General features: G+C 47.5%; 185 protein-coding genes and 3 pseudogenes (2 of these 188 only partly in view). 89 read left to right on the top strand and 99 right to left on the bottom strand.

Annotation, left to right across the window (positions count from 1 at the left end):
* From AC6I8U_RS21445 to AC6I8U_RS21435, 3 genes are all read left to right on the top strand, one after another.
* Window positions 1-434, top strand: the end of a protein-coding gene (locus AC6I8U_RS21445) for a serine hydrolase domain-containing protein (RefSeq protein ID WP_498018456.1). It extends 844 nt beyond the left edge of the window; the window shows 434 of its 1,278 coding nt (coding positions 845-1,278); its start codon lies beyond the left edge, outside the window; its stop codon occupies window positions 432-434.
* On the top strand, window positions 431-1,237 hold the full coding sequence (locus tag AC6I8U_RS21440) for a hypothetical protein (protein ID WP_498018455.1): 807 nt from the start codon (window positions 431-433) through the stop codon (window positions 1,235-1,237). Before AC6I8U_RS21445 ends, AC6I8U_RS21440 begins: the two co-directional genes overlap by 4 nt.
* Window positions 1,238-1,369: 132 nt before the next feature.
* Window positions 1,370-1,831, top strand: coding sequence for a hypothetical protein (locus AC6I8U_RS21435; protein WP_498018454.1), 462 nt, complete (start codon window positions 1,370-1,372; stop codon window positions 1,829-1,831).
* Window positions 1,832-1,935: 104 nt separating this feature from the next.
* On the opposite strand, the gene putP is transcribed toward AC6I8U_RS21435, so the two are convergent.
* The 3 genes from putP to putA form a co-directional block, all read right to left on the bottom strand.
* Window positions 1,936-3,429, bottom strand: coding sequence for a sodium/proline symporter PutP (gene putP, locus AC6I8U_RS21430; RefSeq protein ID WP_234497668.1), 1,494 nt, complete (start codon window positions 3,427-3,429; stop codon window positions 1,936-1,938).
* A 91-nt stretch (window positions 3,430-3,520) separates the two neighbouring features.
* On the bottom strand, window positions 3,521-4,210 hold the full coding sequence (locus tag AC6I8U_RS21425; protein ID WP_498018453.1) for a 1-pyrroline-5-carboxylate dehydrogenase: 690 nt from the start codon (window positions 4,208-4,210) through the stop codon (window positions 3,521-3,523).
* A gap of 12 nt (window positions 4,211-4,222) precedes the next feature.
* A complete protein-coding gene (gene putA, locus AC6I8U_RS21420) occupies window positions 4,223-7,360 on the bottom strand; it encodes a bifunctional proline dehydrogenase/L-glutamate gamma-semialdehyde dehydrogenase PutA (protein WP_498018452.1) in 3,138 nt (1,045 codons plus the stop codon).
* 387 nt (window positions 7,361-7,747) lie between these two features.
* Here putA and AC6I8U_RS21415 point away from each other — a divergent pair, with 387 nt between their 5' ends.
* Window positions 7,748-7,879: a hypothetical protein gene (locus AC6I8U_RS21415; protein ID WP_498018451.1), complete on the top strand. Its 132-nt coding sequence runs from the start codon at window positions 7,748-7,750 to the stop codon at window positions 7,877-7,879.
* Window positions 7,880-7,933: 54 nt separating this feature from the next.
* Here the strand turns inward: AC6I8U_RS21415 and AC6I8U_RS21410 are convergent, their stop codons facing one another.
* The gene (locus AC6I8U_RS21410) at window positions 7,934-9,643 is read right to left on the bottom strand and encodes a hypothetical protein (RefSeq protein WP_498018450.1); all 1,710 of its coding nucleotides are present in this window, start codon (window positions 9,641-9,643) and stop codon (window positions 7,934-7,936) included.
* A 775-nt stretch (window positions 9,644-10,418) separates the two neighbouring features.
* Window positions 10,419-11,843, bottom strand: a complete 1,425-nt coding sequence (locus tag AC6I8U_RS21405) for a 6-phospho-beta-glucosidase (protein ID WP_498018449.1) — start codon at window positions 11,841-11,843, stop codon at window positions 10,419-10,421.
* Window positions 11,844-12,090: 247 nt separating this feature from the next.
* Here AC6I8U_RS21405 and AC6I8U_RS21400 point away from each other — a divergent pair, with 247 nt between their 5' ends.
* Together AC6I8U_RS21400 and edd are read left to right on the top strand one after the other, a co-directional pair.
* Complete coding sequence (locus tag AC6I8U_RS21400) at window positions 12,091-12,603, top strand: gluconokinase (protein ID WP_498019620.1); 513 nt, start codon at window positions 12,091-12,093, stop codon at window positions 12,601-12,603.
* Entirely contained in the window at window positions 12,600-14,435 is a 1,836-nt protein-coding gene (gene edd / locus AC6I8U_RS21395; RefSeq protein WP_498018448.1) for a phosphogluconate dehydratase, read from the top strand. The genes AC6I8U_RS21400 and edd overlap by 4 nt, the downstream gene beginning before the upstream one ends.
* Here the strand turns inward: edd and AC6I8U_RS21390 are convergent.
* The 3 genes from AC6I8U_RS21390 to AC6I8U_RS21380 all read right to left on the bottom strand — a co-directional run bounded on the left by AC6I8U_RS21390 (window position 14,432) and on the right by AC6I8U_RS21380 (window position 18,446).
* A complete protein-coding gene (locus AC6I8U_RS21390) occupies window positions 14,432-15,439 on the bottom strand; it encodes a substrate-binding domain-containing protein (RefSeq protein ID WP_128649523.1) in 1,008 nt (335 codons plus the stop codon). The genes edd and AC6I8U_RS21390 overlap by 4 nt on opposite strands.
* A gap of 214 nt (window positions 15,440-15,653) precedes the next feature.
* Window positions 15,654-17,081, bottom strand: coding sequence for a glycoside hydrolase family 1 protein (locus AC6I8U_RS21385; protein WP_498018447.1), 1,428 nt, complete (start codon window positions 17,079-17,081; stop codon window positions 15,654-15,656).
* A gap of 9 nt (window positions 17,082-17,090) precedes the next feature.
* Complete coding sequence (locus AC6I8U_RS21380) at window positions 17,091-18,446, bottom strand: PTS sugar transporter subunit IIC (protein ID WP_498019619.1); 1,356 nt, start codon at window positions 18,444-18,446, stop codon at window positions 17,091-17,093.
* 226 nt (window positions 18,447-18,672) lie between these two features.
* Here AC6I8U_RS21380 and AC6I8U_RS21375 point away from each other — a divergent pair, with 226 nt between their 5' ends.
* The 5 genes from AC6I8U_RS21375 (at window position 18,673) to AC6I8U_RS21355 (ending at window position 24,237) form a co-directional block, all read left to right on the top strand.
* On the top strand, window positions 18,673-18,984 hold the full coding sequence (locus AC6I8U_RS21375; protein WP_498018446.1) for a PTS sugar transporter subunit IIB: 312 nt from the start codon (window positions 18,673-18,675) through the stop codon (window positions 18,982-18,984).
* A 16-nt stretch (window positions 18,985-19,000) separates the two neighbouring features.
* On the top strand, window positions 19,001-19,345 hold the full coding sequence (locus tag AC6I8U_RS21370) for a PTS lactose/cellobiose transporter subunit IIA (protein WP_498018445.1): 345 nt from the start codon (window positions 19,001-19,003) through the stop codon (window positions 19,343-19,345).
* A gap of 285 nt (window positions 19,346-19,630) precedes the next feature.
* Window positions 19,631-20,935 carry an MATE family efflux transporter gene (locus tag AC6I8U_RS21365; protein WP_498019618.1) on the top strand — a complete coding sequence of 435 codons (1,305 nt, stop codon included), beginning with the start codon at window positions 19,631-19,633 and terminating at the stop codon, window positions 20,933-20,935.
* Window positions 20,936-21,249: 314 nt separating this feature from the next.
* Entirely contained in the window at window positions 21,250-23,127 is a 1,878-nt protein-coding gene (locus tag AC6I8U_RS21360; protein ID WP_498018444.1) for a LamG domain-containing protein, read from the top strand.
* Between the two features lie 153 nt (window positions 23,128-23,280).
* A complete protein-coding gene (locus AC6I8U_RS21355) occupies window positions 23,281-24,237 on the top strand; it encodes a polysaccharide lyase family protein (RefSeq protein WP_498018443.1) in 957 nt (318 codons plus the stop codon).
* Between the two features lie 298 nt (window positions 24,238-24,535).
* Here AC6I8U_RS21355 and AC6I8U_RS21350 read toward each other — a convergent pair whose 3' ends face one another.
* Window positions 24,536-24,751 (bottom strand): hypothetical protein, encoded by a 216-nt coding sequence (locus AC6I8U_RS21350; protein ID WP_498018442.1) that lies wholly within the window; start codon window positions 24,749-24,751, stop codon window positions 24,536-24,538.
* Window positions 24,752-25,230: 479 nt separating this feature from the next.
* Between AC6I8U_RS21350 and AC6I8U_RS21345 the strand changes: the two genes are divergently transcribed.
* The 5 genes from AC6I8U_RS21345 to AC6I8U_RS21325 all read left to right on the top strand — a co-directional run bounded on the left by AC6I8U_RS21345 (window position 25,231) and on the right by AC6I8U_RS21325 (window position 30,373).
* Window positions 25,231-25,683 carry a hypothetical protein gene (locus AC6I8U_RS21345; RefSeq protein ID WP_498018441.1) on the top strand — a complete coding sequence of 151 codons (453 nt, stop codon included), beginning with the start codon at window positions 25,231-25,233 and terminating at the stop codon, window positions 25,681-25,683.
* A gap of 196 nt (window positions 25,684-25,879) precedes the next feature.
* Window positions 25,880-27,667: a protein translocase subunit SecD gene (gene secD / locus AC6I8U_RS21340; protein ID WP_498018440.1), complete on the top strand. Its 1,788-nt coding sequence runs from the start codon at window positions 25,880-25,882 to the stop codon at window positions 27,665-27,667.
* A 2-nt stretch (window positions 27,668-27,669) separates the two neighbouring features.
* Complete coding sequence (secF, locus tag AC6I8U_RS21335) at window positions 27,670-28,572, top strand: protein translocase subunit SecF (RefSeq protein ID WP_498018439.1); 903 nt, start codon at window positions 27,670-27,672, stop codon at window positions 28,570-28,572.
* A complete protein-coding gene (locus AC6I8U_RS21330) occupies window positions 28,569-29,660 on the top strand; it encodes a calcium:cation antiporter (protein ID WP_498018438.1) in 1,092 nt (363 codons plus the stop codon). The genes secF and AC6I8U_RS21330 overlap by 4 nt, the downstream gene beginning before the upstream one ends.
* A 59-nt stretch (window positions 29,661-29,719) precedes the next feature.
* Entirely contained in the window at window positions 29,720-30,373 is a 654-nt protein-coding gene (locus tag AC6I8U_RS21325) for a DedA family protein (protein WP_498018437.1), read from the top strand.
* Between the two features lie 64 nt (window positions 30,374-30,437).
* On the opposite strand, the pseudogene AC6I8U_RS21320 reads toward AC6I8U_RS21325, so the two are convergent.
* The 7 genes and pseudogenes from AC6I8U_RS21320 to AC6I8U_RS21290 form a co-directional block, all read right to left on the bottom strand.
* A pseudogene (locus AC6I8U_RS21320) lies at window positions 30,438-31,099 on the bottom strand (HAD family hydrolase).
* A gap of 1 nt (window position 31,100) precedes the next feature.
* A complete protein-coding gene (locus AC6I8U_RS21315) occupies window positions 31,101-32,120 on the bottom strand; it encodes an ABC transporter ATP-binding protein (protein ID WP_498018436.1) in 1,020 nt (339 codons plus the stop codon).
* The gene (locus AC6I8U_RS21310) at window positions 32,117-32,857 is read right to left on the bottom strand and encodes an ABC transporter permease (protein ID WP_498019617.1); all 741 of its coding nucleotides are present in this window, start codon (window positions 32,855-32,857) and stop codon (window positions 32,117-32,119) included. Before AC6I8U_RS21310 ends, AC6I8U_RS21315 begins: the two co-directional genes overlap by 4 nt.
* Before the next feature lie 82 nt (window positions 32,858-32,939).
* Window positions 32,940-33,833: an ABC transporter permease gene (locus AC6I8U_RS21305; protein ID WP_498018435.1), complete on the bottom strand. Its 894-nt coding sequence runs from the start codon at window positions 33,831-33,833 to the stop codon at window positions 32,940-32,942.
* Complete coding sequence (locus AC6I8U_RS21300) at window positions 33,830-34,636, bottom strand: alkaline phosphatase family protein (RefSeq protein WP_498018434.1); 807 nt, start codon at window positions 34,634-34,636, stop codon at window positions 33,830-33,832. Before AC6I8U_RS21300 ends, AC6I8U_RS21305 begins: the two co-directional genes overlap by 4 nt.
* 26 nt (window positions 34,637-34,662) lie before the next feature.
* Window positions 34,663-35,736 (bottom strand): ABC transporter substrate-binding protein, encoded by a 1,074-nt coding sequence (locus AC6I8U_RS21295; protein WP_498018433.1) that lies wholly within the window; start codon window positions 35,734-35,736, stop codon window positions 34,663-34,665.
* Between the two features lie 278 nt (window positions 35,737-36,014).
* Entirely contained in the window at window positions 36,015-36,440 is a 426-nt protein-coding gene (locus tag AC6I8U_RS21290; RefSeq protein WP_498018432.1) for a septal ring lytic transglycosylase RlpA family protein, read from the bottom strand.
* Between the two features lie 212 nt (window positions 36,441-36,652).
* Here AC6I8U_RS21290 and AC6I8U_RS21285 point away from each other — a divergent pair, with 212 nt between their 5' ends.
* A complete protein-coding gene (locus AC6I8U_RS21285; RefSeq protein WP_498018431.1) occupies window positions 36,653-37,366 on the top strand; it encodes a UTRA domain-containing protein in 714 nt (237 codons plus the stop codon).
* A 16-nt stretch (window positions 37,367-37,382) separates the two neighbouring features.
* On the opposite strand, the gene AC6I8U_RS21280 is transcribed toward AC6I8U_RS21285, so the two are convergent.
* A complete protein-coding gene (locus tag AC6I8U_RS21280) occupies window positions 37,383-38,198 on the bottom strand; it encodes an AraC family transcriptional regulator (protein ID WP_498018430.1) in 816 nt (271 codons plus the stop codon).
* Between the two features lie 317 nt (window positions 38,199-38,515).
* Window positions 38,516-39,154 carry a pyridoxamine 5'-phosphate oxidase gene (gene pdxH, locus AC6I8U_RS21275; RefSeq protein WP_042475029.1) on the bottom strand — a complete coding sequence of 213 codons (639 nt, stop codon included), beginning with the start codon at window positions 39,152-39,154 and terminating at the stop codon, window positions 38,516-38,518.
* A gap of 357 nt (window positions 39,155-39,511) precedes the next feature.
* On the opposite strand from pdxH, the gene AC6I8U_RS21270 reads away from it, so the two are divergent.
* From AC6I8U_RS21270 to AC6I8U_RS21250, 5 genes are all read left to right on the top strand, one after another.
* Window positions 39,512-40,903, top strand: a complete 1,392-nt coding sequence (locus AC6I8U_RS21270) for an HlyD family type I secretion periplasmic adaptor subunit (protein WP_498018429.1) — start codon at window positions 39,512-39,514, stop codon at window positions 40,901-40,903.
* A 64-nt stretch (window positions 40,904-40,967) separates the two neighbouring features.
* On the top strand, window positions 40,968-41,624 hold the full coding sequence (locus tag AC6I8U_RS21265) for a transglutaminase-like cysteine peptidase (protein WP_498019616.1): 657 nt from the start codon (window positions 40,968-40,970) through the stop codon (window positions 41,622-41,624).
* A gap of 6 nt (window positions 41,625-41,630) precedes the next feature.
* Complete coding sequence (locus tag AC6I8U_RS21260; protein WP_446566632.1) at window positions 41,631-43,541, top strand: bifunctional diguanylate cyclase/phosphodiesterase; 1,911 nt, start codon at window positions 41,631-41,633, stop codon at window positions 43,539-43,541.
* Window positions 43,542-43,555: 14 nt separating this feature from the next.
* The gene (locus AC6I8U_RS21255; RefSeq protein ID WP_498018428.1) at window positions 43,556-45,670 is read left to right on the top strand and encodes a type I secretion system permease/ATPase; all 2,115 of its coding nucleotides are present in this window, start codon (window positions 43,556-43,558) and stop codon (window positions 45,668-45,670) included.
* Between the two features lie 378 nt (window positions 45,671-46,048).
* A complete protein-coding gene (locus AC6I8U_RS21250) occupies window positions 46,049-47,041 on the top strand; it encodes a 2-hydroxyacid dehydrogenase (protein WP_498018427.1) in 993 nt (330 codons plus the stop codon).
* An 87-nt stretch (window positions 47,042-47,128) separates the two neighbouring features.
* Here AC6I8U_RS21250 and AC6I8U_RS21245 read toward each other — a convergent pair whose 3' ends face one another.
* From AC6I8U_RS21245 to gltS, 6 genes are all read right to left on the bottom strand, one after another.
* On the bottom strand, window positions 47,129-52,888 hold the full coding sequence (locus AC6I8U_RS21245; RefSeq protein WP_498018426.1) for a Calx-beta domain-containing protein: 5,760 nt from the start codon (window positions 52,886-52,888) through the stop codon (window positions 47,129-47,131).
* A 5-nt stretch (window positions 52,889-52,893) separates the two neighbouring features.
* Complete coding sequence (locus tag AC6I8U_RS21240) at window positions 52,894-54,816, bottom strand: Calx-beta domain-containing protein (protein ID WP_498018425.1); 1,923 nt, start codon at window positions 54,814-54,816, stop codon at window positions 52,894-52,896.
* Between the two features lie 13 nt (window positions 54,817-54,829).
* On the bottom strand, window positions 54,830-58,006 hold the full coding sequence (locus tag AC6I8U_RS21235; RefSeq protein WP_498018424.1) for a Calx-beta domain-containing protein: 3,177 nt from the start codon (window positions 58,004-58,006) through the stop codon (window positions 54,830-54,832).
* A gap of 574 nt (window positions 58,007-58,580) precedes the next feature.
* The gene (locus tag AC6I8U_RS21230) at window positions 58,581-65,393 is read right to left on the bottom strand and encodes a cadherin-like domain-containing protein (RefSeq protein ID WP_498018423.1); all 6,813 of its coding nucleotides are present in this window, start codon (window positions 65,391-65,393) and stop codon (window positions 58,581-58,583) included.
* A gap of 20 nt (window positions 65,394-65,413) precedes the next feature.
* Window positions 65,414-73,759: a cadherin-like domain-containing protein gene (locus tag AC6I8U_RS21225; RefSeq protein WP_498018422.1), complete on the bottom strand. Its 8,346-nt coding sequence runs from the start codon at window positions 73,757-73,759 to the stop codon at window positions 65,414-65,416.
* A gap of 224 nt (window positions 73,760-73,983) precedes the next feature.
* Window positions 73,984-75,210, bottom strand: coding sequence for a sodium/glutamate symporter (gene gltS, locus AC6I8U_RS21220; protein WP_498018421.1), 1,227 nt, complete (start codon window positions 75,208-75,210; stop codon window positions 73,984-73,986).
* Between the two features lie 358 nt (window positions 75,211-75,568).
* Here gltS and AC6I8U_RS21215 point away from each other — a divergent pair, with 358 nt between their 5' ends.
* Window positions 75,569-76,312, top strand: a complete 744-nt coding sequence (locus AC6I8U_RS21215) for a DUF4344 domain-containing metallopeptidase (protein ID WP_498019615.1) — start codon at window positions 75,569-75,571, stop codon at window positions 76,310-76,312.
* A 14-nt stretch (window positions 76,313-76,326) separates the two neighbouring features.
* The gene (locus AC6I8U_RS21210) at window positions 76,327-76,713 is read left to right on the top strand and encodes a thiol-disulfide oxidoreductase DCC family protein (RefSeq protein ID WP_498018420.1); all 387 of its coding nucleotides are present in this window, start codon (window positions 76,327-76,329) and stop codon (window positions 76,711-76,713) included.
* Between the two features lie 58 nt (window positions 76,714-76,771).
* On the opposite strand, the gene AC6I8U_RS21205 is transcribed toward AC6I8U_RS21210, so the two are convergent.
* Both AC6I8U_RS21205 and AC6I8U_RS21200 read right to left on the bottom strand, forming a co-directional pair.
* Window positions 76,772-77,647: an NAD(P)-dependent oxidoreductase gene (locus AC6I8U_RS21205; RefSeq protein WP_498018419.1), complete on the bottom strand. Its 876-nt coding sequence runs from the start codon at window positions 77,645-77,647 to the stop codon at window positions 76,772-76,774.
* Entirely contained in the window at window positions 77,644-78,567 is a 924-nt protein-coding gene (locus tag AC6I8U_RS21200) for a LysR family transcriptional regulator (RefSeq protein WP_498018418.1), read from the bottom strand. Before AC6I8U_RS21200 ends, AC6I8U_RS21205 begins: the two co-directional genes overlap by 4 nt.
* A gap of 81 nt (window positions 78,568-78,648) precedes the next feature.
* Here AC6I8U_RS21200 and AC6I8U_RS21195 point away from each other — a divergent pair, with 81 nt between their 5' ends.
* Window positions 78,649-78,882, top strand: coding sequence for a DUF2798 domain-containing protein (locus AC6I8U_RS21195; RefSeq protein ID WP_042475004.1), 234 nt, complete (start codon window positions 78,649-78,651; stop codon window positions 78,880-78,882).
* A 45-nt stretch (window positions 78,883-78,927) separates the two neighbouring features.
* Here the strand turns inward: AC6I8U_RS21195 and AC6I8U_RS21190 are convergent, their stop codons facing one another.
* The 5 genes from AC6I8U_RS21190 to AC6I8U_RS21170 all read right to left on the bottom strand — a co-directional run bounded on the left by AC6I8U_RS21190 (window position 78,928) and on the right by AC6I8U_RS21170 (window position 86,030).
* Entirely contained in the window at window positions 78,928-81,945 is a 3,018-nt protein-coding gene (locus AC6I8U_RS21190) for an EAL domain-containing protein (protein ID WP_498018417.1), read from the bottom strand.
* Between the two features lie 233 nt (window positions 81,946-82,178).
* Window positions 82,179-82,895 (bottom strand): YebC/PmpR family DNA-binding transcriptional regulator, encoded by a 717-nt coding sequence (locus AC6I8U_RS21185; RefSeq protein WP_234497625.1) that lies wholly within the window; start codon window positions 82,893-82,895, stop codon window positions 82,179-82,181.
* An 84-nt stretch (window positions 82,896-82,979) separates the two neighbouring features.
* Window positions 82,980-83,189: a DUF3283 family protein gene (locus tag AC6I8U_RS21180; RefSeq protein WP_042474997.1), complete on the bottom strand. Its 210-nt coding sequence runs from the start codon at window positions 83,187-83,189 to the stop codon at window positions 82,980-82,982.
* Between the two features lie 165 nt (window positions 83,190-83,354).
* Complete coding sequence (locus tag AC6I8U_RS21175) at window positions 83,355-83,555, bottom strand: PA3496 family putative envelope integrity protein (protein ID WP_042474993.1); 201 nt, start codon at window positions 83,553-83,555, stop codon at window positions 83,355-83,357.
* A gap of 504 nt (window positions 83,556-84,059) precedes the next feature.
* A complete protein-coding gene (locus AC6I8U_RS21170) occupies window positions 84,060-86,030 on the bottom strand; it encodes a replication initiator protein RctB domain-containing protein (protein ID WP_234497624.1) in 1,971 nt (656 codons plus the stop codon).
* 1,213 nt (window positions 86,031-87,243) lie between these two features.
* Here AC6I8U_RS21170 and AC6I8U_RS21165 point away from each other — a divergent pair.
* The 4 genes from AC6I8U_RS21165 (at window position 87,244) to AC6I8U_RS21150 (ending at window position 93,578) form a co-directional block, all read left to right on the top strand.
* Window positions 87,244-88,461 (top strand): AAA family ATPase, encoded by a 1,218-nt coding sequence (locus AC6I8U_RS21165; RefSeq protein WP_498018416.1) that lies wholly within the window; start codon window positions 87,244-87,246, stop codon window positions 88,459-88,461.
* Window positions 88,462-88,469: 8 nt separating this feature from the next.
* Window positions 88,470-89,441, top strand: a complete 972-nt coding sequence (locus tag AC6I8U_RS21160; RefSeq protein ID WP_252015966.1) for a ParB/RepB/Spo0J family partition protein — start codon at window positions 88,470-88,472, stop codon at window positions 89,439-89,441.
* A 90-nt stretch (window positions 89,442-89,531) separates the two neighbouring features.
* The gene (locus AC6I8U_RS21155; RefSeq protein ID WP_498018415.1) at window positions 89,532-91,607 is read left to right on the top strand and encodes a tRNA(Met) cytidine acetyltransferase TmcA domain-containing protein; all 2,076 of its coding nucleotides are present in this window, start codon (window positions 89,532-89,534) and stop codon (window positions 91,605-91,607) included.
* A gap of 297 nt (window positions 91,608-91,904) precedes the next feature.
* Entirely contained in the window at window positions 91,905-93,578 is a 1,674-nt protein-coding gene (locus tag AC6I8U_RS21150; RefSeq protein ID WP_498018414.1) for a flagellar assembly protein A, read from the top strand.
* Window positions 93,579-93,606: 28 nt separating this feature from the next.
* Here the strand turns inward: AC6I8U_RS21150 and soxR are convergent, their stop codons facing one another.
* Entirely contained in the window at window positions 93,607-94,041 is a 435-nt protein-coding gene (gene soxR / locus AC6I8U_RS21145) for a redox-sensitive transcriptional activator SoxR (protein WP_128648144.1), read from the bottom strand.
* Window positions 94,042-94,136: 95 nt separating this feature from the next.
* On the opposite strand from soxR, the gene AC6I8U_RS21140 reads away from it, so the two are divergent.
* Window positions 94,137-95,354 carry an MFS transporter gene (locus tag AC6I8U_RS21140; RefSeq protein ID WP_498018413.1) on the top strand — a complete coding sequence of 406 codons (1,218 nt, stop codon included), beginning with the start codon at window positions 94,137-94,139 and terminating at the stop codon, window positions 95,352-95,354.
* Here AC6I8U_RS21140 and AC6I8U_RS21135 read toward each other — a convergent pair.
* Window positions 95,317-95,679: a hypothetical protein gene (locus tag AC6I8U_RS21135; RefSeq protein WP_042474989.1), complete on the bottom strand. Its 363-nt coding sequence runs from the start codon at window positions 95,677-95,679 to the stop codon at window positions 95,317-95,319. The two genes, AC6I8U_RS21140 and AC6I8U_RS21135, sit on opposite strands and share 38 nt — an antisense overlap.
* Window positions 95,680-95,873: 194 nt before the next feature.
* On the opposite strand from AC6I8U_RS21135, the gene lpdA reads away from it, so the two are divergent.
* Window positions 95,874-97,283 carry a dihydrolipoyl dehydrogenase gene (gene lpdA / locus AC6I8U_RS21130; RefSeq protein ID WP_498018412.1) on the top strand — a complete coding sequence of 470 codons (1,410 nt, stop codon included), beginning with the start codon at window positions 95,874-95,876 and terminating at the stop codon, window positions 97,281-97,283.
* Between the two features lie 65 nt (window positions 97,284-97,348).
* Here lpdA and AC6I8U_RS21125 read toward each other — a convergent pair whose 3' ends face one another.
* From AC6I8U_RS21125 to AC6I8U_RS21115, 3 genes are all read right to left on the bottom strand, one after another.
* Window positions 97,349-98,395 carry an alcohol dehydrogenase family protein gene (locus AC6I8U_RS21125; protein ID WP_498018411.1) on the bottom strand — a complete coding sequence of 349 codons (1,047 nt, stop codon included), beginning with the start codon at window positions 98,393-98,395 and terminating at the stop codon, window positions 97,349-97,351.
* Window positions 98,396-98,409: 14 nt separating this feature from the next.
* The gene (locus tag AC6I8U_RS21120) at window positions 98,410-98,937 is read right to left on the bottom strand and encodes a TetR/AcrR family transcriptional regulator (RefSeq protein WP_498018410.1); all 528 of its coding nucleotides are present in this window, start codon (window positions 98,935-98,937) and stop codon (window positions 98,410-98,412) included.
* Window positions 98,938-99,018: 81 nt separating this feature from the next.
* Entirely contained in the window at window positions 99,019-100,011 is a 993-nt protein-coding gene (locus AC6I8U_RS21115) for a zinc transporter ZntB (protein ID WP_498018409.1), read from the bottom strand.
* A 152-nt stretch (window positions 100,012-100,163) separates the two neighbouring features.
* Between AC6I8U_RS21115 and AC6I8U_RS21110 the strand changes: the two genes are divergently transcribed.
* Entirely contained in the window at window positions 100,164-100,964 is an 801-nt protein-coding gene (locus AC6I8U_RS21110) for an acyl-CoA thioesterase (protein ID WP_252015986.1), read from the top strand.
* Between the two features lie 164 nt (window positions 100,965-101,128).
* Entirely contained in the window at window positions 101,129-102,481 is a 1,353-nt protein-coding gene (gene yegD, locus AC6I8U_RS21105) for a molecular chaperone (RefSeq protein WP_498018408.1), read from the top strand.
* Between the two features lie 96 nt (window positions 102,482-102,577).
* On the opposite strand, the gene AC6I8U_RS21100 is transcribed toward yegD, so the two are convergent.
* Window positions 102,578-104,596 carry an alkyl/aryl-sulfatase gene (locus tag AC6I8U_RS21100; RefSeq protein ID WP_498018407.1) on the bottom strand — a complete coding sequence of 673 codons (2,019 nt, stop codon included), beginning with the start codon at window positions 104,594-104,596 and terminating at the stop codon, window positions 102,578-102,580.
* A 108-nt stretch (window positions 104,597-104,704) separates the two neighbouring features.
* On the opposite strand from AC6I8U_RS21100, the gene AC6I8U_RS21095 reads away from it, so the two are divergent.
* The gene (locus tag AC6I8U_RS21095; protein ID WP_498018406.1) at window positions 104,705-105,604 is read left to right on the top strand and encodes a LysR family transcriptional regulator; all 900 of its coding nucleotides are present in this window, start codon (window positions 104,705-104,707) and stop codon (window positions 105,602-105,604) included.
* 31 nt (window positions 105,605-105,635) lie between these two features.
* Here the strand turns inward: AC6I8U_RS21095 and AC6I8U_RS21090 are convergent, their stop codons facing one another.
* Window positions 105,636-106,976, bottom strand: a complete 1,341-nt coding sequence (locus AC6I8U_RS21090) for an MATE family efflux transporter (protein WP_498018405.1) — start codon at window positions 106,974-106,976, stop codon at window positions 105,636-105,638.
* 99 nt (window positions 106,977-107,075) lie between these two features.
* Window positions 107,076-107,912 carry a helix-turn-helix domain-containing protein gene (locus AC6I8U_RS21085; protein ID WP_498018404.1) on the bottom strand — a complete coding sequence of 279 codons (837 nt, stop codon included), beginning with the start codon at window positions 107,910-107,912 and terminating at the stop codon, window positions 107,076-107,078.
* A 124-nt stretch (window positions 107,913-108,036) separates the two neighbouring features.
* On the opposite strand from AC6I8U_RS21085, the pseudogene AC6I8U_RS21080 reads away from it, so the two are divergent.
* From AC6I8U_RS21080 to AC6I8U_RS21065, 4 genes and pseudogenes are all read left to right on the top strand, one after another.
* Window positions 108,037-108,915: pseudogene (locus AC6I8U_RS21080) on the top strand (helix-turn-helix domain-containing protein).
* A 112-nt stretch (window positions 108,916-109,027) separates the two neighbouring features.
* Window positions 109,028-109,885, top strand: a complete 858-nt coding sequence (locus tag AC6I8U_RS21075; protein ID WP_498018403.1) for a nuclear transport factor 2 family protein — start codon at window positions 109,028-109,030, stop codon at window positions 109,883-109,885.
* Between the two features lie 75 nt (window positions 109,886-109,960).
* A complete protein-coding gene (locus tag AC6I8U_RS21070) occupies window positions 109,961-110,863 on the top strand; it encodes a protein-ADP-ribose hydrolase (protein ID WP_498018402.1) in 903 nt (300 codons plus the stop codon).
* Window positions 110,842-111,693 (top strand): SIR2 family NAD-dependent protein deacylase, encoded by an 852-nt coding sequence (locus AC6I8U_RS21065; RefSeq protein WP_498018401.1) that lies wholly within the window; start codon window positions 110,842-110,844, stop codon window positions 111,691-111,693. The genes AC6I8U_RS21070 and AC6I8U_RS21065 overlap by 22 nt, the downstream gene beginning before the upstream one ends.
* Before the next feature lie 49 nt (window positions 111,694-111,742).
* Here AC6I8U_RS21065 and AC6I8U_RS21060 read toward each other — a convergent pair whose 3' ends face one another.
* From AC6I8U_RS21060 to AC6I8U_RS21050, 3 genes are all read right to left on the bottom strand, one after another.
* The gene (locus AC6I8U_RS21060) at window positions 111,743-113,488 is read right to left on the bottom strand and encodes a methyl-accepting chemotaxis protein (protein WP_498018400.1); all 1,746 of its coding nucleotides are present in this window, start codon (window positions 113,486-113,488) and stop codon (window positions 111,743-111,745) included.
* Between the two features lie 201 nt (window positions 113,489-113,689).
* Complete coding sequence (locus AC6I8U_RS21055; protein WP_498018399.1) at window positions 113,690-114,394, bottom strand: DUF445 domain-containing protein; 705 nt, start codon at window positions 114,392-114,394, stop codon at window positions 113,690-113,692.
* Between the two features lie 98 nt (window positions 114,395-114,492).
* Window positions 114,493-117,252: a hybrid sensor histidine kinase/response regulator gene (locus AC6I8U_RS21050; RefSeq protein ID WP_498018398.1), complete on the bottom strand. Its 2,760-nt coding sequence runs from the start codon at window positions 117,250-117,252 to the stop codon at window positions 114,493-114,495.
* A 93-nt stretch (window positions 117,253-117,345) separates the two neighbouring features.
* Between AC6I8U_RS21050 and AC6I8U_RS21045 the strand changes: the two genes are divergently transcribed.
* The 4 genes from AC6I8U_RS21045 to AC6I8U_RS21030 all read left to right on the top strand — a co-directional run bounded on the left by AC6I8U_RS21045 (window position 117,346) and on the right by AC6I8U_RS21030 (window position 120,635).
* Complete coding sequence (locus AC6I8U_RS21045) at window positions 117,346-117,834, top strand: hypothetical protein (RefSeq protein ID WP_498018397.1); 489 nt, start codon at window positions 117,346-117,348, stop codon at window positions 117,832-117,834.
* A complete protein-coding gene (locus AC6I8U_RS21040) occupies window positions 117,834-118,943 on the top strand; it encodes a porin (protein WP_498018396.1) in 1,110 nt (369 codons plus the stop codon). The genes AC6I8U_RS21045 and AC6I8U_RS21040 overlap by 1 nt, the downstream gene beginning before the upstream one ends.
* Window positions 118,944-119,022: 79 nt before the next feature.
* A complete protein-coding gene (locus AC6I8U_RS21035) occupies window positions 119,023-119,508 on the top strand; it encodes a hypothetical protein (protein WP_498018395.1) in 486 nt (161 codons plus the stop codon).
* 2 nt (window positions 119,509-119,510) lie between these two features.
* Window positions 119,511-120,635, top strand: coding sequence for a porin (locus tag AC6I8U_RS21030; protein ID WP_498018394.1), 1,125 nt, complete (start codon window positions 119,511-119,513; stop codon window positions 120,633-120,635).
* An 82-nt stretch (window positions 120,636-120,717) separates the two neighbouring features.
* Here the strand turns inward: AC6I8U_RS21030 and AC6I8U_RS21025 are convergent.
* Window positions 120,718-122,192 (bottom strand): IS1182 family transposase gene (locus tag AC6I8U_RS21025; protein ID WP_498016671.1). Its coding sequence is split into 2 segments (ribosomal slippage): window positions 120,718-120,770 and window positions 120,770-122,192, totalling 1,476 coding nucleotides; the frame shifts between segments, so codons are not numbered across the junction.
* A 116-nt stretch (window positions 122,193-122,308) separates the two neighbouring features.
* Window positions 122,309-123,232 (bottom strand): polyprenyl-phosphate transporter, encoded by a 924-nt coding sequence (locus AC6I8U_RS21020; RefSeq protein WP_128648159.1) that lies wholly within the window; start codon window positions 123,230-123,232, stop codon window positions 122,309-122,311.
* Window positions 123,233-123,604: 372 nt separating this feature from the next.
* Between AC6I8U_RS21020 and phnF the strand changes: the two genes are divergently transcribed.
* The 11 genes from phnF (at window position 123,605) to AC6I8U_RS20965 (ending at window position 132,357) form a co-directional block, all read left to right on the top strand.
* The gene (gene phnF / locus AC6I8U_RS21015) at window positions 123,605-124,300 is read left to right on the top strand and encodes a phosphonate metabolism transcriptional regulator PhnF (protein WP_498018393.1); all 696 of its coding nucleotides are present in this window, start codon (window positions 123,605-123,607) and stop codon (window positions 124,298-124,300) included.
* A complete protein-coding gene (phnG, locus tag AC6I8U_RS21010; RefSeq protein ID WP_042474921.1) occupies window positions 124,301-124,747 on the top strand; it encodes a phosphonate C-P lyase system protein PhnG in 447 nt (148 codons plus the stop codon).
* Between the two features lie 185 nt (window positions 124,748-124,932).
* Window positions 124,933-125,565: a phosphonate C-P lyase system protein PhnH gene (phnH, locus tag AC6I8U_RS21005; RefSeq protein ID WP_498018392.1), complete on the top strand. Its 633-nt coding sequence runs from the start codon at window positions 124,933-124,935 to the stop codon at window positions 125,563-125,565.
* Window positions 125,565-126,668 carry a carbon-phosphorus lyase complex subunit gene (locus AC6I8U_RS21000; RefSeq protein ID WP_498018391.1) on the top strand — a complete coding sequence of 368 codons (1,104 nt, stop codon included), beginning with the start codon at window positions 125,565-125,567 and terminating at the stop codon, window positions 126,666-126,668. Before phnH ends, AC6I8U_RS21000 begins: the two co-directional genes overlap by 1 nt.
* Window positions 126,665-127,558 carry an alpha-D-ribose 1-methylphosphonate 5-phosphate C-P-lyase PhnJ gene (locus tag AC6I8U_RS20995; RefSeq protein WP_128648164.1) on the top strand — a complete coding sequence of 298 codons (894 nt, stop codon included), beginning with the start codon at window positions 126,665-126,667 and terminating at the stop codon, window positions 127,556-127,558. Before AC6I8U_RS21000 ends, AC6I8U_RS20995 begins: the two co-directional genes overlap by 4 nt.
* A complete protein-coding gene (phnK, locus tag AC6I8U_RS20990) occupies window positions 127,555-128,397 on the top strand; it encodes a phosphonate C-P lyase system protein PhnK (protein ID WP_498018390.1) in 843 nt (280 codons plus the stop codon). Before AC6I8U_RS20995 ends, phnK begins: the two co-directional genes overlap by 4 nt.
* Before the next feature lie 24 nt (window positions 128,398-128,421).
* Entirely contained in the window at window positions 128,422-129,159 is a 738-nt protein-coding gene (phnL, locus tag AC6I8U_RS20985) for a phosphonate C-P lyase system protein PhnL (protein ID WP_252016028.1), read from the top strand.
* 14 nt (window positions 129,160-129,173) lie between these two features.
* The gene (phnM, locus tag AC6I8U_RS20980; protein WP_042475237.1) at window positions 129,174-130,307 is read left to right on the top strand and encodes an alpha-D-ribose 1-methylphosphonate 5-triphosphate diphosphatase; all 1,134 of its coding nucleotides are present in this window, start codon (window positions 129,174-129,176) and stop codon (window positions 130,305-130,307) included.
* Between the two features lie 3 nt (window positions 130,308-130,310).
* Window positions 130,311-130,952, top strand: coding sequence for a ribose 1,5-bisphosphokinase (phnN, locus tag AC6I8U_RS20975; RefSeq protein ID WP_498018389.1), 642 nt, complete (start codon window positions 130,311-130,313; stop codon window positions 130,950-130,952).
* Window positions 130,949-131,716 (top strand): phosphonate metabolism protein PhnP, encoded by a 768-nt coding sequence (phnP, locus tag AC6I8U_RS20970; protein WP_498018388.1) that lies wholly within the window; start codon window positions 130,949-130,951, stop codon window positions 131,714-131,716. Before phnN ends, phnP begins: the two co-directional genes overlap by 4 nt.
* Window positions 131,713-132,357 (top strand): DapH/DapD/GlmU-related protein, encoded by a 645-nt coding sequence (locus tag AC6I8U_RS20965; RefSeq protein WP_498018387.1) that lies wholly within the window; start codon window positions 131,713-131,715, stop codon window positions 132,355-132,357. The genes phnP and AC6I8U_RS20965 overlap by 4 nt, the downstream gene beginning before the upstream one ends.
* A 12-nt stretch (window positions 132,358-132,369) precedes the next feature.
* On the opposite strand, the gene AC6I8U_RS20960 is transcribed toward AC6I8U_RS20965, so the two are convergent.
* The 9 genes from AC6I8U_RS20960 to rsxA form a co-directional block, all read right to left on the bottom strand.
* The gene (locus tag AC6I8U_RS20960; protein ID WP_498018386.1) at window positions 132,370-132,669 is read right to left on the bottom strand and encodes a hypothetical protein; all 300 of its coding nucleotides are present in this window, start codon (window positions 132,667-132,669) and stop codon (window positions 132,370-132,372) included.
* A gap of 738 nt (window positions 132,670-133,407) precedes the next feature.
* On the bottom strand, window positions 133,408-133,944 hold the full coding sequence (locus tag AC6I8U_RS20955; RefSeq protein ID WP_498018385.1) for a flavodoxin: 537 nt from the start codon (window positions 133,942-133,944) through the stop codon (window positions 133,408-133,410).
* A gap of 130 nt (window positions 133,945-134,074) precedes the next feature.
* Complete coding sequence (locus tag AC6I8U_RS20950; RefSeq protein ID WP_498018384.1) at window positions 134,075-134,323, bottom strand: RnfH family protein; 249 nt, start codon at window positions 134,321-134,323, stop codon at window positions 134,075-134,077.
* Entirely contained in the window at window positions 134,320-134,997 is a 678-nt protein-coding gene (locus AC6I8U_RS20945) for an electron transport complex subunit E (RefSeq protein WP_394153719.1), read from the bottom strand. Before AC6I8U_RS20945 ends, AC6I8U_RS20950 begins: the two co-directional genes overlap by 4 nt.
* The gene (locus AC6I8U_RS20940; RefSeq protein WP_394153717.1) at window positions 134,990-135,592 is read right to left on the bottom strand and encodes an RnfABCDGE type electron transport complex subunit G; all 603 of its coding nucleotides are present in this window, start codon (window positions 135,590-135,592) and stop codon (window positions 134,990-134,992) included. Before AC6I8U_RS20940 ends, AC6I8U_RS20945 begins: the two co-directional genes overlap by 8 nt.
* 1 nt (window position 135,593) lies before the next feature.
* Entirely contained in the window at window positions 135,594-136,589 is a 996-nt protein-coding gene (locus AC6I8U_RS20935) for an RnfABCDGE type electron transport complex subunit D (protein WP_498018383.1), read from the bottom strand.
* Window positions 136,582-138,075 (bottom strand): electron transport complex subunit RsxC, encoded by a 1,494-nt coding sequence (gene rsxC, locus AC6I8U_RS20930; RefSeq protein WP_498019585.1) that lies wholly within the window; start codon window positions 138,073-138,075, stop codon window positions 136,582-136,584. The genes AC6I8U_RS20935 and rsxC overlap by 8 nt, the downstream gene beginning before the upstream one ends.
* Before the next feature lie 19 nt (window positions 138,076-138,094).
* Window positions 138,095-138,625, bottom strand: a complete 531-nt coding sequence (locus AC6I8U_RS20925; protein ID WP_498019584.1) for an RnfABCDGE type electron transport complex subunit B — start codon at window positions 138,623-138,625, stop codon at window positions 138,095-138,097.
* A 14-nt stretch (window positions 138,626-138,639) separates the two neighbouring features.
* A complete protein-coding gene (gene rsxA / locus AC6I8U_RS20920; RefSeq protein WP_394153709.1) occupies window positions 138,640-139,215 on the bottom strand; it encodes an electron transport complex subunit RsxA in 576 nt (191 codons plus the stop codon).
* Window positions 139,216-139,506: 291 nt separating this feature from the next.
* Here rsxA and nifL point away from each other — a divergent pair, with 291 nt between their 5' ends.
* The 4 genes from nifL (at window position 139,507) to AC6I8U_RS20900 (ending at window position 144,340) form a co-directional block, all read left to right on the top strand.
* A complete protein-coding gene (gene nifL / locus AC6I8U_RS20915) occupies window positions 139,507-141,057 on the top strand; it encodes a nitrogen fixation negative regulator NifL (RefSeq protein ID WP_498019583.1) in 1,551 nt (516 codons plus the stop codon).
* Between the two features lie 12 nt (window positions 141,058-141,069).
* Window positions 141,070-142,647: a nif-specific transcriptional activator NifA gene (gene nifA, locus AC6I8U_RS20910; RefSeq protein WP_498019582.1), complete on the top strand. Its 1,578-nt coding sequence runs from the start codon at window positions 141,070-141,072 to the stop codon at window positions 142,645-142,647.
* A 180-nt stretch (window positions 142,648-142,827) separates the two neighbouring features.
* Complete coding sequence (gene nifB / locus AC6I8U_RS20905) at window positions 142,828-144,114, top strand: nitrogenase cofactor biosynthesis protein NifB (RefSeq protein ID WP_498019581.1); 1,287 nt, start codon at window positions 142,828-142,830, stop codon at window positions 144,112-144,114.
* Window positions 144,092-144,340 (top strand): 4Fe-4S binding protein, encoded by a 249-nt coding sequence (locus AC6I8U_RS20900; protein WP_498019580.1) that lies wholly within the window; start codon window positions 144,092-144,094, stop codon window positions 144,338-144,340. Before nifB ends, AC6I8U_RS20900 begins: the two co-directional genes overlap by 23 nt.
* Window positions 144,341-144,610: 270 nt before the next feature.
* Here AC6I8U_RS20900 and AC6I8U_RS20895 read toward each other — a convergent pair whose 3' ends face one another.
* From AC6I8U_RS20895 to nifH, 20 genes are all read right to left on the bottom strand, one after another.
* Entirely contained in the window at window positions 144,611-144,901 is a 291-nt protein-coding gene (locus AC6I8U_RS20895; protein ID WP_498019579.1) for a nitrogen fixation protein NifQ, read from the bottom strand.
* A 256-nt stretch (window positions 144,902-145,157) separates the two neighbouring features.
* Window positions 145,158-146,237, bottom strand: a complete 1,080-nt coding sequence (gene modC / locus AC6I8U_RS20890; protein ID WP_498019578.1) for a molybdenum ABC transporter ATP-binding protein — start codon at window positions 146,235-146,237, stop codon at window positions 145,158-145,160.
* 10 nt (window positions 146,238-146,247) lie between these two features.
* Window positions 146,248-146,910: a molybdate ABC transporter permease subunit gene (gene modB, locus AC6I8U_RS20885; protein WP_394153695.1), complete on the bottom strand. Its 663-nt coding sequence runs from the start codon at window positions 146,908-146,910 to the stop codon at window positions 146,248-146,250.
* Window positions 146,911-146,939: 29 nt separating this feature from the next.
* A complete protein-coding gene (modA, locus tag AC6I8U_RS20880; RefSeq protein WP_498019577.1) occupies window positions 146,940-147,731 on the bottom strand; it encodes a molybdate ABC transporter substrate-binding protein in 792 nt (263 codons plus the stop codon).
* A gap of 13 nt (window positions 147,732-147,744) precedes the next feature.
* A complete protein-coding gene (locus AC6I8U_RS20875) occupies window positions 147,745-148,575 on the bottom strand; it encodes a peptidylprolyl isomerase (protein ID WP_498019576.1) in 831 nt (276 codons plus the stop codon).
* Window positions 148,576-148,607: 32 nt separating this feature from the next.
* Complete coding sequence (locus AC6I8U_RS20870) at window positions 148,608-149,054, bottom strand: nitrogen fixation protein NifZ (protein ID WP_394153689.1); 447 nt, start codon at window positions 149,052-149,054, stop codon at window positions 148,608-148,610.
* 14 nt (window positions 149,055-149,068) lie between these two features.
* Window positions 149,069-149,344: a nitrogenase-stabilizing/protective protein NifW gene (locus AC6I8U_RS20865; RefSeq protein WP_394153687.1), complete on the bottom strand. Its 276-nt coding sequence runs from the start codon at window positions 149,342-149,344 to the stop codon at window positions 149,069-149,071.
* An 11-nt stretch (window positions 149,345-149,355) separates the two neighbouring features.
* A complete protein-coding gene (nifV, locus tag AC6I8U_RS20860; RefSeq protein WP_498019575.1) occupies window positions 149,356-150,474 on the bottom strand; it encodes a homocitrate synthase in 1,119 nt (372 codons plus the stop codon).
* A gap of 9 nt (window positions 150,475-150,483) precedes the next feature.
* Window positions 150,484-151,704 (bottom strand): cysteine desulfurase NifS, encoded by a 1,221-nt coding sequence (gene nifS / locus AC6I8U_RS20855; protein ID WP_498019574.1) that lies wholly within the window; start codon window positions 151,702-151,704, stop codon window positions 150,484-150,486.
* The gene (gene nifU, locus AC6I8U_RS20850) at window positions 151,697-152,566 is read right to left on the bottom strand and encodes a Fe-S cluster assembly protein NifU (RefSeq protein WP_498019614.1); all 870 of its coding nucleotides are present in this window, start codon (window positions 152,564-152,566) and stop codon (window positions 151,697-151,699) included. The genes nifS and nifU overlap by 8 nt, the downstream gene beginning before the upstream one ends.
* 311 nt (window positions 152,567-152,877) lie before the next feature.
* Entirely contained in the window at window positions 152,878-153,177 is a 300-nt protein-coding gene (gene fdxB, locus AC6I8U_RS20845; RefSeq protein ID WP_394153678.1) for a ferredoxin III, nif-specific, read from the bottom strand.
* Window positions 153,178-153,191: 14 nt separating this feature from the next.
* Window positions 153,192-153,677 (bottom strand): NifB/NifX family molybdenum-iron cluster-binding protein, encoded by a 486-nt coding sequence (locus AC6I8U_RS20840; RefSeq protein WP_394153676.1) that lies wholly within the window; start codon window positions 153,675-153,677, stop codon window positions 153,192-153,194.
* On the bottom strand, window positions 153,674-155,041 hold the full coding sequence (nifN, locus tag AC6I8U_RS20835) for a nitrogenase iron-molybdenum cofactor biosynthesis protein NifN (RefSeq protein ID WP_498019573.1): 1,368 nt from the start codon (window positions 155,039-155,041) through the stop codon (window positions 153,674-153,676). Before nifN ends, AC6I8U_RS20840 begins: the two co-directional genes overlap by 4 nt.
* 1 nt (window position 155,042) lies before the next feature.
* Window positions 155,043-156,488, bottom strand: coding sequence for a nitrogenase iron-molybdenum cofactor biosynthesis protein NifE (nifE, locus tag AC6I8U_RS20830; RefSeq protein WP_498019572.1), 1,446 nt, complete (start codon window positions 156,486-156,488; stop codon window positions 155,043-155,045).
* A gap of 231 nt (window positions 156,489-156,719) precedes the next feature.
* Window positions 156,720-156,992 carry a DUF6129 family protein gene (locus AC6I8U_RS20825; RefSeq protein WP_498019571.1) on the bottom strand — a complete coding sequence of 91 codons (273 nt, stop codon included), beginning with the start codon at window positions 156,990-156,992 and terminating at the stop codon, window positions 156,720-156,722.
* On the bottom strand, window positions 156,992-157,651 hold the full coding sequence (locus AC6I8U_RS20820) for a NifB/NifX family molybdenum-iron cluster-binding protein (RefSeq protein WP_498019570.1): 660 nt from the start codon (window positions 157,649-157,651) through the stop codon (window positions 156,992-156,994). Before AC6I8U_RS20820 ends, AC6I8U_RS20825 begins: the two co-directional genes overlap by 1 nt.
* A 37-nt stretch (window positions 157,652-157,688) precedes the next feature.
* On the bottom strand, window positions 157,689-157,907 hold the full coding sequence (nifT, locus tag AC6I8U_RS20815) for a putative nitrogen fixation protein NifT (protein ID WP_394153666.1): 219 nt from the start codon (window positions 157,905-157,907) through the stop codon (window positions 157,689-157,691).
* An 81-nt stretch (window positions 157,908-157,988) separates the two neighbouring features.
* Entirely contained in the window at window positions 157,989-159,560 is a 1,572-nt protein-coding gene (gene nifK / locus AC6I8U_RS20810) for a nitrogenase molybdenum-iron protein subunit beta (RefSeq protein ID WP_498019569.1), read from the bottom strand.
* Window positions 159,561-159,645: 85 nt separating this feature from the next.
* On the bottom strand, window positions 159,646-161,109 hold the full coding sequence (gene nifD, locus AC6I8U_RS20805) for a nitrogenase molybdenum-iron protein alpha chain (RefSeq protein ID WP_394153662.1): 1,464 nt from the start codon (window positions 161,107-161,109) through the stop codon (window positions 159,646-159,648).
* A gap of 54 nt (window positions 161,110-161,163) precedes the next feature.
* Complete coding sequence (gene nifH, locus AC6I8U_RS20800) at window positions 161,164-162,039, bottom strand: nitrogenase iron protein (RefSeq protein ID WP_498019568.1); 876 nt, start codon at window positions 162,037-162,039, stop codon at window positions 161,164-161,166.
* A gap of 611 nt (window positions 162,040-162,650) precedes the next feature.
* On the opposite strand from nifH, the gene AC6I8U_RS20795 reads away from it, so the two are divergent.
* A complete protein-coding gene (locus AC6I8U_RS20795) occupies window positions 162,651-162,794 on the top strand; it encodes a hypothetical protein (protein WP_498019567.1) in 144 nt (47 codons plus the stop codon).
* Window positions 162,795-163,271: 477 nt separating this feature from the next.
* Here the strand turns inward: AC6I8U_RS20795 and ltrA are convergent, their stop codons facing one another.
* The 3 genes from ltrA to AC6I8U_RS20780 all read right to left on the bottom strand — a co-directional run bounded on the left by ltrA (window position 163,272) and on the right by AC6I8U_RS20780 (window position 167,874).
* Window positions 163,272-164,744, bottom strand: coding sequence for a group II intron reverse transcriptase/maturase (gene ltrA, locus AC6I8U_RS20790; protein WP_498019566.1), 1,473 nt, complete (start codon window positions 164,742-164,744; stop codon window positions 163,272-163,274).
* A gap of 736 nt (window positions 164,745-165,480) precedes the next feature.
* The gene (locus AC6I8U_RS20785) at window positions 165,481-166,533 is read right to left on the bottom strand and encodes a glycerophosphodiester phosphodiesterase family protein (protein ID WP_498019565.1); all 1,053 of its coding nucleotides are present in this window, start codon (window positions 166,531-166,533) and stop codon (window positions 165,481-165,483) included.
* Between the two features lie 48 nt (window positions 166,534-166,581).
* The gene (locus AC6I8U_RS20780) at window positions 166,582-167,874 is read right to left on the bottom strand and encodes an extracellular solute-binding protein (protein WP_498019564.1); all 1,293 of its coding nucleotides are present in this window, start codon (window positions 167,872-167,874) and stop codon (window positions 166,582-166,584) included.
* A 324-nt stretch (window positions 167,875-168,198) separates the two neighbouring features.
* Here AC6I8U_RS20780 and AC6I8U_RS20775 point away from each other — a divergent pair, with 324 nt between their 5' ends.
* Genes AC6I8U_RS20775 through AC6I8U_RS20755 form a run of 5 tightly spaced genes read left to right on the top strand, consistent with a single transcriptional unit; the run spans window position 168,199 to window position 173,081 of the window.
* Entirely contained in the window at window positions 168,199-169,080 is an 882-nt protein-coding gene (locus AC6I8U_RS20775) for a carbohydrate ABC transporter permease (protein WP_234497553.1), read from the top strand.
* Window positions 169,081-169,084: 4 nt separating this feature from the next.
* Complete coding sequence (locus AC6I8U_RS20770; protein ID WP_498019563.1) at window positions 169,085-170,002, top strand: ABC transporter permease subunit; 918 nt, start codon at window positions 169,085-169,087, stop codon at window positions 170,000-170,002.
* A 1-nt stretch (window position 170,003) separates the two neighbouring features.
* Window positions 170,004-171,101, top strand: a complete 1,098-nt coding sequence (locus tag AC6I8U_RS20765; protein WP_498019562.1) for an ABC transporter ATP-binding protein — start codon at window positions 170,004-170,006, stop codon at window positions 171,099-171,101.
* On the top strand, window positions 171,073-171,933 hold the full coding sequence (locus tag AC6I8U_RS20760) for an inositol monophosphatase family protein (protein WP_498019561.1): 861 nt from the start codon (window positions 171,073-171,075) through the stop codon (window positions 171,931-171,933). The genes AC6I8U_RS20765 and AC6I8U_RS20760 overlap by 29 nt, the downstream gene beginning before the upstream one ends.
* 11 nt (window positions 171,934-171,944) lie before the next feature.
* Window positions 171,945-173,081, top strand: a complete 1,137-nt coding sequence (locus tag AC6I8U_RS20755; RefSeq protein WP_498019560.1) for an ROK family protein — start codon at window positions 171,945-171,947, stop codon at window positions 173,079-173,081.
* Between the two features lie 99 nt (window positions 173,082-173,180).
* On the opposite strand, the gene msrQ is transcribed toward AC6I8U_RS20755, so the two are convergent.
* The 3 genes from msrQ to AC6I8U_RS20740 form a co-directional block, all read right to left on the bottom strand.
* Entirely contained in the window at window positions 173,181-173,795 is a 615-nt protein-coding gene (msrQ, locus tag AC6I8U_RS20750) for a protein-methionine-sulfoxide reductase heme-binding subunit MsrQ (protein WP_498019559.1), read from the bottom strand.
* Window positions 173,792-174,799 (bottom strand): protein-methionine-sulfoxide reductase catalytic subunit MsrP, encoded by a 1,008-nt coding sequence (gene msrP, locus AC6I8U_RS20745; protein WP_498019558.1) that lies wholly within the window; start codon window positions 174,797-174,799, stop codon window positions 173,792-173,794. The genes msrQ and msrP overlap by 4 nt, the downstream gene beginning before the upstream one ends.
* Before the next feature lie 180 nt (window positions 174,800-174,979).
* Window positions 174,980-175,285, bottom strand: coding sequence for a DUF1330 domain-containing protein (locus AC6I8U_RS20740; RefSeq protein WP_498019557.1), 306 nt, complete (start codon window positions 175,283-175,285; stop codon window positions 174,980-174,982).
* A 361-nt stretch (window positions 175,286-175,646) separates the two neighbouring features.
* Between AC6I8U_RS20740 and ahpC (AC6I8U_RS20735) the strand changes: the two genes are divergently transcribed.
* Window positions 175,647-176,204, top strand: coding sequence for an alkyl hydroperoxide reductase subunit C (gene ahpC / locus AC6I8U_RS20735; RefSeq protein WP_006069782.1), 558 nt, complete (start codon window positions 175,647-175,649; stop codon window positions 176,202-176,204).
* Between the two features lie 351 nt (window positions 176,205-176,555).
* On the opposite strand, the gene AC6I8U_RS20730 is transcribed toward ahpC (AC6I8U_RS20735), so the two are convergent.
* Window positions 176,556-177,497, bottom strand: coding sequence for an alpha/beta hydrolase fold domain-containing protein (locus tag AC6I8U_RS20730; RefSeq protein ID WP_498019556.1), 942 nt, complete (start codon window positions 177,495-177,497; stop codon window positions 176,556-176,558).
* Between the two features lie 214 nt (window positions 177,498-177,711).
* Here AC6I8U_RS20730 and ahpC (AC6I8U_RS20725) point away from each other — a divergent pair, with 214 nt between their 5' ends.
* The 3 genes from ahpC (AC6I8U_RS20725) to AC6I8U_RS20715 all read left to right on the top strand — a co-directional run bounded on the left by ahpC (AC6I8U_RS20725) (window position 177,712) and on the right by AC6I8U_RS20715 (window position 180,906).
* Complete coding sequence (gene ahpC, locus AC6I8U_RS20725; protein WP_042500071.1) at window positions 177,712-178,269, top strand: alkyl hydroperoxide reductase subunit C; 558 nt, start codon at window positions 177,712-177,714, stop codon at window positions 178,267-178,269.
* Between the two features lie 216 nt (window positions 178,270-178,485).
* The gene (ahpF, locus tag AC6I8U_RS20720; protein WP_498019555.1) at window positions 178,486-180,078 is read left to right on the top strand and encodes an alkyl hydroperoxide reductase subunit F; all 1,593 of its coding nucleotides are present in this window, start codon (window positions 178,486-178,488) and stop codon (window positions 180,076-180,078) included.
* 150 nt (window positions 180,079-180,228) lie between these two features.
* On the top strand, window positions 180,229-180,906 hold the full coding sequence (locus AC6I8U_RS20715) for an SDR family oxidoreductase (protein WP_498019554.1): 678 nt from the start codon (window positions 180,229-180,231) through the stop codon (window positions 180,904-180,906).
* A 77-nt stretch (window positions 180,907-180,983) separates the two neighbouring features.
* Here the strand turns inward: AC6I8U_RS20715 and AC6I8U_RS20710 are convergent, their stop codons facing one another.
* From AC6I8U_RS20710 to manD, 3 genes are all read right to left on the bottom strand, one after another.
* Window positions 180,984-182,873 (bottom strand): polysaccharide lyase family 7 protein, encoded by a 1,890-nt coding sequence (locus AC6I8U_RS20710; protein WP_498019553.1) that lies wholly within the window; start codon window positions 182,871-182,873, stop codon window positions 180,984-180,986.
* A 106-nt stretch (window positions 182,874-182,979) separates the two neighbouring features.
* The gene (locus tag AC6I8U_RS20705; protein WP_498019552.1) at window positions 182,980-184,110 is read right to left on the bottom strand and encodes a Gfo/Idh/MocA family protein; all 1,131 of its coding nucleotides are present in this window, start codon (window positions 184,108-184,110) and stop codon (window positions 182,980-182,982) included.
* Window positions 184,111-184,181: 71 nt separating this feature from the next.
* A complete protein-coding gene (gene manD, locus AC6I8U_RS20700; RefSeq protein WP_498019551.1) occupies window positions 184,182-185,399 on the bottom strand; it encodes a D-mannonate dehydratase ManD in 1,218 nt (405 codons plus the stop codon).
* 140 nt (window positions 185,400-185,539) lie between these two features.
* Here manD and AC6I8U_RS20695 point away from each other — a divergent pair, with 140 nt between their 5' ends.
* On the top strand, window positions 185,540-186,556 hold the full coding sequence (locus AC6I8U_RS20695) for a LacI family DNA-binding transcriptional regulator (protein ID WP_498019550.1): 1,017 nt from the start codon (window positions 185,540-185,542) through the stop codon (window positions 186,554-186,556).
* 78 nt (window positions 186,557-186,634) lie between these two features.
* On the opposite strand, the gene AC6I8U_RS20690 is transcribed toward AC6I8U_RS20695, so the two are convergent.
* Window positions 186,635-187,606: a chromosome partitioning protein ParA gene (locus AC6I8U_RS20690; RefSeq protein WP_498019549.1), complete on the bottom strand. Its 972-nt coding sequence runs from the start codon at window positions 187,604-187,606 to the stop codon at window positions 186,635-186,637.
* Window positions 187,603-188,783, bottom strand: a pseudogene (locus tag AC6I8U_RS20685) (sphingomyelin phosphodiesterase). Before AC6I8U_RS20685 ends, AC6I8U_RS20690 begins: the two are co-directional and overlap by 4 nt.
* Before the next feature lie 243 nt (window positions 188,784-189,026).
* Between AC6I8U_RS20685 and AC6I8U_RS20680 the strand changes: the two are divergent.
* Window positions 189,027-189,944 (top strand): lipase family alpha/beta hydrolase, encoded by a 918-nt coding sequence (locus AC6I8U_RS20680; protein ID WP_498019613.1) that lies wholly within the window; start codon window positions 189,027-189,029, stop codon window positions 189,942-189,944.
* 2 nt (window positions 189,945-189,946) lie between these two features.
* The gene (locus AC6I8U_RS20675) at window positions 189,947-190,795 is read left to right on the top strand and encodes a lipase secretion chaperone (RefSeq protein WP_498019548.1); all 849 of its coding nucleotides are present in this window, start codon (window positions 189,947-189,949) and stop codon (window positions 190,793-190,795) included.
* Between the two features lie 69 nt (window positions 190,796-190,864).
* On the opposite strand, the gene AC6I8U_RS20670 is transcribed toward AC6I8U_RS20675, so the two are convergent.
* Both AC6I8U_RS20670 and AC6I8U_RS20665 read right to left on the bottom strand, forming a co-directional pair.
* Window positions 190,865-191,629 (bottom strand): hydratase, encoded by a 765-nt coding sequence (locus AC6I8U_RS20670; RefSeq protein ID WP_498019547.1) that lies wholly within the window; start codon window positions 191,627-191,629, stop codon window positions 190,865-190,867.
* Between the two features lie 86 nt (window positions 191,630-191,715).
* Complete coding sequence (locus tag AC6I8U_RS20665; protein ID WP_498019546.1) at window positions 191,716-192,645, bottom strand: LysR family transcriptional regulator; 930 nt, start codon at window positions 192,643-192,645, stop codon at window positions 191,716-191,718.
* Between the two features lie 147 nt (window positions 192,646-192,792).
* On the opposite strand from AC6I8U_RS20665, the gene AC6I8U_RS20660 reads away from it, so the two are divergent.
* Window positions 192,793-193,656 carry an SDR family oxidoreductase gene (locus AC6I8U_RS20660; protein WP_498019545.1) on the top strand — a complete coding sequence of 288 codons (864 nt, stop codon included), beginning with the start codon at window positions 192,793-192,795 and terminating at the stop codon, window positions 193,654-193,656.
* Window positions 193,657-193,712: 56 nt separating this feature from the next.
* Here the strand turns inward: AC6I8U_RS20660 and AC6I8U_RS20655 are convergent, their stop codons facing one another.
* Both AC6I8U_RS20655 and AC6I8U_RS20650 read right to left on the bottom strand, forming a co-directional pair.
* The gene (locus AC6I8U_RS20655; protein ID WP_498019544.1) at window positions 193,713-195,494 is read right to left on the bottom strand and encodes a sodium:solute symporter family transporter; all 1,782 of its coding nucleotides are present in this window, start codon (window positions 195,492-195,494) and stop codon (window positions 193,713-193,715) included.
* A gap of 261 nt (window positions 195,495-195,755) precedes the next feature.
* On the bottom strand, window positions 195,756-196,745 hold the full coding sequence (locus AC6I8U_RS20650; RefSeq protein ID WP_498019612.1) for an IS630 family transposase: 990 nt from the start codon (window positions 196,743-196,745) through the stop codon (window positions 195,756-195,758).
* Window positions 196,746-196,845: 100 nt separating this feature from the next.
* Here AC6I8U_RS20650 and AC6I8U_RS20645 point away from each other — a divergent pair, with 100 nt between their 5' ends.
* The gene (locus AC6I8U_RS20645) at window positions 196,846-197,967 is read left to right on the top strand and encodes an ISAs1 family transposase (protein ID WP_498016714.1); all 1,122 of its coding nucleotides are present in this window, start codon (window positions 196,846-196,848) and stop codon (window positions 197,965-197,967) included.
* 265 nt (window positions 197,968-198,232) lie between these two features.
* On the opposite strand, the gene AC6I8U_RS20640 is transcribed toward AC6I8U_RS20645, so the two are convergent.
* On the bottom strand, window positions 198,233-198,751 hold the full coding sequence (locus AC6I8U_RS20640; protein WP_498019543.1) for a phosphoribosyltransferase: 519 nt from the start codon (window positions 198,749-198,751) through the stop codon (window positions 198,233-198,235).
* 156 nt (window positions 198,752-198,907) lie between these two features.
* A complete protein-coding gene (locus tag AC6I8U_RS20635; RefSeq protein ID WP_498019542.1) occupies window positions 198,908-199,813 on the bottom strand; it encodes a LysR family transcriptional regulator in 906 nt (301 codons plus the stop codon).
* A gap of 210 nt (window positions 199,814-200,023) precedes the next feature.
* On the opposite strand from AC6I8U_RS20635, the gene AC6I8U_RS20630 reads away from it, so the two are divergent.
* Together AC6I8U_RS20630 and AC6I8U_RS20625 are read left to right on the top strand one after the other, a co-directional pair.
* Window positions 200,024-200,878, top strand: a complete 855-nt coding sequence (locus AC6I8U_RS20630; RefSeq protein WP_498019541.1) for an enoyl-CoA hydratase/isomerase family protein — start codon at window positions 200,024-200,026, stop codon at window positions 200,876-200,878.
* A 133-nt stretch (window positions 200,879-201,011) separates the two neighbouring features.
* Window positions 201,012-201,485, top strand: coding sequence for a peptide-methionine (S)-S-oxide reductase (locus tag AC6I8U_RS20625; protein ID WP_498019540.1), 474 nt, complete (start codon window positions 201,012-201,014; stop codon window positions 201,483-201,485).
* A gap of 24 nt (window positions 201,486-201,509) precedes the next feature.
* Here AC6I8U_RS20625 and AC6I8U_RS20620 read toward each other — a convergent pair whose 3' ends face one another.
* Window positions 201,510-202,172: an NADPH-dependent FMN reductase gene (locus AC6I8U_RS20620; protein WP_498019539.1), complete on the bottom strand. Its 663-nt coding sequence runs from the start codon at window positions 202,170-202,172 to the stop codon at window positions 201,510-201,512.
* Between the two features lie 361 nt (window positions 202,173-202,533).
* Here AC6I8U_RS20620 and AC6I8U_RS20615 point away from each other — a divergent pair, with 361 nt between their 5' ends.
* Both AC6I8U_RS20615 and AC6I8U_RS20610 read left to right on the top strand, forming a co-directional pair.
* Window positions 202,534-203,799 (top strand): MFS transporter, encoded by a 1,266-nt coding sequence (locus AC6I8U_RS20615; RefSeq protein WP_498019538.1) that lies wholly within the window; start codon window positions 202,534-202,536, stop codon window positions 203,797-203,799.
* Window positions 203,800-203,843: 44 nt separating this feature from the next.
* Window positions 203,844-205,331 carry a glycoside hydrolase family 32 protein gene (locus AC6I8U_RS20610; RefSeq protein WP_498019537.1) on the top strand — a complete coding sequence of 496 codons (1,488 nt, stop codon included), beginning with the start codon at window positions 203,844-203,846 and terminating at the stop codon, window positions 205,329-205,331.
* A gap of 32 nt (window positions 205,332-205,363) precedes the next feature.
* Here the strand turns inward: AC6I8U_RS20610 and AC6I8U_RS20605 are convergent, their stop codons facing one another.
* The 3 genes from AC6I8U_RS20605 to AC6I8U_RS20595 form a co-directional block, all read right to left on the bottom strand.
* The gene (locus tag AC6I8U_RS20605) at window positions 205,364-206,350 is read right to left on the bottom strand and encodes a LacI family DNA-binding transcriptional regulator (RefSeq protein WP_498019536.1); all 987 of its coding nucleotides are present in this window, start codon (window positions 206,348-206,350) and stop codon (window positions 205,364-205,366) included.
* A 101-nt stretch (window positions 206,351-206,451) separates the two neighbouring features.
* Complete coding sequence (locus AC6I8U_RS20600; protein ID WP_498019535.1) at window positions 206,452-207,654, bottom strand: multidrug effflux MFS transporter; 1,203 nt, start codon at window positions 207,652-207,654, stop codon at window positions 206,452-206,454.
* Window positions 207,655-207,675: 21 nt separating this feature from the next.
* Complete coding sequence (locus AC6I8U_RS20595) at window positions 207,676-208,104, bottom strand: MarR family winged helix-turn-helix transcriptional regulator (RefSeq protein ID WP_234497502.1); 429 nt, start codon at window positions 208,102-208,104, stop codon at window positions 207,676-207,678.
* 287 nt (window positions 208,105-208,391) lie between these two features.
* On the opposite strand from AC6I8U_RS20595, the gene phnC reads away from it, so the two are divergent.
* The 6 genes from phnC (at window position 208,392) to AC6I8U_RS20565 (ending at window position 213,502) form a co-directional block, all read left to right on the top strand.
* A complete protein-coding gene (gene phnC, locus AC6I8U_RS20590) occupies window positions 208,392-209,231 on the top strand; it encodes a phosphonate ABC transporter ATP-binding protein (protein WP_128649540.1) in 840 nt (279 codons plus the stop codon).
* Between the two features lie 39 nt (window positions 209,232-209,270).
* Window positions 209,271-210,194, top strand: coding sequence for a phosphonate ABC transporter substrate-binding protein (gene phnD / locus AC6I8U_RS20585; protein ID WP_498019534.1), 924 nt, complete (start codon window positions 209,271-209,273; stop codon window positions 210,192-210,194).
* A gap of 60 nt (window positions 210,195-210,254) precedes the next feature.
* Window positions 210,255-211,130: a phosphonate ABC transporter, permease protein PhnE gene (gene phnE, locus AC6I8U_RS20580; protein ID WP_234497500.1), complete on the top strand. Its 876-nt coding sequence runs from the start codon at window positions 210,255-210,257 to the stop codon at window positions 211,128-211,130.
* Window positions 211,127-211,996 carry a phosphonate ABC transporter, permease protein PhnE gene (gene phnE / locus AC6I8U_RS20575; RefSeq protein WP_498019533.1) on the top strand — a complete coding sequence of 290 codons (870 nt, stop codon included), beginning with the start codon at window positions 211,127-211,129 and terminating at the stop codon, window positions 211,994-211,996. Before phnE (AC6I8U_RS20580) ends, phnE (AC6I8U_RS20575) begins: the two co-directional genes overlap by 4 nt.
* Window positions 211,997-212,298: 302 nt before the next feature.
* A complete protein-coding gene (locus tag AC6I8U_RS20570; protein WP_498019532.1) occupies window positions 212,299-212,949 on the top strand; it encodes a Qnr family pentapeptide repeat protein in 651 nt (216 codons plus the stop codon).
* A gap of 76 nt (window positions 212,950-213,025) precedes the next feature.
* Complete coding sequence (locus AC6I8U_RS20565; protein WP_498019531.1) at window positions 213,026-213,502, top strand: hypothetical protein; 477 nt, start codon at window positions 213,026-213,028, stop codon at window positions 213,500-213,502.
* A 60-nt stretch (window positions 213,503-213,562) separates the two neighbouring features.
* Here AC6I8U_RS20565 and malT read toward each other — a convergent pair whose 3' ends face one another.
* The gene (malT, locus tag AC6I8U_RS20560) at window positions 213,563-216,271 is read right to left on the bottom strand and encodes an HTH-type transcriptional regulator MalT (RefSeq protein WP_498019530.1); all 2,709 of its coding nucleotides are present in this window, start codon (window positions 216,269-216,271) and stop codon (window positions 213,563-213,565) included.
* A 541-nt stretch (window positions 216,272-216,812) separates the two neighbouring features.
* Between malT and AC6I8U_RS20555 the strand changes: the two genes are divergently transcribed.
* The 3 genes from AC6I8U_RS20555 to glgB all read left to right on the top strand — a co-directional run bounded on the left by AC6I8U_RS20555 (window position 216,813) and on the right by glgB (window position 224,055).
* On the top strand, window positions 216,813-219,266 hold the full coding sequence (locus AC6I8U_RS20555) for a glycogen/starch/alpha-glucan phosphorylase (protein WP_498019529.1): 2,454 nt from the start codon (window positions 216,813-216,815) through the stop codon (window positions 219,264-219,266).
* Between the two features lie 107 nt (window positions 219,267-219,373).
* Window positions 219,374-221,548, top strand: coding sequence for a 4-alpha-glucanotransferase (gene malQ / locus AC6I8U_RS20550; protein ID WP_234497495.1), 2,175 nt, complete (start codon window positions 219,374-219,376; stop codon window positions 221,546-221,548).
* 323 nt (window positions 221,549-221,871) lie between these two features.
* The gene (gene glgB / locus AC6I8U_RS20545) at window positions 221,872-224,055 is read left to right on the top strand and encodes a 1,4-alpha-glucan branching protein GlgB (protein ID WP_498019528.1); all 2,184 of its coding nucleotides are present in this window, start codon (window positions 221,872-221,874) and stop codon (window positions 224,053-224,055) included.
* Window positions 224,056-224,098: 43 nt separating this feature from the next.
* Here glgB and AC6I8U_RS20540 read toward each other — a convergent pair whose 3' ends face one another.
* On the bottom strand, window positions 224,099-224,719 hold the full coding sequence (locus AC6I8U_RS20540; protein WP_234497493.1) for a hypothetical protein: 621 nt from the start codon (window positions 224,717-224,719) through the stop codon (window positions 224,099-224,101).
* A 188-nt stretch (window positions 224,720-224,907) separates the two neighbouring features.
* Between AC6I8U_RS20540 and AC6I8U_RS20535 the strand changes: the two genes are divergently transcribed.
* The 4 genes from AC6I8U_RS20535 (at window position 224,908) to AC6I8U_RS20520 (ending at window position 227,960) form a co-directional block, all read left to right on the top strand.
* Window positions 224,908-225,294, top strand: coding sequence for an MAPEG family protein (locus AC6I8U_RS20535; RefSeq protein WP_234497492.1), 387 nt, complete (start codon window positions 224,908-224,910; stop codon window positions 225,292-225,294).
* Window positions 225,295-225,296: 2 nt separating this feature from the next.
* Window positions 225,297-225,821, top strand: a complete 525-nt coding sequence (locus AC6I8U_RS20530) for a DNA mismatch repair protein (protein WP_498019611.1) — start codon at window positions 225,297-225,299, stop codon at window positions 225,819-225,821.
* Between the two features lie 40 nt (window positions 225,822-225,861).
* The gene (locus tag AC6I8U_RS20525; RefSeq protein WP_498019527.1) at window positions 225,862-226,743 is read left to right on the top strand and encodes a LysR family transcriptional regulator; all 882 of its coding nucleotides are present in this window, start codon (window positions 225,862-225,864) and stop codon (window positions 226,741-226,743) included.
* 125 nt (window positions 226,744-226,868) lie between these two features.
* Entirely contained in the window at window positions 226,869-227,960 is a 1,092-nt protein-coding gene (locus tag AC6I8U_RS20520) for an alkene reductase (RefSeq protein WP_498019526.1), read from the top strand.
* A gap of 48 nt (window positions 227,961-228,008) precedes the next feature.
* On the opposite strand, the gene AC6I8U_RS20515 is transcribed toward AC6I8U_RS20520, so the two are convergent.
* A complete protein-coding gene (locus AC6I8U_RS20515) occupies window positions 228,009-229,040 on the bottom strand; it encodes a S66 family peptidase (protein WP_498019525.1) in 1,032 nt (343 codons plus the stop codon).
* A 134-nt stretch (window positions 229,041-229,174) separates the two neighbouring features.
* Window positions 229,175-230,686, bottom strand: partial view of an IucA/IucC family protein gene (locus AC6I8U_RS20510; RefSeq protein ID WP_498019524.1) — the 3' portion only. 243 nt of this gene lie beyond the right edge of the window; 1,512 of the gene's 1,755 nt are visible here — the last part of the coding sequence; the start codon falls outside the window, past its right edge; the stop codon is at window positions 229,175-229,177.

Below are 230,686 nucleotides of genomic sequence, written 5' to 3'. Positions count from 1 at the left end.
ACTTTATGTCGGATAAAAAGGGGCTGGCTATGGGCTCTACCGGTATGAACATGGCAACCAAAGACCTTGCACGTGTAGGTCTACTTTTCCTCAATGACGGCAAAAATGACAAAGGCGAGCAAGTATTGCCTGCAGAGTTTGTAAGAAACCTATGGAAAGGCAACAAAGAGGTTCGCAGAGCGTGGCAAAAAGGGAAAGAATCGGTGCTCGCGTCAGGCTACTACAAAGATCAGTTTCGCATGTTAGAGATTGGTAAACACCGAATCCTAGCCATGATTGGTGTTAATGGGCAAATGTGTGTGATGCACAAAGAAACCAACTCGGTGATTGCGCTCAACGGCGCCTACCCTATGGCAGAAACGCCTCGCTTTGCGTCAATGCAATTCCATCAGTTAGTTCCAAGCATTCTCGATGCACTGGAGCCGTCACAATGAAAACACGTTGGACGCCAATACTGATAGTTTCGCTCTTCAACGTAGGTTTTGCACAAGCAGAAACCACACAACCTGACCCAAGCGATTTAACGCAAGTAAACTCATTTGTCTTTGGTACCGTGGATAATCAAGGCACGGTAAAAGGTATGGTAGGTCTAGCAGGGCAATACTCAGAAGGCAACACCTTCATGGGACTGGTCGAGCACAACCTTGCGACCAAAACCAACAGCACCGGAAGTAAAGACAACAACACTCGTCTTCGCTACTTTCAGGTGCTGGACGTTGATAGCGCGGCAATCAAGCAAGCCGGATTCTCTGTCGATTACATTCGCGGTTGGGAGAACACTAATGGTATCGGTTCAGACTTGGTCGCCATCGGTACCATAGCCAAAGTAGCTACACCTTGGGAAGCGCTCTCGATCTATCCCAATGTCGCTTATGTTATGGGAACGGCGAGACAGGATGGAAGCATGGACGCTAGCCTAAGCGGCTATCAACTGAATCTATTCGGTTCATTGTCTATTGGTAATTGGGGTCAATATGCCGTATTCCAACCTCAGTACATGCATGTGAGTGGTGACGTTGACTCCGATAAAAACAGCGGAAATCTTAGAGTATTTGGCGATGTCTTACAGGTGAAAACAGGCTACGGCCAACCGATTTCCAAAGATGGCTTGTGGTGGGTTGAAGCTTCACACACCTATACCAAGTCAGAGTTGGAGGCGAAATCGAACTCACGAGGCATAGCCTTACCTACCGATAAAGATCATAAGTTTGAAGTGGGTGTGGCGTACTACTTTTAACTCTAAAGGACAGATAAGCTGAATCAATTAATATCCGCCTTGAAATGACCAGACAGATAGATACCATTGCGACGCTTTATCCTACCTAGTAAAGCGTCTCCTTCATAAAACCAAACCGAGAAAGATCGTACGATGAAAAGACTACTGACGGCCATTGCAACTGTGGTTACGTTTTCTGCGAATGCAGGTTGGATAGGCAACCATAGTTTGAATATGCAGTTTGTGAAAAGTGACTTGATCCCTTCAAGCAGTTTGCATGATAACTCTCCCGCTCAAATTGTCTTGGGACGACTAAACGGAGAACCACAGTTTTATATCGTTTTTCCACATAGCTCAGTGTGCTCCGATTTAGGAACTGATATGGAAACCACGGTATTGGAGATCAATGAGTTGAAGGTAACAGCAACGTCAGGCTGTTACTCAGGACTTTACACTTACGATATCAGGGACAACGATGAAGCTGAACATGCGATTGAGTCTCTCATAAGCGCCGCAAGGACAGGTAAACAATCGACCATAGACGGCCAAAAAATCCCAATAGAAGGCTTGTTAGAACAGTGGCGTACTTTTGACGGTGAAGCTTCTACATTGTGAATGCGGCCTGCAAAAGGCTAACCATGCAACAACTGTTCATCCTAAAATACGCAGATGTAAAAAAGCCCTGAGGCGAAGTCAGGGCTTTTCAATTACGAAGTGAATTAGTCTAATTCAACCAGATTCTTCTCAAACGTCGCGTGCTGTGCCTGAACGTCTTTATCAGGACCACCCGTCATTGAGCTCACCACCATGATTGAAATCCAAGATAGAATGAAGCCAGGGACGATTTCGTAGATATCGAAGATACCGCCAGAAAGCTGTTTCCATACCACAATAGTCACACCACCGACGATGATACCTGCGATAGCACCGTTACGGTTCATGCCTGCCCAGTAAAGGCTAAGTAGGATTGCTGGACCAAATGCCGCACCAAAGCCCGCCCAAGCGTAAGAAACAAGACCCAATACTGAGCTGTCTGGCGTCATAGCAAGTACAAGCGCAATCACAGATAGCAGAACAACGCCAACACGACCGACCATAACAACCTGCTCAGACGTCGCATCCTTATTGATGATTTGCTTGTAGAAATCTTCTGCTAATGCTGAAGACGATACCAATAGCTGTGAATCCGCAGTACTCATGATTGCCGCTAGAATAGCTGCAAGTAGGATACCTGCAATCACTGGGTGGAATAGTGCGTTAACAAGCAGCATGAAGATCTTCTCACCATCAGCCAGAACGTCACCACCCGTGTTAGTGATGTACACCAAACCAACCACACCGACTAGTAGTGCACCAATCATTGAAAGACCAGACCACACAACCGCGATGCGACGCGCTGTTGTTAGATCTTTATTGGTGCGTGATGCTTTGAAACGCGCCAAAATGTGTGGTTGACCGAAGTAACCAAGGCCCCATGCGACCAATGAAATGATGGCAATCGCAGACAGAGGCTGGCCTTTCGCGTCATTCCAAAGTGTCAGTAGTTCAGGGTTAATCGCTTCTAGGTCTGCCGTTAGCTGACCAAGACCACCTTGCATACCGATGACAGGGACAATCATTAGCGCAGCTGCCATAAGTAGGCCCTGAACTAAGTCAGTCCAAGATACCGCTAGGAAGCCACCAAATAGCGTGTAAGACACAACACAAACCGTGCCGATAATTACGGCGATTGTGTAGTCTAAGCCGAATACCGTTTCAAACAGTTTACCGCCTGCCACTAGACCAGAACTGGTGTAGAAAAGGAAGAAAAGCAAAATGAAGAACGCAGATACAACCTGAATCACCTTAGAGTTGTCGTTAAAACGACGAGATAGATATTCAGGAAGAGTCAGAGCGTCAGTCGTAATACTGTAAGTACGTAGTCGTTTCGCGCAGATCAGCCAGTTCAGCCAAGTACCCACTAATAGGCCACCTGCCAACCAAAATGCCTCGATACCGGCTGCGTAGGCGTAGCCTGGCAAGCCAAGTAGTAGCCATCCACTCATGTCTGATGCACCAGCAGATAGCGCTGCAGGCCAAGGGCCTAAAGAGCGTCCACCAAGAAAGTAGTCGCTTGAGCTCGCTGTGCGCTTATAAGCGATCACACCGATAGCAAGCATCATCGCCAAGTAAGCGATAAAAGTTGTCGTAATAGCGAAGCTATTTTGAATCATTATTATTTCCTCATCCTAGAATTCAGCCTCCAACATGCTTAGTGCTGGAGGCTGGTAGGGCGGCGTGGAGCGGGTCCGAAGACCTTAGCCACTAGCTACCAAGTTCAAGCAAGGTAGCGTTGCCCCCCACTGCTGTGATGTTGATGGTTCTTGTTCTTTCCGTTATGAACCTCAACACTAGATTCGGATCGTGCGACGTTGGAAGTGACGCCAGATCCGTTTCAGACACCAAAAGACCTATCGCTCCATCGCGATTAGCCAGTTGATGGTTAACCTGCCATTGTGTTTCTTCAGAGCCTACAAGACCGACTACACGTACATCGAAATCGATGAAGGTAGTGGCTTCTTCTAAAGCGACAATCTGGACTAGGTTAGAAGGCAGCTGAGAACGCTCGACTGCCGAAATTAAAATTTGATTAAACTTCTCGTTACCAGAGCAAACAATGACGCCATTGCCAGCAATAAGCGCTGCTGTTATTTGAGCTACTGCAGCAATCTTCGCTTGCGCCTCTTCACTCTCAAGCACCACCAAAGCCACGCCACGACCTGCGGCATAAAGCTCATTGGTTTCGCCCGTTGGCCCCGGCATCACATGCGGGTTAGCCAGCAGAATATTCGCTTGTTGAACATGAAACGCCATCACGCTTGCTAGCGTCGCGTTCAGCTCAGCCATATTGCGCTGAACAGAAAGTAAGCACTCACGTTGCTCAGCAAAATTGGTGACATTCCAGCTCTCCCATGCATTCAAAACATCAGAGAAAATTGTTGCGTTATTAACCATGACTCTTTCTCCTTACTTTGAAATGGAAGCGGTGCCGTTGACGACATCCGTGAAACGATACAGATAGTGAGGACCTCCAGCTTTTGGTCCCGTGCCCGATAGCCCTTGCCCACCAAACGGTTGAACACCGACTACCGCACCCACCTGATCTCGGTTGATGTAGCAGTTACCGACTCGAACGTGCTTCTCAATCCATTCGTAAGTGGACTCATTGCGGCTATGTACGCCAAGCGTTAGACCAAAGCCGGTCGCATTGATGCTGTCGACCACTTTCGGCAGTTCAGACGCTTTAAAGCGAACAATGTGTAGGATTGGACCAAAGTGCTCTTCTGTTAGAACGGAGATATCAGAGATCTCAAACGCACATGGCGGAACAAAGTCACCCTCTGCACACTCATCGTCTAGAGATAGCTGAGCCACTTTCTTGCCTTGCTTAGTCATCGCTTCGATATGAGCCAAAAGCTTTTGCTTCGCGTTGGTATCAATCACTGGGCCGACATCAGTCGAGTGCAGGTATGGCAAACCAACTTTCAGCTCATCCATTGCGCCTTGAATCAGGTTGATCACGCGCTCTGCGATATCTTCTTGGATGTACAGCACACGCAGAGCACTACAGCGCTGACCCGCTGACGCAAACGCTGAGCGAACCACGTCACGCACCACTTGTTCAGGGAGCGCGGTAGAATCCACAATCATCGCGTTTTGACCGCCGGTTTCAGCGATAAATGGCACTGGTGCCACTTGACGGGCAGCTAGGGTGCTATTGATGCGCTGCGCAGTTGGTGTCGAGCCGGTAAAGGCAACACCAGCAATCGCGTTGTGAGAAGTCAATGCATGACCCACATCCGCGCCGCGGCCCGTAATGAGCTGGATTGCGCTTGCTGGGAAGCCCGCTTCAAGCATCAACTCAACCGCGCGCACGGCAATGAGAGAAGTTTGTTCTGCAGGTTTAGCGACTACGGTATTACCTGCCACCAAAGCGGCTGTCACTTGACCAAGGAAAATAGCCAATGGGAAATTCCATGGACTGATACAAACAAACACACCGCGACCACCGCGAGTCATCGACTTAGATTGACCATCAAAGCCAAGTACCGATTGTGTCTTGAAGATGTGTGGCTGCTTAGCGTAGTAACGACAGAAGTCGACCGCTTCGCGTACTTCGTCGATGCTATCGTGAATGGTCTTGCCCGCCTCTTGATGACAAATTGCCACCAGTTCGTGCAAATTCTCTTCTAGCTTGTCTGCTAGGTTAAGTAAGCACTGACTACGATCGGCATACGGAAGCGTTGACCAAGACTCGAATCCTTCCTCAGCCACCTTGATAGCTTCGGAAACATGATCAAGGTTAGCCATAGCCACCTGACCAACAACGATGCGGCGATCATAAGGTGCAGTAATCGTATCTACTGCAGCACCTTCCTTGATCATGCTTTCGTATTGGGACTGCCCATTGATAATTGGCGCACCCTGCCACTGCTTGCTACGGAATACGTCCACTTTGTGTTCGTACTCTTTCACTTCGCTCTCGATATCAACGTTGACGCCAATCGAGTTTTTACGATCGCTAAAGATCGCCGGTGGCAGTTCAATGTTAGCGTTATGCAAGGTATCGTTCGCGTTGAGTGCATCGACGGGGTGAACCGTTAGGCTCTCAACCGGGCAACGAGCATCCACCAAACGGTGTACAAAGCTACTGTTCGCACCATTCTCTAGCAGTCGGCGTACCAGATATGGCAGCAAATCTCTGTGACTACCCACCGGTGCATAGATTCGAACTGGTTGCTTATAGATATCCATCACATGGTCATACAGGGAGTCACCCATACCATGTAGACGTTGGAATTCATAATCAGTGTGCTGCGCCATGGTCGCAATCGCAGTTACAGTGTGAGCATTGTGGCTCGCAAACTGTGGGAAGATGTTTCCACGCACATTGTCACTAAGAAGGAAGCGAGCACAGGCTAGGTATGCCACGTCAGTCGCTTCTTTACGGGTATAAACAGGGTAGTTATCGTAACCCGCTTGTTGAGACCACTTGATCTCGCTGTCCCAATACGCGCCTTTAACAAGACGAAGCGGGATCAAATCACCCTGCTGTTTCGCAAGTGCATTGACCCAAACCAGTACCGGAAGCGCACGTTTAGAATACGCCTGAATAACCAGACCAAACTTACTCCAGCCTTTAGCGACATCACTGCGGTAAACCTTTTCAAATAGCTTTAGAGAAAGTTCAAGACGGTCGGCTTCCTCCGCATCAATGGTAATCGCAACATCGAGCTCGCGAGCGCGAGTCAATAGTTGTGTCAGCGTATCGCATAGCTCGGTCAGAACACGCTCTTCGTTCGCCACTTCATAGCGCGGATGCAGTGCAGAAAGCTTAATGGAAACAGACGGCGCCGGACTGGTATCTAGACCGTATTTATCACTGCCAACTGCCTCGATGGCCATTAGGTAATCTTTAAAGTACTTATCACCATCCGCTTTGGTTAGCGCCGCCTCACCCAACATATCAAATGAATAGGTAAAACCACGGTCGCGCATCTTCTTCCCGTTCTTCTGCGCTTCACCAATACTGCGGCCTAGCACAAACTGGTGACCCATGACCTTCATCGCCTGATACATGGCTTTGCGAATCACAGGCTCAGAGAATTTGTTCACCAAGCGGTTAACTGCTTTCGCTGGGCTTTGAGATTGTGAATCTGGCAGACCCACCACTTTACCGGTCAGCATCAAGCCCCAGGTTGAAGCATTCACAAACACAGAGTCAGAGTTCTTTAGGTGTGACTTCCAGTCAGCCACGCTGAGCTTGTCGCGAATAAGCGCATCTGCCGTCGCAGAATCAGGAATACGCATCAAGGCTTCCGCGAGACACATCAGCAAAATACCCTCTTGAGTATCTAAGCTGTACTCAAGCAACAAAGCATCAATCATCTGAATCGCATTTTTGTCAGCACGAATGGCTTCAATGAGCTGGGTGGTTTTCTGTGGGATCTGATGGGCTTCGTCACCTTGCGGTGTTGCCAGAGGTAAAAGCTGTTTCAACCATTGAGACTCATCCACCATATAGAGTGGAGAGATCAGTGACCAGAGCTGTTCAAGCGGCTGCTCGACAAACTCCGTTTTTAGCACATCTGTTGCTGTAAACATGTGTGTTCCTCAATCTCTACTCAGCCGAAAACATCGACTGGACTACTACAATGGCAGGCAGTGTATTTTGAGCGCTTGAGAATTACTTGTCAAAAACTCCGAGCTTTTTGCTGATTTCTACGCTTATTAACAAAATTAATACAAGGTCACATCCCTGAAGGCAAAACAAATCGTTACACCTTGTAACCATGGTAACATTTTAATTTAAAACAACTTGAATACCGAGGAGTCGTGAACACTGGAAAGGAGCCACTCTTGGAACGCTTCTCATGCATTCGAAAAGCACTAACAAAACAAAATGAAGACCACACCTAGATTGTCGAAATCGGAACCGGAAAGCCAGTTAGTTTGCTGACTGGAATTAAACGTGGAGCTAAAGAGTTTGATATGGTTTTGACCGATATACTGCGACCCGTCACAACGAATGTAGCCCACCAACTTGGTCTAGGAGTTTCTCTGATTACAGACGAACCCAATCAGTTCAACGGAATAGAGTCGGGCAATGTTGCGGCTTGGTAAGCTAGGAAAGAAAGACTGACGCCCCATATTAGGGCGTCAGTAAAAGGTAAGATCTTATAGCTTGTACATAGAGATCGTGGAAACGGTTTGCCCGCCAGTAGACAAGGTACGACGGTTTAGGACACCTTGATCCCATTTTTGACCTGCCGGTGCGTACTCCCAACGATTAAACTTAATGTCGCTGTCGTGACACTCAGTGTAAGCGCTCTCCATATCATCGGCATCACACCAACGAATAGTGCTATTTAGCTGAGTCAGTGTTGCTTTACTGTCATTATTTAGGCCATTCGTGGTGAACCACCAAAAGTCCATATCAGAAAGTTCTTCATAGGTAGCGGTAGCTTCAATTTCCTCTAGCTGACAGCCTGAGTTAAACTCCTCACCGTTCACAGTCACACCGTTTGCATCGAAGACGTAAGTTGAAGTGGCAACGACATCACAACCAGCTTTGGTTTCTACAGCATTCCAAGTACCGATAAAGTCAACGTAGCGCTCCGATTCGCTGCTGTCGACAATGTAACTGAAGCTCAATGACTCTGAAACTCGACCGTCGTGAATACCCGACTCTATGAACGACTTTTTGATCTCCGTGTAAACACCAGATACTGAGTCATAGCTAGTCGATAACACTTCGCGTTTCATTTTGGATCCGTCTTGGTCATCACTGTCATCAAAGGTAGTGATTGAGAAACCAGTTAGATTTGCTTCCGAACAGTTCTGGTCATCCATACATTGGTACAATGTTCCAAACTGGCGCATGTACTCCCAGGGAATCTCCTCGTCGGCGTCTGACTCTGACTCTGGTGACAGCAGTGAGTAATCAAAAGTTGAACCTAAGTCAAACTTGGGATTTATATCTCTAATATCTTCACCATTACATTGAGCAAGCCCATTACCCGAGTCCTCAGGATTTACATACTCGGCATCCAAGCCAAACTCATCGATACAAGTTAGATAAAGCTGCGCAAACACCTCAGTTACGGCTTGGTCATTAGAACCAACAAGTCTAACCGCATTGTTTGTATCTAAGCGCATGTTTTCATTGATCAGGCCGCGCGTCGCTTCAAACAGCTCTTCATCGAGTAGTTTGTCTGCAGTTACATAAAGACGTTCTTTTACGTCATAAGGGTTTTGGGCTGACAGAGTTGAGTAGATCGTTCGTACGATATTACCCGACCCTCTCTGCCATTCTGTCAGTACCTCATTGCTGCCACGCTCAAGTCCCTCGAGTGAATCATTGAGGTGCTCCAATGCATCCTCTTCGGAAACCCACTCTGTTAGACCTAACTCATCTTGTAGGTCATTTGCAGACTCCAAATCATGAAGAAGCAGATTATTCAACGCTGCAATCATGCCGGGACCCGGTGAGGTTACACTGTCTGGCAAAGTGATAGAGCCATTGCTAGGATCATCCATGCTTTGCAAAATACGCGCGAGGTTAACGGCTTTCTGATAGTTGCCTGTCGCTTCAAATGGTGAAACAACATCACGGGCTGAGGTGCTACCGATACGGAGACCATTGCTTCCGCCTAGGAAGAAAGTAATCGTATCTCCGGCATCGTAATTGTATACGCCCTCGGCATCAGTAAAACCGAACTTGCCGCTTGGTTGCGAGTGATAGTAAATACCCTCAACAGCCGCATCAATAAATTGTCCTTGCCCTACTACGACCTCTGGGACCTCAGTCTTCGAGTCACTACCACAACCCGCTAAAGAGACAACAGCAATAATTGAGGCTGCCAATACTGAACGTGTAAACTTCATGATCTTCCTTCCGTTTTTTATAATTGGCTCTAGTAAATAGAATTCGTTTACACATTCAACTTAAGAACTAGTCTAATAGGATCACCATCACACTTCGCACAACTGATCGCTCAAAGCCTAAACAGATATTTCATCTTATTTATCAATAATTTAAAATGAAATATAGAATAAAAAATCGACTTAAATCAACGATAAACCAACAGGTTTACCCGCTAACCTCGAAGGTGCTGGTTTGAATATTTGAAAATTATCCTTCACTCTGAATACCAGTAAGCTTGCAACTTCTAAGGTGTCATACGAACAGCTCACTGATAGCGGTGATGGACTTGCTATCGGACGAAAAGCAATGATTATTCCAGGCCTGCCTGCTCATCGCTTTCCAGTGTCATCCTATCGGATTAAAACTCGGACTGTCGGGCGACGCGTAAGGTAGCTAAATACAGAGCACTTTTGCAGCCTCTCGCCATTGCGGCTCGATGAGAAATTGCTCCACTCAAGGTTAAATGCCCATTTTGCCCCATTGGATAGTGGGGGGTTATCTGGTCGCCAGGAAAAGCGAACAATGCCTTGTCATGAAAGAGCACCAATTAAATCTATGCGTGTACGGCTGCCCGTTGTTTACGATGTGAACCAACACACCGGTATTTATACAAAGATGACCCCTAGATGTAGCGTTAGGTCAGGACACTGCATCCAAGTGTGAAGAGACAAGTTAGTAACCCCCGTGAATCACTCGCTAGTATTTTTCCTAGCGAGTGAATTATTCGCTCATAACCTAAGCTAAATCTTCCCCGTTACTCGCGATTACCTTTTTGTACCAATAGAACGACTTCTTTCGAGAGCGCTCTAACGTACCATTCCCTTTATCATCGCGATCCACATAGATAAAGCCATAGCGCTTACTCATCTCACCTGTAGATGCCGCAACTAAGTCGATACAGCCCCAAGGCGTATAGCCCATTAATGGCACGCCATCTTCAATAGCATCGCCCATGGCTCCAATGTGTGCGCGCAGATAGTCAATGCGATAGTCGTCATTGATTTCACCGTTTGCTTCGACTTTATCCTTAGCTCCCAAACCGTTCTCGACGAGGAACAAAGGTTTTTGATAGCGATCGTAGAGCGTGTTCATCGCAATTCGCAGTCCCATCGGATCGATGACCCAGCCCCAATCACTGGCTTCTAGGTGCGGGTTACGAATGGACTTCACGACGTTGGCTTCACTGGTGTTGCCCTTGTTCATGTCTGCGGAAGCACAGCGTGAGGCGTAATAGCTGAATGAAATGAAATCCACGGTGTTTTTGAGTATCTTGAGATCTTCGTCATGAATCTCTAGTTCAACACCTTTATCTCGGAACGTACGCTGGGCGTATGATGGGTAATAGCCTCGCGCTTGAACATCAATAAAAAACAGGTTTTCTCGGTCTTTGTCGAGTGCCATTTTGACGTCTTCAGGCTTACATGAATATGGATAGAAGTTACCACCCGCTAACATACACCCTACTTGGTTTTCTGGGTTAATCTCGTGGGCAATTTTCGTCACCAAAGCACTCGCGACGAGCTCATGGTGGGCAGCTTGGTATTTCACTTGCTCCTTGTTTTCGCCTTCTTTGAAAAGAAGACCCGCACCTGAAAATGGACTGTGGAGCAAGATATTGATTTCGTTGAAGGTTAGCCAATACTTCACCAAACCATCAAATGCTTCGAAACAGGTACGTGCATATCGTTCGAAGAAACCTATCATCTCACGGCTGCGCCATGAGCCATAGGTATCCACTAAGTGCATCGGTACATCGAAATGGCAAAGTGTTACCAAAGGCTCAATACCATGCTTTTTGCACTCTCTAAAGAGGTCTTGATAGTACGCTATTCCCGCTTGATTTGGTTCCAGTTCGTCGCCCTTTGGAAACAAGCGTGCCCAAGCAATCGAGGTGCGAAAGACCTTGAATCCCATTTCCGCTAATAGAGCAATGTCATCTTTGTAGCGATGATAAAAATCGATAGCATCGTGGCTTGGGTAATACTCTGCTTCGTCCAGTGAAACCTGTTCGCGAAGCCCAAGTTTTACTGGCATTCGATTATCACCGTAAGGGATCATATCTACAGTTGTTAGACCCTTACCACCTTCACGATAACCACCCTCAGCTTGGTTAGCTGCTATGGCTCCACCCCACAGGAAATTCTTTGGAAATACCGACATCTTTACCCCTTAAATCCGACTTTAAAGTACGATTTGCTAGCGTTTAGAACACTCTATGCCAGCCCATAGCTCGCTGTAATCCAGTTTTTTATGTTGATGTGCTCTCGTTCACAACAATAAAAGTTACCGGTATCATGTTACCAGTAACATCGATAATATGAACCATAATTTAGACGTTTATCGAATTGTGCGGAGTGGATCATATTTCGATCCCAGAGGAGGAAACTTGGGGAAGTGCATTGTTGTAATGGGCGTTTCTGGCTCAGGTAAAAGCACGGTTGGCAAGAAAATAGCTGACACACTAGGCGCGAAGTTTATCGATGGTGATGATCTTCACCCTCGCGCAAATATTGACAAGATGGCCTCTGGCAACGCCTTAACAGACAGTGACCGAGCACCATGGCTAGAGCGCATTAACGATGCAGCCTACAGTCTGGGCCAAAAGAATGAGCATGGCGTCATCGTGTGCTCTGCGCTCAAACGCCGCTATCGAGATACATTGCGTTTCGGCAACAACAATCTCATCTTCGTCTTCCTCGATGGCGAATTTGAGCTAATCAGACAGCGTGTAAACCAGCGCGGTGGGCACTTTATGAAATCTTCTCTATTGCAAAGTCAATTTGAGGCGTTAGAGAGACCAGACTGTGAATTAGACGTCGTCACAGTGCCGATAGACATGCCGCTTGATGCGGTCGTTCAGGCTGCTGTGAAAGAGATCCGTATGAAACTCACTGATGTCTCGCTTGAGGTGGTCTCATGACTCATCAAGCCATCATGGCGGTCACCCAACGAATTGAGAAACGCAGCGAGTCCTTAAGACAAAGCTACCTCGATGCGATGACGCATCAACAGGAAGCCGGTCGAGGGCGCAGCCAGTTATCTTGTGGCAACCTAGCGCATGCGGTAGCAACAGCAGGTTGTGCAGACAAGCAGCGCTTACTTGATAACACTAGCGCCAATCTTGCGATTATCTCGTCGTACAATGACATGCTGAGCGCTCACAAGCCTTACGAGGTCTACCCCGAGCAGATCCAAACTGCGCTGGCTAAACTTGGTCATACCGCGCAAGTGGCGGGCTGTGTTCCAGCAATGTGTGATGGGGTGACACAGGGACAGCCTGGAATGGATATGTCTCTGTTTTCTCGAGACTTGATTGCCCAGAGCACCGCATTCTCGCTAAGTCACAACATGTTTGATGGTAACTTGCTATTGGGAGTTTGCGATAAAATCGCCCCAGGACAGCTCATGGGCGCGCTGGCTTATGGTCACCTTCCCACAGCGTTTATTCCCGCAGGACCAATGACGACGGGTATCTCCAACGATGAGAAGGTGTCTATCCGCCAGCAGTATGCAGCAGGCAATCTCGGTCAGATGGCACTGCTCGATATGGAATGTCGTGCTTATCACGGCGCGGGCACATGCACATTCTTTGGCACCGCCAACACCAACCAGCTCGTTTTTGAAGCCATGGGGCTAATGCTACCTGGAAGTGCATTTATCGCGCCTCATGACCCGCTTCGTCGAGTGCTAACGGAATATGCGGCGTTAGTCATTGCAAGTAGCAGTGCCACATCACCTCGCTATCGTCCGCTTTACGAGGTATTTACCGCAAAAAACCTAGTGAATGGATTGGTCGCTTTACTGGCTTCTGGTGGCAGCACTAACCACAGCATTCACATGATTGCTGTCGCTAGAGCGGCGGGATACATTCTCACATGGCAAGATCTCAGCGATCTGGCTGATGCAGTTCCACTGGTCGTTAACATCTATCCAAATGGATCGGCAGACATCAATGACTTTCAAGCCGCAGGCGGCGTGCCTGCTATGATGACCCGCTTGGCTCAGCAAGACCTTTTACATCAAGACACATTAACCGCGTTTGGTCACTTCAAAGATCAGCTCAGCTATCCGGCACTTGAAGAAGGAGACCTCGTATGGAAGCGCTCTAAAGGCTCTAGCGACCCGGCAGTCATTGCCAATGAAGGACAAACTTTCCAAAGCAGCGGCGGTCTAAAGGTTCTCAAAGGAAACCTGGGGCAAGCGGTCATTAAGGTCTCTGCGGTCAAGAAAGAGCACCGTGTTATTGAAGCCCCCGCAAAGGTATTTAACGATCAAAATGAAGTAGAGCGCGCTTATCAAAGTGGCGAGCTTAACTGTGATTGCGTTGTGGTAGTGCGCTTTAATGGACCAGCAGCAAACGGAATGCCAGAGCTTCACAAACTCATGCCACTGCTAGGTAACCTTCAGAAAGATGGTTTTAAAGTAGCGTTAGTGACCGACGGTCGATTATCCGGTGCATCAGGGAAAATTCCTGCTGCTATTCATGTCTCTCCAGAAGCACTCAGAGGTGGTGTCATTGCCAAGATTAAAGAAGGTGACATAGTGCGGCTAGATAGCGTCAAAGGATGCCTAGAGGTACTCAACGACCTTGACTCCAGAGACTGCGTGAAAATAGATAACGAACTCGGTCAAATGACCTGGGGAAGAGGGCTTTTTGCGCATTGCCGCCAAACGGTTTCAGCGGCAGATCAGGGGGCGAGCTTTCTGTACCCAAGCCTAGAAAAACACAATTTGGAGCCTGAACTCACCTAGAGGCTTTCGCCTTCAGTTAGGGTAAAGCCCATATCAAACACTTTTTGCTCAATAGTTTCTCCAGTTAGCGCCGATAGCAACAGCTCGGCGCTTTTTTTGCCTATCTCAAAACGCGGCGTTTCGATACTGGCCAATGTGGGACTAATGACTTTACCCATATCAAGTGAGTTAAAGCCCACCACGCTGATTTCTTCTGGCACTCGGCGCTGCTTGAGTCGGCATGCCATAATGGTACCGATCGCAATATCATCGTTAGTACAGAACACGCCATCAAGCTCTGGTTGAATAAGCAAAGCTTTATCGAGCAAGGTGCCACCAAGCGGGAAGCTAGAGTGCTCTTTGGTAAGGATGTGGAGTGGTTCAAGACCCGCTTCAACGACTGCCTTGTCGTAGCCCTGCATACGAAGCTGAGTTCGTGTATCCATGCGAGCACCAAAGTAAGCAATGTTACGTTTGCCTTTAGCAATCATCTTCTTAACGACCGTATAAGCGGCATCCATGTGATCAAGCCCTACTGCCATATCGATTGGATTTTGTGGTAAATCCATGGCTTCAACGACCGGAATACCCGCCGTCTTAATCATCTGCAAGGTACGCTCTGTGTGATTGGTATCGGTGAGTATCAGCCCATCAACTTGATAAGAGAGAAACGCTTCAATTTTCTTCTCTTCGATATCCTTATCATAGCTGTAGTGCGCGATCAAAGTATCGTAGCCAAGTGGATTAGTGACCGATTCAATCCCTTGTGCAAAGCTCGAAAAAACCTGGTTGGAGAGTGAAGGAAGTAACACACCGATGGCTTTACTAGACGACTTAGACAGCATCGCTGGCGTTCGGTTATGGATATAACCGAGCTCTTCCACCACCTGAGCAATCTTGTCTCTTGTGGCTTGTGCAACTGACTCAGGGTTTCGCATGTAGCGACTTACCGTCATCTTAGTGATTCCAATGCGATCGGCGATATCTTGTAACGTCGGGCGCGAACGTTTAGCTTCCATAGTCATTCAACGAACTCTCAAGTGTTATCAAATGTTACTGTAACATTTTTAATATTGTAGAGGGAACGGAAAACAGTGATTTACTGAGGATCAGTATTACAGGTGGAGAATAAAGAATTTTTATTCTTATTCAAATAGATAGGTAACATTTTCTAAAAGATGTGTGTTCGGATTCTTAAAATAAAAGTGTGGCGAGCGATCTCGCTCGCCACACTGAGTGTTAACGATATTCGTCATCAACCTTGATGTCTAGGCAACGAGTTTCTGACAATGCCTTATACCATTGACCGGATTTCTTAACGCGACGATTGCGATTGTCGTCCAAGTCGATTTCCACCAAACCATAACGGTTCTTAAAGGCGTTCATCGGTGAAACGTTGTCGGTAAATGCCCATAGCATATAGCCCTTACAGTTTGCACCATCCTCAATAGCTCGCAGCAGGTGGTAAAGATGACGAGAGATAAAGTCGATGCGATAGTCATCCTGAATCTGACCATTCTCATCCTTAAACTGAACTTCGTTCTCAATGCCCATGCCGTTTTCACTAAGAATCCACTCAATATTGCCGTAGTCATTCTTAATGCGCATCGCCATGTCGTAAACGATAGCGGGATCAATCTCCCAGCCGCGAGAGAAGTTCATTTCACGACCCGGTAGCTCAAAGCCACTAAAGTACTTCTTAGGGTGGAATGGCACATGTTTTGGCCACTCAGCCTCTGGTGCTTTCACTCGGTGCGGGTAGTAAAGGTTAGCACCAATGAAGTCCACCGTATTGTTTTTGATAATGGCGAGTTCTTCCGCTGATGGCGCAAAATCAATACCGTTACCCTTCAACAAAGTCAGTAGCTGTTCTGGATACTCACCTTTAATAGCAGGGTCTAAGAACACTCGATTGTAGAACAAGTCATATACTTCTGCCGCGCGCTTATCGTGTGCTGCGCTTGAGCGAGGATAAGTAACCTCTGGGTTGAGAACCACTCCGATTTTGCCGTCATAACCGCCTTCACGGTAGGCTTTGACGATTTTCGCTGTCGCTAGATTCTTCGCGTGGTTCCACACCATCCACTTGTTGGTGTCCTGCTCATACGGGTAACGAATGGCATCGAGGAAGACGCGCGTTTGAACCACAATCGGCTCATTAAACGTAAACCAGTGCTTCACCTTGTGACCGTAACGTCTAAAGACCTCTCGCGCATAATGCACAAACATATCAACGACTTTAGGTGAGCTCCAGCCGCCATAGTTGTCTAACAGGTAAGCTGGAAGTTCATAGTGTTCTAGGCAGAACATTGGCTCAATGCCTTTCGCCAACATAGTATCGATCACTTGATCAACATAGGTGGCATACTCTTCATCAACGATTCCCTGCTCATAGTCGAGCATAAAACGAGACCAGTTGATTGAGCTGCGGTAGTGGGTCAAACCCACCACCTGCATTAAATCAATGTCTTCGACATAGCGGTTGTAGAAGTCCGTCGCAACAGCAGGGCCGTAGCCATTGTGCCAAACCTTACGGTCGTTTTTGTACCAGACATCGATATAAGAGTCTTGACCTTCTTTCTTTCCACTCCAACCTTCGGTTTGCCATGCTGATGCAGCGGCACCGAGGATAAAGTCTTTTGGAAACTTCATAGAATATTGGGTCATTATTAATCCTTACGCTAATGCTTCTTTAGCTTCAACTTTCTCTTCTTCAGCTTCGAGGTTATCAAGCTGCTCTTTAAACTGGTTCTCACAAATCTTCACAAATGGTAGGTAGATGATGATTGCGGTAACAATACAAGCAAGCTGCGTTACCACGGCACCTAGTGAACCACCTGTTGCGAGCCATGCACTGAGTATCGGTGGACAGGTCCATGGAATCATTACCACCGCCTTGCCAGCGAAACCGATAGCTGTTGCGTAGTAACCAATAACACCAGTGACAAGTGGAGTGATGATGAACGGTATAGCAAGAACCGGATTAAGCATGATAGGCATACCAAATACCACCGGCTCATTGATGTTGAATGCACCCGGACCCACAGATAGCTTAGCGATTTCACGCATATCCTTACGCTTCTTACACACTAGGAATACAGCAACTAGAAGACCGATTGTGACACCAGAGCCACCGATGCTCATGTAGATATCCCAGAAAGGCATGGTAATAATGTTCGGGATTTCTTCACCATTTTCATAGGCAGTCATGTTCGCAGCAATCGCACCAAGTAGCAGTGGCTCACGAAGTGGTTTAATCATCTGGTTACCGTGAATACCCACCACCCAGAATACTTGAGCAAGGAACATCAGAAGCAGTACGCCAGGAAGACTTTGGATTGCACCCTCAAGTGGACGCTGAATCGCAGCATACGTCGCATCATAAAGCGTCATACCTGAGATTTCGTAGAATGCGAAACCGAAGGTCGCGATTGCAGTCACAGTAATGATCGAAGGTAATAGCGCCGAGAAAGAACTCGCAACATTTGGCGGTACAGAGTCTGGCATCTTGATCTGTAGAGAGTTCATAGTAAGTAGTTTGCTATATACCTCTACCGATAGAATCGCGATGAACATACCAAGGAATAGACCTTTCGTATCCGTGTACTGACGCGCAATCACGTTAGTCACTTCGAACGCTTCTCCAGCAACCACAACTTCATACGTCGTTGGGATGACGGCTACGAAACAGATCACAGCAAGCAGACCTGAATAAGCATTATTCTGACCATTCAGCTTACCGAGCTCGAGACCTATCATAAAGATGGCACCGATAGTCAGGAAGTTCAGCGTCGCGTAGTTGATTTGTCCCATTATTGGGCGGTATTCAGCCAGAAACGCAAAGGTTTCAAATGCTGCAAGACCCGACTGTGTCCCCATTACCATGTTAGAAATCAGTACGCCAAACGCACCAACGATAATGACTGGCATCAACATAACAAAGGCTTGTTTGATGGCCATGACGTATTTCAGGCTAGTAAACCAGCCCGCCCAATAATTGAGCTTTTCTGTAAACGCATTATTCAGCACGATCTATCCCCTTAGGTTCGTGTTATCCATTTTTGTTACGGGTAACAATTTCTAAAAACAAAGCAAAAACCGAATAAATGTTATCTTGAGCACGAAAAATCGGATAAATACGCATCAAATTTGAACTACGTAACATTTTTGCCTTATCACGTCTTGATGAAGGTTACGTTACCCGTAACACTAGAAACATAAATCGAGCACACGAGGTGCTCTTTACAGGAGAAGTGTTATGAAAATTCTATTGCTATGTTCTGCGGGTATGTCTACATCAATCTTGGTCAAAAAGATGGAAGAAGCTGCGAAAAATCAATCAATTGACGCTGAAATCCTTGCAGTGCCTATCGCTGAGTTTGAAGCAAAGCTAGCCGATTGGGACGTTTTCTTATTAGGCCCGCAAGTAAAGTTCCGCCAGCAAGAATTCTCAACGCTAGCTGCTAAGCAAGGTAAAAAAGTTCTGGCGATCAACCCAATGGACTACGGTACGATGCGCGGCGACAAAGTTCTTGCAACGGCAATCGAAGCGCTGAGCGAAACAGCTTAATTAGAGGTATTAAAGTATGGATTTAGAAGTCACTATCATGGGACTCATCTGCAACGCAGGTGAAGCAAGAAGCCTATCAATGGAAGCGATTAAATGTGCTCGTGAAGGCAATATGGACGGTGCTAAGCAATTCTTGGTGCAGGCTGATGAAGCGATCCGCCAAGCGCATTTAGTTCAAACCGAACTCATCGGTGCCGATGAGGGCGAAGGTAAGATCCCAGTCACCTTAGTGATGGTCCATGCTCAAGATCATCTAATGACGACCATTCAGGCAATAGAAAATGCCCGCGAAACTGTCCACTTGTACCAAAGATTAGGCAAACTCGAACAAAAGGTCGCTAACAGCGCCGAATTAGCTTAGATCTAACCACGCCCTGTCTTCCCCCGCTCCTCGCTCGACAGGGCGACTTTTTCACATAGCAGTCAAAGCGCACAACAGATCCTCTGCAAACCTACTTGCTGATTAGCGTGACTTCCATCTTATATCTCACCACAGTTTTGTATTACAATATAATGCCGTATTTGCACTGCACTCGCTTTGCATGATCCTTTAGCGCCCAACTCAACAAGGTTTTTTGTGTCTTCTCAATCTTACATCCGAAAGAACTTCTCGCTTGCCTGGCCATTAGCACTCAATGCACTGCTGATGCAGTCAATGCTAATGATCGATACGCTGTTGGTCTCTCCTCTCGGTGAGATACCACTCGCAGCAATGGGCATCGCCACCACTGTTGTCGCTTTTGTGCTCGGTATCCAGATGGCTTTGGCTAACGGTACACAATTGGTCCTAAGCCGCGCAGTAGGCTCTGGAAGAAAAGACGCACTTTCGAACTCTTTTTTGTCTGGCATGACAATCAACTTCTCTGTGGCGCTTCTGTTCTGGATCTTGTTAACCGTATTCGAGCAGCCTTTGCTGTCTCTGATAACAGACAAGCCAGAGCTAAATGGCGAAATCAGTGGATACCTTGATATCTCGAAGTACTTAGTCCTATTTACCGCCGTTACTCAGGTCATTACCGCACTATTCAATAGTATGGGGCGCAGTAAGATCCCGTTTAAAGGTTACCTCCTAGAGCTCCCTATTAACACGGCGCTTTCTTATGTTCTGATTCACGGTGTTCAATTAAGCGGTACTATTGAGTTTGCGGGCACTGGGGTTCAAGGCGCCGCAATGGGCAGCGTTATCGCTATCATCATTCGCATGGTGTTCTTATGGTGGTGCCTACGTTTAGAGCCTTTGGTCGAACTGAAAAAATCTAAATCGATAGCAGCGATGCTTACCAATATGAAAAAGCATTTCGCCGAGATTTTCCCTGTTGCCGCTAATGTGACCATTCTGTCTATTGGTGCAACAACATACCAATTGCTCTATGCTCAGCTAAACATCAACGCCTACGTGGCAATTACCCTAGTCTTCCCTTGGATTCGCGCTGGTACGCAATTTATCACTGCATGGGCGCACTCTTCAGCGATTACCATCAGCCAAGCTATTGGCTCTCGTAAAATGGACGACCTGACGAAAAACGTCGATACCAGCATCGATGTGGCGGTCGGTATTTCAGTCGTTTGTGCGGTATTCTTTGCCGGGATGCATTTTGTGCTCGCGGATATTTACCCTGATCTTGACCCTGCCACCTATCAGGCCCTTGCCGTCATCGCCCCGCTTTACATCTTCCTGCCGATTATTCGCGGCTACAACACAGTCCATGGACATGTATTAAGAGCACTAGGTAAAACTACTGCGGTATTTAAGATCAACTTTACGGGTCAGTGGGTAATATCTATCCCATTGTGTGCACTTATTATTCTTGGATTTGATGGCTCAATATTCTGGGCGTTTGCAGTACAGCCATTTGAAGAGATGGTGAAAGCACTACCGTTTCGCTCGCTAGCACGTAAGTCTTTGAAAGAGTTCGATATGAGCAAAGCAGACAAGCTTATGTATGATTAATAATTGCTAATTTCGATGACAAAAATCTAGCCACTTTCAAGTCAGTCCAACATATCAATGTTGGGCTGACTTTATTTCACGCCCTGTAAACTCCTCATAAGAATCACTCTTCTTGTAGTCACTTTCCTAATTGATTCAGGTAATACATCCGATAGAACTATCAATTATCGCAAGCTAGGTCACAAAAATCATACAATATATCGCCCCTTCCGTGACTGCAATCAAGCTACATATTCTTACATCTAGCAACACTTCGTTTAATCATACAATATTATTGCATACTAACACCAAGGAACGTGAAAGAGAGCGATATTATGCGAGTATCTAAAGTAGCAGCAGCGGTAGCCATCTCAACCGGACTTCTCATGGGTTGTAATGGTCCAGAAGTGGTTGATGAGAGTAATGGCGGTGGGAATAGTGGTGGTGGTACAACTCCTACATCGGAGCTAGCCGGTAGCTATTGGCAGATTTCTGAACCAAGCTCAGCAGCAGCTCAATCAAGCGCAGACTTGCCGAATGTGTATGTCTTCGATGGAACAACTCAACGTTACTATAACGATGATGATGACTATGGCACTTATACCATCTATACAACGACTTCTCCTGATTACGTTGATGATATCGATACGAACACTTTAACTTTCAAACACTACGACTCTGAAGGAAATGAGACCGTAACGACAGGTACTTACGAGGTCGTTAATGGTGAATTGAAAATCGATACAAGCAGCCAAGGTGAGCTATCTGGTACTGATCAATCAGAAAATAGCGAAGTAACAGCTGCGGTAACTGCAGCTAACGACAATGCGGGTTTCAACAATTCCGTTCAAATCCAAGACACCTTAACAACTGATGTGGGCGAGCTTCGTCTTAAGCTTTCAGACTCATCAACGGGTGCCACTGTTGACAGCATCGCATCTGGTCGCTTGACCGTTGACGTTATTTATCAAGTAGACGAAGACACCGCGCAGGATGCAGACGGCACTGGGGATAACGCATACATCTCTCTTTACACTAACGGTACTTCCAATAAAAACCTATACGGTGAAGTGATTCTTAGCGAAGGCAAAGTTCAATACCGCGGTGCCGGTGTTGGCGGTGTAAGCGGCGGCTCAATCACTGATGCAGGCGGCACTTTCACTAATGGTGAAAAACTTGCTATTGAGGTGACATGGGGCAATAGCGAATTTAAGTTTAAAGTAAACGGCGAAGAGTTTACTGGCGAAATCACTGAAGATGCGGCTGTTACCGTGATCTCATTGAAGATTGGCGACACTAGTAACACAACCAACTTTGAGTTTATTGGTGACAACTTATCTGTCTATTCAAGTGACAGTGGCTCTGAAACTCTGGTATTTGAAGACGACTTCGATAGCTATGCTGTGGGGCAAAATCTAAAAGGTAACCCATACAACAGCAGCACATCCGAAGCGACGGTTATTGGTGATGGTGATGCAGGTGCACCTGAGCCAGGTGATTTCCCAGAAGCCGTTCACGAGTACAATTTCGATAACGGTGACTTTACCAGTGATAGTGGTTCTGATGGTACCAGTGTTAAGTGGACAGGTAGCGCTGGTCTCAGCACCACAACAGGTGCATTGGGCGACGATGCCACTGCTGCTAGCATCATCCAGGATCAAGCAACAAAAAGTTATGGATATGCTTATTACACATCGGATGCAAACTCTGGTGCTGAGCAAATTGAAGGCTCATTCACACTTGAAACTGTCATAAAGAGAAACAGAGCCAATGATATTGATGTAGCACTCGTAGATTGGGCAGATACGAGCAACTATTTGGGTTATAAACTCTATATTGAAGGCGATAGCTCAAGCACTAAAGATATGCTGAAATTCAAGGTATACGGCGGTCAGGTCGATGGAAGCAATCTATCAACAGAGGCGGTTTCAGATGTAGCGATTGTAGATGATACTTGGTACCACATTACAGCCGTATATGATGAAACTACAAGCCTTGCTAATGTGTATCTAAATGGTATTGAAGTAGCAAGCAAAACTGTTAGTTGGGAGCTTGCAAAAAACGCCGGTGACAAATTTATTCTTTTAGGCGGAGCTAGCAGTTCAGACAAAAACTTTGACGGTTCGGCAGATAATATCGCTCTTTGGAACGTTGCACTAACGCCAGAGCAAATTATCGAGCGTGCTACTAAGTTTGGTCTTAACGATAACTAATAACATAACCTACCCAGCAAGCTTAGTGTCTTTCGCTAAGCTTGCTCAACTCTCAATTTCACAGACTCCACACCAACATTGTAAGTAATAAGCAAAGCTGCTTTTGGGGACACGTGTAGGGTGTCCCGTTTTTTTTGTTCTAGGACGTTACCTATGATGCATCAAGCTCGAAAGCTCGCACTTTCCACCCTTATCCCACTTATTCTGACCGCTTGCGGCGGGACTAACTCAGGCAATTCCGGTATTCCAAATACACCCGATATCGATGATTCTGGAAACTACTATGTATTGAGTAGCGCTTCACTCATATCGGATGGTCCAGCCAATATGGATACCTACGATTTGATCGAAAGTGTTCTCGGAGCAGGCTCTATCGAAGCGCCAGATCTCTACGGCGAACATAACCACAGCGGGGTAAAACACATCACAGAAGACAGCGATAATCAGGTCGGCGACTATTTTCGTTTTACTATTCATCGAGACCTAGATGGTGATCGAGATACGGATAAGACCGATCGCCAACGCAACGAAATCAAGGTCTACGACAAGTCTGAAGACTCGCTCAAAGGCTTTATGGACACTACGTTTGAGTACCGTTGGAAGTTTCGAATCGATGAAGATTTCGCTGTCACCAGCCACTTTACCCACCTATTTCAGCTAAAGGCGGTCTCTGACTTTGGCGACCCTGTCAGCCAACCCTTGGTCACCATTACCGGCAACACCAAAAGCGGTGTCAGTGGATTGGAAGTACGTCATGTCGATAGCCAAGACGCTAAGACCATGCTGCTTCATACCTCACAGCTAGGCATTGATTGGGCGACTCAAATACAAGGACAATGGCTAGAGGTATTTGTAAGCGCCAAGTTCAGCGAACAAGGCTCACTGGAAATGTCGGTGACACCACTTGGGTCTGAAACACCGCTGTTTACTGTCAATGAACAAAATATCGAGCTTTGGCGCTCTGGCAGCAATGGTAGTACCGACAACTTTGTACGACCGAAATGGGGTATCTATCGATCTCTTAATGACAAAGCGGGACTGAATGCCGGAGAGGATGAAGTCTGGTTTGCTGACTTTGAGATAAAAGAGGTTCAAAAGATCGAGCAGTAATCCCAAAATGCCGTCATCCCCTTGAAAAAGGGGATCTCACGCAGCGTCGGAAACGTAAATTAGTCATTACTTGTCAGTTAGCTATGCGCTTTAGGAGATCTTCACTTTCGTGAAGATGACGAGTGTTTTTTTAAGGTGACAGATAAAGTAGCTTCGCCGGAGAGGACGAAGTCTGGTTTGCTGACTTTGAGATAAAAGAAGTTCAAAAGATAGAGCAATAATCCCCAAAAATACCGTCATCCCCTTGAAAAAGGGGATCTCACGCAGCACGTCGGAAACGTAAATTAGTCATTACTTTTCAGTTAGCTACGCGCTTTAGTAGATCTTCACTTTCGTGAAGATGACGAGTGTTTTTTAAGGTGACAGATAAAGTAGCTTCGCCGGAGAGGATGAAGTCTGGTTTGCTGACTTTGAGATAAAAGAGGTTCAAAAAATCGAGCAGTAATCCCAAAATGCCGTCATCCCCTTGAAAAAGGGGATCTCTCGCAGCACGTCGCAAACGTAAATTAGTCATTACTTTTCAGTTAGCTACGCGCTTTAGTAGATCTTCACTTTCGTGAAGATGACGAGTGTTTTTTTAAGGTGACAGATAAAGTAGCTTCGCCGGAGAGGATGAAGTCTGGTTTGCAGACTTTGAGATAAAAGAAGTCCAAAAGATCGAGCAGTAATCCCAAAAATGCCGTCATCCCCTTGAAAAAGGGGACCTCTCTCAGCGTGTTGAAAACGTAAATTAGTCACTACTTTTCAGTTAGCTACGCGCTTTGGGAGATCTTCACTTTCGTGAAGATGACGAGTGTTTTTTCAAGGTGATAGATTGTGTCATTTCGACTATTTCTCTTGAAGTCTATACCATTTACCCACTCCAAACGCCCTGAGCAATAAAGACACACTTACTAACAGTTTTGCGGGCAAACTTTACCCATTTTGTGAACGCCATCCGCTATACTGCACGCGAATTTATCGATACAACCAATTATTGCTAAAGGTTCATCATTGCTTAAACGTTGCTATCATCTGCTTGTTACACTGCTTATTGCCGTATGTGCTCATACTGTAATCGCAGGCGAGCACGTGACGTTTGACTCAGCAACAGCCGATAGCCACATCATCACTGCACTGACGTTTTCTGAAGAAAACACCAACGTTATCGATTCCAATACCGACGATGAAGGCTCGGTACTCAATGACAATCTCGGTCCCTATTTTCTATCGACCTCAAGACGTATCATCGAAGATGGTCATGGTTCTGCGGTCAATACGGCGCCTGATTACTTTCTTCTGATTGCCTTTTTGACTCCAAAGCTACTCGATGTCGCCATGGAGCCGTCTCCACTTATTAGCCCACAAAGCGATTGGACGAGCAGCGCTCGCTATGCCTCTTCGCGGCTGTCTGGTTGGAAAGAAGCCAACACCCTCTACGTTCAAAAGCACGCTCGCCACAGTTAACTCTCTCGGCTCAGTTTGTCCGAGCCATTGCCACGCGCAGCCCAATAGCCATTTAGGTCATTTTGCTAGCTGATCACGCTAACCCGTTGATCAAAGCTACCAGTCTGTTTTTCTGATATTTAGAAAAACATCGGTGCCTTATTTCGTCACGACCCTACGCCTGCGCTCGACACAACTTTATTGTGAGAGTTTTCTTGTGAAAAAACGCAACTCGCAACCTATCAATAGGTTTGCTAAGTGGAAATACATCGTTCTTATCACGACCTTAGTCGTGATGCTTTTCAGCGCACTGCCGTCCATCTATGGCGAAAATGCGGCGCTACACATCAATCATCGAGGGCAGCAGTCCGATGCAACCAGCATCGCTCAACACCTGACCCAATCACGCATCACGCCGTCTTCCATTAAGCAAGACGGAGACACCACCGTTGTTATTTTAGACAGTGCCGAGCAACAGGCCGAAGCACAGGCGATACTTAAAAATCACTTAGATGAGTCCATCACGGTGGCACTCGCCATGGAAGCCGCTGCACCCCAGTGGCTCTTGAACGCGGGCTTTAGCCCTATCGCTCTGGGTTTAGATCTACGAGGTGGTGTCCAGTTCTTACTAGAAGTAGATATGGCACCTGTTTATCAAGCACATCAGCAATCCGTGATTGATGAGTTCACCTCCGAGTTTCGCGCCAGCCGAGGCCGCATCACCAACGAAGGGGTTCAGCTCACCTTGTTTGGGGACGGCGATACTAGCCGAGCGCGCAGCTTTGTTCGTCAGCAGTTTCCGAATTGGGATCGCTCGATACAAGATAACGTCATTCGCTTGACCCAATCCGATGATGAGAAAAGCACGCTGCGAAACTTAACAGTGCAACAGAACCTGCAGATCATGCGTGAGCGTATCGCAGAGCTCGGCATCACCGAAGCCTCAGTACAACGACAAGGTGAGAACCGTATCCGTATTGAGCTACCTGGCGTGCAAGACCCGGCAGCGGCCAAAGACGTGATTGGTGCCACGGCTTCGTTGGCGTTTCATACAGTCGCCGACACTCGCTCTAGCCGAGCGCTGACACTGAAAGACAATGACAATCACCCTATCACGCTTGAACGCCGTGCCATCTTAGGTGGCGAACATATTATCGATGCACGCGCTGGCGTAGGCGATATGGGTGCAGCAGAAGTGAACATTTCGCTGGATGCCTCTGGCGGCAGAAAGATGTCTCAATTCACTCGCAGCAACATTGGTAACCCGATGGCAACGGTCTACAGCGAATACAGTCGTAATGCCAAAGGTCAGAGCGAACAAGTAAGTAAAGTGATCAGTGTTGCGACTATTCAGTCACAGCTTGGCAGCCGCTTTCGTATTACCGGCGTTGGCAGTATGCATGACGCGCAAGAACTGGCACTTCTTCTGCGCGCAGGGTCACTTACCGCACCTGTCACCATTATTGAAGAGCGAACCATTGGCCCATCACTAGGCGCTGAGAACGTTAAAAACGGTTTCGCCGCTCTAGCGCTAGGGCTTGGATTAACACTCACGTTTATCGCACTTTGGTACCGCCGACTCGGCTGGGTCGCTAACACGGCACTTATCGCCAACATGGTGTGCTTATTTGGTCTGATTGCCTTGCTCCCCGGCGCTGTGCTTACCCTGCCAGGTATTGCTGGAATGGTACTGACTGTCGGCATGGCGGTAGATGCCAACGTGCTTATCTTTGAGCGCATTAAAGACAAAATGCGCGAAGGACGCACCTTTGCGCAGAGCATTGATCGGGGCTTCCAAAGTGCCTTCCACTCTATCTTCGATGCCAACCTCACCACCATGATTGTGGCGATCGCACTCTATGCCATTGGTAATGGCCCAATTCAGGGCTTTGCGATCACTCTCGGGCTCGGTCTTCTTACCAGCATGTTCACCGGCGTATTCTTGTCTCGCGCCATCATCAACCTCGTTTGGGGGCGTGATCAGCGCCGTGAAGTAAGGGTATAACCATGTCGATTACACATCGTTCACTTAGTCAAATTCGTCTTAGCATGTCGGCTTTATCGGCCGTGCTGTTTCTCTCTGCCATTTTGGTGATGGCCACCAATGGCTTCAATTGGGGACTGGACTTCACCGGGGGCATCGTCGCCGAGGTTCGTCTGGACTCCTCGATCATGGCAGGAGAGCTAAAACACTGGCTAGACAGCACCTTAATGCAAGATGTACATGTGGTGAGTTCATCAGAGTCGGGGCGCTGGATACTGCGCTACAACCAAATTGGCGAAGAAACCGTAGCGCTAGCTCCAATGCTAGAGCTAATTAGTGGCTCGGTTGAAGTTCTCAACAGCAGCATTGTAGGGCCACAAGTCGGGCAAGACATGGTAGAGCAAGGCAGCATTGCCATTTTGGCCTGTTTCGCTTTGACCATGCTCTATCTCAGCTACCGATTCGAATGGCGTCTTGCCCTTGGTGCTTTGGTGGCACTGATTCACGATATCGTGATTGTGCTCGGGCTGTTCTCGTTGCTCCAAATGGAGTTCAACCTGACGATATTGGCAGCTGTATTGGCGGTATTGGGCTACTCACTCAATGACTCCATCATCATTGCCGATCGCGCACGCGAGCTCTTCAAAGCAAAACCGAACGAGTCAGCCGACACGCTTATCAACGATTCTGTTCGTGCAACCTTCTCTCGCACCATTGTGACATCAGGTACCACGCTGGTGACGGTCTCGAGTCTTTGGATTTTGGGCGGCGCAGCGCTCGAAGGCTTCGCGATTGCGCTTTGCGTCGGAATTGCTTGCGGTACTTGGTCCTCAATCTCAGTTGGTGTCACCTTACCTCAGTTAATTGGCGTTGATCCGAAACACTATGTCGCTAAATCCGCAACCTTGGGAGACGAGATGCCATGATGCGATTTCTAAAGCAAGAATTTGTCCTACCACTTGCGATCATCACGGTCTTTCTGTTCAAGCTTGGCGGTGATGGCTTGTTGCAAACACAGATGTTCTCGGCGCTCGGTATTGCGCTGACCCTAGGTCTATTTGCGGTTGTCATGTCCGCCATCTTTGCCGTAGTGAGACACTCAGATGCACTGGCGATAAAGCTTGGTGACCCCTATGGCACCTTGATTCTCACGCTATCGGTGATACTACTCGAAGTCGTGATGATCTCATCGGTGATGCTCACCGGTGAGGCCAACCCGATATTGGCCCGAGATACCATGTTCGCGGTGGTAATGACGGTGCTCAATGGCTTGGTGGGTATCACGCTTCTGCTTGGCGGCATTAAGTATCACACTCAGAAATACAATCTAGATGGCATCAAATCTTACATGGTCGCGATTGTGCCGCTCGCACTGCTGTGTTTAGTTCTACCCAACTTTACCAGCGTGACTGAGTCTGGCGAGATGTCCACTACCTTGATGGCGACGCTGGTGCTCACCTCGATTGCGCTGTATGGCTTCTTCCTGTTTATTCAAACGCGCAGCCATACACATTTCTTTATGGATGAAGACCATCAAGACGAGCACGAGTTTCATGGACCACTGGGTAGTAACCTTTACCATTCCATTATGTTGGTAGGCTATCTGACCGTCGTTATTCTGCTCGCAAAGAGCCTAGCAATCCCAATCGATGGCACGGTTACGTCCCTTGGCGCTCCGGCAGCAATTGGCGGCCTAATTGTAGCGATATTGATCCTAGCACCGGAAGCCGTTGGTGCAGCCAAAGCAGCGCTTAATAATCAACTTCAGCGGGCGATGAACCTATTCTTCGGCTCGGTGTTGGCGACGATTGCGCTTACCGTGCCTGCAGTATTGCTGATTTCCAATGTGATTGAGCAGCCCATTCGACTCGGACTGGAGCCTGCCGAAATGGTGCTACTGGTCACCACCATCATCATGACCAGTGTCAGCTTTAGTAGTGGCAGAACCCACTCTCTCAATGGAGCGGCCCACTTAATCCTGTTTATTGCCTACATCATTTTGATGTTTGAGTAGCTTGGTCACCCAGCACCCAACAGTGCTGGGTTTGATGACAACACGTGTTAGGACACCCTATGCAAGAGATTTTAGTCGCCGTTTGGCACCACGATTTTGAAACGCTGCAAAGCGTGAGCTCATTAAAGGGATTCATAATTCTACTAGCGGTGATACTGCTGCTTGAATCCAGTTTCGTCTTTTTGCCTCTGCCAGGCGACAGCTTGGTGTTATTTGTGGGCGGTTTGGTGGGTTTAGGAATTATCGATTTTTACCCCGCTGCTGCAGCGTTATGTGGCGCCGCTTCACTCGGTAGTATCAATGCCTACCTACAGGGTCGGGTATTGCACCAAACTCGATTTATGCCCTTTCTCACCCGAGTGTTACCCGAAGACTCACTCCCCAAGGCAAAACGTCTTTTGGGAAAATATGGCTTCTTATCGCTATTTATCTCGCGCTTCATTCCGTTCGTTCGTGTGTTGACTCCGATGCTGATGGGGCTATCGAAACTGAGTTTTTGGCGCACGCTGAGCATTAGCATCACCAGCTCTGTCATTTGGTGTTTGGTACTGCTGCTCGCAGGTAAATGGATAATGATTCATCCAAGGCTTTATGACTATCAAGAGATGATCTCTAAAACGCTGGTTGTCACCAGTTTACTGTTGATGGTGAGTGCCATTATTGGATTGCTGTATCGATACATTACGTCGCGTAAGCGTAATGTGAGTATTTAAAAAGCAGAGGGCTCAACCTATCTCAAAAGGTTGAGCCCATTTTGATTAGCTCGGTATAAATTGATTACAAAGACCAATCAAGCTGCTGCCAGTCCTTCTTGTCACCGAGCGCTTTGAGCAGAGGACACGGGTTCACTAAGTAAGCGTAGTCAGCAAACTCACACAGCGGTCGGTCATTAATAGAATCGGTATAGAAGTGGATTTCCGAGTACTGCGTCGTGCTCTCTATCAGCCATTGCTCTAGCCTCGCCACTTTGCCTTCTCGATAAGTCGGAATGCCGTCGATTCGAGCGGTGTAACAGCCGCCCTCTTCCGCCAAATCAATCCCCATCGCCTCATCAATTCCAATACGTTTACCGATGGCCGACACCAAGAAACTCACAGATGCAGAGATGATCACCGTCTGAATGTTGTCACGCTTAAGCTGCTCAATCAGTATCGCTGCTTGGGGAAAAAACGAGGCATGATTTTCTCATCAATGCACTGCTCCACCAGCAAAGAGACGGCCTCTTTTGACACGCCAGACAGAGGCGACATGGAAAACTTCAAATAATCTTCCATATCCATATTACCTTGTGCATAGAGAGCCATTAGGCGTTTGTCTTCTTCCAAAAAATCAGGTGCGGTCGCTATCCCTTTTTCCACCAAGAATCGGTTCCACAGCATGGCACAATCCGCATCAAACAGCGTCTCGTCCATATCGAATACATAAAGGGGTTTAGACATTCTAGGCTCTCACGGGTTGAATTTCGTTTAGGTTAAACAGCAGCTCCAATTGACTACCAACAGACAGCAAGCGCTCTGATGAGCGGTTCAGCAAGTCGACAGTAAGCTCGCAATCATCTACATCCACTTGGTAACGAATCACGTTACCCAGCAACTGGTGATTTTTAATGATCCCAGTTCGCGGTGCAGAAATATGCTCTCCATACTGACGCCCTTGCTCGCGCACATAGATAGATTCAGGACGAATAGCGACTTTGCTGTTCACTTCCAGATCAAATAGCGATTTTGCTTGTGCTGCTTCCACCAGATTGTAATGACCCATAAAGCCAGCAACGAACTCGTTTACTGGATGGGTATAAATGGCTTCAGGCTCACCTTGCTGGACAATCTCGCCTTTATTCATCAAGAAGATACGATCAGACATGATCATCGCCTCTTCTTGATCATGGGTCACAAAGATAGTCGTCAGGTTTAGCTCTTTCTGAATGGTGCGGATTTGCTGGCGAAGATTCTTACGGATCTTGGCATCCAAAGCAGACAACGGCTCATCCAATAGCAAGATCCTCGGCTTCACCACCAAAGCTCTAGCAAGGGCAACGCGCTGTCTTTGGCCACCGGATAGCTGGTGCGGGTACTGTTTCTCTTTGCCTGTCAATTCCACCAGCTCGATCACCTTGGCAACCTCACGCTCTATCTCCACTTTAGCCAACTTTTGCATCTTAAGACCGAACGCTATGTTCTCTGTCACCGTCATATTCGGGAATAGAGCGTAGGATTGAAATACCATGCCAATGCCTCGCTGCTGAGGCGCAGCGTGCGTGATATCGACACCATCCACCAAAACCTGACCACCCTCTACAGGGTTCAGTCCTGCCAAACTGCGAAGTAGCGTCGATTTTCCGCAGCCACTGGGCCCGAGCAGAGTAATGAATTCCCCTTTCTCGATGGTGAAGTCAATGTCTTCGAAAACCGTGTTATTGCCGAATCGTTTGGTAAGTTGACTAACAGATACGTAGCTCATGATTTGCCCTTTTGTTGTTGACTGCTAAAACGGCTGGCAAGCCATGTCAGTAGGAAGATAAAGGAAAAGTATGTCATCACTAACGCAGAGGTAAAATGACCACTGGTTTGACGCATGTTATAGAGATAGATTTGCAGCGTTTCGTAACGAGTTCCCACCAAGATATTGGCGAACACAAACTCCCCCAATAGGAAAGAGAAAGATAAGAAAAGCGACGCCAACAAACCCTTCTTCAAATTCGGAACGATGATCAAGAGAAACGCCTTGGTCGTGCTCGCGCCTAGTAAGTGCGCAGCGTCCATCAAATCGTTCAAGTTGATCGCTTCGAAACTGTTGGATATCGCACGATACATAAACGGCAGCGCGATGGTGAAGTAGGTGCCAATTAAGATCCATGGCGTGCCAACCAAAGGCACCGCACTGTCAGCATAAATCTGTAATAGTCCCACCGAAGAGACCACTGGCGGCACTGCGAACGGCAGCAGAATAAGCACGTTCATCACTTTGTCGAGCTTTGGAAAGTAGTAAAACACCACAAAAATCGCCGGTAGGATCAACACCACACTCAACGCTAAGGCAGCGAAGCAAACCAACAGCGAACGCCCAAATGCCTCAAGAAAGCGTGAGTCGGTAAGCAGCTGAATGTACCAATTGAAGGTAAAGCCATCGGGTAATATGGTGGCTCCCCAACTTGATGACAGGGAATACACTAAGGTCGCGATGATCGGAATCAGCATCAGTCCAACGATTCCATAAACAACGGCTTTATGATAGTAAGTACTAACAATGCTTGTTAGCTTTTTGCTAGCGAGAGATTTGCTATTTTGAAGCATGATAACTCCTCGACAATAGCCACTGATTGATAACCGTAATGAAGGCGAGAATCGCCATTAGAATCACAGAAATAGCGGCGGCAAGATTCGGCTCTAGGAACAAATCGCCCGATACCAAACTCGCGATACGCACGGTAATAACGTTGTAGTTGCCCGTAGTCAGCGCATAGACGCTGGCGTATGCGCCCATCGCGTTAGCAATCAAGATAATGAAGGTACCGAGCAGCGCGGGAGACAGCACCGGTAGTGCAACCTGAGTCCAATACTGATGTGTTTTCGCACCAAGCAGCGCCGACGCGGACTGCCAATCATCTTGCAGCGCATCAAACGCGGGATACAACAGCAGCACACCTAACGGGATCTGGAAGTAAATGTAGATGACCAGAAGTCCCCATTTACCATAGAGGTTAAACCCCTCGATTAAACCATACTGCTTTAGGAGCAGCGTAACTGCACCGTTGACACCCAAAATGATGATAAAGGCGAACGCTAGAGGCACGCCAGCGAAGTTACTGCTCATGTTAGTAAAGGCAATCACACCATCGCGCAGCCTGCTGTCGACTCTGCGTAGTGATGACACCAGCAGCGCAGCAATGGCGAGACCAATCACACTCGACCACACCGACAACCAAATACTGTTACTAAAGGCTTGGATCATAAAACTAGAGTCAAATACCTCTAGGTAATTATCCAGCGAGAACTCGCCATCGTATTGAAAGCTATTAAAAAACACCCAAACCATTGGCGCGAGCTGGAACAGATAGAAAAACAGCACAAAGGGCGCGAGCCACAGCACGGGTTTAAAACGATTCCATAGAGACGCGCCCTGACGAGACTGCGTGCTGCCATTACTCGGCGTTGCGATTACTGAGCTACTCATAGCGCGATCATTTCCGGTGCATAAGGTTTACGATGCTCAAGCCCAAGAAGCTGACAACACAGTCCACAAAGCTCCGTTTGCTTCACGGTTGTATCAGTGTGGGTAAAGGTGTCACCAATGACAAACAATGGGACTTCACGCTCTTCAGGCAAGATGCCGCCGTGCGAAAGGTCGTCGTTCATGCCGTGATCACTGGTCACCATCACTTGATAGCCCGCATCAACCCAAGTACTGATGTAGTTCGATAGGTAGATATCCGCAGCACGAGCGCTGTTTCGATATTGCCTCGAATCCAAGCCATGCTTGTGCCCTGCATCGTCGATATTCATTGGATGGATTAGGAGAAAATCTGGATTGAACTGCTGTCGGAGTGATTCCGCATCGAGGAACAAAGCCTCATCAGGGTAGTGATCCCAATGATAGAAACGTCCATGCTGAATGTTGAGTGACTCATCGTCGGTGAAACGGTCACGCACTGCATCATACGGGGCTCGGTTGTAGAGTTCGCTCACCCAGTGATAAGCAGCCGCCGCCGTTACCTTACCCTGTGATTTGGCGAGACTAAAGATGGATTCTTGATTCGATAGGCGGACAATTTGATTGTTAACAATGCCGCTTAAGACAGGTGGCACCCCAGTCAAAATACACTCATAGAGTGGCCTCGACATGGATGGAAGCTCACACTGAATTGGGTATAGGGTTGCTTTTTTCTGCTCGATTAAGCCGTTCAAGTAGCCCATGCAATCACGGGCTACTTGATAATTGAGACCATCGAGGACAACAAGAATGACCTTATTGCTCATACTTACCTCTTACTTAGGTTCTCAAATTACTGCTGGTGAATAAGCACGTTTTCTTGCCACTGACGAGGCAGACGGCGTGCTGATTTTTCCCATGCTTTAAAGTCCGTCACAGGGTGCACGTTGCCGTACTGGTCGTTTGAGATCAGCTTTTCTTGGATCGATGCTGGCAGCTCAACATTGGATCGGATTGGGCGAGCGTAGCCCTCTGCAAGGTTAATTTGACCACGGTCGCTAAAAATGTGCTCACGAGCCAATTTCGCTGCGTTCGGGTTCTTCGCGTACTTGTTGATGATGGTGGTGTAGCCAGAGATGACCGAGCCATCTTGTGGAATGTTAACGCTAAAGCGCGAACGGTCGATTTGGTCACGGTAGTTCAGCGCGTTGAAGTCCCAAAGGATAGCAACTTCGACTTCGCCTTTTTCTAGGTTCGCAATGCTTGGGTCTGTGAATGACAGACGACCCTGTTTAGCCAGCTTTGAAAAGAACTCGATAGCAGGTTTAAGGTTAGATTCATCACCGCCATTAGCAAACGCTGCGGCTAGTACGGCGTTGTTTGCCTGTGCTGCAACACCTACGTCTCCAACAGTGACCTTGTAGTCACCCTCCAAGACGTCTTGCCAAGAAGTCGGCGCGTCTTTCACTAGGTTATTATTCGAGATAAACGCGATAGTACCGGTATACGCCAGAGCCCAGTGTCCATCTTTGTCTTTCGCCCAATCAGGAATGTCATTCCAAGTCGTTGGTTTATAAGGTTGCGTTACACCCTTTTGTACCGCTACGCGTGCAAAGGCGAAACCCACATCACCGATATCCGCTGTGGCATTTTTCTTTTCCGCTTCAAACTTAGCAATCTCTTGCGCCGAGCTCATATCAGTGTCTTGGTGCTTCAAGCCGTAAGTCGACGTAAGGTCATTCCAAGTATCTTTCCAGTTTGCCCAGCTACCAGGCATACCCACACTGTAAACCGCTCCTTCTTTTTTGGCAGCCTCAGCAAGAGCTTTCACGCTGTCGTCAGCCATAGCAGTCGAAGAGATCGCCGCAGCAATCAAAGTGGCAGTGCCAAGTTTTGCGATACTTGCACGGTTAAGCAAAGTTTTCATTGTCTCTATCCTTCTGGACTAGGTCAGTAAGTTCACTTTTTATGCTATTTCGCAAATGTGACAATTTAGGGCAGAGTTTTTGACGGTTTTGTGGAGGTTAAATGGCAGAAATGCGTCAGTTTGATGAAAGGAGTGGGTGGAGAGCTAGCTCTCAACGCGCGTCATTCCTGCGCAGGCAGGAATCTATTCGAGGCTTGGTGCGCGCTTGAAGAAGATCCCTGCCTGCGTAGGCGCACGGCCAGTGGGATGACGGCCATTTTGGATCTGGAAGAGAAGACTTAGTGCTTATACCTAAACGTATTACTATCATCAATCACATCAATTTTTACCGGTAAAGTACCAGCATTGATGTTCCCAATCTGCTCAAACGACTTTCGCGAAAGATCAATCACTCGCCCTTTGACAAAAGGACCACGGTCATTGATTTTCACATCGACGCTTTTACCATTGTTGGTATTCGTCACCCTAACAATGGTGCCGAAAGGAAGCGTTTTATGAGCCGCAGTATAGGCTCTCATGTTATATCGCTCCCCACTTGCGGTGCGCTTGCCATGGTATTTGCTTCCATACCAAGATGCTTGGCCAACAAGCTCATGAGAACGGGCATAACTGTTGGTTTTTGCATTATCGACGGACGCGGTTGAAGAACAACCAGCTAGAACTGTGATAACTAGAGCGATAAAAGCGAGATTGAGTTTTTTCATGTTGTTTGATTATGAGGTTATTAATTTAGTCGGACTGAGTTTTAATTATTGCTGATTTTGAGCGAAGCTGGGTTTTGATAACGTCATAGTTAAGAAAGATCTTAAAAGTGAGCAGGTTACGATTAAATCAAGATGAGGTCTAAGCCTTCATAAAACTGTTACCAAGCTGTCGTATCTTGTTCATCTATACGCTAATGGACTAGATCACAACAATGAAACCCCTCACCCAGCTCGCGAAAATCAAAACCACCATACGAGAGCAAATCTCAGGAAACATCATGCAGGCTGGGCAAAAACTGCCTTCTGAGCGTGAGTTGAGTGAACTCTTCTCCACCACTCGAATTACTATTAAGGATGCCCTTACCTCGCTTGAAACCGAAGGCTTGATCTATCGAGAAGAGCGCCGTGGCTGGTACGTTTCACCGCAGCGTATTCGCTATAACCCATTGTCACGTAGTCACTTTCATCAAATGATTCGCGAACAAGACCGAATAGCAGAAACCAAGCTAGTAAATGTTCGAAGTGAGATGGCAAGGGGCGAATATGCCAAAGCGCTGTCGGTTGACACCATTACACCGATTCATGTCATTGAGCGACTGAGATATATCGATGGGCGCGTGGTACTGTTTGTGGAGAATTGCCTAATTGCCTCGCTGTTTCCCAGCATTTTAAATGAGAACCTAACCCTATCTCTCACCCAGTGCTATCAAGAAAAGTACGGTTACGAGACAAGGCGCTCACACTTCGATGTGATTCCAACGTCAGCGCCGAATCATGTCGCCAAAGCGCTCAACTTGGCAGAGGGGCAACCTGTGCTCAAGATCTGCCGAGTTAACTACAAGCAAGATGGAGTGTTGATGGATTGCGAGTTTGAGTATTGGCGTCCCGATGCCATGATGATTTGCATTGACAGCGAATCCCAATAATCAACGCGGTAGCAGGCTAAGTGAAGCGTTTACGATATTGAGACGGTGACATACCTTGCAACCTCGAAAAGGCATGTGTGAAGGTGCTTTGCCCGGAGAAGCCTGTCAGCTCAGCAATCTGTCCTAGGTTTAGGTGACCTTGCTCGATGTAGCGTTTCGCCGCATCGACACGCTTATTAAGCACGTACTGATGAGGGGTAATTCCCAATTGCTCTTTGAACAGCATATGGAACTGACTCTCGCCAAGAAAGACACTGCCCGCCAACTGAGCGACAGAGATCTTGTGAGCAAGATGCTGCTCGATGTAACGATCGATCTGCTCAAGGTCAAAGCGAGAGTCCCGCAGCGAGGTTTTTAGCTCCGAGATATGGCGCTGCAACAGAGCAACCACCGTATCGTTACATGCACGGCTAAGCAGCAGATCATCCGGACTGCTTTTCATCTCTGCCACCAGCATTTGAATCAGCTTTTGGATCTGAATATCAAGCTGGAAGTAGGTTTTACTTTGCGATAACTCATTGATTCGTTGAAGAAGAACTGGATCGTCATCACTCGGCAATGGCATATTCAGCACTAAGATATCTGGCTGATCAATCACACCGCCGAAAGCATGATCAAGGTTTGATGTCACCACGCAGCCCTGTCCGGGCCCTACAAGGTTGCCAATTCCGCCCACTTCGAACTCGGACTTTCCCTTTAGGCCGATGACCACTTGGGTATAGTGATGCTCGTGAGAGTCCATATGCGAAGGCAATCGTACGATTTCTGCAGGCTTGATGATTTTAGGTGCCGAGGAAGCATGATCAAGGATGTCATTGTTTCGTTTAACCATGTTTCCGGCCGCCATGTAAGTTGAATTTCGATCCGCGGAGTATACCCATTTACATCCAATTTGGAAAAACTAATCGCTCTAGCCCTTGTGCTTACTCACTTGAACGTTACGCATTTGCAAAAGTAGTAAACATGGAAAAAGGATCCTTACTTGATCAAGCTTCCGGAACGATGATCATGTTGAGACAAGTTACGGTGCTTGTAATTTGTACTAAATTCGCTTGAAGTTATAAAAAAAGCTGCGAAAACCGCAGCTTAGATAAATCTCGTTACTCAAAGGCAAAAGCAACTCAAATACAATGCATATAAAAAAAAGAGTTACGGCGCTAAACGTTCCGCTTCCCAATGACCCGTTCCATCCTTACTGAACAGAAAACGATCATGCAGGCGGTGCTCGCCGCCTTGCCAGAATTCTATCGACTCTGGACGAATACGGTAGCCGCCCCAAAACGTCGGAACAGGAATCTCACCTTTTGCAAACTTCTGCTTAAGTTCTAAGAACTTACCCTCCAATACGCCACGAGCCGAGATACGGCTACTTTGTTTACTGGCAATCGCTGCCAATTGGCTCTCTTTCGGACGAGAGGTAAAGTACTTCATGTTTTCCATCGCCGTCAGCTTCTCAGCCACGCCAGTGATATGTACCTGACGCTCTAGGTTGTGCCAAGGGAAGTGCAGGCTCACTTTGTTATTGTGCTCTATCTGCTGAGCTTTGCGACTGCCAAGGTTGGTGTAAAACACAAACCCATTTTCATCAACGTTCTTAAGCAGCACAATGCGTTGAAAAGGCATGCCGTTTTCGTCAACGGTTGCCACTGTCATAGCGGTAGGATCAGTCAGCTTGGCTTCCACTGCCTGCTCTAGCCATTTATTGAATTGGACAATAGGGTCATCCGCTAAGTCTTTACGACGCAAACCACCTTTCGAGTATTCGCGGCGAATATCTTCAATTCCCATAACAACTCCTCACTTTTTTGTGAATTCTGCGCTGATATGTGGCAGAAAACAACCCGAATTCCCCTTCTGGTCATCGATTTTTGAAATCCATCTCCTAGTTTGTAATGAATTGGTGATGGGTTTTCGCTGACCAGACATTATTTCGATAATTCATTACTTTATATTCACCCCGTCACTGCTAAACTTTTGGGTAATAGATGAAAAGGATGTCACCCTCAGCGACAGGTTACCTACTGAACTACGCCCAATAATGCAGTATGGATCGACTCTTTCGTTAAGAAGAGGTTACAGATAGACAGTGTTAGTAATAGAATCAAAACATTAGTCGCATCCTAAACAGACCATTTCGGATGAAATATGGACAAGAAAGAATACAAAAAGGTGTCGGACGCCGAACTGGATTATATCGACGACAAAACCGCTGCTTTGCTGCTCAATACGCCCACCAGCGCCAGAATCATGCTCTGGGTCATGTTGCTATTTTTTGTTTGTGCAGTGGCCTGGGCTGCATGGGCAGAGATCGATAAGGTTACCGTTGGCCAAGGAAAAGTCATCCCTTCCTCTCAAGTTCAGGTCATTCAAAACCTCGAAGGTGGCTTGGTAAAAGAGATCCTTATTCGTGAGGGCGACATCGTTACCCAAGGACAGCAACTGCTACTTATCGACGATACGCGATTCCGCTCAGATTTTCGCGAGCGCGAACAGCAAGTACTCAATCTAACGGCGAGCGTTTTGCAACTCTCCGCTTCGCTAACCAGTGTAATTATCGATGAATCAAAATCAGGAAGTGACTGGCGACAATCTGTCACTCTCGATACCACCAAACTCGCCTACCCCCCTACGTTCGAAGAAAACAACAAGAGTTTGGTTTCTCGCCAAAGAGCGGAATACCGACAGGATCTCAATGAGCTTCGAAACGAACTATCAGTCATTGATCAACAGGTAAGACAAAAACAGCAAGACCTCGTTGAGATGCAAGCCCGAGTTCGCAACCTAAGAAACGGCTACAACCTAGCTCGCGACGAGCTAAACATCACTAAGCCTCTAGCCGATGAAGGTGTCGTTCCAAAAGTTGAACTGCTTAAGCTACAACGACAGGTCAACGACACAAGACGAGAACTTACTTCAACGGAGCTTAAATTGCCGGCTCTACGCTCTGCCATCGAGGAAGCGAAACTGAGCCGTATCGACATCGCACAGAAATTCCGCTCAGAGCAACAAGAAAAACTCAATGAAGCGCAAGACCGCCTTTCCTCTATGACAGAGTCAGCCGTTGGCCTTGAAGACAGAGTGAACCGAACGGTCGTGGTTTCTCCAGTAAATGGAACGGTGAAAACACTCAACATCAATACGGTAGGCGGCGTAATCCAGCCGGGGATGGATATCGTTGAGATCGTCCCAACGGAAGACACCCTGCTAGTTGAAGCCAAAATTGCCCCACAAGACATCGCGTTTTTACGCCCAGATTTACACGCTATCGTGAAGTTCAGTGCCTACGATTTTACAAAGTATGGCGGCTTGGACGGAACACTTGAACACATTAGCGCGGATACAACTCAAGACGAAGAAGGTAATAGCTTCTATATCGTCCGAGTAAGAACAGACAAGACCAATTTTGGTCACGATGAAACCTTGCCGATTATTCCTGGCATGACCGCATCGGTGGACATTATTACCGGTAAACGCACGGTGCTGGATTACCTGCTTAAACCGATACTAAGCGCACAAAATAACGCTCTTAGAGAGTAAAAGGGACTGAGTGATTAAGAGTGAGCGCACGGAGCGTCTGCGCGCCAGAATAAAGTTTGCATTAATAGGCTGTGCCGCCGCGGTAGCAATATCGCTAGCGGGAACAAGTGACGCCTATACCAAACAAGAGCAGCGTTGGATTAGCACAGTGACCAAGACATACGGAGACAGAGCTGGAAAACGAGTCCAGACATGGCGTTCCGTACTGGCTGGTTTACAGGGTAAATCCGAGCAGCAACAATTGATTGGCGTAAACGAGTTCTTCAATCAGCTCAACTTTGTCGACGATATTCGCTTGTGGGGAAAAAAGGACTACTGGGCAACCCCGTTAGAGTTTCTAGGAAGCAATGCAGGCGACTGCGAAGATTTCACAATCGCTAAATACTTCTCGCTGCTAGAGCTTGGGATCTCAGATCAAAAACTCCGTCTAGTGTACGTCAAGGCGATAGAACTGAACCAGTTCCACATGGTTCTCGCTTACTACGAAACCCCTCGTTCTCAACCGCTGATCTTGGACAACCTAATCGGCGACATAAAGCCCGCGTCTAAACGCGGCGATCTATTACCGATATACAGCTTTAATGGTCGCAACCTATGGACCATGAAAACTACCCAAGGCAAGTTAGCCGGAAAGTCGTCGAGACTTAAATTATGGAATGATTTGCGCAGTCGCGAGCGCTCATTAACGTTACGGAAACCAAAGGTAAATTACGACGAGTAAATAATTATGACACTATACAGACAGCTAGTGGTCGGCATGATAGCAGTATTTGTGCTGCTGTTAACGTCGGTGTTTATCATCGAATTCAACACAACAAGAAACTTCCTAGAGCAGCAGCAACGCTCTGAGGTAAACAACACCATCAACACGGTGGGGCTTGCCTTAGCGCCGTATCTGAAATCTCAGGATAGTGTCGCTGTTGAATCGGTAATTAACGCGCTTTTTGACGGCAGTACCTACTCAACGGTACGCTTGGTTTTTCTCGAAACCAATGAGGAAATCGTCCGTAGTTACCCAATCAAGCCAAGCGATGTCCCTGAGTGGTTTACCAACCTTTCCCTATTCTCGCCAATCAACGACTCTCGAGTTGTGACCAGTGGCTGGCTGCAACTCGCCGAAGTTGAAATCATCAGCCATCCTGGCGAAGCATACTCACAGCTCTGGTCTGCTTTCGAGAGATTGTCTGCTGCCTTCTTAGGTATTTTTGCTCTTGGCCTGCTCTCCATTTCCTTTATTCTGCGCCGCGCTCTTAACCCTCTGCGCGCCATCGTGCAGAAAATGGAACAGGTTGCCAATCGCCAGTTTGGTGAGCCGCTATTGAGACCCAAAACCAAAGATCTGATTGCTGTTGTTGATGGCATCAACAGCATGTCTGCACACGTTGAAGAGTCCTTTAAACAACAAGCAAAAGAAGCGCAGAAGCTTCGCGAGCGCGCCTACATGGATCCTGTTTCTCATTTAGGTAACCGTGCATTCTTCATGGGGCAACTCAACCAGTGGCTGTCTGAATCTTCACTGGGCGGTGTCGCGATTCTCCATGCAGAGTTTATTAAACACACCTACAAATCCGATGGATACGAAGCGGGTGACGGTCTAGTCCGTGAACTGGCGGACTTGCTGTCGATGACCATTAACCTGCCGAATACCGTCATTGCGCGAATCTCGACAGATGAGTTTGGTTTCGTGTTCCCTAACATCGATGAAAACGAATTAAAGTTTGCAGCTAATAGTATTATTACCTGTATTCAAGACCTCAACGCCGATCCAACAGGTCTTAGTAAAGCAAAAGCATCACTGGGTGTGGTGTTTAATGAAGAGCGTAAGAATTCCACACAAATGCTGTCGGTGTTGGATAATGCGCTAACCAAAGCGAAATCTAACCCAGAGATCGACTACGGCTACATCTCAAGCGAGCATACTGGCGTCATCATGGGTAAACAGCAGTGGCGCGCCTTGGTGGAAGAAGCGATTAACAATGACGAAGTCACTTTCCGATTCCAGTCAGCCAACAGCAGTTTTGGAGAGACCTATCACCGAGAAGTCTTCTCTGCGATTGAGAAAGATGGCGAGCGCTATACCGCTAACCAATACCTGCTAGCACTAGAGCAGCTGGATGCTAGCCATATCTTTGATGAGCACGTGATTATCTCGGTTATCCGCAAACTAGAGCGCCAAGAAATGGCAGATGCTATCGCTATTAACATCACACCGACCAGTATTGCTCAACCAAGCTTTATTCGTTGGATCTCACAAGAGCTGGCTAAACACCCTAGCATCTGTGAGAAACTGCATTTTGAGATCCCAGAGACCTGCTTTATCAGTAATCCGCACCACACCGCGCTTTTCTGTAATGCTGTCCGCGGCGCTGGCGCCATGTTTGGTGTTGATAACTATGGTCGAAACTTCCAATCATTGGAGTATTTGAATGAGTTTAGACCTGACTATGTGAAACTCGATTATCTGTACACTCACCAACTTGATGATGAGAAACAGAAATTTACGCTCACCTCTATCTCTAGAACTGCCCATAACTTAGGCATTAAAACGATCGCCTCGCGAGTGGAAACACAAACGCAGCTGGACTTCTTGTCTGAGCACTTTGTGGATGTATTCCAAGGCTTCATTGTGGACAAATAACAGAGGCAGATTCCATGAAGGATCCGTTACTTAACTCGCTTATCTACATCAGCCGCTACTACGGCTTAGCCAACTCTCCTGAAGCGTTGGTGAACGGATTGCCTCTCTCATCTGGCAAGCTTACTCCGTTCTTACTGCCACGCTCAGCTGAGCGCGCAGGCTTGGTGGCGAAAGAAAATCGCGCAGACATTGGCGATATCCCCAGTATCGTATTCCCCGTCATCTTGCTGCTCAAAGGCGGTGATGCGTGTGTGCTCAATAGTATTGACCAAGAGAGTAAAGAAGCGGAAGTCATCACGCTTGAGTCAGGCATGGTACCCATCTCAATTGGTCTTGATGATCTGATAGAGCAGTACACGGGTCGCTACTTCTTGGTGAAGAAACAGTTTCGCTATGACGAACGTTCTCCAGAGGTGCTTAAAACCCGTGACGGACACTGGTTCTGGGGAACTTTGTGGGAGTCAAAACGCATTTATCGAGATGTGTTAATCGCTTCATTACTCATCAACATCTTCGCCATTGCTGCGCCGCTGTTCACTCGATTAGTGTATGACAAGGTAGTACCCAATCTTGCCTTCGAGACGCTCTGGGTGCTCGCCGCCGGTATCTTCGTCGTGTTTGGCTTCGACCTCGTTCTCAAGTTGATGCGCAGTTACTTTATCGACGTGGCGGGTAAGAAATCCGATATCCTGATATCCTCAAAGCTGTTCAGTAAGGTCATGGGGATCCGAATGGAGTCCAGACCGCCATCGGTTGGCGCATTTGCGCGCCATTTGCAAGAGTTCGAATCAATACGAGAGTTCTTCACATCAGCGACCATTGCATCACTGATCGATCTTCCTTTTGCACTCTTGTTCTTGGTCATCATTTGGCTCATGGCGGGTAACCTCGTCATCATCCCTATTGTTGGCGTAGTGATACTCATCACCTACTCACTGCTCATTCAAGGTCCTTTGAGAAAGACCATTGAAGAGGGCTCCCGATTGGCGTCGCAAAAATACGCGAACTTAATTGAGAGTTTGGCAGGTCTTGAAACGGTCAAAATCTTCGGTGCACAAAGCCAATACCAGTATCGCTGGGAAGAAGCAGTCGCTCACATGGCTAACTGGAATATTAAGAGCAAACGTATCACCGACGGCATTCAAAACACCGCGGGGTTTGTTCAGCAATCTTCCAACATCGGTATGATTATCCTTGGTGTCTACTTAATTGCAGAAAGCGAACTCACCATGGGTGGTCTAATCGCCGCAACCATGTTGAGTAGTCGTGCGATTGGGCCTCTAGTGCAGCTTTCACTGCTTTCGACCCGCTATAACCAAGCTAAGTCATCGATGACCATTATCGAGCAAGTAATGGCGATGCCGGACGAGCAAGAGGAAGGTAAGCGCTACATTCACCGCCCTATCATCCAAGGTAAGATTGAGCTTGATCGTGTGACCTTCCACTATCCAGACTCACCAATGGCCTCGATTCGAGATTTGAGCCTAACAATAGAGCCTGGTGAGAAAGTCGCTATTATCGGTCGTATCGGTTCAGGTAAGACAACTCTTGAGCGCCTCATTATGGGCTTGTACCAGCCCACAGAGGGTCATGTGCGTATCGATGAAACTGACATCGCTCAGCTTCATCACGTAGACGTAAGACGCAACATAGGCTGTGTTCCACAAGATTGCGCGCTGTTCTATGGTTCCATTCGAGACAACATTACGCTGGGCCGACCACTCGTCGATGACCGAGACGTGATGGATGCAGCAAACCGAGCCGGTGTAACGGTATTTACCCAGCAAGATCCGGCGGGGTTAGAGAGACAAGTTGGTGAAGGTGGATTGCTTCTCTCAGGTGGTCAACGTCAAGCTGTCGCCATTGCTCGCGCCTTCTTGGCACGTCCACCAATCTTAATTATGGATGAACCGACTAGCTCGATGGATAACCGCTCCGAACTGCACATTAAAACGCAGCTCAAGCAGCTCAAAGAATCAGAGACACTGGTTTTAATCACTCACAAAACTTCTATGCTTGAGGTCGTAGACCGAGTCATCGTAATGGAGAAAGGAACAATCATCGCTGATGGTCCAAAAGCTCGGGTACTTAATGACTTGAGAGAGGGCAAAGTAAGAGCAGCAAGCTAAGCCTCTCAACAAAAAGCCCGCTCATGGCTTACCATTGAGCGGGCTTTTTCGTTTTTAACTACTTTTTTCTTTATTAACAAATAGCTAGAGACTAGAAAAAAACTCGAGCGCGAACGCCAAATACCCATACACTTTACTCTCTTTCAATGATGTTGGTATCTCAATGTGTGAGCACATAGTAACCAATCACTTTCACAAAAAATTGCCATTTGACGACATATAGAATCTTACTCAATTCTATCTCATCACTTCGCGTTATATACCCACACAGGTGCTCGGTTTATCTACGTATTAAGGGTGTGATACTTTGCTAACAGACACGCTCAACTACACTATCGTTAGTCCAAGACACCGTTAGCCCAAGAGTGAGGAATAATAATGACCAGTATTGTATTTTTTAGCGCCAAGTCTTACGACGAAGTGGCTTTTGAAAGCGCGAAAGGGTCAAGACCATTGCACTATCAGTTCTATAGCTTTGGACTCAATGAGAAAACAGCAAAAATGGCAAAAGGACACGACGTCGTCTGTGCTTTCGTGAATGATGATTTATCGAGGCCAGTGCTAGAGCAGCTCGCTCATCGTGGTATTAAGATGATTGCCATGCGCTGCGCTGGGTTTAACAACGTCGACCTAGAAGCTGCGAAAGAACTAAACATTCAAGTGGCTCGTGTTCCTGCATACTCTCCAGAAGCCATTGCCGAGCACGCTGTCGGCATGATGATGACGCTAAACCGCCGCTTCCATAAGGCGTTTCAGCGCACCAGAGACGCAAACTTTTCATTAGAAGGCCTGGTTGGATTCAACTTCCACGGACGAACGGCGGGTATCATAGGCACCGGAAAGATAGGCATAGCGACCATTCGTATCCTTCGTGGACTAGGCATGAACGTGCTTTGTTATGACCCTTACCCAAATGATGCGGTTACAGAACTCGGAGCAACCTACCGCGAGCTCGATGAATTGATCAGCAAATCAGATGTGATTTCACTGCACTGCCCAATGCAGCCAGAAAACTACCACCTTCTCGATGCTACCGCTTTCAGTAAGATGAAAGATGGCGTGATGATTATCAACACCAGTCGAGGAGAGCTTTTGGACGCATCTGCTGCAATAGAAGCGCTCAAACAGGGTCGAATAGGTGCACTAGGCTTGGACGTGTACGAGAGTGAAAAGGAGCTATTTTTCCAAGATAAATCCAACGATGTGATTGTCGATGACGTCTTTCGTCGCCTATCGGCATGTCACAATGTGCTATTCACAGGGCACCAAGCGTTTCTGACCACAGACGCTCTCGAAAATATCGCAGAAACAACACTGGGTAATGTTGAAGACTTCATTGCACAAAAGCGCTCTACGAACTTCATAGACTAACCTTTGGAAACTTAAGGTCGGTTAGGCTTACTGAGCTAACAAAAAGGGAAGTCGATTAGACTTCCCTTCTACATTGCAGCCCTCGCTCTATGGCTCATTTATGATGAGAATAGTGTTAAGGTCGACGCCTACGACGCCTTCCAGTTCAATGCTGACTGTTTTGTAATCACCTTTATCAATGCTGATTACCGTATTGCCATTCAACTCTTCTGACTGAATAACATCCGAAGCCAGTAGATCTGCTAAGGTATCGTCATCATCAAATAGGTCTGAAAGGTCAATAACATCATCATTGCCATTTTCTTGCGAGAAATCTTTGATGACATCGTAGCCACCGTCGAGATCAGATTCGGCCCATTTAAAGATATCGTTACCTTCACCACCAGTCATCACATCATCACCGGCACCGCCGATAAGCAGATCGTTACCGTCTGTGCCATGTATCACGGTAACACCGCTACCGCCTTGTACTGCGTAATCGAGTTCATCGGTGAGGTCTAGATTACCTTTAGAAAGGATATTCACATCAACCGTAGCGGTATCCGTGCTAGCAAGACCATCAGCATCAACTGCGCTATACACGAACTGATCTTCAATCTGTGCCTCAATAATTTCTATGCTTTGGAGCACAAACCCCGCATTCTGGCCACTATCATCTACAGGAATGATCCTGAACTCATCGAAAGCGACATCAGAGTCAACGTTTATCAACGCTTGCTTCGATGAACTGCTATCGGGGCCGTTCACAACAATTGGATCAGGGTCAAGCAACACACCATCGGCATAGAGATAAACAAATACTTTCGAATCGCCATTGTTAAACGAGCCTGTCATCGCACCAATACCGATCGCGAGGGTATTCACCAGCCCACTTTGGAACTTGACTGACATGTACTCTTTAGTTTCAGATTCAGTCTCTTTACCCTGGCCACTTTCAGCTGCTCGCTGAGTAAAGTAGCCTCTCTGTTTTAGAACACCCGCGCCATCAAAACCTATCGATTCCTGCGTCAAGTTGTCATGAGGAGCGTCACCCGCATAGGTACCACCGGTTAAAATGATCCCTTGCTCTTCTAGCTCAGCCAGGTCACCCGTAAAGCCATCAATCGTGGCATCAAACGCAACGTCGACATCGTAATAGATATCATGAGTTTCCGCGATCATATCCCCGGCTTCTAGGTCGAATCGTACAGGATCACCGTTGACATCAGTAATAAAGTAGAGCTGACCGTATGCTGGTTCCTCCTCGATTTTTATCATGGTGACTTTGCCAGGGTCTTGGTCATCCTCCAAGTCAGTAATGAAGTCAGAGAAGTCGAGCGGGATATTGTCGTCGCTCGCATAGAGCTCGAAATCCGTGACTTGTGGTGGGTTATTAAGCTCGACTATCGTCGTCTCTTGTGTCGCTTGAGATAGGTCGAGCGCTTCAAATATTGGTTGTCCTCCTGGAGTTTCTACAGCGCTAACGCTGACGCTAAATACTTCATCACCCTCAATCTGGCCATCTTGTAGCGTTTGAATGGTAAAGGTTGCTGTTAAACCATCATCACCAACTGTGGCCTGAGAAGTCTCTACAATATCCAAGTTTGAGGCTGTGGTATAAGTGTATGTAAACTTGATAATCGACCCCTCTGGAACAGCACTATCTAAAAGTGCCGTATACACTCCAGTGAAGTCACCTTCATTAACGCTAGATGGACCGGTCAGCGTGACGACGGCCGCGTCTCGGTCGTCCGGATCCGTTTCATCGGTGATGCTCGTCTCTTGGCTGGCGTTGGTTAAATCCAGCTCTTCGAAAATAGGGTTGTCGTCGCCATCCACCACACTTTCTACGCTGACCGTGAACGCTTCGCTGCCTTCGGCTAGGTTGTCATCCACGGTTTGGATGGTGAACGTCGCCGTCTGGCCATCTTCCCCAATCACCGCTTGGGTGGTTTCAACGATGTCTTCATTGGACGCTGTAGTGTAGGTGTAGGTGAGGTTGACGATGGTGCCCACCGGAGCAGGACTGCTTAGCGTGGCCGTATAAGTGGCACTCTCCTCGCCTTCCACGATGGTGCTTGGACCGGTCAGCGTGACAACGGCTGCGTCTCGGTCGTCCGGATCCGTTTCATCGGTGATGCTCGTCTCTTGGCTGGCGTTGGTTAAATCCAGCTCTTCGAAAATCGGGTTGTCGTCGCCATCCACCACACTCTCAACGCTGACCGTGAACGCTTCGCTGCCTTCAGCCAGGTTATCGTCCACGGTTTGGATGGTGAACGTTGCCGTCTGGCCATCTTCCCCAATCACCGCTTGGGTGGTCTCAACGATGTCTTCGTTCGACGCCGTGGTGTAGGTGTACGTGAGATTCACGATGGTGCCCACCGGAGCAGGACTGCTTAGCGTGGCCGTATAAGTGGCACTCTCCTCGCCTTCCACGATGGTGCTTGGGCCAGTGAGCGTGACAACGGCTGCGTCTCGGTCGTCCGGATCCGTTTCATCGGTGATGCTCGTCTCTTGGCTGGCGTTGGTTAAATCCAGCTCTTCGAAAATAGGGTTGTCGTCGCCATCCACCACACTTTCTACGCTGACCGTGAACGCTTCACTGCCTTCAGCCAGGTTGTCATCCACGGTTTGGATGGTGAACGTCGCCGTTTGGCCATCTTCCCCAATCACCGCTTGGGTGGTCTCAACGATGTCTTCGTTCGACGCCGTGGTGTAGGTGTACGTGAGGTTGACGATGGTGCCCACCGGAGCAGGACTGCTTAGCGTGGCCGTATAAGTGGCACTCTCTTCCCCTTCCACGATGGTGCTTGGGCCAGTGAGCGTGACAACGGCTGCGTCTCGGTCGTCCGGATCCGTTTCATCGGTGATGCTCGTCTCTTGGCTGGCGTTGGTTAAATCCAGCTCTTCGAAAATAGGGTTGTCGTCGCCATCCACCACACTTTCTACGCTGACCGTGAACGCTTCGCTGCCTTCAGCCAGGTTGTCATCCACGGTTTGGATGGTGAACGTCGCCGTTTGGCCATCTTCCCCAATCACCGCTTGGGTGGTCTCAACGATGTCTTCGTTCGACGCCGTGGTGTAGGTGTACGTGAGGTTGACGATGGTGCCCACCGGAGCAGGACTGCTTAGCGTGGCCGTATAAGTGGCACTCTCCTCGCCTTCCACGATGGTGCTTGGGCCAGTGAGCGTGACAACGGCTGCGTCTCGGTCGTCCGGATCCGTTTCATCGGTGATGCTCGTCTCTTGGCTGGCGTTGGTTAAATCCAGCTCTTCGAAAATAGGGTTATCGTCGCCATCCACCACACTCTCAACGCTGACCGTGAACGCTTCACTGCCTTCAGCCAAGTTGTCATCCACCGTTTGGATGGTGAACGTCGCCGTCTCGCCATCTTCCCCAATCACTGCTTGGGTGGTCTCAACGATGTCTTCGTTCGACGCCGTGGTGTAGGTGTAGGTGAGATTCACGATGGTGCCCACTGGAGCAGGACTGCTTAGCGTGGCCGTATAAGTGGCACTCTCCTCGCCTTCCACGATGGTGCTTGGGCCAGTGAGCGTGACAACGGCTGCGTCTCGGTCGTCCGGATCCGTTTCATCGGTGATGCTCGTCTCTTGGCTGGCGTTGGTTAAATCCAGCTCTTCGAAAATAGGGTTGTCGTCGCCATCCACCACACTTTCTACGCTGACCGTGAACGCTTCGCTGCCTTCAGCCAAGTTGTCATCCACCGTTTGGATGGTGAACGTCGCCGTTTGGCCATCCTCCCCAATCACTGCTTGGGTGGTCTCAACGATGTCTTCATTCGACGCCGTAGTGTAGGTGTAGGTGAGATTCACGATGGTGCCCACTGGCGCTGGCGTGCTCAAGGTCACGGTGTAGTCGGTACTCTCTTCCCCTTCCACGATGGTGCTTGGACCGGTCAGCGTGACGACAGCTGCGTCTCGGTCGTCCGGATCCGTTTCATCGGTGATGCTCGTCTCTTGGCTGGCGTTGGTTAAATCCAGCTCTTCGAAAATAGGGTTGTCGTCGCCATCCACCACACTTTCTACGCTGACCGTGAACGCTTCGCTGCCTTCGGCTAGGTTGTCATCCACGGTTTGGATGGTGAACGTCGCCGTCTGGCCATCTTCCCCAATCACCGCTTGGGTGGTTTCAACGATGTCTTCATTGGACGCTGTAGTGTAGGTGTAGGTGAGGTTGACGATGGTGCCCACCGGAGCAGGACTGCTTAGCGTGGCCGTATAAGTGGCACTCTCCTCGCCTTCCACGATGGTGCTTGGACCGGTCAGCGTGACAACGGCTGCGTCTCGGTCGTCCGGATCCGTTTCATCGGTGATGCTCGTCTCTTGGCTGGCGTTGGTTAAATCCAGCTCTTCGAAAATCGGGTTGTCGTCGCCATCGACCACACTCTCAACGCTGACCGTGAACGCTTCGCTGCCTTCAGCCAGGTTATCGTCCACGGTTTGGATGGTGAACGTTGCCGTCTGGCCATCTTCCCCAATCACCGCTTGGGTGGTCTCAACGATGTCTTCGTTCGACGCCGTGGTGTAGGTGTACGTGAGATTCACGATGGTGCCCACCGGAGCAGGACTGCTTAGCGTGGCCGTATAAGTGGCACTCTCCTCGCCTTCCACGATGGTGCTTGGGCCAGTGAGCGTGACAACGGCTGCGTCTCGGTCGTCCGGATCCGTTTCATCGGTGATGCTCGTCTCTTGGCTGGCGTTGGTTAAATCCAGCTCTTCGAAAATAGGGTTGTCGTCGCCATCCACCACACTTTCTACGCTGACCGTGAACGCTTCGCTGCCTTCAGCCAAGTTGTCATCCACCGTTTGGATGGTGAACGTCGCCGTTTGGCCATCCTCCCCAATCACTGCTTGGGTGGTCTCAACGATGTCTTCATTCGACGCCGTAGTGTAGGTGTAGGTGAGGTTGACGATGGTGCCCACTGGCGCTGGCGTGCTCAAGGTCACGGTGTAGTCGGTACTCTCTTCCCCTTCCACGATGGTGCTTGGACCGGTCAGCGTGACAACGGCTGCGTCTCGGTCGTCCGGATCCGTTTCATCGGTGATGCTCGTCTCTTGGCTGGCGTTGGTTAAATCCAGCTCTTCGAAAATAGGGTTGTCGTCGCCATCCACCACACTTTCTACGCTGACCGTGAACGCTTCACTGCCTTCGGCTAGGTTGTCATCCACGGTTTGGATGGTGAACGTCGCCGTTTGGCCATCTTCCCCAATCACCGCTTGGGTGGTCTCAACGATGTCTTCGTTCGACGCCGTGGTGTAGGTGTACGTGAGGTTGACGATGGTGCCCACCGGAGCAGGACTGCTTAGCGTGGCCGTATAAGTGGCACTCTCTTCCCCTTCCACGATGGTGCTTGGGCCAGTGAGCGTGACAACGGCTGCGTCTCGGTCGTCCGGATCCGTTTCATCGGTGATGCTCGTCTCTTGGCTGGCGTTGGTTAAATCCAGCTCTTCGAAAATAGGGTTGTCGTCGCCATCCACCACACTTTCTACGCTGACCGTGAACGCTTCGCTGCCTTCAGCCAGGTTGTCATCCACCGTTTGGATGGTGAACGTCGCCGTTTGGCCATCCTCCCCAATCACTGCTTGGGTGGTCTCAACGATGTCTTCATTCGACGCCGTAGTGTAGGTGTAGGTGAGATTCACGATGGTGCCCACTGGCGCTGGCGTGCTCAAGGTCACGGTGTAGTCGGTACTCTCTTCCCCTTCCACGATGGTGCTTGGACCGGTCAGCGTGACAACGGCTGCGTCTCGGTCGTCCGGATCCGTTTCATCGGTGATGCTCGTCTCTTGGCTGGCGTTGGTTAAATCCAGCTCTTCGAAAATAGGGTTGTCGTCGCCATCGACCACGCTCTCTACACTGACCGTGAACGCTTCCTGCCTTCAGCCAGGTTGTCATCCACGGTTTGGATGGTGAACGTCGCCGTTTGGCCATCTTCCCCAATCACCGCTTGGGTGGTCTCAACGATGTCTTCGTTCGACGCCGTGGTGTAGGTGTACGTGAGGTTGACGATGGTGCCCACCGGAGCAGGACTGCTTAGCGTGGCCGTATAAGTGGCACTCTCCTCGCCTTCCACGATGGTGCTTGGGCCAGTGAGCGTGACAACGGCTGCGTCTCGGTCGTCCGGATCCGTTTCATCGGTGATGCTCGTCTCTTGGCTGGCGTTGGTTAAATCCAGCTCTTCGAAAATAGGGTTGTCGTCGCCATCCACCACACTTTCTACGCTGACCGTGAACGCTTCGCTGCCTTCAGCCAGGTTGTCATCCACCGTTTGGATGGTGAACGTCGCCGTTTGGCCATCCTCCCCAATCACTGCTTGGGTGGTCTCAACGATGTCTTCATTCGACGCCGTAGTGTAGGTGTAGGTGAGATTCACGATGGTGCCCACTGGCGCTGGCGTGCTCAAGGTCACGGTGTAGTCGGTACTCTCTTCCCCTTCCACGATGGTGCTTGGACCGGTCAGCGTGACGACAGCTGCGTCTCGGTCGTCCGGATCCGTTTCATCGGTGATGCTCGTCTCTTGGCTGGCGTTGGTTAAATCCAGCTCTTCGAAAATAGGGTTGTCGTCGCCATCCACCACACTTTCTACGCTGACCGTGAACGCTTCGCTGCCTTCAGCCAAGTTGTCATCCACCGTTTGGATGGTGAACGTCGCCGTTTGGCCATCCTCCCCAATCACTGCTTGGGTGGTCTCAACGATGTCTTCATTCGACGCCGTAGTGTAGGTGTAGGTGAGATTCACGATGGTGCCCACTGGCGCTGGCGTGCTCAAGGTCACGGTGTAGTCGGTACTCTCTTCCCCTTCCACGATGGTGCTTGGACCGGTCAGCGTGACAACGGCTGCGTCTCGGTCGTCCGGATCCGTTTCATCGGTGATGCTCGTCTCTTGGCTGGCGTTGGTTAAATCCAGCTCTTCGAAAATAGGGTTGTCGTCGCCATCGACCACGCTCTCTACACTGACCGTGAACGCTTCGCTGCCTTCAGCCAAGTTGTCATCCACCGTTTGGATGGTGAACGTCGCCGTTTGGCCATCCTCCCCAATCACTGCTTGGGTGGTCTCAACGATGTCTTCATTCGACGCCGTAGTGTAGGTGTAGGTGAGATTCACGATGGTGCCCACTGGCGCTGGCGTGCTCAAGGTCACGGTGTAGTCGGTACTCTCTTCCCCTTCCACGATGGTGCTTGGACCGGTCAGCGTGACGACAGCTGCGTCTCGGTCGTCCGGATCCGTTTCATCGGTGATGCTCGTCTCTTGGCTGGCGTTGGTTAAATCCAGCTCTTCGAAAATAGGGTTGTCGTCGCCATCCACCACACTTTCTACGCTGACCGTGAACGCTTCGCTGCCTTCGGCTAGGTTGTCATCCACGGTTTGGATGGTGAACGTCGCCGTCTGGCCATCTTCCCCAATCACCGCTTGGGTGGTTTCAACGATGTCTTCATTGGACGCTGTAGTGTAGGTGTAGGTGAGGTTGACGATGGTGCCCACCGGAGCAGGACTGCTTAGCGTGGCCGTATAAGTGGCACTCTCCTCGCCTTCCACGATGGTGCTTGGACCGGTCAGCGTGACAACGGCTGCGTCTCGGTCGTCCGGATCCGTTTCATCGGTGATGCTCGTCTCTTGGCTGGCGTTGGTTAAATCCAGCTCTTCGAAAATCGGGTTGTCGTCGCCATCGACCACACTCTCAACGCTGACCGTGAACGCTTCGCTGCCTTCAGCCAGGTTATCGTCCACGGTTTGGATGGTGAACGTTGCCGTCTGGCCATCTTCCCCAATCACCGCTTGGGTGGTCTCAACGATGTCTTCGTTCGACGCCGTGGTGTAGGTGTACGTGAGGATTCACGATGGTGCCCACCGGAGCAGGACTGCTTAGCGTGGCCGTATAAGTGGCACTCTCCTCGCCTTCCACGATGGTGCTTGGGCCAGTGAGCGTGACAACGGCTGCGTCTCGGTCGTCCGGATCCGTTTCGTCGGTGATGCTCGTCTCTTGGCTGGCGTTGGTTAAATCCAGCTCTTCGAAAATAGGGTTGTCGTCGCCATCCACCACACTTTCTACGCTGACCGTGAACGCTTCACTGCCTTCAGCCAGGTTGTCATCCACGGTTTGGATGGTGAACGTCGCCGTTTGGCCATCTTCCCCAATCACCGCTTGGGTGGTCTCAACGATGTCTTCGTTCGACGCCGTGGTGTAGGTGTACGTGAGGTTGACGATGGTGCCCACCGGAGCAGGACTGCTTAGCGTGGCCGTATAAGTGGCACTCTCCTCGCCTTCCACGATGGTGCTTGGGCCAGTGAGCGTGACAACGGCTGCGTCTCGGTCGTCCGGATCCGTTTCATCGGTGATGCTCGTCTCTTGGCTGGCGTTGGTTAAATCCAGCTCTTCGAAAATAGGGTTGTCGTCGCCATCCACCACACTTTCTACGCTGACCGTGAACGCTTCGCTGCCTTCAGCCAGGTTGTCATCCACCGTTTGGATGGTGAACGTCGCCGTTTGGCCATCCTCCCCAATCACTGCTTGGGTGGTCTCAACGATGTCTTCATTCGACGCCGTAGTGTAGGTGTAGGTGAGATTCACGATGGTGCCCACTGGCGCTGGCGTGCTCAAGGTCACGGTGTAGTCGGTACTCTCTTCCCCTTCCACGATGGTGCTTGGACCGGTCAGCGTGACGACAGCTGCGTCTCGGTCGTCCGGATCCGTTTCATCGGTGATGCTCGTCTCTTGGCTGGCGTTGGTTAAATCCAGCTCTTCGAAAATAGGGTTGTCGTCGCCATCCACCACACTTTCTACGCTGACCGTGAACGCTTCGCTGCCTTCAGCCAGGTTATCATCCACGGTTTGGATGGTGAACGTCGCCGTCTGGCCATCTTCCCCAATCACCGCTTGGGTGGTTTCAACGATGTCTTCATTGGACGCTGTAGTGTAGGTGTAGGTGAGGTTGACGATGGTGCCCACCGGAGCAGGACTGCTTAGCGTGGCCGTATAAGTGGCACTCTCCTCGCCTTCCACGATGGTGCTTGGACCGGTCAGCGTGACAACGGCTGCGTCTCGGTCGTCCGGATCCGTTTCATCGGTGATGCTCGTCTCTTGGCTGGCGTTGGTTAAATCCAGCTCTTCGAAAATCGGGTTGTCGTCGCCATCGACCACACTCTCAACGCTGACCGTGAACGCTTCACTGCCTTCGGCTAGGTTGTCATCCACGGTTTGGATGGTGAACGTCGCCGTTTGGCCATCTTCCCCAATCACCGCTTGGGTGGTCTCAACGATGTCTTCGTTCGACGCCGTGGTGTAGGTGTAGGTGAGGTTGACGATGGTGCCCACCGGAGCAGGACTGCTTAGCGTGGCCGTATAAGTGGCACTCTCCTCACCTTCTACAATGTTGCTTGGACCGGTGAGAGTCACGGCAACCGTGTCCTCTGGGCCTGGGTCTTCTTCATCCGTAATCGTGGTGTCTAAGCTAGCATTGGTTAAGTCCAATGCTTCAAAGATAGGGTTATCATCGCCGTCAACCACGCTCTCTACGCTGACCGTGAACGCTTCACTGCCTTCAGCGAGGTTGTCGTCCACAGTTTGGATGGTGAACGTCGCCGTCTCGCCATCCTCCCCGATCACCGCTTGGGTGGTCTCAACAATGTCTTCGTTCGACGCCGTGGTGTAGGTGTACGTAAGGTTCACGATGGTGCCCACTGGAGCAGGACTGCTTAGCGTGGCCGTATAAGTGGCACTCTCCTCACCTTCTACAATGTTGCTTGGACCGGTGAGGGTCACGGCAACCGTATCCTCTGGGCCTGGGTCTTCTTCATCCGTAATCGTGGTGTCTAGGCTAGCATTGGTTAAGTCCAATGATTCAAAGATAGAGTTATCATCGCCGTCAACCACGCTCTCTACGCTGACCGTGAACGCTTCACTGCCTTCAGCTAGGTTGTCGTCCACAGTTTGGATGGTGAACGTCGCCGTTTTGCCATCCTCCCCAATCACCGCTTGAGTAGTCTCAACGATATCTTCGTTCGACGCCGTGGTGTAGGTGTACGTGAGGTTGACGACGGTGCCCACTGGCGCTGGGCTGCTTAAAGTGACGGTGTATTCATTACTTACATCACCCTCAGCGATATCAGAGGGTCCCTCGAGGGTTACGACAACTGTGTCTTCTTCACCTGGATCGTCCTCGTCTGTTATTGTTACTTGATGACTCGCTTCGGTTAAATCGAGCTCATCAAAAACAGGCTCACCCTCGGAGTTCACCACACTACTAACTCTAATTACAAAAGTCTCTGTCCCTTCAGCCAAGTTATCATCGATAGTTTGGAGATTGAAAGCTGCAGTTACGCCGTCCTCACTAACAATGGCCTCGGCCACTTCGACGATATCTTCCCCTGAAGCGGAAATATATTCGTAAACCAAGTTAACAATACTACCAACAGGTGCAGATTCTCCTAGGGCAACTGTAAATTCGTTATTAACAGAGCCTTCAATAACATTTTCAGGACCGTTCAAAACGACTGAAACGGGTCCTACTGGTTCTATGGGAGCCGGCAGCGAAAACTGCAACAGCGTTAGAGATTGCGTAGCTGTGAGCCCCTGTGCTTCCAAACCTGTCGTGTCGAACTGAGTAGACGCAATTACTTGAGTGCCGTCACGCTCAATAACCCCAGTAGTGGTTGGGCTCGAGCCATTTTCTTCACCTGCTGCAGTCTCTTGACCTTCAACATCCGTCGGGTCTTGTCCAGATTCGATCTGTGCGATGATCGCGTCTGCGTCCAATGCTGTTATCTCAAGCGTTCTCGCTGTGCCATCATCTTCAATAACGACGACGTTCACATCCTCACCGACTTCTGCATCCTCTAAAATGTCGATTACGACATCTCCTGGACGAGGATCTAGTCCCTCAGGAAGGACTGTCAGCCTCCCTTGAGCATCCACCACTAACGTACCTGAAACCTGCACTGCACCAAATAAAGAAAAACCACTCATGTTCGACTCCTTGAGTCACCCAGTAACGACCGGGTTGCTCTGTAATATTACCTAGCTCATTCGTTAACACTGCGTTGCGAAAAGGTTGAATTTTTATTTATTGTATAAAGGTAATATCAGACATCTCGAATATTGAGTATGTTTTGGCAAGCTAATTAATCATGTGTCTCAAAAAAGAAATTAAGTCTCTCATATTCGAGAATCGTAGATTTCCGCTCATATTTGTTTATTTTTTTGTTACTCTCTGAAGTTAAAGGAAAAATTAAGATTTCATTTATTCTACTCAATTCCAATTTAACGACATAGGCATTAGAGCGCATACTAGTTCGTTAGTGGTGGGATAAGCTCTTCCTTGAATGAATCTGACCTCAATAGCAAGGCACAGATACTACCGCCAAGCTCAGTCTTATGGGAGGCGCTCCTACTTTGGTTAATGGTTTAGGAATTGTATTTTAGAAAAGGAATTGAACGAAATAGGCGACAAACACTAGTTAATCCATTGTGTTTATTCTAGAAGGCTACTTAGAGAAAATAAAAAAGCGACCCAGAAGGTCGCTTTTTTTAATCTTATCAACTAGCTATCTTGAATAATCAAAATGTTATTAAGCATATTATTATCAACACCAACAACACCTTCAAGTTCAATGGTTACCGACTTTCCATTGCCTTTGTCGACATTAATCAAAGTGCTACCGTTGTCTTCTGAAACAACAATTGTATTGTCAGCTAGCAGATCATCCAGTGAGTCTGTTTCTTCAAACAAGTCTTTAAGATCAATGACATCATTGTTACCGTTTTCCCTTGAGAAGTCAGTAATAACATCACGATGACCGTCTAAATCACTTTCGGTCCACTTAAACGTATCGTTACCCTCACCGCCTGTAAGAGTATCACTACCTTTACCACCGATTAGCAGGTCATCGCCATCACCACCTATGAGCAAGTCATCCCCTTCTGTACCGTATAGGTAAGAAGTTTCTGTGCCCTGCGCAGCGAAGTCGTAATCTTCATCGTGATTAGAGTCGGTGAAGTTACCCTCAGGTGAAATGTTGATGGTTACCGTAGCGTCACTACTGCTTCGCGCGCCGTCATCGTCAACCGCTTCATATTTGAAGCTATCGGTAACATCTGTATCTACTGCCTCAAAGCCTTGTAGAACAAACCCTTTGCCGTTTTCATTCGTCAACACAACCCTGACCTCATCAAAAGGCTGTTCAGATTGAATATCCATTGTCGCGACTTTAGAGCTGTTGCCTGAGGCTGGATGCAAGTCGGTATCAGGGTCAAGCTGCTGGGCACCGACATAGGCTCCATTAAGATACAAGAAGGCAGTAATTACCGCTGCCTGCGCATTTCCATTGCCTTGAACGATATTGCCAGTCAGGCTCGCCAGAGTAACCTTGGCATGTGTCATACTCCCAGCCGTATAGCGCACCGCAATATACTCGCCTTCATCCGTGTTACGACCATTACCGTTTTCGTTATCTTGCCCATTTTGACCGGTTTGTTGAGTAAAGAAACCGCTATGTTTGTCGTTGCCATTGTCATCGTAAGCGATGTTTGCTAGCTGATCTGCTGAGATTGAGTCAGGGTCGGGGCGAACTCCGGTATAAATACCACCAGTAATCTCAATGTTTTGCTCGAGTAAGGCAGAAAGACTCGGATCGAAACCATCTTCATTTGCAGAGAAACCATTGTTGAGCTCGTATTGGATCACTGTTTTATCCAAAACGGTATCCCCAACTTCAAGGTACAATCGACCATCACCATTATTAACGTCAACGTAGAGCTCCCCGAACTGTGGTAATTCAGTGATTTCAACTAAGGTGTCTTTGTCGCTGTTTACATCATCCTCGATGTCAGTTGCAAAATCCGCGAAATGCAGCGGTATCGTGTCATCTCCCGCGAATACATCAAAATCTACAACTTCCGGTGGGGTGTTGTTCGCTTCATTCACATCTAGAACAATGAGGTTGATGGTTTTAACGACGGACTTGTCAGCTACTGGATGCTCTGTATCTCCCTCAGATGAAGTAGCTGTGACGGTCAGCGTGTACGTATTTGGATCGGCCACTACTACCTGAAGGTTCTCCAAACTAACGTCCGTAGGCAGCTCTGCAACGCCACCGGTGACAGTTAGTTCACTGCCATCCAACCAAAGGGTAGCCCCATCGGGAAGACCAGAAAGTTGCAGGGTCAACGATTCTGAACCGTCTACATCCGTTAAAGCCGCACTAATATCACTCAGATCAATTCGGGAGTCTTCGTAGCCTACATTTTCCGTGGCAGACAACGTGATATTGTCTAGAAGAGCACCGTAGCTATTTTGTTCTGGTGATTCAAAAACGACTCTGTAGTTACCATCATCAGGAATTTGGAAGAACACTTGTTCATCACGAGACCATTGCCTTACATCAAGCTCATGCTCCCCACCGTTAGAATAAGATCTCAGCACCTCAACGTCTTCCCAGACACCAGGTGAGGTCTCTTTCGTCAATATGATGTCCATTGGCGAGTCATTTCGTCTAGCTGCAGCATCAAAGTTTAACTCGTAAAACTGACCTGCCTCTCCATCAAACTCGGTAAACAGAGAGTCAGTTTGACCACGGCGACCCTCGATTTCAAAAATCTGGTTGTCACCGCCGCTGCCCATATAAACGCGCTCTTTACCAACCTCTCCTCGATCGGTAATAACCCCCCAATCACCCAGATTGAGCTCATCTGGGGTATCGACACTAAGCTGAGTCCCATCGATATTACCTTTCCAGCTTCTATTACCTAAATCGACGTTCTCGAAATTGATTGCCGACAGGATTTGTTCACCCGACACCGTTAGCGTCGGCATGTCGGTAACAGGTTTTACAGTGACCGAAAGGTCGTGCATTTCAACGGAAGCACCGCCACTACCTACACCATCTACAGTTAAAACAAAGTCTTCGTCACTGTTCTCTGGTGGCAAAATGGACAGATTGGCAAGTTGTGAAGGCAATACTTCAATAGAATCACCCGTAAACGTCAGCTCTGTGCCATCATCAAAGAGCTTAGCTCCACTCGGAATGCCAGAAATCACTACCTTAGATACATCACTACCTGCTGGTAATACAATGGCCAGACCGATATTAGTATCTTCATCACCTTCTGCTGGCGAAACAACAACATCCGCAACGGCGCTTACATCAATCGTCGACACTGCGGTATTTGATGGAAGCGACTGATCGTCAAATGTAGTGATCTCGATAACTCGACTTGTTTGGTCTGGATTTTGACTCGAGTTTTCAAACTTAATCAGCTGAATGGCTGCTTCATAGTCCGCAGGGGTCGCCTCTCCTGTTAGCGTTATCTTAATCGATTCCGTTGGTAATCCCTCATCGATAACCTCGTAACCATATTGGAGGCCGCTAAGTAAGAAATCGCCATCTTGTAAACTAGCAATCTCGAAAGTATCTCCGTCTTTCGGGTTCGTGAACAAGATTTCGGCAGAGCCGATAACATTGTTTTCATCAAAAATGGTGATGTCATCATCGACCACGTTGATTGGCGCATCGCCTTCAACAAACAGAGCTTCATAGCCCGTGCCTTCTTCGCTGAGATCTAGGTCCAGTGTTGGTGGCATGTTGTTATCACGTTGGTCGACAATCGTCACAACAGACTCTTGGCTCTCTCCATCGTCACTATCTACAGCCTTGTATTTGAAGCTGTCGTTGAGTGCAGTTTCGATGTAACGAAGCTCCCAGTTACCAGGTCCATCGGTCCCAACGGTTACACCCGCAATGAGTACCCCTTCATCAACACCTGTTAGGTCATCTACAGAGAAACTGATCTCATGGAACAGATTATTGTTACCTGATGTATCTTTCTGCACGTCTGGGACATAATCAACCACGTCGCCATTGCTGAGTGTTACTTGAATCGTCACAGCAGACTCATTGTCGTCGTTTAGCCCACTGTAGAAGTAGCCGCCCATACCATCGAGGCCAAGATTAATGTGGGTTGCAGGGCGCTCAGAGAAGTCAATGGTGAGTTCTTCACCTTTGTTGATACCTTGACCACCACCAATCCCTAAACCATGCCCCACATGATTATCTTGCACATCACCACGGTATTGAGTCAGGTTGCCTCTGTTCGAACTTATAGCTATAGAGTCACCATTTTCCAACTCTAGGACGCGGTTCTTGCCATCAACTTTTTCACCCCAGTTGTAGAACTCATCCTTAGTACTCTCTAAATCACTATCGGTTGGTATCACCTTGGTACCCAGTACGAAGCCTCGAGCATTAGAATCTGGTTGGTAGGTGATCAGAGTCGGATCAAAGGTATCTTCTTTATCGACATTAGTCTGAGTGATTGCAATACCGTTGTAGAACAGTGTTCCGCTGACAGGAAGTTCGGTAATCGTCACCTCTAGTTGCGTACCATCTGCGTCATCTTCTATGTCAGATATATGGTCAGTACCAGGTCCTGAAATGTCCCCCTCTCCTGTATCAAAAATTACGGGGGTTGGAGAGCCATTCGTTACGGTAATCTCAAAGTCTTCTGATTCAGGATTATCGTTTAAACCGGTGACGGTTATTGTGACTGTCTGAGCTTCACTTTGTTGACCTTCGTTATCAGTCGCATAGTAAGTAAAATTAACGAGCTCCGACTCACCCGCAGCTAAGCTTTGGAAGTCTGTACCTGGATCGAATGTGTATGAGCCATCAGGGTTAAACGTCAGCGTGCCCTTACCATCTGGGACGTCCGTTTGGAGATAGTAAAACGCAATGGTGCCATCGACATCGCTCGCATCTGGAACGTTACGCGTGATCGACGTGTCTTCGTCGGTCATCTCATCGGCTGGCAACGCCACTGGACGATCATTGGTGCCGGTTACCGTGATGGTCACGGTCTGTGGCTCACTCGCCAGACCTTCGTTATCCACGGCAATGTATGTAAAGCTCACCTCTTCGGACTCACCATCAGTCAGGTCTTGGAAGTCCTCACCTGGGTTAAAGGTGTAAGAGCCGTCAGAGTTAAACGTCAACGACCCCTTGCCGTCTGGGACATCCGTTTGAAGGTTGTAAGACGCAACAGTGCCATCGACATCGCTCGCATCTGGAACGTTACGCGTGATCGACGTGTCTTCATCGGTCATCTCGTCTGCTGGCAACGCCACTGGACGATCATTAGTGCCGGTTACCGTGATGGTCACTGTTTGCGGTGCACTTACCAGACCTTCGTTATCCGTTGTGGTGTACGTGAACGTCACGTCTTCGGATTCACCATCAGTCAGAGCTTGGAAGTCCTGACCAGGATCGAATGTATAGGACCCATCAGGGTTAAACGACAACGTGCCCTTGCCATCTGGCACATCATTTTGAAGATTGTAAGACGCAATGGTGCCATCAACATCGCTCGCATCTGGAACGTTACGCGTGATCGACGTGTCTTCGTCGGTCATCTCATCCGCTGGCAACGCCACTGGACGATCATTGGTACCCGTTACTCTAATGGTGACAGTCTGTGGCTTACTCGCCAGACCTTCGTTATCCACGGCAATGTACGTGAAAGTCACCTCTTCGGACTCACCATCCGTCAGAGCTTGGAAGTCCTCACCTGGGTTAAAGGTGTATGAGCCGTCAGGGTTAAACGTCAGCGTACCCTTACCATCCGGCACGTCCGTTTGAAGGTTGTAAGACGCAACAGTGCCATCGACATCGCTCGCATCTGGAACGCTGCGAGTGATCGAGGTGTCTTCGTCGGTCATCTCATCGGCTGGCAACGCCACTGGACGATCATTGGTGCCGGTCACTGTAATGGTGACAGTCTGCGGCTCACTCGCCAAACCCTCGTTATCTATCGCAATGTATGTAAAGGTCACCTCTTCTGACTCGCCATCCGTCAGAGCTTGGAAGTCCTCACCTGGATTAAAGGTGTATGAGCCGTCAGAATTAAACGTCAATGACCCCTTCCCATCTGGGACGTCTGTTTGAAGCGTGTAAGAGGCAATGGTGCCATCAACATCTGAAGCTGCCGGAACATCGCGAGTGATTGACGTATCTTCGTCGGTCATCTCATCCGCTGGCAACGCCACTGGACGATCATTGGTGCCCGTTACTGTGATGGTCACGGTCTGTGGCTCACTCGCCAAACCTTCGTTATCAACGGCAATGTATGTAAAGGTCACCTCTTCCGACTCACCATCCGTCAGGTCTTGGAAGTCCTCAGCTGGGTTAAAGGTATAAGAGCCGTCAGAATTGAACGTCAACGATCCCTTGCCGTCCGGCACGTCCGTTTGAAGGTTGTAAGACGCTATCGTGCCATCGACATCTGAAGCTGCCGGAACATCACGAGTGATTGACGTATCTTCGTCGGTCATCTCGTCTGCTGGTAACGCCACTGGACGATCATTGGTACCCGTCACTGTGATGGTCACGGTCTGTGGCTCACTCGCCAGACCTTCGTTATCCACGGCAATGTATGTAAAGGTCACCTCTTCGGACTCACCATCCGTCAGGTCTTGGAAGTCCTCACCTGGGTTAAAGGTGTAAGAGCCGTCAGAATTGAACGTCAACGACCCCTTACCGTCTGGGACGTCCGTTTGAAGGTTGTAAGACGCAACAGTGCCATCGACATCGCTCGCATCTGGAACGTTACGCGTGATCGACGTGTCTTCGTCGGTCATCTCATCGGCTGGCAACGCCACTGGACGATCATTGGTGCCGGTTACCGTGATGGTCACGGTCTGTGGCTCACTCGCCAGACCTTCGTTATCCACGGCAATGTACGTGAAGGTCACGTCTTCGGACTCACCATCAGTCAGGTCTTGGAAGTCCTCACCTGGGTTAAAGGTGTAAGAGCCGTCAGAGTTAAACGTCAACGACCCCTTGCCGTCTGGGACATCCGTTTGAAGGTTGTAAGACGCAACAGTGCCATCGACATCGCTCGCATCTGGAACGTTACGCGTGATCGACGTGTCTTCATCGGTCATCTCGTCTGCTGGCAACGCCACTGGACGATCATTAGTGCCGGTTACCGTGATGGTCACTGTTTGCGGTGCACTTACCAGACCTTCGTTATCCGTTGTGGTGTACGTGAACGTCACGTCTTCGGATTCACCATCGGTCAGAGCTTGGAAGTCCTGACCAGGATCGAATGTATAGGACCCATCAGGGTTAAACGACAACGTGCCCTTGCCATCTGGCACATCATTTTGAAGATTGTAAGACGCAATGGTGCCATCAACATCGCTCGCATCTGGAACGTTACGCGTGATCGACGTGTCTTCGTCGGTCATCTCATCCGCTGGCAACGCCACTGGACGATCATTGGTACCCGTTACTCTAATGGTGACAGTCTGTGGCTTACTCGCCAGACCTTCGTTATCCACGGCAATGTACGTGAAAGTCACCTCTTCGGACTCACCATCCGTCAGAGCTTGAAGTCCTCACCTGGGTTAAAGGTGTATGAGCCGTCAGGGTTAAACGTCAGCGTACCCTTACCATCCGGCACGTCCGTTTGAAGGTTGTAAGACGCAACAGTGCCATCGACATCGCTCGCATCTGGAACGCTGCGAGTGATCGAGGTGTCTTCGTCGGTCATCTCATCGGCTGGCAACGCCACTGGACGATCATTGGTGCCGGTCACTGTAATGGTGACAGTCTGCGGCTCACTCGCCAAACCCTCGTTATCTATCGCAATGTATGTAAAGGTCACCTCTTCTGACTCGCCATCCGTCAGAGCTTGGAAGTCCTCACCTGGATTAAAGGTGTATGAGCCGTCAGAATTAAACGTCAATGACCCCTTCCCATCTGGGACGTCTGTTTGAAGCGTGTAAGAGGCAATGGTGCCATCAACATCTGAAGCTGCCGGAACATCGCGAGTGATTGACGTATCTTCGTCGGTCATCTCATCCGCTGGCAACGCCACTGGACGATCATTGGTGCCCGTTACTGTGATGGTCACGGTCTGTGGCTCACTCGCCAAACCTTCGTTATCAACGGCAATGTATGTAAAGGTCACCTCTTCCGACTCACCATCCGTCAGGTCTTGGAAGTCCTCAGCTGGGTTAAAGGTATAAGAGCCGTCAGAATTGAACGTCAACGATCCCTTGCCGTCCGGCACGTCCGTTTGAAGGTTGTAAGACGCTATCGTGCCATCGACATCTGAAGCTGCCGGAACATCACGAGTGATTGACGTATCTTCGTCGGTCATCTCATCGGCTGGCAACGCCACTGGACGATCATTGGTACCCGTCACTGTGATGGTCACGGTCTGTGGCTCACTCGCCAGACCTTCGTTATCCACGGCAATGTATGTAAAGGTCACCTCTTCGGACTCACCATCCGTCAGGTCTTGGAAGTCCTCACCTGGGTTAAAGGTGTAAGAGCCGTCAGAATTGAACGTCAACGACCCCTTACCGTCTGGGACGTCCGTTTGAAGGTTGTAAGACGCAACAGTGCCATCGACATCGCTCGCATCTGGAACGTTACGCGTGATCGACGTATCTTCGTCGGTCATCTCGTCAGCTGGCAACGCCACTGGACGATCATTGGTGCCGGTTACCGTGATGGTCACGGTCTGTGGCTCACTCGCCAGACCTTCGTTATCCACGGCAATGTACGTGAAGGTCACGTCTTCGGACTCACCATCAGTCAGGTCTTGGAAGTCCTCACCTGGGTTAAAGGTGTAAGAGCCGTCAGAGTTAAACGTCAACGACCCCTTGCCGTCTGGGACATCCGTTTGAAGGTTGTAAGACGCAACAGTGCCATCGACATCGCTCGCATCTGGAACGTTACGCGTGATCGACGTGTCTTCATCGGTCATCTCGTCTGCTGGCAACGCCACTGGACGATCATTAGTGCCGGTTACCGTGATGGTCACTGTTTGCGGTGCACTTACCAGACCTTCGTTATCCGTTGTGGTGTACGTGAACGTCACGTCTTCGGATTCACCATCAGTCAGAGCTTGGAAGTCCTGACCAGGATCGAATGTATAGGACCCATCAGGGTTAAACGACAACGTGCCCTTGCCATCTGGCACATCATTTTGAAGATTGTAAGACGCAATGGTGCCATCAACATCGCTCGCATCTGGAACGTTACGCGTGATCGACGTGTCTTCGTCGGTCATCTCATCCGCTGGCAACGCCACTGGACGATCATTGGTGCCGGTCACTGTAATGGTGACAGTCTGCGGCTCACTCGCCAAACCCTCGTTATCTATCGCAATGTATGTAAAGGTCACCTCTTCTGACTCGCCATCCGTCAGAGCTTGGAAGTCCTCACCTGGATTAAAGGTGTATGAGCCGTCAGAATTAAACGTCAATGACCCCTTCCCATCTGGGACGTCTGTTTGAAGCGTGTAAGAGGCAATGGTGCCATCAACATCTGAAGCTGCCGGAACATCGCGAGTGATTGACGTATCTTCGTCGGTCATCTCATCCGCTGGCAACGCCACTGGACGATCATTGGTGCCCGTTACTGTGATGGTCACGGTCTGTGGCTCACTCGCCAAACCTTCGTTATCAACGGCAATGTATGTAAAGGTCACCTCTTCCGACTCACCATCCGTCAGGTCTTGGAAGTCCTCAGCTGGGTTAAAGGTATAAGAGCCGTCAGAATTGAACGTCAACGATCCCTTGCCGTCCGGCACGTCCGTTTGAAGGTTGTAAGACGCTATCGTGCCATCGACATCTGAAGCTGCCGGAACATCACGAGTGATTGACGTATCTTCGTCGGTCATCTCGTCTGCTGGTAACGCCACTGGACGATCATTGGTACCCGTCACTGTGATGGTCACGGTTTGTGGCTCACTCGCCAGACCTTCGTTATCCACGGCAATGTATGTAAAGGTCACCTCTTCGGACTCACCATCCGTCAGGTCTTGGAAGTCCTCACCTGGGTTAAAGGTGTAAGAGCCGTCAGAATTGAACGTCAACGACCCCTTACCGTCTGGGACGTCCGTTTGAAGGTTGTAAGACGCAACAGTGCCATCGACATCGCTCGCATCTGGAACGTTACGCGTGATCGAGGTGTCTTCGTCGGTCATCTCGTCTGCCGGCAACGCCACTGGACGATCATTGGTGCCGGTTACCGTGATGGTCACGGTCTGTGGCTCACTCGCCAGACCTTCGTTATCCACGGCAATGTACGTGAAGGTCACGTCTTCGGACTCACCATCAGTCAGGTCTTGGAAGTCCTCACCTGGGTTAAAGGTGTAAGAGCCGTCAGAGTTAAACGTCAACGACCCCTTGCCGTCTGGGACATCCGTTTGAAGGTTGTAAGACGCAACAGTGCCATCGACATCGCTCGCATCTGGAACGTTACGCGTGATCGACGTGTCTTCATCGGTCATCTCGTCTGCTGGCAACGCCACTGGACGATCATTAGTGCCGGTTACCGTGATGGTCACTGTTTGCGGTGCACTTACCAGACCTTCGTTATCCGTTGTGGTGTACGTGAACGTCACGTCTTCGGATTCACCATCGGTCAGAGCTTGGAAGTCCTGACCAGGATCGAATGTATAGGACCCATCAGGGTTAAACGACAACGTGCCCTTGCCATCTGGCACATCATTTTGAAGATTGTAAGACGCAATGGTGCCATCAACATCGCTCGCATCTGGAACGTTACGCGTGATCGACGTGTCTTCGTCGGTCATCTCATCCGCTGGCAACGCCACTGGACGATCATTGGTGCCGGTCACTGTAATGGTGACAGTCTGCGGCTCACTCGCCAAACCCTCGTTATCTATCGCAATGTATGTAAAGGTCACCTCTTCTGACTCGCCATCCGTCAGAGCTTGGAAGTCCTCACCTGGATTAAAGGTGTATGAGCCGTCAGAATTAAACGTCAATGACCCCTTCCCATCTGGGACGTCTGTTTGAAGCGTGTAAGAGGCAATGGTGCCATCAACATCTGAAGCTGCCGGAACATCGCGAGTGATTGACGTATCTTCGTCGGTCATCTCATCCGCTGGCAACGCCACTGGACGATCATTGGTGCCCGTTACTGTGATGGTCACGGTCTGTGGCTCACTCGCCAAACCTTCGTTATCAACGGCAATGTATGTAAAGGTCACGTCTTCCGACTCACCATCCGTCAGGTCTTGGAAGTCCTCAGCTGGGTTAAAGGTATAAGAGCCGTCAGAATTGAACGTCAACGATCCCTTGCCGTCCGGCACGTCCGTTTGAAGGTTGTAAGACGCTATCGTGCCATCGACATCTGAAGCTGCCGGAACATCACGAGTGATTGACGTATCTTCGTCGGTCATCTCGTCTGCTGGTAACGCCACTGGACGATCATTGGTACCCGTCACTGTGATGGTCACGGTTTGTGGCTCACTCGCCAGACCTTCGTTATCCACGGCAATGTATGTAAAGGTCACCTCTTCGGACTCACCATCCGTCAGGTCTTGGAAGTCCTCACCTGGGTTAAAGGTGTAAGAGCCGTCAGAATTGAACGTCAACGACCCCTTACCGTCTGGGACGTCCGTTTGAAGGTTGTAAGACGCAACAGTGCCATCGACATCGCTCGCATCTGGAACGTTACGCGTGATCGACGTGTCTTCGTCGGTCATCTCATCGGCTGGCAACGCCACTGGACGATCATTGGTGCCGGTTACCGTGATGGTCACGGTCTGTGGCTCACTCGCCAGACCTTCGTTATCCACGGCAATGTATGTAAAGCTCACCTCTTCGGACTCACCATCAGTCAGGTCTTGGAAGTCCTCACCTGGGTTAAAGGTGTAAGAGCCGTCAGAGTTAAACGTCAACGACCCCTTGCCGTCTGGGACATCCGTTTGAAGGTTGTAAGACGCAACAGTGCCATCGACATCGCTCGCATCTGGAACGTTACGCGTGATCGACGTGTCTTCATCGGTCATCTCGTCTGCTGGCAACGCCACTGGACGATCATTAGTGCCGGTTACCGTGATGGTCACTGTTTGCGGTGCACTTACCAGACCTTCGTTATCCGTTGTGGTGTACGTGAACGTCACGTCTTCGGATTCACCATCGGTCAGAGCTTGGAAGTCCTGACCAGGATCGAATGTATAGGACCCATCAGGGTTAAACGACAACGTGCCCTTGCCATCTGGCACATCATTTTGAAGATTGTAAGACGCAATGGTGCCATCAACATCGCTCGCATCTGGAACGTTACGCGTGATCGACGTGTCTTCGTCGGTCATCTCATCCGCTGGCAACGCCACTGGACGATCATTGGTACCCGTTACTCTAATGGTGACAGTCTGTGGCTTACTCGCCAGACCTTCGTTATCCACGGCAATGTACGTGAAAGTCACCTCTTCGGACTCACCATCCGTCAGAGCTTGGAAGTCCTCACCTGGGTTAAAGGTGTATGAGCCGTCAGGGTTAAACGTCAGCGTACCCTTACCATCCGGCACGTCCGTTTGAAGGTTGTAAGACGCAACAGTGCCATCGACATCGCTCGCATCTGGAACGCTGCGAGTGATCGAGGTGTCTTCGTCGGTCATCTCATCGGCTGGCAACGCCACTGGACGATCATTGGTGCCGGTCACTGTAATAGTGACAGTCTGCGGCTCACTCGCCAAACCCTCGTTATCTATCGCAATGTATGTAAAGGTCACCTCTTCTGACTCGCCATCCGTCAGAGCTTGGAAGTCCTCACCTGGATTAAAGGTGTATGAGCCGTCAGAATTAAACGTCAATGACCCCTTCCCATCTGGGACGTCTGTTTGAAGCGTGTAAGAGGCAATGGTGCCATCAACATCTGAAGCTGCCGGAACATCGCGAGTGATTGACGTATCTTCGTCGGTCATCTCATCCGCTGGCAACGCCACTGGACGATCATTGGTGCCCGTTACTGTGATGGTCACGGTCTGTGGCTCACTCGCCAAACCTTCGTTATCAACGGCAATGTATGTAAAGGTCACCTCTTCCGACTCACCATCCGTCAGGTCTTGGAAGTCCTCAGCTGGGTTAAAGGTATAAGAGCCGTCAGAATTGAACGTCAACGATCCCTTGCCGTCCGGCACGTCCGTTTGAAGGTTGTAAGACGCTATCGTGCCATCGACATCTGAAGCTGCCGGAACATCACGAGTGATTGACGTATCTTCGTCGGTCATCTCGTCTGCTGGTAACGCCACTGGACGATCATTGGTACCCGTCACTGTGATGGTCACGGTCTGTGGCTCACTCGCCAGACCTTCGTTATCCACGGCAATGTATGTAAAGGTCACCTCTTCGGACTCACCATCCGTCAGGTCTTGGAAGTCCTCACCTGGGTTAAAGGTGTAAGAGCCGTCAGAATTGAACGTCAACGACCCCTTACCGTCTGGGACGTCCGTTTGAAGGTTGTAAGACGCAACAGTGCCATCGACATCGCTCGCATCTGGAACGTTACGCGTGATCGACGTATCTTCGTCGGTCATCTCGTCAGCTGGCAACGCCACTGGACGATCATTGGTGCCGGTTACTGTGATGATCACGGTCTGTGGCTCACTCGCCAGACCTTCGTTATCCACGGCAATGTATGTAAAGGTCACATCTTCGGACTCACCATCAGTCAATGATTGGAAGTCCTCACCTGGGTTAAAGGTGTAAGAGCCGTCAGAGTTAAACGTCAACGACCCCTTGCCGTCTGGGACGTCTGTTTGAAGGTTGTAAGATGCTATCGTGCCATCAACGTCCGAGGCAGCCGGGACATCACGAGTGATTGACGTATCTTCGTCGGTCATCTCGTCGGCTGGCAACGCCACTGGGCGATCATTGGTACCCATCACTGTAATAGTGACAGTCTGCGGCTCACTCGTCAGACCTTCGTTATCCACGGCAATGTAGGTAAAGGTCACGTCTTCCGATTCTCCTTCCGTGAGACTCTGGAAATCCTCACTAGGATCATAGATATAAGAACCATCGGTACTAAATGTAAGTGTCCCTTTTCCATCTGGCACATCGGTTTGTAGATCAAATGATGCAACACTACCATCGATATCGCTCGCCTCCGGCACATTTCGGGTAATGGATGTATCTTCGTCAGTCATTTCATCCGCTGGCAGTGCAACTGGGCGGTCATTGCTACCTGAAACAGTGATGGTTATCGTCTGTAGTTCACTTGTTAATCCCGCTTCATCAATAGCAAAATATGTAAAAGTTACGTCTTCTAATTCACCTTCGGTAAGATCTTGGAAGTCGTCACCAGGATTAAACGTATATGACCCATTTCCATTAAATACAAGATTACCTTTGCCTTCTGGAACATCATCCTGTAGAGCATAAGACACCACTGTTCCATCAACGTCATTGGCGTCAGGAACGCTCCGAGTAATTGATGTATCCTCGTCCGTGATCTCATCGCTTAGTATGGCTACTGGTCGGTCGTTAACACCCGTGACTGTAATGGTCACAGTTTGGGGGTCACTCGCTAAACCTTCATCGTCTCTGGCAATAAATGTGAAAGCCACATTTTCCGACTCCCCCTGATTCAACCCTTGAAAATCTGAACCGGGATTAAATGTGTAAGAGCCATCTGAGTTAAAGACCAAACTACCTTTGCCTTCAGGGACATCATCCTGAAGTTCATAAAGTGCGACCGTACCATCAATGTCGGTTGCTTCAGATACGCTGCGACTTATAGAGGTGTCTTCGTCGGTCATTTCAATTGAAGGGCTTGCTATAGGGCGATCGTTAACACCAGTGACCGTTATAGTAACAGTCTGTGGCTCACTAACTTGACCGTCATCGTCAATCGCAATGTAAGTGAATGTTATGTTTTCTGACTCACCATCAGTAAGGTTCTGGAAGTCCTCACCCGGATTGAACGTGTAACTACCATCTTCGCTAAATATAAGATTACCCTTTCCTTCAGGGATATCCTCTTCGAGTGCATAAGACGCTATTGTACCGTCTATGTCTGACGCCTCCGGTACGCGACTAGAAAGAGAGGTATCCTCATCGGTCGATGCTTCTCCATCTTCAGCGACCGGAGCATCGTTTATCTCATTTAATGTAATTTGGACAGAACCCGATTGAACAGAATTAGGTTGGCCTTGCTGGTCATCAACCTGGTATGAGAAGAGGCCTGCACTTTCAGATGCGGTTGGTTCCTCTGAAGTAATAGGGACTTCACTAGGGGCGTCGTATTGTAAAGAAGCGAATTCATCGACGGTTAATTGGTCTCCAATGGAGAGTGGGTTTCCATCAGAGTCGGTCACCATTCCCAAGTCTGGGAGCTCTGTTACAGTGATGATCAAAGTATCATTGTTGGCATCTGTGGGGACGGATAAACCCAAAGCGTTATCTTGCGAGTCTTCGTCGAAATTTCTAATCGAACCAAAAGCAACCGGAGAGCTGTTAAACGTCAACTGGAGTAGTGTGAGGGATTGTGTTGCTGACAGCCCTTGCGCCTCAAGACCAGACGTATCGAAGTTGGTAGACGCAATGATTTGTGCATCAGTTCGGGCTATGGAGCCAGTAGCAATAGGACTAGAACCACTATTTTCGCCCGCTGCAGTGGCTTGTTCTTCGTTTTGTGTCGGGTCATCGCCCTCTTCAATCGCAGCAATGATCGCCTCAGCATCAGAATCGTCAATAGTGATCTCTTGGCTTTGCCCGTCTTGTCGGATAAGTTCGATGTTTAACTCATCTCCGACCTCTTCATTATCGAGGACGCGGATAACCACATCACCAGGTCGAGGATCTGCTCCTAGAGGAAGAACCACCAACTGCCCGTTGGCATCAACAACTAATGTACCTGAAACTTGCGCTAAGCCATGTAATGTAAACACACTCATGTTCTACTCCTTGAACCGTCCGACAGCACAACAGACGCATGTGAATTCCTTTGATTGCTCACCTATTCTTTTGCTTGTTTTAAAAGTGAGCTCTACTTCCTGCCAACATCCTGTGTAACAGATTAGTTCACCAATTAAAACTATATTAGTAACTGTTTCGTGTTTGTCTCAAAAACGAAAAAAAAGTCTCGTTAAAACGAGACTTTATACAACTTTGGTTGAGGTTAGCCGATGACGGTTATAAACCCTTGGAGGATGATAAGGTTTACGATATCGATAAAGAACGCACCAACGATTGGGACCACCATGAACGCCTGCGGTGAAGGACCAAATCGATTCACAATTGAACCCATGTTCATTACGGCTGTTGGCGTTGCGCCAAGCCCGAAACCACAATGACCGCCAGCAATGACCGCTCCGTCGTAGTTCTTGCCCATTACCCTAAATGTTACGTAGTAAGCGAAGAAAGCAAGAACGATAGACTGCACGCCAAGGATGACAAGGAAAGGAATTGCAAGGTCAAAAATATTCCACAGTTGCAGACTCATAAGTGCCATTGCTAAGAAGAGCGACAAAGAAACCGTACCTAGAATATCCACCGTTTCAGCATCCACTTTATAACTCTTAGTCACCTCACAGATGTTTGTGATGAAGACACCAATAAACAGCGCGTAAACGAAATCTGGAATCATCAACCAAGAGATCTCAAAGGTACTGACCCATTCATGCAGGTACTTCGCACCTGTTACGCAAATGAGCAGGATAAATAGAACTTCTACCACCTTCTTGGCGGTAACACGGTCGCGTTCATACTCGTTATAAGTTACCAGCTCAGGGAAGCGCTCGTGTGTATCGTTACCACGGCCATATTCTGATTCAAAATCATTCTTATCAATCAGCCTTTGGGCCACAGGGCTACCAATAATACCGCCGATAATTAAACCAAACGTCGCCGATGCCATTGCAATCTCAAGAGTGTTGGCAATACCGTACGTTTCTGTAATGGTTTGCGACCATGCAGCGCCCGTACCGTGACCACCAGAAAGGGTAATAGAGCCCGCTATCAGTCCCATCAAAGGCTCTAAGTCAAGCAAACTGGCTAGACCGACGCCAACACTGTTTTGTATCACGATATAGACAGACGCAACACCCAAGAATATAAAGACTTTGGCACCACCTTTCATAAGCTGTGTGTAGTTTGCCGCCAAACCAACGGTGGCAAAAAACATCAACATAAAGGTTTTCTGCAGTGGGAGAGAGAACTCTAAATTGATGCCGTTAAAGTGCAGTACTGTGATGATGATGGCGACAATCAAGCCACCGACTATGGGTTCTGGGATATTGTACTTGCGAAGAACCGGCAACTTACTATTGATTAAGTGCCCAAGAAAAAGAACGCTGATTGCGATCAAAAAAGATTCTAACGTGCCAACAGAGATGGTGTTGTTCATATAACCTCTTTTTTTGCTGTATCGCTCATCTTCCGTAATGAGGTATCGATTCGATATTTTAGTGTAGTAAAAATAGGATAGATGGCGATCAAAGCAAAATCACCAAACGGCCTTGTTTTCTTTATCCACTGCTTTTTGATTGCCGAGGAAGCTTCGGCACTTTGACAATCCAGTCTATGTATTTGATAACTGGGTGTTTTGAGGTCTTAAATACACATAATGTGTCTAAGATAAAAAGAGTAACTACACTGATTAAGGCGGCATAGTAGCACAATGCGCTACGTTCGACTAATTTAACTAATAAATACAGATAATAAGGTGAACAACAGTGATACGGACAGCCTCTATTGCACTAATAATGTCTCTGCTGGCAGCAACCTCTGCAAATGCAAAAATTAACGTTGATTACGAGGAACCTGAGTCTAGCGCTGAGCAATCGGCTCGCCAAGCTATTGAGCAAAGCGGAGCAAACGAACTCGTCGCAGACTTATCAAACCATTACTTCCCGTTCAATAGCGAGCTCACAATTAGCTATGGTGGCGACGATGGCCCTCTTTACGACCCTTCTACTCATACCGTTCACATGCCGTATGCGTTTTACAATGACTCCCTCGAGTATTTCACTAAAAACGACTACGAAAAGCGGTTTGGAAAGCCAGCCAAAGATGGCGCAGTAGATACCTTGCTTCATACTCTTTTGCACGAGGCTGGACATGCTTATGTCGCCGACCAAGGCATTCCGATTCTTGGTAAAGAGGAAGATGCAGTAGACAACTTTGCCGCGGTCATCATGCTTAACTTCGTAGACCAAGGAGCCAATGCGACGATAAGCGCCGCCGATATGTTCGCGTTTGAATCAGACGACAGGCCTGACTATTACGATTTCTATGAGTACATAGGTGAACACAGCTTTGATTTACAGCGCTATTTTGCCACTTTGTGTTTGGTTTATGGCAGCGATCCTGATGCGCACAAGGACTTACTCGATGAAATCGAAGATGAGTATCGTGATGAACAAAAAGACAAGTGCATCGCAACCTTTGAAGAGATCGATTACAACTGGAAACAGGTACTAAACATTAAATCAGAGGAAAACAGCTAATTACTGAGGTGACAATGTCGACCAAACTGACCCTGTTCTATGATGGGCAATGCCCACTGTGTGTTAAAGAGATGACAGCGCTTAAAAAACACGACAGTGAAGACGTTATCAAGCTGGTGGACATTTTCTCTGATGCGTTTTTCGACTACCCCGACATAGACCAAGCTGCAGCCTCTGAAAGGCTGCATGCCTATGATAAAAATGGAGCGCTTCTGCTTGGGTTAGACGTCACGTATCGAGCATGGAGTTTGGTCGGGCGCGGCCATTGGTACGCATTTACGCGCTGGCCATTATTTCGTCCGATTTGTGATTGGATATACATCAAGTTTGCCAGAAACCGCTACACAATTTCTGGCATTCTTACCGGCAAGAAACGCTGCGACAGCTGTCGGATAAAATAAGCCGAATAGAACAAAAAGTGGCGAGCAACTTCAGCGCTCGCCATTTACACTGTAAAGATTATTTTTCAGCGTCTTGTCGTACCGCTTTGAAGAGCACAGACGTATCGGAGCGCCCTTCCCCATCTACTGACAATTGCTTATAGCGCTCAATGGACTGCTCTGTTAGCGGCAGCGTTATGCCTTGCTTTTCCGCTTCATCTAAACAGAAACCCAGGTCTTTTATCATCCAATCGATCGCAAAGCCAAAGTCGTATTTGTCTTGGTCCATGGTCTTGGCACGGTTTTCCATCTGCCAAGAACCTGCGGCACCATTCTTTAAGCAATCGACAAGGGCTGGAATATCAAGTCCACTTTTTTGAGCGAGCAACAAACCTTCGGACAGACCCGTCAACACGCCAGCAATACACACTTGGTTTACCATCTTAGCGCGTTGTCCTTGGCCAACAGTACCCATCAACACTGACGATTTCCCGTACGCATCAAACACAGATTGTAAGTCATTGAATACGGCTTCATCACCGCCACACATAATAGTCAGCACACCATTCTCAGCACCGGCTTGTCCACCGGATACTGGCGCATCCATAAAGCGAATCCCAGCCTCCTCACACGCCTTACCAAGCTCTTCGGCTAGGCTTGCAGAGGTCGTGGTATGGTCAACAAGAATCGCGCCCTGCTTCATCGCCGCGATAGCACCTTGCTCAGCGGTCGTCATCTGACGCACATCATCATCGTTACCGACACAAACAGCGACCACATCTGCGTCTTTCACACACTCAGCAACAGTTTCTGCGTATTGACCTGCGTATTCATTGGCCCAGCGCTGCGCTTTCTCTGTCGTACGGTTAAAAACGCTGACGTCAAAACCCGCTTTGACTAGATGCCCTGCCATCGGGTATCCCATAACGCCCAGTCCAATAAAACTTACTTTCATGTCGGCTCCTTGTTGCTTGTGTTTGGATTTACCGCCGCATCCATATTTTGAGCGGTCGCTAATATCGCTTCCACCAAGGCTTTTACGGCTTTAGGTTGGTATTTTCTATCTTTGTACACCAAAAAGGCTTGGCGGTCACTACGATAGTACTCAGGTAGAATATGAATTAAACTTGAGTTGCCTGCCGCATGGCGTAATGGCAATGATGCAACGCCTAAACCTCGACTCACTGAATCAACCAGCGCCTGAATATCGTTAACGATCAATCGTGGTTTAAGGTTTATGGTATCTACCTCTTTTCCTTGTTGGTACACAACAATCTCGCGACTATCATCGATCGTCAGCCAGTCGGCACGTTTGAGCTTTTCGAGATCATCAATAGTTGGGTTAGAACGGAGGTATTCTTTACTCGCAAAGAAACCGTGCTTCGCTGTAAACAGAGGTCTAGCTATCAACTCATCCATTTCTGAAGTGTCAAAGGTTATAAGGAGCTCTCGATCCGTTTTAGGCTTGGCTTGATCGTGGTTTAACGCGAGATCCACATGCACCTTGGGATAGGATTTCAAGTATTCCTCGACGACAGGTGCGATAAATGCGTGGTAAAAGCTATGTGGTACCGCTAACCGGACGTGACCCGCCACTAAATCCGTTTTCTCGGTAATATTGTTCAGCCCTATCTCGACTTGCTCAATTCCACTACTCAACTGTTCAAATGCCATTCGACCTAGTTCTGTGGGAGCTAACTCACGCCCACGCTTCTCTAGAAGGCGCACGCCGAGCTTTGACTCAAGAGAAGTGATGCGTCTTGATACCGTTGATTGAGGCAAGCCCAAGCTTGCGGCAGCTCTTAATACAGAGCCTTCCTCTACAACCTTACAGAATAAGTAAACATCATCAATGTATCCAAATATGGAATCCACAATCCTAAATAACCGTATTTTTTCTATATATGACTAGGTTTATACTTTTCTCATCAAAAAGACAACCGAAGGAGACAGATAATGAGTAGAAAACAGTTTTGGTTAACCGCCCTACTATCCTCATTGACTATGGCAGTGATGATGTCGGGAATCATCTCGGGATACAAAATGGGATTCAGTGCCGACTGGCCTGAAACGTGGGTGAAGAGTTTTCTGATAGCCTGGCCTTGCGCGCTGCTGTTGAATCTGACGGTACTGCCAAAGATAAGAGCATTCGCAGCTTGGTGCTGCCAGCCTAAAACCATCAAGGGCTAGAAAGCATGATCAAGGCAATTCCTTGATCATGCTTTCGTATTTTGTCTATATGGCGTGGCTTAAGCGCTTTGTTTTCACTACAGATAAAGGTTTTGGCTTAGCAAACCAATACCCTTGATACATATCGCAGTTCATCTCTTTCAATCGCGCGTATTGCTTCTCGCATTCCACACCTTCAGCAACCACATCGTATCCAAATGCGTGAGCCATGGTGATTACTGACTCCACTAAGGCATTGTGGGCTAAATCACTGCCCAAATCGCGAATAAAGCTGCGGTCTATCTTTACTTCATCAAGTGGTAACTGTTTGAGCATGGATAAAGACGAATAGCCTGTCCCAAAATCATCCAACGAGATGCGCACACCTGCAGCCTTAAGCGCATTCAATGCACGCAAACACTGTTCAAAATCATTAAGGGCGATGCTTTCGGTGATCTCTACAGTAAACTGTGTCGGAGAGAGATCATAAGAAAAGATCTTTTGTACGAACTCGATAGCAAAATGAGGGCGAGACAACAGGCTTGAACTGATATTAATCGAGACAGATAGCGCACTGTCTATGCGCTTATCGGCGAGATCTTCACACACCTTGGTCAACACGATCTCACTGAGCTTCACGATCAACCCGGACTCTTCTGCGACACCTATAAACAGCTGTGGTGAAACGTATTCACCATCCTCATCCTGCCAGCGCGCCAGCGCTTCTAAGCCAGTCACTGCCCCACTCTCTTGATCATGTATAGACTGATACCAAACCTCGAGGTTATCATTCGCCAGAACGCGTCGAAGTTTCTGCTCGACACTCAGCAGTTGCTGGCTCTCTCGCTCTAGTTGGGTATCGTAAAGGGCCGCCTTGCGACTCTTAGAGCGCTTAGCGCGATACATAGCGATATCGGCCTTTTTGACTAACTCTTCAGCCGAGACCGCATCAAACGGATAGAACGCAATACCAAGGCTTCCCTGAGTGTTGAATTCATTATCTCCAACACAAAACGGCTTCTCTACCGCGCGAAGTATGCGACTAGCAAGCTCTAAGGCTTGACCTGATGTCTCGACATCACACATCAAAAGAAACTCATCACCACCAAAACGGGCAATGAGGTCATTCTTGCGTACCACCTGATTGAGCTGTTTTGATACGTGCAGCAACAACGCATCTCCAACATCGTGACCGTAGGTATCATTCACAAACTTGAAGCGATTGAGATCCATCAACATCAAAGCGAGCGGCTGTTCATTCTTATCGCGAATATGCGCCTTCAAACGCTCAGTCATCATGCGTCGATTCGCAAGTCCTGTGAGCGAATCATGGTAGGCAAGCTGGCGAATCTTGTCTGCCGATCGTTTTTGCTCAGTAATATCCGTCATTGCCCCCAAAAAGCGCACCGGACGACCAAATTTATCCTTAATGGCACGCCCGGTAGAAGAGAGCCAAACGTAGACCCCGTCGGTTCTGCGCAGTCGAAATTGTGATTTGAATGGCGTCTCTTTATCAAGATGGGCAAGGAGTTGGTTTTCAAGCTTGCCAAGATCATCCGGATGAACCAAGTCAAAAAAGCACTGACTGGTCAACGTGGTTGAGTCTCCGTCATTGAGCTTAAGAATATCATTCCAACGACTACTCCAAACCAGCTCATCAGAGATCAGATCCCAATCCCAAATCACATCATTAGAAGAGTGGCTAACCACTTGTAATTGATTAGCCAGATCCGTGGATACTTGCGCTCGACTCTGTGAGCTGTGCAGGAGAAGATCACGCTCTAAAAACAGCGCTAGCATATCCAAATAATTGTTGTAGCTAGAGATCTTCGCTAGATCTGGCGTCTCTTCGATGGGTTCAACAACCGCCATCACTTCGGTATGCCGATCATGCCTGTCAGTGACACACAATAGTGTCATAACGAAGGCTTCTGGAAAGGTATACAAAGAGCTCTGCGGAAACGCTTCGGTAGGGAAGTGGATTCCCTGCTCACAGTGGTAGAGCTGGCGTCCATTGGTGTGTGAGTGGGCAGTAATACAACTCTCTGAATTGGCCTTCACACCACAAACCGCCCAAGCCACTGAGGTATCAAATAAACAGCTGGCATTCACAATCGATGAAAAGCCGGATTGACCTTGAGAGTATAAGGTCTCGTGCAGCTCCGCTGGCGATCGCTCAGTATGGCTAAGTAGCTGTTTTCGTATACCAAACTCAGGGTTAGTTGACGAAGAATCCGAACCACAAGAGTCTCGAACTACCATTAACTGCTCAATCGAGCAAACGTCACTAGAGTAGGAAGCGCCCGCAATTCTTGCCATTAGTCGCTCTGCTGCCGCTATCGATAAACGCTCTAATTGCTGATCCACAGTGGTGAGCTTTGGCTCAGTTCTCTCTCCCATGAAGATATTGTCAATGCCAACCACGGCAACTTGCTCAGGCACCGAGATACCATTTTCGCCAAGCCGCTCCATCAAACCCACCGCGATATGGTCAGTGGCACAGATAATTGCCGTACAAGGTGACCCCTGATTCCAATAACGTTCATAGGCTTCACGCCCACCTTGCAGCGCGTTACTGCTCACGTTGAGTATTTGCGTACGTCCAATGACCCTACCATGCGATTCTGCTCGCGCCTGAAACGCCTTAAAACGCATTCTAACGTCATTAACCGACAAATCGCCGCAGAACCCTATATTAGAATGCCCCAGAGATGCGAGGTGGTCATACAGCGCGCATACGCCACTTTTTTGGTCACTCGAGAATGATTCTACAGCCAAAGGAGCGTAGCTAGCCGCTACAGAGACAACAGGAATACCCTTCGCCACCGCTTGCTCTACCAAAGAATTGGCGGCAGCATGCAGTACTATGATTAAGCCATCGACATGGTCTAACGCGAACGGTAAATCAAAATCACGTTTGTGTCCTACACGGTAAAAGATAAGGTTTACACCCTTATCGGCACCATACGCTCTTAGGGTACTGGTGATCTCTCCCATGTAAAAACCGCTCAACATCGGCAAAATGACACCTATTGCTGGCTTGCGATCGTGACGAGCCAACACGTTGTGACCACCGTTGATCATAGTGTTTATCCTGTCCATTTTATTAAGGTAGCTTTCCGCTTTATTAGCCTATTGTCTGACTATTAGTACAGTAAGAAATTTCTTGCGCATGGTGCAGAAGAAGTTGATAAAAGTGTTAGCAACAACACATTCGGTAGAGGGGAGATGCTGTGAAATTTGACCAAGATAGCGATACCAAAAAGAGCCAACATACGTTGGCTCTTTATTAATCATTCATTAGGGGTGAAACCTAATTATTGCTCTGCGTTATGATAGACCTGTTGTACATCATCACAGTCATCAAGCATGTCTAGGAACTTCTGAAACTTCTCAGAATCTTCACCAGCAATCGCCGTATGTGTCTGTGGTACGAAGGTGATCTCTTCAACGTCTAGCGTTAAATCTGGATACTCTGCGTTCAACGCTGTTTTCGCTTTGAAGAACTCAGTGTTAGGTGCGAATACTGTGATTACGCCGTCTTCAAGCTCAATGTCAGTAACATCAACGTCTGCCATCATTAGCGCTTCAAGTACTGACTCTTCATCATCACCCTTGAATTGGAATACCGCTTGGTGATCAAACATGTGAGCAACGGTGCCTGGGCTACCGATTTTCGCGCCAGTTTTAACAAAGCATTGACGAACATCTTGGAACGTACGGTTGCCGTTGTCTGTTAGACAGTCAACGATCACGCTAACACCACCAGGACCAAAGCCTTCGTAACGTGCTGGCTGGTAATCTTCACCGCCGCCGCCATTCGCTTTGTCTAGCGCTTTATCAATAACGTGTGCTGGAACTTGATCTTTCTTTGCTTTAGCAATCAGGTGCTTAAGCGATAAGTTCATTTCAGGATCGGCACCACCGTTTTTAGCAGCAACGTAAATCTCTTTACCGTACTTGGAATAAACTTTAATTTTTGCGCCTTGTGTCTTCGCCATCGAGGCTTTGCGCACTTCAAAACTTCTTCCCATTGGGATGTTCTCTCTAATTCAATTTAACGCGGAGGATTTTAGCAAATCGTCGCCACAATTCAATTCTAAGCCACGATGGGACTGTTACATCACACCCATCATCTTCTTGTATTTGTCGACACACGCTTCAAACCATGCCTTCTCAGTCTCATCTTGGATTCGTTCTAGCTGCTCGCGAATCGCTTCTGGACCGGCTTTCGCTTCCCTCATTTGCCAAACGACAAACGAAGCCTGTTTATCTAGCTCTACCTTGTTTTTTTCTGAAGGGGGAAGCAGTGAAAGATTGTATGACATGGTTCTTCATCGGTTAGTGTTGGCAAGGCTACCGAATATATCACCGTTAGAGTCTCAAACTCAAATGAAAGCCGCTGTCGGCTTAGGAAGGATATACAAGGCGCAAAAAATACTAAGGGTGGCATACGCCACCCTACTGTTTACTCCATCTCAGCGTATCGCTGATTAGTGAATTAACCCCAACTCTTTTGCTTCTTCGAGGGTTAGACCACTTTCTCTGATTTCACGTAATGCTTCAATGCGACGTCTTGCTTCCGCTGATTTAGCTTGTTTAGCAGGACGGGTTTCCTCTTGTATCTCTTCAGAGTGATCCCACTTGTTTGTAATAGATGTCATTTGGTCATGGTCGATTGAATTAATGGACATTGTTACCTCCTGAAAGAACCATGTCTGGACACCTAATCTGTAGCAAACGACAAAATTGTTGTTAAGAAAAACTGAGTCAGAATGTGATTGGGATGGAAATTCTAAACAGAAGTCTCGGGAAGGAGTTTATAAACTTTGAAATTCGATTTTTGTGGCATTACATTTAGGGGATTCCGCCTCGAAAAAGTAACTTGATCGAGATCTACTTTTCTCTCTCTTTCCCTTATCAGTATTGGCTTACAGCCAAATGCGCATGCATTCATATCGACGAATTTTTGACAAAAAAAAGCGAGTCCAAAAGAACTCGCCAAAAAATATATCAGAATGAATGTAACAATATGAGCCAATCTACTTATTTCATTAGAAAGGACAAAAGGTTGTCTATTCGGGATAAATAATAGCCAGCGAACCTGGCCATTATGTCAGTGGACTGTCAGCGTTATGTGTTAATACCAACAAATCCGTGCATGCTATGTAAAAAGATATTACAGAGCGTGTCCGTCATTAAACGGACACCTCATCAAGTACTCGGAACACTGACTCATCGATATGGCCCTCGTAGACTTGCTTACACACCTTCTTGCGCACTGCTAGCGCGGAAATGAGACGCTCAATAGACAGGTGTTTGTTTTCTTGTCGAGAGTTATACAGCTCAACGACCTGGCTTAGAACTTCATAAGGTATGACATCGCCATCAACACGAAGCCAATCGAGCTTCTCCATGAGCTCAGAACACTCTTGTTTGATAGATGCAACAGAATGCCCTGTCATAGCTGACAACGCCGTTATACCGCGTTCTAGGGCCTCTGGTGAGGTATATTTGGATAACGTAATGGTAATTTCGTCAGCATTGATCTCAACCAAATGCTTTCTTTGCTTCACTCGACGTCCCAAATTCCCACGTGGGGAAGGCGCTTTACGCTGGATCGGCTCAAACTCGCCATCAATGATCGTCGACAGTTCATCCAGTTGTTTGCGTGTGACCAGCTCGTTGCGCAGTGGGTTCGGTAGAGTAGGCGCCATATTGCGTTTACCGGCATTGGTCGTCCTGGCGCGAGAGTAGCGCAGTACCTCTTCAACGTCACAGCGAATATCAACTTGATAGTCAGGTAACTTGGCATCAGGATCCATACAGCTTAATGTCAGATGATAGCCCCAAAGATTGACATCGAATTGAGTCGGAGACGTCACGCTCTCAGCCAGGTTTTTTAGTTCACGTAATAGATCCATCGAAAAACGGCGCCACTCGATATTCCTCGCTAGCTTCTGATTAAGATCAGACAGAAGCAAAGAATCTGTGTGACGACGAGCCATACGGCTACGGAAGTACGAGTACAACTGGAAGACCAAGGTATGCTGTTTTAGGATCTCTGGTGGGAACAGGAAGAAATAGTCTCTCGTTAAAAGCTCTTCGTAGAACGATGGCTCCCATACCAAAATGTAGAGATTGGGTTTGATCTTGATCTCACCATCAGCACCTTCACGAGGCGCTTCTTCTGAGGCGGTGATCGTTCTTGCTAAAAATCGGAAACGATCACTTTTGAAGCCTTCAGGCATATTTTCACTAAGCCAACGGCCTGTTAGCTCATGTAATTGAAAGTCTGTAAATTCAATTCGATCAATACTGTCACGAATAGAATCTCGAGCCGGGCCACTGTCCTTCTTGCCACGCAGAGACAGTATGTCTGTGATATACAAAGGTGTCTTATTGGGCACCTGTTTGGCGTCCAAATGATACTCTTCATGATGATGATCGTGGTATTGGACTGTTAGGGTAAATAACGCGAACAGCGTCATCAGATCATCGACCGTCATAATATTTTTTGACGAGCGAGTTTCAATAACGGCTTTCGTCCCTGAGATCGATACCATGGATTTTTGATAACTCTTGCGAGTGCGAGGTGGTGCAAGCGCTTGGTCGATAATACCAGCCCAGTTTGTTGGCGATACCACGAACTGGTCTGCTTCGTCACGCATGGCTGGTGGCGTATACAAACCATGTTCGTTTAACAAACGTTTGTTCACTTGAGTTTGAGCTAACGCTTTAGATTTCTTCTGTTTTTCAGATTGTTTCACCGATTCGGTGACCAAACTCGTAGCGCCCAAAACGGACACAAGTTGATTTGGGTTAACAAAGCGATGCAGCATCGTCTTTCCAGCTAACCCTTCTTCAAATTTGACACCGTGCTGGCTAAACAGTCCGATATTGACTGCGGCTCTTAAGCGTTGCTGAATGGCGGCTCGAGTCAATTTTCCATCGGTAGCATCAATTAACTCGGTTGTTGATACATAGCCGTCTTTAGAACTGAAACCACGCAGTGAAATAAGATTCAAAAGCTCAAGAATGCTTTTGGTCACCCCTTTAAAGTGCTGATATTGTTCTATCCAATCAACGGAGGTTTCCGTCACTTCAAAAAGGTGTCCGCCTTTGTGATCCCTAGGGGATCGGATCTGGATTTTTTCTTCACTGCTCATGGTTGGATCTAGATCACACTATCCGTAAAATCGACATTGTTCCATAGAGTAATGAAATTTAGATCATAAATAAAGCGCTATTTATATTGTTAGATAAAAAACTGATCTTAATGATTAAAGTGATCTTAAATGATTAAGTGATCATATGATCTGGACGATTTTCGTCTTGTAAGTAGTTGATATATAAAAGATAGGGAAGAGCTCACTTCGGAAAGATGATCATAGCATTAACGAAACGATGATCATCATTTTTTGAAAGCATGATCAAAGCCTATCGAATTAATGATCATGACGGTATAGAAAGCGTGATCATCATTGCTGCGGATCGATGATCAAGAATTAGATACAAGTTATCCACAGAAAAAGTAGAAAAGATGTGTGTATCATGCCTTACATCTAGGCAAGATAGGACCCATTTACCACGAAAGCATGATCAAGGTGACTCATTTTGCTTATGACTTCGCCATTTAGAACAAGAAAAAGTCATGTTTTTGCTCTTGGCTTTTGACGCAAGGAAAATACGCTCACTGGGGCTCTTTTACATACAGACGGAACGATGATCAAGAAACCGACCATTTTTCGCCAATGTGAATCGCTTTGCAGCGGTTTGCTACTTAAATCCGCATTGATCCCAGTGTTCGTGGGACTTGAGCCGTAATTTAGCTAGATATTTACATGCTTCCGGAAGGTTTAGTCTCTTGATCATTGTTCCGAGAGTTTTGATCTGAACCGCACTCTAGTTTAGCTTGCCGTTTAACAACTATTACCCTTGATCATGCTTTCACAATCAACGTTGTTCCCGAAACGATGATCATGGTGTTTCCTTGATCATCGTTCCCGAGTAGGTGAATTGCATGCAAAGCGGAACGTCGAATCCAAGTTGGTCGCGTTTAAATAGAGATATAACGGTCATTGGGATGAATCAAAGTCACACTATCCGTAATTTATCCGCCTTTTAGTATCGTTCCGAGAAGAGTTTACTTTACATTGTAAATGAGTGACGCGGTAACACTTTTAAAGTAATAGAGTTTGAGTCTAGTTATAAGCGTAGAAATTGGTGCTTTTTGAAAACACTTTGCGCAAATATTCATCATAGAGCTAGATATTGGTCAAATTAATGCAAATAATCTCAGTAGATGTATGGACAGCTTTTTTATGAGAATGTACGATATTGCTGTACATAAATAAATAGGTTACTTGGTTGGAACTAGGTATGAAAAGAGAACAAACAATAGATAATCTCTACCAGCTTGCTGAGCAAACTCAGCAAGTTCAAGCTGATCGTATTGAAATCGTATTGGAAGAACGTAGTGATGACCACTTCCCTGCGATGTCAAAAGCAATGATGGAAACACGATCAGGACTTACTCGCCGAAAATTGGATGATGCAATCAGTAAAATGGAAGAGGGGGGGCATCAGTTTACTAAAAACAATGCCAACCATTACTCTATTTCTCTTCAAGAAGCGCACATGCTTATGGACGCAGCAGGCGTGCCTAAGTTTCATGAACGCAAGCAGAGCGTTAACAATAAGCCGTGGATTATCAACGTACAAAACCAGAAAGGTGGTACAGGTAAGTCAATGAGTGCGGTACATCTCGCAGCTTGTTTGGCGCTTAATCTCGATAAACGCTATCGAATTTGTCTTATCGATCTGGACCCTCAGGGGTCACTTCGTTTGTTTTTAAATCCTCAGATCAGTGTTGCGGATCACGAGAACATTTACTCAGCCGTTGATGTTATGCTAGAAAACGTGCCTGAAGGGACCGATATCGACATCGAATTCTTACGTCGTAACGTCCTACTACCAACCCAGTATCCGAATTTGAAGACGGTTTCTGCCTTCCCTGAAGACGCAATGTTCAACGCTGAAGCGTGGCAAAATTTGTCTCAAAACCAATCTCTAGATATCGTTAAGCTATTAAAAGAAAAGCTAATCGACAAAATTGCTGATGACTTTGACGTCATCATGATAGATACAGGTCCTCACGTTGACCCATTGGTTTGGAATGCAATGTACGCTTCAAATGCACTACTTATTCCGTGTGCAGCAAAGCGTCTTGACTGGGCATCAACGGTTAACTTCTTCCAACATTTGCCGACTGTTTATGAGATGTTCCCTGAAGATTGGAAAGGTCTCGAGTTCGTTCGACTGATGCCAACGATGTTTGAGGACGACAATAAAAAGCAAGTCTCTGTATTGACGGAAATGAACTACCTCCTTGGTGATCAGGTGATGATGGCGACGATTCCACGAAGCCGTGCTTTCGAAACCTGTGCTGACACCTACAGTACGGTTTTCGATTTAACCGCATCTGACTTCGAAGGTGGCAAGAAAACTTTGGCTGTTGCTCAAGACGCTGTTCAAAAAAGTGCACTAGAGTTAGAACGAGTACTGCACAGCAACTGGTCTTCACTGAATCAAGGGTAACGTGACAAATGGCAATTAAAACTTCAGAACTAAATGCAAAACTGTTTGGCAAAGCCAACAAACGACGCGCGACCACACCTCAAGAAGCGCAAACTGCAGCGAAAGAACAGGCGCAAGTTATTGAACTTTCTGTAGCGGGCGAAGAGCTTGTGTCGTTTGAACTGGTCCGTATTCCTGCTGACCAGGTTGAATCTAAGACATTTGTTTTTCAAGAGAACGCGCGTGAGCAATCTTTTTTGAACGAGCACGCTCTGTCGGATGTTTTGGCGACGCTTCGTGAAAAGGGACAACAATACCCTGCAGTTGGTCGTCGTCAGGCTGATGGTACTATCGAGGTTCTTGATGGTAGCCGTCGTCGTATGTCGTGTATTCTGGCGCAAAAAGAGTTTTTGATTTACGTTGCGGAAAACATCAACTCAGAACATGCCAAGTTCTTGTCTGACGTAGCAAATGCGCACAAGCCACTGTCTCTTTACGAGAAAGGCAAAGAGATGCTGGCTAAATTGGAAAGTGGTGAAGCCGAAGACCAAAAGGCGCTAGCTAAGATGTTCCAGTGCAGTGAAGCGTTAGTCAGTGGCGCTTTGAAGGCGGCAGATCTGCCGTTACCACTATTGCAAGCTTACCCAAACGTGAGTGACTTAGGGCGTCCAACCATTGTTCGTCTTCACAAGCAGTTCTGCGAGTTAGACAAAGACAACCAAGTAAAACTCATTGAACGTTGCCAGGATTCAGAAGGCTACGTTTGGCAGAATAGCCAAGCGCAAGGTGTCGCTCGCATTACTAAGGAAGTCTCCGAAACTCTTGAGGCTTGGATGCATGAGCTTGCACCACCTAAGCGCGCAAAAGTAAGCAAGATTGACTTGGTGAAAGGTCGCGCTAGCTACACGAGAAAAGGTCCAAATCTAGCGATCAATCTTAAAAAGGTTGATGACAAGACCATGGAAGAAATTCTCGAGTTCTTGAAAGAGAAAATGCAATAAACATCGCGCGTTTCGCATAGCAAATACCTCGCATCAGCGGGGTATTTTTTTATGTTAATATTGATATAAGTCTTCCACTATGATGCGTTTATGCTAAACCAATCGAATACATCTTTACTAGAGTCGCAGTCGAACGCGCTCGTTAGCCAACTTGATATTGCCAACTCTCTTAATCACCGCGCGACTGTTGTCTTGAGAGGAGAGGGGAGTTGGCAAAATAGCTTAGTGTCCACTTTAGTCAGTAAAACTAATCTTGAATCAGAGTCCTGCTTCTACATGGGAAAGCACTCAATTGATGGTTTCACGTGTCTTCCAGCGAATCAAGGCAAGCGTATCCTTGGCCGAGATTCCAAGTTACTCATTGTCGAGTGTGGTAGTGACTTCGATGCCAACAGCTTTAATGCCGTGGTTGGGACGCTGGTCGGCGGTGGTTTGCTAATCATCTTAGTAAGCGGCAATTTATCAGCGAACACTTGGTTGCAATCAGGATTAGAAAAACTGCCTGTTATCGAGCAAGACAGTGCTGATTTGAAGAATAGCTCAGAATATTGGCGTACCGAAGAAGCTGAGTCCGGCACTAAAACCAATCCTTACATAGAGCAAGAACTCGCAATTGACCATGTTCAACAAGTCCTGACAGGACATCGTAAACGTCCATTTGTCATGACTGCCGATAGAGGCCGAGGTAAAAGCAGCGCGTTGGGTATCGCTGCAGCGAGGCTTGCATCGATAAGACCACTAGACGTAATTATTACCGCACCAAACAAAGCCGCTGTAGCTTCCGCCATTTTTCATTTTGAAACTGAGTTAGAAAAGTCCGATATCGATAGCTCGACAGTAACGCTTAACTTTATTGCACCTGATGAACTGCTAGACACGCTACCAAGTTGTGATTTGTTGTTTGTCGATGAAGCGGCCGCCATTCCAATTCCTATGCTTAAACAGATTGTCGACTGCTACCATCGTGTAGTGATAAGTACCACCATTTATGGCTATGAAGGTTGTGGTCGTGGGTTCAGTCTGAAGTTTCTACCTTGGCTATTGGAGAACAGAAAAGGTTCTCGTACCTTACATTTGAGTCAACCTATTCGCTGGAATGTAGATGACCCATTAGAACATTGGTCAAAAGAGACGTTTTTGCTGAATGCCGAATTGAGCGAATTGCCGGATGCATTGTCTGGCGAAAGTATTCATGAGACAGAATTTCACTGGGAGCTACTGAATAAAGGCAAGGTAATGCAAGAGGTAGCCACATTGTCGAGTGCATTTGCTTTGTTGGTGAATGCTCATTACCAAACCTCTCCGAATGACTTAATGCTGTTACTCAATAACCCCAACATGAGTTTGTACACCATTAAACATCGAGATTTGGTGGTTGGTAGCGTACTGGTGAATAGAGAAGGGCAGTTAGACGGGGATCTCATTGAACGCATCTACCTAGGAAAATCTCGTCCCGCAGGTCACCTCGTACCGGTAGAATTGTGCAACCATTTGGCGCTGGAAGCTCCCGCACTACAAAGCTGTGCTCGAGTGATGCGAATAGCGGTGCACCCACTTTTACAAGGACGTGGTATTGGCAGCTCAATGTTGACCCGATTACGCGAAAGCCTATGTAGAGATGTTGATTATTTAGCAACAACATTTGGTGCGACGAATGAGCTTGTTCAGTTCTGGAGTCAAAACCATTTTTCTGCTGTTCGCCTTGGTAGCTCACGAGACAAGGCAAGCGGTACCTACAGCGCGACGTTTGTTTCTCCAATCTCTGACCAAAGCCATGAATGGTATGAGCAGGCTTATGACCTGTACCGTAGGTCTTTACCTTGCTGGCTACGTACATCCGCCAAAGAGCTTTCTCCAGAGTTGGCGAGTTTGTTGTTATCTCAGTCTATCAGTCATGAAGAGCCTGCTAGCATCCATCCTCTCGTCATTAACTATGCAGAGGGTGGCAATGCCTTCAACACAGTTCGCCCGTTTCTGTTGCCACTACTTCAATGTAATGAGCAAGGGATAAATGAGCAACTTCCTTTGCTAGTAGTGTCCGTCATAGCTCAAGAATGGGGTTGGGAGCGGGCTGCAAAGCACTTTGGCTTTACTGGAAGAAAACAAACAGAGCAGGCTTTTCGTCAAAAACTAAAGCAGCTCATTGAACGTTTACAGTGTAAATAGTCTCTTTCCCTGATTTACACTGTAAAGCTGCCTATGCTTTTACAGTGTAAATTGACTCTCTATTTTTACAGTGTAAATCGACGATATCTTGTTGATGACTGCTGGACATACCGAACAATGTTTCTCCTACGACGTTCAAACTATTGAACTAATTACCGTGAGCGCCCCCGTAGTTTTAGAAAACTCATGTAGTCTCAGTAGTGAGACTTCACTAATATAATTGATAGTTATTGAAGCATGATCACATTCGCATTCTGCATGCGAGCGTGAAATCGCATAAGGAAATGATCGTCAATCATGTGGAAAAGTGTACTCAGCCTTTCATCAGATCAAAAACAAGTCTTTGCTCAGTTACCTAAAGAGTACGAGCAGGGGCTGGCTTTGGAAGTCGCATTGCTAGGAAATGCATTAAAAGAGTTAAATGCAGAAGCATTCTTTGTCGACGAGACTTCGGTCATTCAATTTATCAAATCTGCCCAAGCCGCTAAAGGCGACGCTTTTTCTGGAATAACAATTGCTCAAGTTAAAAATGCAACGGCTGAGGTCATACTCAGTGAGCAAGATATGTTGGCAAGTATCAAGGTTGACGGTGCTTATGGTGGCGATGCATTGACGCCAACGGATATCATTTCTGCGTTAACTCAAGCACGTGTCGTAAAAGGCATTAATAAGAAAGCACTGAAGAAGGTGCTGCTGTTGAGTCAGCAACTTAAAAGTGGCGAAAGCTACACGCAGCCTGTAGCAATAGGCAAGCGACCAAAAGAGGGCAAAGATGCTCAGTTTATTCCGTTGGTTGCCGACCCTAAAGATAGGGTATTGAAGCCTCAAGCTTCAGGACCAAATGGCAAGGTAGATATGCGAGATCTCGGAGCTGTAGTCACTGTTGGTGAGAACGAACAAGTGATGCGCCGCATTCCAGCTAAACCAGGTGAGAATGGATATACCGTCACGGGGGCTATTATTCCACCTCGTCCAGTGAAAGATTTGCCATTAAAGCCGGGGGCCGGAACCCGCTTTTCGCCTGACAATCCTAATACGTTACTCTCTACCATGTCAGGAATGCCTGTTATTAAAGCATCAGGCGTTGAAATTGATGAAGCGCTTTGTCTGAGTAAAGTTGATATTTCCACTGGACACATCAAGTTCAAAGGTAGCGTTGTTATATCTGGAAACGTTGAACCTAATATGGAAGTGACCGCGACGGGGGCAATCACTGTAGGCGGTTTCGTCGAATCTGCTTCTCTTAAAGCAAAGGGCGATATAACCATTGCAAAAGGCATCATCGGACATAATGTAGATGATGGCGAACCTAAGTCTTGCCACATAGAGTCTGGTGGTGATGTTGTCGCAAACTACGCTCAGTTTTCCACCATCAAGGCGCGTGGGGACGTTCAGTTTACTGTACATAGTTTGAATAACGACATCGCTTGTAGCGGTGATCTTCTGGTCACCGGTGGAAACAAGAAACAAGGTACGCTTAGTGGTGGTGAGGCTAAGGTCGGTGGCAAAGTTATCTGTAACCAACTTGGCGTTGAGGGTGATACGGCCACTTATATTGAGGCGTTCGCAAACTACAAACACTATGCTGAAAAGTTTGAGGAGCTACAATCTCGATATACGGCACTTCAAGAACAAAAAATGGTGTCGATTCGTCGTGAGATTGAGTTGAAGAAGATTCCGAAGTCATCACGCACAGAAGAGCAGAACGCTGAACTTGCAGCATTAAACAGCGCTGACACTGAAGTGATAGATAAACTTAATGAAGAGAAAGAGCGTATCGAACTCGAACTGTACGCCAAACTAGAACTTAATACGGTCGAGTCTTTAGTTCAAACGCATACTAGGGTCACAGTTCAGTTTGATGACGAAAAAGTCACGACTAAGTCTACACACGGGCCTGCGACCTTCAGTTATAACAAACAAATTATTACGTTCGCGCCTAAACTCAAAGAAGAGGACATTTTAGTTTAACTCGTTTTAAATGGGACTCGTACAGCGTTTATTCAGATTTCCATAAGGTCGCGCCATTTCCGAGTGTGTCTGCAAGCGTGTCTTGTGGATTACGTAAACGACAGCGCGACATCGACAAACAGCCGCAGCCAATGCATTCTCCTAGCTCATCTCTGAGTTTGGTCATTAGCCAAATTTTGTGATCCAGAATCTCTTTCCAGTTTTTACCCATTTGTTCCCACTCTTCTTGCGAAGGCGCTCGATTGAGAGGCAAACTAGATAGGGCGTGTTTGATCTCTTCTAAACTCAGTCCTAGCTGTTGTCCAGTTTTGATAACAGCGACTCGTCGTAACACAGAACTGTCATAGCGACGCTGATTGCCTTGATTACGCCAACTGGTAATCATCCCCTTTTGCTCATAGAAATGCAGTGCGGAGACCGCAACCTCTGCACGTTTGGCGACCTGACCAACTGAAAGTTCCATAACTTCTCCTTATTTTTCTTCTAATTATAGCTTGACCTCAAGTTAAGTTGAGCTTTTATCCTTGATTTCAGTCACAGGAACAGGGAGAAGCGACAATGAACAATAGAAGATTACACTTATCAGGATTGATGTTTGATGGAATTGCATCGGGAATGATGCTCATGGCATTGCCTTGGTCCATATTAAGTGAAGGGAGTAACGGCACATTTCTCGCCGTCGTGACTTTAGTCTGTACGCTGCTCTCTTTTATGTTTACTCCGTTCTTCGCAACCGCAATTGATCGTTACTCTCGTAAACACATTTTGGCTGTTTCTCAGCTAATCCAAATGCTATCAGCCATCAGCGTTGTCGTAGTTAGTTGGTTTGTTGGAGTAAATATTTGGATCCTCGCTTCGTGTTTGTTGGTATTTTGGCTAGCTAGTGATTTAGCGTGGTCAACTAACGGGGCATTTACTCAGGAGCTATACAAGCCGAGTGAATATGGTCGAGTATCGAGCCAGCAAGAAATTGTCATGCAGATCACCACTCTGAGTGCCGGTGGTATGGGCGTGTGGTTATTGGAAGTCTGGACAATTGATCGCTTCGCAATGCTCACAAGTGCACTCACAGCTTTAGCCCTACTGTGTTTTATGGCGATTCAGCATCAGACCTCGAGAAAAACGGCGAACGTTGTTCGTTTCCATCAGCAATTGGGAGAGTCGAAGCGAATATTCAGTCAATCACCACTGTTCTTTTTGTTTATTGCCTTATCGTGTTTGAGTTACCCAATGATGACGTACTTGTCGAAGTTAGTGCCCATTTATCTATCAGAGAACTTGGTATCGGGCGCGTGGTTTGCCTGGTGGCAGATAAACTATGGTATCGGTGCGATGCTATGTGGCTTAGCGATTGTTAAAGTGATGAAGCGTGTGAGACACGAAAAATTGATGGTGGCGAGTATGGTGATGATGTGTTTGCTGCTCGCCATAATGGCAATGACGCTCTCTCCCTTATCCATCGTTGTTATTGCACTGTTTATGGGATTGTTTAACGCGACGAACCGAATTGCGAGGGTAAACAAGCTGCATCATGGCGTCGATAACTCAGTCAGGGGACGAGTGGACGGCGGTATGAAACTGTTTACAACAGCGGTGCAGAGCGGTAGCTACATATTGATTGCCTACCTAGCACACTACCAGCTCATAGAAGTAGGATTTGCCGTTGCTGCCTTGGTCATGATAGCGGCGACGCTTGCTATGTGGATGCTGAAGCGAGCGAACGTGCTGGCGTATCGCACTATTGAGGCTGAACTACAGGGTGAGGGAGCGGTTTAGCGGGAAGTGGAGTCGGCACTGGCTCCTCTGTTTTTTCTGGACGCGTAATGGTAATGCTTTTGATGAAACGGCTGAAGTAGAGCTCTTTGACTAGGTCGTCACAACGGTCATGAGTAAGATTGCGTTTTGATTGCTCACTGCTAACAGCAACCATGGTTTGATTAGTCGGACGATACCCATTTGCAACCTCACAAAGTTCGATAGTGTTCATGTAGTTTGGGTATACATTAACAGGAGACGAACGAAATCCTAACTGGTTCATTTGATAAGAAGAACAACCAGAAAGAGCTAGGGACAAGATAGTGAGTAGTGCTTTGTTTCGCATGTTTGGTAGCGTGAATCATTTGTTTTTTGCAAGAGCGCTAATACTAACCGCTATTTATGACAGATAAAGGGAAGTTTGAAACCTAGGTCACTTACCGACAAAAATTAACACTGCTCAGACATTTAACCAGTCTATACTGGGGTTCGCTTTGAAAAATACTCGCAAATCCAGCCAGATATAGAAGGAGAGATAGCATGACGGATTCTATCAACGTAGATGTTGCCGTACTCGGTGGTGGACCCGGCGGTTATACCGCAGCTTTTCGAGCAGCCGACTTAGGGCTCTCGGTATGCATTGTTGAGAGCAGAGAGACCTTAGGTGGTGTCTGCGTCAACGTTGGCTGTATCCCATCAAAAGCCTTGCTTCATGCTACGTCGTTGATTGAGCAATCAAAGCACGGTCACTCTATGGGAATTACTTTCAGTGAGCCGACGGTGGATATAAACGCGCTGCGTGAGTACAAGCAGTCGACGATAGCTGACCTGACCAAAGGTATTGCGAATCTTGCCAAGGCGAGAAAAGTCATTCGTGTTCAGGGAGTAGGGCAGTTTATTTCTTCCACCAGTCTGGTTGTTAATGGGGAAAGTGAACAAAAAATTGAGTTTAAACACGCGATCATCGCTACCGGCTCGCACTCGATACCTCTGCCTATTGCACCCAATGACCCACGTATTTGGGACTCGACGGACGCACTTGAGGTGTCGACGATCCCTGAAAACCTTCTGATCGTGGGGGGTGGCATTATCGGGCTTGAAATGGCTCAGGTCTATGCAGCGCTTGGATCCAAGATCACCATAGTGGAGGCGCAAGATCATATCATTCCGAGTGCAGATAAGGACATTATCCAGCCGCTACAAAAAGCGACCAAGAAAACCTACCAAATCTTAACCAAAACGCTAGTGACAGAGATGAGCGCTGAAGCTGAGGGTATTTTAGTTAGTTTTGAAGGGAAGAAGGCACCACAGCCAACGTTATTTGATGCTGTGCTTGTCGCCGTTGGTCGCGCACCAAACACATCGAATCTCGGTCTTGAAGCCATAGGCGTTACCACGGATGCGAAGGGACTTATAGAGGTGAACGAAAAGATGCAGTCTAATGTGCCAAGCATCTTCGCGATTGGTGACATAGTCAAAGGCCCTATGCTTGCGCACAAAGCCACGCATGAAGGTAAAGTGGCAGCTGAGGTGATAGCGGGTTTAGATTCCACCTTCACTCCAGCTGCGATTCCTTCAGTGGCTTATACCCACCCTGAAGTGGCATGGGTAGGGATAACAGAGAAAGAAGCGAAAGAGCAAGATCTGGAATACAGTGTTGGTAAAGTGCCTTGGTTAGTAAGTGGACGTGCGCAAAGTGTTAATGCCACCAACGGGGTAACGAAAGCGCTGTTCGACAAACACACAGGCACACTTATTGGTGCTGGTATCTGCGGAGAAAATGCCGGAGAGTTAATTCATGAAGCTGCAGCTGTGCTTGAACTAGGTGGCCGAGCGAAGGATATTGCTCATACGGTTCACGCACACCCAACGCTATCTGAGACGTTCGCGTTTGCCGCTGAAGTCGTAGAAGGCTCTATGACGGATATGCTGCCAGCGAGAAGAAAATAATCAAAGAAAAGAGGGCGCCTAAGCGCCCTCGAGAGTTTCAGTATGAATGCGTCATCTCTACCGTGCTAGTTCGCACTCACATTCAGAACAATCTTACCAATGTGGTTTTTCTCAACAAACTCGATTTGAGCCTGTTTAATCTCGGCAAGTTCAAATGTCTTACCCACCAGCGGTTTGATCTCTTCAGCTTCGATTCGACTGATGAGGTTCGGGAACACTTCGTCTTCCAGTCCGGTACAACCAAAGAAAGAAAGATCCTTGAGATATAAGGTACGAACGTCCAGCTCAACCATAGGTCCACCGATCGCACCTGAAACGGCGTAGCGCCCTTTTGGTGCCATCACGTCTAGCAGCTCCGGCCACTGAGGACCCGCTACAAGATCAATGACGACGTTTACGCTGTTTTGTCCCAGTGATTCTACTAAGTTTTGACCACGCGAGACGGTTTTGTCAGCGCCGATCTCAAGCAAGGTGGCAGCCTTAGATTCGCTAGTAACGGCAATCACTTTCGCTCCGCGAGCTTTGGCTAGCTGAATCGCTGCCGAGCCCACGCCACCAGAAGCTCCGGTTACTAATAAGACATCGCCAGCGGCAACGCTAGCGCGCGTTAACATGTTCTCTGCGGTCGAATAAGAACACGGAAATGACGCAAGCTCAGTGTCGGTGTAGCTTGAATTTACACTGTAAGCTTGACGAGCGTCTACAGTCGTATATTCCGCGAATCCGCCATCACACTCAGAGCCAAAGTACCAAAAATGCTCAAGTTTCTGACCGTCGACGTAACGCAAACATGGATCAATCAGTACGCGTTCGCCGATGCGATTCGCGTCTACATTCGAACCTACCGCAACAATATGACCACACACATCCGCGCCTTGAATACGAGGTAGTTTTAGCGCATTTCCAGCCCAACCTGCATCTTCACTGTCGTTGTCACCTTTTGAGTACCAACCAATACGTGTGTTGATGTCGGTGTTATTGACGCCAGCCGCGCTGACTTTTATCAGAACTTCATCGGCTTTAGGCGCTGGTACGGGAATATCGTTTCGAATGTCTAGCTGGTCTAGCTCGCCATGACCAATCAGCTGTACGCCAGTCATTACCGTGCTCATAGGTGGATTCCTTGTTAGTAGCTTGTTGAATTAGTGGTAAATAAAGTAGTGATGGCTACTTTGGCAGCGGTAATCGCCGATTCACCTAAAATGGGATAAGCGGTTGTTGTTCCCTCATGCAGTACAAAAAGAGCATGAGAAAGATCATCTCGTCCACTTAATTTGGCAAGTGAATCGATAACTTGTTGTTTGTGCTTTTCAACTGTCGAATTTATGTCCGCGTTGTCAGGAAAGGCGGCAAGGGCGTTGACTGAAAGACAGCCTTTGGGGGCGTGTTCTTTCATCCAATTACAGAGAACATCAAACGCTGCAAGTGTAGCGTCTAGGCCACTGTGCTGTGCACACTGCTCTAGTAGCGCGAGATAGCGTTGGTGACGATAGTCCAATGCGCCAACGACCATACTCTCTTTGGAGGGGAAGTACTTGTATAGAGTGCGCATGCTTACGCCAGACAGCGCTTTTAGCTCAGCGACACTCGGCTCAGCGAACCCTTTTTGTGAAAAAGCACGTTCTAGATTCTCTGCAATTTGTTGTTGCGACATAGAAAACACCACAAGGTAGAATGATTATACTACCCCTAGTGTAGAATAATCATTCTACAGTCGTCAATGGTGATCGAAACGCTACAGCCAACGCTTGGCCAGTGCCCATCCCACAGAGCCTGCCCCAAACAAGACGCACAGAGCGGTAACCATCCAAAATGCAAAAGGATTTTCTGTCCCTGGCATACCACCTACGTTGATGCCTAGCAAACCCGTGAAAAACCCGAGGGGCAGAAACAATCCAGCGATGATTGTGAATACGTAGGTGCGTCGGTTAAGCGTCTCCGCGTCGATAGCGTTTAGCTCATCCATCATCAAAATGGAATGCTCTCGTAGCATTTCGATGTTCTCAAGGCAGCGCAACTGTCTATCGAGCAGTGCTTTAATCTTGAGACTGTCGATCTCGTTGAGCCACTCTAAGTTAGAGGTTGCGAGCTGACTCAACGTCTCTTTCTGTGGAGATAGATGTCTGCGAAGTTTGATACAGACCTTACGCAATTGGCTGACTTGCTCTCGATAATCGTTGTTGCTCGAGGTAAAGTCTGCTTCTTCGAGCTCAAGCGCATGATCTTCTAGCCGGCTAAGGCTACTTTCTTGTTTCGCGGTAATGGCGTCAAGCCAGTTGATGAGCAGCTCTGGAATTGTTTGAGGGCCCTCACCGCGTTCCAGCGACTCGAGTACTTCTTTGGTGGATATTAGCGGACGACGTCGCGTGCTGAGTATCCGAGTTCCATCAGTCCAAATCCTTAGTGAGACCATGTCTTCAGGATCGGACTCTGGATTGAGATTGATAGCCCTAAAGTTAGCAATCACATTATTTTTTCTTTTCAAAATATGCGGGCGACTGTTTTCGCTGGTCAAGCCGTCAATCGCTATCTCGTTGAGACCACTATGCTCTGTGATCCAGTCAACCGTTGTGGCGACACTGTAGTCGAAGTGCAGCCAAACTGTCTTCTCTCGCTCTTGCCAGATCTTATTGATCCCTTCATCACATGGGATTAGGCCGCCCTGCCCATCAAGTTGGATTGCGTGAATTAAACCCGTTGGGTAGGTGCTATCAGCTTTTACGTCCATAGAGACTCTTTGGTTAATGGTTTGTGCATATTAATAATAAAATGTTAATCTAATATGTGTGTGAAGTGTAACAAAATTAGGTTACGCCTCTTGCAGCAACCCATCCGACCAGTTATTGTTAAGTAACAAGGCGTTAACATAAGGTGGTGGGGATGCACTTCGACGAATTAATAGCAAAAGCCAAGCTCTGCGCGCAAACTGGTGAGCATATGTCGATCCCAACGTCTTGGGGGCAAGGACGTACGGTTTTTGGTGGATTATCCGCATCATTGCTGTATACCGTGATGCAGTCTCATTTGAGTGGGGAGCGCGTTTTACGGTCTCTCAACACAAATTTTGTCGGACCCTTACTCGTAGATGTGCCGTTTACCTTTGAAGTAGAAGTACTTCGTGAAGGAAAAAGTGTCTCTCAACTGAGTGCGCGACTGATTCAAAATGGTAAGGTTGCCGTGTTCCAACAAGGTTGCTTTGGTGCAGATCGTGACTCTAGCATTGTCGTTAAAAATAACGATAACCACATTATGCCAGTGCCTGATGATCTTCCTAGGTTTCCAACCATCGAGCAGGGCGCGCCAAACTACACCTCTCATATTGATTTAGCGTTAGCTCGCGGACATCTACCTTTCACCGGGAGTAAAGACTCCCACACATGGGGCTGGATGCGCTTTAAAGTGGCACCAAAACTCATCTCTGATGCGCATCTCATTTGCTTAGTCGACGCCTGGCCTCCCGGCGTATTGCAAATGATGGACACGCCAGCGCCAGCGAGTTCTATGATGTGGAACTTAGAGTTTATTCATCCTCATCGTCCCGTTCAGCCTGAAGATTGGTTTGCTTATCAATCACACACGCGTCAGGCAGCTGAAGGCTACGCTCACGCGCAGGCTAATATTTGGAATAATCGGGGAGAATTAGTGGCGGTGAGTAGGCAGAGCATCGCTATATTCGACTAAATCTCGCTTTACAGTGTAAACAAACATCATGGGTTGCAGCGACGTTTTGCAGCCCTTTTTGCATTTGACCCGTCTACCAGTGACGGGTTTACGTTACACCACTTGAACTTCATTTTCAGGCTGCTATCCTTTGCCGCCCTTTTTCATGTGTTGAGGTAATTTCTATGGCTATCGGTTTTGATTACGGAACCGCAAACTGCTCCGTTGCACACCTAAATAATGGCAACGTAGAGCAAATCCCATTGGTAGGGGGTAACTGCTACATAGCATCAACACTGTGCGCACCAACTGCCGAAACAGTTTCAGAATATCTGTTTCGCTGCCTGGACATACGTCCGTCTAACGACATTGGTGAGGCGGTATTGAGGCGCGCCGTTAAGCTGAACCGTGAAGAAGGTATAGAGGTGATTCCGAGTGATGTCTTGTTTGGTGAGCAAGCGCTTAATCTTTACTTAGAAGATCCGAAAGACGTGTATTACATCAAGTCACCAAAGTCCTTCCTAGGTGCCATGGGACTGCGTGATATGCAGCTTTCCTTCTTCGAAGATCTGGTTTGCGCCATGATGAGTAACGTAAAGCGCAGCGCCGAAGCAAACCTAGACCGTGCGATAGAGCAGACGGTCATTGGTAGACCTGTTAACTTTCTTGGGCGTGGTGGCGATGCATCTAACCAGCAAGCTGAAGGGATATTGCTGCGTGCAGCAAATCGCGCCGGTTTTAAAGACGTCGAGTTTCAGTATGAGCCTGTGGCAGCAGGGCTAGAGTTTGAGTCTACCTTGACTGAAAACAAGAACGTACTTGTCGTCGATATCGGCGGTGGTACTACAGACTGCTCCTATATTCAGATGGGGCCGTCTTGGGTTGGTAAAAACGACCGACAACAATCGCTTATCGCGCATACCGGACAGCTGGTGGGCGGTAATGATCTGGATATCTATATTGCGTTTCGCCGCTTCATGCATGCGTTTGGTATGGGCACCAAGCGTCATTCTGGATTAGATATTCCCGTGACACAGTTCTGGAATCCCATTGCTATTAACGATGTGCAAGCTCAGCGAAAATTTTACGCTCACGATAACTTAAAAGAGCTGAGACTATTGGCAAAAGAAGCCCTTGAGCCAGAAAAAGTCAATCGCCTTGTCGCTTTACATCAAGAAACGCTTGGTTATGCGGTGATTCGCGAAGCAGAAAAAGCCAAGATTGCGCTAGAGGAAAGTGCTGATTACAAAGCCATGCTCGATCTGTATTCTGAGCATGTGGGTATCGAGATAACTCAATCAGACATGGCGGCGGCGATCGATAATCCAACGAAGAAAATTCAAGCACTGGTGAAAGAAGCGGCGCAGCAAGCGGGCACCTTACCAGATGTGATTTACATGACAGGCGGCTCTGCGCGCTCTTCTGTTTTGCGCACTGCGGTTCAGGATGTGTTGCCGAATATCCCTGTCGTGTCGGGGAATTACTTTGGCTCAGTGACAGCCGGGTTGGCGAGATGGGCTGACGTCTGTTTTAAGTAAAATGATTGGCTTATATTAGAATGACTAAGCCCAGAGCGTGTGCTCTGGGCTTTTTTATGGTGTGAGTGTTGTTTGAGCCGATGCTCAGTGGAAAGCCTATTTCGTCGGCATTGGCAGAATTTCAAACATGCCGTCAAACTCATCAAGCGACGCGGCTAGCTGTCCGATAAGCTCAGCATTGCCCTTGATTCCCGCTTGACCCGATTTCAAGAGCTCATCAAGCGTGATTTGCCCCAGCGCTACTCGAGTAAGGTCGGCTTTATTGATTACCAGTTCGACGTTGGTCAGCGGCAATGTCTCCACTTCGATGTTACTCATGTTTGCGTTTGATACTTCGCCATAGTAACGCTCTTCCACATCTGGGTGATACAGCCCAAAGGTAAAGTCTAGACCCGCTTGCTCTGCTTTTTCTGCATTCAGACGCACGGCGATGAAGTCTAAGAACATGCCTGTTGGCGTGTTGGCAATCACGTCAGCAGATGCCAGTTTGATCGATGGTTTGATTTCACCGGTTCTAAGTTCAACCGCACCTTGAAGGTAGGAGTTACGCCATGCCATGGTTTCTGACTGATACCCTTGCTGCTCAAAACTGTCTGCGAGCGCATAACGATATTTCACGTTATTCGGGTCGCATTGCACTAGGTCGTTAAACAGCTGCGATGCTTCTTGATACGCTCCTTGATTGAAGTGTTTCATGCCGGCGTCATACAACACTTCCGCACCCGCCGCTTCCACGTAAACACACGATTTCTCTTTAGTTTGTAGAGGGTTGGTGTTAACCGGATTCATATCGTGATAGCCCAAGTACAGGTTGACCACTGCGCGCGCATTGTGGCTGTATGAGCCGTGATAACCATTGGTATGCCATGTCTGCTTTTGAGACTCAGGCACTAGCTTTTCAATCTCACGACCAACATCGTGAATCGTCACACCGTGGTTAGCAAGTCGCATTGCTTGGTTGTGAATGAAACCGTAGTTGTCGCGTTGTAGCGTCATGTACTCAGAGATTTCGTTGATTTTTGTCTCTGGATCGTCCCAAACTGGTGCCGAGTGAGCCGCGTGAATGTTGTCGACTAACCCTGAGTCTACATAGCGCATCTTCAGCTCTGTGAGGTACTTGGTCCACACAAGCGCATCACGAACTTTTGCGCCACGGAAGGTGTAGATGTTGTGCATACCGTCATAAGTCAGCTCTGCGGTGTTCAGAGAACGATATTGAGGCACATACAGCACGATTTCAGCTGGAGCTTCAGCGCCTGGCATATTGATCGCGTGGAAATCGAGGCCATCGATGGTAATCACTTTCTCACGCTCTTGGATTTCTGTAGTTGGAGCAACTAAGGTCACTTCACCACGAGAGGTGCCTAGCCCCAGAGCGTTATCGACAATGCCTTTTTCATCATTATCCAGCGTTGTGCCATATTGATAGTTCGCGCGGCGACCCATGGCGGTACCCGCGATGACGTTTTCGTCCGCTAACTCTTTGATGAAATCTTTTGGTGCGTAGATAGGGGCGCCTTCACTAAAGTCACCAGACTCGTAGATGCCACGGGAGCCACCAAAGTGGTCGGCGTGCATATGTGAGTAAATCATACCCGTGATTTTATGCTCGCCATTGATTTCTGGTAGATGCTGCTTAGCAAAATCCCATGACGCCGCTGCCGCTTCGCGTGACAGTAGTGGATCGTGAATCACGTAGCCATTGTCTGTGCGATAGATGGTCATATTTGAAAGGTCAGCGCCGCGGATTTGATAAACACCATCCGTTACTTCATACAAACCACCAGCTGCGTAGTTGAGCATGCCTTGGCGCCAGATTGAAGGGTTGACCGTAGGCGGGATCGCATCCACAGACAGCTCGGCCATAAACTCAAAGCGATTCTTTAGTTCACCAGCAGCGTGAGTGCCAAACTCGGCGATAAGACCGCGCTTGGTGCGATCAAATGCTGAGGTATCTTCCCACGGAAGTGTAGCTGCAAGCGCTTGGTTAGCCTCAAGAGTGTGGTTACTGGCTGGTTTGCCTTGGTAGTCTTCAAGACCAGCATAGTCAGCGTGAGCTGCAAAAGATGTCATAACAGCGATAGCGAGAGTCGAAGGAGTTAGAGCTCGAAGCATAAATAACCTCATCACAGAATTAACAGGAAACGAGGCCACTATACCCACTTGACTCATAAGCAAACATGCAATTTAATTTAGTTAATACATAACAAATGGCTATGAATAATGACGCTTTCCGATTTTGACCTTAATTTAATGCGCGTGTTTTTAACCGTTTACCGCTGTCAATCCATTACGGTGGCCGCAGAGGTGTTAAACCTGACTCAACCGGGTGTCAGTGGCGCGCTCAAACGATTGCAAAACCAGCTCGGGCAGAAACTATTTGTGAGAGACGGTCGTGGCATTGCCCCAACACATCTAGCGCATGAAATGGCACGTCAAATAGAGCCTGCATTAGAGGCGATTGAGAACACGCTGACCGATGCGCAGGAGTTTACCGTGGAAGGCAAGCGTCGATTTGTTGTCTACACTACTGAGCCGGTCATGCTGAAACTGGTACCGAAAATTGAATCCGATAAGAGTTTGGGTAACTGCGAGATAGTCTTGTGTCCCACGACAGTCAGTGAGGCAGAGCTGCTTGAAAAGCTCAATCTAAGACAAGCCGATTTGGCGATAGAGTTCTCTGAGTCCTCGACGTCAAGCCACTTTACTCAGCCGTTTTTCTCCGATCAAATATGCGTCATAGCCAGTAAAAGCCACCCTCGGATCCAAGGCAAGATTAGTACTCAGGATTACTATCAAGAAAAGCACATTACCTTGAAGCTGCGCCGTGAAGAGATATTTCTCGTCGACTACTTCACCAAGGAACATATTCAGCCACGCAAGGTTGCTGCAGAGTGTGAGTCCTTACTTGCGTTGATGGCCTTAGTGGCAAGTAGTGAAAGTATTGGCATGACAAGTGTCAGTATGGCGACACAGTTTGCGGAGCAGTTTGGGTTGCAGATCCTTGAGGCTCCGTTTAACTCTCTGCCAGTTGACTATGTCCTGATGGGACACAAAAGAGAGCAGAATAGCAAAGCCAATATCTGGCTGCGCGAGAAGCTGCTCTCTTATGTCTTAGATTAAGCGTCTTTGCCCAACCTTTATGCTTAAACTCCTATGCCTTGGCTAGAGTCAGTTTTTGCCTTCTCATAAAAGCAAACAGCAATACTAGGCTTATTAACGCGGTGGCGCCTTCGGCAAACAAGATACTTGCCCAGATGCCATTGGTTGGGAATAAGCCGGGTAATAGGATGACGCCCAGCGCGACGAACACAAAGCCGCGAGCCAGAGAAATAACGGTCGCTTGGTTCGGTTTAGCTATCGCTTGAAACAAATTCGCCACCACCAAATTCAATCCCATTAATGGTGTGGCGTAGAAGAAGAACAGCAGTGCAGTGGCCGACAGCTCTAGCAGCTCACTGTCGGCACCTAAGTAAAAGCGCGCAACATCTTCTGCAGTGAACCAAATGACCGACAAGAACAGAAAGCCACTGCCAATAGAGGTCACGAGTCCAAGCTTAAGCGTACTGTTTACGCGATCGGTTTTACTGGCGCCATAGTTAAAGCTAATAATTGGCTGGCAGGCTTGGTTAATGCCAACAATCACAAACAGAGCAAACACACCCACGTTGGCCGTTAAACCGTAAGCGATGATATGTCCCTCTCCAAACTGGCTAAGCAGCACATAGTTAAACAACAAGATGGTGAGGGCTGATGTGATCTCAATAAAGAATGTCGGTACACCAATTTTCAAGATTTGACCGACTCTATCTAGCCCTAAACCCTCTAGACTAAGACGTAGCTGTCCTTTTTGTTGCCAAAAGTGCGTCATAAGAATTAACGCGATGACACCTTGCGCAATAGCAGTCGCGTAAGCGGCCCCCTTCATTCCCCAACCAAACTTGAGTACAAAGAAGTAGTCCAATACGAGGTTGGTTACAGCACCTGCGGACATCGCATACATGGCAAGTTTCGGATTGGTATCGTTACGCACAAAGCAAGAAATGACCCAAGCTAGAGCGTAGAGTACAAAGAATTTGAGCATGACATTTAGGTAATCATGGGCAAGCTGCGCCATATAACCACTGGCTCCCATGAGCGCGATGATCTCATCTAGCCATATCAAAGCCGCGACAACGGCAATAGTGGTGATAATCGCGGTTGCCAGCATCGATTGGCTAAACAGGGTCTGACCGATCTTGAGGTTGCCCTTACCAAACTCAATCGACATCAGCGCAGCGCCACCAATGCCTATCATCATAGCTAATGCGGAGAAAATTGAGAAAGCAGGAATCGTTAATGAAATAGCACCAAGACCTTCAGGACCGACACCTTGACCCACAAACCATGCATCTCCCATGATGAAGATGGATTTGATGACCATGCCCGATAAAGCGGGCAATAAATACTGAATAAACGACTTCTGAATCGGATCAGATTTTAGATTTATGCTCATTGATAACCAAAATACGTTGAAAGTAATACGAACTCTATTACTGGTATTATCGTTACCAAAACTAGGCTAAGAAAGGGAGATTATGACCATTATCTGGCACTATTCGGACGTTCGTTTTCGAAATTCAGCGGGGGACTCACCCATTTGACCTCGATAAAAGCGTCCAAAATAAGAAGGATCATCAAAGCCCAAGTCTAACGCGATGGTTTTTACGGTTTTGGTGGAAAACAGTAAGTCTCGGTTAGCTTCCAACAGGATTCGTTCATGTAGAAGCCGAGTAACAGTCTTACCAACATGTTTCTTGGTCAGCTCGTTTAGGCGTTTGCTAGTAATGGATAGGGCATCAGCATAAAACTGAACGTGGCGCTGCGAGCGATAGTGGCGTTCAATCAACTCTAGTACCTTGGTGATTCGGGCATCTTTTACCACCTGTGTGCCTTCTGTGTTGATGGAAAATCTTAGCAAGTAGCGCAAAAAGCTGGTTAGCAGTGACTCAATCAGGTCCCAATCGGTCTGTGGCTGGTGGAACTCATCCAACAACAAGGAAAAGAGAGGCTCGAAATAGGCAAGCCCATCATCAGAGGTATCAAAATAGGGCTGTTGGTCGTCGTGGGCGCGAAACACGGCATTGAATATACGTTGGTGGCGCGGACGATTCTCTAGAAAGTCGGTTGAGAATATCATCATTCGATAATTGTCAGTGAGCTCGGCGGTTTCATGCACCTGCCCCGGTGCAATGGTGAAAAAGCGCCCTTTCTTACTCGGATACTCGACAAAATCGATGCTTTGCTTGCCGACATCATCCAGACACCAAATGATCTCAAAGTAATCATGTCGATGAGCGCCAATAATCCCACCCTCATCATCGATGGCACTGTCGATGATCTGACACGGGTTTCCCTTAGGGAGGGTGATAACGTTTATCTTATTGCTCATGTTGACCATACCAAATACACCATCTCTCAATTATGACACTCAAAATTGTCGATTGCGACCAAACCTCTGGTGTCAGTGCGTGTAAAAATTAACTAAAATACAAGCAGTAACACGGGGAAGATGAATGCAGATACCTACTATTGGCTTTGATCATAAGAAAACCAATCAAGCGGAGTTAGAGATCTTTGATCTGGAATCTCTTTATCAACGCGAATACAAAGATCACTCGCCGCAGCGCCCTCATCGCATCACCTTTTTCATGATGGTGTACATCGAACGCGGGTCGGGTACTCATATGGTCGATTTCAAGAGCTACCCATTTGAGTCTGGAAGCATAGTCTTTGTGCGCCGTGAGCAGGTTCACTGCTTCGATTTTACCTCTCAACCTGTCGGCAAGGTGGTGATATTTACCCAGGAATTTCTCGACCAAGTCCACGCCAATATGCGTCTTCCTAACTATACGCCAACGCACCTCAATCAATCTCGCTCTCCGGTGCTGGCATTAGATAGTGAAACTTGCCTTAGTGCCAAACGAATCATTGATGAGGTGTTAAAAGAGATATCTCATGACAATGCGGATCCTTTGGTCGTGATGTATCTATTTTCTGCCTTCGCGTTGATGCTGCACAGGCTAAGGCCTGAAGAGCGTCACGATAAGCTGTCTCAGGAGCAAAGCGTCAAGTTAGCGCGATTTTTTGATCTTCTACAAAGTCACTATGAACGCACACGCGACGCCAATTGGTATGCCTCGCAGATCGGTACCACGTAAAAAACACTCAATCAGATCTGCAAGCTGGCAACGGATCTCACCGCAAAGCAGATGATCGATGCGTTTGTAACGATTGAAATGAAACGTCGTTTGGTGGTGAGTAGCGTGACAACTCAGCAACTCGCCTATGATTTTGGCTTTGAAGATGCTAGTAACTTTGTAAAGTACTTTAAAAACCAAACAGATATGACGCCAAGTCAGTTCCAAAAGCAGTACGCCGACCCTCATATTTAGCCGAAAACCAGTGTCTTGGGTTCGATATTGACCATTTTCCGACTCACTTCTACACGGATTTCCATCGAGCTTGTTCCTATTATTGTTTCCGAGCCAACAAGAGGAAAACAATATGAACAAGCTTACTCGTCTATTCGCTACGACTGCTGTAGCCGCTTCCGCCCTATCTGTTACTGCGATTGCAAACGCAGAAGAAATGACCAATCGCGAAAAGGCCATCGCCGTCATTTCTAGCATTGAGACTGGCGATCAAAGTGCTATCGGCTATATCAATCCTGAAAATTACACGCAACATAACTTGGGCGTGGCTGATGGACTGGCAGGCTTTGGTGAAGTGCCGCAGCAGCTTCCCGAAGGCAGCGCGAAAGCGAATGTGATTCGTACTATTCAAGACGGTGATTATGTAGCGCTACACACGGAATACAATTTCTTTGGTCCTAAAGCCGGTTTTGACATCTTCCGCTTTGAAGATGGTCTGATCGTTGAGCACTGGGATAACCTACAAGAGGTGGCCAAGCCCAATCCAAGTGGTCGAACCCAGTTTGATGGCGCAACTGAAATCACAGACCTAGATAAAAACGATGCTAACAAAGCCTTAGTCACGGACTTTGTGAAAACCATTCTTATGGGGGGCGACATGTCGAAGATTGGCATGTTTATCGGTGACAAAGATTCTGATTACATTCAACACAACACCGCCGTTGCCGATGGTTTAAGTGGATTAGGCGTTGCGATGAAGGCGCTGGCTGAAGCGGGTATGCCGATGGTTTACGACGCGAACCACTTGATTATTGGTGAAGGCAACTTTGTGCTTTCCGTCAGTGAGGGCAAGTTCATGAATCAACACGTGGCATTTTACGACCTGTTCCGCGTCGACAATGGAAAAATCGTTGAGCATTGGGACACCATTGAAGTGATTCCGCCAAAATCTGAATGGAAAAATGACAACGGTAAGTTTGGTTTCCAATAAACACACCGAATCGTTCCAAGGAGGGGCACTATCGCAGTGACCCTTTTTATTTCTTAAAACTCAGTTGGAGCCGTGATGAAAATGATAAATGTAGAAGACTACGCATCGGCTATCGAGCTTAATACGCCATATCAAGTAATGCCTATGGCGCTTGATGAGAACGAGGCAAGGGAAATGCTCTGGCGCGAGCTTGAGCCTGCGTTGACAGCAATAGGGGCACCGGAACGTGCAGATTGTGATGTCAATCGGCAGCGACAATGGATTGATGCCGCAATTACCCTATTAGCGCCGAATGCACTGAGCCCTAGAGGCGCAGCGGCACTTGATACTTTGCTTATGGCAGAAAAACAGCAGCGAGAGATGACCTCAATCGAGTCAACGTTGGCGATGCCGTTTTTGACTGTTGGCAACACCAAGATTGTCCTATGGAAGGGCGATATTACGACGTTGGAAGTGGATGCCATCGTGAATGCAGCCAATCATCAGATGCTTGGGTGTTTTCAACCGGGACATAAATGCATTGATAACGCGATACATAGTCGAGCGGGTGTTCAGTTGCGAAGAGATTGCAACACCATTATGGAGATCCAAGGGCACGATGAAGCCGCCGGACAGGCGAAGATCACCCGTGGTTATCATCTGCCAGCGCGCTATGTGATACATACAGTAGGCCCAGTGGTTTCTGGGATAGTGCAAGAAGCCGACCGAGCGACGCTTGCCTCCTCTTATCGCTCTGTATTAGATATCTCGCAAAAGGTGTCAGGTATTGACTCTCTTGCGCTGTGCTCAATTTCAACTGGTGTGTATGGCTACCCTATTGACCAGGCCACACCAATTGCGATTCAAGAGACAGTGGAATGGATAAAAGCCAATCCCAACAAGCTTAATAGCGTGGTGTTTAATGTGTTCAGCGACCGAGATTACGCGGTTTACCAAAGCCTTTTGGAGGAGTTTGTATGTCAGCAGTGGATAAAATGAAGCGGATTGCGGAAAAACTTGCCCAAGCCGATGCCGTGTTGATAGGATCAGGGGCAGGGCTTACAGCGGCCGCTGGCATTAACTATCTTGATGAGCAGCGGTTTACGGAAGTGTTTCCCGGGTGGGTGAAGAAAGGATTTACCGCGCAGTATCAATTGATGGGATACCCATATTGGACGCAGCTTGAGCAATGGGGATACTACAAGGCGCATCTTGAGTATGTCTATTTTGGTCAGCAGCATAACCCGTTGTACCAACGGCTTTATGATTTGGTGAAAGACAAAGACTACTTTGTGATGACATCCAATGTCGATGGGCTGTTTTACAAGAATGGCTTTGATAAGTCTCGCCTGTACACGCCACAGGGGGATTATGGAAAAATACAATGCACGGTGCCATGTAGCCAGCAGGTATGGGATATTGCGCCCTTCTTAGAGGCGATGAAGCCCTATTATGACAGAGACGAACAGGTACTTACCGACGAACGTGGGATCCCCAAGTGTCCAAATTGCGGGAGTCATATGTTCATCCATGCTCGGATTGATGGCTCTTTTATCGATGAAGAGCACCAGAAAGATCACCTGAGTTTGATGACTTGGTTAAATGATGTCTCTAGCAAAAAGGTTGTGCTTTTAGACTTGGGATCTGGATTTAACACGCCGACGGTGATTCGAATACCGATGGAGAAGCTGACAATAGCTATAGCCGAGGCTTATTTGGTTAGAGTTAATCTCGAGCATGATGCGGTGCCAAGAGAGATAGAGTCGAAAGCGATGTGTGTTCGAGGTGAAATTGCAGAGTTTGTCCGTGATTTATCAGGTGCTATCTAAAGGTAATATTGTGGGCACGTTAAGTGCCCTCAATAATATTGTCTCAAGGTTACACTTTAAACTGCTTAACAGTGTCTAGCAGCTCTTGATTGCGTCCTTTTAACTCATATGCATTATCCATTGCCACATCGCCGTTTTGTGCGAGGGAACGCACCATTTCCTGAATTGCGACCATGTTCTTATTAATCTCTTCCGACACGGTACTTTGTTCTTTGGCAGAAGAGGCAATTTGCGCTACCAATGTATTGATGTCCACCGTGAATTCCATCATAGAATCGAGTGATTGAGTGACGTTACTTGTTTGATCTTCATAGAGCTTACAACGATGTTTTGTCGACTCCATGCTTGCCACGACCGCCTCATTACCTGAGTGCAGTTTCGCTAACATATCGTTAATCTCAGCGGTGCTTTGTCTAGTTCGAGAAGCAAGAGCACGTACCTCGTCAGCAACTACAGCAAAGCCTCGTCCTTGTTCCCCGGCTCGCGCTGCTTCTATAGCTGCATTCAGCGCTAATAAGTTGGTTTGCTCTGCTATATCGCCAATGACTTCTAGGGTGTCGCCAATCTTTTGTGTGTCTTTACTCATCGCAATGACGGCATCAGAGGTGTTTTCAACCTCAGCGACTAAGGCTTGAAGACTCGAAATAGCCTCTTGAACAATAACTTTGGAGTTGGCGCTTGCTTCATTTGCGGTTTCAGTGTGCGCGGAGGCTTGAGAGGCGTCACTCGATACAGTATCCGCCGAGGCGCTCATTTGATGTATCGAGGTAACGATTTGATCCATCTCGGTCTGGTGAGCTTGGAATAAGGTCTGGTTCTGCTTCGTTTGTTGCTCTAAGTGCAAAATCGAGCCGCTAGTCGTATTACAAGATTGTATGACACTCCCTACTAGGGTTTGTAATTGAGCAATGAAAGTGTTGATATCTTTGGAAATTTTACCAAACTCATCCTGCGAGTTCACTTGTAATCGCTGTGTGAGGTCACCTTTACCCGTTGCGAGATCGCGCACCACATTCTGCAGTGAGCTAATGGGTTTGAGTAAGAAAGCGATAATAGTCATGCTGAGTGGAATGATAACTATCGCAGCTATTAGCAATGCTTGTGTTATTTGGGTGCTGATACTTGCGGCATTTGCTTCAGTCACCGCACGATCAAGATAAGCTGTCAATGACCATTGGTTGTTCAATACGGGTAATGTAGAGGTAAATTCAAGATGATCGCCGCTGGTGACGTTTTTAAAGATGTTTTTGCCGGCAGCATCAGTCAGTGAGATGTAGTCACCATGCCCCGTGGTTTGAGCAAGGGGTTGGGTGATAAAGGAGAGATCGAGATAAAAAATGGTGATCTCTCCGCGCGAGGTGTCCGGAACAATGATCTCGAGTAGCTGTTTGCTATCTTGGACGATAACCTGATTAGCAACCGCTTCTCCATTTGACTGGGACAATAAGTTCATTAAATTTGCGACAACCGATTTGTCTTCCAATATTCCATTTTTATCAAACGCAAAATCTGAGGACGTCGCTTTGACGATGTTCTCGAACTCAGTATTTTTAACAATACCTGATACATCCAAAAAACTTACGTTGAGCGATCTGGCTTGTTGGAAACTAAAATTGAGTTTGTCTGCAACACCTTGGTTAAGGAGCTCGAGTTTGTCTTGAGTCGATTGCGTACCCGTTCGCTCGATGTAGGATTCGATAAAATAGTTGGCGGCGACGTAACTGGTGCCAATGGTGATGAAGATAATGGCTACAACAATGGAATAGAGTTTTAGTTTGAACGAAAGGTCCTTCATTTTGTTCGTCTCTTTACAGAAGTCATTGACGAATATGGTAATAATTTAGACAGCGAGATAAAGTGATGAGGGTTATAGTTATGATTTTATGTCAACTTATGTTGCATTATGTGATCCTGGATATGAGTTTATATCATCTAAAAAAAAGTTCGACTTATTACTAAGTCGAACTTTTTACGTTGAAGCGCTTGCTTGGAGTTTCTACATCACCAACGAAGAAAGAATCCCAATCACACCACCAAATACGCCGCCCCAGACGACAAGCCAGCCAAGGTGCTCTTTAATCATCTTCTGAACAATCTCTTTTACTAGCTTTGGTGTCAGCTCACTCAGGCGTTGGTCGATAATTGCTTCCACATTGCTCTTCACCTCATCCAGCATAGCAGGAGATTCAAGTTGCTCAATCAGCGCCTGTTTGACCGAGTCACTTTGGCTAATATCGATGACGGCTTGCTGCATTTTCTCGACGAATGGCTGTTTCATTGGCTGTAGTGCCTCTGAGCCACCAAGCATGGCGAGCATACCGCCAAATTGAGAGTTCTCGATGACCTCAACCAAAGAGTCAAAAGCAGGGTTAAAGTCGACTTTCTCTAGCACTGGTTCTAGATCGATGTTGATGCCTGAGCTCATTTCCTTGTTAAGAAAACGGTCGATGTTCTCGCTGGTAAAAAACTGCTCCATCATGAGGTTCTTGATAGCCAGTTTGAAATCTTCAAAGCGAGCCGGGATGACTCCGGAGCCATATAGTCCAGGCACCTTCTCAAACAGCATGTGGATTGCGAGCCAGTTAGTAACGGCGCCGGAGAACGCGAAAAGACCCGCGTATAGCAGTAGGCTATTGTCCAGTTGATAACCCGCGCCAAGTAGCGCAAGTGCGATGAAATTGGTAATGAAGCTTTTGTTCATGGTTCAATCTTGATAGAAAACGTTGCGCTGATTTTAGAGAAAAAGTCAGCGCATAAAAAGCCTCATGTTCAATCGAACCGTCATACAAGGCTTGGGCGCTACTCTGGCAGCTCTCTAATGGTTTTGATTTTCTCTAGCAGCACGGACTTGTTGAAGGGCTTGGAGACGTAATCGTCCATTCCACTGTCGGTACAGCGCTGGATGTCGTCATCGAGCACGCTAGCCGTAAGAGCGATAATTGGCGTTCGTGCCTTGTTGTACTGCTCTTCATACAGTCGAAACTCTTCTGAGGCGGTAAAACCGTCCTTCACTGGCATCATACAATCCATCAGTACCACGTGATAGTAATTGCTGTCATCGCACAAATAGTTCAAGGCTTCTTGCCCGTTGTTGGCAATGTCTACGTTATAGCCTGACTTCTTGAGCAGTAGCGAGGCCACCTTCTGGTTTACCAGATTATCTTCTACCAGCAAGATGGATTGGTTATCGGGACTTTTTGCCATCTCTTGCAGTGTCGGTTGTGTCGGCTTGACCCTGATCTGTTCTGCTGGATCGCCGTTGCCAACCACTTCGAGCTTAGGCTCTCTCGTTTTACCCAGCGCTTGGTGCTGTTTTGGCGCATTAGATAGGGCGTCAATTAATCGAGCACCGAGTAGTGGGTAGGTGACTAATCCAGCAATCAGCCCCTGATAGTCACCTGCGGCTGCATTTTGTGGCTGAATTAGAACAATAGGAGTTGAAGACCAAGTGACGCCAAGTTTCATCAACTCAGTACGAGCACTTTGGCTATCACTCATACAATAGATGATGATGCTGTTGCTTGTAACATCCGTTATTTCACTATACTGCGAGTGCATCACTTGGTGCTGTAATCCGAAGTGGGTGAGCTCATCGGTTACCGATTGCGCGAATCCTTGTTGATTGGTGATGACTACAAATTGCGTTTGACTCAACTTTGGTGATGTCGGAGCTTTCTCCTGAGCAATGCCTGACTCTATAGTGAAGAAGAAGCGGCTGCCTTTGCCTTTTTCTGAGTCGATCTCTATGTGCCCCCCCATAAGCTCTACCAGTTGAGAGGAAATCGCCAATCCTAAACCGGTTCCGCCGAACTGACGGGTGACCGAGCTGTCCTCTTGAGTAAAGGGCTTGAATATTGAATCTTGTTTCTCTTTATCAATACCAATCCCCGTGTCCTCGATAGCTATCGTTAGCGCACATCGCTCCCCGCCAATATGCTCAACATCGATGCTGATGCCCACATGACCTTTGCTGGTAAACTTGACGGCATTAGACATGAGGTTCATTAAGATCTGGCGTAGACGGTGATCATCGATAATCAGCATATGTGGCATGCCACGGGTGAAGCGCACTTGAAGATCGAGATCTTTTTCTTTGGCTTTCGACATTACGATGGCGAGCGTGTCATAGGCGATCTCACGTAAGTTTGAGCTATGCAGTGAGATGAGCAGGTTACCCGACTCGATCTTGGAGATGTCTAAGATATCGTTGATCAAGATCAGCAGGGTCTGTGATGAGGTTTCTATGGTGTTGAGGTAGTCTCGCTGTACGGGATCGAGTTGGGAATCCGATAAGATCCCAGACATACCTATGATGCCGTTTAATGGGGTACGTATTTCGTGGGACATGTTCGCTAAGAATGAGCTTTTCGCGACATTGGCGCGCTCGGCTTCTTCTTTCGCCGCCACCATTCGACGTTCGTTCTCACGTCGCTCTTCTATTAGACGATTCATTTGCCCGCCAAAACGGCTAAACTCATCGTGCCCTTCGGTAGAAGCCAGTACATTATCACCGTCATGTTTTTCAATCTTCTCAAATGTCTCTAACGTATTGTTTAGGAAAAAGATGATGCGACGAGCGATGTTAAAGCTGAGAATAAGCAGTGCTAGCATCACGGATAAGGTGATACCTATGGTGAGCCACAATCGAGTTTCAAGAGCACGGATGCCCATGCTCATTTCATTAGAAAGCTGTTTATTGATTTGTTCTGTTGCTTGCTGAATTAACTCCAAGCGACGGTCGAGAGCCTCGACGCCAGCAACAATTTCTGGAAGTTTGGGCTTTGCGTGTTCGTCATTTAATACGCGATCACGAAATTGAATGCTCTTAATAAATGACTCATCAGAGAAGGTTTTCAGGAGCAAGCTCACCTGAGAGGCATCGGCGTTGATATTCAAAAACCGGTCAATGAGGTACTGCTGCCTCTCAAATAGAGTACCTAGTGCTTCGTGGCTTTCTTCATGATGTTGATGATGCACTCCGTGCCCTTCATAGATATCCAAATGAATGAGCCAGTTTTCTTCGGTTGCCCAGAAGCGTATCCATTCTAGGGTGAACAATGCACTCAAGTGAGATTCAATGGAGCGTGAACCTGTATCGACTTTGACGCTTTCAAGCTTGGCAATCAGCGCTGTAATTAATTCTTCGACCCAAGAGCTCCACTCTTCAAGCTCTTCGATATCTTCAACAAATTCTATTTCTGATTGTGCTTCTCGAAGTTCATTAAGCGTATTTTGGACGGTATCTATATCTGTTAAATAATAAGCTTCGTTGAGTACAAGCTGTAATTTATCGAGACATTCATCTAATTTAGGAAATATGACATTTTTGTTACCGTCGAACGTTCGCTGTAGCTTCTCTAAGCGTGCGTTATGGAGGATAGCGCTATACTTTCCTAAAAAGCCAAGTGCTTGTGATTGATGAGAAAGTACCGACATCTGCTGCAGGTTTCTCTGCGTTCGGAACGCTTCCCAAGCAGAAAAGACTAAAATCACGATCAAGGGCAAAACCGCCATTAAAATGATTCGAGTTTTGATCGACATCTTGTTTAACACATCCATATAGCCCATTCCTGACAAATATTCTTGAACATCACTGCTTGTAAACTAATCTATCGGTAGTTTAGGAAAGGAATCCTCTAGAGTGTAATAATAATGACTAAAACGCGCAGTCGGCAGGAATACAGAAAATTGGTGAATATCATCAGCTTGATTACGATCAGCTTGATGTGTGTATGTAGCTTGCTTTTTACGCAGGCCGCGAAAGCAGCAGATGACTACGCCATCTTTTCGATGAACGAGAGTTTTGACGAACTCAGCCGCAGTAAAGCAAGAATGCTCTATCGAGGTAAAACAAAATCTCTCCAAGGTGAGCGAATTGAACTCTCGGACTGGCCGGAAAATTCCGCAGAGAGAGCGACCTTTTATAAGTCTTTGCTCGGTAAAGATGTCGCTCAGATGAATGCCTACTGGGCAAGTCTTTCATTCTCGGGAAAAGCGCGCCCTCCAAAAGAAATCAACTCCGCAAATATTGATGAGCTTATTCAATGGTTAAGTCAAAAACCAGAGCGAATAGGGTATGCCCCTTTGAGCGCCCTGCCGGATAACGTCAATGTTTTGTACGTGGTTGAGGGAGGCAAATAATGATGAACAAGCTTCCAATTATCTTAACTGCCACCATACTAAGTGCTCCTGTTCATGCTGTTATCGAATTGACCGATACGCTCTCTTTTAGTGGCTTTGGTTCTACTTCTTGGGCCCGTTCAGACAATGACACACCACTATTTATCAATCGGTTTATCAAAGATGAAAATTGCTTTGACTGTGATACCACGTTCGGTTTGCAACTTGATTACTACAACAATGGATTCAAAGCCTCTGTTCAAGGGGTTAAGCGCCCTCAAGACCATTGGAGTAACCCTTCGTTGGAGTGGGCTTATGTTGGATATGAGTTCGATAATTTCGATATCAGAGCGGGGCGTCAGAGGCTACCGCTTTACCTTGCGTCAGAATACTTTTATGTCGGGCAGGCTTATACACTGGCACGACTTCCAACCGAAGTGTATGGCGCTTTTCTGGGTATCACTGGGTACAACGGAATAGCGGCAACGTGGAACACGTATATTGGCGATGACATCCAGCTTACGGTAACGCCTTATGTTGGCTTTGATGATAAAAACAGCGTGACGTTTAGTCCGACTTTTGAGCTGGAGTTTGAGACGCAAAGACTCTATGGAATCAACGCTCAGTTACTTGGTGATTTTTACCGCTGGAACTTTTCTGTAATGGACGGAAAGTTTGATGTGACATCAAGGGGTACAGGCTTTGCGGATATTCCTTTCCCTCCATATGAGATATCTTTCCCAATAAATGAAACCGATGAGAATAGGGTAAAACTATACTCGGTTGGTACAGAATATGAATTTGGTATGCTCAAAGCTACGTTTGAGTTTCAAAAAACCGAATCTCGACGCATGGATTGGTATAGCATGCTGAGTTATCGATTAGCGCCATTCACACCTTATGTCGCTTATGGTCAGCTCTATCAGCAAGATAAGCGCTCTAACATGACGACTACGTTGGGCGTTCGCTATGACGTTTTGAACAACGTTTCCATTAACGCAGAGTATCAATATGTCAAAGTGCTCAACGATGGCTCAGGGGCGTTTGCTCCTGAGAAGACGATCTCATCTCAAAGATTAGAGGACAACACTGCCAACGTGTTTACATTAATGGTTAATTTCGTCTTCTAACGTGGAATAAAGTAGAAACTCACATCCCCAGTACTAAATTATCTCTTACTAAAAAAGGATTTTGAATGAAGAGGTTACGATGTTGAAATTCAAAGCCGGATGGCTTGCTCGACCTTGCCGCACCTTGTCTATTCTGACCGTGCTATTGATAGGTCTTGTTGTGATTCCTCCAGACAGTAGAGCCTTTGCGGCAACTGAATATGCGGTATTTACCCTCAACCAAGAGTTTGATGAGTTGACACGAAGCAAAGCGCGCATGCTTTACCGTGGTAAAGCCAAGTCGCTCCAAGGTAAACGAATCGAGCTCTCCGATTGGCCCGAAACGTCGACAGAACGTTCAGAATTTTACCAATCTCTTCTCGGCAAAGACGTCGCGCAAATGAATGCGTATTGGGCGAGCTTGTCCTTCTCTGGGAAAGCACGCCCACCAAAAGAAATAGGGAATGCCAACGTGAATACGCTCATTGCTTGGTTAATCGAGAAACCCAACAGGATAGGTTATGCGCCTCTAAATGAAGTGCCGAGTGAAGCCAAGGTCCTGTACGTAGTGAGTAAGGAGAAATAACAATGAAAAAACAACTTCTTGCAATGAGCTTAGCAGTGGCATCAACATCAGTAACGGCAGCAATTGATATAACCGACAATTTCTCTATCAGTGGTTTTGGTTCGACGTCTTGGGCTCGCAGCGACAATGAAACCCCGCTACTCGTCAATCGAAATATTCGAGATGAAGACTGTTTTGATTGTGACACCACGTTTGGGGTACAGCTAGACTATTTTTATGAGGCATTCAAAGCCTCAGTGCAGATCGTTAAACGACCTCAAGACCATTGGAGTGAGCCGCAACTAGAGTGGGCTTATTTGGGGTACTCCATCGGTGACTTTGAGGTGCGTGCAGGACGACTTCGCCTTCCTGTCTTCCTCGCATCTGAGTATTACTATGTTGGACATGCTTATACCGCAGCAAGACCTAATGAAGAGGTATACAACAGTATTTTGGGTGTGACCGCTTACAACGGCGCTAGCGTTATCTGGAACTATAGCCTGACGGACGAGCTACAGTTATCCCTGACACCATTTGCTGGCTTCAAGGATACCAACGAAGTTGAGTTAAATCCCAACATAGCATTGGAGTTTGAAACCAAAAACATGTGGGGGGTAAATGCGCAGCTATTGGGCGATAACTTCAGAGTGAATTTTGCTTTCCTCGACTCAAACTTTGACCAGACAACTAAGCTTTCCAATTTTGAAGTTCCGGGATCTGGAGGGTTTGTCATTCCGTACAGTGAGACACTTGCTCCAGACCAAAATATCAAGCTTTACTCTCTAGGAGGCGAGTATGACTTTGGGCAGTTGAAGTTAACTGCTGAAGGGCAAAAGAATGATTTAGGCTCTTCTTGGTACGGCAGTGCTGCTTATCGAGTGCAGAAATTTACCCCATACGTTGTATATGGCCAGACATATCGCGATGCTTCGGAAGGGAACTCTTACAAAGGAAAAACAGGGGATAGTTGGACGCTTGGTCTGAGGTATGATGTTTTATACAACGTATCAATCAACGCAGAATGGCAGAGATTTGAGAGCTTTGGCATTGATGATAATGGCGATACAAATAGCGGTCCATTCATAGACTCACCTGGAACAGACACCGACGCTAATATGTACACCATCATGGTTAACTTCGTATTCTAAGCGCCGCTTAAAACTAAAAAAGGCTCACTTAGTGAGCCTTCAGATTGATGACGAACCCCACTTTTTAAAGTGGGGTTCTTTTTTATGAGCGACCGTAGGTCGCGATCGCGATATTTTTTGTCAAGTAACCTGTGGGGCGTTAGTGTTCTTAAGTTGGCGTACATTAGCGAGGATTTGCGATATTTCACTTCGATTTAGGCCGAGTTTACGCAGATAGTTCACCACCAACGCTATCTTTTTGATGTTTTGAGCAGTTGCCGCCAACCAGCACTGCATCTGTACCTTGGCTAGGCCACGGAAGCGAGCATAACGATGACCGTGATGCTGTTTTGCATCGGCGAAGCTTCTTTCTACCGTTTCACTTCTACGCCTGTAGGTCTTCTTTCCATAAGCGGAGACTCGCATCATGTTCGCTCTATCCATGGCCTCCGTATAGATATGCCTTGTAACGACCTTCTTCATGTTTTTACTTTGAGTACATTCATCACGCATTGGGCAGAACACGCATTCTTTAGGGTCTGAGTGATACTCTCGATAAGCGTCGCGTGATGTTGTCTTGTAAATAAGTTCTTGTCCGTTAGGGCAACGATAGCTGTCTTTTTCTTTGTTATAGATGAAGTGCTTCTTCTTGAAGGCATTCTTTGTTCGTGATGGTCGGCGATAGCCGAACACACCAAGTATCCCTCTGCGCTCAAGGGATTCTGCGACAGGGGCAGTGAAGTAACCGGCATCAAGGCCAACGGCGATAGGATTGAGATTAAACTGTTCAAGTGTGTAGTCGAGGCGGTGGATATAAGGTTGGGAGTCATTGATATTCCCCGCGGTCGCGTGGGTATCAACGATGATGCCATGCTGACCATCGACCGTGCGGTGGTCGAGATAGAAGAACCCTTGCGGCTTGTTGTCGCGGGTCATGAAGCCACTTTCTGGGTCAGTCGTACTGCTCTTCGTATTCTTGGTCTTCTGCTCAGAAGGTCGTTCTTTTAGCGGTTTCTTTCCTTCTTTTTCTCGGTCTAGTACCACGTCTTCATCTAACATGTCTAAATAGGCACTAGCTCGAACCGCCGTTTGTTTATTGGTGTACTTGTTTTTGTTCGCGTTTGCTTTGAGGTGAGTGCTGTCAGTAAAAAGCTCTTGTCCAGCGACTAAGCCTTTCGCCATGGCTTGTTGAACGATGTTAATAAAGATACGTTCGAAGACATCCGTACCATTAAAGCGGCGGATACGGTTTTGGCTGAGTGTCGAAGCATGGATGACTTTTTCGGTGAGAGACATGCGTAGGAACCAACGATACGCGACATTCACTTCGATTTCTTTGACAAGTTGACGCTCACTTTTTACGCCGAAGATGTAGCCCAGTAGGATAATTTTGAATAAGCGGACAGGGTCTACAGGCGGTCGGCCATTGTCTTTGCAGTAGAGGTGGGCAACTTCGTCACGAATGAACTCAAAGTCGATAGCAGAATCAATTTTGCGTACAAGATGGTCTTTGGGAACCAGTTGTTCCATCGTCACCATTTCGAGTTCGTACTGTTGTGGAGAGGGTTCTTGGAGCATGTCAGAGTATCCATATTTCGATACTCCTATTAGATCAAAGGTCTAGCTCAATAGCTAGACCTTTGTCAGCAGTCTGAAGGCTCACTTAGTGAGCCTTTTCTTTCGAGTCAGTAAGATTATTTCTCACCTTTCTCCGCAACTTTTTCCAGCGCTAGTACTAGACCAATTGCCGCCAGCATCAAAACAACGGCAATAGCGAGTTGTGAAGGCTGACCTGTCACAGACTCAAAGTTGAATGGTGATAGGTTTTCTTGGATAAGAGGAACCTGTTCACCTTTTGAGTTAGTGCGCCATGAGATGGTCTCTTTCCATGGCCATAGCTTTGGAAGCGTGCCTAGCATCAGACCTGTTAAGAACACCAATGCGAAATCGCGGAAGCGCTTTAGCAGCCATGAAAGTACGTGTGAGAACGACAGCAAGCCAACCAAGCAGCCTGTCGCAAAAAGAGCCATAACATCAATTTGTAGACCTTTCACTGCGCCCAAAACAGGTGTGTACATACCTAGAAGAAGCAGAATGAAGCTACCTGAAATACCAGGAAGAATCATTGCACAGATAGCGATACAGCCAGCAAAGAAGATGTTTAGGCTGGTTGGGTCCATCTGAAGTGGCTTAAGTACTGTGATGCTGTAAGCAAACACCGCACCGATAAGCAGCACGATAAAGCGCGATAGTGTCTTTTGCTCAACTTGTTTAATCATGTGATAAACAGACACCATGATCAGACCAAAGAAGAACGACCATACCGGTACTGGGTGGGTTTCTAGCGCCCAAGAGATGAACTTCGCAAGTGAAAGAATCGACGTCAGGATGCCACCAAACAGCGCGATAAGGAAAAAGCCATTGATATGGTCAAACGCCGCTTTGAAGCCTTCACGTTTCCAAATACCGAACAGGCTAGGGTTAACGCGTCGGATACTTTCTAGCAAGGTATCGTAAATACCAGTAATAAAGGCGATCGTACCTCCCGATACGCCAGGTACAACGTCGGCTGCACCCATCGCCATTCCTTTTAAGAATGTAGTCAGATAGTTCTTCATGGTTTCTTCTTGGTTTAAAAAGTTGGAGCAGAGTATATATGCATGCGTAATTTAGTGCACTAGAGAAATTGCCATGGTAAGTGCCGATAAGTGCGTCAAATTAATATGAATTCCCAATCTATATAAGTCCAAACTCTTCTTCCCATAACACCCCGAAAGCCCAGTAAAACCAACGCCTGTATCTTGTCTAGATAAGTGGTGGTAGATACCACTATGTTGCAAATCTGCAAAGGAACGGACACGAAACCTTCATACAAGCTCGTCAAAGTATCCCTACATCAATAAGGCAGCAATACGACGAGTGTAGCGAGCTAGATTCATTTTCAATTTAGCCAAACTTGTCTAGACAACTCACAAGTGGAAGGAGTGGATATGCCAGTTTACCTAGATATCGCATCGGTCTTAGACCAAGAAGTTCGGGAGCAATATACGCCGGGAGAGTATCTACCGTCGGAAGGCCAACTCGCGCAGCGGTTTGAGGTCAACCGTCATACGCTGCGCCGTGCTATTGATGAGTTAGTGAATACCGGGATGGTTCAAAGGCATCAAGGCAAGGGCAACATGGTGGTGAGACAACCAAGTGATTATCGCATTCACTCTGGCGCTCACTTTACCAAGAACTTGATTGAGCAAGGTGCCAGACCGCGCTGTGAAGTGATTCAGAGTCGTGTCGTTGCCGCACCGATGAAAATTGCCGAGTACTTGGGTGTAGAGGAGGGCGTCAAAATCATCCACATCCGTACCCTTCGACGCACCGAAGAGTGCCCGCGCACCATCATCGACCACTACCTTCCTGACCTCAGCTGGTGGCGAGTATTGAAGAATTTTCACAATGGGTCTCTGCACGGATTTATCAAACGTGGTCTCGACATCGAGCTTGAGCGCAAGGAGACACGAGTCGGTGCCAAAGTCCCTACCAACGAAGAATGTCGTCTACTGCAAATTACGCAGAGTACGCCAATTCTAAAAGTCAAAACCAAAAACGTTATCAAAGGAACCAACATTGTGGCTGAGTTTTCTAGCTCCAATAGCCGTTCCGACGCAACCGAAATAGTAATGGAGCATTAAATGACGGCTGTGACTGAAAGACAAAGCTGGATGTCAGTGTTAGCACAAAGCCAGCACAACGAGCTAGAGCGCTTATGGAGCGCGACCAACCTAGAAGCGGACTACCAAATGGTTCGCCAACCAGAAATCGGGCTTGCTCAAGTGCGTGCTCGCATGGGTGGCACTGGGCGTGAGTTCAACATGGGCGACGCCACGATTACCCGCGCTGTCGTTAAGCTCGCTAGCGGAGAAATGGGTTACAGCTATCTGCGCGGCAGAAACAAAGCACAAGCTGAGCTCGCGGCGGTGATCGACGGTCTTTTGCAAACCTCAACTCACAATGAGTTGCTGATGAATGCAGTAATAGAGCCGCTAGCAGCAATCAAACAAGAGCAGCAGCAACAGCGTGCCAAAGAAGTCGCAACCAGTAAGGTGGACTTTTTCACTATGGTCCGTGGTGAAGACTAGGTCCGCGGAGAAGACTAGCTTCGAGCGAAGACTTACCAAAGGCTAACAAAATAGCCCAACTTTCCGTCATTCCTGCACAGGCAGGAATCTACCCAAAGCGCACTCCCAAGGTAGATTTCCTAAATCGCAGCTGACAAACAAGAATGAAGAGTTGGCGTGCAGCCAACACAAATAGGCAGAACACCATGACAACCATCACTACTGCATTCCAAGACGCAGTTCATGACAGCCAGCACTGCTTTCGATTGCTATTAAAAGCAATGTCGGAGCCAAGCGAGATTGTTAGGCTCACTAAAAGCGAAGGCTTTGGCGCTATGCACAAAGCATCAACGCAAACGCTACTCAGCCTTGCTGATAACGCAACGCCAATTTGGCTATCACCATCGCATCAAGATGATGCTGCGATTCGTGAGAACATCCGCTTTCACTGCGGCAGCCCAATGACAGAAGAGCAAAACGACGCCTCATTTGCCGTGATTGCTGAGCGCGATCTCGCCACTTTTGATTGGACCAACATTGCTTTCAATACTGGCTGTGAAGAGTATCCAGATCAATCGACCACTGTGATTGTGGAACTAGGCACGCTTAGCAGCAGCGCAAATCACAACCTAGCTCAAGACGGCGTATCACTGACGCTTGCGGGTCCAGGTATTGAATCAACCACCACGCTTAACATCGGCGATGTACCTGTGGGTTTTCAACATTTCTTGCTTGAGCGCCAACAACGCTTTGCCTTCCCGCTTGGCATTGACTTGGTCTTGGTTAGTGATGATGCCATCGCTTGTCTCCCACGCACCACTCATATCGAGGTGAACTAATGTACGTTGCAGTAAAAGGTGGCGAGAAAGCCATTAACAACGCTCATCAACTCCAAGCTCAGAAACGTCGCGGCAATCCAGAACTTGCAGAGCTTACCGTTGCACAAATTAGTGAGCAGCTATCTGGCAGTGTTGACCGCGTAATGACCGAAGGCGGTATCTATGATCGTGAGTTAGCCGCACTTGCAGTGAAGCAAGCCAATGGCGATTTAGTAGAAGCGATTTTCTTACTAAGAGCTTATCGCACAACTCTTCCTCGCTTATCGGTATCTGAGGCAGTGAATACCAGCGAGATGCGCATCGAGCGCCGTATTTCGGCGACCTATAAAGATCTTCCGGGCGGCCAGGTTCTTGGTCCTACTTACGATTATACCCACCGCTTGCTCGATTTTAGCTTGCTTGCTGAGGGTGAAACCCCACAGGTTGATACGTCGGAATCGACGGCAATGGAAGCGTGCCCTCAGGTGATGGGAATTCTGGAAAAACTGGATCTGATGACCGCTGAGCAAGACAACCAACAAGTTCCTGAAGACATCACGATGAATCCTGTGAATTATCCATGTGATCGCAGTGCACGCCTACAGAATCTTGTGCGTGGTGATGAAGGTTTCTTACTAGCGTTAGGTTATTCAACTCAGCGTGGCTATGGACGCAATCACCCGTTTGCGGGGGAGATTCGCATCGGTTTTTGCGACCTATCCCTGGTGCCAGAGGAGTTAGGGTTTTCTATCGATATTGGCGAGATTGAGCTAACGGAATGTCAGATGGTGAATGGCTTTGTGGGCAGCAAGACTGAGAAAGCCAAGCTGACACGTGGCTATGGTCTTACATTTGGTTCTACTGAACGCAAGGCAATGTCGATGGCTTTGGTCGACCGTTCGCTGCAAGCCGCTGAATACGATGAAGCAGTGGATGGTCCGGCTCAAGATGAGGAGTTTGTACTGTCTCACTCTGACAACGTAGAAGCAGCAGGCTTTGTTTCCCACCTGAAACTGCCTCACTACGTCGATTTCCAAGCCGAGCTTGAACTGCTTCGCAAGATGCACAAAGAGCATGAAGAACTTACTCAAACTCAAGGCGAGCAGCAGGAGAGCCAGTCATGAGCCAAACACAAACCAACACCCATGCACAAGGCGTGACCGGCTACAACTATGGTTACCTTGATGAGCAAACCAAACGCATGATTCGCCGCGCGCTACTTAAAGCAGTTTCTATTCCGGGCTATCAAGTCCCGTTTGGTGGTCGTGAGATGCCAATGCCTTATGGCTGGGGTACGGGTGGCGTGCAAATTACCGCTGCGATCATTGGTGAGGCCGACACACTAAAGGTGATTGACCAAGGTGCGGATGACACGACCAATGCTGTTTCGATTCGAGAGTTCTTTAAGTCGGTGGCCAGTGCGAAAACTACCGAAAAAACTGTCGATGCGTCGATTATTCAGACACGTCACCGTATTCCAGAAATTGGGCTTTCGAAAGATCAAATTCTGGTTTACCAAGTGCCAATCCCTGAGCCGCTGCGCTTTATTGAGCCTCGTGAGACCGAGACTCGAAAAATGCATGCCCTTGAAGAGTACGGAATTATGCACGTCAAGTTGTATGAAGACATCGCTCGTTTTGGTCACATTGCAACTGCGTATGCGTATCCCGTTCGGGTTAATGACCGCTACATCATGGACCCATCGCCAATTCCGAAGTTCGATAACCCGAAAATGGACAACATGGCGGCACTACAGCTATTTGGTGCTGGTCGTGAAAAGCGTATTTACGCCGTTCCTCCATACACTAAGGTGCAGAGCTTAGATTTCGAAGACCATCCGTTTGAGATTCAAAAATGGGATGAGCCTTGTGCTATCTGTGGCGCGACGGACACATTCCTTGATGAAGTCGTGATGGACGACGAAGGCAATCACATGTTTGTCTGTTCCGATACAGACTATTGCAGCGAACAAGTGGAAAAACAGCAAGCTGAGAAGATGGAGAATTACGCATGAACACGTCAGCGCTAGTCAATCAAAACAAACATAGCAATGAGTATGCTGATAGTGAGCAGCCACTTCTTTCAGTTCGTAATCTCACTAAGCTTTATGCGCCGGGTAAGGGCTTTACTAACGTATCGTTTGATCTGTTTCCTGGCGAAGTGCTCGGCATTGTCGGCGAATCTGGCTCAGGTAAAAGTACCTTGTTGAAATCACTATCAGGTCGTCAAACTCCAGATAGTGGCGACGTGCTCTATATTCGCGGTCGTGGTGAAGACCAAATTACTCAGCTTGAAGACTTATATGAAATGGCCGAAAGCCAGCGTCGTCAGCTATTGCGCACGGAATGGGGCGTGGTTCATCAGCACCCTATGGATGGGCTGCGTGGTCGTGTTTCCGCGGGCGGTAACATTGGTGAGCGTTTGATGGCGGTTGGCAAGCGCCATTACGGTGATATCCGTGAGGAATCAACAAAATGGCTAACGGATGTCGAGATCCCACAAGATCGCATCGATGATATGCCAACGACCTTCTCTGGCGGTATGCAGCAGCGTTTGCAAATTGCCCGTAACTTGGTGACGCATCCGAAGCTTATCTTTATGGATGAGCCAACAGGTGGGTTGGACGTGTCGGTACAGGCGAAACTACTCGATCTATTGCGCCGCCTTGTCACAGAACTGGAACTTGCCGTTGTTATCGTAACCCACGATTTAGCCGTGGCTCGCCTACTTGCTCATCGCTTGATGGTGATGCGTCGCAGTGAAGTCGTTGAGACAGGACTAACGGATCAGGTTCTCGACGATCCTCAACACCCATACACCCAGCTACTGGTTTCTTCTGTCTTGCAGAACTGATCGCCGAACTAAGGATTTTCAATCATGACAACTCAGACCAAAATCAAAGTTTCAAACGTGAGCAAAACCTTTGTTCTGCATAATCAAAATGGCATCGAGCTCGACGTACTACAAGGTGCGGACTTCAATGTAGCTAGTGGTGAGTGTGTAGTACTGAACGGTCGCTCTGGCTCAGGTAAATCAACGCTACTTCGCGCCTTGTACGCCAATTATCTGGTCGATACCGGTGATATTGAGGTTGAGCACCAAGGTCGCTGGGTCAATATCGCAACAGCGCAGCCACGTGAAATCATTAATGTTCGCAAACACACCATCGGTTGGGTAAGCCAGTTTCTGCGCGTGATTCCACGCATTAGTGCGCTTGAAGTCGTAATGCAGCCGATGCTGGAAATGGGCGGATGCCGCACTCTCGCTGAGCAAAAAGCGAAAACCCTGCTTACTCGTCTAAATGTACCAGAGCACCTATGGAATCTAGCGCCTGCGACGTTCTCTGGTGGTGAGCAGCAGCGCGTCAACATCGCGCGTGGCTTTATCGTTGATTATCCAATTCTTCTGCTTGATGAGCCTACAGCTTCACTGGATGCTACCAACAGCGCTGTTGTCGTTAGCTTGATTCATGAAGCTAAGCAGCGTGGCGCAGCCATTGTCGGCATCTTCCACGATGCAGCGACGCGCGATCAAGTCGCAGACCGACTCTATGACGTGAAAAAGCAGATTGAGCAGGAGAATGCTCAGTCGAATCCAATCTCAGCATGCGCATAACGGGAGAACGCAGCATGATTATCACCAATGTAAATTTGGTTCTTGAGAACGAAGTAGTAAAAGGCTCAATCGAAATGCGTGACGGCAAGATCGTCAGCATGTCGGATTCACAAAGTCAGGTTGCTGGCGCGTACGATGGCGAAGGTGACTATTTGATGCCGGGCTTTATCGAACTGCACACGGACAATCTGGAGCAATACTTTACGCCTCGCCCGAAAGTAGATTGGCCACCATTCTCCGCGATGAGTGCGCATGACACCCAGTTGATTGGATCGGGTATCACTACTGTGCTTGATGCTGTAGCGCTAGGCGACTTTAGAGATGAAAAGCGCCAAACTAACTTGGATCTATTTATCAGCACAGTTGTCGACAGTCAAAAACGCAACCTGACACGCGCTGAACACAGGCTACACCTACGCTGTGAAGTGCCGCATGAGACGACCGTTGGTATGTTTGAAAAGTATGCCAATTTGCCTGAGGTGCAGTTGGTATCGCTAATGGATCATGCGCCAGGTCAGCGTCAATTTGTCGATGTAGAGAAGTATCGTACTTACTACCAAGGCAAGCATAATCTGTCAGACAGCGAGATGGCGGAGTTTGAGAGAAAGCAGGTCGAGCTCTCTAACCGCTGGTCAACGCAAAACCGTAATGAGATCTGTCGTCAGTGTCGTGAGCTTGGTATTCCGATGGCAAGTCACGATGATGCGACTATCGCCCACGTTCAAGAATCAAAAGATCTTGAGATGGTGATTGCTGAGTTCCCAACGACGGTAGAAGCCGCTAAAAAGTCTCATGAACTAGGTTTGAAGGTACTAATGGGCGCGCCTAACGTTGTTCGTGGTGGTTCTCATTCTGGTAACGTGGCAGCACATGAACTGGCGTCTCATGGCGTTTTGGATATCTTGTCTTCAGACTACTACCCAATGAGTTTACTTGAAGGTATCTATAAGCTCTCTTGGGATGAGCGTAACAGCCTGACCTTGCCACAAGCAGTACAGCTCGTGACCAAGAACCCTGCTGAAGCTCTGAGCCTGAATGACCGAGGTGTAATCGCCGAAGGCAAGCGCGCAGATTTGGTATTAGCCAAGCAAGTCGATGGCCACCCATTAGTGGCGCGCGTGTGGCGTGAAGGCAAGAAGGTATTCTAGCCAATGATAGACGTACTTAATTTAGAAGCATCTTCGGATGCTTCTTTTTCATCAACGCCATCCTCGATGTCTGGGGCGACTGATACCAAGGGGAAGATCTACTATATCATTGGCCCCTCTGGCGCTGGCAAAGATACCCTAATTGATGCGATTCGCGCAGAGTTTCCCGAAGACATTATTGTTGCCCATCGTTATATCACTCGTCCGTTTGGCGCTGGTGGAGAAAACCATATCGCCATCAGCGAAACCGAGTACTTCTCTAGGCAAACCAAAGGGCTGTTTGCAATGAGCTGGCAAGCGCATGGTCTTTGTTATGGTGTAGGCGTGGAAGTGAAGTCTTGGTTAAACAGTGGATTCTCCGTTGTTCTCAATGGCTCGCGAGCGGAGCTTGAGCAAGCAAAGCAGACTTTTGGTGATGGTCTAGTGCCCGTTGTTGTGAATGTAAATCTAGAAGTGCTTCGTGAACGTCTAGAGTCTCGTGGTCGTGAATCAGCGCAAGAGATTGAGCGCAGGCTCAAGCGGGCAACGGACTTTGCCATTGCTAGTCAGCAAGGTTGTCATCATATCGATAACAGCGCTGACATTGCCCACAGTGTCGACCAATTTCGTCAAGTGCGAGCAAAGCTTGAGGAAGCGCAGTCATGAAATTGGTGATGCTTGGCACCGGAGACAGTGCCATGGTGCCTGTATGGGGTTGTGACTGTGAGATATGCTCAGCAGCGAGGCTTGATAAGACACTGCGCCGAGAAAAAAGCTCCGCGTATCTCGAGCACCAAGGTCGCAAACTGCTTTTGGATGCCAATGCCTCCGATCTTCTCGATCGTTTCCCCTCAGGTACGATCGATAAAATATTGTTAACACACTATCACATGGACCATGTCCACAGCTTGTTTGATTTACGCTGGGGGAAAGGGGCATCAATTCCCGTTCACTCACCAGACGATGCTAAGGGCTGTGATGATCTCTACAAACACCCTGGCGTACTCGACTTTTCTTTCCGAGCTTATCCTTTCGAATCCTTTGAGTGGCAGGGTATCACGGTCACGCCGCTTCCTCTTATCCACTCCAAGCTGACTCTAGGTTACGCCTTTGAATTTGAGGGGCAGAGTATTGCGTATCTTACGGATACCAACGGTTTGCCTAGTGAAACGACTCAGTGGCTTAAAGAGCGAAGCCTTGATTGGATCATCATTGATTGTAATTACCCCCCCATCGAATGCGAGCAAACCAGGGTTAGCAATAACCACAACGATCTCTACCAAGTGGAGAAAATAGCAAAAGACACCCAAGCGAAACACATCGGCATCATGCATGTGGGGCATGAGCTGCTGCTTTGGGCAAAACACAATCCGCAACGCTTTTCAGGCCAGTTTCAAATTCTCAATGACGGACAGGAGATCCTATTATGAGTCAGCCACTATCACCAACACTATCTGCTGCGCCAAGCGTCACACCATGCAGCAGATTACATCGCACAGAATTGGGTCGCTGGACCGAAATTGCTGAGCGCTGCGTACTCAACAATGTGACCGTGGGTGACTACAGCTATATCCAAAACGATAGTAATCTAATGTTCACCACTGTTGGCAAATTCACCTCTATCGCTGCCGCAGTGCGAATCAACCCAAGCAACCACCCATGGTGGCGTCCAACATTACATCACTTCACTTATCGTCCGGGAAAATATGGACTAGGCGAGAACCCATCCACACTGGATGACGAAGTGTTTAGCTGGCGCGAGGAAGATAAGGTCGTGATCGGTCATGATGTTTGGATTGGACACGGCGCGATTATTCTCCCAGGCCTTACGGTCGGTAACGGCTCTATCGTGGGGGCTGGCAGCGTAGTAACCAAAGACGTTCCTCCATATTCCATTGTGGTCGGCAATCCAGCTCGCGTACTGCGTCCACGTTTTGAAGATAAGACTTTTGGACCTAGGCTAGAGGCGTTGGCATGGTGGAACTGGAGCGATGAACAAATCGCAATGGCACTGCCGCTGTTTCAGAAAGATACAGTGGAGTTTTTGGCGCATTTTGAGAATATGCAGTAGTGGAGCTACTGCTTATTTAACCAAATATAGATTGGGTCTCTTACGCGGTGGAGGAGTCTGTTGCTCGACCACTGGAATACTCTCCACCGTTTCGTTTGCTACCTTGACGTCTTTGTTATCTGTCTTGGGCTGAATAAACAAATGACGCAGATTCGCGACACATGCTATTGAAGCAACGATAGCAAAGAGTATCGATGGGGTGCCTCCCAAAATATCCATATAGAAGATCGCTACTGCGACAACGACGAGAGAGCCGAAAGCGGCGTTGATGTTTGCTTGGCGAGGTGTACAGCTTGTACTTGTTGATTCCATTTTCTACCACCATCTGTGTCAGTGTTAAAACTACTGCGGACCACACAATGGTAAAACATTTGATTCACAAAAAGCCTCGCTTACTCAACAATTTAAGATTTCAATTGGTTAGAACGCACATTTTGAGCACTTGGTATTTTTTTGATGTTGCTGTCGTTGAACAATAAGGTTCCAAACTTACGATGCTTTTTGTCGTGGTTTTATTTTAGTTCTGACAAGGTTTTGCCCCGTTTCGTTGTTTCAAACCATGCCAAAAATCACCGTCATCCCCTTGAAATAGGGGGCTCGTTCAACGCGTTGAAAAGTTGAACTTCGTGACTTAGTCGATTATTTTCAGTTACCTACACGTGGTAGGAGATCCTCACTTTCGTGAGGATGACAAATATCTGGTGAGCTGAGGGGTTGGTATCAACAAGAAACTTTTGTCCAAAAATGAGTTGAAATAGGTAGCTTCCTATTTGTGATAACCAAGCGATTCTATCGTACCTTAATTACCATGCGACTTTGTCATTACGCTAAACAACCATGGTGAACGACCGTTCTTTTTTGATCAGACTTTATTTATCAAAAAAAGGTATTGAGTTTTACAGGCTAACACATAAACGATCAAACTCTATGAGGTGGATCTGCCATAGAAAGATTGACTGATCTCCCAAAGTGATCACCCCTTTGCAAAAGAGAGGTGACCTCAATGACAGATCATGGGACATATTGATTTGCAGAGAAAAGATTCTACTTCTAAATACCCATTTCGGACGTAATTTTCTCAACCCAGTGAGCAATGCGTTCGTCGGTAAGACTGGCCTGATTGTCCTTATCAATGACTAATCCAACGAACTCACCTTCTTCTACAGCTGTAGAATCATTAAAGTCGTAACCGGCTATTGGCCAACGTCCAATTACACTTGCGCCAACATCCATAACTAGGTCGTAAAGTTCCCCTAAGCCGTCAACGAACTCATCTGGGTAGTTCACTTGATCCCCAAGTCCAAACAAAGCTACTATTTTTCCAGTAAGATCAAGCTCCTCAAAATTTGGGCTGAACTCCTCCCAGCTCTGTTCACTACATTCCGCAGTTAAACCTGGTAATAGTCCCTCTCCATAGGTAGGAGTACCCAGGATCAAGATATCATATTTCGCGAACACATCCGCATCACAGCGATTAATGTTGACAGGTTTATCTGCAACCTCATCTCCTAACTGCTTATGGATAAGCTTTGCCACCTTGCGAGTACTTCCTGTATCTGTACCAAAAAAAATCCCTACACGAGCCATTTTGTTCTCCTTAACCCTTAGTATTCATTGTTAGAGATGCAATTCCCATTCCGAACTTATCACACTGTTTTTTAAGGGATTAATTGTTCATCGTTCGAGAAAAAGTGACACATTGTCGCAAAGTGGACAATTACTCGTCGTCTTGTGCAACCCAGATTAAGGGGCGATAAATCTCAATCCTATCCCCTTCATTGACGACCGCCTCTAGCGAGGAGAGCTTTCCAAATACCCCCACCCTTTGTTGCTCAAGATCAATTGAGGGGAACATGGTCAAGATCCGAGATTCATGGATTGCCGACATCAGCGTAGCCCCAACTTCAACCTCTACCGGAAGCCAAACTTGCTCACTTTCAAGCGCATAGACCACACTCACCTTCATACACTCCCCCTCGCTGTCACCTCTTCGGCGTGCTGTTTTTCTTCACTGACTAGGGTCAGCTTTTGCCTGATCCCAAGTATGGCTCCCAATACTAAAAAGCCTCCTGGTGGCAGAATAACCAACAACAGCCCGTGATAGTCCGCTATCACCGTCATCTCGAGAAATGCAAACTGCTCCCCAAGCAACAAACTCGCGTTGCTAAACAAGGTGCCACTACCGATAATCTCGCGGATCCCACCCAAGGCCACCAGCACCCAAGTAAAGCCAAGCCCCATAGCTAGCCCATCTACAAGGGCTGGCAAAAGCGGATTTCGACTCGCGAAAGACTCCACACGCCCTAAGATGGCACAGTTGGTGACAATAAGCGGAATGAACAGCCCAAGCACCTTATGGAGCGGATGAAGCCAAGCGTTGAGGATGGCATCAATCATCGTCACCAAGGTTGCAATAATAATGATGTTGACGGGGATCCTAACCGCTTTACTGATCATCACCTTGGCGAGGGAAACAAGCACATTGGCGGCCACCATAACAGCGGTGGTGGCGAGCCCTAGGCCTAATCCATTGGTAGCACTGCTGGTAACAGCCAGTAGGGGGCACAGCGCCAGTGACTGACCGATAACGATATTATTGCCCCACATCCCTTGACTGACTATCGTTCGATATTTACTCATTGCCTACCTCCTGTGCTAATCCTTTAAGCGCTTGATGAACCCCTTTTACTACCGCACGAGGGGTGATCGTTGCACCACTAAATTGGTCGAAGTCGCCACCATCTTTTTTTACCCTCCAGCCTTGAGTATTCGCGAGTGAAAGGCCGTTAAAGCTAAGCACCCAATCGCTCTTCGCGCGCTCTATCTTGTCGCCTAAGCCTGGGGTTTCGGTATGACTAATAATGCGAACTCCGCTTATCTGTTGATCAAGACCAACGCCAACAAGGAACTGTATCTTGCCTGAATAGCCCTCTTGCTCTCCCTTAATCACGTAGCTGATCAGATTCCCTTGCGCATCTCGCACCATAAAATAGTGATATTCGCTTCCCTCAATAGAAAAAACTTGTCCCTCGGAAAAGACCTGATTAGCAAATGGTTGACCGTCGAGAACCTCGCCAAGCAAGATGTTTTGGTCTTCTTGTATGCGCATCTCGATGATAGGCTTAGTGACGTACTGTGTTGCCACTAGCAAAGTGGCGGCCAATGTACAGCTCAGCGCTAACAACCCGCTTTGATAAGAGACTCTCTGTTTCCAGTTTTCTAGTGACCACTCCATCTCACCCCTCCTTAACTGCTTTGCTACCAAATACATTTGGCCTCAAGTAGTAATCAATCAGTGGTACGGTCGCATTCATGATCAAAACCGCAAACGCCACCCCCTCGGGGTAGTTACCGAAACTACGGATGGTCCAAATCAGTAGTCCACACCCGGCACCGTAAACAAACTGTCCACGGATGCTGGTCGGTGATGTCACCAAATCGGTCGCAATATAGAACGCAGCTAACATAGTGGCACCAGCGAGCAGATGGGTATGAACTGGGAGAAAATCACTAGGGGCCCACCAATGACTTATCGCAGCAGGCACAGCAACGCCAAGCAGCAGCGAACAAGGTATTGCCCAATGAATTAAACGCTTATAAAGAAGATAGCCACCACCCAGTAACAGCAGCAATGCACTGGTTTCCCCCAAGCTCCCAGCCTGGTTACCAAAAAACAATGCCATCGTCTCTTGCGAGGGCAAAGCCTCTGCACTCAACGCCGTCGCCGCCGTCACCCCGTCAAACTCCAACCACGTTAACGGGACAGACACCAAATTGTTGCTAAAGTCGATAGGTGACGGCGCTGACCAAGCTGTCATCTCAATCGGAAAGCAAATAATCAACATCACCCGAGCCAACATGGCTGGGTTAAACAGATTCTGCCCGAGCCCACCATATATCTGCTTTCCAACAATAATCGCAAAGCTGCTACCTAACACTCCAATCCACAGCGGCGCCGTTGGAGGAAGACTCATGGCGAGGAGCATTGCCGTCAGTAAGGCCGAACCATCAAAACAAGCGAGCGGGCTTCTCGCCATCATTTTTAAACATGTCGCCTCAACCACCACCGCAGTTACAGCGCAGGTGAGCACAAGCTGCAAGGCATTGAGGCCAAATTGATACACGCCAAATACTAACGGCGGTACTAAGGTCATGCATACGATATACATGATTCGTACACTGGAGTTTTCACTGTGTGAGAACGGGGCAGAACTCAACTCATAATTAATCATTGACCACCTCCTCTGTGGACTGACTTCGCGGTGTGCGTGCTCTTTTTTTACGACCAGCCGCTTTTGCAGCTTTCGCGGCTTTCTTGGCCGCAAGTTCGGCCGCTAGTCGCTGCTTTCTTGCTTCTGTCAGTGCTTTGGCTTGCGCCGATTTTTTCGCCGTTAGCTCTGTGGCTCTGATCGCCCCTTTAGCGTGCTGAAAATATTGAACTAGAGGTACGGATGAGGGACACACATAACTACACGCACCACAAGACAAACAGTGCTCAACACCGAGTCGTTGCGCTTGCTTAAACTCCGATTGACGAGTCTGTGCGGCGATTTGGAATGGCATCAACCCCATCGGACAGGCACGAACACATTGCCCACAACGAATGCACTCTTGCTGCCGCCTAGGTTGGACCTCTTGCTCTGAAAGCGCTAATACACCACCGACGGTCTTATCGATTGGAACTTGGGGGGATGTCACTACCTGACCCATCATGGGACCGCCAAAAATAAGCCGCTCAGTATTCTCGGCAACTCCACCACAATGAGCAATAAGGTCTCGTACTGGTGTCCCTATAGGCACCACCACGTTTTGCGCTGACTCAATACCTTTACCTGATACGGTCACGATGCGAGACACCAGTGGATGCCCATAGGCCACCGCATGAAAAACAGCCTGAGCCGTGGCAATGTTGTTAACCAAGATCCCTACCGAGGTAGAAAGTGCGCCCAAAGGAATGGTAATGCCAGTGACCGTTTTGATCAGATGTCGCTCCGAACCCATCGGATAGATGGAGGGCACCATCACAACCGATATGTTGTTATCTTCTGAACTCGCAGCGCGCATACGCTCAAATGCTAATGCTTTATTATCCTCAATACCCACAATAGCCTTGCTGGCACCGCTTGCTTTCAGTAACAGGCGGACTCCGGCTATAACCTCCGCAGCATGGTCTTGCATGGTGAGATCGTCACAAGTCAGATACGGCTCGCACTCACCGCCATTGATCACTAGGGTATGTACCTTCGCTTGACGGGCAAACTTCATCTTTGCGGCGGTAGGAAATCCTGCTCCACCCAGTCCAACAATGCCGGCATTGTCGATCATATCGATGATTTGCTCAGCCGAATGACCATAAATATTCCCTTTCGGTTTGACGACTCCCCAACTTCGGTCTTGATTAGCACGAATGACGATCGTTTGTGCTTTGATCTTAGAAGGGTGCGCCGTTAGATAATTGGTAATATCGGTGACAATGCCATTCACCGGCGCATGCAGCGGTGCGATCATGGCTGTGCGACCAACGGCGATAACCTGACCTCGCACGACTTTTTCACCAACGGCAACTAACGGCTCTAACACAGCGCCATTACGCAATTGCAGACTTAAATAGACAGCCTTCGGCCAAAAGTTCTTAGCGATCGCTTTATTGTTGGTTAACGATTTGTACGCCCTTGGATGAATTCCCCCTTTGAATGGGGCTGTAAAGTTGATCCGCATATTCGTTCCTTGAAGCTAATCAGCTAGCTTGTTTTACATCTATCGGCTTAGGCCAAAACCATGCCGCCACATCCGGGGTCAGAGGCTCTATGCTTAAACAGTCTTGTGGGCAAACCTGCGAGCAAAGCTTGCATCCGGTACAGACATCCTTGATAACGGTGTGGACCTGTTTGTTTGCGCCGACAATGGCATCAAACGGGCACGCTTTATAACAACGCGTACACCCTGAGCATCGAGCCTCTTCGATTCTAGCAACCCACACCTTGTCATCTTCGCTACGCTCAATACTCAATCCGAGAAGTTCGGCAACAGCCGTCGAGAGTGCGGTACCACCAGGAGGGCAAGAGGTTGGAGCAAGCGCCCCTCGAACCATGGCTTCTGCTGCTTGGCGGCATCCTGGTTCGCCACACTGACCACACTGGCCACCGGGCATAAGGGCTTCAACCTGATCAACCAACGGGTTAGATTCCACCTTGAAGAGCTTGGATGCGAAGCCTAGTATCAGCCCCAATAAGCCTCCGAGAACAAAAAAAACGATTACAGCTATCATTACTTCTTCCCTTTCTAAACCATGCCAGCAAAGCCCATAAAGGCCATTGAGAGTAAGCCTGCGGTAATAAAGGCAATAGGTGAACCTTGCAACGCAGCTGGCACTCGGTTGAGGGCTAACTGACTTCGTAATCCCGCAAAAAGCACAATCACAATAGTGAACCCGACTGCAGAACCGATGGTGAACATCAAGGTGTTGAAAAACGACAGACCATCTTGAACCGCGAGCAACGCCACGCCCAAAACTGCACAATTGGTGGTGATGAGCGGTAAAAATACGCCCAGAGATTGGTAGAGCACAGGATCGTGCTTTTTCACATAGAGCTCGGTGAGCTGTACCACCGATGCAATAAGCAGAATAAAGGCGATAATCCTCAAGAACTCCATGCCCAAAGGAGACAACACATAACGATCGAGAAGCCAGGTACTTAGCGACGCAATGGTGAAAACAAAGGTGGTCGCGATCCCCATTCCAAGTGCACTACTGATTTTGTTCGATACCCCCATAAAGGGACACAAACCCAAAAATTTGGCCAAAATGACATTATTGACAAATGCCGCGCCGATAAAGATCACAATTCCCTCTGACATCCAACGCCCTCTTTTACACTTTTGATGTCTGGGATGTTTGCACAGCTCATGCCAAGCAAAGAATGCACTATAAAAGTTCAATCGGCTCCATAAGTTACCGACTTCTCTAGTTAATTTCCGATTTTTGGCGCGCAACGCTGTTTGTCGCAAACCCTACAAAGCCGTTTGACTTGTGCATAATTTGTCCAAAATCAAACAAACTTAGTTCTTTTAGCCATTGAATTCATTTACATAAGCGATTGGAATGGTTAATGCATTGATGCTCATAACGCGCTAGACAAGGAGTGGGTTATGATTCCAAAACAGAATTCGAACTTGACGGAAGGGCCAGAAACAACGGCGATGACGCCATCAGCATTATTTGGCTCTGCTATTTTCAAACATATCGTGTCAAACGCTCCCGTTGCGATTGCCATCACCGACAGTACAGGCAATATGTGTGAGGTTAACCAATGCTTTAGCGTAATGACTGGCTACGATCGCGAGGCGCTAATCGGTAGCAATTGCTCGATGCTCTCGTACCAAACCACCCCCAAAGAGGTTTATCAAGCGCTGTGGCGTACTATCAGCGCTGGAAATACTTGGCAAGGACGCTTAGTTAACCGAAGAAAAGACCGCAGCCTCTATATCGCTGAGCTAACCATCACCCCCTTTATCAGCGACTGTGGACAAACCTTTTATTACACCATTCAAAAAGACGTCACCGAGCAGCATCGGCTCGAGGTAGAGCAGCAAAACCACGTCGCTTTATTTGAGCAGGTGCTAAGCTCTGCCCCCATCGCCATGGGGATCATCGATAGCCAAGACCGAATCATATTTAGCAATGACAACTACAGTAAACTGGCACAGTCACTCAGCATCGATCCGATGTCAAAACTATCGAAACACTTGGAATGTCAATGTGGGCAGCCCTCTATAACTCAATATCTCACTGATTCACTGACAAATAGTCAAACTTTGTGCCTTGACGAAGACAGGGAGCCTAACGAGCGATGGTTAGAGTACATTCTAAAAACGGTACCCTATAGTGACATCGCAACAGAAGCCTATTTCGACACTCATACCAGTTACTGCACCATCATTGGCATCATTGATAGGACCAAAGAAAAAAAACAGGTTGAAGAGAAACGGATCACGACCATCTCCCATATCACCAGTGACAACAAATATGTCCACACGCTTCAAGAAGTCATGATGGCCACACAGCATCAACTTCAAGGACCGTTAAACATGATAGAGTCCGCCACCACGATACTGAAACAAAATAATCATGCCTGTCCCGGCCTAACTGCAATGGACAGTGCAATGGCATCGGCCCAGCATGCTTTACAGGAATTAAAGCGAGCCATCCCAGAGCGGCAACCTGAGGCGCTTCAGCCAGTAAACATCAATCAACTGCTGGCCGACGCTATCGCAATGAACACTAAGATACTGATCAAGTCATCCACGGAAGTGACATTGAATCTAACCTCCGACCTACCAAGCATTTCCGGTAAACCTTATCGACTGCTTTTGGCGTTCGACCAGCTTATCGAGAACGCCGTTGATGCTATCCAACAAGCCAAACAATTCAACGGTCAGCTTTTGATTACCACCGAGCAGAATGACGATGAGGTTATCGTTTCCTTCGAAGACAATGGCTGTGGTATCCCATTAAATATGCGACACCGAGTATTTCAACCTTTTCACAGCAGCAAACCTGCTATCAAAAGCGGCTGTCATGGCATTGGCTTGACCATAATTCAACAAGTCGTCAATGACCACTCGGCATCGCTAACGATTGACAGCAGTTGCCACGATAGTGGAACTGTGTTCCGACTGATTTTTCCAACCACCAGCTGAGGAGAAAGGCCAATGAATGACATCCACTCCATCGCTCAAATGGAACACCTTTTGCTCACCTCAATGTATGAAATCAGTCGTGAGCTTAACAGTAGCTTGAACTACTGCGAATCCACCAGCCGTGTGTTGAGAATACTTCACGAAGAGTGCGGATTACTCTGTGGAATACTCGCGATTAAGGATGTAGCAAGAAACATAATGCTGGTAAAGTCTGTCCACTCGCCTTATGGAGAAAACAGCTCCGTCGATACTAATGTGAGCTACAAAGCGGGCGAAGGTATTATCGGAGAGTTCTTGTTGCAAAATTCAACCATCGTGATCCGCGACCTTAGTCGGGACATGCGCTTTGCCAATAAGCTTGCCTTGTATGATTACACCAAACCATTTATCTGTGTGCCATTGAAGGATGCCGCAAACCACACGATTGGAGCGCTCTCCGCTCAGCCTCTATATAGTTCAGATGACTATATCTCTGTGTTGTGTCGATTCTTAGAGATGATTGCGAGCTTGATAGCGAAAAACGTATTACTCGCCCACCAGGTCGAAAACAAGCAGGTGCAGCTTCAAAAAGAGCGCGATGGGCTACGGCGAAAGGTTCGTAACAACTACAGCTTTGACAACTTAGTCGGTCATACTCAAGCCATGCGGCAGATTTTTGAGCAGGTGCGATTGGTTGCTAAGTGGGACTCGACCGTACTGCTACGCGGAGAATCAGGCACAGGGAAAGAGGTCATCGCTAACGCTATCCATTACAACTCATCGCGCGCCAGCAATGCGTTCGTCAAACTCAACTGTGCAGCCCTGCCAGACAACTTACTAGAGTCGGAGCTATTTGGTCACGAAAAAGGCGCATTCACTGGGGCAGTTAAACAGCGTAAAGGGCGGTTTGAGATGGCCCACAATGGAACCATTTTCCTTGATGAGATCGGAGAAACCAGCCCAGCCTTCCAAGCGAAGTTACTGCGAGTCATTCAAGAGCAAGAATTCGAGCGCGTGGGGGGCGTCGATACGATCTCGGTTGATGTTCGGATAATTGCCGCCACCAACCGTAACCTCGAGGCCGAGGTTGCAAACGACAGTTTTCGAGAGGATCTCTACTATCGTCTTAATGTCATGCCGATGCAATTGCCGCCGCTGCGCGAACGACTGCCCGACATCCCTGACCTAGTGGATTTTATGATAAATAACTTAAGTAAGAAGCAAAAGCGCAAGCTTTCGATCACCGATGCTGCGCTGCGAGTGCTGATGTCACACTCTTGGCCCGGCAATGTGAGGGAGCTGCAAAATACTATTGAGCGAGCGGCGATACTGACTGAGTCTGGTGTAATTGACCAGAACGTCATCTCATTTCCAGACAAGCCATCGATATCAATGCCGCATGCAGGACAACCGCCACAGCAGCGCTCAGCGGTCCATCAACCCGTCACTGAAGTGGGCAGGTTCGCGCCGGTCGATGAACGTCAAGCCGTCATCGATGCTCTCGAGCAAACCGGCTGGGTAAAAGCTAAAGCTGCTCGACTGCTTAATATGACACCAAGACAAATCGCCTATCGCATTCAGATCATGAATATCGATATGAAGCAGTTGTGAGCCATTGTCAGGTTTCGGACAATTGTCGCATCAACAACCCAATAAGTCATTGTAACTATTTGTTTTTATTAAACATGAATAGGGAACAAGCCTTGCAACGTAACTCTTCATAACAACATATCGGAGAGGTGATTTATGCCAAAAGAAGCGAAAATAATAGACGAAAGCCCAGGGAGCAAAGTGAGCCATTTCTTTCGAAAGGACATACAAGACAAGATAGAACAACATCCTTGCTATTCTAAAAATGCCCACCAGTATGCTCGAATTCATCTCCCGGTGGCGCCGGCGTGTAATATTCAGTGTCACTACTGCAACCGAAAGTATGATTGCAGTAATGAATCTCGCCCTGGTGTTGTCTCTCACCTAGTCGACCCACACGGTGCATTCAAGCGCTACCAAGCCGTCGCAAGCCGCTCTCCCAATTTAAGCGTTGTTGGGATTGCGGGCCCAGGAGATGCTCTCGCTAACCCTGCTGCCACCTTCAAAACACTTGAGCTCGTTCGTCAGCATAATCCAGAGGTGCAGCTGTGTATCTCGACAAATGGACTTGCGCTGGTTGACTACATCGAGCCCTTACTCGCCGCAGGCATTAATCATCTCACCATCACGATTAACTGTGTTGATCCACATATTGGCGCAAAAATATATCCATGGATCTACTTTGACCATCGCAGATTGAGAGGTGTCGAAGCGGCATCAACGCTGATTAAGCGTCAACTTGAAGGGCTCGAAGCTGCCGCTCAAGCCGGTATGCTGGTCAAGGTGAATACCGTCTTGATCCCCGGCATTAATGACTCACATATCGAGGCGGTTGCAGAAAAAGTCAGTCAATTGGGGGCCATGCTCCACAACATCATGCCACTCATCTCCGATCCTAAACACGGCACCTACTTTGGCATTTCGGGACAGTCAGGTCCCAACGAACAGCAACTAGACCGTGCACGTCAAGACTCTGCGAAACATATCGCCCAAATGACACATTGCCAACAATGCCGAGCTGATGCCGTGGGCACTCTTGGAGAGCCCTGTAGTCAAGCCGAAACCATCGAGGCACTCCCGACTACACACTATCGTGTTGCAATTGCGCACCAGAGCCCATCTATTGAGAACGTCATTCAGACCCATTTTGGCTACGCCGATAGATTTGATGTTTACACATTCGACGTGAAACGAGCACAGTTTACTTTCGAAGAGACCCGCATTGCCTCTAAATACTGTCGTGGTCGTAACGATTGCAACGACAATGAAGAGTACAAATCACTGCTAATGGATACCATCAAAGATTGCCAAACCATACTGTGTTCGCGAATAGGTATCACCCCATGGCAACAACTTGAGCGCTTAGGTATTACACCCAATATCGACTTCGCATTTACTAAAGTTGAAACCGCGCTATCTACACTGGCATTAACAATGGATCTTGACATCCAAACAGAGGTAAAACATGAAATACGTCATTACGGATAAATGCATAGGCTGCCACGCTTGTAAGTTGGTATGCCCAAGCCACGCAATCTCTAACAGTGCTGAAGATGACCGCTTTTTTACCATTCATCCAAATCGCTGTAGAGGTTGCGTCGGCACCTTTGAGCACCCTCAATGCGTCTCGATTTGCCCTGTTGAGGAAGCAATCAACGATCAGTTCGGCAAGATAATGAACCCCAAAGGCAGCCTCACGGGTTTGTGTGTTTAATTTAGCTGACAGCAAGGCGTGACTTATCATTTAAACAAGACACGCACTTTTAAAGGTAAGTCCTACCTAATTTACCGGACATACACCAACTTGTGCTAAACAGAATTGCGTTACGAAGGTTCATTGATTAATACTGTGAAACGCGATTTTCCTGAGTTGGATAAAAAATATCTAATGATCAGCAGAAATTAAGGACCGTCAGTCACAATAATAGAACGAGCTATGACAGCGCAGCCGCTGGATAAAAGTGTGTGTCCCTTAAAATGGGGGCTAATCGCCAAAGCATTCACTGTAGCTGCTGCATTCTCCGCAACTGGGGGCTCGGCAAATATAGTCGCCGCCTTGTTGGCAGAGTTGTCGATAGAAAAAGCGTTTCCAGCGCATATTGTTTTGATTTATTTGGTGTAGCTCAGGGAAGTAGAAACTAATCATTTCACCCAAGACTTGACGGCTTGGGAGTCCTAGATCGGACCATAGATGGCTTGGCCCTAGGCAGGTCGATGCGACAACGTGAACCGCTTCAGTTAAGTACCAACAATCCTGGCGCCCATAAGCTATCAACAGCTCGATAAGTTGCTGCCGTTCATCCTCGCGTTGGGAAAAAGCAGTTGGTAAGTCAATCTGTTAGAGTTTTGATGTATCGCACTATTCACTGAGTTTTGTCGAGGAAACGCGCTGTAATACAGCTGTTCAAAACACCAAGACTCAAGCCCCATATAAGGTGGTTGCGCCGTCCTCCCCTCACTATAAGCCGTGAGCATCGGACGCCAAAATGCCTCTAGTTCGTACTGTTTTGTCACACTGCCTCCGTGTCGAGTTAACAAATTGCCACCGACTTTATCTGTGCCCATACGACCTGCCCCTTCTCGAGTTGCAACTGCAAAGCGGAGCGCTGAGTGATAAGCGCAAGTAACCGACTCTTATTTGCCAGCTCCAGCACCACCATCTGTTCACCGAGTCTTTTCGCTGGCGTGCACTCAACAATACTCGCGGGTAAGATGTTGAGAATAGAGGTTCGCTCGGGAGCGACCAACGAAATACTGACATCGGATGCCAGCACACGACAACGATGGGTTTCGCCAATAACGCCAACATGTTGGGGGATGAACAGCGGCACCTCATCCCCGACACTTAATGCCGTGATCTGGTCTTGATAATGATGTGTCACTTGAGCATCCAGCACACAGCCCATCTCCTCGCCAAACAGAAACTCAAACTGTGGATCGGCCATGATTTGTGCCGCAGGTCCACTCGACACCACTTGTCCTTTTTCGAACAACACCAAGTAGTCAGCGAGGCGAGCCACTTCAGCAACGCTATGGGTGACATAGATGATTGGGATCGATAGCTCTCGATGGAGCTTTTCAAGATAGGGCAGAATTTCCGCTTTGAGCCCATTGTCGAGCGCTGATAGCGGTTCATCCATCAAAAGTAACTTAGGCGAGGTTAACAGCGCTCGAGCAATCGCCACCCGTTGACACTCGCCTCCTGATAAGTTGTGTGTCCTTCTGCTCAACAGGTCACTTATGCCTAGCAAATCACAAATGGTTTGTTTATCGACTTTTCGTGCCTCGACACCAATCCGTTTTCTCCCAAACTCGAGGTTTTCATCGACCGATAGATGAGGAAACAGCCCTGCCTGTTGGAACACATAACCAAGCTCTCTTTGATACGTGGGAGTAAAACAACCTTCACGACTGTCCTGCCACACATCACCCTGCAGAGAAAAATAGCCTTGGACTTGTTTGTCTAAGCCCGCTATCGCTCGCAAGCAGGTCGTTTTTCCCGAACCTGAGCGACCAAACAGCACAGTCACCCCCGTTGCAGGCAATGATAGGTCAACCGCCAACTGAAAATCTGAATAGGTGATGTTAAATTGCGCAAGCATTGCTCCCATATATGCCCTCCTACTGCGCCCATTGGCTATAACGACTGTTGAGCCAGTACATCACTAGCAAAGAGACAAAAGAAAACAGCACCATTCCACCTGCCAGAATATGCGCCTTTTCGAACTCCAACGCCTCTGCATAGTTGTATATTTCTACCGATATGACTTGCGTTTTTCCTGGTATATTGCCACCAATCATCAACACCACCCCAAACTCGCCGAGTGTATGGCAAAACCCCATGATCGCGGCCGAAAAAATACCAGGCCACGCAAGAGGCAGCGTGACGCTGCGAAAGCTGTCTAACGGTGATGCCCGCAACGTCGCAGCAACCTCCAGCGGTGTTTTGCCAATGGCCTCAAACGAGTTTTGCAGTGGTTGCAATACAAAGGGCAGAGAATGGACGATACAAGCGATCGCAATACCTGAGAATGAAAACGCAAGCTGGGGCAATCCCAACCACGCAACAATTTGGCCGACCGGCCCATTAGGACCTATCAGCAACAGTAAATAAAAGCCCAATACCGTAGGTGGAAGCACCATAGGCATCGTGAACAATGCAATCACCACTGCCTTAAAACGGCTAGACGTAATAGACAACCACCACGCAACAGGTACCGCGATCAATAGCACCCACACCGTCACCACTGCCGCTAGTTTGAGCGTAATAACAATGACGCTCATATCCAAATCCCACATACTGAGCACCTCGGTTAGCGATAGCCAAAGTCTTGAATAATGGCTTTGGCCTGAGGTGAACGCAGATAGGTCATAAATGCCTGTGCTGCAGGGTTATCGCGGCCATGATTGAGTAGCACCGCATCTTGCTTGATAGGCTCATAGAGCGAGTCTGGTATCTGCCAGATGGTTCCTGGCAGCAGTTCGCCATCTTCTATCACTTGTGACATCGCGAGGAATCCGAGCTCGGCATTGCCCGTGACGACATATTGATAGGTGGGATTGAGCCCCTTACCCATGACGACTTTAGGTTTCAGTTTGTCAGAAAGATCAAGCTTCTCCAACACCTGAGTGGCGGCGACTCCATACGGTGCAACCTTGGGATTAGCAAGGGCGATATGCAGGAACTTGCCCTGTTGTAAATAAGAGATGGGGTCGATATAGAGATCATGAATCGGGGACCAAAGAACAACACGCCCTTCAGCATAAGTCATCTGCTCGGTTGCAAGCTCATTCTCAACCAATGCAGTCGGGCGTTTTTGATCTGCAGACAGAAACACGTCATAAGGCGCGCCATTTTGCACTTGTGAAAAGATTTGCCCAGACGAGCCGGTACTGACCACCAACTGATGACCGGTTGCTTGATTGAAGCTATCGACCATCGCATGTAGCGGTCGATTAAAGTTATTTGCTACAGCCACCAGTACTTCCGCTGCATGGCTACTCGACGTCATAGCCAATATAAGCGGCAACACAAGCCAACTCATCGCCTGCTTGAGTATTCGTTGTGTTGACATTGCTTGTTTAATAATTGCTTGTCTCAGCATAATGACTCCTATTTTATTGACTTGTTAACTGCGCCATCCATTGGCGCTGGATAAAGGATTTAGCGCGCGACAGGTGTCGCTGCTGTAAAAATGGCAGTACCTCTTCGAAAGGCGCAACGTATGGCGGCTTCGCGTCATGACAAATTACCAAGTGGTAACCAACTTCGGTCTCTATGGGCTGACTAAGAGCACCCTGTTCCAATTCCGCAAGCTCGGCAACAATCTCGGGGTGCAGCTTGCCCTCCTCACACCAGCCAAGCAAACCGTCCTCTAGTGCACTCGGGCACTCGGAGTGCTCAAGCGCTAATTGTCCAAAATCGATGTGCTCACACTGTTTTCGCACCATGTTGATGCGTTTAAGTGCATTATCTGGTCGATTTTCCTCAAAATCAGGGTTGATGGTGATCAAGATTTGACTCAGTTTCCAAGTACGACCACGAGAGAAATCAATCTTATGCTTTTGATAGTACGCCAGCGCCTGCTCACGAGGTAGTTCAGGCACAGCATCCGAGATCTCATCTAATACCTTGTCACACATCAGCTCGCGAGCGAGCGCGGCCTTTAACCCCTCTTCCGTCAAACCTTGTGAGCTCATGAGAGCCTGAAACTGCTGGAGAGAGTCACATTGATTGATACAGGTTTGATACGCCTGTTCAATGTCGGTTTTAGACACCAAGACAGACTGTGCCTCATCACTATTAACGATCCGCTGCTGCAGCTGATATACGCGGTCCACACTGTGTTTCAACTGCGCCTGCTGCTTGTCATCCAACCGATCCGGGTTGAGGTTGTGCGTCTCCGTGGCCATTTTCATCGACAAATACAACCGGATTTGCTTGTCCATAAGCGCTCCTACTTCTTAAATTGATGTTTAAACTATGTCGCTTCGACGACCCTAGCATCGACCTTGACAAAATAACCACCAACGGCAATTTCATACTCCAGCTTCCCGGTATCTAGGTCTCGAAACACACGTTGCACTTCGACGACATCACCCTTAACCGCAATAATGCTGTCTCTTACCTTTAGTGCCAGTGTCAACCGAGCCTTGTCGAGGGAGCGAAACAGACACGGCACCCACTCCAGGTTGACGTCGATGAGTTCACTCTGTTTGATACCAACTACCTGATTGCGAGTAGGAAAAAACACTTGATAGACAATTTGATCCTGCAGGTAATATCCCGAGCTTCGAACTTCCCCAACATCCCCTTGCGCCGCCAGCAACTCCCCCTTGTTGAGCTGAGTAAAGCTGCCATCGTTGCGTACATTGCGAATCAAGCGAACTTGATTACCTATCGGAAACTTCGCATCCCAACACTGCATAGCATCACTCCTAATCAGTCATCACACTCGTTACAATGAGCGCAGTTGCTACTCGCCAAAGGTAGATTATTGCCAATCAACAGATCGCGATAAGCAAGATTCAGGGCCTTTTTGTAGGCTAAATACCCTCTGGGCTCTGGCATACTTGCTAGCGCTCGATGAAAGTTTCTCAGTAGTGTGATGCGTTTAGGGGCCATAATCTCTGGGTCATAGCTCACACCAAAGTAGTCGAGAAAATCCTCCGCCGATGAGAGTGAGGCCAGTGACACCGCTAACTTTTCAGGTTCCATAGTCATCACTCCTAAGCGCAGACTTGGCGCTGCAATAACTGACGAAGATCGTCATTGGACGGGGTGCACTTGTTGACTTCTGCCCACTCACGCAATGACAAGCGAAGTTCATCACACAAACTGGCATCAAGATCATGACCAAGCTGAAGATAAATGGAGTTGATCGCCCGTCGTCCCGAGTGCTTACCGAGAACAAACTCGTGATCACGCCCCACAAGTTTGGGCGAAAACCCCTCATAGGTGACGCCATTTTTAAGCAGCCCATCAACATGAACGCCAGACTCATGCTTGAAGATCGTTTCACCAACGATGGCTTTTTGTGGCCATAACTGTCTACCCGCCGCGCTCATTACGTCACGACACAAAGAAGGCAGTGCTTGCAACACAATATTGGTATCGCCTTTGTCTAGCACCGACATTGCCACTGCGACCTCTTCTAATGCGGCATTGCCGGCACGCTCACCCAATCCGTTGAGCGTGGTATTCACCGAGGTAGCACCCGCATCTATTGCGGCTAGCGTGTTCGCGGTCGCAAGGCCCAAATCGTTATGAGCATGCATCTCAATTTGTAGATCGCTTTCCGCTCTCAATGTTGCAATACAGCGGTGGGTAGCGCTTGGGTCAAGAACACCAAGCGTGTCGGCGAAACGAAGCCGCTTTGCCCCCCACTTCGCCGCAACCTCTGCAAGCCTCAACATCAATGGCATCTCTGCTCGTGAGGCGTCTTCCATACCGATGCAGACGTCAAACCCCATCTCTAACGCCGTTTTTACATGCGACTCGCAGTGAGCGAATAACTGCTTGGGCGTCAGCCCGAGTTTATGGTGAATCTGTTGCTGTGAGACTGGCGTAGATAGGTCCACCCAATCTAGTCCCAGAGATTGAGCGCACTGCAGGTCATAGCGCTTCATGCGACACCAAGCCATAGTCGTTGACTGACGCAAGCAAGCGGTAATGGCCTGTATTGTCTCTTGTTCAGCCCGCCCCATGGCAGGAATTCCCACTTCTAACTCTGGCACACCGGCTGCTTCTAGCCCCATGGCAATGGCCACTTTTTCCTCAGTCGTAAAGGCAACGCCCGGGCTTTGCTCACCATCACGCAGCGTAGTGTCATTGATGATCACTGCCATCGCGTCCCCCTATGCGTATGCCGGAACAAAACCGTCTTCAATCGGCTGCCCTGTTTGGTCATCCCAATAAGGCGAAAGCGCCCTGAGTCGCTCGACAATGGCCGGCAGCACCGCCAATACCCGCTCAATATCACTTTCAGTTGTGAATTTTGATAAAGAGAAGCGCAATGTGCCATGAGCCGCCGTGTACGGAATATCCATCGCTTTCATGACATGCGATGGCTCAAGCGAACCCGAGGTACAGGCTGATCCTGAAGAGGCTGCGATACCTTGTTGATTAAGAAGCAGCAAAAGGGCCTCTCCCTCAACATACTCTACGGCAATGTTGCTGGTGTTTGGGACGCGATACGAAGGCGAACCTGTGACAAACGTATTAGGGATCGTCGCCAAGATCCCCTGCTCAAGGCGGTCACGCAGCAAGGCGATCTGACTGGAACTATCAACCAGTGACTGAGCAGCGATTTCTGCTGCCGCACCGAGCGCGATTATCCCCGCTGCATTTTCGGTGCCGGCACGACGACCTCGCTCTTGGTGTCCGCCTCGCATCAAGGGACGAAAACGAGTCCCTCTTCTGAGGTAGAGCGCCCCGACGCCTTTCGGCGCATGAAATTTGTGTCCCGAAAGTGACAGCATATCGACATCCAAGCAACCGATATCAACTGGGATTTTTCCGACCGCCTGTACCGCATCAATATGAACTTGGGCGTTAACGGTTTTTGCCGCTGACGCAATCTTCTCTATCGGAAACAGAGTGCCTGTTTCATTGTTTGCCCACATAACCGACACAATCGCAACATCATCGCTCAGGGCATCAAGATAACTTGCAAAATCAAATGCACCGAATTTATCGACTCCTATCCAAACGATCTTGTAGCCTTTACGCTCTAGGTTCATACACAAATCCAGAGTAGCCGGGTGCTCAACCTGTGAGGTGATGATGGTTTTTCGACTTGGTGTCGCCTCGATAGCCGAGAGAATTGCAGTAGTTGTGGCTTCTGTAGCACAGGAAGTAAACACGATCTCCGAGCTGTGCTCAGCACCAATCAAAGCCTGCACTTGCTCTCGAGCCCGCTGGATAGACTTACCAACTTGGGCCCCCAGAGCATGAATGGACGACGGGTTGCCGTAGTAATGCTCAAGGTAAGGCATCATGGTCGACACCACCTTAGGATCCACCCGAGTAGTGGCGTTATTGTCTAGATAGACTAGCGGTTGAGTTGTCTCATGCATAATGGGTGCCCTCTTTGTTTTCATCCGCCACCGTCACCGGGAATACCGTTATCGCCATGCCGAGTGCCGTGGATAACTTAGTTTCAAGGGTTGAGATCGTCAGCCCAGATAAGCCACAAGACATACAGTTGCCCGTCAGGCTAACGAACACCATATCGTCTTCGACATCCACCAATTCAATATCGCCACCATCGGCAACGATATTAGGACGCATCTGCGCAATGACTTCTTCGATGATGGTGATACGTTCACTGGCGTCATCAGCGCCTGCCTGGTCTGTATCCGCGTCGGCCATCTCTTGTAAACATGCCTCCAACACCCATTCGATTTTTTCATGACAGGAGGTGCAGGCGCCGCCGGCTTTGGTGTAGTTGACAACGTCCTCAAGCGTTGTCAATCCATTGGCCGTGACGACTCGCTTGATCATCAGATCATCAATAGCAAAACACTTACAGATCAACTCCCCTTCTTCATGCGCTTGTGCCTGCTCCTCACCACGATAATCTGCTATCGCGGCATGCAGTGCCTCCATCCCCATTACCGAACAGTGCATTTTTTCTGGCGGCAGACCGTCTAAATAACGGGCGATGTCATTATTGGTCACCGCCATCGCTTCAGAAATCGTCTTCCCTTTGATCATTTCGGTTAGCGCCGACGATGACGCGATAGCACTGCCGCAACCAAATGTTTGAAACCCGGCCTCTTCAATCACTTCGGTATTGGGTTCAATTTTTAGTGTTAAGCTCAAGGCATCACCACAGCTGAGCGAGCCCACATCCCCTTTAGCATTGGCATCACTGACTAAACTGGCATTACGGGGGTTGAAGAAATGCTCTTTAACCTTGTCTGAATAATCCCACATACGCACTCCCATCAAAGATATTGTTCTTAGGTGCATCAACCTGAAGCAGCATCAAGTCACACACAGATAGGTATTGGGGTTGCAAGCTTTGAACCAGATCACACATAAATCATAACATAATGATTTTAAAGAAATTAATGTCAGACACCCCCTCCAACATGACGTGAACATATTGGATAATTGTTGGAAACCATGCCAATTTGTCACTTTCGCGACAATCTGACAGACATAGGTTTTGTCGCTTTTATGACAACGTAAAAAGCAGCGTAGAAACGCTGCTTGTTAAGCAAGATATGGCTAAAGCGGACGCGTTAGCCAGCAGGCATCACCGCAGGTTTAAAGCTATGACAGTTCTTTGCGCAGACCTTGGCGCATGCTTCGCAGCCTATACAGTCCGATGCGTCTTTTATCGTCATCACCATCATAACTTCGTCCTCGTATAGATCGTCATCGTCATCATCCGCCACTTCATTTTCGACAAGATCAAATACCCCTCGCGAACACACCTTGTAACAGCGGCCACAACCGATGCAGCTTTGCGGATCAAGTTGTTCAATAAACTGCGGTTGCCACTCGCTCCCCGCCTTGGTATAGCCGACAATATATGTCATGCATTTCTCCTTAGTTACCATTCTTCATCCATTAAATCCTCAAGTCGATTCTGCTCGGAATCACTTGATTTTGACGACTTGTGCTTAGCTATCGACCGAAAAAGCCACCCGCTGGGACGGGCCTGAAGCTGCGCCTGTATTTGACTAAGCAGGCAGTGAATATCTTGCCCCGAGTCAACCTTGACTGGATTGATATCCTCCCCTAGTAATTGACGGATCGCCGATGCCCCGCAAGCGACGCAATACACCGCAGCACAGCCGTGTAGATCCCTTATCCGGTTGGGCAGTTTTTGGTGTGTGTCCCCTTTAGGATCTGGATACTCTATTGCTTCGAGCAGATGCCACTCTGTTTTGCCGATGCCAAAGATCAACATCCCTTTTGCACTGCCAAAATGCTGATCCACCTTGTGCCGGTCAGAAGTCGCAAACGCCACATTAACCAGCAACTCAGTAAAATCAGGGCGCGGTTCAACGTGCAGTTTTCGCTTTTGTGTTGTCATTGATCCCCCTTGGGTACTACGCTACTGGCATCGAATCGATATTGACTCACATGAGGCAACACCTCATCTTGGTGATTCGCCAACAAACAATTAGATAACGCAAATACGCGCGCTCGACTTCCCTCGTAGCCAAACTGCAGCAAATCCATATTGCCGAATCGGTCGTGACAAGGAAAACCAGCCCGCAATACCGGAATGTCTGGCTCACAGATATGGGCAGCATGAGTATTACTGATCACGGCCGACACGGGTCTGCCGCTCGGAATGAGCATCGACAGGTCGCCGACAATAATCTCCTCAACCGCTAATTGTTTCACGGCCTCGGTATCCAATGTGGTCACGACTCTCGTGACATTGACCCCAAGGCTGGTCAATAGCTTGGTATAACCAATCGCGAGGTCAGGCTCCAGACCGATGGCAACATTGGCGCCAGTAAGCATAAAATGGGCATCAAGCATGGCATCTTGTAGCCTGGAACGCGCTCTTGTGATCCAGTGCGGTACGTTGCGGCCGGATAGTTGCGATAAGAACATAACCAACTCATCACATGCCTCAATACCCATCGCAAGATCAGTGTATTGAAATGGCACCGAGAAGCGTTTTTTTAGCCAACGTGCGGTGGGTAACATTGACTCTCCCACACAGAGAGTCGCCACCGCTTCAGACATCATCTCTATCTCGGCCACTGAAGTTCCTCCAGCGCTCAAAGGCGAAAAGTCACGCTTATCTAAATGCCCATCTAAGGACTGCGACAAATCTGGAGCGAAGATCGCCTCAAGATCAAAGGCCTTTAGGTAGCGCTTCAAGATCTCTATATCTGCCGATGTCATACCAACAGAACAGAGCACATTGACTAATGCCTTCTCGCGCTTAATGACTGAAGGCTCACGAACCAATTGACGCACAATACTGTCAACAGCATGGGCAAAACCCGTTTGCATGGTACCGACGAAGTCCGGTGTGCTCATTTTGACTATCCGTGTCTGAGCGTATTGTGGGTACTGGCGTACAAAATCAGCAATGATTCTTGCCACATCGGTTCCCTGCATTTCCGTGAGGCCACTGGTCATGACACAAATCAGCTCCGGAGCGTGTTTTTCACACAACAACACCAAGGCCTCCTTGAGGTTGTCATCTCCTCCCATGACAGCAGCTATCTGGTCAATGGCCGTATTTTGTATCGGTACTGGCTCCCTCAGGTGTTGAATCAAATAGACTTTTGCAAACGCGCTGCAACCTTGGGAGCCATGCATCAACGGCAGACTGCTATGAAAACCCAAACTGGCCAGCGCAGCACCTGTTGCTGGGCTGGTTTTTAACGGCTGGGTTGTGAGTGGGCTATTGGCTTTGATTAGCTTGGTCATATCACTCTCCTTGAAGCACTGTGGTTGGTGGGTTGACAGCAAGGGTGGAAGGGGGACGAATCGGCTCTGGCACAACCTCCCAAGGTGGCAGGCTGTTGACATGGGACCAGATTGGACTGTGAATGGTACGGCAAAGTTCTTTGGCTAATTGCAGCATGCCCTGATAACCTGCATAGGCGTGCTCACGCTCTTGATTAATATCGAGAAATGGCAAGCGTGCTTTTAACGCCGTATACATGTTGCGCCCACCAGCAATCATCACATCCGCATCATGCTGATAATAGGTATCGAGCAGCAGCCTCGCCCCACCTTCGTCGAGCATAACGGCATCCTCTCCCATGATCTCTGTGATACGATTTTTGTCCGCTTGGGTCGATTTTTTGGTGCCGGTTGCGACCGTCTCGATACGTAGCTCTTTGAGTGCTGAGACGATAGACCAAGACTTAACCCCGCCGGTGTAAAGCAGCGCTTTTTTCCCTGCCAGTTGCTCAATGTATGGCGCTAACTGTTGACGAACCCGTGCTTCCTCACGAGCTATCACCTGCTCGGTGTGCGCAATCAACTGTTTGTCCCCTATCAAGCGTGCAAACTCTCTAAGCGCCAAACTGGTATCTTGAATGCCGTAAAAGCTGCCCTCAAACCAAGGAATTTGCCACTTCTCCTCCAACCGTCGAGCAACGTTAATTTGTGCTCGAGAACACACCACCATCGACACATCAGCACGGTGCATGGTTTGGATTTGGTGGAACTGAGTATCGCCCGCCATGCAGCAAAGTACTCGTAGCCCAAGCTCTTCAAACAGTGGCGACACGTGCCAAAATTCCCCAGCAATGTTGTACTCGCCGATAAGTGCAATGTCGTGGACCTTGCGACTCGGGTCGTGCGCCATAGGCGGCTTTTCTGGTGGCTCCGCCGTGCCAATCACACGGTTCACCATGACCTCGCCAGCAATTCGGTTACCAAGGTTTTTGTTGCCGTAGAAACCCGCCGCGTCAACAGGGATCACCGGAATGGCAAAACGTGCCTCGGCAATCGCACAGATCGCATCGACATCATTCCCTTCCATGGCCGGCACACACGTCATGTAAACAAACACCGCCGGAGGCTGATGGGTCTCGACAAGCTGCTTGATAGCATGCAGCAAGCGTTTCTCCGCACGCCCCATGACGACATCTTGTTCATTAAGGTCAGTGGTAAATCCTAACCGGAATAGGTTGTCGCCACTTGCTCGTGTACCACGGTTATTCCAGCTGTTGCCCGCACAACCAATCGGCCCATGAACAATATGACCAACATCCGCTATGGGCAGCAGACTGATCTGAGCCCCATCAAACGTGCAGCCACCCGCTGTTGCACCCGGTACAGGTCGTGCACAACCTTGTTTGTCACCCCGATTGTGTTCACAAGCTGGCTCATCTTGAAGTGATTTGATCTCAGAACGCTTCATCCGCTCTCCTACAAATAGTTAACTGTGAAAACTCTCAATGCTGCAAAATAGGATCCACAAACTAACCAATTGAATTAAATGAAAATATTATTTTTCACCCAATGAGAAAGTCGACAATTGTCGTAAAGCTGACAAAATCGTTAAGCGAGGCCGGCAATGGAGAGTCACCTCTACGCATTGCCTTAGTTGACCCTTTGGCAGTATATAAGGGTCAACATGATTGAAAGGAGGTTAGTCTTGCAGTGCGATCAATAGACCGTTGCTCGCGGCCAAGTCAAAGGTAAGAGTGCTACATTGATGAGTTGCTGAGGCAACGAGATGGATGTCAACATTTGACAGCGCAACATAAGGTTCGCGCTCAACCAGTTCATCCTGCCAACAGAGTGTTAACGCAATGGCTGGGTGGCGCAGTTGCAGCGCCGATAAGCTTGCTGGCTCAAAGGTATCTAGCGCGCGCAGTTCGGCGATAACGGATAACAATTGACGATGAGTCTCAGTAGTCATTACTCCCCCTCTAATAAGGCTTTCTTGATCCACGGCGGCGGTGCATTGCCAATCACCTCACTAAGTTCCGCCAACACTTGCTTCGCCTCAACAGCCTGATTTTTTTTAACTGGATGAATGTAAGCTCTGGTGACCTTTGCTGCAGCAGGGCCGCCGATGGAGAGCGTAAACAAGATCTGACAATCTGCTATTTGGCTGATAATCTCCTCGGTTCTTCGTTCCCCTTTCAGCTCGCTGTCTATTGGCCGAACCTCTACGAGCTGGTGCTGGGTGGCATTTACCTCATAGATCAATACTCGCAGCGATGAGCCAAAATGACCGTTTAACAGCTGTGCTTGATTAGAGGTGATAGCAACACGCAGCTTTGGACCGGCAATCGGCGCCTCGTTTGGGATAACCGGGGCATCAAACGAGCCCGCATCTTGGTTGGTAAGCACCGCTAGGGCTGACGTGACCTGTTTTCGTGAAAGACTGCTGTCTAACGCACTGACGATCACCCGAAACGATTTTGGCGACATCCTTTGCAGCTTGTGTTCGGTAACGGGGGCCCCTAGGTGTTGAATGAGCACACCAAGTAACGCCTTGAGTTCGATTGACGGCAATGACTTAGATACCATGGCGATACGCAGCGCCGCGGGTGGCGAGATAGTTGTATCCATATTAACTCCTCATTAATGACCGATTGAGATACTCGACTTATGCGGCCTGCAAGCGCTTCGCTCTCAGGGTGATCGGTAGTTTGGGTTTCAACATCGGCTCTATAAAGTAGATCGCGCCATTGGCGAGATGTACCTCCCCTCCCCATCGCTCGTTATCATCAAACTCAAAGTGGGTGACCTTCTCTTCAAGGTCTTTTTTCGGCAGGTACAGTGACAACTCACCAGCCTCATCGTATTGAATCATTACATTAGCCATACATACTCCCTGTGATCGCGGCTAAAAACGGTCGGCTGGATTGGGCAATCGCAACGCCTAATCCAGCCGATTTTCGTAACACTAGCGTACTAAGTCGAAGCCGAAGTCGGTCTTACCCAGTGTGCTTGTCTCACGATCAAGCTTCGCCAGTACCTCATTGACCAAAGTCGTTAAGATATACATCGCACCTTGATAACAGAGTGTCGTTTCACGGTGCAGGTGATGACGGTCAAAGATAGGGAACCCGATGCGTACTAGTGGCACCTCGAACTCCTCACCCTTGGCTTTGGTATCGCGCTCAATAAACTTGCCGTAGGAGTTACCAATCATCAGATCGGGTTTATCCGTCAACACAAGCGAACGGAAGTGCCAGAGATCTTTGCCCACATAGATCTCGGCATTAGCGCTGTAGGGCGACTGCGCCACCAGCGCTTCCATTTTTTTACGCCAGCGTTTGTTGCCGTTATGACACAGTATGTGTTTCACTTCACAGCCCAACTCAGTGAGGAACTTCGTCATACCCAGTAAATAATCTGGGTCGCCATATAGCGAGATAGAGACACCGTGCAACCAAGCGTGAGAATCGGTCATCATATCCACTAAGCGACCGCGCTCGGTGGTGATAGAATCCGGAATAGGCTTGCCTGACAGCTCCGCCATCTTCATCACAAAGTTATCGGTCCACTCGAGCCCCATTGGGATCTCCAGCTCTGGTACATCTTGTTTCCATGTACCAGCGATAAGTTTCTTGGTCTTGATTAGGTGTTGCGGTTGCAGAAGCACCGTCGCTTTAGCGTTAGGTGCATCTTTGATGTCATCGATGGGTGTACCACCCGCGTACATTCGATACTCACCATCTGCAGGGGTATCGAGCACTTCTGATGGATCGCATAACAGTGAGTAGTCAATGTCCATCTCTGCCATCATGCGGCGAATGACTCGATAGTTACCGAGGTAGGTTTCAAAACCAGGTACGATATTGATCTTGCCATTACTGCCAACCTGTTTGCCTTCCATCTCGTTACGAGTAAAGTAGCCGAGGAAGCCTTCAAACATATTGTCCCACCCCGTCAAGTGACTGCCGACAAAGCTCGGTGTGTTGGCATAAGGTGTCGGTAGATCTTCTGGAATATAGCCACCCGCCTTAGCGTTGCCGGTAAAGGCATTTAGGTCATCACCGATAACTTCTGCCATACATGTGGTGGAAATCGCTACGACCTCGGGTTTGTAGAGTGCGTAGGCATTTTGCAAACCGTAAAAGATATTATCTTGACCACCAAAAACCGCAGCGTCTTCGGTCATAGAGTCGGAAACGCAGGCAACAGGCTCTTTAAAGTGGCGGTTAAAGTAGCTTCTAAAATAGGCGACACACCCTTGCGAACCATGTACGTAAGGCAGTGTTTTCTCAAACCCAAGTGCACAAAGCACAGCCCCTAACGGCTGGCAGGCTTTTGCTGGGTCAATCGTGATGTGTTTTCGACTGAAGTTGATCTCTTTGTACTCTTCCGTCGTGGTCCATTCGAAGGTTTCTTTCACCTTCTGCGCATCCACGGCATCTTCGTGGGCATTACGCTTGTTCTCGAACATCTGGCGATATTCCGGCTGTTTGAACAGGTCATAACCGGTTTTAATATCATCAATCTTCTGGCTCATAGGTACTCTCCTACCGTGTCACTAATCCGTGAACATCGGTTCGGTTAACTATTGTGGTTACTTGCAACCACTCCATTCCATTGGGTTATGCACTTTGCTCTAGCGCAACAGGCTCAGCTTTTTTCCACGGTGCGGTGATGGCCTCCCAACACGGGTTATTGATAGTTAAGTCCATATCTCTAGCAAAAATGGCGAATCCATCCACGCCGTGATACGGGCCGGAATAATCCCAGCTGTGCATCTGACGGAACGGGTAGCCCATTTTCTGAAACACATACTTCTCCTTGACGCCCGAGCCAACAAGATCCGGGTTGAGCTTTTTAATGAATGCCTCCAGTTCATACTCGGTAGCATCATCAAACAGCAAGGTGGCATCTTTGACTTCAGGGGTGGTCTTTACATAATCATCGTTGTGCGCAAACTCATAACCGGCACCGACAATTTCCATCCCTAGATCTTCATAAGCGCCAATGATATGACGAGGTCGCAGGCCGCCAACGTACAACACGACGCTTTTGCCCTCTAGGCGCGGGCGATACTTATCAATCACCGCTTGCCACTGCTCGCGATAGCGCTTGATCACCTCTTCTGTTTGCGCCTTGATCTTGTCATCAAAGAACTCCGCTATTTTGCGCATCGACTCTTCAATCTTGGTTGGGCCAAACAAGTTGTACTCTATCCATGGCACACCATGCTTTTCTTCCATATGACGAACGATGTAGTTCATAGAGCGATAGCAGTGCACTAGGTTGAGTTTTACCTTAGGTGTGTTTTCCATTTCCGGTAGGGTGCCGTCACCCGACCATTGTGCAACCACGTTTAGCCCCATATCCTCCAAGATGATGCGAGAAGACCACGCGTCGCCACCAATGTTGTAGTCACCAATAATGGCAACGTCGTAATCACCCGCTTCAAACGCTTTGTCATCTGACTTCGACAACACATGATCGCGTATCGTATCGTTGGCGATATGGTGACCAAGCGATTGCGACACCCCACGGAACCCCTCACAACGGACAGGCACGATGGTTTTACCGATCTCTTCACCCTTCATTTTGGCCACGGCCTCAATATCATCACCAATCAGACCTACCGGACATTCCGATTGCACCGAAATACCCTTGCTCAATGGAAACAACATCTCCAGTTCATCAATGGCCGCTGACAACTTCTTGTCGCCACCAAATACGATGTCGCGCTCTTGAAAGTCGGTGGTGATATTAAGTGTGCCGAAACTGTCAACACCCGTGGTGCCGGTGTAATAGTTGCGACGACCAGCACGTGAGTACTGCCCACAACCAACGGGTCCATGAGAGATATGAATCATATCCTTCACAGGCCCCCAGACGACGCCTTTCGAACCGGCATACGCACAACCACGCACGGTCATAACACCGGGCAGCGATTTGCGGTTTGAGGTCACGCATTTACTGCCACCTTGTTGGTCATTTACGCCCAAGTGCTTGGCACGTTCAGCCTTAGCAACTTCGGGGTAGACTTCCAACACCTCATCAATAAGCGCTTGATTCTCTTGTTTACTTTGTGACATCTCTGCCTCCCAAACGGTTTACTAGCGAATAGAATGTTTGCTGGTAAGCCGCGCTTAGGCGACTTCAGCAGCAGACTTACCGATAATGGATTCGTCTTCCACATCCATAATGCCGAACTCCATCAACAGATCTTCAAGCTCGTCCATGGTTGCTGGCTCGGGGATCACAAACATGTCGTTAGCAATCACTTTTTGGGCTAGGGTGCGGTATTCATCCGCTTGGTTACAGGTAGGATCATACTCGATCACTGTCATACGACGGATCTCAGCACGCTGTACGATGTTGTCACGAGGTACAAAGTGAATCATTTGGGTGCCAATCTTGTTCGCAAGCGCAACAATCAGCTCATCTTCACGGTCGGTATTACGCGAGTTACAAATTAGACCCGCAAGACGCACGTTGCCCGAGGTCGCGTACTTACAAATCCCTTTGGAGATATTGTTAGCGGCATACATCGCCATCATCTCACCTGATACGACGATGTAGATCTCTTCTGCTTTGTTCTCGCGGATTGGCATAGCAAAACCACCACAAACCACGTCACCCAAAACGTCATAGAACACAAAATCGAGGTCATCTTCATAAGCGCCTTCTTCCTCAAGGAAATTAATCGCGGTGATAACACCACGACCTGCACAGCCCACGCCTGGCTCAGGACCACCAGATTCCACACAGCGCACATCGCCGTAACCCACCTTAAGTACATCTTCTAGCTCGATGTCTTCCACGGTGCCTGCTTCTGCAGCCATCTCCATAATGGTGTTCTGCGCTTTAGAGTGAAGAATCAAACGTGTTGAGTCCGCTTTTGGGTCACACCCAATGATCATCACTTTTTTACCCGCTTCCGCCAAAGCGGCTACAAGATTTTGAGTTGTGGTCGATTTGCCAATACCACCTTTACCGTAAATTGCACATTGACGAATTGCCATAATGGTTCCCTCCATAGGATGATTTGAAAACAATTCGAAGTGGACGCTGCGAAAAGCGCGCCAATACTGATATAGGATTTTTAACTCATTGTTTTATTGGAGATAGATTCTCCTTCGATAAGAAGTAGTCAAACTCCATAATCAGACAATAAAGCTCGTTAATGTCAGGAATTAAACAAAATTGTTTGTTAATCAAGCTTTAGAAACTCTACATGGTATAGGCTCTGATGCTTAACTGATGGAACTAAATCAAGAAGCTACGACCTGATCTTGTTACATCAGTTAACCATCGTAGCCTTATGCCTAAATCTCGTTATAGAACAACCAACTGGATGCTACAGCCAGATAGGAACTCGAATAGGTAAGAACTGTAGATTTGGCGGCTTCGCCATTAAAACCGCACTGGTGGTAAGGCGCGTTTCCTCTATGCCATTGAGGGGAGTACAAGGTTCCAAGACTTAGTATTTGAGCTCGCTGGAGAGGGTAGATACTCAAAGCCATCGAGTGATAGAGTGTAATAACGCGTCTCAAATTCTAGGCTTGGTAAAAGTTGGGTAGGCTATGCTTATTTACCTCGGATTATATGTGAGCAGGCAATTGAGTCTGGAGAAATGAAAGAAGTGAAACTAAAAAATGAAAAAACCTGGCAGTACTTCACTGAACTGGCTTGGCATTCAGAGCGACCACTCGATTCAGCGATGCAGTTTTTTGTCGAAGATGTACAAAAGTTGCCTGATCTGCAAGTCATGAACTAAGGCGTAAGACTGCATTTGTGGCTCTTCTGATAACCAAGTCCAGTACGAGGTACCTTGTGGAATATCGAAACTATTCACCATGTTCTAAGTATGGTTCAAGATGCCTGCTTTTGATTGAACGCACTCCAAATCTGCTTGGCTATGAAAAGCTCTACTATTTAGAGGTATAGTCTCAGCTATAGACACCTCAAGTTTATATTACTGAAACGTGGTTATATAAATTACCGGAGGTCTAAATGAGCAAATTATAACGACTCACCGACTCTTTTCTATGGTGGGTAACTGATTTCAGCCTACTGATTAGAAATCTTTTTATACCTCCGTAATCCGTCAAGCGCTAATTTAGTAAGGCTTGTAAAACAGTTTTGTCGAGTAGACGACACTTGTTGCCAAGTGCCGCCCCTCTAAGAACCTACGTGCAACTTTCACTGCATACGGCTCAAGCCTCCGCTAAGGCATCGTTTGATACCCAGCAACTCATAAAGCAGTTGGAACAGGTTCAACCCAAGAGTTTCGTGCTTGTCTCTTTGATTTCCGCTTAGCTAAGTATTCTTGGTAATCGGGGTCATAAGGAGTCGCGGCGTTTCGGATTTTCACATGTCGCTCTATTGGCACTTTTGCGATTTGGAACAGATTGAATTGGCAATCCATGTCCATAATTTTCTGCCAACCATGAAATTGCCATTGGCCTTTTCGGTTGAGAAAATACTTGTGAACAACCCAGTCTTTAGACTTGGTTGGATGACGCCTAACTGCCCAGTGCCATAGTGCTTGGAATAGCTTGTGGCCTACATACCCGAATACTTGTTTAGCGACGCAGTGGCGGTAGTAATTCGCCCATCCTCTGAGTTTCGGATTTATCAGTTTGATAAGGTCATTAACGGGTATAGTAGCGTGCTTTTTGACAAGTTCACGTAGATTTCTTAAGAATAACAGCGTGTTGGACTTGCTCGGTTTAATGAGCAATTTCCCTTTGTACTTCCTATGGTTGAAGCCCAGAAAGTCAAAACCATCATCAATATGAGTAATCTTCGTTTTTTCTTCGGATAAGGTTAACCCTCTTTCAGCCAAAAAGTCAGCAATCAACGGTTTGATATCGCTCACTAGTACTTCCTTTGAAGAGCAAGTGACCACGAAATCATCAGCGTAACCAATGAAGTTAGCTCTAGCACCTTTTCTGAGAGCTGTGGATTTTATGCGTTGTTCTAACCCTGCGAGGGTCATTAGCATCAAGGTTGGGGAGATTATCCCTCCTTGTGGCGTACCCTCATCGGTGTCGTAGAACAGGCCTTTATCCACAAAACCAGACTTTAGCCATTGCTCTAACATTCGTTTATCTACGGTGATATTGTTCATAAGCCATTGATGCCCGATTTTATCGAAGCAGGCTTTAATATCGCCCTCGAGAACCCATTTTGCTGATTTCTTCAGAGCCAAGCATTTAAAACACTGACTGATGGCGTCAGCGGTGCTGCGGTTTGGTCTGAATCCATAGCTGTTGAGGTCGGCTAGTGTTTCAGAAACAGGCTCAAGTGCAAGCAGGTGGAGCGCTTGTTGCGCTCTGTCTATCATGCACGGAATACCTAGAGGTCTGAGTTTGCCATTCTTTTTGGGGATGTAGATACGTTTGAGTGGCTTGGCTTTGTAAGTCTTGCGACTTAGTTGATTGACTGCTTTCATACGGCGATTATCTGTGTTCCAGATAATGCCATCTATTCCAGGCGTTTTACTGCCTTTGTTTTGAGAGACTCGCTTAACAGCAAGCAATTTTGCTGAGCGAGAATGAGTTAAGAGCCACTGTAAGGATTTCACCTTACCGTATTTCTTTTCTCTTGTTGCTTTTGCGATACGCATTTGAAGCTTTAATACGTGCGCTTCAGCGGATTTCCAGTCGATAGACTGCCACTGAGCACCGTCAGAAGATGCACTAATCTCTTTCGAGATCACCATTTGCTTTTCTCCTTAAATAAAGTTCTTCAAATTCTCTCGCAATGGGAGACCAGTCGGAAGTGGGCCCACTTTCGTGATCAGGCACAAGCCTGTATCTGCATCATTACAATGCAGCTTTCGCTTTCTCCGACCTCCTATACCTGCATCACTATCGGTCGCAAAGACTTTCCCATAGGGAGTGATACAGGCTTACCGTGTTCCGTATGTCACGCAATATCAGGTTAGATGCCCGCTATAGTGCGGAGAGCTTAATTGATCACGAAAGAGTATAGGACAACCTCTTTCCAACTCTCGTTGCCTTTTGGCTACAGCGTATTAACCACTTCCGCTGTTTCATCACATAACGCACCTTAAACGGATTCACATTCGTTCATCATACTGATTACCTAGCACTCACCCGATTTGTGGTTATCAGGAGGATCAACCTCTCACGATTTCGATCCCGAGCAATTGTTTAATTGCTCTTCGTTACATTGTCAGAGCCGCTACTTTATTCAGGCTCGTAGGTTCATCTGGTGATACAGATGGTTCACTCTTAAAGCGGTGAACAGCGCTTCATACGACTTCACGTCGCACGTCCAAAAATGAGTTAAGAGCCTTGTTCTAAAACTCTTGTTGTACCCAGTAACTACCTCCCGCAGTAGTCCGTTTCTTCCAACACCCAAGACAAAAAGCCCAATAGATGGTTACCTATTGGGCTTTTGGGATCTAACCAACTAGATTGTCAGTGTCGGCTTTATTTGTAATCTTTGCGATAGCCCGATTCTTCAAAAAATTCTGTCGCCATAATTGGCTCATCAGTTTGGAACATGGTTGCGCCGGTGCGATGCCACCAACCCCAAACTTCGTCGGGTAAATCGTCATAGAAGGCCATTTCGTCGCCACGTCCGCCAGAACGCAAGCCGTGGATGTTGTCGTATAGCGTGTTGATCCAAAAGTGCGTGTTGTATTTGTCACGCAGCGCCAGTGCCTCATCAGTAAAGAAGAAGCCGCCATCCTGCGTAACAGACTGAGGGTAGTCGTGCCAAGCGTTGCGTACTTGAACTACGGCTGGATTTACCGTTTCCAAAATTTCTTCAAGGTAAGAGTAGTTAGCAGAATCGCTGTAGTCGGCATCTGAGTCATAGATGTTTGGCATGAATATTACTTCGGAGTCTTTCCACTCTTCGATAAGTGCATAACCAGATTCACGACCGCTCTCATTAGCCATACGAACTGACGCTAAGATTTGACGCTCAACGCCATACTCGCGAGCCATGTTGAGCATATCTGGGTAGCGCCCATTACCAACTTTGTTATCAAGGTTGATAAGGATCTTGTCTTTTGCCAGTGCATAGACTTGCTCCAAGGTAGGGATCTTCTCATCCGTTGGCTCGTAGTTGCCTGAATCATCGATTCGAATCGTGAGTCTACAGTCTTTGACTTCGTCCCATGTTTTGCTGCTAATGCTGCCAGTACAATCCGTCGTTCGATCGAGCGAACCATCATGCAAAATAACATATTGTTCATCTGCGGTAACACGAATATCCAACTCCACAGCGTCGACGCCCATATCAATCGCATATTGGATAGACTTAAGCGATTGTTCAGGGAATAAGCTTTCGCCTTGGTCTGTCCATAGTGCACGGTGACCGACAACGAACACATGATCTCTATGTTCATTAGCGTTGTGTAAACGCTCAAGCATGACATCGACACGTTGACTATCAGTAACTTGTTCATCAGTGCTGCTATTACAGCCAGCCAATACGGAGACGCAAGCGCCTACCATTAACAATTTAGATTTCATTTTTATCTCTCTTAACGACTCTTACTTACCAAAAAAACAATTAAAGAATTAGCTTGCCGAGCGGAACGTGCGTTCAAATCGTCGCAAAAGTTGGTCACCGCGACGTTTGGCATTATCGAGTGCTGTTTGCATGCTGATATCACCAGCAAATGCTTTTTGAGTCTCTTCTTGGAATACGCTTCGGAACTGCGTGTAGAAGCCAAGACGTATACCGCGAGAGTTCGCATTGCTTGGCTGATTGAGAGACGCATAGCCTGCATGAACAGAGGCAAAAGTCGGGTCATCCGCTTCTGTGGTTTCGATAATGTGCTGGTAGGCTTCTTGAGTGACTGGCAAATAGCCTGTCATGGCTGTTAGATTTTTTTGTGTCTCTGGCTTGCGAAGGTAATCGAGGAACTCTTTTGCCACTGATTCTTGCTTTGCTGTATGACCGTCAAGCATCCAGAGTGAACCACCACCTACAAACGTGTTTAAACGCTCATAGTCTTTATAAACAGGAGCCATAGTGATGGTGAGGTCACTGCCAAGCGCCGTCGAAGAGGCGTTGTAAGCTGAAAGTGAAGCTTCCATCATGGCACATTCACCCGCGGCGAATGCACTTGTGTACTTGCCCGCGCGGGTTTGTGGATCGAGCTTGACGAGACCTTGTTGATTCCAGTCGTACAGGTTGTTCATGTGATCAACGATAAGACCTTGGTTGACACTGTATTCGGCATCTAAGCCGTCAAAGCCATTGTGCTGTGTTGCGATATCGACACCATGACGAGCTGCCACTTGTTCCATGACACGCCAAGGGTGGCCATCTGTGGTGTATGGGCACTGATGGCCGCTCTCTTGCAGCTGCTTCATTGCTGCGTGAAGCTCTTCGTAGGTTTCTGGTGTGCCAGAGATCCCCGCTTTTTCCAGTTGAGCTTGATTGACGTACAGCACGATGGTTGATGAGTTCCATGGCTGCGACATGAGCTTATTGCTAGAGGATTGGTAATAACCTTTGGCGCCAGCGATGTAATCGCTCCAATTAACGTCGTCGTAGGTCTCTTCTAGAGGCTTCGCGATACCCGACATCATTAGATCCGTTGTTCCCACCTCGAAGAATTGCATCAATGCTGGGTGATTACCCGCACGAATCGACGCTACGGCTTTTTGCATTGCCGTGTCGTAATCACCTTGATAGATGCACTCAACATTATTGACGGACTGTGCATTAAAAGATTCGCACATGGTATCGACCACGTTGCCCCCAATCGAATGCCAAAACTCGATGGTCGTCGACTCAGAAGCACTCGCGACAGATGCCAGAGAGGCAACACTCAACGCTAGAGCTGTTTTAACCAGTTTCATTGCTAAACTCCAATTTACTCTCAATGTGTATAATTAGCATATCATTGCGAATGTTACAGAAAGATGTTGGTTTCTTTGAAGTTTTAAAAATAGTCAAAATGTATTGGTTGATGGGTTCCTTGATTAGCGAAGTAGTAAGTTGATGCTAATAAGGTACTGTAAATTCATATCATTTTGAGGGTTTCTGATGTGTTTGATAAGAAAGGGAGATCAAATGGACTCTTAGGTTTAATAAAACACTTAATGTGTAATATTAGATTCATAAATTACACGTAACGTGTAAAAACTCGGTTCTATTACATATTAAGTTGTTCAAGGATAGTCATGCAGGCAGTTTATAAGAAACGGTGGTTGACGTTGTGGTTTGCTGGTCCACAGCTGTTATTGCTGTTTTTGTTCTTTTATCTTCCGATACTGAAATCGGTGGAATGGTCTCTAACTCTTCAGCCTCCCTTTGGCGGAGAGAGTATTTTCGTTGGTTTGGATAACTACCGTTATACCTTTGCTGATCCAGAGTTTTATCGCAGTTTTTGGCTGACAGTGAAGTTTATGGTGGTCGGGTCAAGCTTATCGGTGCTAGTGCCCCTGATTCTTGCCATTGCCGTTGATAGAAAACTCAAGCTCTCTAAACCTGCCAGGAACTTTTTAGTGTGGCCAAAGGCGGTTGCAGGCGCGTCGATCGGTGTCGCCTTTGCGTTTATTTTCAATCCCTTCGTAGGCATATTTTCATTCTTAAATGAGATTCAGCCAGGGCTTTGGGAACCAGGCATGAACGGTAGCCATGCCTTTACCATGCTGATCATCGCGCACGTGTGGGGAGGCATTCCCTTCAATTTTGTCATTTTCCTAGGTGGCTTACAGGCGATTCCAGTCTCTCTCACTCAATCTGCGGCGATGGATGGAGCGGGGCCTTGGCGCCGCATTATAGATATCTATATCCCTTTGTTAACACCGCAATTGTTCTTAAGTCTGGTTCTTGAAGTGACGGACTCTGTGGTCTCTGCATTTGCATTGATTGCCAGTATGACCCAAGGGGGACCGGGGGGCTCAACCAAGCTGTTGGTATACAAAATCTATGAGGATGGTTTTTTGGGCCGAGACCTGTCGGGGGCTTCAACTCAAACCGTGATATTAACTGCAATGGTTCTGAGCTTAGCTCTGGTGCAGTTCCTCTATCTAGAAAAGAAAGTTAAGTACGAGCGTTAATCCCATGATTGAAAATTCAAAATCCATAGATCGCGTGGCAAATGCCATTCTAGTTGTAGGTATGCTGTTTGTACTGTTGCCCATCTACATTGTGATTATCACCGCAACACACTCATACGAGACGTTTTTGCGCGAGGGTCTGCAATACCTGCCGGGAAGCGAGCTAGTCAGTAACATGAAACTCGTCATGTCGGAGACCAATCTGGTTCCACAGATTGGCAACAGTATTATTATTGCCTTGATGTCAGCCGCTGGGAAAACCGCCTTCTCATTTCTTGCTGCATTTGGAATTGTCTACTTTCGAGTTCGCTACGGCACGATAATTTTCTTCATGATCTTGATGTCGACCATGGTGCCGTTGGACTTACGCATTGTGGCGAGCTACGAAGTTGCATCCAACATCCTATCCCCAGTTAATGTGCTAATGGATTGGGTAGGCGTTAATTATCTTATTAGTCACTATTACGGCTCACCACTACATCTGGAACTGAGTCTGCTCGACACGTATTTTGGTATGGCAGCACCAATCTTGGCATCGGGAACGGGCACCTTCTTATTCCGACAATCATTCAAAACCATTCCACCGTCATTGATTCACGCGGCAACGATGGACGGCGCAAGTCCAATTCGTTTCATGGTCGATATCTTATTGCCCTTGTCGAAAACCAGCATTATCTCGCTGTTTGTACTCATGTTTATGGGAGGGTGGAACCAATACATGTGGCCGCTGGTTGTGGCATCAAGACCTGACATGGAGACAGCGCTCGTCGGGCTCGTTAAGTTGAGCACCGTTGTCGATGGCGCAACCCCTAATTACCCGATGATCATGGCTGGAGCCATTCTCGTTAACATAATTCCCATTTTGATGATTGCCGTAATGCAGAAATACATTGTTAAAGGCTTAACACTCTCGGAGAAGTAAAATGAGCAACCTATTAGATAACATTCGTGAGCACGCTGAGGGTATCACGCTAACTAACATCAGAAAGTCTTACGGTAAGAATACAGTCATCGATAATCTCAATATCGATATTCGCGCTGGTGAGTTTATTGTCATTCTTGGTCCGTCTGGATGCGGAAAATCGACCACAATGAACATTATTGCTGGCTTAGAGGAAGCAGACCAAGGCGTCATTCGCATAGGCGAACGTGAAGTACAAGATCTTGAACCCAAACAACGTGGGTGTGCCATGGTGTTTCAGAACTATGCGCTTTATCCGCATATGACGGTCGCTGACAATATTGGTTACTCTCTTAAAATCCAGGGTATGAAGAAACAAGCTCGTCGTGAGAAAGTAGAAGAAGTGGCGAAAATCGTTTCGCTTGAGCCTTACCTGGATAGGTTGCCAAGCGAGTTGTCAGGTGGACAGAGGCAGCGTGTGGCGATTGGTCGTGCCATTGTTCGCGAGCCAAGCGTGCTACTTTTTGATGAACCACTCTCGAACCTCGACGCCAAGTTGCGACATGAAATGCGAATGGAATTGTCTCAACTGCATCAACGTATTGGTTCAACGTCGGTTTTTGTTACGCATGACCAAGTTGAAGCCATGACATTAGCCGATCGCATCATCGTACTCAACGGGGGCAACCTAGAGCAGTTCGATACCCCTGCCAATATCTACGATAAGCCTGCGTCTATGTTTGTCGCTAACTTTATCGGTTCACCAGCCATGAACCTTCTCAAAATCAATCCGGTGGTTGAATCATATATTGATGCGAGTGCATTAAGTTTGGTTCCTGACGACCTTATGGTCGGTATCCGCCCTGAACATATCGAGTTTAGCCAGGACAAAGGCGATTTTGTGTGCGTGAAATACGTCGAAGATCTTGGCTCACATAAGGTGGTGACGGTTGAGATGGGAGACAAGCAGGAGTTGATGATCGCCACACAGTTGGGACAAGACATCGCAATCGCAGACCAAGTCCGTATCTACTTCCCAGAAGACAAACTGCATTTCTTCGATCCAGTCACGACGAAGAGAGTGGAGTTGAATGTCGATAAACTGGATAAAGCAGGATAGAGGTAACTTGTTGAGCATGTTAGATAAGAAAACGATCACCCAGATTTTCACTATTGTTCGTCAACAGTCGCGAGAAACCATTAGGACCAACTTCAGGCAACTCCAGAGTCAACAAATACAGACAAAATCATCAGTCACGGATCTGGTGACCGATTGTGACAAGCAAGTAGAGCAGGATTTGGTCAAACACCTCAAGCCTCTTTTCCCTGATTTTGTTTTTATGGGGGAGGAAATGATGTCGAACGAGTCCACATTTCATCCTGAGCATCACGACAAGCTCGTGGTAATTGACCCGATTGATGGAACTTATAACTTCGCTCATGGCATTGGTGTGTTTGGCGTCATGTTGGCGATTCGTATCAATAAACAGACGGTGTTTTCAATGCTCTATGACCCGCTAAACGACGATTGGGTGTGGGCGCAAAAAGGGCACGGCTGCTATTGGCAAAACAGCGACGGTGAGAGGCGTGATTTGGTCATCGAAGAAAAGGACGGCGATTTTGGCTTTATTTCACCTTTTCTGTTTGATGAAGACCAGACCAAGCCGTTGATGGCATTGATGCAAGACTACAAGCGCACCATCTCTTTCGGTTGCTCCTGCCATGAGTATCGAGGGTTGCTGTTTGGTGCGGGGAATTTCTATTTAACGCAGAGGAAAATCAAACCATGGGATCATTATGCTGGGCTACTCGCTATTGCGGAAGCGGGTGGATATGCCGCCTATCTAGACGGGGAATCGGCAGATACCTTCGTCACAGGTAAAAACCTCTTGGTGACAACCTCATACGATAAATGGCAATATTTGTCGCGACACATGCAAACCATACTCTAAAGCGGAATTACATGACTGAACCTTTATCTCACCCATATGCACAGATCGAGCTTTCGGATAACGAGAAACTGGTCGTGGGCGTGGTTTGGAATGAAAAGATCATTTCACGAGGCGACATCACTGCCAAAGTGCCATTCACGCAACAATCCACTCACCGAATTGTCGAGGCGTTACTCGAGAAGCAGGTGTTTGTATTGGGAGACCCTATTGCTAAGGGGCGCGGAAAACCTAGCCCTTCGGTGCGAATCAATGCTAGGCAGTATTACTCATTGGGGTTGAGCTTTGTTAAGGGGCAGGGGATCTACATGAGTATCGTTGACCTTACAGGGGAAACCGTGTCGGAGTCACGACTAGACGTAGAAAACTACTATAGTGAAGCGGCTTTTGAAAACTTGTACCGTGCCGTCTATGACCAGTTGGCGCAAAACAACATCTATCCCTATCAACTATTGGGTATGGGTGTTGCTCTTCCGAGCTTTCGAGCCAAACTGGAGGCCGGCTCTGAAGTCTTTGATGCGTTTGGTGATTGGCCTAAGATGGACTACGCGACGCAATTGAGTCAGCAATTGTCGATACCGGTTTGGATCGATAACAGTGCGAATTGTGCGGCTGTCGCGGAGTTGATGTTAGGGCAAGGCAAGCAGTTCAATAGCTTCCTCTACCTGTCGTTTGGTTATGGTTATGGCAGCGGCCTGGTTTGGCGTAATGAACTGATGTCAGGTGGGCTCAATAATGCTGGGCAAATCGGACGTACTTTCACTGAAGAAGAACGCTTGGTGCGCCCTGCCATGTCAAATCTACTGCGCTATCTCTCTGAGCAAGGTGTCGAAACCAGTGATGACCTAGACCAAACAGTAAAAGCGAACATGCCTTTGGTGATGAACTGGTATCAATCGGTTGAACCTATGCTGATTCGCTCTATTCGAGCCTTTTTGGGGGTATTTGATCCTAGCGCTATCGTAATCGGTGGCCATGCACCTAATGACGTGAAGCGGTTATTCGAAATCTCAATCAATAAAGTGATTGGAGAGCAGATGCTACTCGGCTACCCATCACCAACGCTGTATTTCTCGGATATTGCCATTGGTGCTGAGGTTAAGGGTGCATCACTGCTACCCATTAAAAAACGTCTTATGGGTTCAGTTTAAAAGCCTTTATCTGGTTTGAATTCTTGCCGCCAAAAACCTTGAGCAAAGGTGATTAGGCGGCTTGCTCGATACAAATTCCAGGGGCTATCGCAGCAAGAACTATCGTTTTGCGAGAAACCCTAATCTTTTCTTTAGCACTTTCCCACGTGCTATCAAAAGCAGCCCAGCACCGACTAGATATATCGCTGGTTCAGTGACTTCAGACTTCACTGACCAATAGAAGTGAATAGGCGCTAGTATTGCTGCCAAGTAGACCCAATTGTGCAGCTTTTGCCACTTTGCTCCCAACTTACGCATCATGGCTTGTGTTGATGTGATCGATAGCAGCAGCAAAATAATCCAGACTGCGGCACCCACAGTCAAGTAAGGTCGTTTCACTATCTCAGAAGCGAGTAGGCTCCAGTCTAATCCGAGATCTAATGTTGCAAAGGCGATGAGGTGCAACACTGCCCAGAAGAAGCTGTAGAGCCCGAGTAATCTTCGTACTCGGACCAACAACCCTTGTTTACTCCATCGTGCCAGCGGTGAAACTAGTAGGGTGATAAACAAGGTATTGAGCGCACTGATACCAGTGAAATGAATGATGTACTGCACTGGGTCACCACCCAAGCTGTCATTGATGATGGCTATCACTAATAATGCAAAAAAGCCGAGCGACACCGTATGAATGAGTACCTTTAGCGCGATAATCGACTTTGGGGTAAGTTTCATCAATAGAACTTCCTCAAGTCCATATCTTTGTATAGATGCGCTACCTCTTCTTCATAGCCGTTGAACATCAAGGTAGGTTGTCTGCGACTGCTCAGCACGCTTCCCTCACCAATAAAGCGCTCGCTCGCTTGGCTCCATCTTGGGTGGTCGACCTGTGGATTGACGTTGGCATAAAAACCGTACTCACTTGGCGCAGAGCGGTTCCATGTCGTTGGCGGCTCTTTATCTGTGAGACGAATACGGACGATAGACTTAATGCTCTTAAATCCGTACTTCCACGGTACAACAAGTCGTAACGGTGCACCGTTTTGCGGAGCGAGCGTTTTGCCGTAGAGCCCAACGGAGATAAGCGCGAGCGGGTTCGTTGCCTCATCGAGTCTTAATCCTTCGACATAAGGGTAATCAATGCTGCTCCATGAGCGTTGGGCAGGAAACTGTTTAGGATCGTAGAGTGTTTCAAACGCAACGTATTTAGCGCCGCTTTGAGGGTCTGCCATCTTAATAAGGTCGGCAAGCGGAAACCCGATCCACGGAATGTTCATCGACCAAGCCTCGACGCAGCGCAATCTGTAGATGCGCTCTTCGAGCGTAAACGTGTTAAAGATGTCGTCGTAGTCGAGCTTGATTGGGTTGTTGACCAACCCGTCGATTTCTACTGTCCATGGGTCGGTGATAAATTCAGACGAATTGTTAGCAGGGTCGGCTTTATCGGTACCAAACTCGTAAAAGTTGTTGTATTTGAGCACCTTGTTTTCAGGGGTGAGTGATAAATTAGCTTGATATTGTTCGGGTTTGGTGACGTTAAGGTTTACTCTTGGGTCGGTTGCTGCTTTCGTCTCTTTAGAGGAGAAAATATCAAAGATCCCAGCTTGGGCATTAGCCGCAAGCGGCATTCCTACCACAGCAATCCCAAGTTTTTTCAGTATCGCGCGACGCTTTTTGTAAACCGACTCTGGTGTAGCGTCGTTCTCCGATAATGCCCAGCGATGATTCTTCTTGATTAACATTCTCTTCCCCTGATGATGCTCACGCGCTCGCAAGCGACGATTTTGTCGTTTATAGACTTAACCAGACCGAGTCAGAGCAAAAAGTCTTTCATAGGGGAGCGGTTTCTTTGAACGTATGCTTCATCAATGGCCGCAACGCATAAAAAATGCCTTTCTTTCGGAAAGGCATTTTTTACTGAATCACGCTAAGTCGTCTTTTGCCTCAATCAACGAGTGATGACTAATCGAACCCGCGGTACGAGCCTTGAGGTGCGGAACATAGCCAGGATCATTCATAAACCCAATCGCCGCATCTTTCGATGGCCACTCAATGATAATTCTTAATGCTGGATCTTCACCGTTGCCCTCAAGGCGTTCGTTACTGTTGGTGCGGGCAAGATACTTACCACCATATTGAGCGACAAGTTTGTTAGCGGGACCGATGTAATCGGCAACCCAATCTTGGTTGGTTGGGGTAACTTCAAGTACTGAATAGTAAGTAGACATAATCTGCTCCGTTATTGTGTTTGCATTCTGATGGTGGTCAGTTCATTGCTTGGCAACTGGAATAGAGCATAGATTCATTTGATAGTTTTGATAATGGCGCTGGAAATAGAATCAGTTTTTAGATTTGATTGATGATTTGACTGGTGAAGTGTGCAGCCGCGCTGCGAGTTTAGCAGGGTTCAAACTCTGTTAACACTAATCTAGCCATGATGTTTCACCACAATGACGGTTTGATAGGATTTACCAATTGAATAGATAGGGAAGGACGAATTTTCAAAAACGCGCTCTCGTTGCAATATAACTCCATCGGCGCAGGACAGTGCCAAATCAGATAACAAGACCATATTGAGAGAGTAAAATTATGATCAACACGACTATCAAGCCATTTTCAGCAACCGCATTCAAACAAGGCGAATTCGTAGAAATCACAGAGCAAGATGTGAAAGGTAAGTGGGCTGTATTCTTCTTCTACCCAGCAGACTTCACATTCGTGTGCCCAACAGAGCTTGGTGACCTTGCAGACCACTATGCAGAGCTTCAAGAGCGTGGCGTAGAAGTTTACTCAGTATCAACAGACACGCACTTCACTCACAAAGCTTGGCACGACAGCTCAGACACTATCGGTAAAATCAACTACTACATGGTTGGCGACCAAACCGGCACTATCACTAACAACTTCGGTGTGATGCGTGAAGGTCAAGGTCTAGCAGACCGCGCGACCTTCCTAGTTGACCCAGAAGGCGTAATCCAAGCAATGGAGATTACAGCAGAAGGTATCGGCCGCGACGCAGAAGACCTAATGCGTAAAGTGAAAGCAGCACAATACGTAGCAGCTAATCCAGGTGAAGTTTGCCCAGCAAAATGGAAAGAAGGCGAAGAAACACTAGCGCCATCTCTAGACCTAGTTGGTAAAATCTAAGCGTATCGCTTGATGTAAACCGGTTTTTCGAGTTCGTGTTGCACGCCCCAATAGCTCTATATTGCTTCTACCATTGGCAATTTAGAGTAGGGGCGTGCAGCCTTTTGTACCTCTGAAATTCTCACTTCCCCAGTTTTGATATCTATTCATTAGATTGATGCATTTTGAACAGTTCACCTTTTGTAAAATCGGGACTTGGCTTCCGACTTAGTATGTGATGGAAGAAAGTGATAGTCGACGCTTTCGTTTTTTTCACCCGTGGTGGTCGCAATACTCTAAGGCTCCTCTGTCATTTTGGGAGCAGTTTGGCGTCTGATACCATTAAACTAACTGTCACCATTTATAGTAATCTCAGTTTTTGATGTATTCAGAAATAAAACTATCCACAATGTCGAGAACTTGCGGTGTCCAAAACGGAGCATTGCCATGGTCCGCCCCTTTGAGCTGATAGAACTCAACTTCTTTTTCCGCCCTCTTTAAAGCCTCAAAAAACAGCACACTCTGACCGAATGGGACTAGCCGATCCTTGCTACCGTGGAATATTAGAAATGGCGGAATTTCCTTATGCTTGTCGACATAATTTATCGGATTTGTTTTACTGGCGAGCTCCGTATGTTCGTACACTGCGCGCCCACCAATTAGTCGCCCTTCTGGTGAGTTGGATGTTTGATGGTCACAAGTGGAAGGTTCAGTGTGCATCTGAGTGATATCAGTCGGGCCATAATAGTTAATAACGGCTTTGATTTGTATTGGCAGCTCTGATGGGCACTCATCATCAAGCATTGATTCGGTCATCGTTAATCCGACCATTGAAGCCGTGTGTCCCCCCGAGGAGTCACCCCAGATGATTATTTTGTCAGTGTCGATATTGTATTGTTCGGCATGGCTGACCAGATATCGATATGCGGTTTTAGCATCTTTTATTTGTGCTGGAAACGGATCGATAGTCGTAGGCCGATATTCGACAATAGCGACGATATATCCACGCTCACTAAACTTACCGAGCTGCACTATTTTAGACTCTAGGTTCTGCTGTAACCAAGCTGAGCCTTGTACATACAAAATCAAAGGAAGCTTCTTAATCGATTCTTCCGTGAATTCTGGTGTAATCATATTTAGATGCAGTGCCATTTCAGATTTTTCAGCGTACTTAACTTTTTCCACTTTGCTGTACGGCAATGAGTAGTCAGCTTTAATCACCTTCATTCCATCGGCAGTCAACGTGCTCTCTGGAAATTCATCGAAAGTCATTTCCTTCGGAGCTATGTAGTTGTGCGCTCTCGTCTTTCTCATACGTCGTGAATACTCTATTTTTGAAACCGTTTCTGAGATGAAAGTGATTTTAATCTTCCTTGTGTATAGAAGTCTCGATAAGGATCAAATCTTAATAGGAATTTCCTATCAAATAGATAGGAAAGGACGAATTTTCAAAAACAAGTGGCTGTTGCAAACTATCTACATCGGCGCAGGACAGTGCCAAAACAAACATTTTGAGAGAGTAAAAATTATGATTAACACCACTATCAAGCCATTTTCAGCAACAGCATTCAAACAGGGCGATTTTGTAGAAATCACAGAGCAAGACGTGAAAGGCAAATGGGCCGTATTTTTCTTCTACCCAGCTGATTTCACATTCGTTTGCCCAACAGAGCTTGGCGATCTTGCAGACCACTATGCAGAGCTTCAAGAGCGCGGTGTTGAGGTTTACTCAGTATCAACAGACACGCATTTCACTCACAAAGCGTGGCACGACAGCTCAGACACTATCGGCAAAATCAACTACTACATGGTTGGCGACCAAACAGGCACTATCACTAACAACTTCGGTGTAATGCGTGAAGGTCAAGGTCTAGCAGACCGCGCGACGTTCCTTGTTGACCCAGAAGGCGTTATCCAAGCAATGGAAATCACAGCAGAAGGCATCGGCCGTGACGCAGAAGACCTAATGCGTAAAGTGAAAGCAGCACAATACGTAGCGGCTAACCCTGGTGAAGTTTGCCCAGCGAAATGGAAAGAAGGTGAAGAGACACTAGCACCATCTCTAGACCTAGTAGGCAAAATCTAAACGCTCGTAGAGTTTAACCAAACGCAGCAATAAACGACATTCGTGTCCGTGTTGCACGCCCCGTAGTCACTTTTCTGGCTTCTACCATTGGCTTGTAAAAGTGGGGGCGTGCACCCTTTAAATACATTATTAATTCAACATCAAAAGGGTCCCCTTTTCGTTATCCCTTTTTAAATTCCTTCTGATGTTAAGCAGTCTTATAGAATAGGTATCAGTATGTTAGATCAAGCAATGAAGCAGCAATTAAAAGCGTATCTAGAAAACGTTAAAACCCAAGTTCAATTGGTTCTAAGCCTTGATGACAGTGATACGGCAAGCAAGATCGAATCTCTTGCTAATGACATCGCATCACTTAGCAGCAAAATTGACGTCGTTCGCGACGATGCTGCAAGCCCGCGCAAGCCAGTAATGCGCGTTGTAAACCCAGAAAAGGGCACCTCAATCGGTTTTGCCGGTCTGCCAATGGGTCACGAATTTACGTCACTTGTGCTAGCGCTACTGCACACAGGTGGTCACCCTATTAAGCTAGAAGCTGAAACTATCCAGCAAATCGCAGAGCTGAACTCACCATTGGACGTTGAGATCTTTATCTCTCTATCATGCCAAAACTGTCCAGAAGTGGTTCAAGCCTTCAACATGATGGCAGCCATTAACCCGCTGGTTAACGTCACGATGATCGACGGTGCTGCATTCCAAGATGAAGTGAAACAGCGCGATATCATGGCGGTACCAAGCGTGTTCATTAACGGTGAACTATTTGGTCAAGGCCGTATGTCACTGAATGAAATCCTAAACAAAGTCGACACAGGTGCAGCAGAGAAAAAAGCCAATCAGCTAAATGAAACTGCGCCGTTTGATGTACTGGTTGTCGGTGGTGGTCCTGCTGGCTCTTCAGCGGCTATCTATGCAGCGCGTAAAGGTATTCGCACTGGTGTGGTTGCCGATCGCTTTGGTGGTCAGGTGATGGATACTATGGCAATCGAGAACTTTATTTCAGTGAAAGCGACCACAGGTCCTAAGCTGGTGGCAAGTTTAGAAGAGCACGTTAAAGAGTACGGCGTTGAAGTCATCACAGAGCAGCGTGCTGCAAACATCATCGATGCAGAAGATACTGAAGATGGTTACACCCACGTGGTACTAGAAAGTGGCGCAGTGCTAAAAGCTCGCTCTGTCATCACAAGTACGGGTGCACGCTGGCGTGAAATGAACGTCCCAGGTGAGCAAGAGTATCGTAACAAAGGCGTGGCTTACTGCCCACACTGTGATGGCCCACTATTCAAAGGCAAGCGTACAGCGGTTATCGGCGGCGGTAACTCAGGTATCGAAGCGGCGATTGACCTAGCAGGTATTGTTGAGCACGTTACGGTTCTAGAATTTGCGGACGTACTTCGCGCAGACCAAGTGCTTATCGACAAAGCGAACAGCATGCCAAACATCGATATCATCACGATGGCTCAAACGACAGAAGTTCTTGGTGACGGTACTCGCGTGACAGGTCTTGAGTACAAAGATCGCAACACAGATGAAATCAAGCAAATCGAGCTTGCGGGTATCTTTGTTCAAATCGGTCTAGTGCCAAACAGTGAATGGCTAAAAGGTACAAAAGTTGAGCTTTCGCCACGCGGTGAGATTGAAGTTGATGCTCATGGCGCAACCAGCATGAAAGGCGTGTTTGCCGCGGGCGATGTGACGACTGTGCCTTACAAGCAAATCATCATCGCAATGGGCGAAGGTGCAAAAGCGAGCTTGGGAGCCTTTGATTTCTTGATTCGTAATCCAGCTCCAGTGAAAGTCGCCGTAGAAGCTTAATCTGAACCGAGTAAAAAGCGCTACCTTTGAGGTGGCGCTTTTTTGTGTTTCGAAAGCACTGCGATTAAACGTTATTTACAGTAACTCACTGCTTTTCCATTGCTATCTTTGCTACTGTATGGAAAACGCAGACTTATAACGAGACAGACAATGAAAAATATCCTTCTTACAGGTGCCACGAGCGGCATCGGCTATGAGCTCACTAAACAACTGTGCGAGAAAGGCTTCTCGGTCGTCGCCAGCGGCCGCAATAAAGAGAAGCTTTCGGCACTAAAACAAGAAACAGGCTGCGAGGTAGTGGCGGCAGACTTGAGCGATGCAGAACAAACCGTAAGCCTGTTCAACAAAGCCATTGAGTTGGTAGGCACCATTGATGTGCTGATCAACAATGCAGGTATGATTTCTCGCAAATGCCCGATTGAAGAGTTCACGCTAGAAGAATTCGAAGAGCAATATGCCATTAACCTTCGTGCGCCCGCACTTCTGAGCCGTGAAGCACTTAAAGTGATGAAGCCGAACAAGTCGGGACAAATCATCAATGTAGTGAGCACTGCGGCTAAGCGTGCCAACGAAACCATGAGTATCTACTCGGCGATGAAACAAGGTTTGGCAGGATTTAGTGCTATTTTGATGAAAGAAGCGCAGCCGCATGGCATCAAAGTGACCTCGCTATTCCCTGGTGGCACTGACACCAACTTTCGTGAAGCAGAGCGACCAGAATATATGCACCCAGCCAGTGTTGCTAAAGCGGTGATTCAGGTCTTAGAGTTACCTGCGGATGTTGTCATGCATGAGATGACGTTCAGACCTATGGTTGAGATTGAGTAACGACATCGTAAGATAAACGAAGGCACTGCAATTTGAGCAGTGCCTTTTTCTTTTGGAGTGGGGAAAAGCGTTATTCGTTAGTTCGCCGTGTGTTCTATCTCTATTTGAGAGAAGCTTGCCTCAAATCGTTGTCCGGCATTGTCACTATCTGGCTTGAATTGAGGGTAGAGACCCGCCTTGAAGTAGTAGGCGATCTCTGGCTCTGCCCAGTCCGTGCTCATGGTAATCGTGTCACCATCTTTGGTATCGGAGTACGCAACGCCCCAGCCAAGAAAACGCTCAACTTTATCTTCGCCGTTCTCTTTTTGCGTCATCAAAGTGATGCCGTTGTCATCGACGGTAATCTGATACTGCCACTCTTCATTGGCAGCGTAGGTACCCATTTCGACACTGAAAGGCCAATCGTCACAGCCATCTTCGTTGTCCGAGCACTTTTTATTGTCCGTGAAGAAGTCTTGGTTAAGTATCACACGTGTGGGTTTCGATTCCCCTTCCCACAGTAGCTTAACTAGAGCTTGGCTGATTTCCCAGCCGTGCACCTGACCGACGACGACTTTAGGATCTTGTCCTGAGATCTGAGGATAGTCATCGATTCTCAGAGTCGAAGTGAGCGTGTGGACATCCGTCCCCGTCGCTGAGTCATTGATTTTCCAGCTGGTGGCATCAGAGCTCGTGCTACATGTGTCTAGCGCTTGCGCATTAAAGAGCTCTCTAAACTCTGAGCGAATATAGCTGCTGTTAGACGTCGATGTGCCGTAGCCCATGTCTGTGGCGAAGTGAACACGGTTATCAACGACTTTGAAAAACGAAATGTCGCCTGAGTCATAGTGATAAAGGATGTCGGAGTCATTGTTGAAAACAAACTCTTCTGACTCTGGAGAGCTATAGCAATGATACGGCTTGAACTCAGCGGCAGAGCTACTACTTTCACTGGAGTCCCACTCAGATTTGCTGACAGGGATGGTGATTTTCCATTGGTCGATATCCCAGTTAATGCCTTGTTCAAAGCTCTCTTGCTGAACCTCGAGCTTAGAAAATCTCACCTCAGACCAAGTAATGATACCGTCGCCATCATCGTATTGGTTGTAGACGCCCGCTTTAAAGTAGCTGAGTAGATCAGCCCAATAGCTAATATCGTGATATAGTTTTTGTACGCCGTCTACTTCGATAACTAGGCGCTCTTCTTGGATGGTGATGTCCATATCGGTCATCACATCAAGATTTGCTTCACCAAGGTCGATACGCTGATAGGCGTTGTTGCAATCGCTTGAACCAGCATGCTCACTGCTGCTACTGCAATCGAGAGCATTGACCTTTAGCACTGCCCAATAGTGTCCCATCTCGCCGTTTCGCTCTAATTCGTAGGTAACGCGCAATAATGGGTGTGGAATGTAGCCAGTGCCATCTGAGCTCGTTCCTTTGTTATGAACTTGCAGAAAGGTCACTTCATCGCCATCAACACTCTGTTCGAGAACATTTTTGATATCAATAGGTTGGAAACTGGTGCTCAACGTTCGTGATACGCCAGTTTCGCTAGTATCAAAGTTTTCATTAACTCGAAGCTCTGAGCGATTGCTATTACCGCTCATTTTAAAAATCAGGTCTTTAGTATTTTCATCGGCATAGAAATACTCATCATAGTAACCGACCATGAGATCATCGTTATCGGCTACATCAGACTTGTTACCGTCGTCTTTTGATGGGTCTGAGCGCTGAAGTTTCGACGCGGTTAGCACGGCGTCGTACTTAGAGTACAAAGATGGCGCAACCGGTTTTACTACCGGGTCAACAGGATCTACAGGGTCAGTAGGATCGACCGGTTCACTTGGGTCGGTGGGTTCTTCAGGTTCCGCTGGGTCGGTGATTCCTGGGTTTGAAGGTGTGGCAGAGGTATCAGATTCTCCGCCACAGCCAGCGAGAAACGCTGGCGTTAGAAGTAAACAACTAATGAGTGCAGTCTTTTTCATAATATAATCATACTTATTATCATTTGCTGATTATACTATTTGTAATACAAATATTTGGAATGATCTGTAGATGAAATTGTGACTTAATCTACGTTTTGCTTAATCTTCATAGCAACAGGTTGCTTACGTCGACCCAACGATCGTTTTTTCTAATTAAATCAATGATCAACTGATATCGACATCCATCTTCAAAGGACTGATAGGGCTCAACTTTTAGTCCGGAAATATCACTCACAAACAGTTTGGCGAGATGTGTCCAGCTTCTTTGGGTATCACACTCGATATCTGGCAGTGATTGTGAAATATCGGTTGGTAGCGGTATCTCTTGCCACTCGCCGTTTTTGAATAGATATAACGGACCGTCCCCATAGTGCCCCTTGATATAGATGGAGCCTGCGTTGCCATGGAAAACGATATGGTCATCGTGAAACCTTGGTGTTAATCCACCATGTTTAAATAATACTGAGACTGGTTGGGATGCCAAAGGGCTGCCTATCTGAGCCATGACTGTATATGACCATTCTACATCACATGCTTTCCATTCTAACTCAGGGTCGTTGATGTCTTTAGGGATAAAGTTTCGACGTTCCGTGAAATTGTGGACCCCTTCAACCACTGGCGCTGTCGGCATATCGTTACGTACTTCACCACAAATGGATAAGATTTCCTCTCCGAGAACCGATGTGACAATAGATAGTAGGTGAGTGAAGTTGTTATTCAAGCGGCCACCTCCGGCTTCACTACGATGAGACCACCCGAATGGAATGTGACGGTCGAGGTTAAAGTGCGAAATACACTCGACCTCCGTTGGCTCACCAATAGCACCGTCCGCGATCAGTCTTTTCGCATGGAGGATTTCAGGCATATAGCGAAAGCTAGACGCAAAGGCGGTTTTTACACCTTTTTGTTTTGCTAGCTGATAAACCTCGATGGCTGTTTCGCCACTCTCAGTTAAAGGCTTGTCGCAAAAAACATGGCAGCCAAATGCAATTGCTTCTTTTATTGCAGAAACATGAGCGCCACCCGGCGTAGCAATAGAGACAATGTCAGGCTTGCAAAGCTCTAACGCCAGAGACCAGTTTGTGCCCGAGTAGGGGATCGATAGCTTTTGAGCGACGTCATCCACAACGCTCTCAGTACGCCCTACAATGCCTACGACCTCTGCTCCCGCATCACGAAACGCCGTAGTATGCCCCTGTCCTGCAAATCCAGTTCCATATATCAGTACCTTTTTCATGTATTACTCCCAAAACTTTATTAAGTCAGTATCAGGAGACCACGGTGTGATCTCCAGCTTCCGCAATTCCCTTACCAGTGCCAAAGTGTGCCATCTTCCAAGCGACTAACAGGAAGATATGAGCGCTTGTACTCATACTTCTCGGCTTCTTGCTCATCAAATTCCACCCCAAGTCCCGGTGCGTCACTGACTAGAATCATGCCGTTTTCCAGCTTCATGTCATGCTTGAAGATGGATTGACACGTTTCATTTCCAAACCCTACAAACTCTTGAATACCAAAGTTGTGTGTCGAGATATTGAGATGCATATGAGCAGCAAAACAGATAGGAGAAAGATCTGGGGCACCGTGAGGTGCAGTTCTCACGTTGTACACTGCAGCAAAGTCAGCTATTTTCTTCATTCCCGTGATTCCACCCGCGTGAGTAGCTGCAGTGCGGATATAGTCAATCCATTGATTTTGGATAAGATCTTTGCAATCCCATACGGTGTTGTAGGTCTCTCCGAGTGCGAGAGGCGTGGTAGTGTGATGACGGATAAGTTTGTAGTTTTCTTGGTTCTCGGCGATGGAAGCGTCTTCCAAGAACAGCAGGTTATAGGGTTCTAACATCTGCCCTAGCTTGGCTGATTCAATAGGGGTAAGCCGGCTGTGTGTATCATGTAAGAATTCAGCTTGGTCACCAAAGCGTGCTTTTGCTTGTTCAAATAATTCAGGGACCAATTTGAAGTACTTGCTGGTTGACCACTCTTGCTCTGGTGGTAGGGGGCGATTACCTTGGAGCTCGAAATAGTCCTTTTTGTCGCCCAATACTCCATAGGTCTCTTTAAGACCTGGTATGGCACATTGCAGACGCACGGCTTTAAAGCCTTGCTCAATACATTGCTCAGCCTTGTCGAGTGTATCTTCGATAGTTTCACCATTGGCATGAGCGTAGAGTTTAACGCCAGTACGGCACTTACCACCAAGAAGTTGGTATACAGGTAGGCCCGCGACCTTACCTTTGATGTCCCAAAGAGCCATATCTATCGCCGCAATAGCAGCCATAGTGATAGGGCCTCTGCGCCAGTACACTCCCATGTAAAGGTATTGCCAGATATCTTCAATGCAATGAGCATCGCGACCGATCAAACAAGGTTTCACGTGTTCTTCGAGGTAAGTTGCTACGGCCATCTCACGGCCGTTGACTGTCGCATCACCTAAACCATATACACCTTCATCCGTCTCTACCTTGACTGTGACAAAGTTTCTACCCGGGTTGGTTACAAATATTTTGATGTCTTCAATTTTCATCTCATTCTCTCTTAGTCATTTTTCCAAACCGGTTTAGTAAATCGATTTGGTAAATCGGTTTACTTGATATCATCAGGATCCACGAATAGAATGTCAACGATCTGATTTTGATGTAGTTAACGTTTTTATAAGAAGCCTGTATGAAGAAAGTTCGAATTGTCGATGTAGCCACCCATGCTGGGGTGTCGAAGAGCACCGTATCCCAGTACCTCAATGGACGATTTGGCCATATGTCCGCCGATACAAAACTGAGGATCGAGCAGGCGATCAAAGACTTGAACTATGTACCAAACCCAATTGCGAGAAGCTTAAAAGTAGAGAAGACCAAAACAATAGGTGTCGTGGTTCGAGATATCACGGGCTACAACACCAGTCGTGTTATGCGCGGTATCGATGATTACTGTAAAGAACAAGGATATAACGTTCTGATTTACAACAGTGATTTTGATGCTGAAGCCGAGAAACGGGCACTGCAATCTCTAAAGCAGATGTGCGTCGACGGCATCATTATTACCTCATCGGGGCAAAACTCAGAACTTATCAATCAGTACTCATCTACGGGTACGCCCATCGTCCAGTTCCAGTTGGAGTACAAGGACAGTCCGGGGCATATCGTACTCTCTGACTATCAAGAGGCGGCCTTTCAGGCAACCGAGTATTTGATTCAACTTGGTCACCGACGTATTGGTTTTTTAACTCAGGATTTTTCTAGTAGCTTATCGAGACAGGCGAGATATCAAGGGTATGTGGATGCACTTAGTAAACACAACATCACTCCTGCACAAAGCTGGGTTCAATATTGGGATCGGGAAACAGGCTTCCAGCAAGATCCAACACTTACCCTGAATGCCGATGAAGCGCCAACTGCAGTCTTCACTCAGCACTTAGCCATTACAACGGATCTACTTCACGCACTCAACAAAGCAGATATCGACATTCCTGGTCAACTATCGGTAATAGGTTTTGATGAGATCCCTATGGTGGATCTGTTTAAAGTGCCAGTTTCAGTTGTTAAGCAAGACGCTTATCAGATTGGGTGGGAGACAGCAAAACTAGCGATAGAGGCGGTGTCAGAACACCATGATAAGCCGCATAAAGTGGTTGTACCTTGTACATTGGTAAGACGCAGCTCCTGTTCGGTTCCGATGATTTCATAAGAAATAGCAGGGGCCTTTTAGTGCCCTCGCGTTGAGTTATTCGTTTGACGTATGTTCAATCATCACCGCCGAAATGACCTAACTATTATTGCTAGCAAAGAACCTTTGTCGGAACTCGCTGATTTTCTGTTGATAGAGCGTCTGCCATTGAGCGTCGGTGAGCCCTGCATAATCAGTTTTTCTTTGCCGCGAGAGCTGACTTTCAAGCTGATTGAGTTCGATGTGGTAGTCTCGGATTCTATTTTGCTGTGTCGTCACTTGCCGCTCCCTGTTTCGAATATCCTCTCTCTGCTGCGGCGACAAATAGGTACGTTCAAGTTCAGCAATAAAGGCGCTTTTTTCATTTTCACTCATACTGTCTGGTAATGAACTCACCGCTTTTTCGAACTTCGCTACATCGGTGTTCAAGCCTAAATCATGTTCTTGGGATGCTTCTAAAAGCGCCTCAAACGCCTCACGATATTGCGTTGGACTTTCTAGTGTCAGGTCTTGCTGTTTTAGTTGGAAATCATAAGCCGCAAATTCATCGCTCAGCAAAACCTCTGCCCATTCTCCCCATACAAGTTTAGCTTGGTGTTTAAATTGAGCGATACGTGATGCTAGTGACTGATTGCTTTCAAAGACCACAGTGCCAAGCCTTTGCTGCCACAGTCGACTGAGCTCAGGATAGTTTTTGGTAAGCTCAAAGTAATGTGGGGTCATGATTTGCCTTAGAGCGATGAGGCTGTCCTCGCAGTTACTCTGAGACAAACAGGTGCGCCAGAAGGACTCGAGTGACTCAATGAGCATTTTACCTTTTGTAGATTCAAGCTGATGAGCGTAGTGTTCAAGGCTGGTAGTTAGCCGATCTTGTTTTCTAGTCTTTGGTAATGTAGGTCTGCCAGCAGAGACTTTACTCGTTGAATCAGTAATCAGAACGGCGTTGTTTGTGTCTTCTTCTGCTCTTTTGGGGGGCGTGTCTTGGGTGAGAGGCGGGTTAATACTGTTAACATACAGCATCACTGTGCCCGTCAAAATGACGGACACAGTTAATAAGACCAGGCGCTTCATGGCTTAATCGCCGCCGCAACTGGGAAATGATCTGACAGGTTGTAATGCTTCCACAAGCTATCGTCGGTTGAGCGTAGCCAGAATACATTGGCTCGATGGCGCTCAAGTTGGCAATCATCTGCTGGTAATCATCTGGGAATTTTCGCTTGTTAACATTGAAGTCTCCGCTGTAAACCACGGTCTCGTGAGCGGGAATATTTAATGAATGCGCGAGTGCCTTCATTTGTTGAAACTGCTTTTGCCTAAATGCACGCGCTGTATCCGTGTCAAACGAAGCGGTGTGTGTAGCAAAGATATGGTATGCCTCGCCACCTTTAATGACCTCAGCATAATTGACTCCTTTGTCTGCGAAGCAGTCAGTGCCAGAGCAGTCAGGAAACACATATTGTGCCTCGTTAACGATAGGGTAGCGGCTGACAATAATGACGCCACCGTCGTAGATGTTGATGCCTTCTTTATCTAGCATCTTAGTTTGGTAGGGGTACTCTTTTGCCAACTCTCGCAGAAAGGCATCTCGGCCGCTAGCAAATACTTCTTGGAGTGCAAGCACATCATGGCCCTTGACGTAGTTGGGCAGCAGTTCGTAGCGATCGCCTATGTGTGAAGCGATAGCTGGAAGCGCCCAAATGTTGTACGTCATCAGCTTTAGGTTTTTATCGTTGCTGTCGATGGTTTCATCAACTTTTTTTGGGGTGATGGTGTAGTAAAAATCGTCGTAACGAGCCGTCTTGACTGACTTAAACGCTAGCTCCGTACCGCTACCAAAGGCGTTGGTAGCTTTTCTGTGTATATCGCGATCATCTTTGAGTTCTAGATCGACATCTGCTGAAGAGACACCATATTCGATGGTGGAATTGTACCAATGTCCCTTCATCACTTGACTGAGAGTGATGCTCTCACCCGTTGGATTAGAAACCACAGTCTCAAACTGATAGGTGTGATTAGATTTTACTCCTTCCCAGCGATTGAAACTAAGCACTGCCTTGGTCTCCCAAGGACCTAGTGTTTGCACATGTTGTTGCCATTCTTCACCGTAATTGAGCTCTGCGGTTCCTTGGTGTTGTACTTGAATAGTCAGTGGCTGAGCGGAGTTATTCGTAAGGTAGACATCGGTATCTGCGACGCTTGGTAGCGTGAGTAAGCTACCAAACAAGAGGATTAACTTGTTGTAATTCATTTTGATATCCGTGGTTTAGAGTGGAGTAATTATTCTTTATTTATCTGTATGACTTGCACGTTAAATCCGTATGACAATAGTTGCTTATTGATTGAATGTGATCATTTCAAATGAGGTTGATATGCAAATGTGGGCACAGTTTCAGATTTTTTAAAATGCACTTTGGCGACCTAAAAATTGCTCTACTACGCTGATTGACTCATCGGAGGTCTGACAAGGAAGATAGTAATGAAACACATATCAATGCTTATTTTGTGTGCGGCAATAGCCCTCAACGCACAAGCAAAACTGTTTGGTCATCAGTCTGGGTATACACAAACCAAATACCCCATAGTCTTGGTTCATGGGCTATTTGGTTTTGATTCCTTAGCGGGATTTGACTACTTCTATGGCATCCCGCAAACGTTGAGTAAGGATGGAGCTAAAGTGTTCGTCGCGCAGATTTCAGCGACCAACAGCTCTGAGGTACGAGGTGAGCAATTACTTACTCAGGTAGAGAGTGTATTGGCGATTACTGGCGCGAAAAAGGTCAATCTTATTGGACATAGTCATGGTGCGCCTACTGCTAGATATGTTGCTTCGGTAGCTCCAGAGATGGTGGCCTCTGTGACCAGTGTCGGTGGTGTTAATAAGGGCTCTAAAGTGGCAGATTTGGTGCGCAGTACCGTCCCTGAAGGCTCTGCCGCGGAAGCAATTGCGGTAAAACTAGCGGGTGGATTGACCACACTGATTGGTTTGCTCTCTGGTGGCTCCGATTTACCGCAAGACGGACTGAGCTCACTTGAAGCGCTCACAACAGAGGGGTCACTGGCGTTTAACGCCCATTATCCAGAGGGTGTACCGACTTCAACCTGTGGTGATGGTGACTGGCAAGCAGACAATGGCGTTTATTATTACTCTTGGACAGGCACCTCGACCTACACCAATGTGCTCGACCCTGCTGACCCGGCAATGCTCATCCTAGGACTGGCCTTTGATGAACCGAATGATGGTCTGGTGGGTCAGTGCAGTACTCACTTAGGTAAGGTGATTGGCGACGATTACAAAATGAATCATCTTGATGAGATCAACGGCCTGCTTGGTATTCACCACTTGTTTGAAACCGACCCAAAAACCTTATACCGACAACACGCCAATCGACTCCAGCTTCAAGGACTCTAGCCATGCGAATGACAACCAAAGTGCTGATGCTCCTGTCCGTTGTCAGTCTCGCTGTTGCGGGCTCTTGGATTTGGACTGAAACCCGCGATAGCTCGGAGCTGCCAATACAGGCGTCCTCTCAACAGGATACTCAAGTCGATGAGGGGTCACTTCGTGACACCTTCGATTACTTTTTGTCTGATACTAGTCAAACTGACGTGAAGACAATCGAGCAAAGGTTTGAACATTACAGCGACAATTCTACTGGAATGGACCCTGTACTGTTTAAGAAATTCATCCAATACAAAGCCGCATTGGTAGATCTGGGTGCAACGGAAGACTTCAATGCTCTGCATCAGCAAATCTTGGCACTTCAAGCGCGCTTTTTTACCGTTGAGGAGCGGCAACGTTTATTTGCAGAAGAAAACCAAATGCGAGAGCTTGCACTTAGGCAAAAAGAGCTAAAACAGATAGCGCAGAGCCCAGAAGAGTACCAGCAGATGTGGCAACAAGAATTAGCGCAACTGTCCCCAGGGCTTCAGCAAAGCTATTACAACGCGAGCTTACTGACTGCGCTCAATGAGACAAACTCTATGGATGCGCAAAGTCAGTTCTTAGTTCGCGAGTCATTAGTTGGTACTGAAGCGAGCCAAAGGTTGGCGGCATTGGATGAAAAACGGGCACAGTTTGAGCAAAGCGTTCAAAGCTATATGTTGGCGCGAGCTGAGATTATCGATAACGAATCGTTGTCGGAATATGGCCGGGAGCAAGCCATCGCGGAACTTAGAGAGCCTTTGTTTGATAGCCGCCAGACCCGTCGAATCGAAGCGCTGGAGCGAATTTACGACCAAAAACGGATATCGGCACCCTGAACATGAGAGCTATTGCGGTATAAAGCGCGCAATGCCGAGAGGCAAGCGCGCTTTTAAACGAGTTAAGGCTTAACCTTTCGCCTTAAAGGTGACTTGGTATTCACCAAAGCCTTCGTACTGAATCGTGGTTGGCTTATCGAATGCCACTTCAACAATGCCACAGTAAGAGCCGGTGATGATCGCTTCGCCAGCTTGGAAGTCAACGCCACGACGTGTCATTGTGTTGATCAGCCAGTAGATTGGCGTTTGTGCAAGTTTGTTTGGATGCTCACCCGCGAAGGTTTGTACATCGTCGCCTTGAGAAACTGCAATATTGATACTTGCTGCATCAAACGCTTTTTCGCGAGGGAGCTCAGGACCGATGAACAGACCTTGGTTGACTAGACAGTCAGCCAGCTTCTCATAGAATTCAGCGCCGCTGTCGTCAGCAAAACGTGACTGCATCAACTCTAGCGCCATGTGGCAAGAGCCAATCGCGTCGTTGATCTGCTCTTCACTGTAGCCTTCAGGGTTAGCCGGTAGGGCTTTGTTCAGTACGAATGCGATCTCTGGCTCAACACGTGCGACGTTGTTGTCAGCAAACAGCTCACACACTTCGCCAGTCTGTACACTACCAGCAAAGATCGGCGCTACGACGAACTTATCATCTGCTAAAGGAAGCAGACACTTCCAACCACCCACTTTGTCACTGTGGATATCAATCATTGAAGATTGGATTTGCAGTGCATCGTCGAGTGTTTTCGGGCGTTGTTTCTCATCAAGACGTGGTGCTTTAGTACCCGCCACACGGCGACTTAGCAGCTCAGAGGCTGCTTGCTTGAAAGTATTTGTCATATTATATCACCTATATAAGTTTGAAATGATGATAGCTGATTTTCACAAAAATAAATAGCTAGAGAGAACGCTGAATGAGACGCCCATCACTCGTCGGTAGCTATTTGGGAAACACCTGACAGCTTTTCTCTGAAGTCCGCACGCTTTGTTCTTATAAACTCAATAAACAACAGAGATTTAAGCGGCAGGTGGCGTTTGTCCGGGTAGACTAGCTGCATGGTTCTGTCTTGCGGAACCCAGGGTTCAAGCAGAATTTCTACGTCCTTGCTTAGTAGCTCATCACGTAGCAGAGAGTACGGTAGATAGCAGATGCCAGCATTGTTTAGCATGAGTGCTTTCGCTACGTTGAAATCATCTGAAACGATATCGGACTGATTGTTGATTTCTACTTCCTCTCCGTTAAAGGTAAACCGCCAAGGAAGAAAGTAACCTTCGACATGATTGCGAATACAAGGTAACTGATAAAGATCGATAGGGTGGGAGGGCTTTCCGTATTTAGCGCAGAATGATTTTGACGCCGCGAGCACGTATTTCACTGGAGAGAGTGTCAGCGCGACAAGGTTTGAGTCATGAAGCGGACCAAGTCGAAACGCAAAGTCGATACTTTGCTTAGTCAGATCCTGAAAGCGGTTCGAGGACGCAAGATTAATTCGAATGGTCGGGTAAAGAGCGCGAAACTCCGCTAGCATTGGCGCGAGCAAATCCTGGCTTAGCGCCTTTGGTGCCGAAATCGTTAAAGTGCCAATGGGCTGATTTGCCATCTCTTCGGCATCGCTATAGAGCTCAGTGACGGTATCGGCAATCAGTTGAGCCTTGGGTAGCACCTGTGTACCGAGTTCTGTTAGTGACAGTGAGCGGGTTGAGCGGTTCAGTAACTTCCCACCAAGGTCGTGTTCGAGCTGCTGAATCTTTCGACTGACCGTCGTCGTGGGGACATTTAATTGTCTTGCAGCCTCAGCAAAGCTTTTCAGTTCCACAACTTTAGCGAACAAAGGCAGCGCAGAAAGTTCTTTCATTTCAGTACGACTCTTATTATCCCAAATAAGGGATAGTAAAGTTCATTTTAACCCTCTAATCAATATTTATGGGCTTAGTTATAGTAAATCCATACCAAGGCAGCGAGCTGCTCAACGGGTAAAACTGACACAAGAACCAAGGGGTTGATGATGGAAATTTTAGTACTAGGCGCAACAGGTAACACGGGCTCAGAAGTGGTTAAACAGCTAAAAGAGGCGGGCGCCGATTTCGGTATCATGGCACGCAGCGCGGACGCCGCAAATAAGCTGGACCTTAACCCCAACCAAGTTCGCGTCAGCAACTACGATGATGTTGAGACAATGACTCAGGCTCTAGAGGGAGTGAAGAAGATCTATGTGGCGATGCCTGCTCACCCTAGCAACCAGCAGTGGATTGAGAACACGGTAGCAGCCGCAAAAGCAGCGGGTGTTGAACTTATTGTTAAGCTATCTGGTATGGGAGCGAAAGCAGATGCTGGCTCTGAGATTATCCGTACCCACGTTTTAACAGATGATATCGTCAAAGCGTCAGGTATTGCTTATACCATTGTTCAGCCAAACTCGTTTTTCCAGAATCTGTATGGCAGCCTGCCAACGATCAATGCAATGGGGCAGTTTTTCTTACCTTTGGCACAAGCGAAGCAGAGTGTTATTGATATTCGCGATGTCGCTGCGGTTATTGTCACTGCATTGACGCAATCTGGGCACGAAAATCAAACCTACCTTATTTCCGGTCCAGAAGCGCTGACCTTTGCTGAACAGGCGGCGATCTTGACTGAAGTTTCTGGCAAGCAGATTGACTATATCGCAGTGCCTCAAGAGGCGGCTGAGTCGGCAATGAAAGAGGCGGGTATGGACAACTGGACAGCTAAGAAACTCGCAGAAATTATGGCTTGGTTTGGAGAGGGACACTACGCATCGGTTACCGATACGGTGGAGCGAGTGACTGGCAACAAGCCAAGAACGTTTAGAGCGTTTGCAGAAGAGTTTGCAGTGGTGGTCGAAAAATAATCAAGAAGGAGAGCCTCGGCTCTCCTTCCTCGTTTAACAGTGATACCTTGTCGATATTAGTTGTTTGTTGCTGTTTTCACGACTTTTTCTTCCACTGAGTCATCGACAGCTTTGACGAGTAGTAAGCCCACACCCAGCACGATGGCACCACACAACACAAAGGTCATTCGTCCCCAAAGTGGGTTTGGCAAGGCAAACATTGCGATAACGCCGATACCTGATACCGCAATCAATGAGCCCAGCATTTTACGCTGTTTGTTATCCAGCTTTTTCTGCTCTGTGGAGTCGCTGACTAGTGGAGTTGCCAAGTTGTTGAAGAACTTATCGACATCTTTTTGACGCTGTTCTTCAAGCGGTTTGTAGAACAATGTAGTCAGACAGAAGAACCCTGCTGTAATTACCATGTGTGCGACCAAGCCTATAGCGACTTTTGCGTCTGCCCACTCACGTTTTGTTAGCTCATTTAGACCAAACCAGGCTTCGATGTGATCAGCGGTAATCATAAAGCCAACAATGTAAGAGACAATGGCACCAACCAATAGCGTGCCCCAGCCAGCCCAGTCAGGCGTTTTCTTAACGAAGAAACCGCAGAATGCAGGGATGGTCATCGGGAAGCTGATTAATGCGCCCACGTACATCATGGTATCGAACAGGCTTAATCCTTTTAGAGAGTTGATGAACAGCGCAATCAAAATGATGACTAAGCCAAATACGGTTGATGTTGCTTTAGAGACAAACATTAGCTCTCTTTCTGTCGCATTAGGGCGCAAGATAGGCTGGTAGAAGTTCATCACAAAGATGCCCGAGTTGCGGTTTAGGCCCGAGTCCATCGAAGACATGGTCGCAGCGAACATGGCCGCGATAAGTAGACCCACCATACCAACAGGCATGTATTTTTCTACGAAGTATAGGTAGGCAAAGTCACCTGCTTTTTTACCTGCATCAGGGTATTGAGCCGCAAGATCAACGCCTTGTCCGGCAATAAACCAAGAAGGCATAAACCAAATAACCGGACCCATGGTCATCAACACACACGCTAGTAGCGCCGCTTTTTTAGCGTTTTTCGAGTCTTTTGCTGCTAGGTAACGGTACGAGTTGAGCATGTTGTTAGTGATACTGAACTGTTTCAGGAAGATACAGAATGCCCAGATACTAAAGATGCCTAGATAGTTTAAGTTGTTACCAGAAACAAACGATGCTCCTTCTTGTACTGGGAAGTTATCGATAATTTCACCAACCCCGCCGCCATGAATCACCGCGACGACAGCACAGGTAATGGTTACAGCCATGATGATAACCATCTGCATGAAGTCAGAAGCGATAACCGCCCAAGATCCGCCACTTACCGACATGACAAGTACAACGAGACCGGTTAAAACAATCGTTGTCGTCATATCAAACCCGAAGATACCCGAAGCAATGATCGCTAGACCATTTAACCAGATACCAGCTGAGATAACGCTGTTCGGCATTGAAGACCATGTGAAAACTTGCTCGTTTTTGGAGCCAAAGCGCATGCGAATCGCATCGATTGGTGTAACAACGCGCAGTTGGCGAAACTTAGGGGCGAAGTACAAGTAGTTCATCAGATAACCAAATGCGTTTGCGACGAAGATGATCGCAACAGCAAAGCCATCTGAATATGCTTTGCCCGCTGCCCCGGTAAATGTCCAAGCACTGAACTGGGTCATGAATGCGGTAGCACCTACCATCCACCAAAGCATGTTACCGCCCCCGCGGAAGTAGTCACTGGTTGTGCAGGTAAATGTGCGGAACATCCAACCGATAGCGATTAGAAAAAGAAAGTAGATGCCGACAATAAAAGTATTGAGTTCCATCTTGGGTAATCTCACGTTCGTTGATATATGTCGACATCATATCTAGAGTTACTTTTAATTGTAGTATTATATTTTAATTGTGTGATGGTATAAAAAAATATAGAAAATTTAATATTGACGATAAGTGAATGGTGAAAATTAAAGTATATGAAAAGTTGGAATTTAATCTTTATAAAACATATGCTTATGATTATTTAATTCAGTGGTTTGATATTGTTTATAAGAGAAATTTGTCGTTATGGAAAGAAAGTTTATACCCAATCAACTTGAAGATGCAGGCTTGAACACCTGAAAATTATCATTGATTCGAGACGTCAGCGAGCCTGCAATCTCTGGAAGAGTCACCGTAAAGAATTGGGTAATGGCTTCCTTGAAATCCCGTTTACTTTTGAAGTAAACGTTATTCCTTGACTTCTCGTTCATAACCTTCCAAAGCCGCTCTATTGGGTTAAGATTCGGGCTGTAAGGTGGGAGATAATGCAGTTCAATATTAAGGACAAATGCCGCATCTCTGACTAAATCACTGCGGTGATATCCAGCTCCATCTAAGATGACATGGAGCTTGTGATTTAGCGGGTAGCTCTCTCTGAGTTTGCAGAAAAATCGAACCATGTTTTCACTGTTAATGCTGTCGTATTCGCTAACAATGGTCGCTCCAATATCTGATAGGTTCAGAGCACCAACAATGTTCAATCGGCTACGATTACCTGTTGTGTCCAGAACTTTACTTTGACCTGTACGTATCCAACCATGGGAGAGTTTGGTTGACAGTGTGGGGTGAACGGCATCGATAAACACTATCGATTCATCCTCGCCACAGCTTGCTTTCAGTGCTTCATAAGCCTCTATGAACGCTTGCTGTTTTTCCTCATCGAACTTATGTGGAACGCCTTTCGGCTGCTTGTAGCTGAAACCATTGTGATGAAGCCATTTGTTCATGCCAGGAACACTATAGTGAATCTGAAACCTTTCAAACACGTACGCAATAATCTCGGACGAATGGTGGTATGTATTTTCAGTTAGATGCTGAACCAACTCTTGGGTTTGCCGAGCCGATAGATAGCTTTGTGAACCGCCATTTTCAGGCTTGAGCTTGTTCGACTCTAGGTAATCTTTGATATGTTGTCGAACAGTGGATTCATGAATAAGAAGTGCGTCTGCAATTTCTTCGGGGCACCAACCATTACTCGCATGAATAACCGCTTTTATACGGTCACGAACTCGTCCGTCACGCGTTGTGCTGTGCTGGATTTTTCAGGGTGAGATCGTGAACGTTTTTTAATCAAAATTACGATCGATTTGACGATCACATTTAGCTGTGATCATATACTCCCTTTTAAGGGAGAGCATCATGCACATTGACCACTTCAAAGAACATTTTCAAACGATTATCGACCATCGCCAAGGTGCAAAGGTCACTTATTGCCTGTTTGAAGTCCTTTTTGGCTCACTATGTGCGGTAATTGCAGGCGCGAAAGGCTGGTTTGATATTCGTGAATACATTCTGGGTCATCATGATTGGTTTAAGCGTAATGACTTGTTTTTGAATGGCATTCCTGCGGATGACACTATTGCTCGTATCATCTCTACCGTTGAGCCAGAGCAATTTCATGAGTGCTTCGTTAACTGGATGTCATCAATACATACTCTTACCGAAGGTCAAGTGATTGCGATTGACGGCAAAACACTTCGCGGCTCATATAATCGTGAAGACAGGACCAGCACCATTCATATGATCAGCGCCTATGCGTCGTCAAACAAGCTCGTACTAGGACAGCTAAAGACTGAACAAAAAAGCAATGAAATTACAGCGATCCCTGAACTGATAAAGATGCTCGATATCAAGGGAGCCCTAGTAACTATTGATGCTATGGCCTGTCAAACCAAGATTGCTAAAGCCATTGTAAATCAAGGTGGAGACTACTTGCTTGCTGTAAAAAGCAACCAAGGAAAACTCCGACAAGCAATCGAAAAGGCATTCTCTTCGCAGCGAGTTAATATGGCTGATGACATCTCTCTTGAGCAAGGACACGGCCGCATAGAGTCTCGCCAATGCTATGTTTTTGACAGTACCGAACTTGAAGGTAACTTCTCTCGCTGGAAAGGCTTGAAGAGCATTGTAATGGTTGAAAATTTTCGCCTAGAGAAAGGTAAATCTGTCGACCTAGAGTACCGTTATTACATCAGCTCTAAAGAGCTTAGTGCAGAGCAAGCAGCTATGGCAGTCAGAGAACATTGGGGCATAGAATCAATGCACTGGGTACTTGATGTCACCATGAATGAAGATGCGTGCCAGATATACAAAGAGCACGGTGCAGAGAACCTATCATGTCTACGTCATATGAGCTTGAACATGCTCCGAGAAGAGCCAACCAAGCTAAGCATAGTAGGGAAACAAAAGCGATGTATGATGAATACGTCCATGCTAGAGGCAGTATTAAGTGCTGGTTTTAGTCAAATGGCGAAAAACTAGACACTCATGCGGTCGCCCTGCTGGATTTTTAGTTCCTGCTTTTGTTCATTGGTCAGAGTAATTTTCATAGTTGCTAGCATGATCCTCTATTCAGGAAAAATCAAGCGTCTTCAATGATCACGGGTATAGTTGCATCGAAATAAAAAGATTTTGTAGGGGTAAAACTGCTATTTATATTCGAGCTTTTATAAGTAAATATATTCTCATCAAATGAGAATATATTTACTGAAGGATTATGAAATGAATAACTTAGTCTAGAATTACGTTATTTTACGAGTTTGGAGACATACGGCACATTGCGCAGCTTATCTTGCCAAGGTAAGCCGTAACCGACGAGTAGGTCGTCGTTTTCCATTTCATAAGCGTAAAGCTGAGGGAAAGGGATATCGACTCTGCCTGGCTTCACAAACAAAGTGGCAATCGACAACGTTTTTGGTTGATAGTGAGTCGACAAATACTCGACCAGACGTTTCATGGTACCGCCAGACTCAATGGCATCGTCAATGACGATAACATCTTTGCCTTCAATCTCGATATTTTGGTGATAAACAATCTCGGACTGATTGTTTCGATCGCCGGGTGTGTGTGGGCATGAAATGGTATCCATGCGAACTTCTATTTCCAGCTGTCTGACTAGGTCTGCAGTGAATAAGATGCCGCCTGGTACGACAGAGATGACGACGACCTCTTCGAACTGTTGATTGATAAGCTCAGCGACTTTCTTTGTGCCAGTTTGGATCTGCGCTTCACTCAAAACGAGCTCGCCTAAATGCCGATTACGCATAGTTTTTCTCCGTTAAGCCGCGATTTAAAAATGCGGCATGTCTTTGATTATCCACACCCTAGCACTCGGTATAGAAGCGGACGAGTGAGTTGTTACTTGCTTAGCAGAGAAATGATGAGTACTTCTCAACTCTATTCAGTGATACTTGCTGAATGATTAGCGCTCCCATATTGGTGGGTTGCCCATTTTGTCGATAAGATAATCAATGAACAGACGCACTTTTGGGCTCAGAGCGTTCGCTTTAGGATAAACGAGCCAAATGGAGGTATTGTCTTCTACCTCGTAGTCAGGCAAAACTCTCACCAGTTTTCCAGTCTTTAGCTCATGGAATACACTCCAATACGCATTCATAGAAATACCAATCCCAGCAACGGTAGCAATTCGCATACTGGTGCCATCGTCGCAAATAAGCCGTATCTTGCTGCTATCGGGAGGGAAAGTGGCACTACTGTCCGATTCGCTGTGTAGTTTTCTCGGTTTGGTGTCCTTGAACATGATGATGTCATGATTGACCAGTGAGAGTGGCTCTGCTGGCATCCCTTTTCGAGACAGATAGTCGGGTGATGCGCAAAGTAGGCGGCGATCATTCGCAAGCTTACGTGCGCGCAATCCGCTGTCTTTGACGGCGCTGTTTCTTAGCGCGAGATCGATGCCGTGGTCGATGATGTTTAACTCTTGATCACCCAGTTTGAGATCGATAGTGATATTCGGATATCGGTCTAGAAATTCGGGCAAGACAGGAACGATATAGAGCTGAGCAAACGTGCTTGAGACAGCAAAACGAATGGTCCCTGACGCTTCATCCAGTTCCTTACCGATCACACTCAAAGCAGCGTCGTGTTGCTTCAATATCTCTTTCGCATACGGTAGAAACTGCTCGCCTTGAGTAGAAAGTGTGATTTTTCGCGTAGAGCGGTGGAACAAGTCGGCGCCTATCTGGTTTTCTAACTTAGATAAGCGAGAGCTCGCAATCGCGGGGGCGAGCCCTAGCGATTTTCCGGCTGCGCTGATGTTGAGCACTTCCGCGACCTTGATAAACAGTCGCAGACTCTCTGTTTCCATAGACCTTGTTTCCTAAGTATTTGAACGCAATGACCTAACGGTTTAGAAGCAAAGTATAGTCCAACAATTACCCGAAAATGCCGAATTCTCAATCGTGAAATGCGGCCTAATCCTTTGAGAGTTTCCTTCCTAAAGTTGTTGCTGACTCCAACACAAACTCGTTCACAGGTTGCCACTTGACCAGTTGGAGCAGGATAAGAGGGATAGACCATGGAATATAAAAACTTCTCGACATTTTCTGTTGAGATCGACAATGGTATTGCTTGGGTGACGATTGATTACCCGCCAGTGAATGTACAAGGGCAAGAAATGTTGGCTGACTTGAGCAGCTTAGCTTTGCGCCTCGAACGCGATAGAGAGGTAAAAGTCGTGGTGTTCCAGTCGGCGAATCCAGATATTTGGGTTTGTCATTACGACACCAATTTGCTTCGCGATATGTCAATGGATACGGTACCACGAGATGAAGCTAAGCTCTTGGATCTACAAGCCGTATTGGAGCGAATCAGTAAGCTTCCTCAAGTCACCATTGCTAAAATTGAGGGCTTCGCTCGCGGCGGCGGTCATGAGTTCGCACTGGCGTGTGACATGAGGTTTGCTGCGCGAGGTAAATACAAGTTTATGCAGATGGAAGTCGCAATGGGGATCTTACCTTGTGGTGGCGGTGCTTCACGTATGGCTCGCCAAGTGGGCTTGGGGCGCGCGCTTGAGATTATCTTGAGTGCCCGAGATTTTGATGCCGATGAGGCAGAAGCGTACGGCACCATCAACAAAGCGTTAGAGCCGGACGAAATTGGGGAGTATGTGGAAAATCTCGCGCGCCGTATTGCTCAGTTCCCAGCCGAATCCATTAACGCTTGTAAACAGACGGTTTATGAATCTATTGATAAGCCCATCGATGATGCACTTAAGGCTGAGGCTTACTGGCTATACCAAGCGACGAGTAAAACGGCGGCGATCAAACGTTTTACTTGGGCAGATGAGCAAGGGGCACAGTTCGACCTTGAAAATCAGAAGAATTGGGAGAAATTGGTCATCGACATCCAAGACATTAAAAATGAAGACTAAAATTGGAAAGGTAGAAAAAGAGCAGGCAAGCCGAGTGGTCTGCCTTCTCTTTTTGCTGTCCCATCCCCAATAAAACTGTGATACTTTCCTGTCTTCACACGGACTCATTGAATTGTTCTAGGTGTCAGAATATATGGAAAAGATCTATTTTGCTGGTGGATGCTTGTGGGGAGTGCAGGAGTTTATGCGTCACTTGCCAGGTGTGATTAACACGCAAGCTGGCAGAGCCAATGGCACAACCGACAATACAAAAACCGAGTACGACGGCTATGCGGAGTGTGTGTTGACCGAGTTCGACCCCGAGCAAGTCTCTGTTGAGCAGCTCATGGATTTCTTTTTTGAGATCATCGACCCGTATAGCCTTAACAAACAAGGTGAAGATGTAGGGACGAAATACCGCACTGGAGTTTACAGTGTGAATCCTAAGCATTTAAAGCTTGTTGAGCGGTATATTGCGGCTCGTCCAGACGCAGAAAAAATCGTGGTTGAGGTGCTGCCGCTTAGCAATTACGTCAAGAGTGATGAAGAGCATCAAGACCGATTGACCCTGCGCCCCAACGATTATTGCCACATTCCCAAAAATCTACTTCACAAGTATAAGCGATAGACACGCGTCGTTTTTGCTATCCAATTACTTTGGCGCGTTTCTTTGTGATGGGTCGCGCTGAAATGCCTGAATGAGTGTATTTGGGTCTAGACTTTCGCGTTGCTGTTTTGCCCCTTCCGCCCACCATACGAGTTGAGCCATGGTTCTATTCATATAGCTGTCCCACTCATTCTGAGCTTCCTCGCTGTTTGCTCTGCCTTCCTCTTCAAACACAGTGGCGGCATTTGGAATATGGACCATCGAAGAAACTGGCAGACAGCCAAGCTCTGAGAGGAAAGTTCGCATCGAGACTGCGGCTCTGGCTCCGCCCCATTGACCAGCAGAATAAGTGACGATAGCACTTGGCTTGTAAGAAAATAGTGAACTGCCGAAATGATTGAGAAGGTGCGCTAACGCAGGACTCATAGAATGATTGTATTCGGGTGAGATCATCACGTAGCCATCGGCTTCAGCAATTTTGTCGGCAAGCTGTTTTAGATCGGCAGGAACCTGTTTGCGACTATAGGCAAACTCGGGTTTAAAAATCCCACCAAGGTCGAGATCTAGCGGATCGATGATTTCTACATCGTGTTTTGGATAGACTCTTTTCAAAAGTGATTCGCAGGCAAGACTCACTCTGGCACCAAGCCGAGCAGGGCGAGGGGGTGTACTCTCACGAACAGATCCAAGAAAGACTAAGAACTTCATTATTGCCGATTCCGTGCAGTTTCAAAATTAATTAACCCAAAGCATATACAGATACCAAGGGCATTCAAAGCAGGTTTTTATAAGTGGCTAGGATCGGTAACCGAAAAACTGTGACCGCTCTCTTGAAGTACACGAGAGGTAACCATAAATGTGCAGGACATGATCACAAATTCTATCGCTTCTCATTGTTCTTGAGGCTCATCTGTTGATAATTACCACCAAAGTTAACGTTAACATTTTAGCTTTCATGAGAAGAGATTGCCTGGTCTCTTTTATTTTTGGATACAAAAGTTAACGTTAACATTGTTGTCTGCATTAGACGTTGAAGCTAATCTTATTAGATGCCCTACGAGAGGTTGCCATGAATTTTGGTAAGAACAGAAACTTTATACTCCTCAGCGCCACGCTGTTTTTCTTCTTTGTCACTTGGTCATTTTGGTTTTCATTATTTCCAATTTGGCTGAGTCAGCATCTGGGACTGGATGGTGCTAACACCGGCATCATTTACTCGCTAAACGCAATTGGCGCACTGTGTTTGCAGCCGCTTTATGGCTACATTCAGGACCGTCTTGGTCTAAAAAAACATTTGATGTGGTTCATTGCTGCACTCCTTGTGTTTGTTGGTCCGTTTATCATCTTTATCTACGGTCCATTACTGCAAGCCAATATCTTCATGGGTGCGGCAGCCGGTGCTGTTTATCTTGGTGCTGCTTTCTTTGCTGGTGTCGGAGCTATAGAGACCTATGTAGAGCGCGTTGGACGTGTGTCTAACTACGAGTTTGGTAAAGCACGTATGTGGGGTTCATTGGGTTGGGCATTCGCGACCTTTTTTGCTGGCACTTTTATCAACATCAACCCCAATATCAACTTCTGGTTAGCCTCTCTATCTGCGGTTATTGCTGCGATCATGATTATGCTGGTTAAGTTTGATGACACCTCTTCACAGCAAGATGTCGAAACTAACCCAGTAAAAGTCGCTGACCTGTTTGCGCTGGTGAAAATGCCTCGCTTCCACGCTTTTGCACTGTACATCTTCGGCTGTGCCTGTATCTACGGTGTGTATGATCAACAGTTTGCTATCTACTTCTCTTCGCAGTTCCCGACCGTAGAAGAAGGTAACCGTATGTTTGGGTACTTAAACTCTCTGCAGGTGTTCCTTGAAGCCGGCGGTATGTTCTTAGCGCCATTTTTTGTAAACCGTGTCGGTGCCAAGAACTCGTTGGTTATAGCGGGCTTTATCATGGCTACCCGTATTATTGGTTCAGGACTTGTCGATGGTCCAATCGGTATCTCAGCGATGAAGCTTCTCCATGCGGTTGAGCTACCCATTCTTCTCATTGCAGTATTCAAGTACTTCAGTAAGAACTTTGATACTCGCCTAGCCTCGACTTTGTACTTGTTTGGCTTTCAATTTGTGATTCAAGTGTTCACCAGCATCTTGTCTCCGATGGTTGGTTTGTCGTACGACGTCATGGGCTTCCAACAAACGTATCTCATCTTGGGTTGTGTTGTCGCTGTCTTTGCCACTGTGTCTATCTTCACTCTGGTCAGCGACAAAGTACCGTCAGTGAATGACGACGAGAACACCCAGTCGAAGTCCGGTGACCAGTCTCTAGCCACCGCATAATTCATTCTTTTCTTATTTTCCCCTCTCTCATTGAGAGAGGGTCTATGCAAATTTCGGAGTTTTTCATGATCAATGATACGACTAAAGCGAATCAGACCTTAGCGACAGAATCGGCAACGTTGAAGTGCCATCATCGTCCAGGCTTTCACATTGCTGCGCCTGCTGGGTGGATTAATGATCCGAATGGACTCTGCTTTCACAATGGACTGTACCACGCCTTCTACCAACATCACCCATACTCATCAGATTGGGGACCAATGCACTGGGGCCATGTGACCTCAACAGACATGGTGCATTGGGAGCACCAGCCTGTTGCATTAGCTCCAGGAGACGAGGGCACCTGTTTCTCGGGCTCTGCTGTAACTGATGGTGATACGCTCGCGCTGCTTTATACCGGTCATTCTTGGCTGGGTGAAGAGGGCGATGACACGAAAATGAAGCAGATTCAGTGTCTCGCGACGAGTGAGGATGGTATTCACTTTGAGAAGCAAGGCATTGTAATTCCTGATGCACCAAAAGCTGATATGGTGCACTTTCGTGACCCTAAGGTATGGAAGGAAGACGGTCTCTGGCATATGGTCGTGGGCATGAAAGATGGAGACCAAGGCCAGATTGGTTACTATCAGTCTGACGATCTGCGCCATTGGAACTACAAAGGTGTCATGGCAGAAGCGAAAGAGGGCATTGGTTACATGTGGGAGTGTCCAGATTTCTTTGCTCTGGATGACAAACGCGTTCTAATCTGTTCGCCAATGGGTATGGAAGCGGATGGTTATAATAATCTGAACTTCCATCAAAACGGTTACATGGTTGGTGACCTCGACAAAGAGCGAGGTCGCTTTACCTTTGATAAATTTGTTGAGCTAGACTTCGGTCACGATTTCTATGCATGTCAGACGTTCGATGCCGAGGATGGTCGCAAGGTGGCGATGGCGTGGATGGATATGTGGCACAGTGAGATGCCAACCAAAGCTCGAGGCTGGTGTGGTGCATTAACACTGCCACGCGAGCTTAAGCTGGATGAAGAAGGCAAGATCTGGCAAACACCTGTTAAAGAGCTTGAAGATCTGAGAGTAGAGCAGTTTGATACATCCGCACTTCGCAAAGTAGATAGCCAAATGTTAGAGACTGGCATTCGCGGTGACTTGCTTGAAGTCAAAGCGCGCTTTTCTCTTGCTGGTGCGACGGCAGAACGCTTTGGCTTTATGCTGCGTGTCGGAGATGTGCCATTTGAGCGTACATTAGTGGGATATGACCGAATGGCGAAGCGTGCATTTCTTGATAGAACGTTATCGGGAGAAGCGGTGACAGGTGTGCGCAGTATTGATATTGATACCGCTAATAACTCGGTGGATATTCACCTGTTCCTAGATCGATCTTCGGTAGAAGTGTTTTTGAACGAGGGCGAGCAGGTGATCACAAGTCGTATTTATCCATCTGAATCGAGTCTAGATTTCAAACTGTTTGCAGAGAACGGAGTGGTGGAACTAGAAGCTCTCGATGTTTGGCAGCTAAAGGATATTTGGAAGTAAGAGATAAAAACAGGGAGCAAAGCTCCCTGTCTTTATGTGGATTCTCGTTCAATTAACGGACAGGGTAACTTGATCAAACCTGTCTCTTTTCGTTTCTCAATGATGTGCAGCGCAGCTTGGCGACCTAACTCGTGATGGGGCAACTCTATGGTGGTTAAGCCTGGCACGAAAAGATCAGCGATTTCGTCCATGTTGTCATACCCAAGTATTGCGACATCTTCTGGTATCGCCTTTCCGATACGGTGCAGGTGCATATATGCCACCAAAGCAACGCGGTCATTTCCACAGACAATGCAATCAAAGTCGTAATTTTCAGCTAATGCATTGTCAATAATGGTGATGGTGTCGTGGTAGTCGCACGGGTCATTCATATAGCGCCAGCGATAAGCTTCTAAATCGGGTACCGCTTGCTTAATTCCTTGTTGACGTAATGTCACTGCGGGTAGGGATTGGTTGAGCATGATAAACAGCGGCTTTTTATATCCCTTGGCAAGTAGATGTTGGATACCATGGAATTGGCCTAACTGATCGTCGGGGACATAACTTGGTATGCTTGAGTCTTTTGTAAAACAGTTGGCAAGTACCAGTGGCAGTTCTTTGAGGCGTTCCGGTACCACGACTTCGCGTAAACCCATGGTAGCAAACACAATTCCGGTTGGTTTGTGAGATAGAATTCGGTCCACGGTTTCATCGCTAGGGGCTGCGTCAAAGGTGTTGAAAATCAGCGAGTTCCAGCCTTGTGCCAGTGCAGTTTGCTCAATAGAGTGGTTGATGCCGACGGAGAATGGTGTCGTGGCGACTTCGAGTGCTAGTACACCTATGGTTGTGTCTTGATAACCTTGAACTCCCTTCGCACGCATTTTTTTGGCTGAGTGATCAGGCGTGTAGTTGAGGGTCTTTATTGCCTCATTGACACGTCTTAGGGTATCGGGCTTGACCTTCTCGGGAGAGTTGATAGCACGAGATACCGTCATCCACGATACACCTGCTAGCTTTGAAACGTCTTTGATTGATGCCATTGGGTTCTTTATTCAATACGCGAGCCCTAGAGTATAACGAGTTCTAGGGCTGCGGTTAAATGCTTTGGCATGGCAAACTGCCAATAACTGTGACCTCAGCGCTAAGCTTTCACTAGATTATCAGTCACAAACGTGCGGTTTCGTACTACGAGCCACAACACGCCTCCCACAATACCGATACACAGCTGAATCATTCCTAAGTTGGCAATTAACGACTCTGGTCGGATTGAGACAAGAACCATTCCGATAGACCCGCAGATCATGGCGAAGAACTGAATCAGGGCGACAGCAGAGCCAGTGTCTTTGTCTTGTTGATCGAGCATTAAGTTGGTTGCCGGTACGCGCATCATGATCACCATGAGTGTTGCAGGTGCGGCAAGCAAGGCGAATGCCCATGGCGAAGTGTCACCAAAGGTGAGTGTCATTACGCCTACCGCGACTAACACTGCAAAGCACCCAGAGATAACGTTCTGCACAGCAATGTGACGAGACAGCTTCATATAAATAGTCGGTCCAAAAGACGCCACAATGGCATTAAATGAGAAGAAGTAGCTAAACTGCTGCTCTGTCAAACCAAAGCCATTGATGTAGATATAAGAGCCTGCTGCGAGAAAGCCCATGAGCGCCATTGGTGCGATAGAGAAAATGCACAATAGAATTACAAAACGAGGGTTTCTAATCACCACACCAAGGCGGGTCCAGGAGCGGACTAATGAGCCCGTGTAACGAGTCTCGAGTGTTTCTTTATAGCAAAATGCAAGGATCGAGGCGCAGGCACCAAAGACAGCAAGGGTGATGAACATCATGCGCCACGAGGCAATTTGCAGCAAGAATGCACCGAGTACGGGAGCGACCATAGGTGCAATGATAACCAGTGACATGATGGTGGCCATAATCCGCTCACGCTCGCGTCCGTCAAACAGGTCTTTGACTACGGATGTCGAGACAACGGTAATGGCACTACCTGCAAATGCTTGTAGGACGCGAGCTGCAATAAGATGCTCGATATCATTGGACATTGCACAGGCAATGCTCGCTAGCATATAGCCGCCAATACCGGTCAGTAATATGGGTTTTCGCCCAAACTTTTCACTCAGCGGTCCCCAGAAAAGTAGACCAAGCGCATAGGTAACGAAATAGCTGCTTAGCGTCAGGTTAACCATGGATTCTGTGGTATCAAAGATGTCCACCATAGTCGGCAAGGCTGGCAAATAGAGGTCAATCGTCAATGGCGGGAATGCACTAATAATGACGAGAAAAAATAGCGTGCCTTTTTGCCCGAGGATGGGTTGGGTTTGTTTCAAGTTGTTCTCCTATAAACCGGGTTAGTAGCTCAGGTTGTTGTTGACGCGTTCTAATAACACTTTGAGAGTGTCCGCTTCGTCGTCAGAAAAACCCGTGAGCATTTCTGTCATCATTTCCATTTCAACTTGGTCGAGTCGTTTGAGCAGTTTTTCCCCTTTCTCACTCAGAGTCAGCTGAACCGAACGTCGATCGCTTGGGCTACTTTCTTTAATGATCAAGTCTTGTCTATGCAGCCTTGCAATGATTCTGGCGATCTGTGCTTTGTCACGATTCATAGATTCCACTAAAGCTTGTTGAGAGGCCCCGCCAAGAGCACGAATGTCAGACATTGCTTTGTGTTCTAGTGGAGAAAACTCGACTTTTTGTCTTGTCACTTCCGCAATCATCTTTCCACGGGTTTTCATTCTTATCTCGCGTAGCGCGTGATTGATGGCTCGATAATCTGTCATGGTGTATTCAATGGATGAATTAGTTGATCTAGTCAACAAATGGTATCGATATTGTTGATTAAGTCAACTAATACTTCTCAGTTCTCGCAAAAGTTTGCTGTAACTGGTGTTTGGCTGAGCGAAGGGGATTGAGGGGCTAATATATTGATTTCGTGCATTTGTTTTCGACGGGTTAAACAATTGTCGAGACCCGTGATTCATCAATTGGTCATAAAAACATCGAAAATCCGTCAAATTACTGCGATGTAATGCTGTTCAATTTGTAAATAGCTACTCGGAGAAAGGGTATGGCATTAAGCGCACCCGAGTTGTCCCTCGTGTCGGACAACAGTGAACAGTTACAGCAAGACTTTGGTCGTAAAGTTTTAGAAGTCAACGGGCTAACGAAAGCCTATCAACAAGGCAAGATGGTTTTAGATGGCATCAGCTTTGAGCTACGTGCTGGCGAGTTTGTTGCTGTAGTCGGTCGTTCTGGTGCTGGTAAGTCGACCTTACTTCACACACTTAACGGTACGATTCCCGCAACAGGCGGAAATATCTTAAACGTGCATCGCGACCAAAGTACCGATGATGTGTTGGTGATGAACCGTAAAGAACTTCGAGAGTGGCGCACCCACTGTGGAATGATTTTCCAAGATTTCTGCTTAGTGCCTCGTCTTGATGTCATCTCGAATGTTTTGCTCGGACGTCTAAGCCATACCTCGACACTCAAGTCATTGTTAAAAGTCTTCAGTGACAAAGACAAAGCGCAAGCGATTCAGCTGCTTAAGTGGCTGAATATGCTGCCGTACGCGTTGCAACGTGCCGAGAATTTGTCAGGTGGTCAGCAGCAACGTGTCGCGATTTGTCGCGCCATGATGCAAAACCCGAAAATCCTTTTGGCTGACGAGCCTGTTGCCTCTTTAGACCCGAAAAACACCGTGCGAATTATGGAAGCACTGCAAAAAGTAAGCAGTGATGGCGTTGCGGTAATGGTCAACCTTCACTCTATCGAATTAGTTCAGGAGTACTGTACTCGTGTTATTGGTCTCGCCAAAGGGCAGGTCATCTACGACGGTCACCCTTCTGGGCTCAATGATCAGGTTTTGCATCGTCTTTATGGCGACGAAATCGACCAGATCAGTTAATCAAAAAAACTAAGTGGACTATACGTTTAAGGACAAGTCATGAAAAAGTTTCTATCCCTCGGTGTTGCAGTGGCATCTGCTTTGGCATTTAACGCTCAAGCAGCGGCACCAAAAGAGATCAATCTAGGTATTCTTGGTGGTCAAAACGCAGCACAGCAGATTGGTGACAACCAGTGTGTGGCGGATTTCCTAAATGCTGAGCTTGGTGTTAAAACCAATATTCGTAACTCAAGTGACTACAACGCGGTTATTCAAGGTCTTTTGGGTGAAAAAATCGACTTGGTTATTAACATGTCGCCAAAGTCATACGCTGAGATCTATCTTAATGACCCAGAAGCGGTAGAGCTAGTTGGTATCACGGTTGATAACACAGATAATTCGCGCGGTTACCACTCGGTTATCTTGGTACAGGAAGATAGCCCATATCAGTCGATTGAAGATCTTAAGGGTAAGGTGTTCTCATTTGCCGATCCAAACTCTACTTCAGGCTTCTTGATTCCAAACAACCAGCTAGAGCAAACGCTAGGTGGCAATATGGACAACCAGTTCAACGGCTTCTTCAGCTCAGTTAACTTCTCTGGTGGCCACGAACAAGACATCGTTGGCGTACTGAACGGCCAGTTTGATGCCGCAGTCACTTGGTCTTCTATGGTTGGTGATGCGAGCAAAGGCTACAGTGCTGGCGCACTGCTTCGCTACATGGATCATGATGCAGAGCTAATGAACAAGATTCGTATCATTTGGGAATCACCACTTATCGCAAACGGTCCTACGATTGTGAGCAACCGTCTAGACCCGAAATTCAAAGATGACCTAGTGGCGGCGGTGAAGAAGCTAGATCGTGAAAACAACGACTGCTTTAGCAAAGCTGCGGGTGGCTCTCTTCACCTAGAAGAGACCAGCGTTGCTGAATACCAATCGATCATCGATCTGGTAAAAGCAACTAAGTTTGCTCAGCGCTAATCTCCTCTGTTAATCAAGCTGGCTGTTCGCAGCCGGCTTTGCTACTTCTACGGTTACTCCATGCAGTTCGAACAATACTATCAACAGGTTCGCCGTAAGCAGAAAATGGACGCTCTTATGTGGTCCTCTCTGTTTATGTTGCTCTATTTGCTTTCTGGTCACTACGCTGAGTTCAGCCTGTCGACCATCATACGTAATGCTCCAGCGTTATTTGATTACATCTACGACACTATCCCGAATTTATCATGGGACGTTCTGTTCGCCAGTCGAGATGAAAACGGACGCGCCGTGCCAGGCTCGCTCATTTACTGGGGTTATCGATTACACATCCAGATCCCGCTGTTATGGGAAACCATTAATGTTGCGATTGCCGCTACCTTAGTGTCTTCTGTGATTGCGATTGTGTTAGCATTCTTAGCTGCCAGCAACAGTTATGCGCCAGCGCCTGTGCGCTTTGGTATTCGTTCTTTTGTGGCGTTTCTGCGTACAATGCCAGAGCTAGCTTGGGCAGTGATGTTCGTGATGGCTTATGGTGTGGGTACGTTTCCTGGTTTTGTCGCCCTGACGCTTCATACTATTGGCAGCTTGACTAAGCTGTTCTATGAGTCGATTGAGACGGTTTCCGATAAACCGATTCGAGGGTTGACTGCATCTGGTGCAAGACCTATCCAACGCATTCGATTTGCATTCTGGCCACAGGTCAAACCGACGGTCCTTTCTTATGTGTTCCTGAGATTTGAGATTAACTTCCGCTCGTCGACCATTCTTGGCTTAGTTGGCGCGGGAGGTATCGGACAGGAGCTAATGACAAACATTAGTCTGGGACGCAACGACCAGGTCAGTATTACGCTGCTTCTAATCATCCTAGTGGTGGCCATTATAGATACCACGTCTGGCGTACTGAGGAAGAAAGTGATCAATGGAGACAGCCAATGACTGAAATGACCCTTGAGCAAATCAAACAAGAAAACAAAGCCATTTTTGATAAACAGCGTCGTTACTTAATGGTCGTTGCCGCGAGTGTCGCTGCGGTTGTTCTCTATTATCTGGTGTTTTTCCACTTCTTTGGTGTGTCCTCTCAGCAATTTGAGATGGGTAACAGCAAGATCATGAGCTACTTCTTACACATGTTTGTGTGGCGCGACTTCTGGGATTGGCCATTTGGTTACTACTTTAAGCAAATTGGTATTACGCTAGCGATCGTGTTTGGTGGCACGCTGACGGCCTCGTTGATTGCTCTGCCACTGTCATTCCTAGCTGCTCGAAATGTGATGACAGGACCGTTTCGACTGATTGCGATCATGATGCGCCGCATCTTTGATGTTTTGCGTGGTATCGATATGGCGATATGGGGGATGATCTTTGTTCGTGCAGTGGGTCTTGGCCCACTTGCTGGTGTGATGGCGGTGTTTATCCAAGACTTAGGCTTGTTTGGTAAACTTTACGCAGAAAGCCATGAAGCGGCTGACAAAAAGCCATCACGCGGTTTAACGGCAATGGGTGCCAATAACCTGCAGAAACATCGATTTGGTATCTTTACTCAATCGTTTCCGACTTTCTTGGCGTTGAGCCTATATCAGCTTGAGTCAAATACTCGCTCGGCTGCGGTTCTTGGCTTTGTAGGTGCTGGTGGTATTGGTCTGGTCTATGCTGAGAACATGCGACTATGGAACTGGGATGTGGTGACCTTTATCACCCTAGTGCTTGTCGCCATTATCATGGGACTAGATAAGGTCTCTAGTGTCCTAAGACAAAAATACATAGTGGGTGAAAACATCGCCTTGTACACCCCGACTAAATAAGTTTTTGGGCGCTGACGTCAAGGTCTTAGTTTCAAGGTGCTAACTGCAAAGCCAGCAACGTGACATGCTGGCTTTTTGACTATTGGAGAGGCGACCTCCTGTAAGCCTCTTTAGCGCTTAAAACTTTCTTCTTCGTCTGAGCGCCCGCTCAATCAAAAACACCCATCTAAAAGTGGCCGGATGACCCCTTAAAATGGCGATTTTTGGGTGTCTTAAATTGCTGTTTTTAAAGGTTTTGTTTTTGTCGATTCCAATGTCGTCAGATGCTAGTCTTCAACCATGCGAACTAGAAGACAAAATCCATGAAAGACAAAATTTTTGAACACCATGATTTCCGCCATCACGATCTCTCAGGGGAAATTTTCGAGAACTGCCAATTCTACCAGTGTGACTTTTCTCGCGCCGACCTCTCAGAAGCTCGCTTTGAGCGCTGCAAGTTTATTGAACCCTTGGATTTGGAGGGGTGTCATTTTCAATACACCAATTTGAAAGATGCCAGCTTTAAGCAATGTCAGATGGCGATGTGTAACTTTGAAGGGGCGGACTGCTTTGGTATCGAGTTTAGAGAGTGTGACCTGAAAGGTGCCAACTTTGTGAGAGCACGCTTTGCCAACCAAGTGAGTCATACCATGTACTTCTGCTCGGCTTACATCACAGGATGCAACCTGTCCTACACCAATTTCGAGCGCATAATCATTGAGAAATGTGACTTGTTTGAGAATCGTTGGATAGGTGCAAACTTGCAAGGTGCGTCTTTTCGCGAATCGGATTTAAGTCGCGGCGTTTTTTCTTCTGATGCTTGGCCACAGTTCCGTTTTCAAGGCGCGGATTTATGTCATGTAGAACTTGAAGGATTGGACCCAAGACGGGTTGATCTGACCGGTGTTAAGATTTGTGATTGGCAGCAGGCACAGCTATTAGAACCACTAGGTTTAATTGTGATGCCTGCCTAAATTAGACGATACCATTGCAAGGGAGTGCGATGGATTCACTACAATTTATAAAATACAGTCAACACAAGGATGTGTCATGAATAAAACCATAGTAGTGGGGCTAACTGCAGCGCTGTTGGTCGGTTGTGGAGAACCGAAGAGCCAGCAAGAGAACCGTTTGGCGATTACACAGCAAAATGTGTCGGGCGCTTGGCAGTGTGATTACAAGCTGACGGACATCAAAACTAAAGTGCATGTAGCGTATGGGGATAATGGTGAGTTTAACGGACGGGTGTTTTTGAATTTTCCTATAGCGACAGGTAAAGGTGCTGCTCGAGTAGAGTTGATCACTAGTGGCTACTGGTCATTGCAAGGGTCGACGATAACGGAAGAGTTTGAAGTGCTGGCATTGGACAGCAGCAGTTCATCTGGGCATGAACTCTCAGAAACGATAGAGAAGGAATTAAACGATATTCACCTGCTTAGCACAGAGGTTTCAGTATTAACGAAGAGGTCTATGGTACTTGTTGATGCGAAGGGAGAGGAGACACGCTGTCATCGTAGGCAAGTCTAGAAAAACAAAAAAACGCCCAGTCAAAAATACTGGGCGTTTGCTTTTATGGTTTGTGTTTGATTAGTACCCCATCAACTGCAGCAAGTTCTCAGCTGTGCTGATTGCCTCTTTACGATTGGCAATGTTGAGCTTTTGATACAGGTTACGAATGTGAGTCTTAATCGTTGTGCCGGCTACATCCAGTTCTTGAGCAATCTGTTCATTGCTAAAACCAGAGTATATCAAACCAAGAACTTGCCACTCACGCTGGGTTAGCGGGCTAGTACGTACTAACTCAGGGATGTTAGGGTGGTTGACCAGCTTCTCGACAAACTCTTCGTTAAAGTGCACGGAGCGACTACGCTGAGTGGTGTTGATGTCTTTCATCAGCAATTGAGCACGGTGACGCTCAAGATCACCCAAGTCTGACTTTGAAACCAAGTTAGCAAGCAAGTGGCCAATGGTAGCTCCATCGATGAGGAAGTTACCGATCATGCCGGTCTGATTAGTAAGTACTAACGCTTCTTTTAGGAGCTCTTTCGCTTTCTCTTCGTTACGGTTGTGGACGTTGAGAATCGCTTCGACGATAAGGTTGCGATTACGATCAGTGACGAGCTGATGCTGTTTCGCTTCTTTGTCGAGGAAGTCGAGCGTAACCTGAGCTTGTTCGTACTGACCAAGGTTTATTTGCGCTCTAGCAATATTACGCCATTGCAGTTGAGAGAAGTGGTTACACGCTTCTTCTGGTCTAGTCGCCGTTTCGAGCCACTGCTCAATTGATTCAATATCGTTTCTCGCTTGCCAGTATAGAAGCAGTGATAGAGATGCGTTCGCGGTCCAATCAACGTGGTAAGTGGATTGCTTCATTAGGTGCTGGATCTGCTCAATGACCTTTGAAGCTTTATCTAGCTCACCTCGACCAATCGCGATGCGTGCAATCATAGAGTAGCTGTGTAGGTGTTTACTTGGGTCGATGTTACCTAGCACATCGATGCCCTTATACGCACACTCTTCCGCTTCATCTAGGCGGTTCCAACACCAGAGTACTTGCGCACGTACTCGAAGCAAGAATTCGTGCATAGGAACTTGATGCAGTTGCTGTTCTTCAATCAGTTTGAAGGCACTTTCTTGGATCTCAAACGCCGCTTGAACATAGCCTTGTGCGATCAGGATTTCACTTTGTTGCAACTGAGCCCATAGCGCCTGGTGGTAGACATGGTATTGTCTCGCTAGTTTCTCAGTTTGCTGCATCATTGACAGCGCACGGCTGAGGTTGCCGATTACGTGGTTGACCTCACCGACGACAGAGGTCGCCACAATTCGACTGCGATACTCAGAATGATCTAGCTCGCTTAGCGCGAGTTCTGCAAGTTTAATCGCCTTGTCAGGAGAGTTCTGGTTAATTGCAACTTGCGCGTGTAACGCGTGGAACTCACCTTCTTCTTTTGCCGTCAGTTTGACTTGGCGCGCTGCCATTTCAGCGTCTGCTTTGGCAATCAGTTCACCAACGTCGTTGTATCTGTGCTGGCTTTGAGCAAGCCAAGCTTGCAGCATACAGAGCTTTGGTTGGCTATAGAGCTGGTCAGCAGAGAGTACGTCAATCGCGTCTTCAAGCGTTGCCAATTCACCGTGGTTGAACATCTTCCAACCATACTCGAGCAATATTTCAGCAACTAAGTTGTTGTTATTCGCCAAGCGAGCGTGTCGAAGCGCTTGATGTGGCACTTTTTGCTGTAGCCATGCGTTTGCAGCAGCTAGATGCAGCTCATTTTCTTGCTGAGGAATACGTGCTTTACGCTCATGAGATAAGAACTCTGCAAATAGGTTGTGGAACCTAAACCAGTTGTTCTCACCCTCAAGTGGGTAGATAAATAAACCAAAGCGGTTGAGCGATTCGATCATACTAAGCGCGTCGTCACGTTTGGTCAGTGCGGTGACCAAACTGTCGTTAAAGTGATCGAGCACTGAACACTGCATTAGGAAGTGGCGAGTCTCTTTATCAAGGAGATCGAAAACCTCTTCAACGAGGTAGTCCCAAAGGTGCGCATGGTTGAACTGAGACATGGTCTCTACTGATTGCGCCAAGGTGCGTTTTTGATGCTGGGCCTGCAGTGCGAAAAGCTGCAGAGCAGAAGGCCAACCCTCAACATAGGTGCGCAGTGAGTTAGCGGTTTCATTGTCAATTTCACTGGCCAGTCGCTGACTAAAGAAACGCGTTGTTTCTTCGGTATCGAATGCTAAAAGCTCATTGCCAATTTCAATCATCAGATCGCGTACGCGCAAATTCGCCGTCCCCAGCGGCGGATTTCCACGACTTGTCACCACTAGCGTGATGTTGTCTGGCATGTGCTTAAGGAAGAAGCGCATTGCTTCATGAATTTCTTCGTCAGTAATCAGGTGGTAGTCATCTAAGACGATGTAGCACTCGTGATGATAGCTAGTCAGTTCGGCAAACACTTCGCTAAAGAGAGAATGCAGCGATGAGAACTGTCGACGTTCTGCTAGCTTTTGTGCGTTAGGACAGGTGTTGTTGGTGGCCTTATTGATGGCCTGCAGCAAGTAGTTAACGAAACGGAACGGATCATTGTCGCTTTCGTCGATGCTGTACCAACCTACATGTGGTTTATCCGATAGCCATTGAGCAGCCATGGTCGTTTTACCGTAACCTGCAGGCGAGCGAAAAAGAACAAGTTTATAAAAGGGAGCCTGTGCAAGCAGATCTAATACTCGAGGGCGAACGATGGCGTTGTGCAAGCGGCCTGGTCGAGTCAGTTTTGAAGGAATCCACATAAGATATTTCCTACTAATTATTGTTTCTACTCCTCAAGGAGGAGGGAGCGATTACCACAGCTTTATAGAGCAGCCTCGATGTTATGAAACAGTAGGTTATACAGTGTTTGATCGAGCGCTAGATTTTAATTATTGCGTGTCCCATACCCCAACTACGCCTCATATATGTGAAGTTCGTCACTTATTGGTGCGCATTCGGAAGGGTATTGGTCAGCCATGTATACAAAACTTCAGGTTTTTTTGGGGCTTTTTTACGGCTAACTGTGATCTCAACAGCAATTTTTGTATTTAGTCACCGATGCGATAGTAAATGTTTCTTCGATAGCGCTTAGATTAAAAACTGAGCTTGGCGTGATCGCTATCACCAGAAAAAACCGAATCCAATATCGGAATGGGACACCGATCACTTAGTGAAGGGGAGTACGCCCCCTACGCCCTCCTCACTCATCCTTCAGGGAGTCGGACTTAGGAGGATGTTTATGGATACGTCACCATGCACGATATGTGACAGATGGATAAAACTTGAAAGTGAGATTTCGTAATGAAACCTGCGCAACAGAAAAAATTTGATAAAGCTTCTTTCCAAGAAAGTGTTAAGAAACACCTATCAGCGACTTACGCAACGACGGTAGAAACTGCGACTGAACGTCAGTGGTATCTAGCAATGGGCCGTGCGCTTGCTGAGCTAACGACTTTTGACCTGCTTGAAACTGAAGCAGATGAGCGCATCAAGAGCGCAAAAAGCGTTAACTACCTATCTCTAGAATTCCTAATCGGTCGTCTAACCGGTAACAACCTAATCAGCATGGGTCTTTACGAGCAAGTAACTGACGCAATGGCTGAGCTAGGTCACAACCTAACTGACCTTCTAGAAGAAGAGCGTGACCCATCACTCGGTAACGGTGGTCTAGGTCGTCTAGCTGCATGTTTCATGGATTCATGTGCCGCTCAAGAATTCCCCACTGTAGGCTACGGCCTTCACTACGAATACGGTCTATTCAAGCAATCTTTTGAAGATGGTCGTCAAAAAGAAGCACCAGACGCATGGTGTGGTGTTGAAGGCTACCCATGGGAAGTGGCTCGTCCAGAACTTGCACAAGAGATCGGTTTCTTCGGTCACGTTGAAGTTGTAAACGTTGATGGCAAAGAAGTTCGTAAGTGGGTTCCTGGCATGACGGTTAAAGCAATGCCTTGGGATCTACCAATTGTTGGTTACGAATCTGACACTGTATACCCGCTACGTCTTTGGGAATGTCAAGCAATCGCACCATTCTCTCTAGAAAGCTTCAACAACGGTGACTACTTCGAAGCACAGCACGCGCTAATCGATGCGGGTAACATCACTAAGGTTCTATACCCGAATGACAACCACGAGAAAGGTAAGACACTGCGTCTAATGCAGCAGTACTTCCACTCTGCAGCGTCTGTACGCGATATTCTACGTCGTCACGAGGCTGCAGGTTACACGCTGGCGGATCTTCCTAAGCAAGAAACTATTCAGCTTAACGATACGCACCCAACGATCGCTATTCCTGAACTAATGCGCATCCTTCTTGATGAGAAAGGTTTGAGCTGGGATGACGCGTGGGCGATTTCTTCTAAGACTTTCGCATACACAAACCACACGCTACTTCCAGAAGCACTAGAGACTTGGTCTGAGTCGCTAATCCAGCGTCTACTTCCACGTCACATGGAAATCATCTTTGAAATCAACCACCGCTTCCTACAAGAAGTACGTGCAATGTGGCCTGGTGACGGTGAGAAGCAAGCTAAGCTTTCTATCATCCAAGAAGGTTTCCACCGCATGGTTCGTATGGCTAACCTATGTGTTATCGGTTCATACGCAGTGAACGGTGTAGCAGCACTTCACTCTGAGTTGGTGAAATCAGACCTATTCCCGGAATTCCACGAGATGTACCCGACTCGTCTGCATAACGTAACGAACGGTGTGACACCACGTCGTTGGTTGAAGTTCTGTAACCCAGGTCTATCGGCTCTTATCACTGACAAGATTGGCAGCGAGTGGCCAGCTAAGCTTGAGCAGCTGGAAGGTATCGCGAAATTCGCTGATGACGCTAAGTTCCAGAAAGACTACATGGCAGTTAAGAAGCAGAACAAACAGCGTCTAGCGGACTGGGTTAAAGAGAACATGGGTATCGAGCTAGATACGAATGCTATCTTTGATGTGATGATCAAGCGCCTACACGAGTACAAGCGTCAGCAACTTGATTTGCTACACGTGTTGTCTCTGTACCACCGCCTATTGAATGACCCAACATTTGATATGACGCCACGCGTTGTATTCTTCGGCTCTAAAGCTGCACCGGGTTACCACCTAGCGAAAGAGATCATCTTTGCGATTAACAAGGTTGCTGAGAAAGTAAACAATGACCCACGCCTAGGCGGTAAGCTGAAAGTGGTATTCATCCCTGACTACCGTGTAAGCATGGCTGAAATGTTGATTCCAGCTGCTGACGTTTCTCAGCAAATCTCTATGGCAGGTAAAGAAGCATCGGGTACAGGTAACATGAAGATGGCTCTTAACGGCGCACTCACTATCGGTACGATGGATGGTGCTAACGTTGAGATCCGTGAAGAAGTCGGTGACGAGAACATCTACATCTTCGGTCTAGAGGTTGATGGTGTGAAACGCACCAAAGCGGCAGGTTACAACCCATACGACTTCTACAACGCTGACCCACTACTGAAAGCATCTCTAGACCTACTACTAGGTGAAGAGTTCACTCCAGGTCAACCAGGTCTACTACGTGCAACATACGACAGCCTACTAGATGGTGGTGACCCGTACCTATGTCTTGCTGACTTCGCATCTTACGTGAAGGCGCATGAAGACATGGACGCGCAATACCGTGACCAAGCTGGTTGGGCGAAGAAAGCGATTCTTAACACGGCGCTAGTTGGCAAGTTCAGCTCAGACCGTTCGATTCGCGATTACGTGAACAACATTTGGAAACTAGAAGCAGTTTCTCGCTAATAAATTTAACCAAGGTACTCCGGTTTGAGCGGGGTACCTTGGCTTTTTCATTAAATAAATAATAACCCTACCGATTTGAAGGTTAGAGAAGTCCTTCGGAGAGAGCGATGACAGAACAAACAGCATTAAAACAAGTTGCTGAGATGGCAAGAATAGCCGACAGCTACGTAAGTGCGTGGGGCGACGAAGCCAGAGTTGAGGACGAAACCATTCTTCGTCTGCTTGCGTCTTTAGGCTACGACACGACTAATGATGAATCACTACTAAAATCTGCAGAGAAAAAGCATAAGAAGGAAGTGCTAGACCCTGTACTGGTTGTTAAAGACGGTGATGCCGTTGAAGTAGAACTTCATTTAGGTGTGAGCGCGAGAGAAAGCGATTTCAGCTGGCGTCTAGAGACTGAGCAAGGAGAAGTACTTGAAGGCTATCTTCAATCTCAGATCGTTCGTGATGAACGTGCTGAGGGTGGCCCTTTAGTATTTGCGTTACCAAACAACCTTTCATGGGGTTACCACAAGCTTTACTTAGAGCGTAAGCGCCGTAAAGCACCTTACGAGATGACACTTATCCGTACTCCACGTGCTTGTTACAAACAAAGTGCGATTGATGAAGGTAAAAAGCTTTGGGGTCCAAGTATCCAGCTTTACACGCTTCGTACTCAGCATAACTGGGGTATCGGTGATTTTGGTGACCTTAAACAGCTTGTAGCGGATATCGCTGCACGTGGTGGTGATTTTGTTGGTCTTAACCCAATTCACTCATTGTTCCCTGCTAACCCAGAAGGTGCGAGCCCATACAGCCCATCTTCTCGCCGCTGGTTGAACATTCTTTACATCGACGTTAGCTCTGTCGCAGAATTTGCGCTAAGTGCAGATGCACAGCAAATCGTTGGTGGCTCTGAGTTCCAAGCACGCCTGCAAAAAGCGCGTGAGTCACACTGGGTGAACTACACCGAAGTGGCTGAGCTTAAGATGAGCGTATTGCCACTGCTATTCGATGAGTTCAAATCTCGTCACCTAGACAAGCAGTCTGAGCGCGCAAAACTATTCCTAGACTTCGTTGAGGCAGGCGGTGAAAGCCTACTTCATCAAGCCGCATTCGATGCGATCCACGCTGAGCTTCACGCAGAAGACAGCAACATGTGGGGCTGGCCGGTATTCCCAGAGAAATACCGTCGTTTCGAAAATGCAGCGACTCAAAAATATATTGCTGATAATCAAGATAAAGTTCAGCTTTACATGTACTTGCAGTGGATTGCTGATGTTCAAATCAATGAAGCTCAAGCACTAGCAGAAGAGAAAGGTATGGCAGTAGGCCTATACCGAGACCTTGCTGTAGGTGTTGCGGATTCTGGTTCTGAAACATGGGCAGACAATGGCAACCTAGTTATGGATGCGAGCATCGGTGCTCCACCAGATATCTTGGGTCCATTGGGTCAAAACTGGGGTCTACCTCCACTTAATCCACAAGTACTGCAAGCTACATCGTACGATGCATACATCAAGCTACTACGTGCGAACATGAAGCACTGTGGCTCACTACGTATCGACCACGTTCTAGGTCTGCTACGTCTTTGGTGGATTCCAAAAGGTGAAAACGCGACGAAAGGCGCGTACATCTACTACCCAGTTGAAGACATGCTAGCAATCCTAGCGCTTGAGTCACACCGTCATCAATGTAGTGTTATCGGTGAAGACTTAGGTACTGTACCAGATGAAATCGTTGAGATTCTGCGCGATGCAGGTGTTCACTCGTACAAGGTATTCTTCTTCGAAACAGCAGAGGATGGCGGCTTTATTTCTCCTGAGCACTATGCGGATCAATCTATGTCTGCACTATGTACTCACGATATGCCAACGCTACGCGGCTTCTGGCATTGCGATGACCTTAAAATGGGTCGTGAGATTGGTCTATATCCAAACGAAGAGCAGCTAGCGGGTCTATTTGATGACCGTCTAGAGTGCAAGCAAGGTATCATTGATAGCGTGGCGTGGCACGGTTACCTGCCTGAAGGTGTCGGCCGTGACGCAAGCTTAGTTCCAATGGATGCTTACCTAAGCGAAGCACTGCAGCTTCATGTAGCAGCAGGCTCATCTGCACTACTCAGTGTTCAGCTTGAAGACTGGCTAGAAATGGATAAACCAGTAAACATTCCAGGTACGGTTAATGAGTACCCGAACTGGCGTCGTAAACTGTCGATGAACCTTGAAGAAATCTTCGCTCAAGAAGGGGTAAATCGCATCGCTAAACGCCTAACGGAAGTTCGCGCGAAAGCCAGCTAATCACTGATTTTTAAATCGCTAACAAAGCACGATTCTATTGGATATTTGTTCTGTCATCTCCAAAGAATCGTGCTTTTCTTTTTTCTGACGACTTGGATATATCATTTGCAAATTTATATTGTAAATTGTCGGTGAAATTGACCGATTGCACTGCAAAATTGGGTGCTTGTCACTTCCCGTACATCATGTTTCCAGTACAATGAAACCTTGCAGATAGCCCGCGTATCGCGGGCTTTTTATTTCTTGCCCCCGACGTTTTAGCCACTGGCTAAGACTCAACAATAAAAAGGGGGGGCAGAGTGTTAGGTCGAGGGAGATGAACGTTGAACAAAAAAGGGCTTAAAAGACAACAAAAGGCGTACGATCTACTCTCGAGTGCATCGTTTGCTGACCCATTCTCATTCCTAGGTCCATACCTACAGGATGAGACACATGCGCTTAGAGTTTGGATGCCAGGCGCAGACGCTGTCGCGGTTGTTTTGGAAGATGGCACAAGAATGCCAATGGTGCGAGATCAGGCGTCGGGGTTTGTCCTTGAATCGGACCTTGATTTACGATTTACCCATTATCAGTTGGCTGTCGATTGGAATGGCACTGAGCAGTTGCTCGATGATCCATACCAATACCACGGTTTATATGCCGAATACGAAGAGCTACACACGCCGAAAGAAATGTACCACCAGATGGGAGCACAGTTCATTTCGCAAGAGAGAGACGGTAAGCAAGTCGAAGGTACCCGTTTCTTGGTGTATGCACCACATGCTTCGGCCGTCAGTATCGTTGGTAATTTCAACGCTTGGGACGGACGTCGCAACCCAATGCAGAGACTTGACTACGGGATCTGGGGGCTCTTCATTCCGAATTTGCCAGAGGGCACTCAATACAAATTTGAGCTAAAAGGTCCTGATGGTGAAGGTCTGCCACATAAGGCGGATCCATGGGGTTTCTACTCTGAGCAGTACCCATCATTTTCTTCTGTTACTTATAATCATGATCGTTATGACTGGCAAGATGCCAATTGGCAGCAGCGCCCGGTAACAGAAAAACGCAAAGAAGCACTGTCATTCTATGAGCTGCACGCTGGCTCTTGGAAACGTAATGACAACGGTGACTTCCTAAATTATCGTGAACTTGCTGACGAGCTGATCCCTTACTTAACCGATATGGGTTACACCCACGTTGAACTGATGCCAGTTTCTGAGCACCCGTTCTACGGTTCATGGGGCTATCAGCCAGTAGGTTTGTTTGCACCAACCAGTCGTTTTGGTTCACCAGATGACTTCAAGTACTTTGTTGATCAGTGTCACCAAGCGGGCCTTGGTGTAGTACTGGATTGGGTTCCAGCACACTTTCCATCGGACGATCACGGCTTAGCGAACTTTGATGGTACGCCACTGTTCCATGATCCGGATCCACGCCGCGGTTGGCACCAAGATTGGAACTCGTACATTTATGACCTAGGTCGTGAACATGTTCGACGCTTCCTAGTATCCAACGCGTTGTACTGGTTTGAGCAATTCCATATCGATGGTATTCGCGTGGATGCCGTTGCATCGATGCTTTATCTCGATTACTCGCGTAGCCACGATCAGTGGATCCCGAACATTGACGGTGGTCGTGAGAACTATGATGCGATTGCAACACTGAAGTGGATGAACGAAGAAGTGTACAAGCACTTCCCGAATGCCATGACGATCGCTGAAGAATCTACCGCTTTCCCAGGCGTATCTGCGCCAACCTTTGCGGGCGGTCTAGGCTTTGGATTTAAGTGGAATATGGGTTGGATGCACGACAGTCTATCGTATATTCAAGAAGATCCAATTCACCGCAAATACCATCACGATACCATCACGTTCCCGCTTGTTTATGCTCATAGCGAAAACTATGTACTGTCTTTATCGCACGATGAAGTGGTGTACGGTAAGCGCTCGATCCATAACAAGATGCCAGGTGATGAGTGGCAGCAAACAGCGAACCTACGCGCTTATCTTGGTTATATGTACGCTCAGCCAGGCAAGAAGCTAAACTTCATGGGTGCCGAGTTCGGTCAAACCGGTGAGTGGAACCACGACGATCAACTCCAATGGTTCTTGCTTGATTTTGAGCGCCACCAAGGTGTGAAAGCACTAACGAAAGACTTGAACTTGCTGTATCGCGCTGAAAAAGCTCTGTTCGATCAAGACTCAGATCCGAAAGGTTTTGAGTGGCGACTACAGGATGCTGCAGAGGCGAGCATCTTGGCGCACGAGCGTATCAGTGAAGATGGTGAACGTGTATTGGTGATCAGTAACTTTACGCCAGTTCCTCACGAATCATTCCGCTTGGGTGTGCCATTAGCAGGTCGCTATGAGTTACTGTTAAGTACCGATGATGCCTTGTATGCAGGCAGTGATTTTGGCGTTGTTCAAGTGGCAGAGACTGAGGCTGTAGAGAGTGAATCTCAACCTCAATCGCTATCACTTAAACTGCCACCACTATCAACGGTATTCTATAAATACCGAGGCTAAACGTCGTTAAGCCCTTTAGCGGAATTTTCCGCTAAAGGGCTTATTAAAATCCTGTCGAGTACTTCGCTTCTATTTCTGCTATTTTCTTTTCGATATCTTTAAGTTGTTGTCTCAACCTGATGAGCTCGGCTTTGTCTTTCGGCGTGACTGCCAATTTTACCGTCCCAACTCCGCACGCCTCGCGAGTGTCATGGCTAAACTTTGTAAACCCGTCAAGCGATACAGAGTATTCAACAAATTGGCTCTGCTCTTTATTTGATGCTCTTACATCGACGTTCTTGCCTTGTTTACTTTGCAGTATTAAGCGATTAATAAGCGCTAAATTCTCTTTCGTCGCTCTCACAAACCCAGACTCTTTGCTATTCGAGAATAACTGTCCCTCAAAAAAAAGTGGCTCGTTTTGGTCGACTCGAAACGCTAGGTCAACTTTAGCGTTTTCATTGTCGAGCTCCTGAGCAAGGCCAAACGTGACAAGGAGCTTGGAGCGGTCATCGCAGCGTATACCAAATGTAGTGAACTTATTGTCGACTAAATCTCCAAAACCCCACACTCGATGAGTTTCAATTCGATCAAACTTATCGATATTGTGTTCGTTAAACCAACTTGCATAGGTAGCAGCAGGTGCCGAGACAAGAAGGGCTAACAGCATTAGATACATTTTCACTCGTACTATCCCAGCTTGGTAATTAATTCTCGTTTTTGCATCTATAAGGTTAGGTACCTAGTTGATTTTATGCCAGTTCTGTCAGTGGAGAACCTAGAATTCTCGGCTACACTGACTAGTATTATCTGTTTATATCAGCAAGTTAGACACTTGTCTGAGCGATACTGACGAAAAATTAGGGGATTTGAATGATTACAGCACTGTATGCGTCACTGCTTGCCGCTTTGATGATTTGGTTATCTTTTCAAGTCATCAAGCAACGCAGGTCTAACCAAGTCGCGTATGCTGATGGAGGTGTTGAATCGCTGCAGATTGCGCGCAGTGCACAAGGCAATGCCGTTGACTATATTCCGATTACGTTAATTCTAATGGCTTTGGTTGAATATAATGGTGCGCCAGCAGTTTGGATTCACGTTATTGGGGTAAGCTTTCTGGTGGGGCGTTGGATGCACGCGGATGGTATTCTCAATAAGCGCTTTAAAGGTCGCGTTAGAGGAATGAAGGTGACAATTTTTGCCATGGCGGGTTTGATAGTCTCTAATCTTTTTTATCTTCCGTTCGATAGGCTACTTTGATGATGCGCTCGCTCCTGCCACCCGCATGGGTGATGGTCTCAATAGGCCTTATTCTAAACGTCATGGCTATTGTGTTGTCTAGCCAGGTGCTAGATAAAATGTCGAGTGACATTGCGATGATTCAGGAGCGCAAAGAAGCCAACTTATACTCGATGCAACTGACATGGAATCAGGTGGAAACTTTAGAGAGAAAGCGTGAAGCTCTGCTAATACATTTAGACGGTAATAACATCGATCCCGATATAGCCGATATGTTGAGGGTTCAGCTATCTCAATGGGTTACAGCACAAGTCCCACCGATCCACAGTAAACACCTCGACGATTTAATGGTCATGATCAATAGTGCTCAGGACACGCAACGTGAACTCATCGACGAGCTTTATCTTGATAATCTAGGGCTATCTGAAACGCTTGCGAGTATTGAAGAGGAAATGGCGTATTACAAGAACATCGCTGTTTTCCTGCAGATTTTGGGGCTTGCTCTGATACTCGCTCGCGATCTGTCTCGCCGATCATTGCCAAATTGATATACACTTAGAACTTACTTTTGCAATTAATGAAATAAATATGCTCACCCGTTCTGATGATTTAGAAATACTGCTGTCTGTTATTGATAGCGGTGGCTTTTCCGCAGCCGCAGAGGCTCTAGATATTCAAGTAGCGAAGGTCTCTCGCAGTGTCAGTAAGCTTGAAACTCAGCTAGGTGTAACGCTTCTTAATCGAACCACGAGACGTATTGAGCTCACCGATGAAGGTAGACAGTTTGTCGATGGGGTTAGAGAGGGTCTGCGTATTCTTCAGCAAACTGAAGAGGATATTGTCGCAAGAGGTGAGCTTCCAAAAGGTCGCCTCAGGGTCGATGCCGCCAGTCCTTTTGTACTTCATCAATTAGTACCGTTAGTTGCCGAGTTTAATAAGGAATATCCTGATATAGAGTTAGAGCTAACATCCAACGAAGGCTTCGTGGATTTGCTGGAGAAGCGGACGGACGTCGCAATTCGAATCGGTAAACTCACCGACTCAACTTTGCACGCCAAGCCGCTTGGAAAAAGTCTGCTCTTTCTCGTGGCCTCTCCCGATTACCTAGCTCAGCGAGGATATCCGAAATCGGTCAGCGATCTTGGTACTCACAGCTTAATAGGATTTGTGGGCGCTAAGGTGTTAAACCAGTGGCCGCTGCCTGGTACTCCGACGATTCAACCCTGCATGGTTTCTAGCAATGGTGAAACCGTCAGACAGCTTGCGTTGGCAGGCAACGGTATCGCTTGTATGTCTGGCTTTATGGTCAAAAAGGATATTGAGGAGGGCAGGTTAGTGCCATTGCTTGAGTCTGATAAATTGACGACCACTGGCCGTGAACAAGTTAACGCCGTGTATTATCGCTCGTCTTCGGTTGCAAGGCGTATCACGGCTTTTATTGAGTTTATTCAACCTAAGTTATCGCTCTAGCTTTATTCTTCATTGTAGAGACATGGCTTTTGCAATTTTGACAAAAGCCATTTGCGATTATTGCTCTAAATCTAAACGTCACTCATGGCTAAACTGTCCCCATTACGATATTGAGGACATACGACATGATCTTTTCTAACTTCAACTACGGTCAACTTGAGTTAAGTAATCGCATTGCAATGGCGCCGATGACACGCTCCCGCACGACTCAGCCTGGTGATGTACCGAATGACATGATGGCAACCTACTACGCACAGCGCGCGAATGCAGGTCTCATCATCACAGAAGGTGCGCCGATCTCGGCCATTGGTCGTGGTTACTCGATGACCCCGGGTATCTATACTCAAGCGCACATCGATGGTTGGAAAAAAGTCACGAAAGCGATCCATGACCAAGGCAGCAAAGTATTCATTCAGCTTTGGCATGTGGGCCGTCGTAGCCATGAATCCATCACGGGTGAGCAGGTTTTGTCTGCGTCGGCGATTAAAGAAGCTGACCAAGTATTCGGTCCGCTACCAGAAGGTGGCTTCGGTATGATTGAGACTGGCGAACCTCGCGCAATGACTGAGCAAGATATTCAGCAAACTATTGCCGATTATGTACAAGCCGCAAAAAACGCGATTGAAGCGGGCTTCGACGGTATTGAAATCCATGCTGCGCACGGTTACTTGCTTGATCAGTTTATGCGTCTTTCTAGCAACAAGCGCACAGACCAATACGGTGGCTCACAAGAGAATCGCGTTCGATTCTTGGTTGAGGTAATGCAAGCTGTTGTGAATGAGATTGGCGGCGACAAAGTGGCAATTCGTGTCTCTCCACACGTGATGGAGGGGTTCGCTGATGAAGACTCTGAAATTGTTGATGTCGTGAAGAAGGCATTGGTTGCATTAGCACCGATGAATCTCGCCTACGTGCACTTCTCGGAGAACATCTCGCGCTATATCGAAGCACCAGAGGCATTTCGTAAAGAGGTTCGTGATATCTACCCGAATCCAATTATGATTGCGGGCAAACTCACCAAAGAGAGCGCAACAGCACTACTAGAGAACAACTATGCGGATCTTGTTGCGTTTGGTACGCCTTATGTAACCAACCCAGATCTTGTGGCTCGCTTTAAAAACGACTGGCCGTTGGCGGAGTTCGATGCCGACGCTCGTTTAAGCCTGTATGGCGGCGATGAAAAAGGGTATATCGACTATCCTGAGTACCAAGTTTAGATGATAAAGGGCGTCCATGTGACGCCCTTGTTTTTTCATTAGGCCGCACTATTTGAGTGTTTGAGTCATCTTTCCCGCCGGGTGTTCGAGCTCTATACGCGCGAAAGCACCGTTGATCAAAGTGAGATTAGGTGGTCGATGACCAATATCGAGATCGATCATTACAGGTATGTCGAGCTCTCTTAAGTGAGTTTCTAAAGCCTCATAGTAGCCTAGGTCGTTTGGGGAGCTCGAATCGGGAGCCGCATTGCGTCCAATGAGCAGCGCGCTAATGTTAGAAAATACGCCGCGAAATTTCATGCTGAGCAGCGTTCTAACCACTTCTGTCGGCGGCATTTCTGCATTCTCTAAATACAAGACAACACCTTCGGGATATCTATTTGCGAACGCGTCTAGATCGAGATACTCAGTACCAAACAGGTGCGATAGGGTGTCCCAACATCCGCCTATCAACCTTCCTTCCACGGTATTTCCTGATCTTGGCTGATTGAGCCAGCGCCATTGTGTTGGTGTGTCGAGATGTAGTCCTGAGTCTGGTGCGTTGACAAAATCAGGCCATCGACTTGCATAGTGAGTTTGTTCTTTTTGTATGAAGCTTTCGCCTGACGGCGTGCCTAAATTGGCGATGGTGCTTGAAGTCAGTGGGTCAATCGCATTTGGCGAGAGGTCCATTAAGTTCGAGCAATGGGCGGTTGCCCAGCCAAGTTTACTCGCGAAGACTGCAGAGATGGTACTGACATCCGAAAAACCGAGAATCCACTTAGGGCGAACGGTAGTGAGTTTTTTAAAGTCGATAAGTGGCAGAAGCTCCATCGCGACTTCTCCACCCCATGGTGGGTAAATAGCGTCAATATGGTCGTCCAGTAACATAGACATTAACTCATCCGCTCGTTCAGTCGCGGTGCCACTAACATGGTTCCCTTTGTCGAATAGACAATTGCCAATCACAAGGTTGAAGCCGAGAGATTCAAGGTGCTGAGTAACACATTCGAAGCGTGAAAGATGCTGAGGCGCGATGCCAGAGGAAAAGGCGGTGATACCTATGGTACTGCCGGCTGATAGTGGTTTCGGGTACTGCATGAACGGCTCCGATGTTAGCTATGATAGAGCCAGATTATCTGCTTAGTTTCATAAATACAATGAGTTAACAACGATTGGGTCGCTTAATTTAAGATGCTGCTTTGACGGTTCACAGAGCAGCATAATTGTGCTGGCTAGCGTTTATCTAGCGCGGTAAGGCCGATGAGCAGAGGGTTAGGGATAGGCTTACCAAGTTCTGGTAAAGGGCGTTCGCTGCTATCACCATAGCCAATTTTGAAGCGAACTCGATTAAGGCAGATCTTGTCGATGCTTTCGCTAAGCAAGTTGAACTGTTTAAAGCGCTCTTTGAGTTCAGGGTGCTCTGTCTGATACGTTTTGACTTCATCTGCCAAGTAGCCATAAAACAGTGCCTCTGATACTCCCTTACTCTCTAGCCAAGGAGAGACAAAGCGCAACACAGTAACAAAATGGCCAGTGAGCAAATCATGAACCAAATAGTGCGGCGGCAAACGGGTGAGGTTGTCTTGAATGCTTTGCTCTAGGGACGCCAGTTCGGGGTACGGTTGATCGACCAATCGAAGATCCCCATGGAAATCCTTGATCATACAGCCAGTTGGAATGTTATCTTCCAATACAAGTGTCACGTTTTGACCGTGAGCAACAAGACCGACACCATAGCGACACATTAGATGGTAAATTGGTATGACAACATGCCGAAACATAGCTCGCAACCACTGTTCATGAGATAGGCCTGATGAAGCGATAAGCTCATTAATGCACGCATTATCTTGCCCATCGTCTTGCATGAGTGTCGCCATAGAGAGTGGTCTTTGGTTATCACTCAGCACTGCCTCAGCTCGCTCTCGCCAAATACAACCCAGCATTTCGCTGTAGCGGTATGCGCCTTCGATCTTGGATTGGTAGGGGTGAGGGCAGTAAACGCCCCCTAACTCTTGTTGAACATGAAGGCCGTTATTCTTAAGGAGCGAATCTGTGCTTGCGATGTTTGCTAGCCATTTGGAAATCTCGGGTCCCTGCTGAATGTACTTTCCGGGTATGCCTCGATAGCAGGAGGTGTTGAGTATGGTGAGCGCGGTTTTCACATCATATGGCACAGAGTGGTCTAAAGTGCTCAGAGTACGAATGGATTGCTGAGGGATCCAGCTTCCGCCAAGCAAGCCGAGATCAATGATGTCTTCATTTTGGAGGTACTCTTGAAACTGAATAGTGATAAAGCGCTGGTATTGCCATGGATGAACGGCAAGCACGAGATATTCATTCAGGTCGCGTTGTGGGATCTTGGTGACAAGGCCAGAGTAGTCTTGCTCAGGCATTGTTTTGCTTAGTACATCAAGCGGAGTAAGGTCCGAGCGAAAGCCAAAATGACACAAATGCTTCTTGATAGCGATGTATCTGAGTTGGAAGCCTTCGCTTGTTTCTGGAGAGTACCGCGCAAGTTCTGCTTCTCCCCAACCTAATCGGCCTTTATTAGCAATGATTTTAGGGTGTGCATCGAGATACTTTTGTCTTTGAATTTCAGTGCAATAGACAATATCTTGGGTCGTCACTTTATCTAATGTCTCCGATCGCTTAATTTCACTGAACAGCGTTTGCTGTATTTCTTCTAAAAGACCCGACAGATCAATATCATTAATCGAAACTGTCTTTTGTAGATCAATTAAAAG

This window comes from Vibrio sp. KUL80 (assembly GCF_059725495.1).
The sequence above is the reverse complement of the archived record's forward strand: the minus strand, read 5'-3'. Positions and strand labels throughout refer to the sequence as shown.

Coding starts and splice junctions, on each gene's coding strand:
- fdxB (WP_394153678.1), bottom strand. CDS start 153,177: ATGACATATATTGTCGGCTATACCAAGGCGGGGAGCGAGTGGCAACCG.
- AC6I8U_RS20900 (WP_498019580.1), top strand. CDS start 144,092: ATGAAATACGTCATTACGGATAAATGCATAGGCTGCCACGCTTGTAAG.
- AC6I8U_RS21060 (WP_498018400.1), bottom strand. CDS start 113,488: ATGAAGGACCTTTCGTTCAAACTAAAACTCTATTCCATTGTTGTAGCC.
- AC6I8U_RS20765 (WP_498019562.1), top strand. CDS start 170,004: ATGAGCAACCTATTAGATAACATTCGTGAGCACGCTGAGGGTATCACG.
- AC6I8U_RS21055 (WP_498018399.1), bottom strand. CDS start 114,394: ATGAACAAAAGCTTCATTACCAATTTCATCGCACTTGCGCTACTTGGC.
- AC6I8U_RS21030 (WP_498018394.1), top strand. CDS start 119,511: ATGAAAAAACAACTTCTTGCAATGAGCTTAGCAGTGGCATCAACATCA.
- phnE (WP_498019533.1), top strand. CDS start 211,127: ATGACTGAAATGACCCTTGAGCAAATCAAACAAGAAAACAAAGCCATT.
- AC6I8U_RS21325 (WP_498018437.1), top strand. CDS start 29,720: ATGCAAGAGATTTTAGTCGCCGTTTGGCACCACGATTTTGAAACGCTG.
- AC6I8U_RS21100 (WP_498018407.1), bottom strand. CDS start 104,596: ATGCTTCGAGCTCTAACTCCTTCGACTCTCGCTATCGCTGTTATGACA.
- AC6I8U_RS20715 (WP_498019554.1), top strand. CDS start 180,229: ATGAAAAATATCCTTCTTACAGGTGCCACGAGCGGCATCGGCTATGAG.
- phnD (WP_498019534.1), top strand. CDS start 209,271: ATGAAAAAGTTTCTATCCCTCGGTGTTGCAGTGGCATCTGCTTTGGCA.
- phnP (WP_498018388.1), top strand. CDS start 130,949: ATGAAATTGGTGATGCTTGGCACCGGAGACAGTGCCATGGTGCCTGTA.
- AC6I8U_RS21085 (WP_498018404.1), bottom strand. CDS start 107,912: ATGAGCAATAAGATAAACGTTATCACCCTCCCTAAGGGAAACCCGTGT.
- AC6I8U_RS21155 (WP_498018415.1), top strand. CDS start 89,532: ATGCTAAACCAATCGAATACATCTTTACTAGAGTCGCAGTCGAACGCG.
- nifA (WP_498019582.1), top strand. CDS start 141,070: ATGAATGACATCCACTCCATCGCTCAAATGGAACACCTTTTGCTCACC.
- AC6I8U_RS20635 (WP_498019542.1), bottom strand. CDS start 199,813: ATGGAAACAGAGAGTCTGCGACTGTTTATCAAGGTCGCGGAAGTGCTC.
- phnF (WP_498018393.1), top strand. CDS start 123,605: ATGCCAGTTTACCTAGATATCGCATCGGTCTTAGACCAAGAAGTTCGG.
- AC6I8U_RS20950 (WP_498018384.1), bottom strand. CDS start 134,323: ATGAAGGTGAGTGTGGTCTATGCGCTTGAAAGTGAGCAAGTTTGGCTT.
- AC6I8U_RS20780 (WP_498019564.1), bottom strand. CDS start 167,874: ATGAAACTGGTTAAAACAGCTCTAGCGTTGAGTGTTGCCTCTCTGGCA.
- AC6I8U_RS20960 (WP_498018386.1), bottom strand. CDS start 132,669: ATGGAATCAACAAGTACAAGCTGTACACCTCGCCAAGCAAACATCAAC.
- AC6I8U_RS21165 (WP_498018416.1), top strand. CDS start 87,244: ATGAAAAGAGAACAAACAATAGATAATCTCTACCAGCTTGCTGAGCAA.
- AC6I8U_RS20710 (WP_498019553.1), bottom strand. CDS start 182,873: ATGAAAAAGACTGCACTCATTAGTTGTTTACTTCTAACGCCAGCGTTT.
- ahpC (WP_006069782.1), top strand. CDS start 175,647: ATGATCAACACGACTATCAAGCCATTTTCAGCAACCGCATTCAAACAA.
- AC6I8U_RS21225 (WP_498018422.1), bottom strand. CDS start 73,759: ATGAGTGTGTTTACATTACATGGCTTAGCGCAAGTTTCAGGTACATTA.
- AC6I8U_RS20935 (WP_498018383.1), bottom strand. CDS start 136,589: ATGATTAATTATGAGTTGAGTTCTGCCCCGTTCTCACACAGTGAAAAC.
- AC6I8U_RS21205 (WP_498018419.1), bottom strand. CDS start 77,647: ATGAAAGTAAGTTTTATTGGACTGGGCGTTATGGGATACCCGATGGCA.
- AC6I8U_RS20695 (WP_498019550.1), top strand. CDS start 185,540: ATGAAGAAAGTTCGAATTGTCGATGTAGCCACCCATGCTGGGGTGTCG.
- AC6I8U_RS21285 (WP_498018431.1), top strand. CDS start 36,653: ATGAAACCCCTCACCCAGCTCGCGAAAATCAAAACCACCATACGAGAG.
- AC6I8U_RS20775 (WP_234497553.1), top strand. CDS start 168,199: ATGCAGGCAGTTTATAAGAAACGGTGGTTGACGTTGTGGTTTGCTGGT.
- AC6I8U_RS21415 (WP_498018451.1), top strand. CDS start 7,748: ATGGTTTTGACCGATATACTGCGACCCGTCACAACGAATGTAGCCCAC.
- nifV (WP_498019575.1), bottom strand. CDS start 150,474: ATGGCAGTGATCATCAATGACACTACGCTGCGTGATGGTGAGCAAAGC.
- AC6I8U_RS21365 (WP_498019618.1), top strand. CDS start 19,631: ATGCAGTCAATGCTAATGATCGATACGCTGTTGGTCTCTCCTCTCGGT.
- AC6I8U_RS21410 (WP_498018450.1), bottom strand. CDS start 9,643: ATGAAGTTTACACGTTCAGTATTGGCAGCCTCAATTATTGCTGTTGTC.
- rsxC (WP_498019585.1), bottom strand. CDS start 138,075: ATGCGGATCAACTTTACAGCCCCATTCAAAGGGGGAATTCATCCAAGG.
- AC6I8U_RS21110 (WP_252015986.1), top strand. CDS start 100,164: ATGCACTTCGACGAATTAATAGCAAAAGCCAAGCTCTGCGCGCAAACT.
- AC6I8U_RS21120 (WP_498018410.1), bottom strand. CDS start 98,937: ATGTCGCAACAACAAATTGCAGAGAATCTAGAACGTGCTTTTTCACAA.
- AC6I8U_RS21370 (WP_498018445.1), top strand. CDS start 19,001: ATGGATTTAGAAGTCACTATCATGGGACTCATCTGCAACGCAGGTGAA.
- AC6I8U_RS21125 (WP_498018411.1), bottom strand. CDS start 98,395: ATGAGCACGGTAATGACTGGCGTACAGCTGATTGGTCATGGCGAGCTA.
- AC6I8U_RS21075 (WP_498018403.1), top strand. CDS start 109,028: ATGAACAAGCTTACTCGTCTATTCGCTACGACTGCTGTAGCCGCTTCC.
- AC6I8U_RS20665 (WP_498019546.1), bottom strand. CDS start 192,645: ATGAAAGAACTTTCTGCGCTGCCTTTGTTCGCTAAAGTTGTGGAACTG.
- AC6I8U_RS20785 (WP_498019565.1), bottom strand. CDS start 166,533: ATGAAATCTAAATTGTTAATGGTAGGCGCTTGCGTCTCCGTATTGGCT.
- AC6I8U_RS20525 (WP_498019527.1), top strand. CDS start 225,862: ATGCTCACCCGTTCTGATGATTTAGAAATACTGCTGTCTGTTATTGAT.
- ahpF (WP_498019555.1), top strand. CDS start 178,486: ATGTTAGATCAAGCAATGAAGCAGCAATTAAAAGCGTATCTAGAAAAC.
- phnL (WP_252016028.1), top strand. CDS start 128,422: ATGACAACTCAGACCAAAATCAAAGTTTCAAACGTGAGCAAAACCTTT.
- modA (WP_498019577.1), bottom strand. CDS start 147,731: ATGCTGAGACAAGCAATTATTAAACAAGCAATGTCAACACAACGAATA.
- AC6I8U_RS20640 (WP_498019543.1), bottom strand. CDS start 198,751: ATGCGTAATCGGCATTTAGGCGAGCTCGTTTTGAGTGAAGCGCAGATC.
- AC6I8U_RS20740 (WP_498019557.1), bottom strand. CDS start 175,285: ATGTCTACTTACTATTCAGTACTTGAAGTTACCCCAACCAACCAAGAT.
- AC6I8U_RS21095 (WP_498018406.1), top strand. CDS start 104,705: ATGACGCTTTCCGATTTTGACCTTAATTTAATGCGCGTGTTTTTAACC.
- AC6I8U_RS20570 (WP_498019532.1), top strand. CDS start 212,299: ATGAAAGACAAAATTTTTGAACACCATGATTTCCGCCATCACGATCTC.
- AC6I8U_RS20965 (WP_498018387.1), top strand. CDS start 131,713: ATGAGTCAGCCACTATCACCAACACTATCTGCTGCGCCAAGCGTCACA.
- AC6I8U_RS21170 (WP_234497624.1), bottom strand. CDS start 86,030: ATGAGCAGTGAAGAAAAAATCCAGATCCGATCCCCTAGGGATCACAAA.
- modC (WP_498019578.1), bottom strand. CDS start 146,237: ATGGGAGCAATGCTTGCGCAATTTAACATCACCTATTCAGATTTTCAG.
- AC6I8U_RS21280 (WP_498018430.1), bottom strand. CDS start 38,198: ATGGTTAAACGAAACAATGACATCCTTGATCATGCTTCCTCGGCACCT.
- AC6I8U_RS21355 (WP_498018443.1), top strand. CDS start 23,281: ATGATGCATCAAGCTCGAAAGCTCGCACTTTCCACCCTTATCCCACTT.
- AC6I8U_RS20875 (WP_498019576.1), bottom strand. CDS start 148,575: ATGGACAAGCAAATCCGGTTGTATTTGTCGATGAAAATGGCCACGGAG.
- malT (WP_498019530.1), bottom strand. CDS start 216,271: ATGTGGATTCCTTCAAAACTGACTCGACCAGGCCGCTTGCACAACGCC.
- AC6I8U_RS20690 (WP_498019549.1), bottom strand. CDS start 187,606: ATGAAGCGCCTGGTCTTATTAACTGTGTCCGTCATTTTGACGGGCACA.
- AC6I8U_RS20820 (WP_498019570.1), bottom strand. CDS start 157,651: ATGGATACAACTATCTCGCCACCCGCGGCGCTGCGTATCGCCATGGTA.
- nifN (WP_498019573.1), bottom strand. CDS start 155,041: ATGACCAAGCTAATCAAAGCCAATAGCCCACTCACAACCCAGCCGTTA.
- AC6I8U_RS20630 (WP_498019541.1), top strand. CDS start 200,024: ATGGAATATAAAAACTTCTCGACATTTTCTGTTGAGATCGACAATGGT.
- nifK (WP_498019569.1), bottom strand. CDS start 159,560: ATGAGCCAGAAGATTGATGATATTAAAACCGGTTATGACCTGTTCAAA.
- AC6I8U_RS20825 (WP_498019571.1), bottom strand. CDS start 156,992: ATGACTACTGAGACTCATCGTCAATTGTTATCCGTTATCGCCGAACTG.
- AC6I8U_RS21235 (WP_498018424.1), bottom strand. CDS start 58,006: ATGAGTGGTTTTTCTTTATTTGGTGCAGTGCAGGTTTCAGGTACGTTA.
- AC6I8U_RS20645 (WP_498016714.1), top strand. CDS start 196,846: ATGCACATTGACCACTTCAAAGAACATTTTCAAACGATTATCGACCAT.
- manD (WP_498019551.1), bottom strand. CDS start 185,399: ATGAAAATTGAAGACATCAAAATATTTGTAACCAACCCGGGTAGAAAC.
- nifT (WP_394153666.1), bottom strand. CDS start 157,907: ATGGCTAATGTAATGATTCAATACGATGAGGCTGGTGAGTTGTCACTG.
- AC6I8U_RS20755 (WP_498019560.1), top strand. CDS start 171,945: ATGACTGAACCTTTATCTCACCCATATGCACAGATCGAGCTTTCGGAT.
- AC6I8U_RS20660 (WP_498019545.1), top strand. CDS start 192,793: ATGATGGAAATTTTAGTACTAGGCGCAACAGGTAACACGGGCTCAGAA.
- nifL (WP_498019583.1), top strand. CDS start 139,507: ATGATTCCAAAACAGAATTCGAACTTGACGGAAGGGCCAGAAACAACG.
- AC6I8U_RS21250 (WP_498018427.1), top strand. CDS start 46,049: ATGACCAGTATTGTATTTTTTAGCGCCAAGTCTTACGACGAAGTGGCT.
- AC6I8U_RS20730 (WP_498019556.1), bottom strand. CDS start 177,497: ATGAGAAAGACGAGAGCGCACAACTACATAGCTCCGAAGGAAATGACT.
- gltS (WP_498018421.1), bottom strand. CDS start 75,210: ATGAACAACACCATCTCTGTTGGCACGTTAGAATCTTTTTTGATCGCA.
- AC6I8U_RS20680 (WP_498019613.1), top strand. CDS start 189,027: ATGCTTATTTTGTGTGCGGCAATAGCCCTCAACGCACAAGCAAAACTG.
- msrP (WP_498019558.1), bottom strand. CDS start 174,799: ATGTTAATCAAGAAGAATCATCGCTGGGCATTATCGGAGAACGACGCT.
- AC6I8U_RS21295 (WP_498018433.1), bottom strand. CDS start 35,736: ATGAAAACTTTGCTTAACCGTGCAAGTATCGCAAAACTTGGCACTGCC.
- nifS (WP_498019574.1), bottom strand. CDS start 151,704: ATGCATGAGACAACTCAACCGCTAGTCTATCTAGACAATAACGCCACT.
- AC6I8U_RS20520 (WP_498019526.1), top strand. CDS start 226,869: ATGATCTTTTCTAACTTCAACTACGGTCAACTTGAGTTAAGTAATCGC.
- AC6I8U_RS21180 (WP_042474997.1), bottom strand. CDS start 83,189: ATGTCATACAATCTTTCACTGCTTCCCCCTTCAGAAAAAAACAAGGTA.
- AC6I8U_RS20870 (WP_394153689.1), bottom strand. CDS start 149,054: ATGCAGTGTTGGGATGCGAAGTTTCCGATAGGTAATCAAGTTCGCTTG.
- AC6I8U_RS20515 (WP_498019525.1), bottom strand. CDS start 229,040: ATGCAGTACCCGAAACCACTATCAGCCGGCAGTACCATAGGTATCACC.
- pdxH (WP_042475029.1), bottom strand. CDS start 39,154: ATGGGAATTGAAGATATTCGCCGCGAATACTCGAAAGGTGGTTTGCGT.
- AC6I8U_RS21260 (WP_446566632.1), top strand. CDS start 41,631: ATGACACTATACAGACAGCTAGTGGTCGGCATGATAGCAGTATTTGTG.
- AC6I8U_RS21185 (WP_234497625.1), bottom strand. CDS start 82,895: ATGGGAAGAAGTTTTGAAGTGCGCAAAGCCTCGATGGCGAAGACACAA.
- phnN (WP_498018389.1), top strand. CDS start 130,311: ATGATAGACGTACTTAATTTAGAAGCATCTTCGGATGCTTCTTTTTCA.
- AC6I8U_RS21300 (WP_498018434.1), bottom strand. CDS start 34,636: ATGAGCAATAAGGTCATTCTTGTTGTCCTCGATGGTCTCAATTATCAA.
- AC6I8U_RS21270 (WP_498018429.1), top strand. CDS start 39,512: ATGGACAAGAAAGAATACAAAAAGGTGTCGGACGCCGAACTGGATTAT.
- AC6I8U_RS20670 (WP_498019547.1), bottom strand. CDS start 191,629: ATGACAAATACTTTCAAGCAAGCAGCCTCTGAGCTGCTAAGTCGCCGT.
- AC6I8U_RS20840 (WP_394153676.1), bottom strand. CDS start 153,677: ATGACAACACAAAAGCGAAAACTGCACGTTGAACCGCGCCCTGATTTT.
- yegD (WP_498018408.1), top strand. CDS start 101,129: ATGGCTATCGGTTTTGATTACGGAACCGCAAACTGCTCCGTTGCACAC.
- ltrA (WP_498019566.1), bottom strand. CDS start 164,744: ATGGTGATCTCGAAAGAGATTAGTGCATCTTCTGACGGTGCTCAGTGG.
- AC6I8U_RS20655 (WP_498019544.1), bottom strand. CDS start 195,494: ATGGAACTCAATACTTTTATTGTCGGCATCTACTTTCTTTTTCTAATC.
- AC6I8U_RS21440 (WP_498018455.1), top strand. CDS start 431: ATGAAAACACGTTGGACGCCAATACTGATAGTTTCGCTCTTCAACGTA.
- AC6I8U_RS21065 (WP_498018401.1), top strand. CDS start 110,842: ATGTCAGCAGTGGATAAAATGAAGCGGATTGCGGAAAAACTTGCCCAA.
- AC6I8U_RS20555 (WP_498019529.1), top strand. CDS start 216,813: ATGAAACCTGCGCAACAGAAAAAATTTGATAAAGCTTCTTTCCAAGAA.
- AC6I8U_RS21090 (WP_498018405.1), bottom strand. CDS start 106,976: ATGAGCATAAATCTAAAATCTGATCCGATTCAGAAGTCGTTTATTCAG.
- nifH (WP_498019568.1), bottom strand. CDS start 162,039: ATGGCAATTCGTCAATGTGCAATTTACGGTAAAGGTGGTATTGGCAAA.
- AC6I8U_RS21050 (WP_498018398.1), bottom strand. CDS start 117,252: ATGGATGTGTTAAACAAGATGTCGATCAAAACTCGAATCATTTTAATG.
- AC6I8U_RS21160 (WP_252015966.1), top strand. CDS start 88,470: ATGGCAATTAAAACTTCAGAACTAAATGCAAAACTGTTTGGCAAAGCC.
- nifD (WP_394153662.1), bottom strand. CDS start 161,109: ATGTCACAAAGTAAACAAGAGAATCAAGCGCTTATTGATGAGGTGTTG.
- modB (WP_394153695.1), bottom strand. CDS start 146,910: ATGAGCGTCATTGTTATTACGCTCAAACTAGCGGCAGTGGTGACGGTG.
- putP (WP_234497668.1), bottom strand. CDS start 3,429: ATGATTCAAAATAGCTTCGCTATTACGACAACTTTTATCGCTTACTTG.
- nifU (WP_498019614.1), bottom strand. CDS start 152,566: ATGTGGGATTATTCAGACAAGGTTAAAGAGCATTTCTTCAACCCCCGT.
- AC6I8U_RS20770 (WP_498019563.1), top strand. CDS start 169,085: ATGATTGAAAATTCAAAATCCATAGATCGCGTGGCAAATGCCATTCTA.
- AC6I8U_RS21040 (WP_498018396.1), top strand. CDS start 117,834: ATGATGAACAAGCTTCCAATTATCTTAACTGCCACCATACTAAGTGCT.
- nifE (WP_498019572.1), bottom strand. CDS start 156,488: ATGAAGCGTTCTGAGATCAAATCACTTCAAGATGAGCCAGCTTGTGAA.
- AC6I8U_RS21150 (WP_498018414.1), top strand. CDS start 91,905: ATGTGGAAAAGTGTACTCAGCCTTTCATCAGATCAAAAACAAGTCTTT.
- AC6I8U_RS21305 (WP_498018435.1), bottom strand. CDS start 33,833: ATGAGTAGCTCAGTAATCGCAACGCCGAGTAATGGCAGCACGCAGTCT.
- AC6I8U_RS20530 (WP_498019611.1), top strand. CDS start 225,297: ATGCGCTCGCTCCTGCCACCCGCATGGGTGATGGTCTCAATAGGCCTT.
- AC6I8U_RS21115 (WP_498018409.1), bottom strand. CDS start 100,011: ATGGACGTAAAAGCTGATAGCACCTACCCAACGGGTTTAATTCACGCA.
- phnH (WP_498018392.1), top strand. CDS start 124,933: ATGACAACCATCACTACTGCATTCCAAGACGCAGTTCATGACAGCCAG.
- phnM (WP_042475237.1), top strand. CDS start 129,174: ATGATTATCACCAATGTAAATTTGGTTCTTGAGAACGAAGTAGTAAAA.
- AC6I8U_RS21350 (WP_498018442.1), bottom strand. CDS start 24,751: ATGACTAATTTACGTTTGCGACGTGCTGCGAGAGATCCCCTTTTTCAA.
- AC6I8U_RS21400 (WP_498019620.1), top strand. CDS start 12,091: ATGGGCGTTTCTGGCTCAGGTAAAAGCACGGTTGGCAAGAAAATAGCT.
- AC6I8U_RS20595 (WP_234497502.1), bottom strand. CDS start 208,104: ATGACAGATTATCGAGCCATCAATCACGCGCTACGCGAGATAAGAATG.
- malQ (WP_234497495.1), top strand. CDS start 219,374: ATGACAGAACAAACAGCATTAAAACAAGTTGCTGAGATGGCAAGAATA.
- AC6I8U_RS20625 (WP_498019540.1), top strand. CDS start 201,012: ATGGAAAAGATCTATTTTGCTGGTGGATGCTTGTGGGGAGTGCAGGAG.
- AC6I8U_RS21385 (WP_498018447.1), bottom strand. CDS start 17,081: ATGACCCAATATTCTATGAAGTTTCCAAAAGACTTTATCCTCGGTGCC.
- AC6I8U_RS20705 (WP_498019552.1), bottom strand. CDS start 184,110: ATGAAAAAGGTACTGATATATGGAACTGGATTTGCAGGACAGGGGCAT.
- AC6I8U_RS20760 (WP_498019561.1), top strand. CDS start 171,073: ATGTCGATAAACTGGATAAAGCAGGATAGAGGTAACTTGTTGAGCATG.
- putA (WP_498018452.1), bottom strand. CDS start 7,360: ATGTTTACAGCAACAGATGTGCTAAAAACGGAGTTTGTCGAGCAGCCG.
- AC6I8U_RS21290 (WP_498018432.1), bottom strand. CDS start 36,440: ATGAAAAAACTCAATCTCGCTTTTATCGCTCTAGTTATCACAGTTCTA.
- lpdA (WP_498018412.1), top strand. CDS start 95,874: ATGACGGATTCTATCAACGTAGATGTTGCCGTACTCGGTGGTGGACCC.
- ahpC (WP_042500071.1), top strand. CDS start 177,712: ATGATTAACACCACTATCAAGCCATTTTCAGCAACAGCATTCAAACAG.
- AC6I8U_RS21140 (WP_498018413.1), top strand. CDS start 94,137: ATGAACAATAGAAGATTACACTTATCAGGATTGATGTTTGATGGAATT.
- AC6I8U_RS21405 (WP_498018449.1), bottom strand. CDS start 11,843: ATGTCGGTATTTCCAAAGAATTTCCTGTGGGGTGGAGCCATAGCAGCT.
- AC6I8U_RS20535 (WP_234497492.1), top strand. CDS start 224,908: ATGATTACAGCACTGTATGCGTCACTGCTTGCCGCTTTGATGATTTGG.
- AC6I8U_RS21310 (WP_498019617.1), bottom strand. CDS start 32,857: ATGCTGATTCCGATCATCGCGACCTTAGTGTATTCCCTGTCATCAAGT.
- AC6I8U_RS21210 (WP_498018420.1), top strand. CDS start 76,327: ATGTCGACCAAACTGACCCTGTTCTATGATGGGCAATGCCCACTGTGT.
- AC6I8U_RS20675 (WP_498019548.1), top strand. CDS start 189,947: ATGCGAATGACAACCAAAGTGCTGATGCTCCTGTCCGTTGTCAGTCTC.
- AC6I8U_RS20615 (WP_498019538.1), top strand. CDS start 202,534: ATGAATTTTGGTAAGAACAGAAACTTTATACTCCTCAGCGCCACGCTG.
- AC6I8U_RS20620 (WP_498019539.1), bottom strand. CDS start 202,172: ATGAAGTTCTTAGTCTTTCTTGGATCTGTTCGTGAGAGTACACCCCCT.
- AC6I8U_RS21330 (WP_498018438.1), top strand. CDS start 28,569: ATGATGCGATTTCTAAAGCAAGAATTTGTCCTACCACTTGCGATCATC.
- AC6I8U_RS21175 (WP_042474993.1), bottom strand. CDS start 83,555: ATGTCCATTAATTCAATCGACCATGACCAAATGACATCTATTACAAAC.
- soxR (WP_128648144.1), bottom strand. CDS start 94,041: ATGGAACTTTCAGTTGGTCAGGTCGCCAAACGTGCAGAGGTTGCGGTC.
- AC6I8U_RS20945 (WP_394153719.1), bottom strand. CDS start 134,997: ATGAGTAAATATCGAACGATAGTCAGTCAAGGGATGTGGGGCAATAAT.
- AC6I8U_RS21215 (WP_498019615.1), top strand. CDS start 75,569: ATGTCTCTGCTGGCAGCAACCTCTGCAAATGCAAAAATTAACGTTGAT.
- AC6I8U_RS21190 (WP_498018417.1), bottom strand. CDS start 81,945: ATGATCAACGGTGGTCACAACGTGTTGGCTCGTCACGATCGCAAGCCA.
- AC6I8U_RS20610 (WP_498019537.1), top strand. CDS start 203,844: ATGCAAATTTCGGAGTTTTTCATGATCAATGATACGACTAAAGCGAAT.
- phnE (WP_234497500.1), top strand. CDS start 210,255: ATGCAGTTCGAACAATACTATCAACAGGTTCGCCGTAAGCAGAAAATG.
- phnK (WP_498018390.1), top strand. CDS start 127,555: ATGAACACGTCAGCGCTAGTCAATCAAAACAAACATAGCAATGAGTAT.
- AC6I8U_RS21195 (WP_042475004.1), top strand. CDS start 78,649: ATGAGTAGAAAACAGTTTTGGTTAACCGCCCTACTATCCTCATTGACT.
- AC6I8U_RS20565 (WP_498019531.1), top strand. CDS start 213,026: ATGAATAAAACCATAGTAGTGGGGCTAACTGCAGCGCTGTTGGTCGGT.
- AC6I8U_RS21425 (WP_498018453.1), bottom strand. CDS start 4,210: ATGGTTAATAACGCAACAATTTTCTCTGATGTTTTGAATGCATGGGAG.
- AC6I8U_RS20995 (WP_128648164.1), top strand. CDS start 126,665: ATGAGCCAAACACAAACCAACACCCATGCACAAGGCGTGACCGGCTAC.
- AC6I8U_RS21435 (WP_498018454.1), top strand. CDS start 1,370: ATGAAAAGACTACTGACGGCCATTGCAACTGTGGTTACGTTTTCTGCG.
- rsxA (WP_394153709.1), bottom strand. CDS start 139,215: ATGTCAGAGGGAATTGTGATCTTTATCGGCGCGGCATTTGTCAATAAT.
- AC6I8U_RS21000 (WP_498018391.1), top strand. CDS start 125,565: ATGTACGTTGCAGTAAAAGGTGGCGAGAAAGCCATTAACAACGCTCAT.
- AC6I8U_RS20795 (WP_498019567.1), top strand. CDS start 162,651: ATGAAAGAAGTGAAACTAAAAAATGAAAAAACCTGGCAGTACTTCACT.
- AC6I8U_RS21135 (WP_042474989.1), bottom strand. CDS start 95,679: ATGCGAAACAAAGCACTACTCACTATCTTGTCCCTAGCTCTTTCTGGT.
- AC6I8U_RS20605 (WP_498019536.1), bottom strand. CDS start 206,350: ATGGCATCAATCAAAGACGTTTCAAAGCTAGCAGGTGTATCGTGGATG.
- phnG (WP_042474921.1), top strand. CDS start 124,301: ATGACGGCTGTGACTGAAAGACAAAGCTGGATGTCAGTGTTAGCACAA.
- AC6I8U_RS20925 (WP_498019584.1), bottom strand. CDS start 138,625: ATGATAGCTGTAATCGTTTTTTTTGTTCTCGGAGGCTTATTGGGGCTG.
- AC6I8U_RS21360 (WP_498018444.1), top strand. CDS start 21,250: ATGCGAGTATCTAAAGTAGCAGCAGCGGTAGCCATCTCAACCGGACTT.
- AC6I8U_RS20865 (WP_394153687.1), bottom strand. CDS start 149,344: ATGGAACCTGAAAAGTTAGCGGTGTCACTGGCCTCACTCTCATCGGCG.
- AC6I8U_RS21255 (WP_498018428.1), top strand. CDS start 43,556: ATGAAGGATCCGTTACTTAACTCGCTTATCTACATCAGCCGCTACTAC.
- AC6I8U_RS21070 (WP_498018402.1), top strand. CDS start 109,961: ATGAAAATGATAAATGTAGAAGACTACGCATCGGCTATCGAGCTTAAT.
- phnC (WP_128649540.1), top strand. CDS start 208,392: ATGGCATTAAGCGCACCCGAGTTGTCCCTCGTGTCGGACAACAGTGAA.
- AC6I8U_RS21315 (WP_498018436.1), bottom strand. CDS start 32,120: ATGAGCTACGTATCTGTTAGTCAACTTACCAAACGATTCGGCAATAAC.
- AC6I8U_RS20955 (WP_498018385.1), bottom strand. CDS start 133,944: ATGGCTCGTGTAGGGATTTTTTTTGGTACAGATACAGGAAGTACTCGC.
- edd (WP_498018448.1), top strand. CDS start 12,600: ATGACTCATCAAGCCATCATGGCGGTCACCCAACGAATTGAGAAACGC.
- AC6I8U_RS21045 (WP_498018397.1), top strand. CDS start 117,346: ATGACTAAAACGCGCAGTCGGCAGGAATACAGAAAATTGGTGAATATC.
- secF (WP_498018439.1), top strand. CDS start 27,670: ATGTCGATTACACATCGTTCACTTAGTCAAATTCGTCTTAGCATGTCG.
- AC6I8U_RS21035 (WP_498018395.1), top strand. CDS start 119,023: ATGTTGAAATTCAAAGCCGGATGGCTTGCTCGACCTTGCCGCACCTTG.
- AC6I8U_RS21390 (WP_128649523.1), bottom strand. CDS start 15,439: ATGACTATGGAAGCTAAACGTTCGCGCCCGACGTTACAAGATATCGCC.
- AC6I8U_RS21375 (WP_498018446.1), top strand. CDS start 18,673: ATGAAAATTCTATTGCTATGTTCTGCGGGTATGTCTACATCAATCTTG.
- AC6I8U_RS20940 (WP_394153717.1), bottom strand. CDS start 135,592: ATGGAGTGGTCACTAGAAAACTGGAAACAGAGAGTCTCTTATCAAAGC.
- AC6I8U_RS21020 (WP_128648159.1), bottom strand. CDS start 123,232: ATGAAGAACTATCTGACTACATTCTTAAAAGGAATGGCGATGGGTGCA.